Source organism: Arthrobacter sp. Y3221114 (assembly GCF_059092625.1).
Window position 1 is genome coordinate 1 of the sequence record NZ_JBNHHW010000008.1, and the last position, 186425, is coordinate 186425.

Here is a 186425-nt window from a genome sequence, read left to right on the forward strand (position 1 = left end):
CGAATGCGACCTGGTGGACGAATACGACGGCGGGGACCACACCATCGTCGTGGCCCGGGTACGCGCGCTCGAATCGGACCCCGCCCAGGATCCCCTCTTGTTCTTCAGGGGACAGTACAAATACGTTCACAATCACAACGACTAAAAGCCGCCCAGACAATGCTTGAGAGTCCGATACGAAATGGCGCCGAACCATGCGGTGCGTGGCCCCGCGCCTATCGAATCCATGGCCCTGAACTGGCGGAGCGGCTTGCCGTCGCCGATTCCAAATAGAGGATGACATGAGGGAAGCAGTAATTGTTTCGACTGCCCGCACGCCGATCGGCCGGGCGTATCGAGGATCATTCAACGACACACAAGGCCAGCATCTGGCGGCCTCGGTACTGTCGGCCGCACTTGAACGCTCAGGGCTGGAGGGTGCCGAGGTCGAAGATGTCATCCTGGGATGTGCGATGCAGGAAGGATCGACAGGACTCAACGTCGCGCGGCAGTCCGTTCTCAGGGCCGGCCTACCTGTGAGCGTGCCTGGGATGACAATCGACAGGCAATGCGCTTCTGGCCTGATGGCGATCGCAACAGCCGCGAAGCAGATCACTGCAGACGGTATGCAGGTCGTCGTGGGTGGCGGCGTTGAATCCATCTCGCTGGTTCAGAACGAAAACCAAAACAGGCACCGTGCAATCGATCCCTGGCTCGCCGAACAACGTCCTGAGATATATTTGCCCATGCTGCATACAGCCGAGATCGTTGCGGCACGATATGGGATCAGCAGGGAGGCCCAGGATGAGTTCGCGCTCACTTCCCAGCGCCGAACTGCTGCTGCCCAGAGCGCGGGACGCTTCGACGAGGAAATCATAGCCTTCAAGGGAACCCGGAAGAAGGTAGACAAGCTCACGGGCGTGAGCCGCGATGAAGATTTCACGTTGACCGGCGACGAAGGCAACCGGCCAGCGACCACACTCGCCGACCTCGCCGGGTTGAAAACAGTCCTGGATGACGGAGTCGTCACCGAACACGCTTCTGTAACGGCAGGCAACGCTTCACAACTATCAGACGGTGCCAGCGCCTCGGTGCTGATGGAAAAACAGGAAGCTGCCAGGCGTGGACTTACACCTCTTGGCGTTTATCGAGGTATGGCAGTCGCGGGCTGCGACCCGGACGAAATGGGTATCGGCCCTGTAGCGGCGATACCCAAGTTACTGCAGCAACACGGGCTCACTACTGATGAGATCGATCTTTGGGAGCTAAACGAGGCATTCGCGTCTCAAGCACTATATTGTCGAGAACGCCTCGACATCGACCCGGAAAAGTTCAACGTGAACGGTGGTGCCATTGCCATCGGGCATCCATACGGCATGACGGGAGCACGTCTCGTTGGCCATGTACTCCTCGAAGGCCGCCGCAGGGGCGCGCGCTACGCCGTGGTATCGATGTGTATTGGTGGAGGAATGGGCGCTGCAGGATTGTTCGAGATAGTGACTTAGGCATCGGCTCGGCCGCCTATCCTGGGGGCATGATGAGGCAAATCAAGGATATGGAGTCAAGCCTCGACCGACCCCACTTTTTTCGGCTAATGGTCTCAGGAGCGTGAGCATGCCGCGTCCATGCTGATCCTCGTCATGAGCCGTATTGCAAGGCTGAACCCGCATCGGGGCAACCGGCTCATGTACTGCTCCGCTCGGTTGGCGCGCAACGTTGGAAACAGCAGCCCCACATATGGCCCTTGCAACGGCCTACCCTAATCTGCGGTGAGGCACCGGATGGTCACAAGGACCATCAATCATCGCCACGACTCGGTGCCTCACCGCCAAATCCTGCTCCTCCACGAGCAACAACCGGCGACGAAAATCGTGGCATAGAGACCTCCAACGGCCGTTTTGAACCGGTTGCGGTGCCCTCGCCGCTCGTTTCGATAGTCAAATCCGCGGGAAAACCTTCCACGGAAGCAACGGTTTGGCTCGGAGGGCTGCCCGCCCCCTTGGCGTACAACGGGAGGAGGCACTACAAGCGGAGCAATCTTTCGTGAGGTGTTCCGTCCGGGACCGGTGCCTCAGTGGCGTTTTCTCCTGCATAGCGGGAGAGTGCTTCGGACGGCCCCAGCCGCTGCGCCATCGACGGTGCGTCACTGCCGGCCAATTTCCGAGTCCATGTCTTTAGAGGAGCTCAAGGATGACTCTCTTCCACTCGCCGCACCGCACGCAAGTGTCTACCAGGACTTGGTCCGAAACCGACTGCTCCGACAGGGAGGTCCCGCCGGAGCGGAAAGTGAGCCCCATGCCATGGCCATCAAGGACCCGGAAAAGCTCCGCCATGTCCGTCACGGAACCGGGACGGACTACAGCCCGCGGTTGGAGAAGATAGTGGGAAGCGTCGTGCGCCATGGCACGACGTTCCAGTTCCGACTCCACTACAGAGCCTGCGCCTCCCCATGCCCTAAGGTCACGCAGCAACTCGTCGTCCTCAGCTCGCGGAGATCCCTAGCTAGGGAACACCTCAAGCTGACGTCAGCAGAGCTCCGAAAAGTGCGTCAGCTTAGGGCTGAGGATCATCTTTCATGACACTTGCCGCCCCAAGTCTTAAGTGTCCAGCGGACGCAACGTTGCGGCGCCAACCCCCTCCAATACCAGCAAGCCAAACTAACTCGGGTATAGTTGAATGCACTACGACCGGTTCCGCCTACTTCGGTAGGTCCAGGGCCGGTCTTCACTTTCTCGGCGAGGGAGGCGCAGTTGCCGGAAGCCTTGAAGGCGTTTAGGACCTATGAGGAGCAGGTCGATCTACTCGCCTCCCGAGGGATGGATGTTGGCGATCGGAACGCGGCGATCAAGCATCTCCAGGACGTCAACTACTACCGACTGAGCGGTTACTGGTACCCATTTCGGCGCCAGACCGAGCATCACCGTGAAGACGATTTCTACACGGTTTTTCGCCCCGCCACATCCAAGACAGTGTCGCCGATAAGTTCGGTCTGGCTTGCACCCCAGCTTGAGTCGTGGATGAAGTCGCTAAACGTCGTACGGAACATCTGCGCCCACCACGGACGACTCTTCAACAAGGTTCACGCGATCAAGCCAAAACTACCGAGTGTCGGCCAAATACCCAGCTCTCGATAAAGCGCGCAACGATATGAACCGGACTTACGGCCAGCTGAGTCTCATTCAGCACATGCTCAAGCATCGAGGAATCGGACGTCCGAAGCTGCTGCCGGCGGTGCTTCGCGGCTACCCAGATGTAAAGCTACTGCCTATATCGCACATCTGCGCCCCATCGGACTGGGCCGCTTCCGCTCTCTGGAGCTGAGATTCCGTAGCGCCACCCACGAATATATTGAAAGACCAAGGCGCTCACGTTGCAGGTCACTCGAACTCAAGTGAGGCTGCCTGCTGAGCCGGTGAACGGTCCGATACCGTGTCGCGTTAGCCGGTCCGGGTGGCACAGTCATTCGGTGCACGGATTAATGGATGTTGGGAAAATGCGGAAATTTGGGGCTGTTTGTTTGGGTATGTCGGTGACCTTGGTCTTGCTGGCTGGACCGGTCCTTCCCGCTTCGGCGGCAGTCAAAGGACCGGCCGCGGTCAGCAAGGTAACGGCGAAGACATATAAGAATCATTTCGATGAAATCGAAAACCCCATTACGGGCAAGCGAGTCAAGGTCAAGGGTTCCCTCACGTGCCTGAAGATCTCTTCGCATAAAAAATGGGCCGCGCTCTATGCGACCACGGTCTACAAGGGCTCGCAGGCCAAGAGCCGGAAATACGTCGGCACGATCATCCTGGACAAGGAGTACGACGAGGATCCCTGCTTTGCTTCCGGGAAGACCCGGGCAGACGCATCCAAGTTGAGGAAGCTGGGCTTGTACGGCCTTGAACCGAAGACGACCTACACCTTCGAAGTTCACTCCTCTGGCGGCGGCTCCCATAAAGACACGCTCAAGGTCGTAAAGGCCAAGACGGCTTAGGCGGCTGCCCGGTGCCCGCTTAGCTCTTGAGCACCGGATAATCCCCATCTACCGTGGCCATTGTTTCCATCCATGCCATGGCCCTCCCGTGCCTGGTCCAGGGTGTTCGATCCGCAGAAAATCGCCCAGGAGGAACCTCACTGGTGGTGGAACCCGCTCTCAACGTCACGGACGAAGAGAAGGCATACAAGCTCACGCAGCACTTCTCGGTCGGTTCGCGGGTCCCGGGATCCAAGCCGGACGCCTACTTCGATCCCAAAGCCGAAGACATTCTCTCCTCGTACTTCCTCGCGGCCGCGTTGGGCGGGCTGCCCATCACCCAGGTGTACCTGTGGGTGACGGAGCCGGCTTTCGTCCGCAACCGCCGATGCGGGACTCTCAGCAGTGGCACGGTTGGTTGCCTTCCTGCGCCGCCCTGCTGCCCCTGACTCGAGGCCGAGCTTCTTTAGCTCTTCGGGGCTCCATCCGTCCTTGGTGGCACGCACGTATGCGCGCTTATCGTCCCGTTCAGCTTCGGCCAGCTACTCTTTCGGGTCCGTGATCCGCTGCCGGGTCAAGACCAGGGCGGTGACGGATTCAATGCGGGAGTCAAGGAGTGCCCGGGCTTGGTTGCGTGTCTGTTCTATGTCGAGGGTTGCCATGCACTCAGCCTAGCCCGGCGGCAACGCCGAAAAACCGAAACGAACATCAGCCCGAATCTGAAGATCAAAAAGGCACTCCGACGGAGTCAAACCGGCGGAGCAAGCTCCCACCTGACCGCCTGCGCACAACCACCACGTCACCACCCCTGCGCACCCTCACCCTGGGTAAACGGCGGCTGTGTACAGGCTCCGGAGCGCACGGGCCGGGTCGGAGCCACTCCCCTGGTTCAAGCCTCAACGTGCCAGGCTCACCGACCGCTGCGGACAGAGTGTTTCAGCAGTAGCCAGCGAAGCCCTTACTCCGCTCTGGATCGACTGATTCAACACCCATTGCCCTGGTGCGGTAACGGGGGGGAACGTCCGGCGTGACCGTTCAGGGCGTGGTTAAACAGAAAAGTGCCGGCTTGTTGGCCAGCCCTTTTCCGCTCCTCGGACCAAGGAAAACTGTGATCCAGCCCAGCTGAATGATGCGACGAACCTGGACAGCTTACGGGGCAACCTATGTGCCCGTGGAGCCACCGCGCAGGCCTCGTTGTCTGCCATGGTGGCTGCGCCATTGTGTTGGTTCCTTGGTGTGCCGCGTCGAACGGCGGTCCGCTGCTGATGAGCTGCTTCCGCAGGTTCGCACCGCGGCGGCAGACCACCCGATCTTGGGAAGGTTCCCGGCCATCACGTGGGGAGTGGCCGGGTGTCTTCCCGGGCGGTTGGGTTCCGCCCGGCGAGGTCTCTCATGCGACTTCGTGGTCCTGCGCGCGTGCGGCGCTGTCGAGGATGATCTGCTCGACCGGGCCTGCGGTGTTTCCCCAGGAAATGAGCCGGGTCGGGTAGTCCATGTGGCTAGCACTCGAGGACCGCCATGAGTCCTTGCCGATGGTCTTCTCCTACCCGGCGCAGACCAGCGCGATCAGGGACGTCTCGGGCCGGACCGTGGACTTTGCCACGTGCTCCCGCAACGGGTTCCATCCCCACCTGTCCGAGCCCTCCCCCGCCTTGGCTCCTGCCATCTCAGCGGCCGCCGCTCCCTCGTAGCCGCTGGCCGTTTCGGACCGTGCGTGACGGCGTGGACGATAAAGTGCTGCCACCCCTTCGGCGGCTGCTTCTTCGCCAGCCGGGACCTCACAAAGTCCCGGCGAACCACAGTTGCCGACGGCATTTTTATCATTTGGCGCAGCGCCCCCGGTGCTCATGTTCTCCGCATCATCGCGTTCGTCCAGCACCCCAACTATTCGTGTCGCTAAATCAGGTTCTTCTGCTGGGAGAGGCCGACGCTGAGCTTACGAAGACCTGTGCAACCAGCGGCATCGACCGGTTCGCTTACACGTCGAAGTGGGATCGCCTGCGCTACGGAGAGCCCAATTCCTGGATACGTCTTCATGGATGGCCGGGAAGGATACGGAAACTTTTAGGGGTCCACGGGTCGCTCGTGGTACTCGTCGAAGCCCTCGAAGCCGGCGGACGCAACACTGAGCCTGAGAGCGCTGGACAAGCTCGACGGCTGGTCACCATGCACGCACCTGGCATCTACTCGGAGAGTCAGGCAAGATCAAGTAATCTGTTTTGGGCTGTCTCTGGACCGATTGTGTACGGCTTACAAGAAGAAGCCTGAAGGTCGCTCCGAACGTTCACTGTGCGGCTCGGCGCCCATTCGAATGGAAGCTCACGGGCTCGAGTCTATTAGCGGCCTCCCTCCCCGCTGCGAAAGGATCATGTATGAGCACGCAACCCATATTCTCCGCCCTGCACCGCGTGGGAGGCATTGCAAACGTTGCGGGAGCGACATTTCTAGTGGGAGGCGCGGCGGCCTGGTGCCTAGTTACGAAGCAACTGCGAGAGGAGAGAATCGCAGTGCCGGCAAATGCACCTGCCTTCCCCGGCAAGAGCGTGCAGGACCCGGTGACGGCATACGTGCAGGCTCTGGTTATAAAGGGCAACGCTGAGCGTGCCGCGGGTGGACGCACATTCGCCGATATCAGTGACGCTTTGCGAAGCGTTGCGAAGGATAGCGAGGAGGAGCGCGAGCTCCGGAGGCAGAGCGCATCGCTTGCGACAGCCGCGTCGCTCCGCACCTCACTAATGACGTCGGTGCTCGCATACGGTGTAAGTGCGTTCGTGGCAGGCGTCGGAGCGGTATTCGCGATCTTTGGAACACAACTTCGCCGCATGGACAAGAAGTAGCGCTGAACCGGGCCTCTCCCGCTCTTCGATCGCTAACGGGCGAATTTGGTCAAGGCGACAAGTCGAGGTACTTCAAAATCAACCGGTCGGCAAGTAATTCCGGATATTTCAGCCGCGTAAATCAACCTTCGCAAGTTCAACTGTGAATACCGTACCCAGAGAAGGTCTCCGGCATGAGAGGTTTGATCAACGGTCGCCTCTTGCATGTAGCCGGAGAGCTCTCTGATCAAGATCCGGTCACCTGGACGCAGGGCGGTCTACTCGAAAACTGGGCCGTTCTCGGCGAAGGCAAGGGTCTTGTGCTCATACTTCTCCTCATCCACGGGGAAATCACAATGCCGAGATCCGCCGGTTGTCGAGTTGCTGAAAGGGCGGCGACCCGGCGGCCCAGGATCGTACGCGCGCCACGTCGTCGCGGATCTGGGTTACAAGCTCCTCGGTTCCGCGGAATCTGCATTGAGGACGTATGTAAACGTGCAGGGTCACCAGAACGGTGCGGCGGTACAAGTTCCCGCTGTAATCCAGAAGGTGTGCTTCCAGCAGCCGGGTCCCTTTGCGGTAATACGTCGGGCGGCGCCCCACCGAGACTGCGGCAGCATAAGGCTTGCCCAGCCCTTAAGGCCAAAGGTGGACGGTGCCCGCCCAGACACCATCCCGGGGCTCCCCGTCCGGCACGAAAATGTTGGCCGTAGGGTAACCCAGCTCGCGCCCGCGGGCGTCGCCATGCTCGACTACGCCTTCTAGCAGGACGGTGCCGCTGACTTGAGCCCCGGCGCTGGCGCCCTGCTGTTCACGACTGGCGTCGCCTTTGACCATGGCTTTCATTGACTCGCTCACCGGTCTAGCTGCTGTAACGGTTGTGGTGCCGGCCAAAGGTTGGAGTGCCGGGAAGGTAGGGGGCAATGGCCGGTGGCGTAGAGCACGTTGTCCAGCCAGATGACGGGATTAGTGAATCGCTTCGCCTTGTGCGGGGCGGTCCACCGATAGGAGTTGTGTTCCCAGTTGGTTTCAGTCTCCGGCGGGATGTCAGGGCAGTGAAAGTGTGAACGAGCCAGGAAGTTCCCGAGCCGTCGAGGATCACCAGGTCCGGTCCTTGCCGGAGAGCTAAAAGGTCTTTGGCCTGCAGCCCCGTTTCTTCAAACAGCTCTTCAAAAGTCTGCTGTTCGAGCGTTGCCCCGGCTTCCACATATCCGGTAATGCAGTGCCAACGGCCGCTATCGTGGCCAGATCTGCGGCTTCTTCTAAACAAGGCAATCCTCCCCCGCCACTCGACGACGGCAGCGATGATGATGCGCTCGGAAGGGATGTTATATGCCGCGTCAGAGGTAACCCTGATGCCAGGGGATGCATTGATCGTGCTCATTTTCCTATCCTTGCAACCTGCTCCAACGTTCCGGGCGGTGCCGCTGTGGGCCACTCGGCCGCTCCCGAGTCAGGCCGACCGAGAATCATTGTTCCTTACAGTTTCATCCGTTGAAGGATGGTGGCGGGATGTCCACCGCCGCGCGCGACCGACGCGGGCCCTGAAACGGGCGAAAGACCCGCAGCCTAGCATGTTAATGACGAATTCGGGGCCCCTCCTGCATGTCTCAATCCACATTTGCCTCATTCTTCGGACTCGGGCGGCTGCCTACGCGAGGTCCCAGGGATCACTCATGCTCTTGCCGATCCGATAGCCCGTTTTTTGTTGAGCGTCAGCCCGTTTTATGTTGAGCGTCGCCGCTAGCTCTCAGAGAAGAGTGTCACTGGCGTTGCAACACAATATTGCCCTGGCCCTACTCCGCTTTATTCACACCTTCATACATTTCGCACTACCCCTTCTCGTAAGTCAGATCCTGCTGTCGTTTGGACACTGAAAGCGTTGCCTGGCGACCGCTTCTCACAATTGCGTCGTGGAATCGGCTGCTGAGGCCCACTGCTGCGCTCGACGTGTCTTCGGGGAATATCCCTGTCATGTATACACTGCTTCGTATTTTTCGAAACATGTGGCCTTCGATGGCTCAGTGTGTATACACTGGGCCACGTGCGTGCCAGCGAGCGGGCTTATGCGGCCCTATATGAGGACATCGTCGAGTGGCGTTTGCCTCCGGGGACGGTTCTGGGCGAGGTTGAGCAGGCATCCAGGTTGGGTGTTTCCCGGACCCCACTGCGGGAGGCCTTGGGTCGGCTCACTGCCGAAGGCTTGGTCGAACCTCACGGTGGCCGCGGCGTTGTGGTTACTAACGTCTCCCTGGACCAGGCCGAAGAACTGTTCGAGGTGCGTAGCGCCTTGGAATGTCGGGCTGCATCGCTTGCAGCGCGTCGCGGCAAGTCAGAGGAATTTCGCCTCCTCCAGCAAGAATTCGCCTCAGCGGCCTCCCTGCTGAGTGGAGACGATCCGGAGCGGCACAGTTACTACGAACTGGTGGCCCGCCTTGATATGTGCATCGATGAAGCGACCGCCAATAGCTATCTGAGTCAGGCCCTAAAGACTCTCCGTGTGCACCTGGTGCGGATTCGACGACTCGCCCGGGATAACCCGGATCGTTTGCTGGCTGCAGCCGCCGAGCACGCCAACATCGCCGGCGCCATCGCCGCGGGCGACAGCCAGTTGGCATCAGCCGCGACGCTGATCCACCTGCATCACAGCCTCGAACATCTCAAATCCGCCCACCAGTCATCATCAGCCGAGAGGACAGTTTAATGACCGTCGAGAACCATGTGCGTGTCTACCGCAGTGAAGAGAACCTGCCGCGCGAAGACCAGCTTGCCTACAAGATCGCCCGGGTGGCCACCGACCCGGTGGAGGTTTCCGCCGACGTGGCCGAAATGGTGATCAACCGGATTATCGACAACGCTTCGGTGGCCATCGCGTCGCTGAACCGCGGCCCGATTGTTGCCGCACGCGCACAGGCGCTATGCCACCCGGTCTCCGGCGGCGGTCAAGGCGCCGGGATCTTCGGCATCATGCAGAAGACCTCCCCGGAGTGGGCGGCCTGGGCCAACGGCGTGGCCGTGCGCGAACTGGATTACCACGACACGTTCCTGGCCGCTGAGTACTCGCACCCGGGTGACAACATCCCGCCGATCCTCGCGGTGGCCCAGCACGTGGGCGCGAACGGCCGCGATTTGATGCGCGGCATCGCCACCGGTTACGAGATCCAGGTAAACCTGGTCAAGGCCATCTGCCTGCACAAGCACAAGATCGACCACGTGGCCCACCTCGGTCCGTCCGCTGCCGCGGGCATCGGCACCCTGCTGGGCCTGGACGTGGAAACCATCTTCCAGGCCGTGGGCCAGGCGCTGCATACGACGACGGCGACCCGCCAATCGCGCAAGGGCGAAATCTCCACCTGGAAGGCCCATGCACCGGCCTTCGCCGGCAAGATGGCGGTGGAAGCAGTGGACCGGGCCATGCGCGGCCAGACCTCGCCGGTGCCGATCTACGAAGGCGAAGACGGAGTCATCGCGTGGCTGCTGGACGGGCCAGACGCCTCCTACACCGTCCCGCTGCCGGCCCCTGGCGAGGCGAAGCGCGCCATCCTGGACACCTACACCAAGGAACACTCCGCCGAATACCAAGCCCAGGCCTGGATCGACCTGGCCCGCAAGCTGCACCGCGAGCACCCGGAAGCCACCGACGCGGACAACGTGAAGTCCGTGCTGATCAAGACCAGCCACCACACGCACTACGTGATCGGTTCCGGTGCCAACGACCCGCAAAAGTACAGCCCCACGGCGTCGCGCGAAACCCTGGACCACTCGATCCCGTACATCTTTACCGTGGCGCTGCAGGACGGCGCCTGGCACCACGTTGACTCCTACGCCCCCGAGCGGGCCGCCCGGGCGGACACCGTGTCGCTCTGGAACAAGGTCAGCACCGAGGAAGACCCGGAATGGACCCGCCGCTACCACTCGCTGGACATCGCCGAAAAGGCGTTCGGCGGCTCTGTGGAGATCACGCTCACCGACGGCACGGTCATCACCGACGAAATCGCCGTGGCCGATGCCCACCCGCTGGGCGCCCGCCAATTCGGCCGGGAACAGTACGTCAACAAGCTGCGGACCCTGGCCAAGGGCATCGTCGACGATGCCGAAATCGACAGGTTCCTGGCCGCCGCCGAGCGCCTGCCCGAACTGGCCGCCGGAGAGCTCGACCAGCTGAACATCCAGGCCGCCGACGGGGTCATCGACCTCTCCGCGGGCCCGAAGGGGCTGTTCTAAATGCTCTACTCCACAACCACCCCGGAGCAGAAGCGCCGGACACTGCGCGAGGGGCTGGCCTCCGGGAAGCTGCAGCAGTTTCCCGGCGCGTTCAACCCGCTCTCGGCGCGGCTGATCCAGGAGAAGGGCTTCGACGGCGTCTACATTTCCGGCGCCGTGCTGGCCAATGACCTGGGGCTGCCGGACATCGGGCTGACCACGCTGACCGAAGTCGCCACCCGGGCCGGGCAGATCGCGCGGATGACCGATCTGCCCGCCCTGGTCGACGCGGACACCGGCTTCGGCGAGCCAATGAACGTGGCCCGCACGGTGCAGGAACTGGAAAACGCCGGCCTGGCCGGCTGCCACATCGAAGACCAGTTCAACCCCAAACGCTGCGGCCACCTCGACGGCAAGAACGTAGTGGACCTGGAGACCGCCAGCAAGCGGATCCGGGCCGCCGCCGACGCCCGCCGGGACGAGAACTTCCTGATCATGGCCCGGACCGACATCCGGGCCGTGGACGGCCTCGCCGCGGCGCAGGACCGCGCCCGCGCGCTGGTCGACGCCGGCGCGGACGCCATCTTCCCCGAAGCCATGCGCACCCTGAAGGAATTCGCCGCCATCCGCGACGCCGTGGACGTGCCGGTGCTTGCCAACATGACCGAATTCGGCAAGAGCGAGCTGTTCACCGCCGAGGCACTCTCCTCGGTAGGCGTGAACATGGTCATCTACCCGGTGACCCTGCTGCGCAGCGCGATGGGGGCCGCCGAGCGGACTTTGGACGCGATCAAGGCGGACGGAACCCAGCAGGCGGCCGTCCCCCAGATGCTAACGCGGGCACGGCTCTACGAGCTCGTCGATTACGAAGCCTACAACCAGTTCGACACCGGCATCTTCAACTTCCAGGTCCCGGATCTGGAAACCGACTACACCAACCTCTAAACCGTGCCCCGAACCATGGGCGCCAACAAGAAACGAGTGGATATGCAGACCGAAACCATCGACGTCAGGAAAGGGCTGGCCGGCGTCGTCGTCGACACCACGAAGATCTCCAAGGTCAACGCGGAAACCAACTCGCTGCTGTACCGCGGCTACCCGGTCCAGGACCTGGCCGCACAGTGCAGCTTCGAAGAGGTGGCCTACCTGCTGTGGAACTCCGAACTCCCCGACACAGTCGAGCTCCACGACTTTACGGCGGCCGAACGCGGCGGCCGCGCACTGGATCCGGCAGTGAAGTCGGTCATCGATTCACTGCCGCTGGACACCCACCCGATGGACGTCTGCCGGACGGCGGCCAGCGTGATCGGGGCCAGCCACCGGCTGGCCGAGAATTCCTCACCCGAGGTGAACATGGCCAAGGCGCTGGAGTTGTTTGCCGCGTTTCCTGCGGTGGTGGCCTACGACCAGCGCCGGCGCCGCGGGCAGGACCTGGTGGAACCGCGCGACGACCTGGGCTACGCGGCGAACTTCCTCTGGATGTCCTTCGGCGAGGAGGCAGCCCCCGAGGTCGTGGACGCGTTCAACGTCTCCATGATCCTGTACGCGGAGCACTCGTTCAACGCCTCCACCTTCACCGCAAGGGTCATCACCTCCACGCTGTCCGACCTGCACTCGGCCGTGACCGGTGCGATCGGCGCGCTGAAGGGCCCGCTGCACGGCGGAGCCAATGAGGCGGTCATGCACACCTTCGAACAAATCGGCATCCGGTCCGACGAGCCCCGTGAGGAAGCCGCCGACCGCGCCCGGACGTGGATGGAGCAGGCGCTGGCCGGGAAGCAGAAGGTGATGGGCTTCGGCCACCGGGTCTACAAGCACGGCGATTCCCGGGTACCGACTATGAAGGCCGCCTTGGACAGGATGATCGAACACTACGGCCGCCCCGAAATTCTCGGCCTCTACGACGGCTTGGAACAGGCCATGGCCGAGGCGAAGGACATCAAACCGAACCTGGACTACCCCGCCGGCCCCACCTACCACCTGATGGGGTTCGACACGGAAATGTTCACTCCCCTGTTCGTGGCCAGCCGCATCACCGGCTGGACCGCCCACATCATGGAGCAACTGGAATCAAACTCACTGATCCGCCCGCTCAGCGAATACAACGGAATGGACGAGCGCTCCTTCTAGGGAGCGAACAGCAGTGTGCGTCGCAACAACTCATACTGCTGCCCACTAGCTGCGGTGGGGCATCGGACGATCACCCGGATCGTCAATCCTAACGCCACGATTACGATGCTCCACCGCCCATTAGCCACCCTCTATCACTACGAAAAGAGCAAGAGCAGAGACAGTGGGTGCCACCCAAACACACCCGAAACTTGATGCAAACTCGGTCGAGGGCACTAACTTGGAAAGCAGTTACTCATGGACAAGACTTCACACTTGACTGCCATGAAGCCCAGGCGAGTCGAGGATTGGACCGCGCTCAAGGGCGTTTCTATCGATGTTCGTTTGAACGGCAGGACAATTTGTTCCGGCATTGTGGACGACGTAACAACGGACGGATCCATTCTTTGGGTGCACCCTGCAGGGTCCGAAAGACGGCTCTTCCAAAAGAGTAATTCATATGAAGCTTGGACCGATGAGCAATCCGCCCCGTTCGTATACAGGATTTCGGGTAAGTCCCAGTAATAGCCCACAGAGTACCGTTTGGCCGACAATACAGGCCGGGCAACGAGAAGGAGCATAAATGAGTACTACCGCCGTCGCGCGCCAGGGTGTCCTGGCCGACGCCCTCGTCCCCAGCACCGCCCTGGCCAACACCGCACTGGTTGTCGGCGGGGCCGGCCTGACCGCCGTGATGGCGCAGCTGGCCGTGCCGCTGTGGCCGGTCCCGATCACCGGCCAGACCCTGGCCGTGCTGCTGGTCGGCAGCACCTTGGGCCCGGTCCGCGGGATGCTGGCGATGGCGCTGTACTGGGTTGCCGGTGTCGCCGGCATGCCGGTGTTCTCGGAGGCCTCGTCCGGTCTGGCCGCTGCCGTCGGGCCGACCGGTGGTTACCTGGTGGGCTTCGTTGCGGCCGCAGGCCTGACCGGTTGGCTGGCCAAGCGCAACTGGGACAAGAGGTTCCTGGGCGCCATGGTTTCCTTCCTCGCCGGCACCGTGATCACCTTCGTCTTTGGCATGATCTGGCTGTCTATCTCGCTGGGCGCCGGCCTGCAGCAGACGCTCGAGTGGGGCCTGTACCCGTTCATCATCGGCGGCATCGTGAAGTCCCTGGTTGCGGCGGCCGCCATGCCGGCCGCGTGGAAGTTGGCCGCCCGGCTGCCCAAGGATTCTTCCCGCCAGTAGCATGTCAGCTGCCGACCGCGCGGCAAGGGCAACGGTAGAAGTCTGCTCCAGCTACCGTGGAATAATCCGCTCCTTCTCGTCCGAGGCATTCTGCGAGGAACACAACGGCATACGGGGATGGCTCACCCCCGTTACCTAATGGGACGTGAGGGAGCCAGATGAGGACTTCCCGTTACCGTGGCCTGGAGCCGTCGAAAAAGATAGTCCCTCTGGCTCCCTCACACCACGGAACGTAGGTTGACCTCCGGGGGCTTGCTGCCGGCCAACGTCTCGACCAGAAACGCGAACCCAGAGTTCTCACACTAAGACCCGGCCCCGGCAGCATCCGACAGTGACGTGAATGCCAATCAGATGTCGAGCCGTCGAGCTCTTCCATTAGGTCGCAACTGTCCCAAGTCGAAACGGTCCTCTGCAGCTACCGACGACAGGGGAAGGAACAGCCAAATGACGGAAGTGTTCTGCGGTATCGACTGGGCAGAGGGACACCACGACATCGCACTCGTGGACCAACAGGGCCGCTTGCTGGCCTCGCAAAGAATTGAAGATACGGCCGCAGGTCTGGCGGAACTGCTGGACCTGCTTTCCACCCACGGAGACCAAGCCGGAAACCGAGTTCCGGTGGCCATCGAAACCACACGCGGCCTCCTCGTCGCAGCTCTGCGCTCAAGCGGCCGGGAGGTCTACGCCATCAACCCGATGGCCGTGGCCCGATACCGCGAACGGCACACGGTCTCCCGCAAGAAATCCGACGCCCAAGACGCCGCGGCACTGGCCAACATCCTGCGCACCGACCGCCACGCCCACCGGCCCCTGCCTCGGGATTCGGAACTGGTCCAGGCCATCGCCGTGCTCGCACGAGCGCAACAGGACGCGGTCTGGGACCGGCAGCAGCATGCCAACCGCATCCGTTCCCTCCTGCGCGAATACTATCCGTCGGCGCTGAAAGCCTTCCCCCACACCGCAGACCTCAGCAGTCCGGCCGCCAGGCTCCTGCTCCGCACCGCGCCCACACCGTCGCGGGCGGCCGCCCTGACCCAGGCCCGGCTGCGCCGGATTCTACTCAAGTCCGGCCGGACTCGGAACATCGATGCCGCCGTTGCCAGACTTCTCCCGGTCCTCCACGAAACCGCGATGCACCAACTGCCAGGCGTGGAAGCCGCCTTCGGCACCCAACTCACCGCTCTGCTTGGCCAGCTCGACGCCGCCTGCGACGGTCTCGACGCTTTGACCCTGGCCGTCGAAGAACTCTTTGACACGCACCCGGATGCCGAGACCCTCACCAGCTTCCCCGGCCTCGGACCAATTGCCGGGGCACGGATCCTGGCCGAAATCGGCGATGACCGCACCCGATTCGCTACCGCAAGCTCGCTCAAGGCCTACGCCGGGGCAGCCCCAGGTGACCCGTGCCAGCGGCAAGTCCCGCACGGTCCTGGCCAGGCGGGTGAAGAACAACAGACTCGCCGCCGCCGGCTACGTCTGGGCGTTCTCCGCCCTGACCAGCTCCCACGGAGCCCGCGCCCACTATGACCGGCGGAAAACCTCCGGCGACAGACACACCGCAGCCCAGCGCAACCTCTTCAACAGACTCCTCGGCTGCCTCTATCACTGCCTCCAAACCGGCTCGACCTACGACGAATCAGCCGCCTTCCCCAACACCCTTGCGATGGCCGCTGCTTGACCTCTTAACCCCATCAGATGTCTTTTTCGTAGCCCGCTCCTGTTGCACGATTTGGGGTGTGCTGGCCGGCCGGTTCCGGCATGGTTGTTGCCCCCAGTCGCTCATGATCAGGGGGTTTTGCCTCCGGGACCGGCCCGGCGGGAGACCCTGAAGGCACTCCCTTAGCACCCGCGAACTCTCTAAGGAATACCCGCCCTGCCACACCCCACATCTCCCTGAGACCTGGCGGCGCTGGGAACGGCGCCGCCGGAGACGGATGCCTCCGTCAGGGGCAGCACCGGTATTGCCGGCTGCCGGTGCTCTCCAGGCATCCGTTCCGCCGGTTATTACCGGCAAGCACGCCGGATCCGGACCCATCCCCGGTAAGGTCCGGGTCCGGCGTCGGCCATAGCAGAGTTTTCACCGGAGGCGCAGCTCCCGCCACCCCTCCCCTGCTGACGCGTAAGCCGGTCCCCACCGCGTGATGGATGAGCGGGAGCTTATGCAAGTACATGAATAGACAGTGGGCGATGGATGTGAATCGCAACGGTAAATGGCGTGTTTTTCACAGCGCTTAATGGCCGATAGGCATGGGCCTAGATCACGGCGATTTCGGCATCTCCCGCTCTCCCCCAGCTAACACTCATACTGATCGACATGCCCAGCATCGACCTGCGTTTTCGTCACTAACCACGGCTGTACGCCCGCCTCGGGTTCTCACACCGCTACCGGGCACAGACGCCGGACGCGGGGAGCTGCTGGTCGTCCTCCACGGAGAAGTGCTTGCCTCGGTAGTTCACCGGGTGCATCTTCTGGGGGTTGAGGTAGACCCCGCGGGCCTTGTCCAGGGAGAGGATCAGCCGGGCGGTGGTGAACGGGCCGGCATAGGAGTGGGTGAAGTTGTCGTCGCTACTGACCCGTCCCGGACGGGTCCGCCGAAGGGCACGAAGCCAGTTAGGGCCTCACGCTCGATGCCGTCGAACACGCCCCATCAGCACATCGCCGACAACGCCATCCTCACAGTTGGCCCAAGCGGGGGTCGAGCCCGTACTGGTCGGGCACGCCGAGGTTGGCGCGCAGCGTCGACCCGACGTAGTCCTCGGGGTAGATGCCTCGCTCACGGAGTATGGGGACAACTTGTTCCACGAACGCGGCCACGCCGTCCTCGTATACATCGGGAAGCAGCCAGAACCCGTCGGCGGCGCCTGCCTCGATCCATTCCTGCAGGTGGTCGGCGTGAACCTCGGCAGGCCCGACGGTCGTGGGGTGGAAGTCGATGACGCCGTGGGCCAAGATGTCGCGCAGTGACCATCCTTCACGTGCGACCTTCAGCGCGATACTAGATCGCGGGTCTCTTGGTGAAGCGCTGGCGGCCGCCAATTCTTCGGCTGTGAGCGGCTGATCAAATCTGGCAGGGTCTAGTTGCAGGCCGAGCATGGCACCTAGATGAGGGAGTCGGGATTCCAACACGCCGCCGGAGAGGGCGATGCGCCGGTCGAGCCCCTCCCGCACGCTCGGAGCCACCGTGGGCATGAGTCCTACGAAGTACTTGATCTCGTCGGGGTCGCGATCCGCCTCACGAGCCGCTTCACGGACCATTTCGCGCTGCGCACGGCCCTCCTCGATCGTCCACACCTCGGCGATGAATCCGCTCGCGTACCGTCCGGCGAGCTGGAGCATCTGCGGGCTGGGCCCGCCAGCGCTGAAGATCACCGGTTGACCCTGCTCGGAGGGAGGGACAACCAAGGGACCGCGAGAGGCGACGTACGTCCCCTGCATGTTGATCGGTTGCAATTTCGCGGGGTCGATGAAACGTCCGGCCTCCGTGTCCTTCAGCCAGGCGTCCGTTTTCCAGCTGCCCCACAGTGCCTGGGCAATCTGGACGGACTCGTGGGCCCGCTGGTAACGCTCGGTCCGTTCGGCGACGGGTTTGCCGTAGTTCGCGGCGGCCGCGGGGTCACTGGTGGTGACGGCATTCCAGCCGGCGCGGCCGTGACTCATCACGTCGAGCACCTTGAATTGACGGGCCGTGGTGAATGGCTCCTGAAAGGTGGTGGACCCAGTGGCGACCAGACCGATCCGGCTCGTGGCCCGGGCGATCGCTGCCAGCTCGAGCATCGGCTCCATGACCGCCTCTGGCCCCGTGTGTTCGATGTCATTGCGCACGCCGGGAAAGTCGGGCGTGAACAGGAAGGAGAAACCGCCGCTTTCGGCTGTCTGCGCGTACCGGATCCGGGCTTCCACATCGGCGTAGAGCCCGGGGTCAACCCCGGGCGCACGCCATGCGTCGGGCAGGGAGCCGTACCCGGAGGTGAGGGCCAGGGCGAGGATCATCTTCTTGTTGGTCATAGGTGTCCTTTTCAGAGGTTTTGGGGTTCTCTTCTGTTCCGAAGAACGCCGTCTTCACGTCTTGATGCCTTGGATGTTCAGGCGAGGGCTTGGGCTGCGCGCCACATTCGGTTTAGAACCAGGTCTCTGCCAGCAGCTGCAACGAGCGGTCGCGCACGGCCGGGTCAAATGCGTAGGTGACGGTGACGAGTTCATCGGCGTCGGTGCGTTCGACGAACTCCTCCAGTTGCGCCTTCACCGTCTGCGGGGCACCCACGGCCTTAATTTGGAGCATCGGCTGGCCCCCTGCGTCCCCGGCAAGCTGTTCCGGGTCCACCGGCGGTTGGATCAGGCGACGCTGTCCGCGCTGCAGGTCGAGGAACATCTGCTCAACAACGGTGAACTCTCGCGCCGCCGCCTCGTCGGTGTCGGCCACCATGACGTTGATGCCCGCCATCACGTAGGGCTTGTCGATCTGGGCGGTGGGCGCCTCGGCGTTGAAGGACTCGCGGTACACCTTCAGGGCCTCGTCGACCTGGTGGGGTGCAAAATGCGAGGCCAGGGAGAACGGCAGGCCCAGCTGGCCGGCGATGGAGGCCCCATTGACGCTCGAGCCGAGCATCCAGATCGGCACCTCGGTCCCGGCGGATGCGGGGGAGAGGATCGGCACGCTGTGCGCGGTTCCGGTCTTGCTGAACCAGCCCTGCAGATCCTGGACGCTCCGGGCGAAGGCCTGGGGCTCAGCCGAAGACCGGCTCAGCGCCTGGGCGGTCATCATGTCCGTTCCCGGAGCACGCCCCAGACCCAGATCGATCCGGTCTCCATGCAGGTTGGCCAGGGTTCCGTACTGTTCGGCCACCATGAGTGGAGCGTGGTTGGGCAGCATCACGCCTCCGGAGCCCAGACGAATCCGCTGCGTGACCGATGCGGCCTGAGAGATCAATAATGCGGTGGCACTGGAAGCGACGTTGGGGGTGTTGTGATGCTCGGCGAACCAGAGCCGGTGAAAGCCGAGCCGGTCAGCGTTGCGGGCTGAATCCATCGAGGCGGCGATCGAGTCCCGGGCAGTGGAACCCTCGGAGATGGAGACCAGGTCAAGAATGCTCAAGGGCACAGACATTGTCGGAGTTTCCTTTCGTTTGCAAATTCGGTGGTGCACGGTGTTCCTGTGGCGGATGTATTAGCTGGTCTGGGTGTGGGTGCCGAGCCGGTGGTAGGCGCGGTCGACGTATACCAGCGGTTGTGGGTTTTCTCGGCGTTGGGAATGGGTGGCGCGCACGGTGATGAGGATGCTGTCGCTGACGGGGATGCGTTGGTCGATTTCGCCGCGGATCCATGCGGTGGTGTCTTGGAGGACTGGCTCCCCTGTGGGCAGGGTGTCCCATGGCACGTGGGCGAAGCGGTCGATCCCGCTGCGGGCGAACGTCTGGGCGATCTCGTGCTGGTGCTCGGCTAGGAAGTTGATGACCACGGCGTGGGCCTGCTCGATCGCCGGTCGTGAGGAGGACCCCCCACTGAGCGAGAACACCAGCACGGCGGGGTCCGCAGAGACCGAGGCGACCGAGGTCGCGGTGAAGCCGACGGGACCCTCGGGGCTGGTGAGTGTGACCACCGCGACCCCGCCGGGGTGAGTGCGGAAGACCGCCTTGAAGTTCTCCGGAGTGGATCGCGACTCGGTCTCGGCTCCGAGGGGGGAGTCGCGGACGTGCTCTATGCTCATGGGGTTTCACTTTCTCTGGGGGACAGCAGCAGCGGGGCTGGCTCCGATGATTAGTGGGAATCGGCCGCAGGCCACGGCGCGGTCCTCACCGTCTGGAGCTGGCGGTCGAGTCCTGGTCAGCGCTTCTGATGTTGCGGGGTGGGCAGTTCGAGGTTGCCGCGCAGCGTGGTGGATTCGTAGTCTGTCCGGAAGACCCCGCGGTCCTGAAGGATCGGGACCACCAGCTCTACGAAGTCCTTCAAACCGGTGGGGTGTTCCTGCCGGACTAGCAACATGTCCATGGCGCCTGCCTCATGCCATTTCTGGATCTGGTCGGCGACCTTCTCGGCGGAGCCGAAGAACAGCGGTCGGGGAATGCGGTAGGGGCCGTTGAGATCCTGCATTTGCTGGAACTTTGCTTCGGCTTCCTGCTCGGTTCTCCCGACCAGCGGCACCTGCGGCAGGGCAATGACAAAGTCGTCGGCCGAACGCCCTGCTGCGGTGACCCGGTTCCTGAGTTCAGTTGCAGTGGCCTGTGAGGCTTCGAGTGATTCCCCCAGGATGAAGCCTCCATCGGTGTATTCGGCGGCGTTCTGAAGGAAGTTGTCAGACGAGCCTGCCGTGAACAGCACTGGCCGGCCTTGGACCGACCGGCTGAGATTCAGCGGACCGTCCACGGAGAAGTATTTGCCCCGGTAGCGCACGGGGTGCATCTTCGCCGGGTTCAAGAAGATGCCGTGTTCCTTGTCCCGGATGAAGGCGTCATCTTCGTAGGAGTCCCAGAGCCCCCGGACGATCTCCATGAATTCGCTCTGCATGGGGTATTGATCGGCCTTGGTCAGATGGCCCCTGCTGTAATTGACCATCCCTCCCGGATTGGACGTGATGGCATTGAGCGCCGCCCGTCCCTTGCTGATCTTGTCAAGAGACAGTATCTGCCGTGCAGCGGTGAATGGATCGGCGTAGGAGCTGGCGATCGACGCCGATAACCCGATGTGGGTGGTCACCATGCTCAGGGCAGACATGATGCTCACGCCCTCGAACATGCTCAGATAGTGGGGGATGTTCCCGGGGCCGACGTGACTGACGTCGATCAGGAAGAGCGTGTCGAATTTACCCGACTCCGCAATCTTTGCCTGTTGGACGTAGTGGTCAATGTTCTCGCTGGCATCCGCCGGCAAATCGGGGTGGCGCCAGCCCGTGAAATTATATCCAACGCCTTCAAGGATGGCGCCCATCTTCAACTTCTTATTTCTGGCCACGGCGGGGCACTTACCTTTCACTTGGGGGGAGCCTCGAGGATTCGAGCACCGGGATGTTCAGGGGACACGGGGGATTTAGAGCAGGATCGAAACATCGTGTACTGCCGTCTCGGCCATGCGATTATCTCTCCTGTTTCACGGGCCGAACCACAAGTTGTGTCGCCCTTTCTTCCCCACTGCTAGTGCCGATTCTCCACCCGGGGAATGCGGGTCCAAGCCGCCTCTTTGCGGGAAAGTCGGCCGGAATGCTGCGGATTATTCGTCCCCAGTTCCTCGGTCTGAACAAGCGGATACCTTCTCCACTTCCACTATTGCTACTATAGACGGAGAGACACTCCGATTGTCAAAACCGTAGAAACAGAGGACCACATTGCTTACTGGATCGAAGCCAAAGCGCGCAGATGCACTGCGAAACGAGAGCAGGATCATCGAGGAGGCGCTGACCCAGTTTTCCAAGCGGGGCGTCGCGGCACCGCTGGACGAAATCGCCAAGGGTGCGGGAGTTGGCCCCGGCACGCTCTATCGACACTTCCCTACCCGCGACGAACTGATCGCCTCCACCCTGCGAGAACGCTTGGACGAACTCAGAACCCTTCGGGAATCGCTGGAGCGGGACGGCGATGCGTCCTCGTCACTTCAGGACTGGCTACGGGCTTTGGGCGACTATTTCAAGACATTCCAGGGACTGCCCGACCCCATGCTCTCCGCCGTGAAGGATCAGACGTCGGCACTGTCCCTCACTTGCACGGAGCTGCAGGACATCACCGCGCAGTTCCTCCAACACGCCCAGGACATTGGGATGGCAAAGGCAGATATCAACGCTAGGGATCTCTTCCTGGCTCAACTGGCCCTCGCCTGGGTCGAGGACGTAGCCGCGGGCCCAGGCGCCAACTTTGAGCCAATGGAATCCCTGCTCCGAGAAGGTTACGCCGTCGCCCCGCCACTGCAATCACCGCCGCGCCGGACCCGCACGCAATAGCACCCCCTTGGGATGCCAGAGCTTGGCATGGGACCTTGGGCCGGGGCGTGACCTGGGCCCCTTGTCCACGCAACACGTCGTGAGACGCTTCCGCCGATCCAGGGCCGGCGCATCCATCTCTCGGCCATGCACATAGTCAGTTTCGGAAGTCTTCCGGAGAAACACCATGAGTAATGCTGGCACCGGCCGTAAGGGGGATGCTTCAACGCACGACGTCCCCATGAAGACTGACACCTGGAGCACGATCAAGAGCCCGCCCACGGAGGCCGTAGGAGGCCCTCGCCAAGGATGCGGACATCCTGATACTGGCCACTCCGCTGCGCCGCTTCCTCGACCTTCCCCTGCACTTGTTCGACGGCCACACCGTCATCGACGCCATGAACTACTGGCAACTCATCGATGGCACACTCCCCAACTACGAGGGCACCGACCGTCCCACCAGTGACATCATCCAAGAGGCACTTTCCCCGGACACCGTTGTCGTGAAGACCTTCAACCACCTCGGATACCACCAAATGGAAGACCTGGCCCGCCGTCCCGGCGCGCCCGACCGCATTGCACTGGGCGTCGCCGGCAACGACACGGCCGCCGTCGGCGGGGTCATGGACTTCGTCAACGCCGTCGGCTTGACCCCGTCTATATCGAGACCCTCGACCAGAGTGACGTGCTGCACCGGAGACCCCGATCTTCGGAGCCGCGCTCAACGCAGTAGACCTCGAAGACCGGGCTCTTTCAACGGTCCCTCAGTAGTCTCGAAAACCTAAAGCTTTTCGAGACAGGAGAACTGCGCCAATCTTGACGATCTGTCGGTCTTGAAGTTCCGGGAGGCAATTTGTTCCAGAAAGTCGTCTTACCGTAAAACGTCTTACGAGGTTGGAATCCAGGGTTTTTTGAGCCAAAATGGCGGAGTGAGACATTTGGGATACACGCGGGTAAGCACTTCGAGCCAGGATGCTCAGTTGCAGCTTGATGCGCTGCTCAAGGACGGGGTGCAAAAGCGGGACGTGTTCGCCGATGTCACCTCGGGAAGCAAGTCCGCAATCGAGCGACCCGGAATGAAGAAGCTGCTTGAGTACGCCGAGGCAGGGGACACCGTGGTGGTCTGGCGGGTCGACCGGCTCGGACGATCCCTCATCGATGTGCTGAACACCGTGAACCTGTTGCGCGAACGCGGCGTGAACGTCCGCTCCATTTCAGACGGGATCGACCCGGGCACCTCGACCGGGCGGATGATGCTGAACCTGCTGGCTTCCCTGGCCGAGTACGAGCGCGAGCTGATCGTTGAACGCGTCAATGCCGGGATCGCCGCGGCCCGGCAATCCGGCACCCGGTTCGGCCGGCCGCTCTCGGACCCTGCGGTGATCGCCGACAAGCTCGCGATCGCCAAGGACGCCCGCGCGAAGGGACGCACCGCCGAGGACGCGGCACAACTAGTCGGGTGGAGCAGGGCGACGCTCTACCGCCACCTCGGCCAAGACGCCGGCTCGATCAAGAGCATGTGATCGGCGATGGCCCAGCGGAGCGTTGCGGAGAAACTCGCCTTGCTGGGCCAACACGAGAACGGCGCCCCGTGGGCGCGCATCGCCGCCGAATCGGGGGTGCCGCTGCGGACACTGGCACGCTGGTCCGCGAAGTACCGTGCCGATCCGACATCCAGGGGTTTGCAGCGTACCCGCCGTCCCGATCGCGGTGGCCGGCGGATCCCGGCCGAACTGGTCGAGGCCATCGAGGCGCTGGCACTGCGCCGTCCCGAACCCACCGCCGCCTTCGTCCACCGCCGTGTGGGCGACATCGCGGCCGACCGCGGACTCAGTCCGCCGAGCTATTCAAGTGTCCGGGCGATCATCGGTGCCATCGACCCGGGGCTGCGCACGCTAGCGCATGAGGGGGATGCCGCTTACCGGGACCGGTTCGAATTGGTGTTCCGTCGCACCGCAGCCCGACCGAATGAGCAGTGGCAGGCCGACCACACACTGTTGGACATCATGGTCCTGGGCAAGAACGGGGCTCCGGTGCGGCCATGGCTCACGGTCGTGCTGGATGACTATTCCGCGCCGTCGCCGGATACACCCTCTTCGCCGGGGCCCCGTCGGCCGAGCAAACCGCGCTGGCCCTGCACCAGGCCGTCAACACCAAGACCCATCCCGGCTGGCCCGTCTATGGCCTGCCCGAGGTGCTCTACAGCGACCACGGGTCTGACTTCACCTCCGAGCGCCTCAACCAGGTCTGCCTGGACACCCACATCCGACTGATCCATTCCCGGGTCCGGGTACCGCAGGGGCGCGGGAAGATCGAGCGCTTCTATGGGACCATCACCACCGAGCTCCTGCCGCACCTGCCCGGCCACATCCCGCACGGAACCAACGGTGCCCCGGTCACCGAGCCGGCACTCACCCTGGAACAACTCGACGGAATCCTGGAGCAATTCATCGTCACCGAATACAACGGACGTCCCCATTCGCAGACGCACCAGGTCCCGGTGCAGCGCTGGGCGGAATCCGGATTCATCCCGCGCGCCCCGGTGCACCCCGAGGACCTCGACCTGCTGCTGCTCACCGCGGCCGCAACCCGGAAGGTGCTACGCGACGGCATCAAGTTTGCCGCTACCCGCTACGTCTCACCGGTCCTGGCCGCCTACGTCGGCGAACACGTCACCGTGCGCTACAACCCCCGGGACGTCGGGGAAATCCGCGTCTACTTCAACGATGCGTTTCTCTGTCGCGCGATCGCACCCGAGCTGGCCGCGGACTCCGTCTCGCTCAAGGAACTGCAGGCCGCGCGGTCACAACAACGACGGATTCTCAAACACCAGCTGCAGCAACGGCGAAGCCTCGCCGACGCCCTGCCCGCCGATACCCGCTATATCCCGCGATCAGCTGCGGATACAGATACGGAGGAGGAACCGGAAAGCCTCGAAGAAGTCCCGCCACGACAACGATTGCGCCTCTATGAAACCGACTGATCCGACCCACAGCGTGCTCGGCCCGGGAGATGACGGCCGGCGCTTTCTTACATCGGATACCGGAGAGCTGAACCTCGGCCCGCCGCCGCAGCGCCCGAGGCCGCCGTTCCAGCTCACGCGGGAACACCGCCGCTTCACCGAATTCGCCGACGCCGTCCGCGCCCACCGCTACATCGGTCTGTGCTGGGGACCGCCGGGGGTCGGCAAAACCCTTTCGGCCCGCCACTACGCCGGGGCCGACGCTTAGGAACTGTGGCAGCCGCCCTTCCCCGAGCACCTCGATCCCGTACCCGAACGCGTGCTCGAATACCGCACCGCATTCTTCACCCCGACGGTCTCGGCAAGCGTCCGGGAAATTGACCAAGGGCTCCCGCGGGCCTGCCAACAGATTTCCTACGCTCTCGACTACGCCGAACACGGCGTCGTGGATCCCTTCATCCACCGTGAGTCGCTCCAGCGGACGCACCGAACTGCTCATCATCGACGAGGCCGACCGCCTCAAGACCGCCGGCCTCGAGCAGGTCCGCGACTATTTCGATCGGCACACCATGGGCGTCATCCTCATCGGAATGCCCGGCATCGAAAAACGTCTGGCCCGCTACCCGCAGCTCTACAGCCGCATCGGTTTCGCCCACGAATACCGCCAGCTCGCCCCCGAGGAACTCACCGCGGTCCTGGCCAGACGTTTCCCGTCAGGGAACGACGACGCCGATGGCGGCCTCGGGCACGCAACAGCCATCGCGACCATCGTCCGCATCACCGGCGGAAACTTCCGCCTCGTCGACCGGCTGACCACCCAGATCGAACGCGTCCAAGCCGTCAACGCCCTCGCCCGGCTCACCCCCGAAATCGTTGACACCGCAAGGAGAGCCCTCCTCATCGGCCACTAAGCGCTGCGAAAAACACGCCATTTACCGTTGCGAGTCACAGGCGATGGAAATTATGTTCCATCAGGGCTCATTACTGTCCCGTATGAGCATCCTCCAACACTCCACTCCCCCGATGTCTGTCTCCCTCTGCAACGGCCCCGGTCGACATATTCACGGTTATCGGTGGTTGGAATCAGGGATCTGGGAGTGGGACGACAGTGACCGCCGCCGGCGTTAAGAGCGACACATTACAACAGGGCCTGCTGTCGCCTTTAGCAGACCATTGCGTTAGGTCGCCCGTCAGATGCCCGGCGGGAATGGGTTTTCAGGGTATGGACAAGTAGGGCGGCGAACACCGCCGCGCAAAGGATTGCTCCAATGGCGAACGTCGTACTGATTCCGGCGCCGGTTGGATGCTGAGACGGCGCCATGTTGGCCGCGAGAACCGCCCCGGCGATCGCTGTACCGAAGGAGCTGCCCACTGTGCGCAGAACCTGATTGAAGCTCACGGAACTGCCCAACTCTGCGGTGGCGACGCTGCGGGCTATGAGCGCCGGCATCGCAGCGTAGCTGGCTCCCATTCCCACCCCGAATATCAGCATTCCGACCAGGATTTCCCAGAGCTCGGTGTGGGCAAACCAGAGCAGCATTCCGGATGCCATCATGGTGCCTGCGCCGATTGGCAGCAGTGTTGTGAGGCGGATACGGCGCGAGAGGCGGCGCACGAGACGGTTAGCGGTGAAGCTTCCCACCGAGAGCGGGAACATTACGAACCCGGCCCAGAACACGGGCAGCGCGATGCCGTATCCGGTAGAAGCCGGGGCTTGAGCGACGAGGCTGGAAATCGAAAGGCCTATGTACAAGGCGGCACCCAGCCCCATTGCTGCGCAGTTGGCCAGCAGCACTTCACCGTTCCGGAGAACACGAAGATTGACCAAGGGGTGCCGCTTCCGCAGCCCGGCCCAGACCCAAGCCGTTAAAATCAACGCAGCGAAGATGAAGGCACCGATAGTCCATACTGAGCCCCACCCCCAGTTCGGCCCTTCACTGACCGCAAGGAGCAGCCCGCCCAAACCGAGACCCAGCAGTCCCGCCCCTTGATAATCGAACGGCACCTGTGCTGCCTGCTCGTCCGGCCCGGCAGGAGTGGCCCGGAGCACGACGATGAACGCCGTAACCACGAACAGGGCGGCAAACCAGAACGCGAACCGAAAGTCGAAAAGTCCCGCAATGAGGCCAGTGAGCGGATAGCCGACACCGAGGCCGGTGGCCACCGTCACGGACAGGCTCGAGATGGAGACCTGCACCTTTTTGGCGGGGACGTAGCGGCGGGCGAGGGCGATCGTCACCGGAACGATCCCGTACGTGAGGCCTTGAAGCGCGCGCCCCGCCAGAAACACGGTGAAGTTCGGCGCCACCGCGGCAAGTACCGACCCCACGAAGATGATCGTCAGGGACCAGAGGAGGAGCCGCTTCTTGTGCGGGCCGTCGCTGAGCCGCCCCATAACAGGAGTCGCGACAGCACCAACCAAAAGGTTGATCGTCAGCATCCACTGCGCAGTACTGACCGAAACATCCATCTCAACGGCAATGGACGGCACCAACAGCATGCCCAGCGAACTCACGACGGCCGTAGAAAGCGCCGCATAAATAAGCGCTGGCACCAGTCTCATCCGTGTTGCCGGTTCACTCACCGGACGCCGATCCCAGCTTCCGAAGGACCGGTATGACCGCCTCGAGTGTCTTGCGCTCCTCCTGCGTCAACCGTTCCGCAATTGCCTGCTCAAGCCAGCCATAGCCGGCCGAGAACTCCTGGGCCAGCTTCTGCCGTCCCGCGTCGGTCAGCTCAATCCAGATCCGGCGGCGATCCGCTGAATCGGGCACACGTACGACGAGCTGCAGCCGTTCAAGCTCACGCGCAGCGAGCGAAATTCCCTGGGGGCTGACCCGCACTACGGAAGCCAACTCCGAGGTGGTTGCACGCCCGTGCTCCGACAGATGCCGGAGCACACTCAGCTTTCCCGGGGAAAGCGTTCGGTCCGCGTTCAAACGTCTCAGCAGCGGGTGCAGCGTCTGGAAGAAGGAGCGTGTCATCATCTCGTCGGTCACGTCTCAACTTTACAACCAGCTTGATAAAGTTGCTTGCGTTCTAAGGATCTGACTTCACCATGGATTTCCGTAACAGTCGGCAGCACAGCCCCGCCCTGACACGCCGGCCCCGCAAACCCTGCGGACTGCACCAGGCGCTCCAAGCCATGGCCCCCTACCCCCGGTGTATAACCGCAGCCTCCCGGCACTGTGCCCGGCCTGCTCTCCGGCGAAGTGTGGCGCTCTACGGCGTTCTCCTACGCAGGTCCGTGAATCTTGTCTTCCTCGAATGTTCTTGTAGCTGCATCTGTAAAGCAAGAAACGCCTGGCCATCCTGAGCCCTCCGCATTAGCCGGTCCCCCATCGCGACATGGATGAGCGAGAGCTTATGCAAGCACGTGAATAGCACGTGGGCCATGGAGTTCACGTCCATCAGGGCTAATTACTGTCCAGTTTGAGGATCCTCCAACGGTCGCTTTTGCGGGCGCAAGGGCTCGGACACGGCGCGTGCCCCAGGGTTGGAGCAAAGACAGGCGCGGCTAGGGCAGCCGGTCCAGCCTTAGGAGCCTCTGCGGGGTGTGCCAGAGGACATTTTTCATCCATTGGCTTCCGAGTCCCCAGCCTTCGAGTACCTGAATCTGGTGGCTGTAGGAGTAGGGAATCGAAGGAAAATCCGTGCCGAAGACGACTTTGTGGGACAGTCCGGCAAGGGTGTCCTGGTATCCGGGCGGGATCGGGGCGACCTGTTCCATGTAGGAGGTGCCCACCATGGTGGTGTCGAGGTAGACCTGAGGATTGTTTGCTGCAAGCTCGGCGTACTCCTGGTACTCCGGCAGACCTGCGTGCGCGATGATGAGCACCAACGAGGGGTACCTCTTGATGAGTTCGCGTATGGGCTCAGGTCCGGTGTATTCCCCGGGATGCGGACCGTTGCCGCAGTGGATGACGACCGGTGTACGGGAGTCCTCGATAAGTTCCCAGGCTGGTGCAAGCTGAGGGTCTAAGGGGGAGAATCCTCCCACCTGGATGTGCACCTTGAAGATTCGAGCGCCCTGTTTCAAGCTCTGCGCGACGACGGTTCCCACGCCTGGCTCTGGGTAGAAAGTGGCAGAGTGGATGGCGTCAACATGGGACGAGGCGAATGCTGTCGAGTAGTCATTGAGCCACTGCGCCATGCCGGGGCGGTGCGCATAGTTCAGGGTGGTGAATGCCTTCACTCCCATATCCCGCAGCGTTCGCACTCGTTCCTCTTCAGAGTCCCGATAACTGATCGGCCAGGGGGGAGCCCCGCTGTCCGCAACGCGGTCAAAGAACGCCCACACCTTCTCCAGCACCTGGAAAGGCATGAAATGCACATGCAGATCAATAATCCCCGGCAAGCCCAGCGAGTCGAGGTACGGGCGAACCTCCGCGTCTGAACGCGGTACAAGTGCTACGGCCAAGACGAACCTCCTGCGTTCCACATCTCATCAGCACCAGAGCATCGTCAAACCGATGACGCTCGCCAGGGGCGAGAGGCGTCCTGCGCAAGCGTGACAGACCCATTGCCCCGCCAAGTATATGTAGGGAGCCACTGCCATCGCTCGGCGCCATCCTCTGCCGTCTCGTTGGCTGGCGCCGCACGTCATGAGTGCAAACAGGCAGGGCTGTAGCCCTTTCACTCGAGGAGGTCGACCAAGGCCGGCGGCTCCTCCATCGACCGGAGCAAATTCAGACGCAACTCGGCTCTCGTGGCGAGTTCAACTGGCGTCGCCTCCTGCACGATCGCTGCATGTGCTATCCGGTCCAGCCCAGCCCCTACCAAGGGGGTCACCGTTCGAAGGGTCATAGAAAGCGTCTCGAGATGGGTTGCGCCACCGTGCATTACCAGATTGCGATGCCTATACAGCCTGCGCATCGCGGACACCATATGACGTCTAACTTCGGACAAATTCACAGATGGCGCGGCTAACAGGCTTCTCATGCGTTCTTCCGAGGCGTGGTCACTGGCCTTCTTGAGGCTCAACGGATTGCCCGCCCCTATCCACTGGGCGACCAAGTGTGCACGATCTCGGTTAGCCGATCCTTCGTTCAAGTTAGCCAACTGGTGCGAAAGGCGGTCGGGCTTCTTGGGGTGGTGTGCGTACGACAATGTCGTTAGTTCGGCGCGCGGCCATGAACAAGCTGTTAGTGCCGCCATACGGTCTGCTGCGAGGACCCCACGCCCTTCCTCGCTCTCATCATCGCCACGAAGTAATAGAGCTTCGATCGCCGACCACCCCCCGGAGATAGCCGTGGCAATCGACCCGTGGTTCATGGGTGCAGCCAGTTCCAAGGCGTTATCTAATAAGGTCCTCTCCTGCACCGCGTACAGGCGCTGCTCGCGCACGAGCGACAGTACGAAACCTCCTCGTCCTGGTCTTTGCAAGGGCAGCGGCTCAGAACGTCCGCGGACTACAAGCACTCCGAAATCTTTGAGATTCGTCGACTTGCGACTGTACGTTGCCCGAGCCTGAAGACGATCAACGATTTCTCTCACTTCTTCCGCGGCGGCATTCCAGTCACGAGCTGTGACCTTGTAGAGGAAACCGCCCCCTATTCGTCCAGCAACGGATGTGTTGTTGTCCTCCAACCACGCATTGACGAATTTCGTTGACTTCCAGGCATCGTCCGAGTCCCTGTTCCCCTGATCGTTCGAGACAGCCTCAAATGGGACCATCACCTCGAAGGGCTGAGGATGAACGTTGTTGAGCAAGTCCTCTGCCGCTGCCGCTATCTCCGGCAGCTCCGATATGGACAGCTTCCGGCGCCACGCATGCAGATAGCGCTGGCTGAACCCGGCGTCAAGGAGGTGCGCTGCGATGGCTCGCGCGAAACGCTCGGGTGACGGCGGCCTAGTCGGGTCGGCTGCTGCTTTTGCCCATCGCTGCAGGTACCCCTCGTCGAGGCGAGCAATCACCTCGTTCAGCATCCGGTGGTGGGCGTTTCCATGCTTGAGGGAGGAACGAAGCGCCCCCTGCAGTTGCTGCCGAAGCACTTTATCTCCGGCACCCCGATCCGGGCCTTGCAATCGCTCTAGGTCCTTCGACAACCACTTGAGAGTCCCTGGCGACAGGCTCCGATGGTCCACCCATTCGACTGCCGCCGCGAGCTCGCGCAGACCGAGCACCAGCCCGCAGTCCCATAGCCTGCGCTGCCAAGGGGAATTGACATCGAAAAAGTCATCCAAGCGAGCAAGCACCATAGCAACGTTGGCCGGTTGCCCCGAGTATCCCGTATTCGTCACGAGTTTGATCTTCGCTTACCGGACTGCGATACTTAAATCGCCGGAAGGCCCACAATCTAAAGTGAGGGACCCGCCCGAACACGTTCGAGCCGCTCCCCACTTCGTATTAAAGGTATGGAGTCACCTAATCGGGTGACTCCATACCTTTGTTTTTTCATCTTTTCTCACCCAAGCAGGGGCTATGGGGATACTGATGGCGGCGCAGCTAGCCACGTTCATCGTGGTATCTCCTCGAAGCGCCTTCTGATTTCCGACACCACTCTGAGGAACGTTCCGTCCCAATACATGAAAAATCGCCGATAACAGCGCATATGTTCGTTGGGGTGTCCCCCGGGCGGCATTCTCCGCGTGAACGAACGAGCCTACTCTTGCGCGGCGGAACGGGACCGCAGCCACAAGTGTGACGGGATTCGGTGGTAAGACACTGCACAGGGATGGTTGTTAGTCAGCGGGCAACTCGTCCAGGCGGCGGTGAGCTTGTCTTCCCCATGCCCGAAGACGACGTACGGCGGATCCGGCGGGTGACCTGGGCGTGGGCCTCCGCTGTGCAGCGGCGGAATGATCAGGTACGGAACACAGCCGGAGACAGGACTGCGGTACAGGAACAAACGGGCGAAAGCGGTGCTGCGAGGTCTAAGCATCCGCCCCGGTGCCGACATGGGCACCTGCGCAGGCCAGGGTTTGCCGCCCGTTCACCCGGTCGTGGCGGAACAGGGAACGGCCCGTCATACCGAAGTCCTAGCTTGAGGGATTGCTTCCAACAGCAATCACCCTGGCGAAAGGATTCTGTATGTCTTCCCCTGTCTCCCGGCGTCGTCGTGCCCTGACGGGCGGCACCGCCCTGGCCCTGCTGGCACCGCTGGCGTTCTTCGGCGTGCAGATCGCGTCGGCGGATCCGCCGAAGCACTCCAGCGCGGAGGGCAGCCCGCCGGCCCATGCCCCCGCCAAGGGTCACGGGGACAAGCCCGTCGATGATGGAGTGGACCCCACGACGTACGTCGGCGGACCCGACGTCGTCACCGAGGGCGAGACCGGGGAGGATGTCCTGAATGGTGTGGTCTTCGATGACACCAATAAGAACTCGGTCCGGGATAAGGGCGAGAAGGGCATCCCGGGGGTGACGGTGTCCAACGGCCGCGAGGTGGTCCAGACCGATGCCAAGGGCCGCTACGAGCTGCCGGCGCAGGACAAGGACACTTTCTTCGTCACCAAGCCCGCCGGATGGGACACCCCGGTCGATGAGAACAACATCGCGCAGTTCTCCTACACCCACGCCCCCAAGGGCACCACCGAGCAGGAGTTGCGCTTCGGTGGCCTGGAGCCCACCGGGGAACTGCCCGCCGCGGTGAACTTCCCGCTGACCAAGAATCCCTCCTCGGCGAGCGAGGACATCCGGTGCCTGGTGCTGGCCGATCCGCAGGCCTACTCCAACCAGGAGATCTCCCACGCGCGCAACGGCGCCCTGCGCGAAGCCGCGGCCTACGATGCCGCCGACTGCGGCGCCCTGTTGCTGGGCGATATCGCCGGCGATGACCTGGGCATGTACGACCGGGCGAAGTCGGCCCTGGGCCTGATGGGCATGCCCGTGCGCGCGATCCCCGGAAACCACGACTTGGACTTCGACGCCACGGACGCCCGGTGGTCGTTCGATACCTACCGGCAGCACTGGGGACCGGAGAACTACTCCTACGATGTCGGCGAGGTACACGTGCTGGCGTTGAACAACGTGAAATACCCGTGCACGCCCGAGGATGACAACGCCGACGGCAAGCGGCCGGCCTGCGAGGACCCGGCCGGCGCCCCGGCGTACAACGGCCGCCTCGGGGAAGACACCCTGGCCTGGATCAAGAAGGATCTGGCCACCGTGCCCAAGGGCAAGCGCGTGGTGGTCGCCACGCACATCCCGCTGGTGTCCCACTCCGGCGCCGACAGCGCCCAGCACCAGACCGACGACGTCCGCACACTCTACGAACTCCTAGAGGGACGCGAGGCGTTGTCCCTGTCCGGTCATTCGCACTGGGTCGAGTCGATGGCCGAGGGAGATTCCCTCGGGGCGTGGGAGGAGGCCGTTGGGGTGAAGGCGGTGCCGTTCGACCACATTGTCGCCGGCGCCGTGTCGGGAGACTGGTACGCCGGGGACTACGACGTCGACGGCCAGCCGATGAGCTTCCAGGGCGACGGCGCGCTGCCGGGCTTCTGGACCTTCGACTTCTCCGGCACCGACTACCGGCACGCCTTCCATGCCACCGGCCGGGACGGCGACCAGATGGGACTCGGCCTCAACTCCCCGCACTACCGCCACTGGGCGCAGGCCCTGATCGACTGGCGCGACGAGCACCCCGTCACCTGGGAGAACAAGCACAAGGACGCGGTGCCCCCGCTCACCCTGGGTGATCTCGGGGATCAGAACATGATCACCCGCGACGACCTTGACGGGGGCACCTACCTGACCGCCAACGTCTGGGCGGGCACCACCGACTCCGCCGTCACCGTCTCGATCGACGGTGCCGAACCCGTCACCGCGGAGATCACCCAGCCGGCGGCGGGCGAAGAGGTCCGGCGCGGCGTCGAGTGGTCCGACCCGTCCGCGCTGATCCGCCAGCTCACCAGCGCCCGGATGTCCTACCAGTCGACCTCGGGGAACCCGGAGGCCCAGGGCCTGCACCTGTACAACGGCCAGGTCTACGGACCCTCCGCACCGCGCCCGGTGGAAGGCAACCTCGCCGATGGGTCCCCGCACCTGTGGCGCATCCCGCTGTCGGCCGACCTCGAGAACGGCATGCACCTGGCCGAGGTGGTCTGGACCGACCGCTACGGCAACGAACACACCGAGACCCTCGCCTTCGAGGTCGTCGACGAACGGCCACAGCAGAGCTTCCGGCTGGACACCTTCGGCGAGGACGTCGTGTGGTGAGCCACGATCCTCGGCCAGGCCGTCGGCAACGCGGGCGGAAAGCGCTGCATCTGCCAGATTGAACTAGGCCCGATCAGGCTCGTGCAGGACCGCCAATCAACCTAAGTTCCCCGGGTGCCTGCCAGCCGTGCTCACAGGAAAGCGGGCGCGACCGCGAAGACGGCGGTCAGGACGTGCCGTTGGCGGCGGGAGACGTCGTGCATCAGCAGCGGCGCGTCTTCGTAGGGTACGACGTCGGTGATCAGGTGCTTGCGGATCGTGTCGCCGTGCGTGCCGAGCAGCTTGATGGTTTCGGCCGAAAGCCGCGCCCGGTCCCACTGTGCCGTGAGGCCGCGGGGCACCCTGCCGATCTGCGCGCAGCGCAGGTTGAGTCCGTTGTGGTGGAATTCCTCGCCCAGCCGCACGGCGTCGGCTCCGCTGGTGTAGAAGGCGAGGTCGATGATGCTGCCCTGGGGGCGGGCCGCGCGGAGGGCGGCGTGGAGCGCCTCGGGGCGTCCCCGGCACTGGAAGACGACGTCGGCGCCCCGGTCCCCGGGACCATGGCGCCATCGCGTTTTCAGGATTTTGCCGGGGTCGTCATTCAGGTCGAGGGCCAGGAAGCCCAGCTCTTCGGCCAACTGCCGGCGGCGGGCGTCCGAGTCCGCGACGGCGACTTCGCGCGCGCCGAGAGACCGGGCGAACAGGGCGGTGACCAGCCCGATGGGCCCGGCGCCGGTGATGAGCACCAGCCGGCCGTCCACCCCGTCGCCCAGCGCGCGGACCAGGCCGCCGGTTTCATCTGCCGCCGCGTGCAGCAGGCCGTTGGCACAGATGGGCCCGAAGTGTGCCACGAAGACGCCCAGCAGCGGGTCAAGGTCGCCGGGCAGCGGCACCAGATGCTCGCGCAGCGGGTCGGCTACATGCGCTGTGGCGTGGCCATAGGCCGTGGCGAGGATGTCCCCTTCGGCGAAGGCCGGAGTGCGGGATTGGGCGACCCGGGCGACCTCCATGTAACCCAGCCGGCGGATCGGATAGGCGGCCTCAGGTGAATCCTGCAGGAACAGGCCGAGCTCGTGATCCAGGCGGGACCGCAACCCGGGGTGGTCGCCCTTGACGAAGGCCAGTTCCGTGCCGGCTGACAGGCCGGTGACGAGGGTTTCGAGCAGGAGCCCGCCGTCGGGGACTTCGGGCAGCTGCTCCTCGACAATTTCCAAGGCTCCTGCTGCAGGAATGACGAGGTTGCGCCGGTTCCTCATGGCGCTGCCCCTGCAGTGGCCGGCAGCTCTTCGGGCAGTTTCACCGGCTGCCCCGTGCGCGCTGATTCGGCAATGGCACAGCCGAGCCGGTGGCTGCGCAGGGCCTCGGCATAGGGAGCGCGGGTGCTTTCCCGTTCACCGCGGACTGCTTCGATGAATTCCCGGTCGACCGCGATGCGAGGGTCCTCGGCACAGGCCAGATCCGTGCGCGACGTGCCGTCGAAGCTGCTCAAGCCGGCCTCGGACAGCTCGAGGTACAGGCCTCGGCTCACAATGTGCAGAGCCGCGCGGTGCTTGGCGGCCAGCACCGAGGTCGCCGCCAGCGTGGCCACGGCTCCGGTGGCAAAGCGGACGGTGGCCGCGGTGGCGTCGTCGACGTCGTCCGGCTCCGGCCCTGATCCGTCGACCGGCGGATGCCCGGTCTCCGTCCCGCGCACCCCGGCGGCGTAGACCTCGACGGCTTCGCCGAGCAGGAAGCGGGCGGTGTCCAGGACGTGGGTGAGCTGCTCGACCACCTGACCGCCGGAGCGGTCCATGCGCCCCCACCAGGGGACCGGCGGCCGTTTGTCCAGCCAGTAGCCGTTGGCCAGCAGGGCCGGGGCCTCCTCGAGCAGGCCGCGGGCATGTCCGACGGCGTCCATGCAGCGCCAGTGGTAGCCGGTGCCGGTGACGACGCCCGCCGTTTCCACGAGCGCCCCAATTTCCTCCGCGGTTTCCCGGCCCAGGCCGACCGGCTTTTCCACGAACAGCGGCAGTCCCCTGGAAAGCGCGGCTCGTTCACCGGGCCCGTGCGCGAACGGCGGAACGCACACGTAGACGGCGTCCGCTTCCGTCTGGTCGAGGGCCGTCTCGGGATTGGTGAAGGCCGGGGCGTCCACTTCACGCCCCAGCTTCTCGGCCGCTGCCGTATGCGCGTCGGTGACGCTGGTGATCCGGGCGCCGAGCTGCTGCAGGACGCCGACGTGCCGCCGCCCGACGGAGCCGGCCCCGATCAGGGCTACTTTTACGCTCATATGGCCTCCTGGATGAGTTGGTCGTACAGGCGCAGGTAACTGGCAGCCATCGCCTCGGGTGTCCATGCCGCTGCCGCGTCGATGCAGTCCTGCGGGCGGATATCGTCCAGTTCCTGCAGGAACCGGGCCATTTCCTGCTCATCGGCGGCGAGGAAACCGGTGCGGCCGTGGTCCACCAGCGAGGGCAACACTCCCAGCGGTGTCCCCACCACGGGGATGCCGCGGGAGAGGGCTTCCACTACCCCGGTGGCTCCGGGTTCGGCCCACCGGTTGGGGGCCAGCAGGACCCGCGCCGAGCGCAGGACGCGCTCCTTCGCTTCGCCTTCGACCCCGCCGATCCAGCGGTATCGGCCGCCGTCGAGCAGTGGCCGGACCTCTTCCCGGAAGTACTTGGCATCCGGGTGGGAGGCCAGCTGCGGGTCCCCTGCGGCCAGCCGGCGGTCCAGCTCTGCCGGGTCGTTGATTCCGGCGACGGGGCCGGCGAGTACGAGCGGCAGGCCGGCCAGGCGGCAGATCCTGAGTGCGGTGTCCTGCCCCTTGTCGCGGGTAATGCGGGCCAGCACCAGGGCGTGCCCGGCTCTCTCTGCGTGCACGTCCAGGGCGGGCGGAGCGGCCAGCGGGACGACGCCGATCGTCTGGCGCTGCAGCGCTTCTGGTGCGCGCTCCAGCTGGGACTGCGAGACCGCGGCGAACCGGATGCGGCCGCGGCCGTTGAAGGACGAATAGAACGCCCTGTGCTTGGCCAGATCCCAGTGCAGGGTCTGCAGCACCGGCGGAGCAGCCGATCCCATGGCGGCAAACACCGCCGGCCCCACCACCTCAAGGTGGTCGTGCACCAGATCCCAGGTGCCGCCGTCGTACATGGCCTGCACAACGCCCTGCATATGCGCGTGGGCGATACCCGAGACCTGGTTATAGGGCAGGGCGATCGAGGCGAACTGGGGTTCATCGAGCGGGCACAGATAGGCGTCGGCCTCGATCGTGCTCGGACCCACCGTGGCGAGGGTGACATGCGCCCCGGCCCGGCGCAGCTCGGGAATCAGGGTGGCGATGACCGTTTCGATGCCGCCGTACCCGCGCGGCGGAACAGGCAACCAAGGGCCGGCGTTGATGAGGACCCGCACGGCTTAGGCCACGTGCCCGGTCGCGATCCGGTACTGGCCAATGTCCAGCATCGCCGGACGTTCGGACACTTCAACAGTGGAGGTTTCCCCGACGTAGTCCTCCCCCTCGCGCATGAACTGAGTCAGTTCGACGGCGGGAGGGGCAGCCGGGACCAAGCCACGGCGGTGCAGCCGGGCCTGCACGGTGAGCTGGATCTGCAGGGCCATCCGGGCCAGCTCAGCGTCGGTGGAGTTGCGGTGGCAGCGCTCACCGAGGTCCACCTGGGCCATCCCGTCCAGGCCCACGGCTTCCAGCACGTCAATCAGCATGCCGGTTTCCACCCCGTAGCCGGAGACGAAGGGTATGCGTTCGAGCAGGCTGCGCCGGCCGGCGTATTCTCCGGCGAGCGGTTGGACGATCCCGGCCAGTTCGGGCCAGAACAGGTTCAGCAGGGGGCGCGCCACCAGTTCCGTGACCCGGCCTCCGCCCGCGGGCATGATTCTGACGCCGTCGTCGAGCGGCCGGTCATAGTAGCTCTTGACGAAGTGGATCCGGGGATCGGTCAGCAGGGGGCCGATCAATCCGACGGCGAACTGCGCATCGAACCGGCGCAGGTCCGAGTCCATAAACACCAGAAGGTCGCCGCTGGAGACGGCCAGGGATTTCCACAAGGCTTCGCCCTTGCCCGGGTTGCATCCGGTGCCGGGCAGAATCAAGTCCTGGTGGGCAACTTTCGCGCCGGCGGCCGCCGCCACGGCGGAGGTGTCGTCCGTGGAGTTGGAATCGATCACGATGATCTCGTCCAAAAGCGGTACCGCCTCGACAAGTTCGGTGCGCAAAGCGGTCACGATCGACCCGACCGTCGCCGACTCGTTCTTGGCCGGAAGTACCACGCTGATCCGCTGGCCGTCCTTGCCTTCCACGAGTTCGTGTCGGTCAAAGCTTTTGCCTTGATAGTTTCTGCCGGAGAACCACTCCAGAACGTCTGCCCGCATTCCGGCTTCCTCTCATCGAGCGCCGGTTCATCCCCCAAGGCCGGCTGTCGGTAGGATCAAGTCGAAGCCTACGGGTCCGGATCCTGCTCTGTGAATAGTTTCCGCGAGATTGGCAGGGACGGCCGGCCCCCAGAAAGGGCGGCGGTTACCGGTGCAGACGGATCGGAACGTCTGCGCGACGGCGGCGGCAGTGAGGAGAATTGATGCAGCAGCAGGTCCCCGCCGGTCGCCACGTCCATCGACCCCGCCTGGTGCTGTGGCGGCACGGCCAGACCGAGTGGAACGTCTTGGAAAAAGCCCAGGGCCATGCCGACATCCCGCTCGATGCGACCGGTCGTGTCCAGGCCAAGCAGGCGGCCAGGCTGCTGGCAACGTTCCAACCCGCTTTCATCTGGTCCAGCGACCTGGAACGCGCCCGCCACACTGCTGGCGAACTGGCCGCGCTGACCGGGCTGGAACCGGTGCTGGACAAGCGGCTGCGCGAGTACGATGTGGGCATCAGGCAAGGCACCACATTCGCAGAGTTCCGGCAACAGCATCCAAGCATCTATGAGAAGTTCTTCCGTGAGGAGAACTACCGGGTCCCCGGAGCCGAACTGCCCTCCGAAGTAAACGCACGGATGAAGTCGGTCATGCAAGACGCCGCCGCAGCGCTGGGCCGGGGCGGCACGGGCGTCCTTGTGGGACACGGTGCCGCCCTCCGAAGCGGGCTGTTGGCCTTCTTCGACGCGCCGGCCCACATGCGCGAGATGTTTGCCGGCATGGCAAACTGCGCCTGGACGGTGCTGGAAAAGCACCCGGACCGCGGGTGGCAGGTCATCGACTACAACGCCCAAACCCTGCCCGATCCCTCCTCCGCCCTGGCGGACGAAATGCCGGCCGAACACGATGGCCAGGCGTAGGATCCAGCCTGCAAATCCGGAGGTTGAGACGAGGCATCCAATGCTGGAACAAGCTTTTTACAAGAGGACCAGTGAAGGATACGCCCTATGCCGCGCATCATGCCGGCACGTCCACGGCCGGTGACCGGCGAACCGAGGGAGACGGTAAGAATGGCACGCACAACCGGGGTTTACGCAGTGCTCCTGTCCACAATGCTGATGCTCACAGCCTGCGGAGGTGAAGCAGCCCCGGAAGGGACCGCCGAGCCGGCCGCCTCCCCTACCGCCCAATCGCCGCACCCCACCTCGGCGGCCAAGACATACACCAACGACGACCTCAAGGAAGTGATCGCGGGTCTGGGAGACGCGAAGGGCCAACAACTTTCAGTCGTTCCGGCAGCCCAAATCGATCAGGGACTCGCGGCCGCGAAGGAATTGCTGGCGAACGCGACGATCACCCCTAAAGCCTGTTCCATGTTCGCGACCGAACAGACCCAAATACCCGACGGCAGCACCTACGCCGCGGGAGCCAGCCAATCGGTCGAAGAAAAGTCCCAGACCGTCATCACCCTCGTCGCCGTCAAAGACGCGCAAGTCGTCGCCGACCAGCATGAACAAGCACAAGAATCCATGCAGCAGTGCGCCGACTTCGAAATCGAAGCGGAAGGACAGAAAATCAGCAGCAAGATCACCCCACTGGAAGTGACCACAGACGGTGAGCAGTCCCTCGGCTCCATCACCACCCAGAAGTTGCCGAACGGGCAAAGCCAGAAGGTCATGTCCGTAGCCGGAACGCAAGGGACCCTCGCGGCAACCGCCGTGAAAATCGGCCTCGACATCGAGGAAAAAGCACAGGACGAACTCATCAAACTCGTCAACGACGCCCTGGCCCAAAGCGAGTAATCAACGATGTGCCTAAAGGACAACATGACCTTGGAAGAGTCACCGACGGCTTATCCCCAAAGAGTCACGGGATCCCCACCAGACCCAAAGTACACAATATAGCCCCGTTCTCGGGTTTGTCTCCTGCGGTCGGAACGAGGCAAGCGCAATGACCAATCAACGAAACAGGCGCTGAGGCTTCTAGGAAAGGTATGGCATGACCCACCAGACTCCGGAACCGAGTCAAGACCCAGGTTCCGCCTCCCTAGTAACGTACCCCATGCCTCATCAGCAACAAGCTAAACCCGGTCGCTTGTTGGGGATAGCCGCGTTCACCCTGACATGAATCACCATATCTACAGGCTCCGGATATCGTTACACACAGCATTCCCGGTGACCGAGCCCCAAAGCGGAACCCACCCGGACTGGAGATCGCACCCCCGGGCATCCAAGATACTTTGGAAGGTTTCAAGCTCTAACTCGAAACCTGGAGGAGAAAGTTGTGCAAGCAAGAGATGTTCTGAACCAGGAGCAAATCCAAGCAAATCTGCTCCAGTTGCCGGAATGGCGCTACGGTTTGGGCGCTTTGCGGACCGCATTCAGATGTGAATCATCCGCAGCTGCCTTGGACCTGCTTTCCACCATTGGTGGGCTGGCACAGGAATCCGACCATCACCCTGATGTGGACTGGCGTTACGACACACTGTTCATCACGCTCACTTCGCACGATGCCGGAGACAGGGTGACGGCGCGTGACGTAACGTTGGCCCGTTCAATATCGAAGCAGGCCCAAGCCACTGGCGTCACGCCCCTCCCGGAACTCTTGCGTACGGTGGAGATAGCCATAGACACAGATGCCCCGGAAGCCATCTCGGAAGTTTGGCGAACTGCACTGGGCTACAAGATGCATGAAGACGGAAGCCTGATCGATCCCTATGGCAGGGGTCCGGCCATTTGGTTTCAGGAGTCCCAGAGTCCCAGCATGAATCGTTTTCACCTGGACGTCACGGTCCCCTTCAGCGAAAGCGCCTCGACTCTGGATGCCCTGGTAAGCGTTGGTGCAACACTCGATGATGAACATGCGCCCATGTGGGTAGTTGCCACTGATGCCCAAGGCAACCGCCTATGCATCAGTACTGAAGCCGGACGCGGCGACTAGACGGGGTAAATGCACGTTGCCACGGCCAGGGTCCGCAGCCTGACCTGGCCGCACCGGCAGCTGCCCGCCCCGCCGCCGATCGCCCGGCTGCTGGGAACAGGGTAATCAAAAACGAACCCCGCCATTTCGCCGCCCCCGACACTTTCTCTCCGACGAAGGCCAGTGCCTCTACAGCGTAATTGGCGTTCCCGCCGCATAGCAGCGAAATGCGACCGGCAATATGTTTGATTCCTGTCCACCATTGTGCTGTTTATGCAACCTTGGCGGTCCTGTATGGAAGACGATGAGGCAGCCGGTTGCCCAGCGACCATGCTGGACACGAGCCTCATGCTGTTCGCCATGCTGCTCACCCTCGTGGGCATCGCCCTGGCGCTCGTCTCACTGCTCCGCAGGCACCGATCATCAAGTCACAGCTAACAGCGCATATGTGGTTGATAGGCCATGAAGGATGACGCACATGAACTCACCACTCACTCGTCTTTTTCGAGAGCCTCGACCCTGAGCGGGTTTTGGAGAATGGTCGGTCGCGAGTGGGATGCAGGGCGGGAGTGCGCCGAAGTGATGCACTAATGCCTCGTGTTTGCTACGTCCTTCAGTCGCGTTTGTGGGGTCCCGTCGCGAGGGCAGGACCCCACAAGTCTTGGCTCAGCCTGTCATCACTGGTCGTAGCGTGCTACCAGGCGCCCTGAGACGCCTCCCTTGGCCAGGCGATCCAAGCCATCAGGGATGTCGTTGAAGCCAACGTTCGCAGACACGATTTCCAGCTGCCCGGAGTCGATCATCTGCAGCACGTTCTTCAGGTGCTCGGGGTTTCCGACCGGGGTGGACCCCTGAAGGGTGATGGCTCTGGTGATGAAGCCGAAGGACTCGAATTCGAAGTTGGTCTTCCCCAGGCCCACCAGAACGACCTTGCCGCCGTCCTTGACGGCATCGAAGGCGCCGACAGTGGTGGTGCCGAAGCCGGCGAAGTCAACCACGACATCCAGGCCTTCGCCCTTCAGTTCGCTGATGTCCTTGACCACGCGGGACACGCCGCGCTCCTTGGCGGCCTGCCAAACCTCTTCACGCGGCTCGATGCCGATCACTTCGGCACCCTTGATGACGGCGATCCTGGCGCCGGTTAGCCCGAGGCCGCCCAGCCCGATGATGCCCACACGCATGCCCTTCTCGACCCCGCCGTGGACAACCACGCCGCTATAGGAGGTGACCCCCGCATCGGTCGCTGCGGCCGCCTGGGACCACTCCACGTTGGCGGTCTTGTGCACCAGGCTTTCGACCTTTCCGATGACGTATTCACCGAAGCCGCCATCACGGGTGACGCCGGGAGCATCCGATGCAACCACTCCTTGGGCGACTTCGTCGCCCACCTTGAACCCGGTGACACCTTCACCGACTTCCTCAACGACGCCGGCCACTTCATGTCCCAGCACGATGGGCAGGTCGACAATGATGGGGATTTCGCCTTGCACGTATCCGACATCACTGTGACAGATGCCGGCGGCAGTGACCTTTATAAGCACCTCACCTGGTCCGGGTGAGGGCTTGTCCAGGTCCTGAAGCTTTAGATCCTGGTTGATTCCTTCCATAACCCATGCCTGCATGGTTCCTCCTTCAGCATGTGTACGCACACTATTTACATGCGTATGCATCGACTCTAGGCTTCTCCACTTTGTACCGCAACTTTGACCTCTATTCCTGCACGCCCCAACAGAACCGCGTCCGCGTCGGGTTTTCGGCACCGACAAGACCGGTATCCCCGTCGGCCGCGCCGGTACCGCTGCCTTCACCGCCGCCCAGGTCGACGGCACTACCGCCGGCGGCGCCCCCTCCGCCATGAGCAGCAGCAAGGAACCCGTTACCGCAGCAGAAACCCGGACCGATGACGGTCCGGGCTACGTAGTTTCCTGTCAGCCGCAGTCGCCGCCGCCGCCTCCGGCATCTCCTCCGTAGGCAGTGGCTCCGAAAGCTCCCGTGCTGGCTGCATCCGTGCTTACGGGAGCCCGGGCACTCTTTACTGGTCGGCGGTCAGCGCGGGCACCAAGAACAACCCAGGCAATACACGCCGCACAAAGGATTGCAATGATGATGGCGAATTCCATGCCGGTCTCCTGTCGTTGAGCTCAGCGTATGGGCGGAATGAGTTGGGGGCAACAGTTCCGCGTTTTCTTTGTCCGGTGACGGTTACGGAAAGCTCCGCCCATATGGAAATCAGCACAGGCGCAAACGCTGCCCCCGGCGAGGCCGAGCAGCTGGCCGAACTTTTGCGCCCCGCAAATACTAGTCCCCCCGATGGTCGGTAAGGGATGGCCGGGATCCTCGTCTAGTCGGCACGCGGGAGGTGGATTCGTTTCATCTCGTGGGCGAGGTGAGGGTTTTGCTGATCCATATGGGCGATCACATTCTGCACCACGTCCGGTTGCTTGTTCTGGCTGAGTTTGGCCCTCGCGTCGAAGCGATCTACGCGCATCCGCAGTCCGACGGTACCCTTCGCCGCGCGACGGGTTCCCTGTTCGTCTTCGCTCAAATGCCTGCCGCCCGGATGGTGCTGCTCAAAGTGCTCGGTGAGACGCGTGAGCATTTCGTAGTTCTCGTCGTCGCTGAGAATTCCCGGGATGCCGTAAAGATGTGCGGTGAGGTGGTTCCAGGTGGGCACGACATCTCCGGCCGCGTACCAGCTGGGGGAAACGTAATTGTGCGGACCTTGGATGATGACAAGGATCTCGTGCCTGCCAAGTTCGTGCAGGGTGTCGTCCGGCCGGCCGAAGTGGCTGACGATTGAGATCTCGTCGCGGTCTTCCTCGAGCAGCACCGGGTAGTGGGAAGCGATCAGTCCGGCGCTTGTGGCGGAAACAAAGGTGGCCCAAGGGTGCCTCCGGATGAGGCGCTTGACTTCGTTGGGGTCCGTCATGAGGTAGCTGGGTGTGTGGCGCATCAGGTGTTTTCCTTTCGGTTCAGGTGATGGAGGGGGCGCCGGAGACGCCTTGCCCGATTGGTACGGCATGCCATGGAGTTTCCTTCCGCGAGTTCAGGCGAGACTTAGGACGATGACGCCGAGGACGAGTGCTGTCACGACGACGGCACCGAGCAGTACGGCGTTGGCGGCCCGAGGGAGATGTTCGCCCGGAGCGAGTGCGATGCCGGGGCCAGGAGGTGTCTCCCACGGTCCTGCCGGCGAACTGCTGACAGCGAAGTCGGTGGCTGCCAAGGTCCGAAATCGGATCGAACGCACTCCCGGAATTCGACACTTGGCATGGTCCTTGATGTGATGGAGACGGAGGAGCGGATAGTTGACATGTCAACTATCCGCATTAGAGTGGATGCATATGCATGTACTGCATGTACTCGTCCTGGACCTGCATCGGTTCGCACTCCCGAGGGCTGCTGCGGCAAGCGGCCCGCGCATGGACTTCTGCAGCGCGGCGCTGAACCGGTGAGGCCAGGTGACGGGGACTATCTGTAAGGAGGAAATCGTGGTTGACAGTTCGACTCGGCACAGCGGCTCCATCGGGACAGTATCCCAAAAGGGCATCCCCGACGAGGTAGATGTAGTGATCGTCGGTTCCGGCGGGGCTGGCCTGATGGCGGCGCTCACCGCTGCCAGGGAGGGCGCAAGGGTTCTCGTTGTCGAGTCCCGGGAACTCGTCGGAGGCGCCACCGGCATCTCCGCGGGTGCCGCCTGGATCCCCAACCACGGCTTCTCGACCAAGGACCTCAAGGTCAAGGACAACCTGGACCAGGCCCGGCGCTACATCTACGGCCAAGGTCGGGACAAGGTTCTCGACCACGACCTGGTGGAGAGTTTCCTGGAAGCCGGACCCCACGTCGCCCGCTTCATCGAAGAGCACACCTCCTTCGGGTGGATCCCGACCATCTGGCCGGACTACCGCTCCGACATCGACGGCGCGTCCGTCGGCCGGGCGCTCTTCCCCGGGCCCTACTCCCCCGAGGGACTGGGAGAGGCCGCAAAGTACGTGCGGCCGGCCCTCACGACGGGCATGGCCAAGAACCCGCTCCCGTTCTGGTTGCTGGGCGGCATCGGCATCGACGACGTCTGGCTCGCGGGACCGGCACTGGTCGGCGCCCTGCTCGAGGGTAGCCTGCGCAACGGCGTCGACGTACGTGTTGAGGCGCCCGCAGTCCGGCTCGTGACGGACGAGTCGGGCGTGCAGGGAATTGTCGTACGAGCCGACGGCGGGGAGCACACGGTGCGCGCCACCAAGGGTGTCCTGCTGGCCAGCGGCGGGTTCGAAAGCTCGGACGAGGTCACCACCACCTACCTCGACGCGCCCTTCGGCGTGCAGGTCTCACCGAAGGGCCACGACGGCATCGCGGTGCAGTTGGCCAACGAAGTGGGCGCCGACCTGACCGGGATGGAGGACGCCTGGTGGATGCCCGGCGTGCAACTGCCCGGTGAAGAGTTGGAAGGCCAGCCGCTCAGCCGCGTGTTCCTCGGTGAGCGGGCGCTGCCGCACAGCATCATGGTGAACAGCAAGGGCGAGCGCTTCGCGAACGAGGCGCTGGCCTACGACCAGTTCGGGCAGATCATGCGCGAGGTTGACCCGGAGACGGGCACCATGCCTAACGCCACCGCGTGGCTGATCTTCGACCAGAACTACTGGGAGAAGTTCGGGATCTTCGGCATCACCCCGGGCGGAGAAGTGCCCGAGTACCTCCAGCGCGCCAATACCCTCTCGGAACTGGCGGCCAAGATCGGCGTCGACGAGGTGGGACTGCTCCGCACCGTCGACCGCTTCAACCCCGAGGCCGCACGGGGACGCGACCCGCAGTTCAACCGCGGTGAGACGATGTTCGACCGCTACTTCGGTGCCTACTATCCGCGGCTGGGCAAGAACTCGCCGGACGCGCGCTTCCCCGCCGCCACCGCAAAGGCCAGGGTGCTCATCGCCAAGGCCGTCGGTCCGATTGCGAGCAAGCTCGCCGGCCGGGTGGCAAAGAGGAACGACCCCGAACGCCTCCGTTCCTTGGTGGTCAAGCCCCTGGCGAAGATCATCCGGCCGGTGCTGAAGAGCCCGAAGTCGAGCGTGCTGGGGCCCGTCGACACGGCCCCCTTCTACGCGCTCCAGGTCGAGGCTAGCGCACTCGGCACCGTCGGCGGCCCGCAGACCGATGCACTCGGGCGCGCGCTGAACACCGAGGGCAAGGTCATCAAGGGCCTGTACGCCGCCGGCAACGCGGGCGGAGCCCCCACAAAGGGGTTCTACGGAGGCGCCGGCGGGACGATCTCGCTCGGACTGGTGTTCGGCTACTTGGCGGGACGCGAAGCAGCTCGACGGCAGGATAACGCCTGAGCATTCGTTGGTGCCCTCGACCGACGAAACGGCGGTCGAGGGCACCCCGCACGGGCGGACCTTTACTGCTGTGATGGGCATGCCCAAAAAGCTCCCCTAGTCCTGCAGTAGCCAATACCGGGGTGCTCTGGCGGGGCCGCGCCTCCCGTGGGAGGTGCGGCCCCGCATCATTGCTTGCGTGCCGCGACCGCAATGGAAGCTGATCAGCCCGTCCCAATGATTTGGCTACCGCGCCGGCGCCGGCTGGCCGACGGATGTCGCTGCGTGGAGACGTGCCGGCCATTTGGTTCTTGCGGCGTTTCAACTGAGCCCACGCTGCGTTGTCGGCTGCATTCAGCCCTTGTCCCCCGCGCCTCCGGTGGCGACGGCAAGTTTTCCGTAGGCAACAAGGTTGTCTTCGAACCTGCCGTTATCTGGGTTGTACCCGTCGCAGGTGATGAGCCGAATCTCTGCTTGCTTGGTGTTCCCGTACACCTGCAGGGCTGGGAAGCTGTCTTTGGCATAGCGCTTGATGACCGTCAGCCGGAAGACCGCGGTCGTGCCGTCCTCACGCTCCACCCTGACTTCGTCTCCAGGTACCAGTTCCTGCAGCCTGGCGAAAACACCCGGGCCCCCGCCCAGGGAGTTGACGTGGCCCAAGAGGATCGAGGGCCCCCTTTCCCCCGGCGTCGGCGAATTGATGTACCACCCTGCCGGGGAACCGGCCTCTTCGGGCGGCACCTCCAAGGTGCGATCCTCCTGCTGTGCGAGGTCGATGATGTCGCTGCGAAGTCCGATACGGGGAATGCTCAAAGCTGAAGGCCGGGCTTTCTCCATAACGAGGGAATCGCCGCCGGTAGCTGGGACGGCGGCTTGGGGCGTGGCTGTGCCTCTGTCAGCTTGTTCCGGCTTTTGCCCCGGTTCAGGCCGTTGGGCGGGGCGAGGAGCCTGCTCGACGGCGGTGCTCGAGGGTGCGGAGGTCGGGGGTGACCCGGTAGCGGAGGGTGCAGCGCACCCCGGCATCATGGCCAGGACAAGGGCCAGCCCGGCGAAAAAGGCTGGCCTTGTCCTTGCCGTCTTCACGTCGATCAGTCCTTGGAAGCGGAACGCCTGCGTGCGACGGCCGCCGTCGCGCCAGCGGCAAGCAGAACTCCCAGACCTGCGGCGACGGATATTGCGCTTCCGTCTGTTTGCGTACGGGTCTCGATGCCTGTGTCGGGGGCACCGCCAGGCATCGGCCCGGTCATCTGGGAAGCAACCAGGGTTCCGCAGGCCGCGGAAAGTGTGGCGGCCAGCGGCAGCCCCGGGGCTTCAGGGCTCATTTGTTGCTGGGCAGCCGGAGGGAGCCTGTTCGGGTCTACGCCGTGGACCTCCACCGTTGCCGTTCCGGCCTGAATCGCCTGTATTGTTGCCGAATCCAAGGTCAGGGTCCGCTCATAGGTGTAGGCCCCGCCGGCGGGGAAGCGGTCGGTTGCCACCATCGAGGCCGGGCTTGTGTCCCCCTGGACCGTCAGCGAGGTACTGACCGCACCGGCGTAAGGTTCGCCCTCGGGTGAACTGACGACACCATCGCCGTCGGTGTCTGCTGCCGGTCCTGGGCACAACCCCTGGCCGCCGATGTGAATGTGCTGGCCGTGCGGGAACGGCGCGTTCATCCAGATTTCCGCGGCGCCCGAGACGTTCATGCTGACCGTTGCCTGCTGCCCGTGTATCTCGATCATCGCCTGTCCGGCGGTTCCGCTGTTGTTAGCCGGTGCAAGGTCAGCCTGCCACACGCCGTCCTGCGCTACGGCCGGCCCGGCCGCGAAAGCCATCGCGCCAAGCGCGACGGCAGGGGCAATGAGAAGAGTCTGTGCCTTCATGATGTAGGCCTCTCAGTAAATAGTAAGGGTGCTTACGGTTCTCCCGTGCGTCACACCCTAATCCAACGCCCTCAATCTGAAAAGTCTTTACTCAGCCTTCGTCGCAGAGCAGGTGGTACCAGCTTTCCGCGAGGACCCCGAGCGCCTGGTCACGGTTTGGTTTTGATGTGCGGCTCGTCCAGAGGGTGGAGACGTAGTTGAGCTGGGTGAACGCGAGCGTTCCGCGGACGTGGTGCGTCTCCTCCGAGAAGCGGCCGGCCTGCCCCATGCCGCGGACGAGGTCGGAGACCACTTCCTCACGCCAGTCCATGATCAGGGCCCGCACTCCGCGGTCGACGGCGGCAGCCTCGTCGAGGACGTCCAGGTAGGGGCGGAAGACGGGCCAAAGTGCCGCGCGCGACTCGAGCCAGTCGAGGATACCCGCGAGATCGCCCGCGCGGACCACGTCCACGAGCTCGGGGGCCGTCGACGCGTGGTCGGGTCCGCCGGCGCGGTCAAGGACCGCATTCACCCGGGCCATGAAGTCCCTCATCAGGTCGCTCCGCGAGGGGTAGTGGGCGTAGAAGGTCACCCTGGTAGTGCCGGCAGCGGCGGCGATATCGTCGATCGTCGTCGCGGCGTATCCCTTGTCGATAAAGAGTTCGAGCGCCCGTTCGACGATCCGGTCGCGGGTCAGCTGCTTCTGGGCTTCTCGCAGCGACGGCATGAGGCAATCCTCTCCGTGGTGCAGGGACGCCAATCCGATAGAACGGCACCCCTGCTGCCGCTGGAACCCTGACGTGCTGTCAGGAGCAACACCTGCTCACAGCTTTACCGGCGTAACCGGTTGCAGCGCCGAGGGTCCCGTGTTGGCGAGGCGGCGCAATTTGGGAATGGGGATGCGGTAGTTGATCGCCGCCGCGGTCCCACGGCCGGCGTCCGCGTTCTCCCAGCGCAGCAGCATCGAGTCGGTCTCGCCGCCCGGCTCCAGGTAGTCCGGCGCCCCGGTTACGGGTGTGAAGCCGATCGCCTTAAGGGACAGCCCGAATCCTTCGGTCCAGAAGTACGGTTGGAAGTCGAGCTCTGGCGCCGCGTCGCCGTGGAGCAGGCCGGCAGCCGCGACCTTGGCCTGGTCGATGGCGCTGGTCCACAACGGCACGCGCCCTACGCCGCGGCCGGTCGGGAAGAACGCCACGTCACCGGCGGCAACAACGTCCGGCCGGACCCGGCCGCGTGAATCGACGCGCAGCGCCCCGTCGACGAGAAGACCCGAACCGGTCAGCCAGTCGATGTTGGGCTCGTCGCCGATGGCGGTGACGACGAGGTCCGCCTCAAGCTGGGTGCCGTCGGCGAGGGCAACCCGCGTCCCCGAGCCGGAGTCAACGAGTCGCGCCCTGCTGCCGCTGACAAACCGCAGTCCGCGCCGGACGGCGGCAGACGTGAAGAGCTCGGACAGGTGGTCGCCGAGTTGGCGCGAGAGGGGCTTCACCTCGGAGACCAGCGTGACGTCGCAGCCTACATGCAGACAGCCCGAGGCGACCTCCATGCCCAGCGGTCCGCCGCCGACCACGATCACCGAGGGGCGGCCCGCGACCCGCTGCTTGAGCGCCACCGCGTCCTCGATCGTGCGCAGGGTGAGCTCCCGGGGAGCGCCCTCGGGCGGAGGGCCCGCCGCGAGCCGCTTGGCCCGTGAACCGGAGGCGATGACCAGGCCGTCGTAGGGCAGCTCATAGCCGCCGTCGGTCCGGACGATCTTGGCTTCCGGGTCGATGCCTGCCGCGCTGACACCGAGAAGTTCGGTCGCTTCGTGGGTTGGCTCGGGCAGCTCGTGGGCTTGCAGCCCGCCGTCGCCATGCAGCAGCGCCTTCGACAGCGCCGGACGGCTGTACGGGTGGTGCGGCTCGGCGCCGACGACGGTCAACTCGCCGTCGAACCCGTGCGAGCGAAGGGAGTCGCAGGCGGTGAGTCCGGCGATGCCGTTGCCGACGACGACGATCCGCCGCATCGTCATTTTTCCGCCAGCCGCAACGCGGCGACCGGACACACCCGTACCGCGGCCTTCGCAGCGGCCAACTCCGCCCCGTCGACCTCGGGGACGTCGATCACCAATTCGCCGTCGTCGTCCAGATGCATGAGCTTCGGTGCGGCTTCCTCGCAGAGTCCGTGCCCTTCGCAGCGGGGGCGGTCAAGTTGGATCCTCACACTGCCACCACCTTCACGACGTCGAGCCGTTCGTGGCTGCGGGTGATGTTGCTGGGCACCCGGACCTCGTCCCCGAGTTCCAACACCTTCGCCCGACGGGCCAAGGCCTCGATGATCGCGTGGGCCTCAAGCTTCGCCAGGCCCTGGCCTGCGCACCCGTGCGGCCCGTAGCCGAAGGTGAGATGGTCCACCGGGTTGCGCGTGACGTCGAAGACGTCGGGATTCTTATAGTGCCGCGGGTCGCGGTTGCCGGCACCGAACAGGATGCCCACCTGGGCTCCTGCCGGAACGGTTGCTCCATCAATTTCGACGTCGCGGGTCGCGGTCCGGCCCCAGATGTGGATCGGGGGCCAGTAGCGCAGCACCTCGGCGAACGCTGCGGGCACGAGCTCCGGGTTCTGGCGGACGAGCTCGAGCTGCTCAGGATGGCGGCCGAAGAGTGCGACGATGTTCCCGATGGAGGCGATCGTGGTGTCGACGCCGGCGCCCAGGTACTGGTGGATGATATGCCCGGCGGCCCCCTCCGGGATGTCGCCGCGGGTCTCGGCGTCGAAGATGCCGCGCCCGATCGACCCCGGCACAAGGTCCTCGGCGGTGACGGAGGAGCACCAGCCGTAGAGCTCGCCGGCGATCGGAAAGTTCTCCTGGGTGCGGTGGTTCATCGGTCCGAGGACCTGCATCGCGGCCTGCCCCCAGCGCAGCATGTTGTCCTTCACATGGCCGCTGAAGCCGATGAGGTCGGCGACGATTTCGAGCGGGAAGGCGCGTGCCAGCGAGTCGATGGCTTCGAAGCTGCCGCTGGCGACGAGCTCGGCGACGAGCTTGTCCGCTTTCTCGTCGATGGTGACCTTCAGTCCGCGCAGAGCGCGCGGCGTGAGGTTCTCCGACAGGGTCGCGCGCAGCTGGGTGTGCGTTGGCGGGTCGGAGGCCAGCGAGGTGCCCTGCAATGCCTCGTTCACCATCGGGTTGAAGCCAAGGCTGGTGGATGAGAACGTCTCCGGATCGGCGAGGGCGTCGCGGATGATGTCGTAGCGGGTCAGAACGTACAGGTCATTCTTCGGGAGGTGGACGACTCCGGCCTGCTCGCGCAGGGCGGCGTAGGTGCTGTAGGGGTCGACGAGGACGTCGTCATCCCAAATGTCGATGTCTGCTTCGATCGGTGCGGTCACGGTGTGCTCCTTTGATCGTCCGGGGTGCGGGTTCGGAAGCGGACGATGCGGACGCCCATAGCTTCGGAGAGCCGCGCCTCGGTAGTGAGGCGTGGAACACAGTCTGCCCCGACGCTTTACAGCGTGTCAAGTAGAATTATGGCGTGCATCACCGAATAACACACTGTAACTCGGCGGAGCCAGTGCTGCGGAGTTGATAGCAAAGGCTAGGAACCGATGACTCCTGCGGCACGGTTTCTTGCCCTGATCTTGCACAGCGCGGGAGCACGCGGCGGCTTAGAAACGTGGCGCGCTCTTCAGTGCGCCTAGCGCAGTGGCGACCGTGTCTCGGCGAGCGAGCGCTCCAGCAGCTCGCGCAGCGCGCTGCGATCCACCCCCGCCAACCGCGTGAGGTAGAGGCAGGCCTTGCTCGCTCGGTGCTTGCCGAGCCGGGCCACTAGGTCGGGCCAGCGCTCCGAGAAATCGTTGACGAGGTAGATCGTGTGCTTGGTCCGACCCGGCGCGAAGGCAAGCAGGGGAGCACGGCCCCCGTGCCCGGTCTCGTAGCGGTACTCGTACTCTCCAAAACCTATGATGCGGCCGGCCCACACGACCGGCTGCTCGCCGCTGATCTCGCCAAAGATCGCGAGCAGTTCGTCGGCCTCGGCGCGCCGAGGGCCCAGGGCGCGATCGAGTACCTCCGCAACCGGCAGGTCGGACGGTGACATTGCGGGCGGCTTCGCTGCCATGGGGTTTTCCTCGCGATCGTGCTTGGATAACCCAGAGTACTACGGCGGTGTTTGGGCTCCGGTGGAGGTGCAGTCATCCATCCATGCCTTGTACTCGACCTGCCTGCCGGAACCGCAGTCGAGGGACAGAGGACCTAAGGCGCACCTACACCGAGGCCCTTTTGTGCGTTGCGGACAGCTACATCTGGACGGCGCCGATCTGCTGAAGCATCTTTAGCGTGTCAGTCGATCCCCAATGCTCGACCACCTTACCGTCCTGGATGCGGACCATGTCGATACCGCTGAACTCCACTGTATTGCCGGTGGGAGCCGTACCCATGAGCTCGCCCTGGTGAGTGCCGGTGAGGACGACACGGGCTGCCTCCAGGTCCCCGTCGACCATCGTAGGCTCGATGGCCTTCACACTGATGTCGGGAAAAGCCGACCTGAACATGTTGACGTAGAACCTGATGCCCTCCAGGCCGGGCGGCTGCCCGGGCATGGGCTCTTCATGATCGGTGTAGTTTTCGCTGCCCAACTCGTCGATCAGGTCAAGATCCCCTCTCTCCAAAATCTCCCGGTAGAACCGCTCGATCAGTCCTGATCCGCCTGCCATTTCCGATTCCTTTCCTGGTTCGAAATTCCCCCGTTTCAATGCTCCCACCGGCGACACTGCGACACGCCGTCAGGATGACTCCTCGCGGTCGCCGCACCTGCGAGTTTGCGGGGTGTGGGCCGGCGGGTGATCCGGCCGGTGGGGATGAACGAAGCCTTCCCCGTACCGAGATGTTTCGACTGGTGTTTGTTTTGATCCCCACGCCCGCAGACCGGCCACCAGAGTATCGCCTGACCTGCACCGCGAGGGTAGACTGCCACCGTCTCCGTGTCGTACTGGATAGGGACGATATGAAGCTGAGCCGGCGCCTGAGATCAGGTCTCGTCATTTCACCGGGTAAGGTTCCCGCCGCCTACGAGCACCTGCAGAAGTTCCAGGCGCTGGCCGAGGAGCACGGCGACCGCGCCACCGGCACCTCCGGGTACGAGGCCGCGGCCCAGTACCTCGAACGCCAACTCGCCAGCGCCGGATATCGCAGCACGCGCCAGTACTTCACCTTCAAACACCGCGGCGAGCAGATCGAGACCTTCAACATCCTCGCCGAGACCGCATCCGGCAGCGACGAGAACGTGATCTTGCTCGGGGCCCACCTCGACGGGGTGCCGGGCTGTCCGGCGATCAATGACAACGGCTCCGGGGTGGCGGCCGTGTTGGAGGCCGCCAAAGCGCTCGGCCGGCAGGAGGGCCTCAGCAACACGGTGCGCTTTGCCTGGTGGGGGGCCGAGGAGTACAAAAAGGAGTACGGGTCCCGGCACTACGTCAAGCACCTGGCCAAGAGCGACAGCGAGGCACTCGACAGGATCGCTGCCTACTTGAACTTCGACATGATCGCCTCACCCAACCCCATCATCGGGGTCTACGACGCACGGGACCCCAAGCCCCATCACGACGTGCCCGAAGGTTCGACGGAGATCATGGACGTCTTCACTGACTACTTCGACACCCACGACCAGCCCTGGGTCGCCACCGATTGGGACATGGACTCGGATCAGTTGTCGTTCGTCAAGAAGGGGGTCGCCGTGGGCGGGTTGTACACCGGAGACGACGAGAAGAAATCCACCAAGCAGGCCCGCCTCTTCGGCGGCACCGCGAAGCGGCCCTGCGATCCGAACTATCACCGGCCAGGCGATGACCTCAGTAACGTCGATTTAAAAGCGCTGAGCCTGATGACCGACGCCATCACCCACGCCGCCATCCGCCTGGCCCACGACCACGGCGCCCTCAAGCCAGCGGGGCACAAGTAGGACGTGCCAACTAACTATGCGCTATTTGAACAGTAGGTCCACGAGACACCTGTCGTGAGGATCCGATAGCTGGGTGATAACCAGCTTGAGCAAGATGACAACTGGGCTGAGACCCTACAGCTGCTAGCCGTGCTCAACCGCCATGTTGGCGAAGCGTGAGTAGTGGCCCTGGAACCCGACCACGATGGTCTTCGTCGGTCCGTTACGGTGTTTGGCCACGATGACGTCTGCTTCGCCGGCGCGCGGGGATTCCTTGTCGTAGATGTCCTCGCGGTGGAGCAGGATGACCATGTCGGCGTCCTGCTCGATCGAACCGGATTCGCGAAGGTCGGACACCATCGGCTTCTTGTCCGTACGCTGCTCGGAGCCACGGTTCAGCTGCGAGAGCGCGATGACGGGGACTTCGAGTTCCTTGGCCAGCAGTTTGAGGGCACGGGAGAACTCCGAGACTTCCTGCTGGCGGGATTCGACGCGCTTGCCGGAGGACATCAGCTGGAGGTAGTCGAGCACAACCAGCTTCAGGTCGTGGCGCTGCTTGAGCCGCCGGCACTTGGCACGGATTTCCATCAGCGACATGTTGGGGCTGTCGTCGATGAACAGGGGCGCGTCATTCATCCGGCCCATGGTGGTGGCGATCTTGCCCCACTGCTCGTCCTTGATGGTGCCCTTGCGCAGGTCCTGAAGCCCGATGGTGGCTTCCGCGGAGAGGAGGCGCATGGCGATTTCGTTCCGGCCCATTTCCAAGGAGAAGAAGACCGTGGTCATGTTGTTCTTGATCGCGGCAGAACGTGCGAAATCCAGTGCGAAGGTGGACTTGCCGACCGCGGGCCTGGCAGCGATGACGATCATCTGGCCGCCGTGCAGGCCCTGGGTGAGCTCGTCGAGTTCGTAGAAGCCGGTGGGCACGCCGGTCATGCCTTCGCCGCGGTGGCCGGCGGATTCGATCTCGTCGACGGTGCCTTCGATGATGTCCTTGAGCGGGACGTAGTCTTCCGCGGTGCGGCGTTCAGCGACGGCGTAGATCTCGGCCTGGGCCTGGTTGACGATGGCGTCGACTTCGCCGTCCTGCGAGTAACCCAGCTGGACGATCTTGGTGCCGGCGTCGACCAGGCGCCGGAGCACAGCACGTTCCCGGACGATCTCAGCGTAGAAGCCCGCGTTGGCGGCCGTGGGGACGGACTGGATCAGGGTATGCAGATAGGCGGGTCCCCCGATGCGGGAGATTTCGCCGCGCTTGGTCAGCAGGTCGGAAACGGTGACGGCGTCGGCCGGTTCGCCACGGCCGTAGAGGTCGATGATGGCCTCATAGATGCTTTCGTGGGCGGGGCGGTAGAAGTCCACGCCGCGGAGCACTTCAACGCAGTCGGCGATGGCGTCCTTGGAGAGCATCATGCCGCCCAGGACCGACTGTTCGGCCACCAGGTCTTGCGGCGGCGTGCGGCCGAATTCGGAATCCCGACCTGTTGCCGAATCCGCGTGCGCTAACGACACCGCTGCCTGCTTTCTTTGCTCCTCGAACCGGATACCGCATCCCCCCTGGACCCAGAATTACCAGCCGGTTCGGACCATTTCGTCGGATCGTTCTGGGCGCGCAGGCTGCAATTCACCGCGCGGTTCCAAGGTGGGATACTCCGCAACGGTAGCCCCCTTCCCCCTTCCCACCAAGCGAGTTATCCACTGACCCTGTGGATAAAATGTGGATCAGTGGGCGTGTCTTGTGCACAGGCTGTGTGCAGAGCTGTGGAAACAATGCTGAACTCGCGAGTAACCCCGCGCTGACCTGCGGAAACGCTATCCACCGGTTGTGGACAAAAAGAAGTTTGCTGTTGATTTTCCCGCAATTTTTGCTGTTGACAGATTCGGAATAGACGCGTACGGCAAATGTTATCCACGGGTTATCCACAGGCGGGAATTACAGGGCTGTGATGCCCGCGTTCAAAGACTGTTGGCGCGCGGACCATCGTGCGGGACGTACGATTCAAGTATGGAATTTGTGGTGCCGTTGCTCATCGCCGTACTGGTGGTCGTGATCGGCCTGGTGATTATGCGGTTGGTCTCACGCAACGAGGCCAGCGGGCCCCGCCCGGGGAGCGGATCGTCGGCGAGGCCGGCACCGGCCGCGACCCGGGAAGCCGCTGTCGCAGCCAGCGGACGCTTGAACCAGCAGCAACATACCGCGGTTTACGCTCTGATTGCGCAGGGGCAGGCTTTTGCTGCAATTCGCGAATACCGGACCGCCACCGGTGCGGGGCTCAGGGAGGCTACCTCGGCCGTCGCTCAAATGTCCGCGCACCCGCAGCCGTACACGGCACCCCGCCACGAGGCTGCCCCTACGCTCCAACCGGAGGATGAGGAGGCCCGGGAGGGGCACCCGGCCCGCCCAGAGGACGAGGAGCCCCGGAAGGCGCCCCCGGCACAGCCGGAGGATGGGGCACCGCGGCAGGCAGAACCCGCACGCCCACAAGAGGATGAGGCGCCCCAGGGTCCGACGCCCGCAAACCCCCCGGAAGAGGTTGTGTCGCCGGCAGAGCCCACTCCTGCGGCGCGCCCCCAGCCGGCCGGATACCGGTACCGGGCCATTGTGTCCAAGGGCGACACCATCAGGGAAGTGGCCAGCACCCGCCTGAACGACGACGTCTTCGGGCGAATCCGCAGCGCGGCGCTTGGCGGGGACCGCGACGGCGCCGTTCGGCTGCTTTTGGAACACTCGGAAGCCAGCGAGATGGAAGCGCGGGAATTCGTGGATCTGATCGAGCCGGATGAGGAGCGCTAACGGCCCCGTCCTGCAAATATGCCAGCGGCCGCGAAGGTGACCCCGCCCCACCACCGACCACGGATTTCTGCGAAAGCCAGCGTTAGGGCCGCCGGGTCAGAGCTCCACCGTCCCGCTGATCACGGTCTCTACCGTCCCGCCGACCCAGACATCGCCGCCGTCGGAGTCGATGTAGACCCGCGCGTCCCGGCCGAGCGCCGTTCCCTGGCGAACGGAGTACGCGGCGGGTGCCGCGCCCTCGGCAATCAGCCACTGGGCCAGCGCGGCGTTCAGGCTGCCGGTCGCCGGGTCCTCCGCCGGAAGGTCCTCGAAGCCCATCAGCCCGCGGACCTCGAAGTCGACGGCGGAGCCGCCAGGATGGGCGCCGATCAAACCGACGCCAATCGGTGACAGGGCGGCATAGTCGGGCACGACGTCGAGGACGGCCCGGGCGTCCCGCAACTGCAGGCCCTGCCACTCGGGGCCGTTGTCCGCCCACTGGTGGCGCAGCACGTCGTCGCGCTCAATCCCCAACGCGGCACAGATCTTCGCGACGTTCTCCTCGGGAAGCGGCCCGCTCCTCCGCCGGGGCGGCGCAGCGAAAGCCAGCCGTCCGCCGTCGTGCTTGACCTTGACCAGGCCGGCTCCGCATTCCTGCACGATCACTCCCCCGGCCTTCGGCTGCCCGCCCGCTGCCAGCCAGACGTAGGCCGTACCCAGCGTGGGATGGCCGGCGAAGGGCAGCTCGCCGCTGGGCGTGAAAATCCTGACCCGGTAGTCGGCTTCAGCGTTCCCGGGCGGCAGGAGGAAGGTGGTCTCGGAGAGATTGGTCCAGTTGGCGAAGCGCCGCATCTGCTCGTCGCCCAAGTCACCGGCGTCCGACACGACCGCCAGCGGATTGCCCCCGTGCACGGTCCGGTAGCGAAGACGTCCACCTGGCTGAACGAAGTGTGCTCACGTCCTACAGCGTACCGGGCGTTAACCGCTGCAGGCCGGGTCCTGAACGGACCCGGCCTGCAGCAACAGCGAGGCTGTTAGCCAGCAACGACCTTGAGGTCGATGACGGCGGAGACCTCTTCGTGCAGACGCACGGTCGCCTGGTAGTCGCCCACCGACTTGATGTGCTCGGTCAGTTCGACCTTGCGCTTGTCGATGGCGCCGAGGCCGGCGGCCTCGACAGCGGAAGCCACGTCGGCCTGCTTGACCGTGCCGAACAGGCGGCCCGACTCGCCGGCCTTGACGGTCAGGGTGACCGGCTTGGCGGACAGCTGGGCAGCGAGCTGCTGCGCGTCTTCCAGGGATGCGATCTCGCGAGCGGCACGTGCAGCCTTGATGGACTCCACCTGCTTCTCGCCGCCCTTGGTCCAGGTCAGGGCGAAGCCGCGGGGCAGAAGGTAGTTACGGGCGTAACCGTTCTTTACCTCGACGACATCGCCAGCAGTGCCGAGACCGGTCACTTCGTGGGTCAGAATGAGCTTTGCCATGTCAGTACTCTCTCCTCTTCGCTTCGCTTAGCCGCGGCCAGCGCCGGAGTAGGGCAGCAGGGCAACTTCGCGGGCATTCTTGATTGCCAGTGCGATCTTGCGCTGCTCCTGCACGGTGACGCCAGTCACGCGGCGGGCGCGGATCTTTCCGCGGTCAGAGATGAACTTGCGCAGCAAAGCTACGTCCTTGTAGTCGATGACGGTGACGTCAGCGGCCTTCAAGGGATTGGACTTTGGTTTGGGCTTACGAATTTCAGCCTTAGCCATCGTGGAGCTCCTTTATCTTGTGGAGCCCGTGGATCTTTTCCACGGGATGGGGTTTGTTTTAGAAGGGAGGTTCGTTGGAGTCCGGACCGTTGCCCCAGCCGCCGGACGAGCCGCCGGCCGGTGCGCCCCAGGGATCGTCCTGGGGGGCGGGCTGCTGGCCGGACTGCTGTCCGCCCCAACCGCCCTGGTTCTGGCCTCCGCCGAAGCCGCCGCCGCCAAAGCCGCTCTGGCCACCGCCGAAGCCGCCCTGGCCACCGCCGGAGCGCTGGGTACGGGTGACCTTGGCAGAGGCGTAGCGCAGCGAGGGGCCGATTTCGTCGACCTCAAGCTCCATGACGGTACGCTTTTCGCCCTCTTTGGTTTCATACGAACGGGACTTCAGCCGGCCCTGAACGATCACGCGCATGCCCTTGGTCAGGGTTTCAGCGACGTTCTCGGCAGCTTCGCGCCAAACCGACGCCCGGAGGAACAGGGTTTCCCCGTCCTTCCATTCGTTGGACTGGCGGTCGAAGGTCCGCGGCGTGGATGCAACGGTGAAGTTCGCTACCGCGGACCCGGACGGGGTGAACCGCAGCTCGGGATCGTTGGTGAGATTACCGACGAGCGTGATAACGGTTTCGCCTGCCATGTTGCCTCCTGATGTCCTAGTCCCGCTTGCCGGCGGCGCGCGGGAATGTCTTCGTCAATGCCGCTCCCGGAAAGGGTGCGGCGATCACAGCTGATTACTCAGCGGAGATCTTCTGCTCCTCCGGGCGGATGATCTTGGTGCGCAGGATGGTCTCGTTCAGACCAAGCTGGCGGTCAAGCTCAGCAGCAGTGGCGGGAGTGGCGGTGAAGTTAACCACCGCGTAGATGCCTTCGGACTTCTTCTTGATGTCATAGGCGAGCCGGCGGCGTCCCCAGATGTCCACCTTGTCGATGGTTCCACCATCGTTGCGGACAACGTTGAGGAACTTGTCGAGCGAGGACTCTACGGTACGCTCTTCGACCTCGGGGTCGATGATTACCATCAGTTCATAAGCACGCATTGTGAACCCACCTCCTTCGGGCTAAGCGGTCACGGTCTTTCCGTAACAGGAGGTTCTGTTGCGTTGCCTGCCTGCCACCGCGCGGCGACTTCCGTGTGTTTTGGCTATTGTCACAGGAAATACCAGCCGGCGCTGACAGCACAGACTTACCAATGGTACCGGACGGCGGTCCGCGCTCGTGAATCCGCCGCACGGACCTGTCCTCCACAGGCCCGTGTGGCCGGAAGCGTTGTCCGTCTCAAGGCACGGCGGCCGAGCCGCCGCCCGGGGGGCGGCGCTCTCAGTAGTCCAGCCCCAGGCTGGGCACCACCAGTCCGGTCTCGTACGCGTACACCACGGCCTGCACCCGGTCGCGCAGGTGCAGCTTGGCGAGGATCCGCCGCACGTGCGTTTTGACGGTCGCCTCCGAGAGGAAGAACCGGTGGGCGATCTCCGCATTGGAAAGCCCCTCCGCAATGGTCCGCAGCACTTCCAGTTCGCGCGGCGTCAGGTCATCCAGCAACGGGTCGCGCTGCGGCGGCACGGCCGGGCTGCCGCCCGGGGCCAGGCCGCGCACATAGGTCTCCAGCAGGCGCGCCGTCACCCGCGGCGCCACCACGGCGTCCCCGGTGGAGACAAGGCGCACCGTTTGGACCAGTTCCGCCGGTGCCACGTCCTTGAGCAGGAAGGCGCTCGCCCCGGCCTGTAGCCCGGCAAAGGCATACTCGTCCAGGTCGAAGGTCGTCAGGATGATCACCCGCGCGCACAGCCCGGCGGCCACGATCTGCCGGGTGGCCTCGATGCCGTCCATGACCGGCATCCGGACGTCCATCAGCACCACGTCCGGGGAGAGCGACCGCGCCAGCTCCAGCGCCTCGGCGCCGTCGGACGCCTCCCCCACCACCACGACGTCGTCTTCGCCCTCCAGGATGAGCTTGAAGCCCATCCGCAGCAGTGGCTGGTCGTCCACCAGCAGCACTTTCACCGGCCCGGCCGGGCTCCCATCCGCGCTGTCAGACACTCGTGTTTTCCTCTCCGGGCCAATACAGGGTTGCCTCCACCATCCAACCACCGCCGGACCGCGGACCTGCGGCAACGCGGCCGCCGTAGATGGCGGCCCGCTCGCGCATGCCGTGCAGGCCCTGCCCCGCGCCGAGTGAATCGGCCGGCCCGTCCTGCCGGCCGTCGTCGGCCACCGTGATGTGGATGGCGTCGCCGTCCCGGACGAGGGCAACGTCCACCCGGGTTGCGTCCTTGGCGTAGCGCAGCACGTTGGTCAATGACTCCTGCACGATGCGGAACACGGTGAGCCGGAAATTCTGGTCCTCCGGCAGCGCCGGTCCTGCCATGACCGTGCGCAGCGGCAAGCCCGCGGCCCGGAAGCCGTCCAGCAGCCCGGTCAGCTGGTCCCCTGTCGGGACCGGCACCAGCGGGGCCGCGTCCGTTCCGTTCTCGCTGCGCAACACCCCCAGCACCCTGCGCATGTCGGCCAGCGCCGACCGGCCGGTCGCGGAGAGCTGGTCCAAGACCTCGCCGGCGCGTTCCGGATCCTTGCGCGCGACGACGGCGGCGCCGTCCGAGAGCGCGATCATCACCGAGAGCGAGTGTGCCACCACGTCGTGCATCTCCCGGGCGATCCGGGTGCGTTCGGTCGCCGACGCCAGCCGGGCGTTGTCAGTGGCCCAACGCTGGAGTTCGGCGTCGTGGAGCCGGTCCCGGCGCACCGTGACCCCGATGCCCGCAGCGATGACATTGGCCAGGACCAGCACAAGGCCGGTGACCAGTCCGACGTAGCTCGGGACCTGCCCGAGGGCAATCTGCTTGACGATCTCCGGCGGCATCCTGACGCCCATTCCCACCAGCATGGGCACGGCGGCGAGGACCGCTGCGATGATGGCCTGGACCGCCGGCCGGGTGGTGGCGACCGTGTAGACGGCGAACCACATGGCAAAGGAGCCACTGCCGGTACTGGTCAGCACCACGATCAAAAAGTCCACCAGGGCGATGGCAGCCAGCACCAGCAGCGGCGCCCGGCGCCGCCAGACCAGTGCGACGCCGCCGGCCAGCAGCAAAAGCAACGGCGGCCATTCGCCGTTGACCGCAGTGATCAGGGCATTCGGCAGGCCGAACAGCACGTGGATGCCGACCAGCACCCAGTCCATCACCACCGGGTGGGTATGGAAGTAGCGCCGGATCGGTCCCCGGCGCCTGGACGATATTTCGGTGAAGGAGACGGCGGCCGTTCGTTTCGCCGCCTCCTTCACCGAGGCTTGATGAGTCACGCGTCGAGCCCGCCGCGCTTATACGTCCCGCGTCTTGGTCGTTACCGCCGCCCCGGCCAGCAGTACTGCCGCCCAGGCGGCCATGACCAGCCAGCCCTGCCACTGGGTCAAGTCGCCCTCGGCCGTTTCGAGCATGAGCATTTGGCGTCCCGCATTGGAGGGCAGGTAGGGCATCACGCCGTCCTGCACCCAGTCGAAGGGGATGATCTGGGCGACGATGGGTAGCACCAGCAGCAGCACGACCAGCGTGACGATGCCGCCGGCACTGTTGCGCAGCAAGGATCCGAGCGCCAGCGCCATGAGGGCCACCACCGCCAGGTAAAGGCCGGACAGCAGCATGGACTGGACCAGATTCTCCACGTCGAGCCCGAATTCTTTGCCGTAATTGGCCAGGATCGGCTGCAGCAGGAAATAGGTGGCAAAGCTGGAAGCAATTCCGACGACGGCCGCGACGACAGCGACGACCAGCGCCTTGGCGAACAGCGGCGACAGCCGGGACGGCACGGCCGTCATGGTCGAGCGGATCATGCCGGTGGAGTATTCGGAGGCGATCAGCAGCACGCCCAGCGACCCGATGATCAGCTGGCCGAAGTCGATCCCGCCGCTGGTCATGAGGTAGAGGATGGACACATCCATACCGGCTGCCGCTGGATCCTGACCGGCGGCCTCCATCTGCTCCATGCCGGTGGCGACTCCCCAGCCGCCGAGCAGTCCGATGCCGACCATCACCACAACGGTGGTGGCCAGCAGCACCCAGGTGGAACGCAGCGTGGCGAACTTGATCCACTCGCTCTTCAAGGTCCGGGGGAAGCTCACGCCGGGGCCGGTGACACGGCCGGCCTGCGGGGTCAGGGTTGCAGCGCTCATGGTCACTTTCCTTCCTGGCCGACGCCGGCGGCGACGGCAATGTGCCGTCCCGACCCTGCGCTGCCGGCATTTTCGTGTACATCGGCCACCGGGCCGGAGTGGTATTCGACTTCGTCCTTGGTCAGGTCCATGTAGGCCTCCTCCAAGGACGCCTGCAGCGGGGTCAGCTCGTAGACGAGCACCTGCTGGGCGAGGGCCGTCTCGGCGATGGCCCGCGCGGGGACACCGCTGACCTCCAGCAGTTGCGGTTCGCGGGCTTCGACGGTGACCCCTTCCCCGGCCAGCGCGCGGGTGAGGACGTCGGGCCGGTCGGTGCGTACGCGCACCCTCTGGGCCCGGTTGTTGAGGATGTCTTGGATGGGTGCGTCGGCGATGATCCGGCCGCGGCCGATGACGATCAGGTGGTCTGCGGTCAGCGACATTTCGCTCATCAGGTGCGAGGAGAGGAACACCGTCCGGCCCTCCGCGGCGAGTGCCTTGACCAGGTTGCGCACCCAGAGAACGCCTTCCGGGTCCAGCCCGTTCACCGGTTCGTCCAGAATGATGGTCTGCGGATCGCCGAGCAGGGCGGCCGCGATGCCCAGCCGCTGCCCCATGCCCAGCGAGAAGCCGCCGACGCGCTTCTTGGCCACGGCCCCGAGGCCGGTCAGCTCGATCACGTCGCGCACCCGCTTGGTGGGGATGCTGTGGGTCGCGGCCATGGCCCGGAGGTGGTTGTACGCAGTCCGGGAGGTGTGCACCGCCTTGGCGTCCAGCAGGGCGCCGACTTCGCGCAGCGGGGCCCGGTGCTTGGCGTAGTGCTTGCCGTTGACCAGGACGTCACCCGAGGTGGGACGGTCCAGTCCCATGATCATGCGCATGGTCGTGGACTTGCCGGCGCCGTTCGGCCCCAGAAAACCGGTCACCCGGCCCGGCTGCACGGTGAAGGAGACGCCCTGCACCGCCGGTTTGTTTCCGTAGACCTTGACCAGGTCCTGTGCCTCGATCATCTGAACCGTCCTTCGTGGATTGGAAGAGCGCCCGGATTCCCGGGGCCAATGAATACGTTACGGAGTGCCGGCCGGCCGCACACCGCACTGCGGGATGATCTTCGCGTCCGGCCGGATCGTCCTTACGGATGACGCTACGTGCCGCGGGCAGGCGGGCGTTACCGGGGGAAGCCCTGAGCGGCCCCTGACCGTTCCCGGAACGCTGCTGCGTACTGGAAGAGGTGCCGGCCTGCTGCCGGGCCCTCGTTGACACGGGCCTCGCCAAAAATTGCTCAGACAGCCACAGGGGCAGGGGGCGACTGGTACCGGCGGCTTTCCAAGCGCAACTCCAAGTCGTCCATTACCAGGGCGGCCAAGTCCTCCAACGTCTGAGTATCTTCGTCGCTAAAGTCGCGCGGTTCGAAGTCCAGTACGCAAAGGGTGCCCAGGTTGAATCCGTCCCGGGTTCTCAGCGGGACGCCGGCATAAAACTTCAACCCGAAGTCGCTGGCCACCAGCGGGTTGGCAAACGCCCGGGGATCCGCGGGCGCATTATTGATAACCCAAGGCCCGTGCTGCAGGATGGCCGAGGCGCAAAGTCCGGGTTCCCGGTCGATCTGCTCGACGTCCAGGCCGTGGTGAGACTTGAACCAGATGCGATCATGGTCCACCACGCTGACAATGGCAATCGGGGCGGCGAGAAGGCGGGAGGCCAGTGCGGTGATGCGGTCGTACGCTCCGTCCGGCGGGGTGTTCAGGATCTCGTAGCGGCGAACCGCTTCCATACGTTGAGCTTCGTCCACGGGGATTATGGATGCGTCCACCCTGTGCCGGCCCCGGAGTGCGAGCCCCAAATCAGCCAATGCCAGTGCCACCTCCCGCCCTGTGGGCCGTTCCTCTGGTTCACGTGCCATCATGGCGGTCAGCAACCCCGCCCACTCCGGCCCGAATCCGGCGGGGACGTCCGGATCACGCAGCAAACGGGCAACAGCCGACTCCAGCGGCGGGCCGGGAAAGGCAGCCTGGCCGGTAAGGCATTCCAGCAGAACCAGGCCCAGCGAATAAATGTCGCTGGCCGGGCCTATCGGTTCGCCCCTCGCTTGCTCCGGGCTGAGGTAGGCGGCTGTCCCGTAGACCCCCGGAACATGGGCATCATCGGAAACCACCATGGCGACTCCGAAATCGGCGAGCTTGGCGCGCAGGCGCGAGCCGTCGTCGTCGTAATTAAAAAGCATGATGTTGCCCGGTTTTACGTCGCGGTGGACCACCGAGGTGTTGTGGATGTAGGCCAGTCCCTCGGCCAATTCGCGGCCGATTTGGGCAACGTGGCGGGGCGGGAGGGCACCTTCTTCGGCCAACCGCACCCTCAGGTCGGCGCCTTCAATCAGTTCCATCACCAAATAGATTTGCGGATGTCCGGCTTCGATCTTGTCGATGCCTGCGTCCAGCAGGGTCACCAGATTCGGGTGGTTTAGCCGGGCCAGAAGTTTGATCTCCGCGTTGTCGCGGTGGAATTCTTCCTCGTTCATCGTGGGCCGCTGAATAACCTTGACGGCTACCTCCCGCCCCAAAACCTCATCTCGAGCCCGGTAAACCTTGGCGTTCGCTCCGGTACCTGCCAATTCCTTGAGCAGGTAGCGCCCGTCGAGCAGCATTCCGGATCTATTTAAATGAGGCGCCAACGTCTCCTGCTTCCCTGCTGCCTGTTTAACAGCACCCTTAGCATCTTACGGCGTAAGGCTCCGTGAGCCGGTCGGACACGGCCAGAAAGCCCAATCGCTACCACGAAGTAGTGGGCCCATCATTCTGTCTTAACCGCGCTTACGATACCTTTTTTAATGGCACCAGCCAGGCCAATCCAACGAACTGCTGGAATTCCGATTCGGCGTCCGCCTCCATAGAAAATTCCGTGGTTCCAGACCCCGTCATTGTAACTTTTCAGCGCCGGCCGGGAACCGAGTACCACCAGACCGGAAAGACCACAGTCAAGCCGTCAGCTTTTCGAAGCCGGGCATCGCCTCGTCGAGCGCGGGGTGAAAGCCATGGTAGGCAGCTGTGGATTCATGGTTCTGTTTCAACGCGTGCTGGCCGAGATGAGCTTAGCTCTAGGGAGCCGGCAAAGTTAGGAAAGGAATCAGTATGGCTACCAAGACCGCCCAAGTGATCTGGTCCCAGCCCGGTTCCGAATCGCTCGCCGCGAACATTTGCGCCGAAGTGCTGACCTCGCTCTGGGAGAGGGGGTTCGACGTCGACGAAATTGATGTGTATCGATCAGGTTTCGATCCGTCCTCACTGAAGCCGAAGGTCCGAGCGTTGATCGGAGAACCCGGCGGGTAGGGTCCGTGGGCGTCCACCACGATGACGCCCACCAGGGTCGTCCTTTGGATGACGCTACGCGCCGGTGAGCTACCGGCCATTGAACTGCTGCCCTGCCCCTCCGCCTCCGATGCACACACGCCCAATCCGTGCGGCTGCCGGTCTCGAATACATGGCATGAGCGAAACACCGGATATCAGAATTGCCACCGGCGATTCGATGGTATTGGCTCTTGCCCGGCGCGCTGCCGTAGAAACACTCGCTGAGCTTGAGCGGACCTGGCGCTATCCCCAGCCTGATGCGGTGGTGGCCGCGGCGCGGCGGCATCTGGCAGCCGCCGAGAACTGGGCCGATGCCCGCCGCGAAGGGGTTTAAAGGAACAAGCACCGCAGTGCGGGCGGGATCTGCCAGGTAGCCGAGCGTCAGCAGACCCGATGGCAACACGGACCTGAGGCCGCCGGTGTGGCACAATCGGCGGCAAGTTGGGCGCCACAGAGAGCGGGCCGACACGGGAGGTGAACTGCTCCCCTGGAATTGGAACTGATTATCCCAGTCCAACTTCAGGGGAGCAGTTTAGAGGCGGGCCCGCCCCGTCAGTGACCTCTCAGCCGCGGTCATCCCTTTCGATGACCACGGCAGGCCGCATCAGTGGTTTGTCCGGTCCAACTCGCCGCACGCGACCGGAAGTGTCGCCCACGCCGGCAGCCCCGGCAGGGAGGCCACAGACGCCGGGAGCGGATTCACCCGCGCGTCCGGGTTGATGCCGTGGATCACCACGTGACGGGTGCCCAGCTTCAGTGCCTCCTTCAACTCTGCCTGCAGGTGCGACTTGGAGGCGTGCTCGTGGTACCGGTACCGGCCCTTCGCATCGGCGACGGGGAAGTCCAGCGACGGCGCGAAGCTGCTGAGCTCGCTGTCCAGGGAGACAAGGATGGGCCCGTACTTCGGCAGGCCCTCGATGACATCTACGAAGCCATCGCCGTTCTTGTCGTCCGAAGCGTTCGGGCACTTCTCGCCTGCGTGGATGTGCTGCGGGTGCAGCGTCTCAGCGGTGACTCCCCGGACCTTGATCGTCACGCTCACATCGTCGCCCCTGACCCTCACCACCGCAGTTCCCCTGGTGGAGGGAATGGTGTAGGTCTTCTCGGCCACGGTGTGTTCGCCCGCGTTCAAGGGCTTCAGGTGAGCAACGAAAGTCCGCCCCGCCTCCCGGTGATGATTGTTGTAGCCTCCCCAATCGGGCTCGGGGCCAGAGGCGGCGGAAGCCCCTCCGGCCCCCAGCAGCACCAAGGCGGCCGCCGCGGCCCCTGCTAATACGGCTGATTTACGCATGATGGCTCCTGAAATATTCTCGGGCTCTCTACGGCATATCGGGGTAGCGTCGCCCGTCTTACAACGGGTATTCGAAGTGATGCAGCCTAGGGATTGGAATCTTCGGATTTTCATCTGCGGGGCTGCGTCTTTCCGGCCGGAGCGAGCGGTGAGAGGGACGGGGCGATCGGCAACCGTACCGGCCACGACGCCCTAGCGGCGCTTCCCGGTCTCGCGCGATGTCACGGTCACGAGTCGCGAGAGGTCGGTGCCTGGGGCGGCGAGTCGGTCCACGGTTTCAAAGACGAACTGTTGCATAGCCGCTGCCGCGGCCGAGGGTGGGACGTCGGTACGCCGGGCCAAGTTGACAGTTCGGGTCAGCTGGGGGCTCACCAGGCGGGTGCTGTCCAGCGTAGGGCGGTCGATGACCACCATGGCCGGAACCACGGCCACCCCCAGCCCCCGTTCCACGAATCGGAGCACTGCGTCCATCTCGGCGCCCTCGACGGCGATCGTCGGGGTAAGTCCTGCAGCGGAGAATGCCGCGTCGGTGGCCACGCGCAGGTCGTAGCTGCGGTTGAACGCGACTTGGGGGATCTCCGCCAGCTCCGCCAGGGTGAGCTCGGCCCGGGTCGGGCTTTCGCCCCGTTGCTCCTGCCCGTGTCCTGGCATCGGGGAGCCTGCGGCTGAGATCACCACCAGTTCCTCGGAAAGCAGGGGGATCAGCTCGGTACCGGGTACGGATGGTTCGGACCCGCGGGTGACCATCAGGGCAAGGTCCAGTGCGTTCTCGTTCAGAGCGTCCACCAGGGAGCGCGAGCCGCCCTCGGTGATGTGCAGGTCCACTCCTGGATGCGCGGCCCGGAAGGCCGCCAGCACGTCGGCAACCAGTGATACGCAGAGGGTAGGCGGGGCGCCGAGCCGGACGTGGCCGCGCCGAAGCCCGGCCAGTTCGTCCATCTGCTCGCGGGCGAACCGCGCGTCACCCAGCATCCGCCGCGCGATGGGTAACAGCACTTCGCCTGCGTCGGTCAGCGTCACCCCGGCCGGTCCGCGGCGGAAGAGTTTGGTGCCGACGTCGGCCTCCAGCGCGGCGATCTGTCGGCTCAGGGACGGTTGGGCGAGGAAGAGCTCCTCGGCGGCACGGGTGAAGTGGCCGTTCCGGGCCACGGCCTCAAAGGAGGACAATTGCTCGAGTTTCATCATAGCCTTTTCGCATCAGTTTTATCCAGACAATGCATTGGACTCATGCTACCGGCCTTCCTAGCATGGGAGATATGAGCACAAAGCACGCACCTGAACGACTGATGTCCACCTCTGTACTCGTCATCGGTACCGGTGGTGCCGGATTGCGCGCCTCGATCGAACTGGCGCAGAGGGGGGTCCAGGTGCTGGCGGTGGGCAAGCGGCGCAAGCACGACGCCCACACCACGCTGGCGGCCGGCGGCATCAACGCCGCGTTGGCCACCATGGATCCAAAGGACAGCTGGCAGCAGCACGCCGCCGACACCTTGCGCGAGTCGTATTTCCTGGCCGATCCGGCCATCGTGGAGACCGTGGCGCGCAATGCCGCCGGCGGCATCGAAGACCTGGAGAGGTGGGGGATGCCCTTCGCGCGGGAGGAAGACGGCCGGATTTCCCAGCGCTTCTTCGGCGCCCATAAGTACCGCCGAACTGCCTACGCCGGCGACTACACCGGCCTAGAGATCCAGCGCACCCTGATGCGCCGCGCGGCCGAACTGAACGTGCAGATCATTGACAGCATCTACATCACCCGCCTGCTGGTGGCCGACGGTACCGTCTTCGGCGCCTACGGGTTCGACGTCGTGGACGGCACGCCCGTACAGATCCACGCCGACGCGGTGATCCTGGCCGCCGGCGGACACACCCGCATCTGGCGCCACACCTCCTCCCGGCGGGACGAAAACACCGGCGACTCCTTCCGCCTGGCGGCCCTGGCCGGAGCCAGGATCCGGGACGCCGAGCTGGTCCAGTTCCACCCCTCCGGACTGCTGGAGCCCGACGACGCTGCCGGCACCCTCGTTTCGGAGGCAGCACGCGGCGAAGGCGGCATCCTCACCAACGCGCTCGGCGAGCGCTACATGGAGCGCTACGATCCCGAGCGCATGGAGCTGTCCACCCGCGACCGGGTGGCCCTGGCCGGATATACCGAGATCGCCTCGGGCCGGGGAACCGAGAAGGGCGGGGTCTATCTGGACGTGTCCCATCTGCCCCGGGAGGTTATCCTGCAGAAGCTGCCGCGGGTCTACCGCACCTTGATCGACCTGCAGATGGTGGACATCACGACCACGAAAATGGAGATCGCCCCGACCGCGCACTACTCCATGGGCGGGGTTTGGGTGGCTCCGGAGGATCACGGCACCGGCGTGGACGGGCTGTACGCCATCGGCGAGGCGTCCTCGGGCCTGCACGGGGCGAACCGCCTGGGCGGAAACTCGTTGATCGAGCTGCTCGTCTACGGACGCATCACCGGCGAGCACGCCGCAGAGTACGCCGCCTCCCGCACCACTGTCCGCCGGGACCCCTCCGCCGTCGAGTCCGCCCGCGCCGAGATGCAGGCCCTGCTCAGTGAGCGCGGGACCGAGTCAGCCCGGCGGCTGCAGCGCGAAGTGCGCAACCTGATGACCGAGCACGCCGGCGTCGTGCGCACCGGGCAGGGGCTGCAGGACGGCCTGCACAGGCTTGCCGCCCTCGAAGAACGCGCGCGGCACGTCACCGCGCACCCGGACATCGCCGGGTTCGACGACCTGGCGCACGCCTACGACCTGCTGGGCTCGCTCCTTGCGGCCCGGGCCACGCTCGAGTGCGCCCTTGAGCGGCGTGAGACGCGGGGCTGCCACAACCGTGCCGACTTCCCCGAGATGGACCCGTCACTGCAAGGCAACTTCGTTTGGTCCCCGACCGAGGGAGTCAGCTTCGAGGCCCTGCCCCCTGCCCCGGACTCATTCCGGTCCCTGGCCGAGGTTGACGCCGACGACTCGGTAGCCGGCAAGCTCGTCGAATAGCCCCAACCTGCCGTCAAGCCGGCGATCTCTGTCACCGGTGGGCTGGATGCTGCGTCTGACCGGCAGGGTCACCGCTTCCCGTTCGGGCTCTTCAGGCCAAAGACATCATCGAGTCCCTTGGATGGGTCCGAGATGCCCGTCATCAGTGGAGCGTTTTGCGCGCATGAGTGTGTGTGCACACGGAGGGCCCGAACAGCAGGCGCCAGGAATTTCCGGCCTCGGGCGTGCCCGCGGGCAGCGGCCCGAAGCTCACACCGAAGCCTTGGGGATCATGATCCACAGCGCGATGTACACCAGTTCCCCGATACCGACCAGTCCGAAAATAATGAACGCGAGACGCACCAGCACTTTCGGCACGCCGAAACGGGCGGCCAGGGCCGCGCAGACACCGGCGATCACTTTGCCGTTCCGGGGACGAACCAATGCAGCAGCCATGGGCACAGTCTAGTAACCGGAACCGGTTCCCGAACAGCATCCCGCAATGGAAACGGCCCGGTGGCGCCGATCCTGCTTCCCGGCCCTTTCCAGCACGGTCACCTCTTGCGGGCCGTGAACAACAGATACTCCCAGTCCATCCTGCCGCCGCCGAGATCGTACCGGCGGGCCAGTTCTTCTAGTTCCTCATCGAGGGCTTGGGCTCGGTCGGGTTGGTCCGCGATGTAGCGGTAGGTGTTGATTGTGGGGCCGTATGTGGCCTTGAAGAAGTCGCGGAACTCCGCGGCGGTGGCGAACCGGTCGACCGTCAGCTTTTCGCGCCCGGCCACAGCGTCGGTAACCCGGTCCCCGAGCAGATCCAGCACGTGTTGCTGGTTGCCCCAGAGCGACGGGGGTTGCGCCCCCGGAGGCGGCGGCGGTGCGTATGGCCTCATGGTCGCAAACATCTGGCCGATGAAGCCTTCCGGCGTCCAGTTGGCGAGGGCGATCGTGCCGCCGGGCCGCAGCACGCGGAGGAGTTCGTCGGCACTCGCCTGGTGGTTGGGGGCGAACATGATCCCCACGCAGGAGATCGCGGCGTCGAAGGATCCATCCTCGAACGGAAGGTGCTCGGCGTCGGCCTCCAGCCAGTCCACGGAAACCCCCGCCTCTTCGGCCAGCCGGCGCCCTTTCTCAAACAGCTCGGGAGTGAGGTCCGCCGCGGTGACCTGTGCCCCGGCCTGCGCCGCGGGGATGGCCGCGTTGCCGGAACCGGCGGCAATGTCCAAAACACTGTCGCCCTTCTGAATGCCGCTGGCCTCGACGAGAGCGGTGCCCAGCGCCGGGATCACCTCGGTGGCGACGGCGGGATAGTCGCCGAGGGCCCACATGGCCCGGTGCTTTGCCTTGATCCCCGAATCTTCCGGTTGATTGCTCATGGCCATTGCCTCCTGCGATTGAAGGCCCCTCGTTTGGGGTTCTTCAAGGATGGGACCGGGCTCGAATAATTTCCAGTAAAAGATCCGGACGCGGGGGCCGGAGAGGCCGTGGGCGGAAGCGCCTACGTCCGGCGCCTGCGCTGTTCCCGGGCGGCGGGGGCGGTCAGCAGCGAGGCGACCATCACGGCTGCCACGGCCAGCAGGGCGTTGCGGAGGCCCACCTGTTCGCCCAGGAAGCCGAGGAAAGGCGGTCCGGCCAGGAATGCCACATAGCCCAGGGTCGAGACCACCGATACCCGCCCCGCGGCCCGGGCCGGGTCGTCCGCGGCCGCGGACATGCCCATCGGAAAGCCCAGCGCTGCTCCGGCGCCCCAGAGCACGGCCCCGGCGAAGGCCAGCGGCAGGTTCGGCGCCAGCACGAAGAGCAGCAGGCCGGCCAGGGCCGTGCCCAGGCTGACCCGCAGCACGGCCACGCGTCCCCAGCGGTCAATGAACCGTCCGCCGGCCAGGCGCAGCACCGTCATGGTGGCCACGAAGACCCCGAACATGACGGCGCCCGTCGCTTCGGTGGCGCCGAGCCCGACGACGGTCGCCTGGGCGATCCAGTCGTTGGCGGCGCCCTCGGTCAGGGCGGCCCCGAGGACGACGACGCCGATCAGCACCGTCCGCCGCTCCCGCCAGGCGGCGAAGCGGCCGGGGCGGGCACCGCCGTCGTCATCATGCTGGGGACGGTGCGGCAGGAAGGCCCGCGGCACCACCCAGGTGGCGACCGCGACCACTACCGCCAGCACCGCCAGATGGGTGGCCAGCGAAACCCCGAGCACGGAAAGCCAGGCGCCGACCATGGCGCCCGCGAACGCGCCTAGGCTGAAGGCGGCGTGGAACTTCGGCATGATGGTGCGCAGCAGTTTCCGCTCCACGTCGGCGCCTTCGATGTTCTGCGCCACGTCCCACCAGGCCACGCCCACGCCGTAGCAGAACAGCGCCGCGGCGGCGGCGGGAAAGGAGCCGGCCGCCAACGCGGCAGCGAGGCCGGCCGCGCTGACCGCTGCGATCAGCCCGCCGGCCCGGACGCTGTTGGCCGTGCCGATCCTGGCGGCAAGGGGGCCGGCCAGGGGCAGCGAGATGACCGAGCCGAGGCCGAGGGCCAGCAACAGCGCGCCGATGCTGCCGGCGCCAATGTCCAGCGTGGCCGCGGCGGCCGGGATGCGGGCGGCCCAGCTGGCGAAGACCAGCCCGTTGAGCCCGAAGATGGCGAAGGTCGCGTAGGTGGCGGCCCGGACCGGGCGCGGCGGTTCGCCGGGCCGGTGCTTCGCGGCCTCGCCTCCCTCGACGTTCCCCTCGACGCCGGGCGGCTCAGCGCTCCCGGACAACACGGTCCTCGTCCCACACCGGGGTATCGCTCTCGTAGACCCGGCCGTCGGAGCCGAACACCAGGAACCGGTCGAAGCTGCGCGCGAACCAGCGGTCGTGGGTGACGGCCAGCACCGTCCCCTCGAAAGCGTCGATGGCCTTCTCCAGCGCCTCCGCGGAATGCAGGTCCAGGTTGTCCGTCGGCTCGTCGAGCAGCAGCAGGGTGGCACCGGAGAGTTCCAGCAACAGGATCTGCAGCCGCGCCTGTTGTCCGCCGGAGAGCGAGTCGTACAGCTGTTCCGCCTGCCGGGCCAGGCCGTAGCGGTCCAGGACGGCGGCCGCGGCTTCGCGTCCCAAACCGGAGCGGTGGTCGTCGCCGCGGTGCAGGATGTCCACCAGGGAACGGCCGAGCAGGTCGGGGCGGATGTGGGTCTGCGCAAAGAAGCCGGGACGGATCCTCGCCCCGAGCTTGACGGTGCCGTCGTGCGGCACGTGGGCTATCCGGACCTCCGAAACGGGCAGGTGCTCTTTCTCCGGGTCGCTCCCGCCGTCGGCGAGCAGGCGCAGGAAGTGGGACTTGCCGGAACCGTTGGAGCCCAGCACCCCCACCCGGTCGCCGAACCAGATCTCGGTGCTGAAGGGCTTCATCAGGCCGGTCAGCTCCAGCTTGGTGGCCACCACTGCCCGCTTGGCCGTCCGCCCGCCCTTGAGCCGCATCTGCACGTTCTGTTCGATCGGCACGGCCTCCGGCGGACCGGCCTCCAGGAACTTCTCCAGCCGGGTCTGCGCGGCGTGGTACCGATTGGCCATGTCGGAGCGGAACGCGGCCTTGTTCTTGTACATGTTCACCAGCTCTTTGAGCTTGGCGTGCTCCTCGTCCCACCGCTTGCGCAGTTCTTCGAAGCGGGCGTTGCGGTCGTCCCGGGCCTGCAGGTAGCTCTCGAAGCCACCGCCGTGGACCCAGGCGGTGGCCCCGAGGGCGCCGGGTTCGAGCGTGACGATCCGGGTGGCCGCATTGGCCAGCAGTTCACGGTCGTGGCTGACGAACAGCACCGACTTCCGGGATTCCCGCAGCTTCTCTTCCAGCCAGCGCTTGCCGGGCACGTCCAGATAGTTGTCCGGTTCGTCCAGCAGCAGCAGTTCGTCCGGGCCGGCGAAGAGCGCTTCCAGCACCAGGCGCTTTTGCTCGCCGCCGGACAGGGTCGATGCGGTGCGGTGCTGCGCGCGGTCGAAGGGCACGCCCAGGGCGGCCGTGGTGACCTCGTCCCAAACGGTCTCCTGCTCGTAGCCGCCGGCGTCGCCCCAGTCCGCGAGCGCCTGGGCGTAACGCATCTGGGTGGGCTCGTCGTCGTGCTCCATCATGGCCAGCTCGGCTTCGTCCACGGCCCGTGCCGCGGCGGCGAGGGCTGGCGGGGCGGCGCCGACCAAGAGGTCGCGGACCGTGGTCCCGTCCCGGACCTGCCCGACGAACTGCCGCATGATGCCCATGGTGCCGGAGCGTGCCACGGCGCCTTCGTCCGGGGCGATGTCGCCGGCGATGATCCGCAGCAGGGTGGTCTTGCCGGTGCCGTTGGGTCCGATCAGCGCGGTTTTGGCGCCGTCGCCGACCTTGAAGCCGACGCCGTTGAGCAGCTGGCGGCCGTCGGAGAGGAAATAGGCGATGTTGGAGACGTCGAGATGGGCCACGGATCCAGTCTGTCATGGTCGCGGGCATACGAAATGGCCCAAAGTCAGGCCTCCCCATTAGCCAACTCACTTCGAGCCATTTCGTGTGCGGCATGGGATCCACTGCCCTAAGGCATGTCCCCCCAACTCGGATCCCAGGTGCCGCCGCCTCCGGTGTGGTCTCCCGTTCCGGTTGCTGACACCTTCAATCATGGTCCCGGCGGCTTCGGTTTGCCAGATTAATCCACCCTAGTTAGGAAAACCTAGGGTGTGCCGCTGCGCTAACCCTGGCGGGGTTCAGTCCTGCCGGTCCAGCACGGCCGCCAGTTCCTTGCGGGACGCAATCCCGAGCTTGGCGAACGACCGGGACAGGTGCCACTCCACCGCCTTGATGGTGATGAACAGTTCTGCCGCAATTTTCCGGTTCGTCAGTCCCTTGGCCGCCAAGGAGCAGACCCGGTACTCGGCCGGGGTCAGCCGGTCCGCCTTGTTCTCCGCGATCAGCGGCAGGTGCAGATCCTGCTGCGCCAGCAGGCGGGTCATGCGCCGTGCCACCGCGGCCGCCCCTATCCGGTTCCCCAGGACCAGCGCCTTGCGCGCCGCCGCCAGCGCTTCCGTCCTGAACATCGCCAACGCGTCCGCCTGCGCCGGCTGCAGGCAGATCTCGGCCAAGTCGGCCAGGGCCAGCGCCAGCTGGTAGCGGCCTTCATGGGCTTCGAGCAGCGAGATGGCTTCGCGCAGCATGACGACGGCGCTCGGCCCGGGCTGGGCCAGCGCGGCGGCCCGCAGCACGGTGCCGGTCAGGCGCGGAGCGCCGAAGGAGCGGACCTCCTGGAGCAGCTCGGCGGCAACCGCGGAGGCGTATTCGGTCTGCCCGGCACGGGCGGCGGATTCGATGGCGCTGCGCGTCCACAGGTTCAGCGTCGGGCCCAGGCCGGTGCCGAGGTCCATGGCGGTGGCGAAGTACTCGAGCGCCAGCTGGTGGTCACCGTGTCCGGCGGCCACCACTCCGTGCAGCTGCAGCGCCATCGCCTGCACCAGCGGCACGCGTTCTTCCGCGAGCGGGACCCGTTTCAGCAGGGCATCGGCGGCGGCAAGATCGTCACGGGCCAGGTAGACCTCGGCCAGCGTCACGCAGGCTACCTCCAGGTACGTCCGCCAGCCGGTGTCCGCCGCCTGCATGCTCGTTTCCAGGTCCATCTGGGCCAGCCGCAGCCGCCCCCGGTTCAGATGGATGGCCCCGCGGCAGTAGGTCAGGGTGGCGTTCGCCATCGGCGAGGAGTTGGCCCGCGCCTCGGCTATGGCGGCGTCCAGCAGCTCCAGGGCCACGGCGTCCTGTTCGGAGCCGTTGAGCGCACCGGTCGCGTAGTTGATGATGTTGGACTCCGCGCCGACTTCCGCCAGCAGTTTTCCGCCGGCGCACGCCCGCAGGGCCAATTCCCCGCTGCGTTTGGCATCCGTTCCGGTCACGGTCAGCCGCAGCGCCTCCTGCACCAGCAGCAGCCGGTCGCTCGGGCCGTCCTGGGCCGGGTCCTGCGCCAGGATGCTCGCCAGCTCCTGCCTGTACTCCGCCGAGAACTGCAGTTGCTGGAACCCTGCCCCTGTCGCCAGCGCAACCACCCGCCGCCTGAGCTCGGTGTGCGGGTCGCCGTTGTTGTCCAGTTCGCTCAGGGCCTGGCTGTAGTAACGCGAACTTTCCTCTATCCGGTTGATCGAATACCGGGCCTCGGCGAATTCCAGCAGCAGTTCCACGCGCGCCGGGGTGCCGTCCGTCATGGCCAGCGCCTGCCGCCCCAGGGCCTCCGCCTCCTTGAGGTGGCCGGCCGCCTGATGGGCCAGCGACGCTTCGATCACGATCCGCCGCTGCAGATCCGGTGCCAGCCCGTTCTCCGCCATGGCCCGTTCGACGAGCCGGACGGCAAGCTCCGCCGCGCCGATGCGGCGGGCCCCGCCGGCGGCATCGAGCAGGATTTCGGCCGATGCGGCGTCGGTGCCGGGCCCGGTCGCCAGGAGATGGCCCGCCACTACTGCGCTCTCGCTGCCCTGCGCCATCAGGGCCGCCGCAGCCTGGCCGTGCAGTTCGGCCTGCCGTTCGGGCTCCAGCGTGGCGAGCACCGCTTCGGCCACCAGGGCGTGCTGGATCCGCGGGCGGGGACGCAGGGCACTCAGGAACCGCGCCGCGGCAAGGCGTTTCAACACCGGGGTCAGCTCCGCCACCGGCAGCCCCGTCATGCGCGCCAGCAGCTGGTGGCTCGCGTCCTCCCCCAGGACGACGACGGCGTCCAGCACCGCGCGCTCGGTCGCCGAGAGCCGGTCGAGGCGATCTTCGAGCACCGCGGCTTCCGCCCTGGCCTTGTCGACGCCCGCGCCATCGAGACCGGCCCCCGCGCCGCCCTCCAGAAGCTCGTGGACGTAGAACGGCGTTCCCCCCGCCGCCGCATGGATGCGCGCCGCCACGGCATGGTCCGCGGCGGGCCTCCGGGTGGCCGTCCACTCGGCCACGGCCTGGCGATCCAGCGGTTCCAGCGGCCAGTGCACGCGGCCATCGGCGCGGGAGGCACTGCCCCGGGCACCGCCGTCGTCGGCGTCCAGCAGCAGGGAGTCCGCCAGGATGCCGTCGCCGCGCTCCGCACCCTGGCCGGTACGCACCCCGCGCAGGAGCAGCAGCGGGACGTCGATCAGCAGGCCCGCCATGTCGGACAGCGACTGGAGCGAGAGTTCGTCGAGCCACTGGGCGTCGTCCACCACGGCGGCCACCGGTCCCTCCTGGGCCAGCGAGCGCAGCACCCAGGAGGCGGAATAGGTCAGGGCGTCCTTGTGCAGCGGACCGCCCGCGTAGGTCAGGAAGGTATGGAGCACCCGGCCCTGCCCGTCGAACGGCGGGCCGTGGTCCGGCACCTGCTGCGCCAGCGGCGCGAACCACTGCCAGAACATGGAGCCGGGCAGCGAGCGGCGGGCGGCCCCGGCGGCGCGCAGCAGTTTCCAGCCGCGCGCGGAGGCATCGGCGCACACCGCCTCCAGCAGGGACGTCTTGCCGATTCCGGACGGGCCGCTGACGGTCAGTTCGAGGCTGCGGCCGGATTCCACAGCAGTGGCGAGGTCGCGCCACTGCGCCACCTCCCGGTCACGCCCAAACAGCCGTGTTTGTGCCACTCCTTGATCCTAGGACGCCGGAGGGAGAAATTCGACGTTTCAGCGCCGTTCTTCGGCTACGCAGCGGTTGTGCATCTCGCCGATTCCCTCGATCCGGGTCACCAGATGCGCCCCGGCGGGAATCCATTCCCGTGGTTTCCGGGCCAGTCCCACGCCGGCCGGGGTGCCGGTGGCCAGCAGGTCGCCGGGTTCCAGGGTCATGAATTGGCTGACGTAGGACACCAGCTGCGCGCAGGAAAAGATCAGGTCCGACGTGTTGCCCGCCTGCTTGGTCACGCCGCCCAGCTCGCATTCCACCGCCAGCCCCGCTTCCGGATCCAGCTCGTCTGCCGTGACGACGACGGGGCCCACCGGAGTCATCCGGTCCCAGTTTTTGCCCTGGAACCATTCCGAGGTGCGGCCCTGCCAGTCGCGGACCGAGACGTCGTTCATCACCGTGTAGCCGGCGATCGCGTCCCGGGCGGCGGCCTCATCGGCGTGCCGGACGCGGGAGCCGATCACCACGGTCAGCTCGGCCTCCCAGTCGATCTTCGTGCTGGCCGCCGGCAGCACCACGTCGTCGGTGGGGCCGACCAGCGCGTTCGCGTACTTGGTGAAGATCGTGGGATATTTGGGGACCTCCTGGCCCACTTCTTCGGCATGCGCGTAATAGTTCAGGCCGGCGCAGAGGATCTTGCCCGGATGCAGGATCGGCAGGTCCAGTTCCGACGCCGCGGGCGCAGGACCCCGCTCGCCGGGGAGCGTCCGCCAATTCCCGCGCTGCAGCAGCTCTCCGACGTCCCTGGCCGGCAGGTATTCGGTGGCGTCGCCGTCCTGCCGGAACGCCTGCGTGGTCCCGTTCCGCCGTACTGTCCCCAGACGCATCTGTACCTCCTTGCGGCAGCCGTGCACCGCCGTCGTGATGTTGTTGGGCTCCGATGGCAGCCCTCTTTGCACGATATACGGTTGCTGCGTGGCGCGCGGGGAGCGTTCAGAGGTTCCTTTCGGACTGGCGCTCGGATGCTCCGCCCGCTTCCTCGGGCAGTTCGGAGACGGGCACCAGGACCAGGTCGTGGATCATCCAATGCAGATCGATGCAACCGTCTCTGGCCTCTTCGAGGACATCGACCGAAGGGACGCGCCCGTTGCGGGGGACGACGAAGGCTTCAACGTGCAGCACATGGCCCTGGTCGCGGACACGGGAGCCGGATTCTTCCACCCATTCCAACTGGCGCAGATAATCATCGATGCGTTCGATCAGCGGGTGGGGCTCCGAGTCATCGTAGGTGGTGGCCCGGGTGTCCATCAGGTCGGTGACGGAGCCTCGCATATTTTTGTAGCCGTCGCGCAGAATTCCCCCGGCAATGAACAGCGCGGCGGCGGCATCGGCCCACCAAAGACCGACCCCGATGCCCGCGACCCCGACGATGGAGCCGGCGGCCGTCATCCAGTCCGCCTTGTTCATGTCCGCATCGGCATAGAGGACTTTGTCGTGCAGTTGCTCGGCGAGTTTTTCTTTGGCCCGGCCCAGCAGTACCGGCGGTACGGCGGTCGCTGCCATGACGGCCATCATGAGCCACCCGAGCCAAATGGTGTGGCCCAGCAGCTGGACCGATCCGATGGGCGGATGCTCCCCTTTCAGCAGGCCCATGCCGGAGTCAATCACCAGGAACGCGCCCATGGTGCAGAGCGCCACCGCCGCCACAAGATGCGCGATCCCGGTTGACCGGTGGTATCCGTAGGGGTATTTCCTGGTGGGCGGCCGGTTGATGATTTTCATGGCCAGCAGGAACGCGATGGGTGGGGCGAAGGAGAGCATGTCTTCGATCCAGGCCGCCTTCATCGCCTGTGAATTGCCCATGACCAGAAAGACCAGAGTGACCGACACTGCCAGGACGGCGATGGTGATCCACTGGATCCTGATGGCCCGCCGGAGGGCCTTTTCCTGCTGATCGGGCAGCTCGGTACGGCCGAATTTGGTATTCATCCCTGTCCCTTCCGATCGAGAAGAAACTTTTCCAGTTCCCGCAGGAAGGCGTTTTCGCCCATCCTCGACGCCATGACGTATTTCTCTTTTCCTCCGTCGGGGGCCTGGCCCTCGGCGTAGGGCTGGGTCAGGGCGGCTTTGTCCGACCACGGCGATTTTTTCGTCAGGCCTCCGATGACGAGGTCCAGCTCGCCGCGTTCGAGCTGCCCCATCAGGGATTCCTCGCCGGCAGTTGTCCATTCAACGGTTGCTCCACGGGCAGCAGCGAATTGCTTCACCAGGTCTGCCTCCGACCCTGCCGGGTCCTCGCCGTCCCGCACTGACGTCCAGGGCGGGTTGTGCGAGACACCCACTCTGAGGGTTCCGCCGGTGATGCGGTCCAACGTTCCTTCCGGATCCGCAGGCACCTGCAGCCCGCAGGAGGCCATCAGCAGCATGACCAGCGCCGCCACGGCCGCCTTCGAAAAACTGTTCAGCATACTTCAGGACCATAACCGAATGATCGCCGAATTTCGGGCGCTCTGATCGTTACTCGGGAGGCTCGGCGCCGGCGGGCTACCGGCCCTCGCGGCACCACTCGAGCAGGCGCTCCACCGGCCAGGTAGTGATGATCCGTTCGGCCGGGACGCCGTTTGCGGCCGCCCGTTCGGCGCCGTAGTGGAGGAAGTCGAGCTGACCGGGCGCGTGGGCGTCGCTGTCGATGCTGAACAGGCAGCCGGCGTCGAGGGCCAGCTGGATGAGCTCGTCCGGAGGGTCCTGCCGCTCGGGTCGGGAATTGATTTCGACCGCAACGTTGTTCTCCGCGCAGGCGGCGAACACGCGCCCGGCGTCGAACTCCGACTGCGGGCGCGTTCCCCGTGATCCCTTGACCAGCCGCCCCGTGCAGTGGCCCAGCACGTTGGTGCGCGGGTTCTCGATGGCGCCGAGCATCCTGCGGGTCATGGTGCCCCGGTCCGACCTCAGCTTGGAATGCACGCTGGCGACCACCACATCCAGCCGGTCGAGCATCTGCGGTGACTGGTCCAGTTCGCCGCTCTCCAGGATGTCGGCTTCAATCCCGGTCAGTACCCGGAAGCCGTCCGCTCCGGCGTTGAGCTCCTCGACCAGCTCAAGCTGCCTGGCCAGCCGCTCTGCGCTCAGGCCATTGGCAACCGTGAGGTTCGGCGAGTGGTCGGTCAGGGCGAGGTAGTCGCGGCCGAGCCAGCGGGCGGCATCGGCCATGGCTTCCGGCGGCGAGCCGCCGTCGGACCAGTCGCTGTGGCTGTGCAGATCGCCGCGCAGGGCCTGGTGCAGCTCGTGGCCTCCCTCGGCCAGGGGCGCGGCGGCGCGCTCCCGCACCTTCGCCAGATAGTCGGGGACCTCGCCGTCGACCGCTTGCTGGATCACCACGAAGGTGCTGGAACCGATCCCTTTCATGCTCTTCAGCCGGCCGGTGCGCGCCCGCTCGGCGAGTTCGCCGGGATCCAACCCGCCGGCGACCGCGGCTGCCCTCCGGAAAGCCTGCACTTTGTACGTGGGAGCGAGTTCGCGCTCCAGCCAGAAGGCGATTTCGTTCAAGGCGGCGACAGGATCCATGGGACCATCTTCCACTGGCACCGCCCGCTGAGCCATGGCTTACGGACTCAGGGACGGGACAGCCAGCCCGAATTGCTCCCGCAGGGCCAGTTCGGCGGCGCGGTAGCCGGCCATGCCGTGCACGCCCGGGCCGGGCGGCGTCCCGGCCGAGCACAAATAGACGCCGTGCACCGGGGTCTGCCAGGGCTTCCGGCTCAGCACCGGACGCGCCGCGAGCTGCGGGAGGCTGACGGCCCCGGTCCCGAAGTCGCCGCCGACGTAGTTGGGATTGTAGGCCTCGTAGTCGGCCGCGGACATGCTGGCCGAATCCACCACGAGGTCGGTAAAGCCGGGGGCGGCACGCTCCAGCGCAGCGGTGATGACCGGCTCCATGTCCCGGGTGGAACCGCCCGGAACGTGGCAATAGGTCCAGAGCACGTGGCGCCCCGCGGGCGCGCGGGACGGATCGACCACTGCGGGCTGCGCCGTCAGGATCACCGGATCCTCCGAATGCCGGCCGCGGGCGATGTCCCGCTCGGAGGCTGCCATCTGTTCCCGCGTCCCGCCCAGATGCACGGTGCCGGCCCGGCGCAGGTCCGGATGGGTCCACGGAACCGGCCCGGACAGGATGTAGTCCACTTTGGCCGCCCCGGGTCCGTAGCGGAAGCGCTGCAGGGCGCGCGCATAGCGGGACGGGAGCCGGCCGCCGGCCAGCCGCAGCAGCTCGGTGGGCGAGGTATCCAGCATCACTGCCTCGGCGTCGGTCAGCTCGGCGAGCGAGGAGACCCGGTGCCCGGTCTCCAGCCGGCCGCCGTGGGCCTGCAGGTCTTCGACCAAGGCGTCGATGATGGCCTGGGATCCCCGGGCGGGCAGGGGGAAGCCAACGGCATGGGCGAGCGCGCCGAGCATCAGCCCCGCACCTGCGGACGAGAGGCGGCGCACCCCGCCGGTCGTGTGTGCGGCGACGCCGGTCAGCAGCGCCGGTGCGAACTGTTCCTTGAAGCGCAGGTTCCAGGCGGGTGAGCCCTGCTCCAGGGCGCGGAGCCCGTATCGGAAGGCCGTGACCGGGCTCGCGGGCACTTGGAGGAGCTGGTCCATGGTGAACTCGAGCAGCGCGTCGGTCCGGGCGACGAGCGGCTCCATCAGCTGCCGGTACGCGCCGCCGTCGGCCCCCAGCCCGTCCACGGTCCGGTTAAGGTCGCGATGGGCCACCGCCGCGGCGGCCCCGTCGATCACCTGGCCGTAGGAGACGTCCGGCACCAGCAGTTCGATCCGCTGGTCCAGCCCGAAGTCCCGGCAAAACGGCGAGGCCGCGGCCATCGGATGTACCGCGGAGCAGACGTCGTGCCAGTGGCCCGGCTCCATCAGTTCCACCGTGCGCGAGCCACCGCCGGGCGTGGCTGCCGCTTCGAAGACTGTGACGCCGAGGCCCGCGCGCGCCATGATGACGGCCGCGGCCAACCCGTTCGGCCCGGCGCCGACTACCGCTACATCCGTCACGTTGGATCTCCTTCCCGCTGTTGCTTCCACCTTGTGGCCTGCGCACCCTCACCGGCAATGCCCGGCCAGGTCGAAGGCCGCCGCGCGGCTTCCATGTCGGGCGAAGCATATTCGGTCTGCCCGTTCGCCGTGGCGGCCGCCGAACCTGCACTACTGCCTCGGGCGCGGTCCGGAAGCGGCAGCGTGAACTTGTCCGGCGCCCCGTTGTACTCCCCGCCCTGCGGGTCGTCGGTGCCCACGCGGCGGACCGGATCATGCCCCGGCAGCCAGATGGCACGCACCACCTTCCCCGCCATGTATGCCGTTGCTGCAATATGCGCTAGTACGGCGAGTACGTAGTACGGGGCGTCCAGGTTGCGTGCCGCTTCGCCGCCGCTCGTCACCTGGCCCAGATGCATCCAGGTGGCCCACCAGTGCATCGCCTCGAAGAACTGCCAGATCAGGAAGTCGCGCCACCGGGGATGGGCGAGTACGGCCAGCGGGACAAGCCACACCACGAATTGCGGCGAGTAGACCTTGTTGGTGAGCACGAAGGCCGCCACGACCAGGAAAACCAGCGACGCCATCCGCGGGCGACTCGGCGCCGCCAACGCCAGGAGCGCGATGCCCGCGCAGGCGGCCGCAAACAGGAGGAACGAGGCGGCGTTGATGAATTCGGGGCTGAGGACGGGCAGCTGCTGCCGTTGCGCCGTCAGGTTGTAGGCGTACCAGATCGACGAATGACCGGCTTCGCGCTGCCGGCTGTAGTCGAGGAAGTGGAACCAGCCGTCGAAGTCCCGCAGCATGAACGGAAGATTGACCGCCAGCCAGGTCGCGGCCGCCGCCAGGGCGGACCGGGCCAGGGGCCGGTACCTGCCGGTCCGCACCGCCAGCAGCAGGATGGGCCCGAAGATCAGCACCGGGTACAACTTGAGCGCGGCGCCGAGGGCGATGAGCACCCCGGCCAGGCCCGGGCGGCGCCGTGCGAAGGCGAGCATCGCCAGGGCCGCCAGCATTGCGGCCCAGAGGTCCCAGTTGATCGTCCCGGCGAGCACAATGCCCGGTGCCAGCGCCACCATCGCCGCGTCCCAGGGCCGCCGGTGGCTCATCCGCGCCGTCGCGATGACGGTGACTAGCCAGACCACGGCCACCAAAGTGGCGTTGATATCGAAATACGCCAGAGACCGTTCCGGGGACGCGCCCTCGCCGGGAACCAGCCACGCCGTCGCCCCGGCCACCAGTCCCAGCAACACGGGGTACTCGAAGGAACTTCCCGCCGTGACGAACGGCATCACACCCTCGGCCAGGCCGCGGGACTCGAACAGCACCGGCCAGTCCGAATAGCAGCCCATGTAGAAATAGTCCGGCAACTCCCACCCGGCCAGCCGGCACGGCGTCTTGACCAGGACGGAAAGCAGCGCGGCGAGCGTGGTCAAGATGATCAGCACCCGCTCCACGGTGAAAAATCCGGGCGAGACCAGGCCCGGGGCGCTGTGCCGGCCCAACGGTCCGCCCACCATTTCGGTGAACTGCCTCAGGAGCGGGTCGTTACGGCTGGGCACCACGATGCGCAGCGGCGTGCGGCGCGAAGAGCGAAACCCGGGCATGGTCCAAGACTACTGTCGGCGGCACCATCGGCCGCAGAGCCAAGTCCGTGCGGCAGGTTACCCATTTCGTCCGCTGTTGCACGCCTTCCCGTAACCTGGTCCACCCCCGGCCGTTACCGGTGCTTCCTAGCGTGACTCCAATGAGTTACAACGACCCCCCGGAAGTTTTGGTCGTCATCCCGGCCCGCGGCGGTTCCAAGGGGATCCCGTTCAAGAACCTGTCGCCGGTGGCCGGGCGAAGCCTCGTGGCGCGCGCAATCGACAGTGCCTTGGCGGCCCCGTCGGTGACCGACGTCGTCGTCAGCACCGACCATCCGGACATCGCGGCCGAAGCCGAACGATGCGGCGCCCGCGTCGTCACCCGCCCCGCGGAGCTTTCCGGGGACACCGCCACCAGCGAATCCGCCGTGCTGCACGTGCTCGCCGCGCTGCCCCGGCCGCCGGCGGTCACCGTCCTGCTGCAGTGCACCTCGCCGTTCATTGAACCGGAGCACCTGGACCGGGCCGTCCTGCACGTGCTGGAGGACCGCGCCGACGTGGCCTTCTCCGTCACGGAGAGCCACGCGTTCCATTGGTCGCTTGACGACGACGGTGCCGTCACCGCCGTCGGGCACAGCGCCGACGTGCGGCCCCGCCGCCAGGACCGCCGGCCGCAGTACCGCGAGACAGGGGCGTTCTACGCCATGCGCACCGAGGGTTTTCTCGAACGCGGGCACCGTTTCTTCGGCCGGTTGAAGCTGCAGGAAGTGCCCGCCGGGCAGGCCGTCGAAATCGACTCGCTGGAAGACCTCGACGTGGTCCGGGCACTGGCGAGCCGGGCGGGCGCCCCGGTGGCCGGCGCGGTCGACGTGGACGCCCTGGTCATGGACTTCGACGGCGTCCACACCGACGACCACGCCTTCGTGAATGCCGAGGGCGAAGAGTTTGTCCGCGTCAGCCGCGAGGACGGCATGGGAATCGCCCGGCTGCGCAGCACCGGCATTCCGCAACTGATTTTGTCCACCGAACGCAACAAGGTGGTCAGCGCCCGGGCCGGGAAGCTCGGCATCGACGTCCTCCAGGACGTCTCGGACAAGGCCGGAGCGGTCCGCCAGTGGATGGCCGCGAACCGGCTGGATCCCGACCGGGTTGCCTACGTGGGCAACGACGTCAACGACCTGCCCGCCATGGGCGTCGTTGGTTGGCCGGTGGCCGTGGGCGACGCCCGCGCCGAGGTCAAGGCTGCGGCACGGACCGTGCTGCAGCATCACGGCGGCGAAGGTGCGGTCCGCGAAATCTGCGAACTCATCCTCGCCGCCCACAGCGGTGCCGCCGACGAGCGCCGCCGGCAACAAGCCACCACAGCAGCAACAACAGAGAGAGTGCACTGATGACTACCGAAGCTACCGTTTCCGCCAATGTTCCCGCCGGTTCCCCGGCGCCCGTCGCGATCGGCGACGTGCAGGTCGGAGCCGGCCAGCCGGTTTACGTGATCGGCGAGATCGGCATCAACCACAACGGTGACATCGAAATCGCCAAGCAGTTGATCGACGTCGCCGCCGAGGCCGGCGCGAACGCGGTGAAGTTCCAGAAGCGCACCCCGGAGATCTCCACCCCCGCGGACATGCGGGACAAGATGCGCTCCACCCCGTGGGGCGAGATGACCTACCTGGACTACCGGTACCGCGTTGAGTTCGACATGCCGATCTACCAGAAGCTGATCTCCCACGCCGCCGACCGGGGCCTGCACTGCTTCGCCTCGCCGTGGGACGTGCCCTCGGTCGCGTTCATGGAGGAAGCCGGCGCGCTGACCCACAAGGTCGCCTCCGCCTCCGTGACCGACCTTGAACTGCTCACCGCGCTGCGCGAGACCGGCAAGCCGGTGATCCTTTCCACCGGCATGTCCACGATCGAGCAGATCGACAAGGCCGTGGAGGTTCTGGGCACGGACAAGCTGATCCTGATGCACGCCACCTCCACCTACCCGCTGCCGCCGGAAGAGGCGAACCTGCGGATGATCACCACCCTGCAGGAGCGCTACCAGGTGCCGGTCGGCTACTCCGGGCACGAACGCGGCCTGCAGATCTCGCTGGCCGCCGTGGCCCTGGGCGCCGTGACGGTGGAACGGCACATCACCCTGGACCGGACCATGTGGGGATCGGACCAGGCGTCCTCGCTGGAGCCCAAGGGCTTCGAGGCGCTGATCCGCGACATCCGGATTCTGGAAGAGGCCATGGGCGACGGCGTCAAGCGCGTCTTCCCGGGCGAACTGGCACCGCTGTCCCGCCTGCGCCGGGTGGACGGCTAACCACACGTCATGAACCAGCCATTACTGAGCGTCATCATCCCGGCGAAAGACCAGGCCCCTTTCATCCGCGACGCGATGACCAGCCTGACCCGCCAGTTCGATGATCCCTCGGTCATGGAAATCATCGTCGTCGATGACGGTTCCACCGACGGGACCGGGGAGCTGGCCGCCGCCTTCACCGGCCGGCTCCCCGGCCTGCGCATCCTCCGCAACGACGCCGCAACCGGCCTGGCCGCAGCCCGCAACAAAGGACTGGACGCCTCCACCGGACGCTACATCGCCTTCTTCGACCCGGATGACTGGTACGCGCCCGGCCACCTGTCACGCATCACCGCCGAGATCAGGGAGCTGGGGGTGGACTTCCTGCGCGTGGACCACATCCGGCACGCCAATGGAATCCGGACCATCCATCGTGCGCCGCAGGCAGTGCGCGGCGTTGCCCTCGACCCCCGCCAGGACATCGGACCCGTCGACGCCTCGAGCATGGTGGACTATCCGTTCGCTCCCTTCGGCATCTTCGACGGCGCGCTAAAGGACGCCGGGCTGCTGCACTTTGTGGACGGCCTGCACACCGCCGAGGACCGTCCGTGGATTTGGCGCCTGCATCTGGAGGCAACCTCCTACGCGGTTTCGGACCAGTTGGGCGCTTTCTATCGCCGCGGCGTCGCGACGTCCTTAAGCCAGATATTCGACCGCAGGCAGTTGGACTTCCTGCGCAGCTACGCCGAGGTCTTCCGGCTGGTGGCCGCAGACCGCGAGGCAGACCGTTTTCGGCCGAAAGCGATCCGGCAATTCCTGGCCATCGCCTGCCATCATCTCGATCGGTCGGACTCGATGTCCAAAGCTGTCCGCCGGGAACTGACGTCCGGGATCCGCGCTGCCGTGGCCAGCCTTCCGGCCCCCGCGGTCAGCGGCTGTTTGGCGGCCCTGGACAAGAACCGGCGTCAGAAGCTGGCAACAGCGATCGGAACAGTGAAGTGAAAGAACTCTTCGTCGTATCAACCCTCTACCAGGTCGTCTCGCTGGCCGCGGCCGTGGACGACGGGACCGTGCCCGAAACCGGCGCCGAACGCATCCTCGTGTTGACCAACAACGCGATGATTCCGGAGATCACCGTCCCGTTCCACGAGTCGCCGGGCTTCACCGAAGCCGCCCGCAGGTTCGACCGCGTGGTGGACCTCGGCAAGCTGCTCTGGCCCCGGCGGCCGGGGCAGTTCAATCCCCGCGAACAAGACCTGGATCTGTGGCAAAAGCTGCTGCGCTCGGAATGGGATCTGGGCGACGACCCGGTCCATCTTTACGTCGAGTCCATCCAGGTCAACCCTGCGGTTGCCCTGGCCCGGACCTTCGCCCGGGCCGCCGTCTCGGTACATTCGGACGGCCTGATGAGCTACGGCCCCACGCGCAACCCCGTCCCGATGGCCGTGGCCCAGCGGCTCGACTCCCTGCTGTATGTGGACCTTGTCCCGGGGCTGCGCCCGCAGTTGTTGCGCGAGCATGATCCCAAGCTGCTGCCGGTGGATCCGGCCTCCCTGCGCCGCGCCATGGAGGAGTTGAACCGGTCGGTGCCGCCCATGGTGCTTCCGGTGTCCGAACCGGAGGCCGCCGCTGGAAGCGCGCTGCTGCTGGGCCAGTACCTGTCCGAACTCGGAATCCTGTCGGCCGAGGAAGAAGTGGCGCTGCACCGCCGGATGATCGAAAAGGCCGTGGAACGGGGGCTGCGGCACTGCATCTTCAAACCCCATCCCAGCGCCGGCCCGGGAGCCGTGCGCTCCGTCCAGTCGGCGGCAGGGGACCTCGGCGTACAGCTGGATATCCTGAAGTCTTCGCTACCCGCGGAAGTGGTGATGCAGCGTCTGCAGCCGCAGTTGGTGGTCAGCTGTTTCTCCACCGCCCTCATGACCGCCAAGTACCTGTTCGACATCGAAGCGGCGGCCGTGGGAACGGAGCTGCTGCTGGAGCGGCTGACTCCGTACGAAAACAGCAACCGCGTGCCGGTCACCATCATCGACGCGATCCTGGAACGGAACTTCCAAGCCCCGGACCAGGAGGCGGCAGACACTCCACCTGCCGGCCGCCTGCAGCAACTGGTCGAGGCCGTCTCCTACTGCATGCAGGCCGATACGCTGGCAGCAGGCCGCCGGAGTGCGGAGACTTATCTGCACCACATCGAGGACGGACCCCACATGCGCTACTTCAAGCGGCGGCGGCTGACCAAGCTTCAGCTGCCGGGCGGATTGCCGCCGGCCGTGGCCGCCCATCCGCTGGCCAAAGTCGGGCGGATGGGCCGACAAGCGGTCCGCAAACTCCGGCCACGGGTCGCCTCGTGAGGCAGGCGCGATGACGGAAACAGCGATCACCGCGGACTTCCTTTCCCAGCTTGGACCGGCGGCGGACGGCCGTCCGACCGGTCGGCCCGTCGGGTCCAAGACGCAGCGGGGGCGCCGGAGCGAACTGGTGCGCCCGCGCTTCGGCCGGGCTGTCGTCTGGGCCGAGTCCCCCTTGCAGTTGCTCAGCGCGGTCGAGGCACACGGTGCCGGCCTGCTGGGTCAGGAAACGCTCATCTACCCCCGCAGCGATGCCGTAGGCATGGACAGCACCCTGCAGTCGCTGATGGAACAGGTGCCGAGCGGCGTCCGGTTCGCGCCGCCGTCGGCCGCCCTCCCTGCCGTGCGCAACAAAAAGCTCGACCGCTGGGTCACCGGCGACGCCTACTCCGGCAAGGTCCAGGCGGAACTGTTGCGGGGCGTCGGCGCCGACGAACTGGTCATCGTGGACGACGGCCTGGCGACGCTGAGCCTGCTGCACATGCTGGTCAGCGTGCGGCCCGTCCCGCTGATCCGACCGCGGGCCGTGCCGACCACCCGCCGCAAGGCGCTGGGCCTGGCCACCTGGTGGGCCCTGCGCCGGATGGCCAGCCAGGGCCGGCTGCTGGTGTTCACGGCCTTGGCCGTTCAGCCGGCAGTGGAGAAGAAGTTCCGGGCCCTCGGCGGGCATTTGGAACGGCACCGTTTCGAGTGGCTGGGCACCCAGCCTGTCACCGAGAACATCAGCGAACCGACGATTGTGGTCGGTTCGGCCATGCCCGCCGACGGACTGATCCGGGCGGAGCCATACCTGGACTGGGTGCGGTCGCTGACCGACGACGGCCCGGTGGCGTATTTCCCGCACCGCCGTGAACAACCGGAACTGCTTGGCGTCTTGGCGGAGCATCCGCTGATCCGCGTCAAGCAACACACCATTCCGGTGGAAATGCGCCTGCGCGGCCTCCGGCCCGGGCAGGTAGTCCGCGCCCTGCCCTCCACGGTGCTGGCCTCGCTAAACCTGATCCTTGCCCCTTCCGGCGTACCGCTGAAGGGGCAGCCGGTACCGGACGGCTGGTGGCTGCCCGAGACAACCGAAGAACTGCGCCGGCACCTGAGCAGCTCCCTGCGTCACGGAAGCAAGCGGTGACGGCGGATCCGCGGCAAGCTGCCGCACCCGCGGCCGCCGGGCACCACCCGGTCCCGCCGTTCCGTCTGCTGGCAATTGCCGACAGCGACTCCTACCTGAAGTTCGCCTGCGCAACGCTGGAGGCCGTCGGTGCCGGGTGGGAGCGCGAGGTGCTGCTGGTGCGCTCCCCCATCCTTCCGACACTGGAGCAGACCCAGGCTGCTACCGCCGGGACGTTCCTGGCCGGCAAGGCGCCGCGGGTGATCCCCGCCTCCGGCTTGCGGGCCGCGCTGGCCGGCGCCGACGTCGTGCTGGCAGCAGCCACCGGACCCATTGTGGAGGAAATCTTCACCCAGGCGTCCCGGATGCCGCAGCGGCCGGCCCTGGTGTCCGCGCTGCCCGGCGTCGCCTTCCCCGCGACCCGCAAGGCGCTGAACTACCGGGCGCTCGGCGACGCGTTCATTACCCACAGCCACGCCGAGTGCCGGGCGTTCAGCGACTTGGCCGACGCCATGGGGTTGCCCCAGCGGATCCTGGTTTCGCGTCTGCCGTTCCTGGCCTCGCCCGCCCGTCCGGAGCAGCAGCAGAAGCCGCTGGCCTCGGTGGTGTTCGCGCCGCAGGCGAAAGTCCCGGTGGAGCGCGAGCAGCGGGTCGCCATCCTGCAGGCCCTCGCGGCGTTGGCCAGGCGGCGGCCGGAGCTGTCCGTGCGGGTGAAGCTGCGGGCCTGGGCGGGCGAGCCGCAGACGCACACGGAGCAGTACCCGTTCGACCAGTTGTGGTCGGACCTGGTCGCGGCGCGCGCGGTGGCCGGGCACGAACTGCAGTTCTGCACCGGCCCCATGTCGGAACAGCTCACCCCGGGAGCGGCCATGGTGACCGTCAGCTCCACCGCCGCCCTGGAAGCGCTCGACGCCGGCCTGCCGGTGCTCATCCTGGACGACTTTGGACTCTCCGAGCAGATGTTGAACAAGGTGTTCGACGGTTCCGGCCTGGTCGGCAACCTGCAGGACCTGGTGGCCGGCCGGTTCGGGCACCCCGACCCGCGCTGGCTGCGGGACAACTACTTCCACGCCCAGTCGGTGCCGCTGGACGAATTGCTGGCCAGCTTCGCGGGGCGCGCCAGGGCCGGAAAGCTGGCGACCGATCCGGAGCGCCTGGCCGCGGTGCAGCGCCGCAAGCTGCGCACCAGGCTGCGCACCGTCCTGCCCGCGCCGGCACTGAGGCTGGTGCGCCGGCTGCGCAACGCCCGGCGACAGCCCGCCTGAGCGCCCAAACCACTCCGCGCACCTGCCCGGGAATGGACAAACCCGCTGATGTGTTGAAACACGGCGTAGACTGGATAGGCTGCCCGCCATCGGCGCGGCGGCCATACAGAAGTGTTTCGAAGGAGAACCGTGGCAGAGAACCCCATCCGGGTAGCGATCGTCGGTGTTGGAAACTGTGCGGCCTCGCTGGTCCAGGGCGTCCACTACTATCGTGGCGCCGACCCGAGCGCAACGATCCCCGGCCTGATGCACGTTAAGTTCGGCGCATACCACGTCGACGACGTGGAGTTCGTTGCCGCATTCGACGTCGACGGCAAGAAAGTGGGCCTGGATCTGGCTGACGCGATCGGCGCCAGCGAGAACAACACCATCAAGATCGCCGATGTTCCGGCCACGGGCGTCAAGGTTCAGCGCGGCCACACCCTGGACGGCCTGGGCAAGTACTACCGCGAGACGATCGTGGAGTCCGACTACGAGCCCGTGGACATGGTCGCTGCTCTGCGCAAGGCCAAGGTAGACGTCATGGTCTGCTACCTGCCGGTCGGCTCCGAGAAGGCCGCCAAGTTCTACGCGCAGTGCGCCATCGACGCTGGCGTCGCCTTCGTCAACGCCCTTCCGGTCTTCATCGCCGGCACCCAGGAATGGGCCGACAAATTCACCGCGGCCGGGGTTCCGATCGTCGGCGACGACATCAAGAGCCAGATCGGTGCCACCATCACCCACCGCGTGATGGCCAAGCTGTTCGAAGACCGCGGTGTTGTGCTGGACCGGACCTACCAGCTGAACGTCGGCGGCAACATGGACTTCAAGAACATGCTCGAGCGCGAGCGCCTGGAGTCCAAGAAGATCTCCAAGACCCAGGCCGTCACCTCCAACACTTCGGCCGTGCTCGGCGACGACGACGTGCACATCGGCCCCTCGGACTACGTGTCCTGGCTGGATGACCGCAAGTGGGCGTTCGTCCGCCTCGAAGGCCGCAACTTCGGTGACGCCCCGGTCTCGCTTGAATACAAGCTCGAGGTCTGGGACTCCCCCAACTCGGCCGGCGTGATCATCGACGCCATCCGTGCCGCCAAGATCGCCCTGGACCGCGGCGTCGGCGGGCCGATCCTCTCGGCTTCCAGCTACTTCATGAAATCCCCGCCGGAACAGTACGACGACGACACCGCCCGCGCGAAGGTCGAAGCCTTCATCCGCGGCGACTCCGACCGCTAGGACGCACCGTAAGAACCGGGACCGGCCCGTTGAGGCCGGCCCCGGTTCTTCTTTTTGCCAGCCGGCGGCGGCTTCCGGGTAGATTGGGCTCATGGCCGTCCCTTCCCTGTCCCCCGCCGGGAAGCTCGGAGGACCGACGCCCCTCCCCCGCCGCAACTACGCGCTGGACATCCTGCGCATTGTCAGCATCGTCGGCGTGGTGGCCATCCACTCGTTCGGTGAGCTGGCCGGCGACGATGACCGCCGCCACCAACCGGACTGGATCTGGGCGGCGATCATCGACATTGCCTTCATCTGGGTGGTGCCGGTTTTCGTCGTCATCTCCGGCGCGCTGGTGCTGGCGCCGCGGACGCACGCGGAAGGCGCCCTGGCGTTCTACCGCAAACGCACCCTGCGGCTTCTGCCCGCCCTCGTGGCCTGGCACCTGGCCTACATCTTCCTGGGCAGCCGCCTGATGCTCGGACGCGAACTCGAACCGGTCGCCGTTCTGGTGTCCGTCTTCGACACCCACCTGTACCCGCATTTGTACTTCCTGTGGCTGATCCTGGGCCTGTACCTGGTGTCACCGCCGCTTGCCCGCTACCTGCAGCGGGTGACGTTACGTCGGGCGGCCGCGGCGACCGGCGGCGTGCTGGTCCTGACGCTGGCGCTGTTCAGCCTCCAGGCCGCCAGCATCCAGTACGAGTGGGGCTGGCAGTACCCCTGGAACATCCTGACCCAGTGGTTCCCTTATCTGGGATATTTCATGGCCGGCTGGGTGCTCACCCAGGTGCGCCTGCCGCGCGGTGCGGTCGCAGCGGCGGGGATCGCCGCCGTCGTGCTGTCCGTTTTCAACATCTGGCACTGGATCAATCAGGATTCCACGCCGCTGCTCAACATCATCACGCCGTCCAGCTACGTGGGGCTCGGTGTCACCGCGGCAGCGTTGTGCATCTTTGCCGCGGTGTACCACCTGCTGGCCGGGTGGCAGCCGCCGGGCTGGCTGGGCCGGATGCTCGTCCAGCTGTCCAACGCCTCGTTCGGCGTGTTCCTGTGCCACTACCTGTTCCTGACGTGGCTGAGCTTCCACGTCCTCCCGGACCGCGAGCCGACGCTGCCGCTCTTGTTCCTGAAGTTCTCCGTGGCCACGGCCTGCTCCTTCGCCCTGACCCTGGTTGCGTTGTGGATTCCGGTGCTGCGACGGTTGTTCTAGGCCGAAGCGGCCGTAGCAAGCCGACGCTGCCGTTCCGGGCCTGAGCTGCAGTACCCGGCCGAAGCGGCACAGGGGCTAGAAGAGTCCGGTGATGACGCCGTCGTCGTCCACGTCCATTCGGCCGGCCGCAGGTTCCTTCGGCAGGCCCGGCATGGTCATGACGTCGCCGGTCAGCGCCACGATGAAGCCCGCCCCGGTCTTCGGGATCAGGTCCCGCACGGTGATGCTGAATCCGCTCGGGGCGCCCAGGACCGAGGGGTTGTCCGTGAAGGAATACTGCGTCTTGGCCATGCACACCGGAAGCTTGCCCCACCCGTTCGCCTCGATTTCGGCCAGCCGCTTGCGGGCCGGGCTGGTGAACTCCACGTGGTCCGCCCCGTAGATTTGCTGGGCGATCGTCTCGATCTTTTTCTCCACGGTCAGGTCCAGGTCGTACAACGGGGAGAACGACTGCGGCTGCTGCAGGACGTCCGCCACCTTCGCGGCCAACGCATCGCCGCCGGGGCCGCCGCCGCCCTGGCCCCAGACATCGGCAATAGCCGCTTCAACACCCTTCTGCCGGCACCAGTCCAGCACCCAGTCGAGTTCTTCCGGGCTGTCGGTGGTGAATTTGTTGATGCCCACCACGGGCGTGAGTCCGAATTTGAGCGCGTTGTCCACGTGGCGCTCAAGATTGGCGATGCCGGCCTGCACGGCGTCCAGGTTCGGTTCCTTCAGCTGCTCCTTGGGGATGCCGCCGTGCATTTTCAGCGCCCGGATGGTGGCCAGAACCACGATGGCGGACGGGGCGAAACCGCCGGCGCGCGCCTTGATGTCCATGAACTTCTCGGCGCCAAGATCGGACCCGAACCCGGCTTCGGTAACCACGACGTCGGCGAGCCGGCGGGCGGTCTGCGTGGCCAGCAGCGAGTTGCAGCCGTGGGCGATATTGGCGAACGGGCCGCCGTGCACGAAGGCGGGCGTGCCGGCGATGGTTTGGACCAGGTTCGGCTTGATCGCGTCTTTGAGCAGCATGGCAAGCGCGCCCTGCACGCCCAGGTCTGCCACCGTCACCGGCTTGCGGTCGTAGGTGTAGCCGACGGTGATCCGGGACAGCCGGGCCTTCAGGTCGGCGAGGTCGGACGAGAGGCAGAAGACCGCCATGACCTCGGAGGCGACGGTGATATCGAAGCCCGCTTCCCGCGGCACTCCCTGCGTCGGCCCGCCCAGTCCGATCACTACCTGACGCAACGCCCGGTCGTTCATGTCCAGCACCCGTCGGAACGTCACCCGGCGGGGGTCGATGCCCAGCGCGTTGCCCTGGTAGATATGGTTGTCCACCAGCGCCATCAACGCGTTGTTCGCCGAGGTGATGGCGTGGAAGTCTCCGGTGAAGTGCAGGTTAATGTCATCCATCGGGAGCACCTGCGAATAGCCGCCGCCGGTTGCCCCGCCCTTCATGCCCAGGATCGGGCCGAGGGACGGTTCACGGATGGCCACCATGGTCTTGTGCCCGGCCCTGGCCAGGGCGTCCGCCAGGCCCACCGTGAGCGTGGATTTGCCTTCACCGGCAGGCGTGGGCGACATAGCGGTCACCAGAACCACCTGGCCGCGCGGTTCCTGGTGGCCCTCCCCCAGTTTGGCGGGATCAACTTTGGCCTTGTAGCTGCCGTAGAACTCGAGGGCTTCCGCCGGGATGCCCGCGGCGTCGGCAATGTCGGTGATGGGCCGCAAGGTGGCGCGCCGGGCAATCTCCAGGTCGGTCAGCGGAGCCGGTTCAGACATCGTCGTCCTTCTTCCTACGCATAAGCCAAACAGGCGGCAGCGCCGCCACAGCCAACGTATCAGCCGAGCAGGCCGTCGTCACCGGTCTTCGCCGGGACAGAAGAGAAGCCTCAGAACGAGGACTGGTGAGCCGGCTGGAACCAATGATGCGAATCGCCGCCTTAAATCGTGCGGCTCTTCGTCCGTGCAACAAAAATGGCCTGCCGCGCGATGATCACGCGGCAGGCCATCTCCTGTTTATTTCCAGCCGTTAGCGGCGAACAGCCCGACGACCGGACAGGCTTTCTGCTACACCGATCAGAAGTACCGCAGCAATGACGGCGACGATGAATCCAAGCACGTTCAGCTCGAAGATGTCGCCGGTGCCCAGCAGGTTCGCGATGACACCGCCAATGACTGCTCCGACTATGCCAAGCAGCAGCGTGGCCACGAGCCCCAGGTTCTGCTTTCCGGGCTTGATAAGGCGGGCAAGTGCGCCGATAACCAGCCCTGCAATGATGAAACCGATCATGTTGCCTCCTCAGGTTGCGATGAAACCACAATAAGCATACTTAGTGATCGGTTGCAAAACGTTTCATCAGAGCGGCATCGGTCAGGCGTCGCTCAGCTGGCGCTGCCGGGCTGCCTCGAGACGGGGGCCTTCAATGAAACACCGCTGCACTGAATCGTCGACAAATGCTTACGGAGGAGGTGCTTAAAGGCCGAGGCCCGCGCCTGGGAGCAACCCGGGCGCGGGCCTGAAGCTACATCGGGTCCAATGCGACTCATCGGATCCTCCTCGCGGATGTGTCCCCTACAGGACGGCGTATTTATTTGCACTTGCCAGCTGGAACTCAGCGGATGAGCTGCCGGTGCGACAGCAATTCGTCGCGCACCTGCTCCAAGCGCTGTTCGTCAACACACACGTTCTGTATTCGTTTCCACAGCGAGACGCTTTGGCGGAGCTTGCGGATCATGGCATTCACCTCCTGCCGGCCCAAGTAGTTCGGCATGCCCGCTTCTGCGGAACCTTTCCGGCTGCCCGGTGCCGGCCCGGCGGAACCCGGGCTCGCGGCATCGGCGCCGGCGTCGCCGGGACTGTCGCGACGGGTGTCCAGGTCGCGCAGGCTTCCGGCGGTGATCACCTCGCCGTGGCCGCGCCGCTCCCCTTTTCCGGCCTGCGTTGGCTCGGGCGGGCGGATGGATCGTTCCGGTGCAGGCAATACGGCTGCATCCAGCGGTTTCATGAGGGGTTCCTCTCTGGGGTCGGCGGAATTTTCTCCGGAATGGGTTGGAATTCGGGCAGGACGCATGGCGGTATCCATCGGGATTTCCGGTGCCGGCGCGGGACCCCCGGCCGTGCTCGAAGCAGGAGCGGGGTCCGCGGCAGCGGGGAATGCGGCAAGAGTGCTCATAGCGAAGTCCTCAAGGCAGAAGGTGAGGCCTCCGCGCGGGAGAGCTAAAAAGAGCGGTGATCGACATACGGCAGCGGATCAAGACTTGAACCGGCCCAATCAGCGAAGTTCTAATGCGCAGAAATGGCGGAGGCGGGTCGTCGGAGCGCGGCGAAGGAGTTAAACACTCCGCCCGGCGTCTTGGTTATATTCACGATTCCCACCTCCCTTTCTTGATAGCGCCAATAGATTTGTGTCCGAGTAGAAGCCCCTGATTGAGAAAGTTCAATCGGACTCGTCCAACGTACCCGATTGCTGCTGCTTCTGCCTAGCCAACCGGGGAACTTATTGCGCTTTTTCCCGCAGTACCGGCGAGTCGCCCGCGACACGCCGTAGAACGACGGCGGCGCTCCCCCTTTTAAGGCGGTGGGCTTCCCCTGTCAACGGCCCGCTGGTTCTCGCCTCGTCCGGCGGCGCTCCCCCGGATGATCGCCCGTTTCCAGAAGCCGGGCAGGGTTCCTAGACTGGACCCGGATGCGAGCACCCACCCCCGACGGGACAACGGCATGGAAAATGGAGTTCCGCCAGGACCTGTGAACGGAGCTGTGGCCGCGAAGGCCCCGGCCCGCATCAACGAACTTGATGCGCTGCGGGCCTTCGCGCTGCTGGGCATTCTGTGCGTGAACATCTGGTACTTCGCCGACCCGTACGCCGTTACGGGCGGCTCGAGTCCGGAGTTCCAATCCGGTGCGGACACCGCGGTCCGCTTCGCGGTCAGCCTCCTGTTCGAGGCCAAGTTCTACATCCTGTTCTCGTTCCTGTTCGGCTACAGCTTCGTCCTGCAGTGGGCTTCCGCCGTGGCGGACGGCCAGTCGGTGGTCATCAGGACCGTGCGCCGGGCAGCCGGCCTCGTGGTGCTCGGGCTGCTGCATGGCCTGCTCCTGTTCCACGGGGACATCCTGCTCGCCTATGGGCTGCTGGGCCTGGTTCTGCTCGGTACCCGGACGCTTTCCGCTCCGGCCGCAGCCGCGGCCGGAGCGACAGTCATCGGCTGCCTGGGAATGTTCATCGTGCTGCTGGGACTGGTCTCGGCAGCCGCAGGGCCATCCGGCGGCAGTGCCGCGGCGGGGGCCGCGCCGGCGTTCGGGCTGGCCGGCTCTCCCGCCGACGTTCTGGCCCAGAACGCGTCTCTGTACCCGCTCTCGCAGCCCACCGCCGTGCTCCTCCAGGGCCCGGTTGCCCTCGGCGCGTTCTACCTCGGCATGTCGTGTGCCAAAGGGCGGCTCTTTGAGTTCGGCATCGCAGGACGCACACTCCGCCGCATGGCTTTCGTGGCGTTGCCGGCCGGGCTGGCGGCTTCTGCGTTGCAGGCGTGGCTGCAGCATTATGTCGGCGGTGCTGCCATGACCGTGGTGGCCTTCGGCATTTCCACGCTGACGGCGCCGCTGCTGACGGCCGGTTACGTCGGTGTGCTGCTGCTGTCCTTCCGCACTGCGGCCGGACGTGCCCTGTGCACCGTGCTGGCTCCCGCCGGCCGCCTGGCGCTGACCAACTATGTGGGACAGTCCGTGCTGATGGGCTTGGTCTTCACGGGCCTCGGGCTGGCGTTGACCGGACGGTTGGCCCCGCCCGCGGTGCTCGGCGTGGCGGCGCTCCTCTTTGCGGCCCAGCTGGTGGCCAGTGCCTGGTGGGTCAAGAGGTTCCGGTACGGGCCGCTGGAGTGGCTGCTGCGCTGCATCACCTACTGGCGGCGTCCGGCCATGCTCCGTTAGAGGTTCCAGCCCGCGATCGCGGGCGTCTTCTTGTCCCAGCCCAACCGGCAGACGGCAGCGGTCTCCAGGACAAAGTGCCGGCCCGCGACGGGTTCCAGGCCCAACCAGCGGGCGGCAAGCACACGGAGGAAATGTCCGTGTGCCACCAGCAAGACCTGCCGGGGCCCCAGCGGTTCGGACGAAGGGGTGGGAAGCGGGGCGGCGGGGGCGGTGCCGCCCCCCGGAGTCTGGCCGTCGAAGGGAGAGCCGGCCGTGCTGTCCAGCACCTTGGCGATCACGTGGTCGGCCCGGTCTGCCACCTCTTGCAGGGACTCGCCGCCGCGGACGCCGTGGGTCCAGATGAGGTACGAGGGATCCTTGGCCCGGATGGCGGCGCTCTGAAGGCCCTCATAGTCTCCGTAGTCCCATTCATGCGCCTCGGGGACCACCTCCGCATCCGGGTAGCCGGCCAGTTCGGCCGTGCGGCGGGCCCGCGTCAACGGGGAGGTCAAAACGGTGTGGAATCGGACTCCCGCCAGCTTCGCCGCGGCGTCGCGGGCCTGCTGGACGCCGGCCGGGGTCAACTCCAGGTCGGCCAACCCGGTGTACCGGTGGTCGCGCGACCACTCGGTTTCGCCGTGGCGCATCAGCCACAACACCGGAAAATCGTGCGGACCAGTCACGGCCATGGCTAAGCCTGCTCCGTGTATTCCGGCTGCGCGCGCCACCAGGCCAGCAGTTTTGCTTCTGCCTCTTCCTGCGCTGCCGGACCGTTCTCCAGCCGCTCTTCCAGCAGGAACTTGTAGGCGCGGCCGACCAGCGGGCCGGGCCCGATCCCGAGCAGCGCCATGATCTGGGCGCCGTCCAGGTCGGGACGAACCGCTTCCAGTTCCTCCTGCTCCTTCAGCGTGGCGATCCGCTGCTCCAGGTCGTCATAGGCAAAGGCAAGCCGCTCCGCCTTGCGCTTGTTCCGCGTCGTCACGTCCGAGCGCGTCAGCCGGTGCAGCCGCTCCAGCAGTGGTCCGGCGTCGTTGACGTAGCGGCGGACGGCCGAATCCGTCCACCCCGCCTCCCCGTAGCCGTAGAAACGCATGTGCAGTTCGACCAGCCGGGACACGGCCTTGATGGTGTCGTTGTCGAAGCGCAGCTTCTTCATCCGCTTGGCGGTGAGTTTGGAACCCACGACATCGTGGTGGCGGAAGCTGACCGCACCCGAGGGTTCGAACCGGCGGGTAGCCGGCTTGCCGACGTCGTGCATCAGGGCCGCGAACCGCAGGACGAAGTCCGGACCCGGCACCGCACCGCCGTCGTCCGTCTCCAGGGCGCAGGCCTGCTCCAACACGGTGAGCGAATGCTGGTAGACGTCCTTGTGCCGGTGGTGCTCATCGATCTCGAGCCGCAGCGCCGCGACCTCCGGCAGCACGTAATCCGCAAGGCCGGTGTCCACCAGCAGGTCCACACCGGCGCGCGGGTCCTTGCCGTTGATCAGCTTGGTCAGTTCGTCGCGGACGCGTTCGGCGGAAATGATCTCGATCCGCCCGGCCATGTCCGTCATCGCGGCCGCCACCTCGGGTGCCACGGTGACGTTGAGCTGGGCGGCAAACCGTGCGGCACGCATCATCCGGAGGGGATCGTCGGAGAACGACGCCGACGGCGCGCCCGGGGTGCGCAGCAGCCCCGCGTGGAGGTCCTTGACGCCGCCATGCGGATCCACCAGTTCCAGCGACGGCAGCCGCAGGGCCATGGCGTTCATGGTGAAGTCGCGGCGGAACAGGTCGTCCTCCAGGGACGTTCCGAACGCCACCACGGGCTTGCGGGAATCCGGGTCGTAGGCCTCGGCCCGGTAGGTGGTCACCTCGATCATGTGCTGGCCCTTGCGCAGGCCGATGGTCCCGAAATCGCGGCCGATCTCCCAGAACTTGTCCGCCCACTTCTTGACGACGGCGATGGTGGCATCGGGATCGGCGTCGGTCGTGAAATCGAGGTCCGGGGAGACCCGGCCCAGGAACAGGTCGCGCACCGGGCCGCCGACCAGCGAGAGTTCGTGGCCCGCTGCCGCGAACAGTTCTCCCAGTTCGGTCACAACGTCCGGCAACGGCAGGGACGGGACGCTGGAACCGGGTGCTGATGCGAACTGCGAACCAAAAAGGTGAACCATAGTGACTTAAGCGTGCCAGATGCCGGGCGCGATGTTTAACAAAGTCCCGGCGGCTCGGCCCCGGCATCATCGGGCCGTTACAAAAATCGTTAGAGTGGACTGCATGGCACACCCGGTTCCGAGCGCCCCGAAGCGCACCCCGCTGACAGCGTCAGTGGGCAGCGCCGCGCCCGGACACCATTCGCTGCCCACGGTGGAGGAGATATCGGCCGGCGGCGTGGTGGTCGATACGTCGACCCCGGACCTGAACGTGGCGATCATCGCCCGTTTCAACCGTGGCGGCCGGCTCGAGTGGTGCCTGCCTAAGGGCCACCCCGAAGGCCGGGAGACCAACGAAGAGGCCGCCGTCCGGGAAGTCGAAGAAGAAACAGGGATCAAGGGGCGCGTGCTGGCCACGCTGGGCAGCATCGACTACTGGTTCACCGTCAGCGGCCACCGGGTCCACAAGACCGTGCACCACTTCCTGCTCGAGGCCACCGGCGGCCTGCTGACCATCGAGAATGATCCGGACCATGAGGCCGTAGACGTCGCATGGGTTCCGCTGGCGGAGCTGGGCCGAAAGCTGTCCTTCCCCAACGAGCGGCGGATCGTGGACCTGGCCCGGGAAGTCCTGCCCGGGCACCTTTGAGCCCGCACGCCGGGGTCCGGCGATCCGCCCGGTTTCAGGTGAGAACATAGAGGACGATGTCCGAGACCCAGACCCCCTCCCCCAGTGCGTCCGTGCAGCACAGCACAGCCAAGTCCAGTGCCATCATGGCGGCCGGGACCATGGTGTCCCGCGTCCTGGGGTTCGTCCGCACCGCCCTGCTGGCGGTCGCGATCGGCGCCAACACGACGATGGGCGACATCTTCGAGAAGGCCAACACCATCCCGAACATCATCTACCTGCTGCTGGCGGGCGGGGTGTTCAACGTGGTGCTGGTGCCGCAGATCATCAAGGCCAGCCAGAAGAGCGACGGCGGCGCGGACTTCGTCAGCCGCCTGCTGAGCCTGACGCTGCTGGTGCTGGCCGGGATCGCGCTGCTGGCGACGCTGCTGGCCGCGCCGATCATCACCGCCCTGACCCGGGGCTGGACCCCGGTGATGCTGGAACTGGGCACCGTCTTCGCCATCTGGTGCCTGCCGCAGATCTTCTTCTACGGGCTGTACGCCGTCGTGGGCCAGGTGCTCAACGCCCATGGCCGGTTCGGCTGGTACATGTGGGCCCCTGCCCTGAACAACGTCGTCGCCATCGGAACGCTGGGGCTGTACATAGCCCTCTACGGCCGCTACCTGCCCGCGAAGGACAACCCGGAGCTATGGACCAGTTCCCAGACGATGGTGCTGGCCGGCGGCACCACGCTGGGCATCGTGCTGCAGGCGCTCATCCTGTTGTGGCCACTGGGACGGCTGGGGCTGGGCCTGAAGCTCAAGCTCGGCTGGCGCGGCATGGGCTTCGCAGCCACCGGAAAGGTCGCGCTGTGGAGCCTGGCCACCATGGTCATCGCCAACACCGCGTACCTCTTTTACGGGTCGATCGCCTCCGGCGCCACGGCCGCGCGCGCCGAGCTGGCCGGGCCCGGCGCCTCGGTCCCCGGCGAGTACGCCCTGAATACCGCCCAGCTGATCGCCATGCTGCCGCATTCGGTCTTCGTCCTCTCGGTGGCCACGGTGCTGTTCAACCAGTTGTCCCGCCAGCAATCCATCGGTGCGGTGGACGACGTCCGGCACACCGTGAACTCGGGGCTGCGCACCATCGGCGTCGCCACCGTCTTCGGGTCGGCCGCTGTGGTCGTGCTGGCCGGGCCGCTGGCCCGGCTGTTTGCCGGATCGGGCCCGACGGCGGCGGCCTCCGCTGCGTCGATGGGTCAAGTCCTCGCCATCCTGGCGGCAGGCATGCCCTTCATGAGCATCTATTTCTTCCTGTGCCGCGTGTTCTACGCGGAGGAAGACGCCAGGACGCCGTTGATCATGCAGGCGATCTGCTCCGGCGCTTCGGTGGTGCTGGCCGTGCTGATCGCCTGGTTGATCGATCCCACCTGGGTGGTCTACGCGCTGGCGCTGCTGTTCACGGTGTTCCACGTGGTCTCGGCGGTCCTTGCCCACTACTTTGCCCGCCGCAGGCTGGGCGACTACGGCGCGGGCCGCGTGGTGGATACCTACATCCGCCTCGGGTATGCCGGGCTGGGCTCCGGTTTAGTGGGTGCAGGGGTCCTGTGGCTGTTCGGCGGTTACGCTACCGGCGGATTCGCGTGGCAGTCCATCGTCACCGCCATGGTGACCATCGCCGTCGTTGGACTCGTCATGACAGCGGTTTACCTGCTGCTCCTGCGCGCGCTCCGGGTCGACGAGCTGCAGGAGTTCCTGCGGCCGATACTTAAACGGTTGCCCGGACGCGCCTGACAGAAACGGGTATCGACTCCGGCACCGGATAGCATGGAAACCAAATTATCTAGTCACGGGCACCCGCCCAGGACATTCGCCGGGAGGAACTAGTGCCGCAGCCAGTTGATGTGGGCATGCTGCTTGGTGGCCGTTACAAGGTCACTGCCCAAGTGCTTGCGTCCGCCGAAAACGATTTGGTCCTCGACGGCGTGGACCAGGTGCTCAACCGGCCCGTCAGCATCCTGGTGGCAGCACCGGAGAATGCCAGCCAGATCGCCATGAGCGCCCGCGAAATCGCCACCGGCGAGCGGATGGGCAACGTCCAGGTGCTGGACCTCGGCAATGCCGACGGGTTCACCTACCTGGTGACCAACGAGGCCCAGGCGGCCGACCTGCTGGACTTGGTGATCCAGCAGGACGGACCGTATGTGGAGCCCTTCTTCACCGACACACTCGGTTCCGAAATCTTCGGCCAGGCTCGCTCCACGGAGCCGGAGCCGTATGAGGACGAATACGAGGACTACGACGACGAGCCTCGGCAAAGCCTGCGCGAGAGGCTGAACAAACTCGACCTGCCCAAGTTGGGCAGGAACGGGACCGAAGGGACGTCCAAGGCCCGGTTCGGCGCCCGTCCCGCAGCCGCTGCCCCCGGCGCCGGGTCAGCTGCCGGAGCTGCGGCCGCCGCAGCAGCTGCCGGCGCCAGCGTGCCGCCGCCTCCCTCGGCGCCCCCGGCCCCACGGGTCGCGAGCCCCTCCACTGCGCCGGTGTCGCGGCAGGCTCCGGCGGCTAGCCGGCCGGCTGCCGCCCAGGCTCCGGCAGACAAGCCCAAGGTCAGCTTGTGGCCCGGGGACGACGACGAGACCGGTGTACGGTCAGCCGGCATGTTCCCGTCCGCTGCCCGCACCAGCAGCGAACCTGCGGCGGACGACTACGAGTACGACGAATACGACGACGAGGAACGCAACAGCCCGCGGTCGTCCAGGTTGTTGGTGGGCGGATTGCTCGCCGTCTTGTTGGTGATCGCGATCGTGGTGGCAGTGAGCCAGCTGAATCTGTTCCGCGGCGGCCCGGTCGCCGGCGGCTCGCAGGCCGGAAACGAAACCGCGGCCGCGTCCGGCCCGGCAGAGACCGGCGCGGCAGAAGAAACGTCTGCTCCGGCCGACGAAGTCGTCGAGCCGGTCATCGCTGGACTCACGCGCCAAGTACCGGACCTGCCGGAACTCGATGTGGAGAACGACGGCAAGCTGCCTGAAGCCATCGACGGCAACCCCGCCACGTACTGGGCAAGTTACCAGTACGCGTCAGACCAGTTCGGCGGCTACGCCGGAAACATGGCGCTGGTTGTCGAGTTGGAAGAGTCCTCAAACATCAGTTCGGTGGTGTTGACGCAACTGAGCGGCACCGGAGGCAACTTCTCCGTGCTCCTGAACGATGAACCGACCTTGGACGGGGCCGACCAAGTCGCGCAGGGCAGCTTCACGGCACAGAAGACCACGATTCCGGTCCCTGAACAGGATGGCGCTGCCCCCAAGGCGCAATACGTCCTGATCAACTTCACGCAGTTGCCGAGGCTGTCCAATCCCATGGGCGGCATGCCGTTCGGCATCCGCATGGCCGAGATCGAAGTCTCCTAGCCCGTCGGGGAGGCGCCTGCGCCGCTGGTGTGCGGAATAAGCCGGGGGCACGCACCGTTGACACAAGTGCCGGGCTAACCGCCCCCTGGGGTGGCCGGCCCTTAGGTTTACATCAACATCAGAGGAAGAGGTTCGCAGGCAGTGAGCATAGATACCACACCGTCCGTCCGCGACGTCATCATTGTTGGGTCCGGTCCGGCCGGCTACACGGCAGCTGTTTACACCGCACGTGCCAACCTCAAGCCACTGCTCATCGCCAGCTCCGTAGAGGCAGGCGGCGAGCTGATGAACACCACCGACGTGGAAAACTATCCCGGGTTCCCCGGCGGCATCCTCGGTCCCGAGCTGATGGAGAACTTCCAAAAGCAGGCCGAGCGCTTCGGTACCGAGATCCTGTTTGAAGACGTCACAAGCCTTGAGCTTGAAGGTCCGGTCAAGAAGGTCACCATCGGTACGGGCGAAACCTTTCTGGCACGCTCGGTGATTATCTCCACTGGTTCCGCCTACCGGGAGCTTGGTCTACCGGACGAAAAGCGCCTCGCCGGCCACGGTGTCAGCTGGTGCGCAACCTGCGACGGTTTCTTTTTCAAGGGCCAGAACATCGCGGTGATCGGCGGTGGCGACTCGGCCATGGAAGAAGCCCTCTTCCTGACTAAATTCGCGGAGTCTGTCACGGTGGTCCACCGGCGGGACACCCTGCGTGCCTCTAAGATCATGCAGGACCGTGCCATGGCACACGAAAAGATCAAGTTCGTGTGGAACTCGGAGGTCGTAGGCCTTGAAGGCGACACCAAGGTCACCGCCCTGAAGCTCAAGAACACGGTCGACGGTTCCGAGTCAGTGCTGCCTGTAACCGGCGTCTTCGTCGCCATCGGCAACGATCCCCGGGTTTCCCTGGTGAAGGATCAGCTGGAATTGACCCCGGAGGGTACGATCGCCGTCGAGGGCCGGTCGTCCCGGACCTCCCTGGCGGGCGTCTTCGCTGCCGGCGACGTTATTGACCCCACCTACCGCCAGGCCATCACCGCCTCGGGCAGCGGCTGCGCCGCTGCCATCGATGTGGAACATTATCTGGCCGAGCGCGCAGACACCTTGGCCGGCGTCGCCGAACCCGCAACAGTCTGATTTGGTTGGAAAAGGAGAAACAGCATGAGCAACGCAAAAGATGTCACTGACGCTACTTTCGACGCGGACGTCCTGAAGTCCGCCAAGCCCGTGATCGTCGATTTCTGGGCAGAGTGGTGCGGCCCGTGCCGCATGCTCTCCCCGATCCTCGATGACATTGCTGCTGAGCATTCCGACAAGGTAGAGGTCGTCAAGCTCAACGTGGATGACAACCCCGCGACGGCAGCGCAGTATGGCATCACGTCCATCCCTGCTGTCTATGTCTTCAAGGACGGCGCGGTGGCCGCGACCTCCATCGGGGCCAAGCCGAAGCAGGTCATCGAGCAGGAATTCGCTGAGTTCCTTAACTAGCCAGATGGAAAACGACGCTGCGGACCAGAGCCTGCGCCGTTCAGACATAAGTCGACGCGTAGTAGCCCTTCGTGAAGGGCTACTACGCGCTGGCGTTTCCATGGCCTATCTGGCTCCGGATCAAGTAAACAACCCGACGGTCTTCGACGACCACGTTGATGCGGCCGTACGCACCTTCCAGCAACACCGGGGGCTGATGGTCGACGGTGTGGTCGGTCAGGAAACCGAGCGAGCCTTGGCGGAGGCTCAGTTCAAACTCGGGGATCGTCCGCTGACCTTCACGTTGGAGGCATCGCCTCTTCGGGGCGATGATGTCACCGAGTTGCAGCGGCAGTTGTCTTTCCTCGGCTTCTACTACGGTCACATTGATGGCGAGTACGGGGAACGGACCTACCACGCCGTCCGCGAACTGCAACTAAATCTGGGGCTTGAACCTTCCGGCGTTGCCGACCAACAACTGGCTGCCTCGATGGACCGAATCAACCGGACGATCAGTCCAAGCCAAGCGTTTTCACTCCGCGATTACGAACGACTCAACCAGGCCTCTGCGGCGTTGCGCGGCCGGACTATCGCGATCGCTCCGGGCTCTGGCGCGCAGCACTGGGCCGACATCCCCGACGTTGCCTCGGGCCGCCGCCTGACCGAAAAACTCGTAGCCGGCGACGTCGCCGGCCGAGTGAAGAAGATCCTGACCGAACTCGGCGCCAGTGTTGAAATTGTTGAAAAACAAACGCAAGACGGCGGAGCAGACCGCACAGACCTCATCAAAAGCGCTTCTCCGAGCTTGAGCATCGCCCTCCACTGTGACTGGTTGCCGCAAGAGGCAGCCAGCGGCGTCAGTGCGTTCTTTTGGGGCCGTCCCGAATCAGGTGAAGTCCGGTCTCCCATTGGGCACCGTGCCGGCGAACTAATCCTGAAGGAGATCGTGGCCCGCACTGGGTCTACTAATCTGGGCATTCACGGTCGAAGCTGGGATATCCTGCGGCTCCCCAGTACCCCGTCTGTTCAGCTCGATCTTGGTTACTTAAGCAGCCCGTTCGACTCCCCTCGCCTCGCTGATCCCATCTATCGGCAAGTCTTGGCCGACTCCATTGTCATTGCGATCCAGAGGCTCTATCTGCTGGAAGAGGACGACGAGCCGACGGGCACCCTAGCACTCGACGACGTCCTGCGGTTTAACCCGGGCACCTGACACCGACTCACGTCTCTCCTTTGTTTCACGTGAAACGAGGGGTAGGGCCCTTTTGGGTTTGGCGTGCTTCCGGGCCGCACTGGGTACGTCCACTCGAGGCCGCCTAATTCGGAGTAACTTGCCACTCGGAGTAGCTGCGACTGGCCGGGTATGGAGCCGAATGCTTACCCCATGTACGCGAGCTTCTGCTTAGCCAGGAACTGCGTTATCTTCCATGAGCGCAGTGCCGGCGCCGGATCCGAGCACCGAGGGTGGCTCGCCCTCTCCCCCGCGCTGAGCTGGCCTAATGGATACTGACGCACGCGGTCATGCCGCCGCTACGCCTTACTTCGCCCGCGAAGGGCGCTCCCCCTTCACCGATCCGGTTACGCGTCTACAGGCGAATACCAGTACCGCACTAACGGATGCGTGACGTTGTTCCGCATGAAATCGTCATTAAGTGCGCCGGTGGGGGTATGCCAAAAGCCGCACCATTTCAATCACTCACATGGTGGCGCCGGTCGGTCTGTGTCGAAACGGCAGCCGGGGGCCTGGGGCTCGCAGTTTGTCCCGGTGCAGCGCGCGAACGTTTGCTTTGTAGCTCGATCCTGCGCGCAGGCGTTCAAGATGAGTCAACAAGAGGGCCGACACCATGGAGTCGGCGGCATCGTCTACGCGTCCAAACACGCCGTGAGTGCGCCCTAGCCTCGCCAAATTGATGAGGGCCAGGCCAAACGGCGACAGATGGTAGCAAGTTTCACGTGAAACGCCTGGCCCAGTCATGTGTGCGATTGCGAGACCCCTCCCCGAAGAGTCGCAGAGCAGCGGCGCCCGCCTATGGGAAAGTTCCCCGGGAGAACCGTGGCGCTCCCGAAGCCCTGCCTTCCTCAACCACCTATGTACGGTCCGACGTATTCTCGAAGGCCGGTGTGTCCCACTAGGCCCTGTCTGTTTGGGCCTCGACGAGAACCCTTCGCCCGCCACCGACCGCGCCGCCGTCAAAGGCTTCCGGCCGCTGCACAATCCCTCCTCCGGTGCGACATGTGCATGACCTGTGAGGGCGCGGGCTGATAGGACCGGACCCGGATCGTGATCGACCTGCCGCTGGCACGCGGTCCGGCTCGACCCTACGCTAGTCCCTTGTTTATCGTGTAACCACTCACCAAACAGCCGCGGGGGTGCCGTCTCAGCCGCCTTAATACAGATGCATGGCTGCCAAGTGGTAGTTTCACGGGAAACATCCCCTTTCGTACGGACAGCAAGACGAATGTCTTGTACCTGATCGTGCGGCCGCAGCAGCAGAAACTTAAGACTCCTGTGCTGGGCGGCAGGTACCTGCGCTCGGGGCTTTGTGCCGGAGGTGATAGAAAATGCGCGCCCCCCCCCTTCGCGGCATGACAGCATGTGCTGGGCACAAATTGCATGGTCGAAGTAGTAGAACCGGGTCGCACAACTCACCCAACTGCTGCGCAGGGTCAATGTTTCACGTGAACCTGGGGATTCAGGTCTCGAGACTGCTCGGTCATCTCCTCGAAATCCCAGACAAATGGCTCGGACAGCCGAACCAATACACAAGGGACTCTCCCCTGTCCCCTAGTTGGTTGGAAGGTCCGAACCCTCTGACGGCTCCTTCTGGTCCATATTGGTGCCCCGATCCAGGCTCTCTCAGATGAAATCCCGGGCCTTGGCTACTGCAAGCGCACCTCCTGTGGCGGCTCCTCCGACGCGGGCGCGGAGAGCTACCGGTTCCGGTGGGCGACAGCATCGACACTTGCGGCGGCGGTAGATACGGAGGATTATTACCCGTTGCAAAACGATTCAGCTTGCAGGGGGCGGCGCCGCGCGGTCCTCCGAGCAGGTAAGCAGGTCTCATCTGCCCACGCCCGCTGGCGACCAGAGCCGTACGCCGGCCGCGCATGGAAGGTTCACGTGAAACAAACCGTCCCCTTCCACTTAGTCGTCTGGAAAGCAGGAGCGAATATTGCGGCATGATGTCCCGCGGACGGCAGGTGCAAGCTTTTCCTTGCCAAGCGTTGGTGCTCTAGGGACAGTCATCCCCGCTGCTCCCCGGACGAACGGCTGGCAGGTAGACTTCCGTCATGCATGGGTGGGCTGAACGCTAGACAAAGTGGCGATAACCACCCGCGCGTTTGCTATGCCTCGAGGGTGCAGAAGATCCTCGCCACATTGGTGCGGGCGGTTTCACGTGAAACACGCCGAACCGTGTTCGCTGACTGAGGCCGGGCGGACACGTGTGCTGAAGCCAAAACCCGTAAGGGGTATCTCGCCGGACCTCGTCCGAAGAGGTGTTTGATCCAGTCGAATGGCTGCCCAAGTAGAACGTTAAGTCCTGGCGATAGGCGGACGGAAAAGAGTCCGGCCCCTGGTTCCTAACCACGTTCCACGCGATCGCCGTGCCCGGCCCCGCGTCCTCCGGCGCCCATGCCACCAGCTGGCTACGCCCCAGAAGTTTCACGTGAAACACGCAGTCTCTCTGCGCTGGCAAGTAGGACACGATTAGCCTTGCACTAAGTCACTCGACGCGTATCCATCTCTATGAAGGAAGTCTCACCGACGGCCGGTGCTAGCGGTTCCATTTGCTGCGCGTTTGGACCCTACGGGGCGGTGCAGTGCCGCTGCTCCCCCGGCGACCGCCTCAGCACGTGAACTAGCGCGCACCGGGTGGGCTGGACGCTGGCGACGGCAGCGATCTCTCATCCGCTTGCTAAGCCTTGAGAGTGCAGAGGATCCTCGCAAGGTTGGGCCGGGCTGTTTCACGTGAAACACGTTCTCTACGTTCTCTGACTGCACCCGAGCTCAGTCATGTGCTGAAACCAAAGCTACATAAGGGGTACATCGCTGGATCTCGTCCGAAGAAGTGTTTCACGCGGTCGAACGGCTTACCCAGTAGAGTGTCAAGGCCCTGGCGATAATCGGACGGACAGTGTAGCCCCCCCGGTTCCCTAGCCACGATCCACGCGTTCGGCGTGCGCAGGCCCGCGAGCCTGTGCACAAGCCACCAGCGAACCAAGACCGAAGGCTGGCCACGCCGCAGGAGTTTCACGTGAAACACACTATCCATCTGCCCTTTGCCCCCGGCAAGTAGGCCACGATTAGCGCCGGCACGAAGTCACTCGACGCCCATCGATCTCATTGCGAATGGTCTATCACAGACGGCCGGTGCTAGCGGTTCCACTGCCTTAGCTGTGAGGCTCAACGGGCAGTGCAGTGCCGCTGCTCCCCCGGAGAACGGCTCGTGAACTAGCGACGCGCGTCAGGTGGACTGGCCCCTGCGCACAATACCGATCTTCCGTCCACTTGCTAAGCCTCGAGTCTGCAGGCGATCCTCGCCAAGTGGGTCCGAGCGGTTTCACGTGAAACACGTTCTCTAGGTTCTCTACGTTCTATCCTTGGACCCGAGCTCAGTCAGCTGAAACAAGCTGCATAAGGGGTACATCGTCGGATCTCGTCCGGAGGGGTGTTTGATGCGGGCGAACGGCTTACCCAGTAGAGAGTCAAGGTCCTGGCGATAATAGGACGGACAGTGTCGCCCCCTGTTCACTAGCCACGTTCCACACGGTCAGCGTGCGCGAGCCCGCGGACGATACCGACTCTCTTCTGAAAGGGGGCTAGCCGCCGTGGGTTTGGGAGGGGACCCTCAGCCTCGTCCAAATCCAACGCTCCCTACAATTCCTATGCCTTGCGGTCGCTAAGAGCGATGGAAATGGGCCCCGTCCCTGTGGAACGGAGCCCATTGTTTCACGTGGAACGAAGGCTATGACGTCGTGGGGTTCAGGACGTCCATGATGCGGTTCAGGTCGTCGACGCTGGCGAACTCGATGCTGACACGTCCCTTCTTGGCGCCCAGGGTGATCTTTACGCTGGTATCCAAGCGGTCAGACAGGGAGGTAGCAAGGTAGTCGAGCCGCTCGTGCCGAGCTCCTTCGCGCGGCTTGCTTTCCCGTTTGGGTCGGCGTACGCCGTCACTTAGGGAAACAATTTCCTCGGTTGCGCGAACGGAAAGGCCCTCGGCGACAATGCGCTGAGCCAGCTTTTCCATTTCTCCGGGATCAACGAGTCCCAGGAGGGCACGGGCATGGCCAGCGCTCAATACGCCGGCGGCAACTCGCCGCTGGACGAGCGGCGGAAGCTTCATCAACCGCAAAGTGTTGGAGACCTGGGGTCTCGAGCGACCGATGCGGTCCGCTAGTTCATCATGAGTACAACCGAAGTCATCAAGCAGCTGCTGATAGGCCGCGGCCTCTTCGAGCGGATTCAGCTGGCTCCGATGGAGGTTCTCGAGCAGCGCGTCCCGCAACAGGTCATCATCCGAGGTGGACCTGATGATCGCTGGAATCGTTTCCAGGCCGGCGGCTTTGGTGGCGCGCCAGCGGCGTTCACCCATGACCAACTCGTACCGTGCGCCACCATCGTCGGAGGGACGCACAACGATCGGCTGAAGGACGCCGATCTCGCGTATGGAGTGCACCAGCTCCGCCATGTCTTCCTCGTCGAAGACGGTGCGAGGCTGTTTACGGTTCGGCTGAATGGCGGAAACAAGGACTTCGGCGAAGGTAGCACCCGGAACCTCGACCAAGTCAACTGCTCCGGCCGTTTCACGTGAAACGGGCACGTCGTCCGAGGCTGAGTTGGACTCGAGTGCTTGGTTACCCTCCGACGCTGTTGCATTGCTTGCCTTTGCGGACGCGTCGGGGTGACCGGCAGCGCCGTTGCCGCCCGTCCGCGAAGACGCGCCTTCCGAATCTCCCTTTACCGTTTTCTTCGCAGCAGGCTTCTTGGCGGTGGTTGTCCCCACCTTGCGAGGAGCCCGCAGCACTTCGGCTACCTGTGCGGCGCTCGATCCTGTCACCGTCTCGGAGTCGGTCGTCGTGAGGACTGCGGTGTTCCCCTCTTCCCTCCTGCTGGAAGCGGGAAAGAAAACGTCTACGGGTCGCTGGGTCCGGCGTTTCGCGGAAGCTCCCTGTCCCTCCGTCGGCTCGGTCTCTTCACTTGCCGGAGCGCTGGGAATCAACGCGCCCAGGCCTCTGCCCAAGCCGCGACGTTTCTCACTCATCTGGACCCTCTTCCGTCATGCGCCGAGCTGGCATGCACCAGCTCGCTTAAGGCGTAATTCTACCGTTGCAGTGCGGCTTCACAGTTACTTGCCGCGCTCGGCGATTTCGGCTGCTGCCTCTTGATATGACAGGGCCCCGCTGGACGACGGATCATAGGTGATCACCGTTTGCTGGTAACTCGGAGCCTCCGAGATACGGACCGATCGCGGAACGACTGCACTCAAAACTTCGTTCGGGAAATGCTCGCGCACCTCGGCTGCAACCTGGGCTGCAAGGTTTGTGCGTCCGTCGTACATCGTCAGCAAGATGGTCGAAACTATCAATCCAGCATTGAGGTGCTTCTGGATCATCTCGATGTTCTTGAGGAGCTGGCTCAGCCCTTCCAAGGCGTAGTACTCGCATTGGATGGGAATCAGTACCTCTTGGGCTGCAACGAAAGCATTAACGGTCAGTAGCCCCAGGCTGGGCGGGCAATCGATAAACACATAATCCAGCCTGGGCAGTCCGGCCGCCTCCCGTTCCTGCGCGTAGACCTCGATGGCCCGGCGCAGGCGTTGTTCACGGGCCACCAACGAGACCAATTCGATCTCTGCCCCGGCCAAGTGAATCGTGGCGGGCGCGACGATCAGGTGGGCGATGTCGGGGCATTGCGCAATCACGTCCCCCAGCGGCATATCGTTGATCAGCACGTCGTAAATACTGTCGACTTCAGCGTGATGCTCGACCCCGAGGGCCGTCGAAGCGTTGCCCTGCGGGTCGATATCAATGACCAGTACGTTCAGACCGGCCGTAGCCAAGGCCGCTGCTATGTTGACCGTCGTCGTGGTCTTGCCGACCCCACCCTTTTGATTGCTGACAGTCAAAACCCGGGTATGCGCGGGCCGGGGAAGCTCCTTGGCCTTCAGCCTCTCGCGCCTGCGGTTTTCGCTCGCCAGTTCCTGCGCGAGAGGTGTGCTTTCGTCGATCGAATCCATAACGTTTGGAACCGTAGCCTCTATCTTCATGTTGGAGTTGGCTATTTCAGCCTCGTTCCCAGGGGAGGTTTCACGTGAAACAGGACCGCTATGGGGGTCAAGCGCAACCGCGTTCGGTTGTTTGGCTACTTCTTGATGCGACGATTCTTCGGCTTCGGTCCCCATGAAACCCGACACCGTGTTGTTGATCGCCACTTGGATTCCGCCCGCTTTCTCTGTCCGCCACCGGCCACTCTTAGCCTATCGTTGCGCGGCCGGATTCACGGGCGTTCCGTGGGTGTGTGGAGCAATAGGTCACGCAGCAACCCGGATGCGCACCACCGTCGTCGGCTCTTCCAAGAGACCGTCTCCTACGGTCAGGACCTCTGTTTCACGGCCGCCGAGCTTCCTGATGACCTTTTCAGCCTTCTGGACTTCGTCAGCCGCACTGCGGCCCTTGATGGCCAGCATCTCGCCGGTGCCGTGCAGCAGTGGAATGGATAGGCGGGCGAGCTTGTCGAGAGCCGACACTGCTCGAGAAGTCACGACATCCGCTGTGACTTCGTCCCCCGCAAGTTCGGCTCGCGTCCGCAGCACAGCGATATTGTCAAGTGCGAGATCCTCAATGACTTCATTGAGCCAGGCGACCCTGCGCTCCAGCGGTTCGATCAGCGTCAAGCGCAGGTCAGGCCGCGCCAAGGCGAAGGTCAGTCCCGGCAGGCCGGCCCCGCTTCCTACATCCGCAACCGCGGCGTCGCGCCCGATCAAGTTTGCGACGACGGCACAGTTGAGGACGTGCCGGTTCCACAACCTCGGGACCTCCCGGGGGCCCAGCAAACCTCGTTCGATGCCGGAAGTGGCCAAATGCGCAACGTACCGCTCCGCCAGGCCCAGGCGTTCACCAAAAACGGCGTGAGCCGCTCTGGACTCCGCCACACTCATTTCAACTACGGACATACCTCTGCCTATCAGACCGATCCGCCGGACCAGGTCAGGACTCCACCGACACCACGATGTGGCGGTTGGACCCCTCGCCCTCGGATTCGCTGATCAGCCCGAGTTCAGCAACGGCGTCATGGACGATCTTGCGTTCGTACGCACTCATCGGCTCGAGCGCCACGTCGCGGCCTGTCTCCTTGGCTTCGGCGACGGCGTCTTCGGCGATCTTAAGCAGTTCTTCGCTACGGCCTTCGCGGTAGCCGGTGATGTCCAGAACCAGGCGGGAGCGGTTGCCGGTGGTGGTTAGAACGGACAACCGGGCCAGCTCCTGCAGTGCTTCGAGGACCTCGCCGTCAGGGCCCACCAGCGCCTTGAGCGCGTTGTTGTCTTCCTCTTCGGAGACGATCGAGATATAGGTGCGGCCGTTACGGACCTCAATGTCGATGTCCCCGTCGATGTCCGCGATGTCGAGGAGTTCTTCGAGGTAGTCCGCAGCTACATCTCCTTCTTCCTCCAAGCGCTTGGCGGAATTCGAGACAGCGTCCTCCTGCTGTTCATCCGCCGCAGCCGCCTCGTCGGAAAGTTCTTCGGTCACTTCGGATACGCTTTCGCTGCTCATTTTTTCTTCCTGTTCTTCCGCTGTGGCTGCTGGCGCTGGCCTTTCACCTCTGCTGGGGAGTCGGCCGCGGGCGCCTCGGTCTTCCGCTCGCCCAGAAGCGGTACCATCGGCAGGCCCTTCTTCGCCCGGCGTTCGGCCAGTTCGCGGGCAGCCTGCGAACCCGGGGTGGGCATGCGCCGGATCACGAAGAACTGCTGCGCCATGGTCCACACGTTGGTGGTTGTCCAGTAGATCAGCACGCCGATGGGGAAGTTGATGCCGCCGATGCCGAAGACGAGAGGCAGGATGTAGAGCATCATCTGCTGCTGCTTCATGAACGGGGACTGCATTGCTTCGGCGGACATGTTCTTGGCCATGATCTGCTTCTGCGTGATGAACTGCGACGCAGTCATCGCCAGAATCATGATGATCGACAGGATGACCACGGAGACTTGCTGGGCGCCCCCTCCGCCGTGCAGGAGGGACGCGGAAAGCGGCGCACCGAAAATGGACGAATCGTCGAACTGACGGATGAGGTCAGGCGATAGAGCGCCAATCCCCTCGCCGTTCGCACTGGCGCGCGAAGCGTTGTTCAGCACGCTGAACAACGCAAAGAAGAACGGCATCTGCACCAGCATCGGCAGGCAGGCCGAGAATGGGTTGGTGCCGTGCTTCTTGTACAGCGCCATTTGCTCCTGCGTCATGGCCTGACGGGAAAGCTGGTCGGTCTTTCCCTTGTACTTCTGCTGCAGCTTTCGGAGATCAGGCTGCAGTGCCTGCATCCCGCGCTGGGCCTTGATCTGCTTGACGAAGACCGGAATGAGGGCTGCGCGGATCACCAGCACCAACCCGATGATCGAGAACGTCCACGTCCAGCCGTTGGCCGGATCCATCCCAAGCCAGGAGAAGCCGGCGTGGAATGCCCACAGGATCCCGGAGACGACCCACGTGAACGGGGTCAGGATGGTGTTTAAGAAGTCCATTACTGATTTGCTCCTCGGGCCGCGCCGCGGCCTTCATCGTCGGCCGGAATGAATGGGTGGTTAAGCTCCACGATCCGGGGGATTCTGGAAGGGTTCTCCTGCAGCCACTGGTCGAAGGATGCAGACGCCGGAACATGATCTACTCCGCCTGGGTTCCATGGATGGCACCGGAGCAGGCGGCGGACGGCCAGCCAACTGCCCTTGGCGGCGCCATGGACCGTCACTGCTTCCAATGCGTACGCGGAACAGGACGGAAAAAAGCGGCAGACCTGGCCGTACAGGGGCGAAACGAGTTTGCGGTACACCCGCAGCAGACCGATCAACGCATACTGCGGAGGACTCATGGTCCTCCTGGGCACGACGGAATGAGCGGGAACAGGTACGTCATGGGCGCAGGCACTCATTCGGCTCTTCCCTTCTCTCCGTGCGCAGCTTCTGCTGTGGCGGTGCGCGTTAAGGTCAACTTGCCGAGGGCGGCCTTGAGAGCCTTCCGGTAATCCAGTTCCAAAGCCGTGAAGTCTGCGTTGGCAGCTGCCGGAAGGGCCCGCACAACCACGGTGATCCCTCGGGAATACTCATTCTCCCTTAACCCGGCTGCTGCCAGTTCCCGCAGTCTCCTTTTAACGCGGTTGCGGATGACGGCGTTCCCCACGGCCTTCGAGACGATGAAGCCAAAAGATGCCGGTCGGGCCGGGTCTGCTGCCGCCGCATATAACACTAAGTTCCGGCGCCCTGAGCGGGCGCCGGAACGTACAGTTGTTGAGAAGTCCGCCGATGCGCGCATCCGGTGCTGGCTGGGAAGCATGCGCTACCCAGCCGGCCGAAGAACACCGCTGCGGGAACTGAACCTCACAGCCGGGTCGACAAACTGGCTATTTAGGCCGACAGTTCGGTGCGGCCCTTGCTGCGGCGGGCGGCCAGAATGGCACGGCCGGCGCGAGTGCGCATGCGAAGGCGGAAGCCGTGCTTCTTGGCACGACGGCGGTTATTCGGCTGAAAAGTCCGCTTGCTCACGGTGGTTACTCCAAGACGATCGACAGATGCGGTTGGACCCATTGCAACAAGGGGGAAGAACAGGTCGGCGCTCTATATGGGGTCTATTCCGTTGCCAGGGCGTCGGACGCACAAGGTCAACAAAGTAGACATGAAGGACTAGTCAACGTTAGGCGATGGCGGTGAGTACCGTCAAACCGGCGGTCTCGGCGCCCGGGCGTTTCCGTGGATAACGCCTGTGGACAACTCTACGCCAAGGCCGCTTTGAGCGGTCCTGACACCTCCCTAAAGTGGCGTCCACAGGGGCCGCATCCCAACTGTCGCCCAGCAGATTCATGCTCTACTCTTGGCAGGAGCCCCTTATCCACTGTCTGTGAATAAGTCTGTGGATTTCGGGCGGGCTGTCGGCAAATGCCGAAGCATGCTGAGCATTTCTGAGGGGTACTACGTGGACACGGACCAGATAAACGACGTCGGAAGTTCCTGGCGCAAAGTGGTCCGGACGCTGGAACAAGACGACCGCGTCTCACCCCGGCAGCGCGGCTTCATCGTCTTGGCGCATGCCAAAGGGCTGATCGGCACAACGCTGCTGGTGGCGGTCCCCAACGAACTGACACGCGAAGTCTTCCAGTCGCAACAGCTCAAAGACCCGCTCCACGATGCACTGTTCGAAGTATTCAAGGACGACATCCTCTGCGCTTTCAGCGTCGACACGGATATGGCTCCGCAGGCGGAACCGGAACCCGAACAAGAGCCCCGTCCGGCCCCCGCCGTCGTGCGGAGCGAGTCACTGCCCCAGCCGGCGGCGCAGGCCGCGTCCCCGGAACTGGGCAGGCTCAACCCGAAGTACATTTTCGACACCTTCGTCATCGGTTCATCCAACCGCTTCGCCCACGCCGCGGCCGTCGCGGTGGCCGAAGCACCGGCCAAGGCGTACAACCCCCTCTTCATATACGGCGACTCGGGCCTCGGGAAAACCCACCTGCTGCACGCCATCGGGCACTACGCGCGCCATCTCTACAACAGCATCCGCGTCAGGTACGTGAACTCGGAAGAGTTCACCAATGACTTCATCAACTCCATCCGCGACGATGAGGGCGCCAGCTTCAAGCAGCTCTACCGCAACGTCGACATCCTGCTGATCGACGACATCCAGTTCCTGGCCAACAAGGATGCGACGCAGGAAGAGTTTTTCCATACGTTCAACGCCCTCCACAACCACAGCAAGCAAGTAGTCATTACTTCCGACCTGCCGCCGAAACAGCTCTCCGGTTTCGAGGAGCGCATGCGGTCCCGGTTTGAGTGGGGGCTGCTGACGGACATCCAGCCGCCGGAGCTGGAGACCCGCATCGCGATTCTGCGCAAGAAGGCCATCAGCGAGGGGCTGTCCGTCCCCGACGAGGTCCTCGAGTACATCGCCTCGAAGATCTCCACCAACATCCGCGAGCTCGAGGGCGCCCTGATCCGCGTCACCGCGTTCGCCAGCCTGAACCAACAGGCAGTCGATATGGGTCTGGCCGAGATAGTCCTCAAAGACCTGATCACCGACGAAGGGGCGCAGGAGATCACGTCGGCCACGATCCTTGGCCAGACCGCGGCGTATTTCAAGCTCAGCATGGAGGAGCTGACCAGCAAGTCCCGGACCCGGACGCTGGTGACGGCCCGCCAGATCGCCATGTACTTGTGCCGGGAACTGACCGACATGTCCCTGCCGAAGATCGGCCAGGAACTCGGCGGCCGCGACCACACCACCGTCATCCACGCCGACCGAAAGATCCGCGAGTTGATGGCTGAGCGCCGGGCGATTTACAACCAGGTCACGGAGCTGACCAACCGCATTAAGCAGCAACAGCGCGAAAGCTAGCCTCCCGCGGCGCTGGCAACGGCCCCTGCCGGGAACTACACCGGTGAAATTAACAGGTGTGGATAAGGCTGTGGATTCTTAAGTGGAGAACCCAGGTCCTTAAGAGGAAAACCACCATGCCGCCTGTGGACGCCCGAAATCCCAAGGATTTTCGTCCACAGGCACTCCATGCCGGTTACGAACGCCCTGCACATCTTGTGAACAGCCAACTTCCGCCAAGGGGAAGGGTCAACCGGGGTTTTCCACAGTATCCACAGCAGTTATTAACACTACGAATCCCATTTCTTGAAGTTCTTCCAAATAACATTTGACCCTGTCCCGGTTCCCACACATCGTGCCGAATCGGCTCATCCGGACGTCGTCGCACTCTCGGTGCGCAATGACGGTTGCTGCGGCTAAGCTTGCACAGAGAATCGTTGCCATCTGCTTCAACCTGGTGCTCGCAGTCCCACGCACTGCACCCGGCCAGACGCAGGCGGTCTTCCCCGGCATGTTCGTTGTGAAAGGTGGCTTACTTCAGTGAAGTTCAGAGTTGATCGGGATGTTCTGGCGGAAGCCGTGACATGGACAGCCCGTTCCCTGTCACCACGTCCGCCTGTCCCCGTTCTGTCTGGCCTGCTCATCCGGGCCGAAGGCGGCATGGTGAGTCTTGCCAGCTTCGACTACGAGATTTCCGCCCGTCTTCAGATCCCGGCCGACGTCACCGACGAAGGCACCATCCTGGTCTCCGGACGCCTTTTGGCCGACATCTGCCGAAGCTTGCCGTCGGCACCTGTCGATATCGAAACCGACGGTTCGAAAGTCGCTCTCACCTGCCGCAACAGCCGGTTCAACCTCGCCACCATGCCCGAAGGCGATTATCCGGAACTCCCTGCCCTGCCCGATGTCAGCGGCGTCGTGGATGGAGAAGCGTTCGCCCAGGCTGTCAGCCAGGTCATCATTGCGGCGAGCCGTGACGACACCCTGCCCATCTTGACCGGTGTCCGGATGGAAATCGAAGACGACCTGATTACTCTGCTGTCCACCGACCGCTACCGCCTAGCCCTCCGGGAGCTGTCCTGGCGACCGACGACGCCGGGTATTTCCACGAGCGCGCTGGTCAAGGCGAAGACCCTAAGCGAAGTAGCCAAAACGTTGGGTGGTTCCGGCGACCTGAACATCGCGCTTTCGGACAATAGCGAACTCATCGGTTTCGAAAGCGGCGGACGCCGCACCACGTCGCTGCTGGTCGACGGTGACTACCCCAAGATCCGTTCGTTGTTCCCGGACAACACCCCGATCCATGCGACAGTCGAAACCACGACGCTGATCGAAGCCGTCCGCCGTGTTTCCCTCGTGGCCGAGCGCAACACTCCGGTCCGCTTGGCCTTCACCGATGGTCTGCTGACCTTGGACGCGGGAACCGGCGAAGACGCCCAGGCTTCGGAGGCAATTGAAGCCTCGCTCTCCGGCGACGAAATCACCGTCGCCTTCAACCCGCACTACCTGTCCGAGGGCCTGAGCGCCTTCGACAGCAAGTACGTCCGGTTCTCCTTCACCACGCCCCCGAAGCCTGCGGTCATATCGGCCCAGGACGACCTCGAGGGCGAAGACAAGGAAGACTACCGGTACCTGCTCATGCCAGTGAGGTTGCCTAACCAGTAATTTGATCCCACCGACCCATGGACGAGAGGAAAGAGTGACTGGGATGCACATCGGACTGATCGGCTTGGGCCGGATGGGTTTCAACATGCGGCGGCGGCTCCGGGACGGCGGCATCGAGGTGACCGGCTACGACCGGAACCCGGAGGTCAGTGACACCGCGAGCGTTGATGAAATGCTCCGGGCGCTGCCTGGTCCGCGCACCGTGTGGGTCATGGTGCCCGCCGGCGAAGTCACCGACACGGTCATCGCGGAGCTCGCCGGTAAGCTCTCCGCCGGAGACCTGGTGATCGACGGCGGCAACTCGAAGTTCACCGAAGACCAAAAGCACGAAGCCCTCCTGGCCGAACGCCGGATAGGTTTTATCGATGTCGGCGTGTCCGGCGGCGTTTGGGGCCTGGCGAACGGTTATGGCCTGATGGCCGGCGGACCCACCGAACTTGTCCAGGCAGCGATGCCGGTCTTCGACGCGCTGCGGCCGGAGGGCCCGCGGGAGGAAAGCTTCGCCCACGTGGGCGACGTCGGCGCCGGCCACTACGCCAAGATGGTGCATAACGGGATCGAATACGGGTTGATGCAGGCGTACGCCGAAGGGTACGAACTGCTGGAAGCCAAGGACATCATCAAGGATGTTCCGGGCACTTTCCGGGCCTGGCAAAAGGGGACGGTGGTCAGATCCTGGCTGCTGGACCTGATGGTCAAGGCGCTCGAAGAGGACCCGGGGTTGAGCCAGGTTAGCGGTTACGTCGAGGATTCCGGCGAAGGCAGGTGGACCGTCGAGGAAGCCATCGAGCACGCCGTCCCGGCCCCGGCCATTACGGCGGCCCTGTTCGCACGGTTCGCGTCGCGCCAGGATGATGCGCCCGCGATGAAGATGGTGGCCGCCCTCCGGAACCAGTTCGGCGGACACGCAGTCAGGAAGCCTGCACAAGACCAGTCCGGCCCCCGCAACGAGTCGAAGTAGCTGTAACGCATTGTTTGTTGAATACCTGTCCCTCACCGATTTCCGCACCTACCCGCAGCTGGACATCGCCTTGAAGCCCGGCATTACGGTGTTTGTCGGGGCCAACGGGGTCGGCAAGACCAACATCGTCGAGGCCATCGGCTATCTTGCGTCGCTCTCATCACACCGGGTCAGCAATGACGCACCGCTCATCCGGTTCGACAGGCAGCGTTCGCTGGTGCGGGCGCGGGTGGACCGCGGCGGGCGCAGCACCTCGCTGGAGCTGGAAATCACCGCGGGCAAGGCCAACAGGGCGCGGATCAATCGTGCCAACCCCGTGCGAGCCCGGGAGATCCTCGGGCACCTGCGCACGGTGCTCTTCGCCCCCGAAGACCTCGCGCTGGTCAAAGGCGACCCGTCCAGCCGGCGCCGCTTCCTGGACGAGCTGCTGGCCAGCCTGGTCCCGCACCACGCGGCCACCCGCAGCGATTTTGAACGCGTCCTCAAACAGCGCAATGCGCTGCTCAAATCGGCCCGCGCCAGCGGACGGTTCACCTCCGCCCACGGAGCTACCTTGGAGGTCTGGGACCAGCACATGGCACAGGCCGGGGCCGCCCTGCTGAAAGCACGGCTGGAACTGGTGGACCTGCTGCAGCCACACCTGGACGCCGCGTACGCCGCCCTCACCGATGGGTCCAAGCATGCGGCCGCCGTTTACCGATCCACCATCCACAGCCAGCTATCGGATGACGGCGAGGTGGAGAACGACGGCGGGGCTGGCCTTCCGCCGTTGGCAAGCCTGGATACGGCGGAACTGGCGGATCTCTACCTTGCCGCCTTCAAACAGCAGCGCAAACGGGAAACGGAGCGGGGCATCTCGCTGGTAGGACCACACCGGGATGAGCTGGAACTGTTGCTGGGACAGGCGCCGGCCAAGGGCTACGCCTCGCACGGCGAAACCTGGTCGCTGGCGTTGGCCCTCCGACTGGCCTCGTACTACGTTTTCTGCGACGACGACGCGACTCCGGGCGCGACTCCTGTCCTGATCCTGGACGATGTCTTCGCCGAACTGGACAACCAGCGGCGGACCAAGCTCGCGGGCATCGTGGCCGGCGCCGAACAGGTGATCGTCACGGCTGCGGTGGCCGAAGACATCCCCGAGGCCTTGGCGGGAGAACAGTTCATGGTAGTGCCGGGAGGCGTGGCCAATGGCCAGGAAACCGCCTGACCGGGCCCAGCCGCAGGAGCCGGCAGAGCCGGTGGGAAGTCGGCCGGACCTGCCCGATCCCGCGGTGCCTCCCCTGCCCGCGGGCCGGGCCGGAGCTGAGTCGTCACCGGACGAAGGTGCCGTGGACGACCTGGACGCCGCGAAAGCCGTCCTGAACCGGGTGCGCCTCGCGGCAGCGGCCCGCGGCGACGTGCGCACCCGGGCCAACAGCCGCCGTCGCCCATCCAAGGGGGCCCGGCCGTCCGGGGGGCCGCAGGATTTCGGCCGCGACCCACAGGGGCTGGGGCGCGTGTTCGACCGGTTCGTCGCAGAACGCGGTTGGAACTCCCCGGTGGCGGTCGGGTCGGTCATTTCGCGGTGGGATGAATTGGTCGGCGCGGACATCGCCGCCCACTGCAGGCCGGAAAGCTTCGAGGAAACCACGGTGCAGGTCCGTTGCGACTCAACGGCCTGGGCCACACAGCTGCGATTGCTCAGCAGCGCCCTGCTGAAGCGTTTCGACGAAAAGCTGGGCCCCGGCGTCGTCACCAAAATCCAGGTCCTGGCGCCGGCAGCGCCCAATTGGCGCAAGGGCAAGAGGTCCGTCGGCGGCCGCGGACCGCGGGACACCTACGGCTGATTTCGCCCCTCACAGGATGCCCGCGGGAAGCAGCCGGCTCGCGCTTGCTTAGACGGCGTGTAGGGCGCTGGAGACGTCCGCGGACATACACCGTCCCATCGGGCACCCGGCGGCGGCGTCAAAACCCGGTTTCCGTGCCGCATAGAGCCATGTTCGTGCAGGATTCACCGTCCCGACACGGTAGAATTGACTAGGCGGCGCCCGTCCTCTTACCGGAAGGGCGCCGACACACGAGTCCCCCGGACGGAACACAAGGAGTCAACGGCAACTGTGGCAGAGGACAATGAGCTGGAAAACACCGGCGCAGAACCCCAAATGACAGAGGGCAACGACGGCAAGCACTACGACGCCAGCGACATCACCGTCCTCGAAGGCCTGGAAGCCGTCCGCAAGCGCCCGGGCATGTACATCGGTTCCACCGGTCCGCGCGGGTTGCACCACCTCGTATATGAGGTCGTGGACAACTCCGTCGACGAAGCGCTGGCCGGCTACTGCGACACGATCAACGTGACGCTGCTGGCCGATGGCGGCGTCCGGGTGGTGGACAACGGCCGCGGCATCCCCGTGGACATGCACCCGACCGAGGGAAAGCCGACCGTACAGGTGGTCATGACCATCCTGCACGCAGGCGGCAAGTTCGGCGGCGGCGGTTACGCGGTCTCCGGCGGCCTGCACGGCGTGGGCATTTCGGTGGTCAACGCGTTGTCGGCCCGCGTGGAGACCGAGATCCGCCGGCAGGGCTACGTCTGGCACCAGTCGTTCGCCAACGGCGGCCTGCCCGTGGGCGACCTGCGCCGCGGCGAGGAGACCACCGAGACCGGGACCTCGCAGACCTTCTGGGCGGACCCGGAGATCTTCGAATCCACCGAATTCGACTTCGAAACGCTGCGCGCCCGGTTCCAGCAGATGGCCTTCCTGAACAAGGGCCTCAAGATCGTCCTGACCGACGAGCGCCACCCGGAAATTCACGCACCGGACGCCGAGGACGTGGATCTGGACACGACGCCCGGCACCGAGGTTGAGACCACGGCGGAACACCGCCAGGTCGTCTACAAGTACGACCACGGCCTGCTGGACTACGTCACCCACTTGAACTCCTCCAAGAAGGTGGAAGTCATCCACCCCGAGGTGATCGCGTTCGAGACCGAGGACACGGACCGCAAACTCTCGGTGGAAGTTGCGATGCAGTGGACCACCTCCTACTCGGAGAGCGTCCACACCTACGCGAACACCATCAACACGCACGAAGGCGGCACGCACGAAGAAGGCTTCCGTGCCGCGATGACCTCGTTGATCAACCGCTATGCGCGGGAGAAGAACCTGATCAAGGAGAAGGAAGAAAACCTCACCGGCGACGACATCCGCGAAGGCCTCACCGCCGTCATCTCCATGAAGCTGGGCGAGCCCCAGTTCGAGGGCCAGACCAAGACCAAGCTGGGCAACTCCGAGGCCAAGGGCTTTGTGCAGCGTGTGGTCACGGACGAGCTCGGTGACTGGCTGGAGCGCAATCCCGGGCCGGCCCGCGACGTGATCCGCAAGTCGATCCAGGCCGCGCAGGCCCGGCTGGCCGCACGGAAAGCGCGCGAATCCACCCGGCGCAAGGGGTTGCTCGAATCCGGTGGCATGCCGGGCAAGCTCAAGGACTGCTCGTCCCGCGATCCATCCAAGTCGGAGATCTACATCGTGGAGGGCGACTCCGCAGGCGGTTCAGCCGTCCGCGGCCGGAACCCGGAGACCCAGGCCATCCTGCCGCTGCGGGGCAAGATCCTGAACGTGGAGCGGGCCCGGTTGGACCGCGCGCTGGGCAACGCCGAGGTCCAGGCCATGATCACCGCGTTCGGTGCCGGCATCGGCGAGGACTTCGACGTGGAGAAGGCCCGATACCACAAGATCGTGCTGATGGCCGACGCCGATGTGGACGGCCAGCACATCACCACGCTGCTGCTGACCCTGCTGTTCCGCTACATGCGCCCGTTGATCGAAAACGGTTACGTCTACCTGGCGCAGCCGCCGCTCTACCGGATCAAATGGTCCAACCACCCCCACGACTATGTCTTCAGCGACCGGGAGCGGGACGAAACCGTGCGTCGCGGCCTGGCGAACAACCAGCGGCTGCCCAAGGAAAACGGCATCCAGCGGTACAAGGGGCTCGGCGAAATGGACTACACGGAGCTGTGGGACACCACCATGGACCCGGACCACCGGACACTGCTGCAGGTGACGATGGAGGATGCCGCCGCCGCGGACCAGACCTTCTCGATACTGATGGGCGAAGACGTCGAATCCCGGCGCACCTTCATCCAGCAAAACGCCAAGGACGTCCGCTTCCTCGACATTTAGCCCCCGCCGCAGCCGGCCGGTGAACGGCGGCCCGCGGCGGCCGACCGGGCCGCACCAAGGTTTTGACGCAAAGGAAACTTAAACGATGAGCGACGAAGAGACGCCCGACCTGCCCGAAGGCATCGGCGATGAGCCGATCGAGGGTGAAATCCTGACCGACCGGGTGGAGCAGGTCGACCTGCAGACCGAAATGCAACGGTCCTACCTGGACTATGCCATGGCGGTCATCGTCGGGCGCGCCCTGCCGGACGTCCGCGACGGACTCAAGCCGGTGCACCGCCGGGTGCTGTACGCGATGTTCGACGGCGGCTACCGCCCCGAGCGTTCCTTTAACAAGTGCGCCCGTGTGGTGGGCGAGGTCATGGGCCAGTACCACCCGCACGGCGACATGGCCATCTACGATGCCCTGGTCCGCCTGATCCAGGACTGGACCATGCGTTACCCGCTGGCGCTGGGGCAGGGCAACTTCGGCTCGCCCGGCAACGACGGTGCAGCCGCCCCCCGGTACACGGAAACCAAGATGGCGCCGCTGGCGCTGGAAATGGTCCGCGACATCGACGAGGACACCGTCGATTTCCAGGACAACTACGACGGCAAGAACCAGGAACCGACCGTCCTGCCCGCCCGCTTCCCGAACCTGCTGGTCAACGGCTCCTCGGGCATCGCCGTCGGCATGGCCACCAACATTCCGCCGCACAACCTGCGTGAAGTAGCCGACGGCGTGCAGTGGTACCTGAACAATCCCACCGCCAGCCGTGAAGAACTCCTCGAAGCGCTGATCCAGCGCATCAAGGGTCCCGACTTCCCCACCGGCGCGCAGATCCTGGGCCATAAGGGCATAGAGGACGCCTACCGCACCGGCCGGGGCTCGATCACCATGCGTGCCGTGGTCAACGTGGAGGAAATCCAGGGCCGCACCTGCCTGGTGGTCACGGAACTTCCGTACCAGGCGAACCCGGACAACCTGGCCATGAAGATCGCCGAGTTGGCCAAGGAAGGCAGGGTCGCCGGCATCGCCGACCTGCGCGATGAGACCTCTGGCCGCACGGGCCAGCGGCTGGTGATTGTGCTCAAGCGCGACGCCGTGGCCAAGGTGGTGCTGAACAACCTCTACAAGCACACCTCGCTGCAGGAGAACTTCGCGGCCAACATGCTGGCGATCGTCGACGGGGTGCCCCGTACCCTGACCCTCGATGCGTTTATCCGCCACTGGGTCACGCACCAGTTGGAAGTCATCGTCCGGCGCACCCGCTTCAGGCTGCGCAAGGCCGAGGAGGAAGCGCATATCCTGCGCGGCCTGCTCAAGGCCCTGGATGCACTCGACGAAGTCATCGCCCTGATCCGCGCCTCGTCCACCACGGAAGAAGCCCGCGACGGGCTGATGCAGTTGTTGGACATCGACACCGACCAGGCCTCGGCCATCCTGAACATGCAGTTGCGCCGGCTGGCCGCGTTGGAACGGCAAAAGATCCAGGACCGCCACGCCGAACTCGAGCGGATGATCCAAGAGTTCAACCGCATCCTCGCCTCCGAAGAAGCCCAGCGCAACATCGTCAGCGAGGAACTGGCCGAGATCACCGGCAAGTACGGCGACGACCGCCGGACCCAGATCATGATGGGCTACGGCGGGGACATGAGCATGGAAGACCTCATCCCCGAAGAGGAAATGGTCGTCACCATCACCCGCGGCGGGTACGTCAAGCGCACCCGCAGCGACAATTACCGCTCCCAGCAGCGTGGCGGCAAGGGTGTACGCGGCGCCCAGCTCCGGGGCGACGACGTCGTCGAGCACTTCTTTGTCACCACGACGCACCACTGGCTGCTGTTCTTCACCAACCTGGGCCGGGTGTACCGGGCCAAGACATACGAACTCGCCGAAGGCGGCCGCGACGCCAAGGGCCAGCACGTGGCGAACCTGCTGGCCTTCCAGCCGGACGAGCACATTGCCCAGGTCATGGACCTGAAGGATTACCAGCAGGCCCCCTACCTGGTGCTGGCCACCAAACGCGGCCTGATCAAGAAAACCCGGCTGGAGGACTACGACACGAACCGTTCCGCCGGCGTCATCGCGATCAACCTGCGTGACGGCGACGAGCTCGTCTCGGCCCGGCTGGTCGCCGAGACCGACGACATGATGCTGGTTTCCCGGCGCGGCCAGTCCCTGCGGTTCACCGCGACGGACGAGGCGCTCCGGCCGATGGGACGGGCCACTTCCGGTGTGACCGGCATGAAGTTCCGCGAGGACGACGAACTGTTGGTGGCCGGCGTGCTGCGCGAGGACTCCTACGTCTTCATCGTGACTGCGGGCGGTTACGCCAAGCGGACCAAGGCCGACGAATACCGCGTCCAGGGCCGCGGCGGCTTGGGCATCAAGGTGGGCAAGTACCAGGAAGAACGCGGGCATCTGGTCGGTGCACTGATTGTGCAGGAGGAAGACGAGGTGCTGGTGGTGATGGAAAGCGGCAAGGTGGTCCGCTCCTCCGTCGCCGGTGTCCCCGTCCGCGGCCGCGACACCATGGGCGTCATCTTCGCCAAGCCGGATAAGAAGGACCGCATCATTGCCGTGGCCAGGAACTCCGAACGCGGCCTGGGCGGCGACGAGGAAGACGGCGAGGCGTCGGACGCGCCCCAGGGTCCCGAAACCGGCACCACAACCGACGCCGAACCTGCGCAGCAGGCAAACGATGAAGTACCGTTGGACGCAGACATGACGCAGTCCGCAGCCGAATCGCCGGCGCCGGAAAACGGAGGAAACGAGTGAGTACACCTAAAACGCCACGGCCGGGTACGCGCCCGCAGCCGGCCAACGCGCCCAGGACTACCACTCGCAACGGCGGCACGCCGGCCCGCCCGGCCCAACGGCCGGCGAGCAGCGGGCAGCGGCCGGCCAACGGCGGGCAGCGCCCGGCGGGCCAGGCCGCCCGCCCGGGACTCGTGCGCCCGGCTCCGAAGGCCAAGGTCCGCCGTGCCCGCCTGCTGGTCAGCAAGGTCGACCCGTGGTCGGTGCTGAAGATGGCCTTCCTGCTCTCCGTTGCCCTGGGCATCGTCACCGTGGTGGCCTCCATCGTCCTCTGGACTACGCTGGACATCACCGGCATCTTTGACCGGGTCAACGGGCTCCTGACGGAAGTAGCGGGCACCGAGGGCGGCGGATTCGATCTGCGGTCCTATGCTTCGCTGGGACAGGTCGCGTCCTTCGCCACCATCATCGCCGTCGTCAACGTGGTCTTGCTGACCGCGCTGGCGATGCTGTCCGCGGTGCTCTACAACATCTCGGCGACGTTGGTCGGCGGCATCGGGGTCACGCTAACGGACGACTGAGCCGATTTGAAGTTCCGGCCCGGCGTACTGTAAAGTCGTATCTCGGCCCGCAAGGGCAGGGGGCGTATAGCTCAGGCGGTTAGAGCGCTTCGCTGATAACGAAGAGGTCCCAGGTTCAAGTCCTGGTACGCCCACGGATTGACTGATCCCACCGATGTCGGGAGGACACCGTGAAGAAGTTGCTGCTGATGGCAGCCGCGGCCGCGGGTGTCTTCGTGTACAAGAAGTGGCAGGAATCCGAAGCGGAGAAAACCGCATGGAGCCGAGCGACCGATAAGGTCGAGTGACTCAAGAATCGGCCGGGCTGACCGGCCGGACCCTCCGGGGGCATGGCGCAATTGGTAGCGCACCTGCTTTGCAAGCAGGGGGTTAGGGGTTCGAGTCCCCTTGCCTCCACCGGAAACGCGAGGCCCCGATCTGCGGATCGGGGCCTCGCTGCGTTCGCTCCCGCACCGCCCCCGCCACGGGATGGGGTTTTGACCGGCTTCGCCCCTACGCTGAAGGGGTGATCATCTTCCTGGCCACGATGGCTGTGCTCGGCATCTCCGCGTCCGGTCCCATCATGGCTGCCACTGCCGCCCCCGCCCTGGCCATCGCGTTCTGGCGGAACATCATCGGCGCCGTGGTGATGGGAGTACCGTCAGCCGTTGGCCGCCGCCATGAGTTCCGGAACCTGACGACGTCGGACATCGGCTATAGCGCGGTGGCGGCCGTCGCGCTGGCACTCCACTTCGCCTGCTTCATCACCGCCCTGCAGTTGACCTCGGTGGCGGCGGCCACCGCGTTGGTCTGCCTGCAGTCGGCGTGGATCGTCCTGTTCAACCGGCTGCGCGGCGTTAAGGCGTCCCGGCTGATCTTGTGGGGTGTTGGCCTCGCGTTCGCCGGCGTACTGGTGATCTCCGGGTTTGACCTGCGGCTCTCCAGCGAGGCGCTGTTGGGCGACCTGCTCGGCCTGGTTGGCGGGGCCATGGCCGGGATCTACACGATGGCTGGCAGCCGGGTGCGGCGCCGGCTCTCGACCGGGCCCTACACCACCATCTGTTACGGGTTGTGCGCACTCATCCTGCTGGCCATGGCGCTGGCCTTCGGGCAGCCGCTCACCGGGTTCCCGCCGGAGGCGTGGGCCGGGATCCTGGGCGTGACCGTGGTTGCCCAGTTGCTGGGACACTCGGTGTTAAACCATTTGCTGGCCGTCTTGAGCCCGCTGGTGGTTTCGATGATCATCCTGTTGGAAATCCCCGGGGCCGCGGCGCTGGCGGCCGTGTTCCTCGGCGAGACCCTCCCGTGGGGCACCTACGCGGGGCTCGCACTGATCCTAGCGGGCCTGGCCGCCGTCGTCCTCTCCCAGAACCGGGCGAGGGTGCAAGAACGCATCCCGGCGCCGGAAGCCAGCGGGCCCGGGAGGGAATAACGGCTACAGGCCGCCGCGCGTCACGCGGACCTGCGTCCGGGCCTGGTGGACCCGGCGCAGGAGCTTTGCAGGGTAGTAAACGCTCATGAAAATCAGCATGGGCACGCGCGCCATGCGGCGGTCGATCTTGTGGACGTTGTACGTCCGGTCGAAGCGCGTGACGTAGTACCGGTAGTCCTTGGGCGAGTCTTCCAGCCGCCGGGCAGACATTCCGCTGATCATTTCCGGCACGTACTGGATCCTGAGCGCGTGGTCGGCCAGATGCACGGAGATATCGATGTCCTCGTGCATCTCGTCTGCTTCGTCGCGGCAGACCTCGTTGCGGATAATGTCCCAGGCCCCGCGACGGATCGCCATGTTGGAACCGAAGAGGAAGTGGTACTGCTTCTTGGCCAGTTTCAGGACGAAGCGGCGCAGGCGGTCGTCGGCCTGGAGGCCGAAGCGCCGCATCGGCATGTCGTAGTACAGCACCGGACCGGTGCACGCCATCACTTCCGGGTCGGCGAAAGCCGCCTGCACACGCTCAACCCAGTCAGGTTCCAGGACGGAATCCGCGTCAATCCTGCCCAGGATTTCCCCGGTGGCATGGTCCAGCCCGAAGTTGCGGGTGGGGATCAGGCCTTGCTCCGCATCCTGCTCAAGCAGGATCAGCGAAACCTCCGGGTATTCGTCCTGCATCGCGCGGACCAGGTCGGCCGTCCCGTCCGTCGATTTATTGTCCACGACGATGATTTCCCACGGTGCCACTGATTGGCACACCGCGGCGTAGATGCATTGGCGGATGACCGACTCTTCATTGAAGGCCGGGATGACAATCGACACGCTGGGCGCAGCACTTCTCACGGCATGAAATCTATCAGCACGCCCGCCGGGAGGCAGGGAAGCCGCGTCATGAGGGGATCGGCCAGGAAAAACGAATGGGAGCTCCCCACCGGGGAGCTCCCATTACTGGGTGTTCGGAAGGAAACTACTTTTTGGTGTCCTTCTCGGCGGCAGCGTCGGCAGCTTCAGCAGCCTTCTGGCCGGCCGCCCGCGCGGAGCGGGTGGGACCGCCGCCGGTCGCTTTGGCCGTGGCAGCTGCCGCTTCGGAACCCTTATCGGCGGCAGGCGTTCCCGCTGCGGTGCCCGAGGCGGCGGGGGCTGCAGCGTGCTTGGCTGTTGCGGTGTCGGCAGCCGAGGCGGTACCTGTCGAGGTTGAGGCCGACGTCGACGTCGAGGTCGAGGTCGACGGAGCGGGGGTGGTGGAGGTTTGACCCGGTGCCGTAGTCGAAGCCGTCGGCTGGACCGGCGTCTTCCACGGATCTTCGACCGGCCGGGCAGCGCGCCATGCCGCCACACCTGCCGTCGCCGCCGCGGCCAGGATGCCCACGATCAGCCATCCCTTGCCGCCACCGGACTTCTGCTGCCTCTTCAACTCCTTGGCCGCCTTCCTGGCGTGCCCGGCTGCTGCCTTCTGGGCTTTCTTGAGGCCGCGCTTGGATCCGCCTGCCTTGATGACGGCGGCTTGGACCGATACGGGCAGCGCAGTCTTGTCCAGCGTCTTGGCGACTTGGTCCGCGGTCGCGCCGAGCCGGGCGGAGACGGACGGAATGTACTCGCCGACCACTTTGTCCCGGGCCTGCGTGATGGCGGGGGCGGCCCGGTCCAGGGTCTCCTGAATGCGCGGAGCCGCCTCATCCACAACGTGGGAAATCTTCGGCGCGAGGCTGTCCAATCCGTCCTGGATTCTCGGCGTCACAGTGACGACGGAGTGGGAAAGATCCTTGGCGGCCTTCTGCAACCCTCCCTGGATGCGTGGTGAAGCGGTCTCAATGCCCTTTTCGATCCGCGGGATGGCCCAGTTCCGCGCGGCTGCCATCTTGGGAGAGGCCCAGTCCTTGGCTGTTCCCACGAGGACAAAAACATTGCCTTCTGCGTCGTGGGCTATTCGTTTGGTCTTCTTCACTACTACCTCCCGGAAATGGTGACGGTCGTTCATCAGCCTACTTCCTGCACTTGCAGACGGCTATGCCGACGGTGAAACGCGCGGCATTTTCACTCATCGCGGAACCGGCCGCTGGCGGGAACCGACGGGAATCGCCGTGGAAGAATGGTGCCATGACTGCTATCGCTACAGCTAAAGCCACTATCCACACCAACCACGGCGACATCGTGGTGAACCTGTTCGGCAACCACGCCCCGAAAACCGTCAAGAATTTCGTCGGGCTGGCCACCGGCGAGATCACCTGGAAGCACCCGCAGACCGGCGAAGAGACCAACGCCCCGCTCTACGACGGCGTGATCTTCCACCGCATCATCAAGGACTTCATGCTCCAGGGCGGCGACCCGCTGGGCCAGGGCATCGGCGGCCCGGGCTACCAGTTCGACGACGAGATCAACCCTGAACTGAACTTCAACGAGCCCTACAAGCTGGCCATGGCCAACGCCGGCATCCAGGGTGGCCGTGGCACCAACGGATCTCAGTTCTTCATCACGACCGTTCCCACCACTTGGCTGCAGGGCAAGCACACGATCTTCGGCGACGTCACCGACGAAGCCTCGCGTGCCGTCGTCGACTCCCTCAACGCGGTGGCTACAGACCAGCGGGACAAGCCGCTGGAGGACGTGGTCATCAAGAACATCACTGTCGAGCAGCTCTAAGTTGCCTACTGTCCCCGCCCGGAACCCGGGCGGGGACCTTTTTCCCAGCAGGAGCGCCTCCATGTCCTACGGAATGCCGGCCGATCCGCCGCAAACCGATGTCCCCGTCTGTCCGCGGCATCCGGACCGCGTCTCCTATGTGCGCTGCCAGCGTTGCGGCCGCCCGGCGTGTCCGGAATGCCAGCGCACGGCGTCGGTCGGCGTCCAGTGCGTCGACTGCGTCAACGAAGCGGCGCGCAGCCTGCCGACTGTCCGTACCGTCTATGGCGGAGCCGCCTCGGTCGGCCGGCCTATGGTCACGCTGACCCTGATCGGCATCTGCGCCGCTGCCTATCTGCTGCAGTGGGTCGTTCCCGGTTTTACCGAAAAGTTCCTGTACGCGCCGGTCTACACCCTTCCGAACCCGATCTACGCGCCGGAACCGTGGCGGATGATCACCTCGGCATTCCTGCACTCGCCGACCTTCCTCTTGCACATTGCCTTTAACCTCTACGCATTGTGGATCTTGGGCCGGCACCTGGAGCCCTTGCTGGGGCGGCTGAGGTTCCTGGCGCTGTACCTGCTTTCCGGCTTCGGCGGTTCGATAGGCGTGCTCCTGCTTTCCGCCCCCAACATTCCCGTGGTTGGCGCCTCCGGGGCGATCTTCGGTCTTTTCGGCGCACTGTTCATCGTGCAGCGCCAACGCGGCGGCGAGGTCAGATCGCTGTTGGTGCTGATCGGCATCAACGCGGTGCTCGGTTTCGTTGTCTCCGGCATTGCCTGGCAAGCGCACTTGGGTGGACTGGTGGTCGGCGCCTTGTCCGCTGTGGTTCTGGCCTATGCGCCGAGGGGGAAGAAGCGGAGCCTGGTCCAGTTCACGGGGCTCGGCGCCATCTTGCTGGTGCTGGTCGCGGTCACCGCCCTGAGGGCGTTGACGTAACCCAGGCCGACTTCCGCCGAGGGCGGGCAGGAACAGTGTCCTCGTGGACGCAGTACCTGCCCGCCCTTCCTGTTGTTGTCCCCCGGGTTGTAGTGGCACTGCAATCCCCCAGCGACCCGCCTGCTTCCCCGGGTGGGTGCTGTGTACCCCCCGCTGTCCCTGCGTACGGATGCACCCGCACCCCCTGCTGTCCCCATCCTGTGGGCGAACTGTGGAAAGTCCGGACTCCGCGTTTGGGGTGAAACGATGTTATCCACAGCAGTTATGCACAGTGAGGATAAGTTACACACATGTAATTCCACAGGTGTGGATAACGCGATGACGGTCGAGGAATGGTGGACGGCGGAGTAATCCCCAAAGTTATGCACCGCTGTGGATAACTTCGGTCTACAACTGTGAAAACGTGGACAACTAGGGCTGCAACCCCTGCAGGGAGGCAAGTACTACAGTGGAAATGCGAAACAATCGGCCGACCGAAGACATATGCAGACCCTGCGACCCGGCCGTCAGGTAGCCTAAAAATCCGGTCCCCTCGCTCGACCAGCCACGGGGCCCGCGCGGCCGTCCCGGAACCCAGGCGATAGTCGGATCGAATGCGCCGCGCCCGATGCCTTGAGAACGGCCAGCCGCGGCCTCTCGGAGGACCTGCTTCCTGTCGGGCCTGTCCCAGGCCGGGCCACTCACGCGCCCTCCCGTGAAGGGAAGGAACAACAGAAGGAAACTACGTGACTACCGAAACTGGCAACTCCGCACGAATCGACCTCACCCGCGAGGAGATCTTCAGCGCCCACGAGGGCGGCAAGCTGCAGATCGGCCTCACCGCCCCGCTGGAGACCAAGCGCGACCTTTCCATCGCCTATACACCGGGGGTTGCCCAGGTCAGCCGTGCCATCAACGCGGATCCGGAAATGGCGGGCAAATACACGTGGGCCTCGCGCTTGGTGGCAGTGGTCTCCGATGGCACCGCGGTGCTGGGATTGGGCAACATCGGTGCGGCTGCCTCGCTCCCGGTGATGGAGGGGAAGGCTGCCCTCTTCAAGCAGTTTGCCGGCTTGGACTCCATTCCGCTGGTCCTCGAGACCACCGACGTCGGCGAAATCATCGAGACCCTGGTGCGGCTGCGATCGAGCTTCGGCGCCGTCAACCTTGAGGATATTTCGGCGCCGCGCTGCTTCGAGCTCGAGGCCCGTCTCATCGAAGCCCTGGACATGCCGGTCATGCACGATGACCAGCACGGCACCGCCGTCGTAGCCCTTGCTGCGCTGACCAATGCCGCCCAGGTGGTCGACCGCGAGCTGGCGTCGCTGAAGGTGGTTATTTCCGGGGCGGGCGCGGCGGGCATCGCCGTCGCCGAAATCCTGCTGGCCGCCGGGGTTGCCGACGTGACGCTGCTGGATTCGCGCGGCATCATCCACAGCGACCGCGGCGATTTGACCGGGGTCAAGGCCGCCTACGCTGCCCGCACCAACCCGCGCGGGGTGACCGGCGGCAGCGCGCAGGCGCTCGACGGGGCAGACGTGTTGATCGGCGTTTCCTCCGGCACGATCCCGGAAGAGACCCTGGAGAAGATGTCCGACGACGCCATCATTTTCGCGCTGTCCAACCCGGATCCGGAAGTACACCCGGATACGGCCGCGAAGTTCGCGAGGGTTGTGGCCACCGGACGCAGCGATTTCCCCAACCAGATCAACAACGTCCTGGCTTTCCCGGGAATTTTCCGTGGCGCACTGGACGCCGGTGCCCGCCGCATCACCTCCGCCATGAAAGTCGCCGCGGCGGAGGCAATCGCGGGAATCGTCGGGGAAGACCTCGCGGCCGACTACATCATCCCCAGCCCGCTGGACCCCCGGGTCGCCCCGGCCGTCACCGCTGCCGTGATGGCCGCGGCAGACGCCGGCTGACCGCCCCGCGGCCGCCGTCCCGCCAGGAGCCCGTTCCCGTATCCAGGGAGCGGGCTCCTGCCCCATCTGCCCCGGTCACGCGGGCTTCAGAGCCACCTGTTGCGCCGGAAGAACCAGTAAAGCCCGAGGGCGGTCAGGAACATCAGGACCAGCGACATCGGGTAGCCCAGCGGCCAGTCGAGCTCCGGCATCACGGTGAAGTTCATCCCGTAGACCGACGCCACCAAAGTCGGGGCGAAGAGTATGGCGGCCCACGAGGAGATGCGCTTGACCTGTTCGTTCTGCGCGACGCTGGTTTCGGTGAGTTTCTGGGCCTGCAGGGTGGAGCTGAGGCTCAGGGCGTTCTGCAGGACGGCCCGGAAGGCGTCGACGCGCTCGTTCAGCCGGATCACATGGTCCTCGACGTCACGCAGGCCGCGGGCCACCTCAAGGTTCAGGGCAGGATTGTCGGTGCCTCGTTCGAGGACGGTGATCATGCCCTGCAGCGGCTGCAGGGCACGCTGGAACTCGATGACCTCGCGCAACAGTTCGTAGATCCGTCGTGAAACGTCTGGATCGCCGCCGAAGAGCTGGTCTTCGATCTCGTCGATGTCGTTCTCCAGGCCGAACACCACCGGCTCGTACTCATCGACGACCTGGTCCAGGACCGCGTAAAGCGCCGCCTGCGGTCCTGTTGCCAGCAAATCGGGCACGGCCTCCATCCGTTGCCGGACGTGCGCCAAATCCGGCGACTCCGCGTGCCGGACGGTGATCAGGAAGTCCCGCCCCATGAAGACGTGCAGTTCGCCGAACTCCACTTTCTCCGTCTCGTCGATGTAGCGCGCGGGCCGGAGTACGGTGAAGAGCGTGCGGCCGTATTGTTCCAGCTTGGCGCGCTGGTGGCCCCGCAAGGCGTCCTCCACGGCCAAGTGGTGCAGGTCGAACTCCGCTGCCACAGCGGCCAGCTCCGGCTCGCTCGGCCGGTAGAGGCCAATCCAGGCCATGCCCGCGTACCGGTGCAGCTCGCTGAACGTCTGCTCCAGGGTTTTGGGCGTGGCGGCACGGACGCCGTCGACGTAGATGCCGTTATCGACCAGCATGACTGCCTACGAGCGCCACCTGGTCGTCATCAGGAAGCCGGCGATGGCGATACCGAAACCGATCATGATGTTCCATGACCCTGCTGCCGGCAGCGGCCATGCCCCCTGCGTGATGTAGAAAACGATGATCCAGAACAGGCCAATGATCATGAGGCCGAACATAACCGGTTTAAACCAGACGGCGTTGGGCTTATTGCCCTTGGCGGTCAATTCCTCGGGACGCCGTTCGGTCCTCTTGCGGCGCTTCGACTCGGGCACAGATCCTCCGGGGCATCAAGGGGTGGTTGGCACTGCCTGACCGGGGCCGCAATCTCCATGCGAGTCCGCCGCCGCCGGCCGTCTAGCTGTTTAGTCTAGCCAATGTATGTGACGTTCGCCGCCGCGCATTTGCCGGGATCACCGCGCGGGACCGATCATGGAGTGAGTGCTGCTGAATTGCCGCTTGGCTCCTGGTCCCCTGACGGGGTGCCGGCCGGCTTTCGCAGCCTCCTGTCCCGGAACAACTCCACGATTGGCACGACCGTCACATGAGCAAGACTCCGCGCATCCTCGTCGTCGACAACTATGACAGCTTCGTCTACACCCTGGTCGGTTACCTCCAGGAACTCGGCGCGGAAACGACCGTGGTCCGCAACGACGACGTCACCCTCGAGGAGGCGGTGGAACTGGCCGCAGCCCGCGACGGCGTGTTGGTCTCCCCCGGCCCGGGAACGCCGGCTGAGGCGGGCATCTGCATCGAGCTGATCCGTTGGTGCGGCCGGGAAGCGAAGCCCATGTTCGGCGTGTGCCTGGGCCACCAGGCGCTGGCCGAGGCATATGGTGCCACCGTCACCCACGCTCCGGAATTGATGCACGGGAAGACCTCCCACGTGACACACGGTGACCAGAACGCCTTCGTGGGTGTGCCGAACCCGTTCACGGCCACCCGCTACCACTCGTTGGCGGCCGTGCGCAGCACCATCCCTGCCGAGCTGGAGATTACCGCGGAGACCGACAGCGGAGTCGTGATGGGGCTGGCGCACCGGAGCGCGCCCCTATGGGGCGTGCAGTTCCATCCCGAATCGGTGCTGACCGAAGGCGGGTACCTGATGCTCGGCAACTGGCTGGAGTCGCTCGGTGCGGAGGGCACGGCCGAACGCGCTGCCACGCTCAGCCCACTCATTACCCACTGACCCCTCCGGGACGGGATTGCCCCGGAGGGCCGGTCGCCTCTACCGGTTGGCTCAGTCGTTGCCGTTGCCGTTGCCGTTCCCATTGCCGCGGCCGTTCCCGCTGCCGTTCCCGCTGCCGTTGCCGGAGTTGTTCCCGCTGCCGGAGCCATTTCCTTTGTTGGAGTCCTCCGGGTCCGACGTAACGGTCTCCGAGGGCTCAGGTGCAGGCGGTTCAACGGTGACCGTCAGGACCATCTCGGTACCCTGTTCGACGTCCGTTCCCGCTTTAACGCTCTGGCCGACGACGGTGCCGGGCGCGACCACCTCGTTGTCGACCTCTTGCACCCGGTAGGGCAGGGCGACGGCCGCGTCTTCCAGCATCGTGCCGGCTTCTTCGAGAGTCTTGTTCATCAGGTCGGGAACGCGCACCATGCCGTTCGAGATGACCAGGTCCACCGTGGAGCCGGTCTTGACCTTCTCGCCGGGAGCAGGCTTGGTGGTCACCACATTCCCGCGCGGCAGGGTGGCGCTGTTCGCCGGAACGTTTTCCCCCGGCTCCAGACCCAGGTTCCGGAGCTTGTCCCGTACCTCGGCTTCGGTGCGGCCGGCCAGGTCCTTGGGAATGGTGGCGAATTCGCTGCCTTGGGAGATGTAGACCACGACTTGGCTGCCCGGTTCCAGCTGTTCTCCGACGTCCGGATCGGTTCGGGTTGCCATGCCCGCCTCGACGTCGTCGCTGAACTCCTGTTCAACCCGTGGCTGGAGGTCCGCTGCCCAGACGGCGTTGGTAGCGGCGTTCTGGTCCATCCCCGCCACGGCTGGAACGGCAACCGTATCCGGGACGGCGTTCTGCGCCAGCATGTTGTAGACGTAGTAGCCCCCGCCCACCAGCACCAGCAGCAGGGCAATGATCAGCGTGACAATCCAGGCCCGGCGCTTGGCCCGGCGTTCGGGTTCGACGTCCTCTTCGGTGCCCACGGCCAAGGCTGTGGGGAGATGCCCGCGGTCATAGGAGGCGGTGTCCGGTCCGGCGTCATCGTCGGGTGAGTAGGCGGTGTGGGATAGTTCCGGAGTCTCGCCAGACACGGCCTGGGCCTGCTGCGTGATCAGTTCCGTGGCGGGAGTCAGTGCGGGGAACGCTTCGGTTGCCGTCCCGGCCGCCTGGTGCGACGTCCCGGCCAGGGCCGCACGCAGCGCGTCCGAGAATGCCGCGGCCGTCTGGAACCGGTCGGCTTTGTCCTTTTGGAGCGCATGTTCCAGCACGGAATCCAGCGCAGGAGTGACGTCCGGGTTGAAGCGGCTGGCCGGTTCGGGGAGTTCGCGGACATGTTGGTAGGCCACGGAGACCGGGCTGTCACCGATGAAGGGCGGACGGCCGGCAAGCATTTCGTAGAGCAGGCAGGCGGCCGAGTACAGGTCGCTGCGCGCATCCACGGCTTCGCCCCGGGCCTGCTCGGGGGAAAGGTACTGCGCGGTCCCCAGGACGGCCTGGGTCTGCGTCATCGTCGCTGCCGAATCGGCCAGCGCCCGTGCAATGCCGAAGTCCATCACCTTCACGCTGCCGTCCGGCGTGACCATGACGTTGGCCGGCTTTATGTCGCGGTGCACGATGCCCGAGCGGTGGCTGTATTCGAGCGCGGCCAGGACGCCGAGGGCATAGCGGACCGAATCCTCGATGCTCAGCTCGCGGGCCTTGATGAATTCACGCAGCGTCCGGCCCCGGACGTACTCCATCACGATGAACGGGACCTTGACGTCGTGCGCCGCACCCCCGGGTAGATCCATGTCCCCGGTGTCGTAGACGGCAACGATTGCCGGGTGGTTCAGCCCGGCCACCGCTTGGGCTTCGCGCCGGAACCGGGACTGCAGCATCGGGTCGCGGGCCAGGTCGGCGCGCAGCTGCTTGACCGCCACCGAGCGCCCCAGGCGGATGTCACGGCCCAGCAGCACATCGGCCATCCCGCCGCGTCCGATGAGTTCACCCACCTCGTAGCGGCCAGCCAGGATGTGCGGCGAGTCCACTGGTTGTCGTCCTTCCATCAGACCGACCAGGATCCGGTCACGGCTTACCGCCGCGCGTGTCGGGAGCGGAGGTCGGCAGGCCCTTGGCATCAGGTGAGCCCGTTTCTGTCGGCGCCGGAGTTTCTTCTTCTTCCGGCCCGCTGGAGACAACGTAGCTGACGGTGGACCCGACCGGAACGTCACCGCCGTCGGGAGACAGGCTGAGCACGGTGCCGGCCTCTTCATCGCTCGGCTGTTCGCCGGACTTCTGCGGAACCAGGTTCAGGCCGATCAGGGCTTCGCGCACCTGCTGCTCGGACTGCCCGGCAAGCCCGTTGGGAATGGTGACAGTTCCGGGGCCGGTGGAGTAGGTGACGGTGATTGCTTCGCCGACCACGACGGCGCCGGTCGGCGCGATGTCGATGACGGTATTCTCGGCTTCGCCGCTCTCCACCGGGTTGGGAACCACCTGGTAGCCCATGTTTTCGAGCTCGGACCGGACGTCGCTGAAGGGTCGGCCCAGGAACGCATTGGCCGACAGTTGGTTGGTCTCCTGCGTTGGTGTTTCGCGCGGTTCCTCGGTCTCTTCTTCGGTTGGCGCGGCGGAGGTGGTCTTCGGCGCCGACCGTGTTGTCGAGCTGGAGGCGGACGGCGACGACTCCGTGCCGCCGGTGGGGGTCAGCATGGGCAGCAGGATCGCGCCGGCCACGGCGAACAGAATCAACAGGATCAAGCCGACCAACGGCCAGGTCCAGGGACTGCGTTTCTTCTGCTGGCGGCGCGGTGTTTCGTCGGGCTCGTCGCTGTCCAGATCCTGGTCGGTCCAGTTCCGTTCGGCGCCGAGGCTCGCAGCTTCCGCGTCGTCGACGGCAGGCAGCTGGGATGTCCCGGCGCTGACGGCGCGGGTCGGAGCGGTTCCGGGGGCGGGGACCGGAGCAGTCATCAAACCGGTGCTGTCGTCCCCGCCGAACAGCAGCATGCCCGGGACAGCTGCTTCGGCGGCCCGGATGTTGCCGGCACGGATGGCGTCCGCCGCCTCGGCGAGCTTTTCCGCGTTGGCCGGCCGGTCGGCCGGGTCCTTGGCCAGCATGGACATCAGCAGTGCGCGGACCGGCCGCGGCAGGGACTCGGGCAGCGGCGGGGGAGTGTCGTTGACCTGGGCCAAGGCAATGGCGATCTGCGATTCACCGGAGAACGGCCGGGAACCGGAGAGGCACTCGTAGCCGATGACGCCGAGCGAATAGATGTCGCTCTGTCCGGTGGCTGTCTGTCCCGTCGCCTGTTCCGGCGCCAGATACTGGGCGGTGCCCATGACCTGGCCGGTTGCGGTCAGCGGAACCTGGTCGGCCAGCCGCGCAATGCCGAAGTCGGTGATCTTGACCCGGCCTTCGGGCGTGATCAGCAGGTTTCCGGGCTTGACGTCGCGGTGTACCAGGCCCTGTGCGTGGGCGACGGCAAGCGCCTTGGCCGTCTGGGTGATGATGGACAGCGTCCGGTCCGGTGATAGCACACGCTCGCGCTCGATGATGGCCGAGAGCGGATGGCCGGGCACGAGCTCCATCACCAGGTAGGCGGATCCGGCCTCTTCGCCGTAATCAAAGACATTGGCAATACCGGTGTGGTTCAGCAGCGCGGTGTGCCGGGCCTCGGCTCGGAAGCGGTTGAGGAAGCCCGGGTCGCCCGTGTACTCCTCTTTGAGGACCTTGATGGCGACAATGCGGCCCAGGACCTGGTCCTGCGCCTTCCAGACCTCACCCATGCCGCCGATAGCGATACGTTCAGTGAGCTGGTACCTGCCGCCTAAGGTGATACCCGAGGTAGGTCTCACTTATTTAACACCGCCTCTAGGAGTTGCCGAGCACTTGGACTTGAGAGTGAAGAACCGGTAGTCACATCGACGTCCTCGAAGACGACGGATACGACGGCCTGGGGGTCATCCGCCGGCGCAAATCCGGTGAACCACGAGTTGTTTCCTTCTTCGCCGGCCAGCAGTTCTGCCGTCCCGGTCTTGCCGGCCACCTCGACGCCCGGAATGGCGGCCCCGCCGCCAATGCCCCGGCTGACCACATTGACCATCCAGTCCTGAATCAGCTGCGCGTTGTCTGCGGAAAGCGAACGCTGCAGTTCTTGGGGCTCGGGGCTGTCCATGACGCGCAGGTCCGGCGCGCGCACCGTGCGCACGAGGTTCGGCTTCATCAGCACGCCGTCGTTGGCGATGGCGCTGGTCGTCATGGCCACCTGCAGGGGGGTCACGCGGACGTCGTACTGGCCGATGGCCGACTGGGCGAGCAGGTCATCGCTCATGCCGGTCGGGAACTGGCTCGCGGTGACATGGGTCGGGATCTGGTAGGACTCGCCGTATCCGAACTTGGCGGCCTGCTCTGCGATGGCGTCTTCGCCCAAATCCATGGCGATCTGCGCGAAGGGCGTATTGCAGGATTGCTCCAGGGCGAAGGAAAAGTCGGCGGTGGTCCGGGCTGCACAGCCGCCATTGAGGTAGTTGGGCAGCTCAACGTTAGTGCCGGGAAGCGGCAGGGACGGGGGGTTGTCGAGCTTGCTGTCGGCGTCGTATTGGCCCGACTCCAAGGCGGCAGCGGCTACGACCAGCTTGAACACGGAGCCCGGGGCCAGCAGGCTCTCGGTCGCCGGGTTGGTGAACGGAGACAGTCCCGGCACCTTCTCCAACTCGGCCATGTTCTGCGTGACCTCTTCGGTGTTGTGCCCCGCCAGCGCGTTCGGATCGAAGCTGGGCTTGGAGACCATCGCGAGGATGTTGCCGGTGTCCGGCTCCATCACCACGATCGAGCCCTTAACGCCGTCGGGAATCAGGTCCCAGGCCAGCTGCTGCAGCTCGGGGTCCAAGGTCAGCTCCACGGAGGCGCCCTCGACCTGGCCGCCGGAAAACATCTGCACGATCTGTTCGTAGAAGAACTCGTCGCCGGAACCGGAGAGCTGATCGTTCATCGCCGACTCCATCTGCGTGGAGCCGTACACCAGCGAGTAGAAGCCGGTGATCGGCGCATAGAGCGCGGGTTCGTTGTAGACGCGCTGGTAGGCGAACTCGTCGTCCGAGGGAACCGACTCGGCGATCGGGTCGCCGCCCACCAGGATGGCGCCCCGGTTCTTGTCGAAGTCCTTGTAAATGGTCCGGCTGTTCCACGGGTTGGCGTTAAGGTTTTCGGCCTCGAAGAACTGCACGACCGTGAGCGATCCAAACAGCAGCGCGAACATCGCGATGGCGACGATCCAAGTATTGCGGATGGCCTGGTTCATGGCTGGATCACCTCCGTGGATCCGGTGTTCCGTCCTTCGGTCTGGTTGCGGCGCGACGGCCGGTCACCACCCGGAGGACGTCGGCCGGCGGCCGGTCCGGTCAGGGCAGGACGGCGTGCCGCGTCGGAAATCAGCAGCAGCAGGGCGACGATCAGCCAGTTGGCCAACAGCGAAGAGCCGCCGGCGGCCAGGAACGGTGTGGTCAGACCGGTCAGCGGAATCAGGCGGGTGACGCCCCCGATCACCACGAAGCACTGCAGCGCCAAAGTGAACGAGAGCCCCGTCGCCAGGAGCTTTCCGAAAGCATCCCGGCTTCCCAGCGCCGCCCGGATGCCACGGCTGACCAAGAGGATGTAGAGCATCACGATGGCGCTGAGCCCGATGAGCCCCAACTCCTCGCCGAGTGCGGCAATGATCATGTCGCTGTTCGCATAGGTCACCAGGTCAGGCCGGCCTTGCCCGAGGCCCGTGCCGGTGAGCGCACCGCTGGCTAGCCCGAACAGCCCCTGGACGATCTGGTGGCTGCCGCCGATTCGGTTGTAGACCTCGGGGTCGAACGCATTGATCCAGCCGTCAATACGTGCGGTGACGTGCGGGAACAGCTGGAAGGCCACGACACCGCCCACCGCAATCATGAGCAGGCCGATCAGGACCCAGCTGACGCGGCTGGTGGCCACATAGATCATGGCCATGAACAGGCCAAAGAACAGGATCGAGGAGCCCAAATCCCGCTGGAAGACCAAGACGCCGATGCTGACCAGCCAGGCCACCAGCATGGGGCCCATGTCCTGCCAGCGGGGCAGCTGCAGCGGGCCGATTTTCTTGCCCGCGAGCAGGATGAGGTCGCGGTTCGTGGAAAGATACCCAGCGAAGAATATGGCGAGCGTGATCTTCGCGATTTCGCCCGGCTGGAAGGTGGCGAACCCCAGGTTCACCCAGATCCGGGCGCCGTTGATTTCCATCCCGACGAACGGCAGCAGCGGGAGGATGAGCAGGATGGCGCTGGTTATCAAGGATATGTAGGTGAAGCGGCGCAAAACGCGGTGGTCGGGCAGCAGCCAGATAACGGCGACCACGACGGCGATGGCCACGCCGGTCCACAGGAGCTGGCGTCCCGCGGCGGAGTCGTTGTTGGCAATGTCCAAGCGGTGGATCATCGCCAGCCCCACGCCATTAAGGGCGGTCACGATCGGGAGTATTACCGGATCGGCATATCTCGCCCGGAGGCGCAGGACCACGTGCACCACGAGGACCAGCACCACCAAGGTGCCGCCCTGGGTAAAGAAGTCGCTGTCGAAGGCCCGGTCCTGGTCCAACCCCACCAGCATGTTGGCTCCGATGCCGACAATCAAAGCCAGCACGAGCAGGAGCAGTTCGGTGTTGCGCCGGGAACGGGGCACTGTCTGGATGTTACTCATGGCTTATCCACCTACACATTCCGGTGGCACGGTGGGTCGGGGACTGGCAAGCGGTCCAGGAGTCGCCCGCGGCGAACCGCTGGGCCGGTCGGTCGGTACAGCACTGGGGCTGGGCTCGGGTGCCGGGCAGTTCCGCTGGCTGCTGATTCGCAACTGTTCCACGATCTCCTCAGCGTGCCCCAGGTCCCGTGCGGAAATGCTCGACTCCAGCCGTTGCTGTTGGTAGGCCGGCAGGCTTTCCAACGGGATGTTGTAAACCGTGTCCACATGTGAAAGCGCTACCGGCCCGAAGTTCTGGGAGACGCCGTTGAAGATGGCCACCCGTCCGTCGGCCGAGGCAACGAAATACTGCGTCTGCGTCCACAGGTAGCCGAACCACATGACCGCCACCAGCAGCAACGACATGACGGTCAGGAATGCCGGAATCAGCCAGGGCTTGCGGACCGGTGCGGGGGCCTCGGCGTCGGGCGTTTCCGGATCCTCCGGAGCCTTGTGGGTCAGCAATGCGGCCGCCCGGCGCTTGTTGGAGTGGGCCGTGACGATTGGAATCTGTCCGGTTTCGGTGGCAAGTGCCGCGGCACCCACCAGCACGTGCGGACGGGTCTCCAGTTCCCGGCGGATGGCCTCGGCACGGATTGCCTCGTGCGGTTGCAGCTCTTCGTCGGCGGTGCCCGTCCCCCCTGCGGCTCCCTCGGGAGAGGCTCCGGCGGCGGGTGTCGGCGCCGGGACCACCGGGGAGGCGACGCCGTCGTGCTTCAGGGCTGATGCCTTCGGCCGTTCCGGGGCGAGGCCAAGGGAGGCGGTATCGGCTGGCTCGGGTGCCGCTTCGGCGACCTCGACCATCACGATGGTCACGTTGTCCGGGGAACCGCCGTCAAGCGTGAGATCCACCAGTTCATCGACGGCGTCCTGCAGCGTGGGTGCGTTGCGCACCACGGACTCCACCACACTGTCCGGCACTACCGCGTTGAGTCCATCGGAGCAGAGCAGCCACTTCTCCCCCGGCTCGGCCCGATGGCTGGCCAGGTCGAGTTCGGGGCTGGCATCGACGTCGCCCAACACGCGCATCAGCACGTTGCGGTGCGGGTGGATCTCGGCTTCCGCGGGAAGGAGTCGGCCTTCGTCGATGAGCCGCTGCACGAACGTGTGGTCGACGCTGACCTGCTCGAAGGTGCCGTTTTTCAGCCGGTAGGCACGGGAATCGCCGATATGGGCGAATTCGAGCTTGTCGTCATGCAGCAGCAGGGCCGTGACGGTCGTGCCCATGCCCGCCAGCTTGGGACTGGTCTGCACCAGTTCCGAAAGGATGGAATTGGCGGTCTGGATCTCGTCGGCCAGCACGTTGGCCGGATCCTGATGGCCTGAGCGGTCCAGGTGGACCAGGTCCAGCACCGTGGACGCCGAGGCCACGTCACCGCCGGCATGGCCGCCCATGCCGTCGGCCACCACGGCAAGATAGCGCCCGGCGTAGGCGGAATCGTCGTTTTTGGACCGCGCCTTACCCACGTCAGACCGCGCTGCATAGCGCAGAACCAGAGCCACCGTCAGGGCCTCAACTCAATGACCGTCTTGCCGATCCGGATGGGAACGCCGGGGTCAACGGGCAGCGCCCGCGTCAGCTGGTTCTCTGCAAGGTAGGTGCCGTTGGTGGAGCCGAGGTCCTCGATGAACCAGCGGCTGCCCTGCGGAAAGAGCCGGGCGTGCCGGCCGGAGGCGTAGTCGTCCTCCAGCACCAGCGTGGCTTCCTGGGCCCGGCCCAACAGGATGGGGCTCGCGGCCAGTTCCAATGAGTGCCCTGCCAGCGGCCCTTCCGTGACCACCAGGCGGCGCGGAGCCACCCTGGGAGCCGGAGCATCCGCCAGATCGGGATTCTTGCGGACTTCGCGCGCGGTGGGGGAGCCGGTGCGGCTGCGCTTGCCGATCTGCAGGTCCCGCCGCAGGGCGGCGACGATGCTGATGATCATGATCCAGAGCAGGATCAGGAAACCGAACCGCAGCGCGGTGACGACCAGCTCGCCCATTAGGCCCCGCCGCCCCGTGTCGGCAGCAGGCGGAAGGTAATGCGGGTGCGGCCCATGGTGATGACGGAGCCGTCGGTGAGGTCAATCTGGCCGTTGATCTTTTGGCCGTTGACATAGCTGCCGTTGGTTGAGCCCAGATCCACGGCCACAGCCGAGCCGCCTTCGGTGCGGATCTCCAGATGGCGCCGCGAGACTCCGGTGTCGTCCACCATGATGTCGGCTTCGGAGGAGCGTCCGAGGACGATGGACGGCGCGTTAAGCGAGTAGCGCTGCCCGTTGATTTCCAGCACGGGCGTCAGCAGCGTGGGCTGGCGCGACGGCGCCGCGGGGGCGCTGCGCTGCACGGGCTGCTGCTGGTGGCCCTCGGATTTCACCACGGTGGCGTGGACTTCGAAATCGCCGCCCTTGAGTTCGCCGTCCTTGGTGAAGGAAACGCGGACCGGACCCTGCAGGGTGTACTTCTGGCTGTTGACGTGGCGGATGACCACGTCGCACAGTTCTTCGGCCAGCGTGGCGCCCCATTGTTCTGCCATGGCGTAGTCGGAATCGCCCAGCCTGACGTCGAAGACGTTGGGAGCCAGCGTGCGGCCCTGGGCCAACGTGATGGAACCGTTGTCCAGTTCGCGGCGCAGCCGGCTTGCAATCTCCACCGGCTGCACCTGGCCTTTGCCGCCGACGGAGAAGGCGCCGCGGACCATCTTTTCGATGCCGCGCTCCATACTGTCCAGAATGCCCATCGGGCCGCCTCCTCCCAGAGTTGTCGTCAGGTGGTGCCCCGCTGCGACAGCGGACAGGGCACACCTGTCTGGCGATTCTTCCCTTCGATACTACTTGGGCGTGTCCCAAAAGGCCCCATTCAGCAACGACGGCCGCGCGCGCGGCGGCGCCGCAGTGTGGTGAACCTCACCGCCAAGGGAGCGCGACGGCGGCCTGTGCGGCCCGCGGCGCGGGCCCTCCGATCCCCGTCAACGTGCGGTAACTCGGGGGCCAGTGCCCCGATTGGGAATTTGGGACTGTTTCACGCTACTATTGATCTCGCTGTTCTTGAGGAAAGCGAACCGGGAAATCGGTTGGCTCACCAAGAGGGCAGGCGAACTGCGCGCGAGTGGCGGAACGGCAGACGCGCTGGCTTCAGGTGCCAGTGTCCGAAAGGGCGTGGGGGTTCAAATCCCCCCTCGCGCACGCAGAGCAAGAGCCCCGGTCTTCGGATCGGGGCTCTTGCCGTTAACGTGCAAACCCCCGGGCCCTTCCTAGTCGAAGGCGGCCGCTTCCTCGGAGGCGGGACGACGGCCGGTTGACGTCCCGCCGGTAAGTCAGGCGCTGCGCGGATCGGCGGTGGCAGCGCCGGCGGATCAGCCTTGTTTGCCGGCTGCCTTCACGCGCTGCTCCTCGGCGCGCACGGCGGCAAACGAGGCACGTTCTGCCACCAGCCATTCCGGCGGATCCTGCAGCAGGGCGGTGATCTCCGCCGTCGTCAGCGGTTCGGTGATGCCGCCGCGGGCCAGGCCGGAGATGGAGACGTTGAGTTTACGGGCTACTTCCGGCCGCGGATGCGGACCGTTGCGGCGCAGGTCGGCAAGCCATTCCGGCGGATCCGACTGCAGCTGGTTAAACTCCTCGCGCGAGATCAGGCTGTCCTGGAACTCCTGCGGGGCCGCGGGCAGGTAGATGCCCAGTTTCTTGGCGGCCGTGGCCGGTTTCATGGACTGTGCCGATTTCGCGCTCATAAGCCCAGCCTAGCCGCCCTGCGCTACGGTGATGAAGTGCAGGATGCAGACCAGGAGCCGACGACCACGGCCCAATTGGCCGGACTGAAGGTCGGCTACGTCCCGGGCGTGACCCCGGGTAAGTGGACCCGCCGGTGGGCGGAACGGCTGCCCGACGTCCCGCTGACCGCATTCCAGTGCGGCGAGGAGGAGCAGACAGCCATCCTGCGCGACGGCCGGGCCGACCTGAGCTTCGTGCGGCTGCCGGTAAACCGTGAGGGGCTGAGCGTGATCCCGCTGTATACGGAACTGCCCGTGGTGGTCGCGCCGAAGGAACACGATGTTGCCCTCTACGACGACGAAGTCCCTTACCAAGAGATCGCGCACGAGAACTTCCTGGACCCCGGACAGATGGGCGGCGCCAAGACCGGTATCGAGGTCGTGGCGTCCGGTGCGGGGCTGATGATCCTGCCGATGTCCGTGGCCCGGCTCTACAACCGCAAGGATGTCATCTACCGAACGGTCACCGGCCACCCCGAAACGCAGATCGGCCTCGCGTGGCTCACCGACCGGACCGAGGCCGCCATCGAGGAGTTCATCGGGATTGTCCGTGGCCGCACGGCGCGCAGTTCGCGCCAGCCCTCGGTGCAGGAACAACAGGGCAAGGGCAAGGGCCGCAAGAACCCGGCCAAGAACGACGGCGGAGCCTCCGGCGCGGGGAAGGGCACCGCTGCGGGAAAGGGCTCCGGATCGGGGCGGGCGGCGGGAGCCGGCAAGGGCGCGGGCAAGCCGCCCGGCCAGGGCAAAGGCAAACCAGGCGGCGGCCGCACCCCCAAGGGCCGCGGGCCGCGGCGCGGCCGCCGGTAGCAACTGCACCTGCATGCCGCGTTCCCTGCGGCGTTGGCTAGGCTTCAGATATGACCGTGAGCAGCCCTGACCACCTGGACGATACCGAACTCGCGGCCTGGCTGGTGCGCGCCGCAGGAACGCTGGCCAACGGAATGCGGTCCGGGGTGACCACGTTCGAGGAGAAGACCAGCATCTCCGACGTCGTCACCGCTGCAGACCATGCCGCGGAGAAACTGGTCGTGGACACGCTCCGGCAGCTGCGGCCGGAGGACGCGATCCTGGGCGAGGAAGGCTCCAGCCACGAGGGAACCTCCGGCCGGACCTGGGTCATCGATCCGGTGGACGGCACCTACAACTTCTTCACCGGCGGGCACTACTGGTGCTCCGCGCTGGCGCTGACGGATGACGCCGGAGCCCGGCTGGGGGCGGTCTACCACCCCGCCGAGGACGTCCTGTGGATCGGCGGACGGGACCTGCCCACGGCCCGGAACGGCCTGCGCGTGGGCGAAATCGCCAGCGCTCCCTTGGCGGCCAGCTGCGCCGCGGCGTACCTGCACCACACGTATTTGCGCGACGAGGCCGCGGGCGAGCCCTACCTGCGCACTCTGCTGGGTTCGGCCACGTACCGTACCTGGGGGTCGGCGTCATGTGAGTTGGCGGCAACCTCCGCCGGAATTTTCGGCGTCTGGTACCAGCAGGGGCTGCCGGACTGGGACTGGCTTCCGGGCAAGACCCTGGTCGAAGCGGCAGGCGGTTCCACCGCTGTCCTGGAGGTCGACGGCTACCGCTGGTCGGTGGCCGGGGGACGCCAGCAGGTGGCCGACGCGGTCGCCCTGCTGCGGGGATGACCGCGTCCCGTTCCGGGCATGCCCTTCCGTGGCATAGTGGGGCTGTGGAAAAGACCTATGAAACGATCCAGCTCGAATGCCTCGGCGAATTGGCCACCGTCGTCATCAACCGCCCCGAGTCGCTTAACTCATTGAACACGCAGGTCGTGGCGGACCTGGCGCAGTTCGTGGCGGACATCCGCTCGCCGGAAGGCGGGGAAGTTCGCAGCATCCTGATCACCGGTGCGGGCGGGAAAGCCTTCGCCGCCGGCGCAGACATTCGCGAACTGGCCTCCATGGGACCGGCGGAAGCGGAAGCACACAGTGCAGCCATGCAGGACCTGACCCGGATGCTGGAGACCCTGGACCTTCCCGTCATCGCCTGCGTCAACGGGTTTGCGCTGGGCGGCGGCTTGGAACTGGCGTTGGCCTGCGACTTCATCTACGCCACGGCCAACGCGAAGTTCGGCCTGCCGGAAGTCGGCCTGGGCCTCATTCCGGGCTTCGGCGGGACGGTCCGGCTGCCGCAGCGGGTTGGCCCCGGCCGGGCCAAGGAACTGATTTTCACGGGCCGCAGCATCGGCGCCGAGGAAGCCCTGCGGATCGGACTGGCCAACGCCGTCTTCGCCAGCAAGGACGACATGCTCGACGCCGCCGCCGCCACCTGCCGGGAGATTTCCGCGAAGTCCCCCGCCGCCGTCGCGAATGCGAAACGAACGGTCGATGCGGCCCTGGGCCGTCCCACCGCCGAAGGGTTGCAGGTGGAGCGCCGGGCCTTCGGGCAGGCCTTTACCACCGAAGATTCACGGATCGGCCGGGATGCCTTCCTGGCCAAGGAGGCGCCCGCCTTCACCGGGCACTGAAGGCGGGCGCGGGCAGGGATAGATCAGCGATGGCGGCGCCATGCCGGATCGTACTGGGTGGCCAGCCGCGCCAAGGTCAGTCCCGCCAGCAGCAGGCCGACGTCACGCAGCGCCACGTCGTAGAACCCTGGCAGCGTCAGCAGGTTGGCGATGACGCCGCCAGCCAGAGGGAAACAATGTAGGCGCCGTAGCGGGGCTTGAACCAGACGATCATGCCGGCGGCTATTTCCACCACGCCAACGATCAGCATGGCGGTGTGGGCGCTGAAGGGCAGCAGGTTGGTGATCCATGGCACTCCCGGTGTGTTGCGCGAAAGTTAATGGCTTTGCTGTTGCTCCTCCGGATCCCAGGATTGCGTCTGGGTCAGTCTCTTGGCCAGGGCAGGGCCGCCAACACCGGCGATAACCGACCGTTCGCCGACGATGACCAGCAGGCTGCGCGCGCGGGAGAACCCGGAATAGAGCATCTCGCGCGCCCGCTCCGGATCGCCGAATCCGTTGACTGCCAGTACCACCACCGAGCGTTCGAGTCCCTTGAAGCCAAGCACGTTGCCGTAGAACACGTCGTCGTCGTCAAAAAAGGCGTCCCAGTATCCGTGCCAGCCCAGTGCATCCACCGCTTCCTGATGGGCCGGATGCTTGTGCTTGGTGGTCAGCAGCGCCACCTGCTGCGGGGCCCAGCCCTCACGCTCGAGCAGCTGGGCAACCGCATCGTCGGCCCGAGGGATGACGGTCCCGGGCGTCGCCTCCACCAGCCGGATGCGCGGGCCGGAGAGGCCCCGCGGAATCGCCAGTTCGGTAGACAGCGCGGCGCAGAGCGCCGCGATCTGCCTGGTATTCCGAAGGTTTTCATTCAGCACGAGCGGAGGCGCCTCGATCGGCGGCCGGCCGTCTCGGCCGAATATGCGCTGGTCTTCGTCCATAAACACATACAGGCCCCCGGCGGCAGGTTCCTTCAGGCACTCCAGGACGGCCTCCCACCACAACGCGCCAAAGTCCTGTCCCTCGTCCACGACGATCGCGTCGAAGAGTTCGCGGACCGGTTGGTTCTTGGCGAGCCGTTGCAGTGTCCGGGGGAGGTAGTGCTCGTAGTACCGGTTGGTCAGCAGCCGGGGATCCAGTGGATGGTGCGCGGACCAGCGGAGCGGCAGGTCATAGAACATGCCCACGTGTGCCGGGCGTTCGGTCGGCTTCCACCCGGCCGTCTCGGTTTCGAAGTACCGGGCCAGGCCTCGGCTGGAGCACAGCAGCGCCACCCGCTGTCCGTCTCGGGCCAACCGCCGGGCCTGTTCCAACGCAAGCCAGGTCTTGCCGGTGCCTGCGCCGCCGATAACGCGTGCCCGCGGCTGGTCCTTCAGGAGATCCAGGATCGCCGATTGGTCCAGGGTCATCTGGTCGGCGCGGCTTTCGTGCTCGGCCGCCGCGGATAGTGCACCGTTGTCCGGGCGGGCGCGCGTCAGCCATGCCAGGATGCGGTCACCAATATCCGGCGAGGTTTCGCCGTCTCCGTCGCCGCAGAAGTTGATGGCTTCCCGGATTGTGTCGTCCGGATACTTCAGGTCCTGGCTGCCGATCACCATGGACCGCCTGAGGCCGGGGATGTCCCAATGCCGCGGCAGCCAGGTATCCGGAAAGGCCAGCAGGTGGGCGAAGCGGACCTTCCGGCTAAGCCCCAACTGGGAGCCGAGGTAGCGCTGGAGCATGTGCCGGGCGTCCTGGACGTGGACCAGCGGGTCCTTGATGCGGTGCTGCCGGCCATTGCCGGACTGGTACCACTGGCCCGCGTCGTAGCTGATCTGCCCGCCTTTGACCTCGATGGCCGCGATGCCGACACCGGGCCAGACAACGAGCAGGTCGATCCGACGGGCGGTGCCGTTTTCGACGATGTCGACCGAATGCAGCAGGGCGGCGGACGGCGGCAGCGTACGCTTCAGCGCCTCCCAAACCTGCCGCTCGGCAGGCTGGTCCCGGCCGAACTCAGGCTGTTCCGGAAAACAGCGCGGCATACCGCCCCCTCAACATCAACGCAGTGGTTTACCACACAGACTACCCAATGCAGGTCATCGGCCCTTCCGCCCGAACGTCGGGGCCGTTGCAGCAATCCCTCGCGTGCCGTGTCGGTGCGGCCATTCATTGCCGCGCCTCGGGCCGTTCTGTAGCGTTAATGCCAGGTGGCAACTCATGAAGGCGGTGCCCGCGGCGCCGTTCCACGGGTGGAATGAGGATGATCATGGCAACCATAGAAGAAACGGTCGAGATCGCCCTGCCCGCACACAAGGTTCATGAGGAGTGGCTGCGCTTCGAATACTTTCCCTCCTTCATGCACGGCGTGAAGTCAGTGATCCGGACGTCCGACACCACGCACCATTGGGTCACTAAAGTCGGCGGCGTGCAGCGCGAATTCGATACGGCCGTGACCGAGGACGAGCCCGGCCAGCGGATCGTGTGGAGGAGCGAGGGCGGTGTCAGGCACAGCGGCACCGTGACGTTCGGAAGAATCGACGCCGACACGACGTCAATGCACGTCCACATCGATTGGGAGCCAAGTTCCCTGCTGGAAAAGGCCGGTTCCGGGCTGGGATCGGACCACCGGGAGGTGCGCAACGAGTTGTGGCGCTTCAAGACCTTCGTCGAGTCCGGAGGATCGGAAATGCACGAGCCGGGCAACCAGCAGTTCTACGGCGGAACCTTTGCCGGCGGATTTCCTCCGGAAGCCTCCGCCCAGCCGGACATTCCGCGCAACGAGGATGCCAACGCCTACAACCGGGAACCAGACGTCCAGGAGCCGGAGGACCGGGCGGGTTCGGGCAGCTAGTCCGCCGCGGCCGCCGCATGGCGTGCCGCCGCTCCAGCTTGCGGCCGCCGTCAGGAACGGGTGCTGATCCGCTCCACGGAATCCACGGCGCGCCTTGACAGCTCCTCGGACAGCGGCGCGCTCTTGGCGGAGTCCGCCGCGTCGTTCTGGCCTTCGGGGCTCAGGACATACTGCGCAAACGCCTTGACCAGGTCAACCTTCTCCTGGTCCTCGTACGTGGTGCAGTAGATGTGGTAGGAGACCAACATCAGCGGATAGGCGCCGGGGGCGGTAGTCGTCCGGTCCAATTCCAGGGCCAGATCGTACTCCGGCCGCCCCTCGACAGGTGTTGCTTCGTCGAGCGCCTTGGCTGCCGCTTCTGCGCTCACCGCAACGTAGTCCTCGCCGACCTTGAGGTTGACCTTGCCCAGCGGAGCCCCGACGGCGGAGTCGTCTGCATAGGTGACGGCGCCTTCCGTGCCGGCCACCATGCTCACGACGCCGGTGGTGCCCTGCGCGTTCTCCCCGGCGTATTCTGCGGGCCAGGTGTCGCTGGGCTCGGGCGTCCAGACATCGGGGACCACGGCGTGCAGGTACTCGGTGAAGGTCTCCGTGGTGCCGGAGTCCTCCGAGCGGTTGACGGGAGTGATCGCAAGATCGGGCAGCTCGATGTCAGGATTGTGCTCCGCGATGGCGGGGTCGTCCCACGACTGGATCTCGCCTTGGAAAATCCTGGCAATGGTTTCGGCGTCCAGATTCAGTTCGGTGATGCCCGGAAGATTGAACGCCACGGTGATGGGCGAGATGTAGGCCGGGACGTTGAAGCCGCCGTCGGGGCCGCAGACCTTGCGCGACCGTTCCACTTCTTCGTCGTCCAAGTAGGCGTCCGAGCCGGCGAACTCAACGGCGCCGGCCAGGAAAGCGGTGCGGCCCGCGCCGGAACCGTCCGGCGAATACTGGACCTGCGCGTCGGAGTGGAGCAAGCCGAAGCCGGCCACCCAGGCGTCCATCGCCGCGTTCTGGGACGATGCTCCGGCACCTGTCAGGGTGCCGGACAGGGAGGAGCCCTGCCGGGCGGCGGCTTCCTGGGCAGGACCCAGCGGGTAGTCGGAGCCGCAGGCGGCCAAGGACAGGGACATCAGGGCGGCGGTGCCAAGGGCGGCCGCGCGGCGTTTCAACTCAGGCATCCGCACTAGCCTACCGGTGCCGCGGCGTCAGCCCCAAGGGGGCTACCGCCCGTCGAGGTCCTTGACGGCGGGGCCTTCCAGTACCTTTCCGTCCGCGCTGAAGCGGGACCCGTGCAATGGGCAGTCCCAGCTGCCTTCGGCGTCGTTCCAGGACAGCACGCCGCCCAAATGCGTGCATACCGCGCTGACCCGGTGCGTGGCGGAGTTCATGGTACAAATGCCCACCGGTCGCGAATTTTCCCGCACCACCGTGCCCTGACCCTCCGGCGGTGCGGCGTGGGTGGTATGGGTCAATCCGCCCAGCCATCCGGACAGCAATTCCAAACCGACGGACAAATTGGTGCCGGCGGTGCTGGCGGCGTCCCGTCCGGAGATGCGCGACTTATAGAGGTCCTTGGCCCAATGATTGTCGCCGCCCAGGATGGAGGCCGACAGCGCCAGTGCCGCCGCCACTGCGTTGGTCATACCCCACTTGTTGAATCCGGTGGCCACCATGATGCGCTTTTCCCCGGGCAGGATCGGACCCACATAGGGCACCGCACCGGCCGGTTCATAGTCCTGCGCCGACCAGGTATGCGTAGGCTGGGCACCCGGAAAGTGCTGTTGGCCCCAGCGGAGCAGGTCATCGACGAGGCCCCGGGTATGGCTGTGGCGGCCGACCACGTGGCCGTTGCCGCCGGCCAGCAAGACCTCCCGGTCGCCGTGGCGGGCGGTCCGCAGCGAGCGGGTCGGCGCGTCAATGGATAAGTACATCCCGGACGGGATCCGCCCAGGGACCGTGAAGGCGGCGGCGTAGGAACGCATGGGCTTGAGCACGCTGAAATGTCCACCGCGGTTGAGCATGGGCGTGCCGGTGGCCAGCACCAGAATGCCGGTCTGAACATCGCCCAGCCCCGTGCGCACGGTGATGTTTCGGGGCCCCGCCCCGGCACCGCCGTCTTCCGTGCGGCCGATGCCGGTGACCCGCATGCCCTCAAAGACCATGCCTCCGCGGCTGCGCAGTTCTGCGACAAGCGCGGCCAGCAGGTGCATCGGATGGATCTGCGCCTGGTCGGCCAGCCGAAGCATCCCGGTGACCTCGAACGGCAGCTCGCCGGCGCCGGAGACGGTCTCGACCGGCAGGCCGGCGGATTCGCTGGCGCGCTGCTCCGCCGCGAGATCTTCGGCGCCCTGGGGGGTGGTGGCGTACGTGAACGCATCACGCCGGTCGTACTCCACCCGGTGTTCGTCGCAGTACCGCAGGATCCACGCCTGGGATTCCTGCTGGGCGGCAACATAGGCGGCGGCAGTGCCGGAATCGTGGTGGTGCGTAATGCGCGAAAGCTGGCTGCCCTGCAGCAGGGATACCTTGGCGGTCGTATTGCCGGTGGTGGCGGCCCCGACGGTCCGGGCCTCCAGCACGGCAACCCGCTGCCCGGCCCTCGCGAGCAGGACGGCAGTGGTTAGACCGGTCAGCCCGGCTCCGGCCACCACCGAGTCGAACCCGGTTTGGCCGGAGTACGTGTCAACGGGAACCTCTTGAGCGGTATCGAGCCAGAGCGAATGCATGATGCTGTCCTTTCGGCCGACTGGTAGTACACACCACACCCTGTCGCTGCTGGCGCGTCAAGACCCAAAGTGGGGGTGCACCTGACAGGATGGAAGCGACGACGACGACCGGCGGAAGGCGGAGGGCATGAAAACTGCGGTGCTGATGATCGACTTGCAGAACGCGTACTTCGAGGACCCTGCCTTGGCCAAGCGGCAGGAAGCCGTGGTGGAGTCAGCCAATCTGTTGATCAGGACCGCGACGGCGGCGCAGGTGCCGGTGCTGCTTGTTTACACCCAACACCGCAGGGACCGTTCAACCTGGACCCTCAGCATGCTCGACGATGACCAGGGATTTTTGTTCGAGGGGACCGAGCAGGCCGAATTCCTGCCCGGGCTGCAGACCGAGGGCCTGGAGCGCATTGTCAAGACACGCGACAGTGCGTTTTTTGGCACGGACCTGGCCGGGCGGCTGCGGGACGCCGGGGTGGAACGCCTGGTCCTGGCCGGGGTGGCGACCCACAACTGCGTGGCGCAGACCGCGGCTGATGCCTTCGCGCACAACTTCCGCGTGGTCTTCGCCAAGGACATGCTCGCCTCGACCAATGAGGACTATGCCGGCTCCATGCTGCAGATCCTCAGCGATGAGTACCGCCAGCCCGTGCTGGGCCGCGGGGCGCTGGCCGAATTGCTGGCGGGCGCGCGCCAAGGCTGAGCCTGCTGCGGGATCACCCTTTCGAGAGCAGGTGACACCAGGAATCCGTCAAGGTCTCCAGGCATACGTCGCGATCCATGATCCAGCCCGTGCGGATCCACCGCTGCGAGAGGTATTCCAGCTGGCCGAAGGCAAGGACGCAGCGGACCTGCCGGCTGGCCGGGTCGAACCGCCCCGACCGGTCCAGCCCGGACGTCATGTCAGCGGCCACATCACGGAACCAGTCCTCCATGACCTTCGCGACCTCCGGCTCGACCGGGGCTGCCTGATAGACGGCATGCAGGTAGGGGCGGGTTGCTTCCCACTGGTCGAATTTCCGACTGATCCAGGCGCGGATCAAGTCGCGGGTACCCAGTTCCACCACGGTCGATAGGGCCGGGTCGTCCACGCTGGTGAGGATGGAGTCGACCGTCTTCACCACGTCGCCCATCAGCTGTGCCTTCGACGCGAAGTGCAGGTAGAAGGTGGTCCTCGTGGTGCCGGCCCGGGCGGCGATGTCGTCGATAGTCGTGGCCGCGTAGCCCTTGGATTCAAAGAGCTCCAGGCCGGTGTCCAAGAGAAGTTGCCTGGTCTGCTGTTTCTGAGCCTCGCGGAGTGTTGCCATGCCACACAGAATAGCCGGTGGCCGTGCCCCCTCCGGACCACGCCAAGCTGCCTGACGGATTTTCCTCCCGCATCTGCTGCCCCTGGGCGCGGTCGCCCCACCTTTCTGCGCATAAGCCGCTGAAGCGACATAACGAGTTGTCACTTGACACCGTGTATTCCCAATCAATACTGTTATCCCCATCACGGCGATCCTGTCGCGTGCGTCACAGCAGGACGCGAGGGCAAAGGGCTTTGCGGCAGGGCTTCGTCGAGCACCCGTCCACTACCAGGGCGGGCGAACGCAACCGCCACGAGGCCCGGGACCGCCAGGCAGCGCCCGTTCACCACACCGCTCACACCATGACAAGGAAGTTTCACATGAGCCAGGACCAGGGGACCCACACGTCATCGCCGCAGTCCTATCCACCGCCCCAGGCCCCGCCCGTGGAAGTCACGCCCGCGCGCACCAGGGGCACTTTGGTCGCTGCCTCGTTGGCTGTCATGGTGGCGCAGATCGCCAACGCGCTGCCCGGCGCGCTGAACGGCGAGTTCCAGCTCACCTTTAACACGTTCGGTTCCCAGCTCACCTGGATCACCGCCGCGTTCATGATTCCGGTGGTGGTTTTCGAGCTGACCTTCGGCGTGCTCGGCGACAAGCACGGCCACCGCAGGCTCGTGGTGGGCGGCGCCGTGCTTGTCATGATCGGTTCATTGATCTGTGCCATTTCCCCCACGGTCCAGGCCATGTGGATCGGCTCGGCCATCAACGGCCTGGGGGCGGGGGCGATTTTCCCCGCGTCGCTGGCGTTGGTCGCGTCTGTGGCGCGCTCCATGCAGGAGCGGGTGCGCGGCATCGCCATCTGGGCGGGCTTCCTCTCCGCCGGTTCGGCGCTGTCGCCCTTGCTCGGCGGCGTGTTTGCCGGCTTCGGTTGGTGGCGCGGAGCCTACGCCGTGGTGGTGTTGGCGGCCCTCGCCGCACTGCTGCTGACCGCTCTGCGCTCCGCCGAGGCCAAGGTGGCCCGGGAACGCCGGCTGGACATCTGGGGCCAGCTCACCTTCGCGCTGGGCCTGATCCTGGTTCTCTTTGGCCTGGTGCAGGGCCCCGAAGACGGTTGGACCAGCACCCATGTGGTGGCCGCCCTCGCCTCCGGTGCAGTGCTGCTGGCGATCTTTGTGGTCATCGAACTGCGCGCCGAGTCTCCGCTGCTTGAGCTGAGGCTGTTCCTGAACCGCCAGTTCGCCATCGCGTCGATCGTGGCCGTGGTCGGCATGTTCGCCTTCCTCGGCGCCTGCTTCTCCACGAGCATGTGGCTGGGTCCGGTCCAACACCAGAACCCGCTGTACCTCGGCCTGCTGTTCCTGCTGCTGCAGGGGCCGGCATTCGTGTTGATCCCCGTGCTGTCACGGCTGCAGACCCGAGTCTCGTCCCGCTGGCTGATGACCTTTGGATTCCTGGCCATGGCCGCCGGCGCAATGATCAACTCCAACGCCGATGTCACCAGCCGCGATGTGACCACTTTCATCCTGCCGTCCCTGCTGGTCGGACTTGGTTTCGCCTTCACGCTGAGCCCGATGACCGCTATTGCCGTGAACTCGGTGCCGCGGGAGATGACCGGCATGGCCAGCGCCACCACCAACCTGCTGCGCGACCTCGGCTTCGCGCTCGGACCGGTTCTGGTAGGCGCCATTGCCCTCTCCACCGCCGGCGGAAAGCTCATGACCTCCCTGCAAACGTCCGGTTTGGCTCCGGACCAGCTGGGTCCGGCGATGGGCATTGCGGAAGCGGGCGGTCCGATCGCGCTCAACAGCATCCCCGAGGGCGTCCCCGGATCGGGCGGCAGCCAATTCGCGCTCGAGGCACTGGGCAGCGGATTCACGCAGGCCTTCCTGGTGGTTGCCATCGCGGCCTTCGCAGCGGCGTTGCTCAGCTTCTTTGGGCTGCACGGTGTCAAGGAAACCGAACCGGACGCACCGGAAACGGCCTCCTAACACCGCCGCCGCCGGGCGCACGACCGAGACAGAGGAAGCCGGCCATCCCATGGGGGTGGCCGGCTTCCTTTAGGGTGGGGGCGGTGCACCGGACCTTAGTGGTCGGAGTTTTCCTGCAGGCGCCGAACGAACGGAGCGCAGACGACGGCCACGAGGCCGAGGATGCCGCCGACCGTGAAGGCGACCCGGACGCCGTCGACCAGGGCCACATTCCCGGCGATGCCGCTGGCGGCTGCCGCCGCCGTACCGATGGTCATGGCGGCAATGAGAACCGCGGTACCGGCGGCGCCGGCCAACTGCTGCAGGGTGTTCATGATCGCGCTGCCATGGCCGTACTGCTCACGCGGCAGGGCGCCCAGGGCGACGGTCATCAGCGGGGTCATCAGCATGGCCATGCCGACGCAGAACACCGTATGGAAGACGACGATCGTCGTCACCGGGGTATCAATATGGACGCTGCCCAGCAGCCACTGGCCGCCGGCCAGCAGGAAGGCGCCGGGAATGACGATGGGCCGGGGGCCCACCTTGTCGTAGATACGGCCGACGATCGGGGAAACGATGCCTTGGATCAGGCCGCCGGGCAGGAGGGCCAGGCCGATGGTCAACGTGCTCAGGCCCATGCCGTTCTGCATGAAGATCGGCATCACCATAACCGTGCCCAGCATGGTGGCCATCGCGATCATCACGATGATGACCGAGATGCGGAAGTTGTGCACCTTGAACGGACGGAGGTCCAGCAGGTCCGACTCGGTCTTGCGCAGGGCACGCTGGCGCTGAATGAAAAGCACCAGGGCGACGGCACCCACAACCAGTGCCACGACCGGGGCCCAGGCGCCTTCCATCAGGTCGGCGATGGAGGAAAGTGCATAAACGATGCCGCCGAAGGCGAAGGCGGAGAGGATGACCGAAAGGACATCCAGCGGAGCCTTGCGCGTCTCCTTGCCGGTCTTGATGGCAATAACGCCGAAGAGGAAGACGATGATGGCCACCGGGACCATCAGGCCGAAGACCCAGCGCCACGTCAAGGAGTTGATGACGGCGCCCGAGAGGGTGGGACCGATGGCCGGAGCCACGGAGATGACCACGGAGTTGAGGCCCATGACGGTGCCGCGGTGCCGGACGGGCACGGAGGTGAGCGTGGTGGTCATCAGCAACGGCAGAATGATGGCCGTGCCGGCCGCCTGGACGATGCGCGCGATGAGCAGGACCGCGAACGTCGGGGCGATGGTTGCCAGCGCCGTGCCGGCGATGAAGAGCAGCATCGCACAGACGACAACGCGCTTGGGCGAGATCCTCTCGGGCTCCACGGCCTCTGCCGCCTCCACCTCTCCGGGCGGAATTTTCTCCTCTAGGACGTCTTTCATGGACACCTTTTCTGGTTGTTTGAGTTGCAGGCAGACCTGGGCCAGCTAATACTTACAAAAGTATAAGTATAGCGGCAAAAGAAAGCGCGCCCGACGGCTTACCGTTGGTCCGGCTCGTTGATCAGGGCCGCAAGGCGCTGGAGGGCGGGCAGGCTGGCGGCGATCTGATCCTGTTCCTCGGGGTGCAGCCTGGCTGCAGCCGCCCCGAGCGTTTCCGCCCACGCGGTTTCCAGCAGGATCATGATGCGCTGGGACTCGTCAGTGGGGTGCAGGGTCACATAGCGCTTGTCCGCCGCATCGCGGATCCGCGTCACCAGCCCGCGCGCTACCAGTTCGCGCAGTTGCGTACTCACGTTGCTGAACTGGCGGTCAAGCCTGGCAGCGACCTCGGCCACTGTTATTCCGGGGTGCGCTTCAATGACCCGCATGATGTCCACCATGCCGTTGGGCAGCAACGGGACGCCGGAATTCTCATGGGATTTTCGGCGGACATCGGAGGAGATGTCGATCAAGGCCACGGCCAGATCGCGGTTGTCCTCGACGACTTTCCGCGCCTTGCCGTGCTCCGTTGTTTCCATTCCATAAGCATAAGAGGCGCGGTAAGAACCTCCGGCCGTGATATTCAGGGTTGGCCGGTTCATCACGGCCGGAGGATGTCTCACGCTTCAGGTTGGGGAGGGGCCGGTCGGCAGCGGGTGCCGCCCGGGCCTCAGTTCGCCTGGTCTCCCGCCTTGCGGGCGGTGAACGGCAGGACCAGTCGGGACCGGTGTGCGGCGTCGCGGTAAATCTTGTGCGTCACCGGGCGTCCCACCGGGAGGTGGAAGGCGTCCGGGGGCAGCAGTGCGTTGTGCTCGTCGGCCAGCGGCTCGCCGTTGGAAAGTTCGGCGACCAGCCTGTGTCCCGGCTTGAAGGTGTTGGCAAACGGGTAGAGGCGCAGGACGTACTCCTCGATCTTCCCCGGCTCCACCGGTACGGCACGGGTGTGCGGGTGGATCGGGCTGCCCTCGCTGGTGCGCTCCTCATCGAGCTCGCGGTGCGAGGCCTTGAGGTAGCCGGTGGTGATCAGCCGGCGCCTGCCGTTCGGGGCGTAGTCCCACAGGCGCAGGATGAAGTTCGAGTCCGGCTGGTCGATCTCGGCGAAGATGTGCGCCGCGCCGGTGCCGATCATCTCCGTGTCCTCCTCGAACGGCCCGGTGCTCCAGCTGAGGATTTCCACCTTGTCGGTCACCGTCAGCGGCGCCTGGTAGAAGCCGTCCGGGGCCGCGTACTCCATGCCCATCAGCTCCGGCTCGGCGGACAGCTTGTGGCGCGGGCGCAGGTACAGGGACTTGTACTCGATCTCCTTCGGCGGCCACTGGTCCGCCTCGACGGTCTCGCGGGAACCTTCCACGAAAACGCTCACGGCCGGCTCGTCCATCACGCCGTTGTCGATGCCCTTGATCCAGTAGTCGTACCAGCGGAACATCTTGTCGTGCTCCTCGATGAAGGGGCGCGACTGCATGGGCGGGTAGGGGCCGATGGTCAGCTTCTTGGGTCCCTTGAGCGAGTTGTACAGCTCGATGGTGCCGTCCATGGTCCAGCCGCGCCCCTGGTCGATCTGCAGCCAGACCGGGATGTCGATGTTCGGGGCGAGCGTGATCGGGTTGCGCTCCTCGTACCATTCGCCGTCCAGCTCATTCATGACAATGTCGAACCAGGCTTCGTGGTTCTTGGGGTAATGCAGCACGTGGACGAGGTTCGGCCAGGCGGCGACATCAGGGTCCTCAAGGCGCTTGGCGACCAGCTTCTTGAGCTCCTCGGGGGAGTACTTTTCGATCATGCGGGACTTGACGTTGTCAGTGAAGGCCCAGCCCGAGTCTCCGCCTCGGCCTTCGCGGGCGGCACGGGGCATAAACCACATGATGCCGCCGTGGTAGGTGGTTTCGTAGAAGTCGTAGTGGCCGCCGCTGACGAAAATCGCCTTCAGGTGGGGCGGGCGTTCGGCCGCAGCCAACACCTGCATGGAGCCGAAGTAGGAGATGCCGACCATGCCGACGTTGCCGTCGCACCACGGCTGTTCGGCGACCCATTCGATGAAGTCGTACGCGTCCTGGCCCAGCGAGACGCCACCGGCGTTGTAGTTGCCGATGTGTTCGCCGCCGGAGTCACCGGAGCCGCGCAGGTCGCCGATGACGTGGACGTAGTCCTCCTTGACGATCCGGGCGATGTCGCCGGCCTCGATGCAGCCGTCCCACATCGGACTCGGACGCCGCTGCGGGGGAGTGGTCAGCGCCAGCGCCTGCAGCTCCTTGCCGTACGGGCTCAGGGCCACCAGTGCCGGCCGGGGCTTGTCCTCAAGGCCCTGGTAGGTGTCCGCGGCCAGCTCGACGCCGTCGCGCATCGGGATCCGCAGGTCCTTGCGGATCTTGATCGTCTCCCCACCGGCATTCCACGTCGTGAAATCAGTCATGAGTGTGCACTTCCTTGTCAACGTTCGAGTGCCAGGCATCCCGCTGGCCGACTCGCTCTCCAGAGCGTGACTCGATCATATTATTATAATAAAGCGCAAGCCAAGAGACGATGAGGTCGAAACGGGCCCCGGCCTGCAACCCCGTAAGGCCGGCCGCGGAAGGGCAGAGGTCCCGCGCAGCGGCGCCGTACCATCAGGACCGTGAACGGGTCCCGGAGCTGAGGAGAGAACAATGACGCAAGAAGTGACAATCCATCCGCTGGTCTCGCCGTGGGGCCGCTTCGGCCTCTACAGCTTCTTCATCGACGCGCCCGAGCCGGCCATCGTCGACACGGGCATCACCACGTCACCGGCCGAGGGCATGGTGCCGGAGCTGCAGAAGCTGGGCCGGCGCATCGAGGACGTCAAGTGGATCCTGCTGACCCACGGCCACATCGACCACCTCGGGGGTGCCCACGCCCTCTGGGAGCTCACCGGCCGGAAGGCAAAGGTTGCCATCCACCACGCGGACGCCCCGTTGCTGCGCTCCCGGCAGGCGCACGTGCAGAACTACGTCGACGTCCGCCAGCGATACCTAAACAATCCGAACGCCATCGAGGAGCAGGTGAGGGCAGCCGGGCATGCCATCTCGGGCGAGATGGAGCCGGACATGCTCCTGGAGGGCGGCGAAACCCTCAGCCTCGGCTCAGATGTCACCGTCTCCGTGCATCACATCCCCGGTCACACCGCCGGCTCCGTGGCCTACGTGGTGGACGGGCAGAACGCCGTGTTTGTCGGCGACTCAGTCCAGGTCCACGGTGCCGCCAACCATTTCCCGGGTTATGAGGACCCGGATGCCTACCGGGCCAGCCTCCGGTACCTGCGCGACGAGATCCGTCCCGAGCGCCTGTACCTTGGCCACCCCTACCGCAACACCGAGGGTGTGCCGTTCGACATCGGGATGGACGGCACCGCGGCCCGGCAGGCCCTGCAGGAGAGCCTGGATATCGAGGCCCGGGTCCGCGATGCGGCCCGCCGATCGTTGGAGGGCGGCCTGCAGGAGACCGGCTCGCCCTATTCGCCGTTTGCCTCGGTGGCCGAGGAGCTCGGCTATACCGGGGATCCGTCGCTGGAGCCCTCGCCGTTCTTCACCACGCTGCACGGCTACCGCAAGCTGTACGGCAAGAACGCCTGACGGGCTACCGCACCAAAACAACGACGGCGGCGCGCACCCTTGGGTGCGCGCCGCGGATGCGTGTGGGGCGGGCGGGGTCAGCCCCGGTTCAGGAACCCGCCCGCCTCCTGGTAGGCCCGGTACATTTCCGGGATCCAGAAAAAGTTCTGGATGAACCCGTGGTTGGCGCCCGCGTAGCGGCTGACGGTGGTGTCCACGCCGGCGTCCTTCAGGCGCTGGCCGTAGAGCTCGCCCTCGTCACGCAGCGGATCGTACTCCGCGGTGATGATCAGTGCCTTCGGCAGGCCGGCGAGGTTCTCGCGCTTGATCGGGGAGACCAGCGGATCGGCCGGGTCCGCGCCGCTTTCAAGATAGAAGGAGTTCCACGGCGCCAGGGCCGGCGTCTCCAGGCCATAGCCGGTGGCGTTCTCCCGCAGCGAGGCGTAGCGGTCCTCGTCGAAGTCCAGGTCCAGCGAGGGGTAGAACAGGATCTGGTGCGTGATCCGATCGAAGCCCTCGTCGTGGGCCATCGCCGTCACCGCGGCCACGAAGTTTGCCCCGGAGCTGTCGCCGGCCAACGCCAGGTTCTTTCCGTCCCAGGCCAGGCTCCCGCCCTGCTCGGCGGCCCATCGGACCACCCCGTAGCACTCCTGCAGGCTGGTCGGGAAGGCGGCCTCCGGTGCCAGCTGATAGCCGACGGAGATGACTTTGTGGCCGCTCTCCTTCGCCAGCGCCCGCGCGACGTGGTCGTGCGTCTCGAGGCTTCCGGAGAAGAACGCGCCGCCGTGGAAGTACACCAGCAGTCCGTAGGACGCGGCCTCGGCCGGGGTATAGATCCGCACCGGGACCTCGCCCGCCGCAGTGGCCGCAACGGTGTCCTCGACGGCGGTCAGTGGCAGCCGCTCCTCCAGCGGCGTGACGAACTCCAGGTCGCCCGCGCGCTTGGCCTCGGGGTCCGGCCGCGTGCCGTGGTCGAACGGCGGCAGCGTGGCGAGGAGTTTGCCGATCTCGGGATGGATGGTCACTCGACACCCGCCCCCTTCTCGAAGGACGTGGTCTCCGGGAAGGAGTCACCGATGTCGAAGGGCTTGCGGGAGATGTCCTGCAGCACGTCGGTGATGGGCTTGCGCTTGGCCTGGTAGGTGCGCAGGGCCTCCTGCAGGTCGGAGCCATCCTTGATGGCGTCGGCCAGCCAGGCAGCGTCCTGCATGGCCGAGTTCGCACCCTGGCCCTGGTGGTGCAGCATGGCGTGCGCGGCATCGCCCACCAGGGCAACGCTATCGGTGTGCCAGTTTGGCTGCTTGTCGATGTCGTAGACGCCGCGGTTGGTCATCGAGGCGATGTCCAGTTCCTGGCCGATCTTCTGCAGGCGTTCGTCGAAGCCCTCCAGCAGCGCTGCGACGTACTCGTGCGTGACCTCCGGTGCCCAGGCGGTGTCGTCGCTCGGTGCGGTGATGTCGAAGGACACCTGGTTGCGGTGGCGCAGCGGCAGGAAGTACACGGTAGTGCCGTTCTGGCCGACGTAGACGCGGAAGTTGTCGTTCTCCACCAGGCCGTAGGCAGCGTCGGCGGAGATGACGGCGCGCATGGCAATGGTGTGGGAGAACACCGGCTGGACTTCACCGAAGATCTGGTTGCGGACGCTGGACCGGATGCCGTCGGCGCCCACCACCAGATCGGCGGTAACCTCGACGCCGTTCTCGAACTTCACGGTGGCGGAGTTGCCGTGATCGGCGATGCTGATCATCTTGTGGCCGATGTGCACGCGCTCGGACGGCAGGAGGCGCAGGAGGGTCTCGATGACGTCCCCGCGGTGGACCATGCGGCAGTGGTTGACCTGGGCGTACTCGTTGATGCCCGGCCACGGGTCGCGGGCGATGAGCTCGCCGTTGGCCTGATAAACCTCGATGGCCTCGGAGGGAGCGGAGACCTTCTCGAACTCTTCGAACACGCCCCACTTGCGCAGTACCTCGACGGTCGGCGGGCGCAGGCCGATGCCGGCTCCTACTTCACCAAGCTCGGGGGCCTGCTCGTAGACGTGCACGTCGGCGCCGAGCTGCAGCAGTGCCAGGGCAGCGGAAGCGCCGGCGTAGCCGCCGCCCACAACGGCAACCTTCAGGTTCTGGATGTCGGAAGTCTGCATTGTTCTGTGTTCCTTCACTGGACGCCGGTGCTGGCGTCCTCGGGGTGAATGGGTTGGGTTGGGATCCGCCGCCGCCGCCGTCGTCGTAGGCGGCAGCGGAGCCGGCGCGTGGCGCCGGATGGAGTGATGCGGGTCAGGCCTTGATGGAGAGGAAATCGGCCGGGTTGTCCTCGAGGAGGAGCTTGATGGTGGCGTCGTCGATGCCGGCGGCGCGCATGTCCGGGATCATGTCGTCGAAGATGTAGTTGATGGTGTGGCCCTTCACGCCCGGCCAGCCCAGCGGGCTGCAGTTGGCGTCGGCCGAGACGAGTAGCTTGTCCGCGTAGCCCTTGTTCACGAGCTTGACGAAGTGCTCCATGCGCTCGGCGCGTTTGCGGCCCCAGAACGGCGGGTCGGGCAATTCGAGGTCGTAGCCGAAGGTGTCGAAGCCGATGCGGCCGCCCTGCTCGTAAATCCAGTCGTGTGGCGTGATCGGGGCGTTCAAGCCGTCGTCGGCGTGGCCGAAGAGGACGCGATCCAAGGCAAGGCCCTCTTCGTTGAAGATGTTCACGGCGGGCTCGGGGTCGATGGCCAGATGCGTGAGGATCGGCACGCCGGTGAGGACGGCGGCGCGGGCGGCGGCGCGGTAGATCCGCTTGTCGAGTTCGGTCATCTTGCCGCCGCGGCTCACGCCGACCTTGATGACGCCGGCCTTGGCGCCCGTGTTGCCGATCCCCACGGTGATCTCGTGGATGAACACCTTCGCCAGGTAGTCCACCGACGCCCGCGCGAAGTGCGGCAGGGCGGTGTCGCCGCCGACGAAGCCGGTGCAGGCCACGATATGCACGCCGGTCTTGGCGGAGAGGGACTTGTAGTAGTCGACGTCGCGCCCGTTGCAGATGCCGGTGGCGTCCACGAAGGTGCCGCCGCCGTTCTCGCGGAATTGGCGCAGCTTCGGCACGGTTTCCTCGTAGGCCTGCTCCGGGGACTTCCACCATCTCGTGTCGAGTTCGGAGCCGGGCATGCCGTAGCCGATGTGTTCGTGGACTGCCACGATTTCCAGTTCTTCAGCCGGGATGGTTCCCAGCACGGTGTTGACCTTGGTCATTCCTTCACCTCAGGAGTTTCGAAAGCTTGTTGATGGCGGCCGCGGTGCTCAGCGCACAGTCAGCAGGTTGCGCGGATTGTCCACCAGGATGCGGCGGGCGTCGTCGTCGCCCAGGCCCAGTGATTTCAGGAAGGGGACGAAGGTGGCCAGGACGTGGCTGAAGGGCAGGTCGTAGTCCGGCTGTCCCTTGGCCACGCCGATCGCGTTGGACGAGAGGATGACGTTGTCCGTGTGGCCGGCCTTGACCAGCTCGAGCACCAGTCCGGCCCGCTCGCGGTCGGTGAGGTAGTCGCCGTCGTCGTCCAGGCCCACGTGGTCCAGGCCCACGAACGCGCCGCGGCGGGCCACCTCAAGGGCGGCGCCGGCGGCCGCGGCGTCCCGGCGGTCGAGGCCGCCCACGAGCACCCGCCCGGACGGCAGTTTCTCGTCGAGGACGACGTCGAGGTCGCGCAGGGCGTCGGCGCCGTAGCGGATGGAGACCGGGATGCCGGTGGCCAGGGCGGTCCGGGCCGCACCGCGGAACAGGCTCTCGTCGGTGGGAGTCATGCCCTCGCGGGTGGCGGTGGTGGTGACCAGTCCGGCGGCCCCGCGGCGTTCGACCCGCGGGACGACCATGCCCTCGCTGACTTCCTTGGAGAAGAGGTCGGCGAACTTTTCGGCCGGCCACGGCGTGGGCGGGTTGGTCTGCGGGGTGAGGAAGTAGCCGCCGAGCATTTCCTCCGGACCCATGCCCGTGGACGCGATGATGTGCACTCCGGTCGAGCGCGAGAGCGCCTCGAACAGCTTCACGTCGCGGCCGTGGAACATGCCGGTGCTGTCCACGATGGTGGTGCCGCCGTGCTCGCGGAAGTCCGTGAGCTTGGCGGCCAGGACCTCGAAGATCTCCGCCCGGTCCATGCTGATGTCCGGGGCGTACTGGGCTCCCGGGACCACCGAGAGCAGGGCCTCGTGGACCGCGACCACACCCAGTTCATGGGCGGGAACGGGGCCAAGAACAGTGTTGGCCGTCTGGTGGGGGGTTGTCGTTGTATCCGTCATTGGCACAACCTTTCGTCTGACGCCACGCCAAGGCCGGCGTCACGCGGGGAAGGATCATGCACCGCGACCTCTGGATTCATTCCTCGCCGAAACCGGTGCAGGCGGTAGTAAACGAAGGAGGCAGTCCATCGCGAGGCCTGGCGTCCCGCTAAGGGCCCGGCCTCACGCTGATGTGACCTTGATTACCTGTCAACTAGGTTTACACGATGTCATGTCAAAGTCAAGGCAATCGAGCGGAAAACATCGCTGGTTGGGGATTGGGAAAGCGGATGGATTCCCGCACGGCCGTCTACTGGCTGGTGCTGAACCGGTACTTGAATTTCTCTGCCTGATGCACCGCGGAGCGCCAGCCGGCGGGCAGGTCGCCCGTGGTGAAGAAGATTGTCTCGATGACGAGCAAGGGGCTCCCCAGGCCCACCCCGAAGGTCGCCGCCTGTTCGGCAGTGGCCGCAGTTGCCCAGGCTTCGTGTTCGGCGCGAACGTGCTCGATGCCGAACTCTTTCTTGAGAAGCTCGAAGGCGGAGCCAGCGCGTTCCAGTTCCGCGGCCGTGGGGCTGAAGTCTTCCGGCGCCCGAATGTAGACGTCGGCTTCGACCAGAGGCTCATCCTCGACCGAGATCAGGCGAGTGAAATGCAGGAGCCGTTCGTGCGCTTCGAGCGCCAGGAGGTCCCGGATCCGGCCAGGCGGTTGCACCCGCTCGATGCCGGCGACTTTCCCCGTAGGATGCAGTCCGCTCTCGGCGAGGTACTGGTAGAGGGCCCCCGAGCGCACGTCGGCCGGGCGCTGGACCCTGGTGCCGACGACGGGGAACGTCCCCTTGCCTTGTTTCCTGTAGATGTACCCCTCGCTGGCAAGCTCCTGGAGTGCCTGCCGGATGGGCGCCCGGCTGACCTCGAATCGGCTGAGCAACTGCGCCTCGGTCATGGGCTTCCGGGGATCCGCGATCCCCTCGGTTATTTCCCGGCGCAGGATTTCCCTAATCTGCCGATACAGGGGTACCCCGGACGAGGTGTCGAGCTCGCCATATGCCATGAGTCTTCTGTTCCTCCACGTCGCTGGTCACCGGGTTTGCCCTGCAGGAAGTCAACCACAGAACGCAATCCGTTGAGGAGGCGGCTGCCCTAGCCCGCGGGTAGCGCGCGAAGTAGCCTGAGGTGACTACCGCCAGGAGGGACGTGCCATGGACCAGGACATCCAGCAGTACATCAGCGCGCTGGTCGAGAAGGAACAACAGCTGCGCGACTCCGCGCCGGAGGAGCCGGACAAGGCCGCCGCCCGCGCCGCCGAGCTGCGCCGCCTGGAGGAGCAGTTGGACCAGTGCTGGGACTTGCTGCGCCAGCGCCGGGCCAAGCGCAAGGCGGGCGAGGACCCGGGCGAAGCAGAAACCCGGCCGGTTGGGGAAGTGGAAAACTACCGGCAGTAGCCGCGGCGAACGGCGGGGGAGCAGCACCTGCCCCGCCCCGCCGTCGTGCCGCACCGATGGCGCGTCAGGCGCCCTTTGACGCCTCGGATTTGGAGCCGGACTTCTTCTTGGACGAGCTGCCGGCGGAAGACTTGGCCTCCCGGTTCTTCTCGACGCTGCGGCGCAGCGCCTCCATCAGGTCCAGGACCTTGCCGCCTTCTTCCTCTTCGTCCGTGCCGAAGGTCTTTTCCGTGTCCAGCGCCTCGCCCTGCTCCAGCTTCGCCTCGATCAGGGTCCGCAGCTGTTCCTGGTATTCGTCGGTGTAGTCGCCGGGCGTGAAGTCGGAGGAGAACGACTCCACCAGGGCGGCGGACATCTCTTTCTCTTTCGCGGAGATCCGCACGGTTTCTTCCAGCGACGGGAAACTGGCCTCCCGCACCTCGTCCTCCCACAGCAGGGTCTGCAGCATCAGCACCTTGCCGCGCACACGCAGTGCCGCCAGCCGGGTCTTCTGCCGCAGCGCGAACTGCACGATGGCCGTCCGGTCCGTTTCTTCCAGGGTCCGCCGGAGCAGGACGTAGGCCTTGGTGGACTTCGAATCCGGCTCCAGATAGTAGCTGCGGTCGAACATGATCGGATCGATCTGGTCGCTCGGGACGAACTCCACCACTTCGATTTCGCGGCTCTTTTCGACCGGCAGGGACTTGAAATCCTCGTCGGTGATCACCACGGTGTGCTCACCGTCGTCGTAGGCCTTGTCGATGTTCTGGTAGTCGATGGTCTTGCCGCAGACCTCGCACCGGCGCTGGTAGCGGATGCGCCCGCCATCCTTGTCATGGACCTGGTGCAGGCTCACGTCGTGGTCTTCGGTGGCGCTGTAGAGCTTGACGGGAACGTTGACCAGCCCGAACGCCACCGCGCCTTTCCAGATGGCTCTCATGCCACTAGTGAACACCCGCGGGCGGTACAAAGCCAGAGGCGGGGCCCTAGCCAAGCGGCCACCCGGCGGACAGACTGGCGGTATGGCCAGCCAGAAATCCAGCCAGAAGGAGACCGTAGCCGTTGACGGACGCCGGCTCAGGCTGACGAATTTGGACAAGGTGCTGTACCCGGAAACCGGGACCACCAAGGCGGACGTTATCGCCTACTATTCCGAGATCGCCGAATTCCTCGTTCCGCATGCGGCGGACCGGCCGGTCACGCGCAAACGCTGGGTCCACGGCGTCGGGACGGCGCAGGAACCGGGCGAGGTGTTTTTCCAGAAGAACCTGGACAAGTCCGCGCCGGATTGGGTCATGCGGCACACCATCGAGCACAAGAGCAACACCAATGTGTACCCGCTGGCGAATGACCGGGCCACCCTGACGTGGCTGGCGCAGATTGCGGCCCTGGAAATCCACGTTCCGCAGTGGAAGTTCGGCCCGCGCGGCAAGATTAACAATCCCGACCGGATGGTGCTGGATCTGGACCCGGGGGAAGGGGCCGGGCTGGCGGAGTGCGTTGAAGTGGCCTTCTTGATCAAAGACATCCTGGAGGGGATGGGGCTCGACCCGCGGCCGGTAACCTCCGGTTCCAAGGGCATCCACCTGTACGCCGGGCTGGACGGCAAGCAGACCTCGGAGGACGTTAGCCAGGTGGCGCACGAGCTGGCCCGCCTGCTGGAGGCCGACCATCCGGACCTCGTGGTCAGCGACATGAAGAAGTCGCTGCGCACGGGCAAGGTGCTGGTCGACTGGAGCCAGAACAACTGGGCCAAGACCACGATTGCCCCGTACTCGCTGCGCGGCCGGCCGCACCCCACCGTGGCGGTACCTCGAACCTGGGCCGAGCTGGAAGACCCCAACCTGGCGCACCTCGATTTCCGCGAGGTGCTGGAGCGCGTCAAGGAGATGGGCGACCCGCTGGCCGGCATGGCGGGAGGCACCGCGGACGAGCAGTCGTTGCAGGAAGCTGCGGAGCCGGACACCGACGGCAGGGACGGCGGCAGCCGGACCGCCGCGGAGAACGACGGCGGCGCGCGGGGTTCCGTGAAAAGCAGCGAGGGGAACGGTGCGGCAAAAAAAAGCCGCCCGGACAAGCCGGAGCCGGAGTCGGACCGGCTTAGCGTGTACCGTTCGATGCGCGACCCGGACCGTACGCCCGAACCGGTGCCCGCGGCGATCGAGCCGCGGGAGTCGGACGATGAACCGGTTTTCGTCATCCAGGAACACCACGCACGCCGACTGCACTACGACGTCCGGCTGGAGCACGACGGGGTGATGGTGTCGTGGGCCGTGCCCAAGGGACCGCCGGTCTCGACCGGCAAGAACCACCTGGCCGTGCACACCGAGGACCACCCCATGGAATACGCCACCTTCGAGGGCACCATCCCCAAGGGCGAATACGGCGCCGGGGTGATGACGATCTGGGACAGCGGCACCTACGAAGTGGAGAAGTGGCGCGAGGGCAAGGAAGTCATCATCGTGCTGCACGGGCGCGCCGACGGCGGCCTGGCCAACGACGGCGGCCCCTCCGGTGCGCGTCGGTACGCCTTGATCCGTACCGGCGGCGAGGACGGCAAGGACAATTGGCTGATGCACCTGATGAAGGACCAGCCGCGTCCTGCCGCCGGGACAGCGCAGGACGGCGGGTCCGGGCGCCAGGCCAAGCCGGCAGCCGGCACCACGGTGAAGCCGGAGGACGCCGGCTCCGCGGGCCGGGACGCCGGGCCGCCGCAACCGGTGAAACCGATGCTGGCCGTCCAGGGCACCGAGGCCTCCATCGACGAGGACGAGGGCTGGGCCTACGAAATGAAGTGGGACGGAATCCGGGCCGTCGCCGTCGTTGCCGACGGGGACGTGCAACTTGTCAGCCGCAACGGCAACGACCTGACCAAGACCTACCCGGAACTGGCGGACCTGCCCGACCATGTCCTGGCCCAAACCGCGGTGCTGGACGGCGAGATCGTCGCCCTCGATGCCAAAGGGCGGCCGGATTTCGGCCGCCTGCAGAACCGCATGAACCTCACCAGGAAAGCAGACATCGAGCGCGCGGCCGCGAAATATCCGGTGGAGTACTTCCTCTTCGATTTGCTGGAACTGGACGGAACATCGACACTTGGGCTGGAATACACCCAACGGCGGGAAATCCTCAAGGAAGCGGTGGAAACGCCGGACGACGGACACATCCAGGTGCCGCCGGAGCTGGACGCCAGCGTGGCGGAAGCAGTCGCAGCCAGCCGGGAGGTCGGTCTGGAAGGCATCATCGCCAAACGCACGGACAGCAACTACGCGCCGGGCCTACGGACGAGGAGTTGGATCAAGATCAAGAACCAGCTGACGCAGGAAGTGGTCATTGTGGGCTGGCGGCCGGGCAAAGGCTCGCGCGCCCGCAAGGTCGGCTCGCTGCTGGTGGCCGTGCCCGACGGCGTGGAGCTGAGCTACCTCGGCCGCGTCGGTTCCGGCCTGACGGAGCGCGAACTGGCCGAGATCGGTTCACGGCTGAAGAAGATGTCACGCAAGACCCCGCCGCTGGAGGGCGTGCCGTCGGCCGACGCCTCCGACGCGCACTGGGTGCGGCCCGCGCTCGTCGGCGAGGTCCAGTTCAGCGAACGCACCGGATCCGGAAAGCTTCGCCACCCGGTCTGGCGGGGCTTCCGGCCGGACAAGAAGCCGTCGGATGTCGTGGTCGAAATCCCGCAACTTGAGGCCTGACGCGCGGAGCTGCCGCTCAAAAATTTTTACCCTACCCCTATCATTCTGCCGATGAATCGTTAGTCTTTACCAAGGGGAACTTCTGGGGGGAAGTTTCGGGGGATGTTTCTTGGGGAAGAAGGCAGAACCGCATCATGGGGAGTTCATTTAAGCCGACTATTCGCGACGTTGCCGAGCGGGCCGGAGTCTCGCTGGCAACAGTCTCATACGTCTTGTCCGGCCGGCACGGGGGTTCAACGAGGATCAGCGAGCCGACCAAGGCCCGCGTAATCGAGGCGGCCAAGTCGCTGGGATATGTGCCCAACCACGCCGCCCGGGGCATGCGCCGCGGGCGGACGGACACCGTGGCCGTCGTGGTGGAAAACCTGGATTCGGCCTGGGACCGGCAGCTGGCGGAGGTTGCAAACCGCGTGCTGCCGGAGCACGGGTACCGGGTGGTGGTCCTGCTGGGCCAGGAGGCCTGGCGGAACTTCATGCTCTCCGGCGGCGCGGACGGGGCCATCTTGGGTTTCAGCACGGAAACGCCCGAGGAAGACCACACCCTGCGCGATCTCGCCGACCGGGGCGTGGCGCAGGTGGTCGTGTCGCAGTTCCTGCAGCCTGACGGCTTCGACGTGCTGTCAGTGGACGCAGAGGTCGGCATCGCCGAGGCGGCAGCGTATCTTGCTGCCAGGCACCGCCGCATCGCCGTGCTGCACCGGGGCGGGCCCGCTCCGGGCCCCCGGGGTACCCGGCTGGGATTGTTCCGGCAGGCGATGGCCGACCTCGGTGCAGAGCTGGACGAGAACCTGATACGTGCAACGCATGGGTCCTGGCGTGAATCCTATGAGGAGACCGGCGCGCTGCTGAAGTTGGCCGATCCGCCCACTGCGTTCTTCACGACGGCAGACCTGGAGGCCCTGTGCGTTTCCGGTTCCGCTACCGCGGCCGGACTCCGGATCCCGGAGGAGATGGAAATCATCGGCGTGGACACCTCGGATCTGGGGCACCACTCCGACCCGCCGCTGAGCTCGGTAGGGCCCGAGCCGCTGGTGGGCACCGTGGTGGACCTGCTGATCGACCGGCTGGAGGGGCGCGCCTCCGCCGGCGGGCGCCTGGTGCCGGCGCCGTGGAAGCTGAACCACCGCGGGACAACCGTGGCGGGGATGCCCGGCGAAGGCAACGCGGAAGGCTCGGACGAGGTGGAAGACAGCGTCTCCAACGGGGCGCCGTAGCAGCGGGCTAAAGTGCAGGGATGGAGTGTACCCGGCACAGCTACGGCCCGGATCCCAGCCAGTATGCGGAGCTGTACATGCCCGCCCGGCGCCGGCACGCCGCCGTCGTCGTCATTATCCACGGCGGGTACTGGCGCGCCGCCTATGGTGCCGAACTCGGACGCCCGCTGGCCCGGGACCTCGCCGGCCGCGGCTGGGTTTGTTGGAATGTCGAATACCGGCGCGTAGGCAACGGCGGCGGCTGGCCGGAGACATTCGACGACGTTGCCTCCGGCATCGACCTGCTCGCCGATGTGGCGCAAGAGTCGGGATTCGCGCGCGAGCGCGTGGTGGGGCTCGGCCATTCGGCCGGGGGCCAACTGGCGGTGTGGGCCGCCGGACGGGGCCGGTTGCCGTCGGAGGCCTCCGGCCTGCGGGTGCCCGGCGCGGCCCCGCGGGTGGAGTTCGACGCGGTGCTCAGCCAGTCCGGGGTACTGGATGTGGCGCGCGCCCACGAGCTGCGCGTGAGCGACGGTGCGGTCGAAAACCTGCTCGGTCGGCCGGAGGGTGTGGACGCAGATGGGGCGGATCCCTACCGGCTCGCCGATCCCATGCGGAACGTGCCGTTGCCGGTCCCCGTCTACGCCTTCCACGCCGACCAGGACGCCGACGTGCCGAGGGAGCTGTCCGGGAACTATGTCGCCGCCGCCCGCTCTGCCGGCGGGACGGCCGAACTGGTGCCCGTTCCCGGGGACCACTATGCGCTGATCGATCCTGCTTCTGCTGCGTTTGCACGCATCCGCGGGGTGCTGGCCCGCCTGGGCTGAGCCGGTGCCGCAACCGTCGGCGCTCTGCTACGTTGGCACTGTGCTCACGGTCATAGGCGAAGCGCTGGTGGACGTAGTCCGCTCCGACACGAGGCCGCCGCGCATGCATGTCGGGGGCAGCCCGATGAACGTGGCGGTGGGCCTGGCCCGGTTGGGCCACCCGGTCCAGTTCGTCGGCCGGTACGGCAAGGACCAGTTCGGGGACCTGGTACACGGCCATCTGCGCCGCAACTCCGTGCTGGTGCCGTTGGGTCCGGATGCGTCGCCGACCAGCACCGCCACCGCCACCCTGGACCCCACCGGTGCGGCCCATTACTCTTTCGACCTGCTCTGGGAACTGCCGGAACTCGACAAGGCCCGGCCCCGGCTGCTCGACGAGACGGTTTGGCTGCACACCGGCTCCGTCGCCACCATGCTGGAGCCGGGCGCCCACACCGTTTTCAGGACCGTCCAGCGGGCCCATCCGCGGGCCCTGGTCAGCTACGACCCGAACTGCCGGCCTACGCTGATCACCGACCGGGACTTCGCCCGGCGGCAGGCCGAAAAGTTCGTAGTGCTGGCCGACGTGGTCAAAGCCTCCGATGAAGACCTTCGGTGGCTGTACCCGGACCGTGCCGTCGAGGACACGGCCCGCGCGTGGTTGAAGCAGGGGCCGGCCGCCGTGGTGGTCACGCACGGGGCGAAGGGCAGTTGGGGAGCGGTCCGTGCCGGGACGGCCAAGGTCGCGGCACCGGCGGCCGTGGTCGTTGACAGCGTGGGCGCCGGCGACGCGTATATGTCGGGGCTGCTCGATGCGCTGCTGAACGCAGGGTTCTCCGGCTCCGCCCGGCGCGAGAAGCTGCGGGACATGGCATCCTCCACCCTCGAAGACGTGATGGCGCACGCTGCCCGGGCGGCGGCGGTCACGGTATCCCGGGCAGGGGCGAATCCGCCCCGCCGCGACGAGCTGGGCTAGCGCCCCCTCCGCCGCCGGCCAGACTCCTAGACTGGTGCAATGCGCCTTATCGCCAGCGACCTCGACGGGACCATCATCGGCCGGGACGGCAAAATCAGCCCCCGCACCGTCCGGGCGTTCCGCAGCGCCGCGGCCGCGGGAGTTGAGATCGTGTTCGTGACCGGCCGGCCACCGCGCTGGCTGACTCCGCTGGCCGAACAGATCGGCCACCGCGGCCGGGTGATCTGCTCCAACGGCGCCGTGGTCTACGACCTGGTGTCCGAGCGCGTGCTCTCGGCGCAGACGCTGCCCTACGCGAACATCCTCGAGGTGCGCCGAATCATCCTCGGCCTGCATCCGGCGGTGACGTTCGCGGCGGAAACCACCGAGGGTTTCCTGCTGGAACCGAACTTCCTGCAGCCCGGCTCGGTGGAACTTCTGGACGGCACTGCGTCCGAACTGCTGCCGGAAAGCCTGCGCGGCACCGACTCGGTCGTGAAACTGCTGGCCCGCGGCACGGACATCGACCCCGACGACTTCTTGGCCGAGGTGGCCCCGGCGGTGGGGCATCTGGCCGCGGTGACGCATTCCGCCCCCGGCAACCCGCTGCTGGAAATGGCGCGGCCGGGACTCAACAAAGCGGTGACCCTGGCCGAGTACGCCGGTTCCTTGGGCATTGGTCCCCAGGACGTGGTGGCCTTCGGCGACATGCCGAACGACATCGAGATGCTGCGGTGGGCAGGGGCCGGCTACGCCATGGCCTCGGGCCACCGCACCGCCCTGGAAGCAGCTCCGTTCCGCGCCCCGGCGTTTGCCGAGGACGGCGTCGCCCAGGTGATCGAGGAACGGCTGGCGGGCCGGCGGCAGGCACCGCAAGGGGCGTGACCGCTGCCCGGGCCCGGCTCAGGAGCCTTGCACCGCTCCGGCAGGCGCCGCTTGGCGCCGGGTTTCCGGACGCTCGGCCAGGTACCGGCGGGCAAACCAGCTGGGGCCCACGCTCCGGTTCCGCCGGGGCGGATCCACGTCCGCAACGATCAGCTCCTCATACGGGCCGGCCTCGGCCGCAACTCCCGTGTCCGGCGCGGCGATGAAGCTGCGGCCCGGCCCGCTCCAGGCCACCGCCGGAGCGGATGCCCCGCGGAGGGCCAGTGCACGGAACCAGCAGTCCCGCCCGCTACTGCCGCCGGGCACCAAGAGCAGTTGTGCGCCGTCGTCGGAGACCGCCCGGCGGGACCTGCCGGTGCCCGGAGCGACCGCGCCGGCGTCGTCCTCCGTAGCCAGGCCGATGAGCAGCCCGTCCAGCGGGACGACCGCGGCAGCGTCGGTGCAGGCTTGGAGGTCGCCGGTCGCGTCGAACAGCCAGAGTTCGGCGCTGTTGCCCTCGCCGATGGCGCCGGCCGCCACTGCGACCCGATGCCGCGCCGCGAGCCTGCCCAGCTCGCGGCGGAAGTCCGGGGCGAACCCCGCGGGCAGCACCAGCAGCTGCGCACCCAGCCCGGCGGCCTGTTCCAGCCAGCGCCGGCATCGCACCCGCGCCCCATCGCCGCGTAGCCCGGCAGCCTGCACCACGGCTAGACGCATCGGTTCCTCCTCATCGGCGGTCGTGGCGGGGCCGGTAGAGTACCGACTGTGAGCAGCGCCAGCCCGTACCTCAATCCTACGTTTCCCGGTTCCGGGCAGGGCCGGCCCCTGGCCATGTCCCACCGGGGTTTCTCGTTGGACGGGCGGGAGAACTCGATGGCTGCGTTCCGCGCGGCGGTCGGTCTCGGCTACGCCTACCTGGAGACCGACGTCCGGTCCACCCGCGATGGCGTGCTGGTGGCCTTCCACGACCCGACGCTGGAGCGTACCACCGACGGCCGCGGGGAACTGGCGGCGCACACGGCCGGCCAGCTGGCGCAGGTGCGGATTTCCGGCGAGCCGATCCCCACGTTCGAGGAGTTGCTGGCAGCCTGGCCCGACGTGAACCTCAACGTGGATGTCAAGGACATGGCGGCCGCCGACGAATTGGCCCGATTGATCGAAGCCTACGACGCGCACGACCGGGTGCTGGTGGCATCCTTTTCCGACCGGCGCCGCCTCCGCGTGCTGCGTGGGCTGAGCCGCCCCGTGGCCGGCTCCGGCGGCTTATATGCAACGTTGGCAATATACCTGTTGAGGTATGTAGGTTTGGCCGGCTGGTTGGCGCGGCTGGCCCGGGTGCACGCGGTGCAGGTGCCGGTGAAGTACGGTCCGTTTGCAGTGGTCACGCCGGGGTTCGTGCGGCGCTGCCATCGCGCCGGCCTGCAGGTGCACGTGTGGACCATCAATGATCGCGCAGAGATGGAACGGTTGCTCGCACTGGGAGTTGATGGAATAGTCTCCGACCGCGCGGATATTCTGGCCGAAGTGATGGCTGAGCGCGGCAGTTGGCCGCAGAGGGAGTCTGCATGAAGGTCTTGATTGCACCGGACAAGTTCAAGGGAACCTTGTCGGCTGCCGAGGCGGCTGCCGCAATGGCCGAAGGTGTGCTGCGGGTCTACCCGGACGCCCACGTGCAGCTGCTCCCGGTGGCCGACGGCGGAGAGGGCACCTTGGAGGCGGCCCTCGCTGCCGGTGCCACCGAGCACAGCGAGCGCGTAGTTGGTCCGCTGGCGCGTGAAGTCACCGCATCCTGGGCCCTGCTGGAGCGGCCGGACGGCAAGACTGCCGTCATCGAAACCGCGCGGGCGTCAGGATTGCTTCTCACCGAGCCCAGCGTGCAGTCGGCGCTCACGGCCCATTCCTACGGGTGCGGCCAGCTGATTGAAGCGGCGCTGAATGCCGGCGCCACCGAGATTGTGCTGGGGGCCGGCGGCTCCGCCATGACCGACGGCGGGTCCGGCGCCCTCCGCGCACTCGGCCTGAAGATCCTCACTGGCGGCGGCGCCGAAGTCCTGCTCGGCGGCGCCGCCCTGGCGACCGCGGACCACTTGGACACCTCCGGCGTGGACCCGCGCTTGGCGGAGACCGTGCTCCGGGTGGCAGCCGACGTCTCGAATCCGCTGTACGGCCCCGACGGGGCGGCGCACGCTTTCGGTGAACAGAAGGGCGCCGACGCGGTCTCGCGGCGGTTGCTCGACGAGGCGCTGCAGCGGTGGGCCCAGCTGCTGCTGAAGGCAACCGGCCGCGACGTGAACGTGGCGGGCGCCGGCGCGGCAGGCGGCTTCCCGTCCGGTTTCATGGCGCTGGCCGGTGTGCGGCTGGAGCGGGGTTTCGACGTCGTCGCCGATCTGGTGGGGCTTGAGGCTGCCTTGGCGGATACAGACCTGGTGCTGACCGGCGAGGGGACGCTGGATCGGCAGTCTGAATTCGGAAAAGCGCCGCTCGGCGTCGCCGGGCGTGCCCAGGCACGGGGCATCCCCGCCGTCGTCGTTGCCGGGCAGATCGATCTGGCGCCGGACCAGTTGGCCGAACACGGCGTGCACGCGGCCGCCAGTGTGGTCGAGGCGGCAGGCAGCCGGGAACAGGCTATGGCCCAGGCCGCGCGCTATGTCACGTTGGCCACGCAGCAGGCTCTCGAAGGGGCTTGAGCCCGAGGACCACGCCTATCATGAGGGCATGAGCAGTACCGTCGTCCCGCCGCCCTCGGCCGTCCGCCAAGGCTTTCTCCGCACCCTGGTCCTGTGGCTAGCTCTTCCGATGGCGGTGCTGGTGCCGCTGTGGGTGGTGGCCGGACGGGTGCTGTTTGGCATCGGCGGCCAGATGGTGCTCTGGCTGGGCATCAGCCTGGGCCCGGTGCTGCTGGTCCTGCTGTTGCTGACCGGCGTGAAGCTGATTGAGGCCGCGCGCCGGGGCGTGCTGCTCCCGGTGCGGGCCGCCGTGGTGCCGGCGCTGGCCTGGCTGCTGGCGCTCGCCTTCGGTTTCACCGTACCGGACTTCGGCGGCGGCGCCGGAGGGGGCGCGTCCATCATGTCGCTGCTGGCCGGCCCGTCCGCCCTGGGAATGTCCACCGCGCTGTGCAACCCGTGCGGGATCATCGCCGTCGGGCTGGCCATAGCGGCCACGGTCCTTGCCTACCGCGCCGCGGGCAGTGCCCGGCGCGGCAGCACTGGCGACGGCGCCTGACGGCCACCGGGGCTGTTCGGCCGGCGACCGCCAGGACGGCAGCCAGCCCCGGCCGGCGCACCGCCGGCCGGTTGGCCCGGCGACTACGGATGCGGCGGTGGCGCTGCCGCGGCCGTGCTACTCGGTTGGGGCGGAGGGGGGAACGAAGCCGTCCTGTCCGGGTTCGTTCTCGTACTCCGGGTCCTCGCTTTGGCGGTATTCGCCGTCCGGGCTCAGGCCGGGTACCTGCTGCCCTGCATTGAGCAGGCTGGAGGTGAAATGCTCACCGTCGAACTTCGCGGCAGAGTCGTTCTCCGGCCCCGGGACGCCGATGTCGTCGCGCAGATGCTCGTCGTCGGGCAATTTGTCTTCATCACGTTGCTGGCTCATGGGTCAAGCACACCACCACATCCACCCCGGCACAATGGGGGAGGGCAGCCCGCGGCGACGGGCGGGCCCGTCCGCCGTGCCCCGCCGGATGCAGGTCCCGCCCGCCTTGTCCGCCGGACGCCTGGCGGCAGCCAGTCCGCCGCGGTCAGCTTTCGTGGCGGAAACCGAGCTTGATGGTCACCTGCCAGTCGGCGACCCTGCCTTCGCTGAGGTGGCCGCGGACGGACTTTACTTCAAACCAGTCGAGGTTGCGCAGCGTCTTGGAGGCTTCGGCGATGGCATTGGTAACCGCGGCATCGATCCCGTCGGGGGACGTACCCACAATTTCCGTGACGTTGTAGACGTGGTTGGCCATGCTTTCCTCCTCGTGACATCCCCCGGACCGGACGCCGCGGGAGCGATGCCTGCAACGCTAGCCCCACGGGTCCCCACGGTCTAGGGCGCGGCGGTCCTGGGCCCGGCCGCGCAAACAGGTGGCTGCCGTGCGGGTTGATCAGCCGAGCTTGGACGGCCTGACGCCCTGGTCTTCCACGGAATCCACGGGCTCGGTGTGGCGCCAGCGGGCCACCGCACTCATGCCGTGGAAAATCAGCAGTGCCGCTGCCGATCCCAGCGCGATGCCTTCGAACTGGAGTTCGCCCACCGTCCATTTGAAGTTGGCAATGCCGATCACCAGGGCAACCCCGGCCACGGAGAGGTTGATGGGGTTGGCGAAGTTCACCCGGTTCTGGACCCAGATCCTCACCCCGAGGATGCCGATCATGCCGTAGAGGACGACGCCGGCACCGCCCAGGACTCCGACCGGAACGGTGGCGATGGCGGCTCCAAACTTCGGGAGCAAGCTCAACAGGACGGCGACGATGCCAGCCACCCAGTATGCGGCGGTGGAGTAGACCTTGGAGGCAGCCATCACGCCGATGTTCTCGGCGTAGGTGGTGGTGCCGGAGCCGCCGCCGCTGCCGGCCAGCACGGTCGCCAGTCCGTCTGCCATCAGTGCGCGGCCAGTCACGGGGTCAAGATCCTGCCCGGTCATCGCGGACACGGACTTCACGTGGCCGATGTTCTCTGCCACCAGTACCAACACCACGGGGAGGAACAGCCCGATCAAGGAGATGTGGAATTCGGGCGCGTGGAACTCGGGCAGACCGATCCAGGCCGCGTCATTGATCTTGGAAAAATCCACCTCGCCCCGCAGGATGGCCACCACGTAGCCGACCAGCACGCCTATCAGGATGGACAGCCTGCCCAGCAGCCCGCGGAACAACACCGTGACGAGCAGGATGGCGACGACGGTGACCAGCGCCGTCACGGGCCCCTTCTCGAAGTTCTGCTTGGCGGCCGGCGCCAGGTTGAGCCCGATCAGCGCCACGATGGCGCCGGTGACCACCGGCGGCATCACCACGTTGATCCAGCGCGTGCCGGCTTTGTGCACAAGCGCGCCGATCAGGAAGAGCAAGGCACCGGCCATGATGAGGCCGCCGAGCGCTCCGCCCATTCCGTGCTGGTTCATGGCGGCGCCGATCGGGGCGATGAACGCGAAGCTGGAGCCCAGGTAACTGGGCACCCTGCCTGCCGTGATGATCAGGAACAGGATCGTGCCCACTCCGGAGAACAGCAGCGTGGTGGATGGCGGGAATCCGGTCAGCAGCGGAACCAGGAAAGTGGCGCCGAACATGGCGACCACATGCTGGGCCCCGACGCCGATGGTGCGCGGCCAGGTGAGCCGCTCCTGGGGTCCGACTACCGTGCCCGGTGAAATGTTCTTGCCGTCGCCATGCACGGCCCAACGGAACGGGGAAGACTTTGCAGGCGTGCTCATGGTGGGCCTCTTCGGGGGAGTCAGCGGGAAAATGTCCGGGAGACATCCTACCGCCGGAACAGCGGTACCGTGTCGTGCTGACCGTTCGCAGCCGCGGCGGGGGCCGCCCGTGGCACGATGTCAGGCGATGACGGCGTCCACGATCGCCTTGGCCTCCGCCTGCACCTGCACCAGATGGTCTTGGCCACGGAAGGATTCGGCGTAGATCTTGTAGACGTCTTCCGTGCCCGATGGCCGGGCCGCGAACCACGCGTTGTCGGTGGTGACCTTGAGCCCGCCTATCGGTGCGCCGTTGCCGGGCGCTTCGGTGAGCTTGGCGGTAATCGCCTCGCCGGCCAGTTCCGTGGCGGTCACGTCGGCGGCGGAGAGTTTCGCCAGCGCTGCCTTCTGCTCCCGGGTCGCCGCCGCGTCGATCCGTGCGTACGACGGCGCCCCGAACTTCTCGGTCAGCCCTGCATAGAGTTCGGACGGCGAGTTTCCGGTCACGGCCATGATTTCGGAGGCCAGCAGCGCCAGCAGGATGCCGTCCTTGTCCGTGGACCACGGCTTGCCGTCGAACCGGACGAAGGAGGCCCCGGCCGACTCCTCGCCACCGAAAACGCCTTCGCCGGAGAGCAGTCCGGGCACGAACCACTTGAAGCCGACGGGAACTTCCACCAGCTGCCGGCCCAGGCCGGCCGCCACCCGGTCGATCATCGAGGAGGACACCAGCGTCTTGCCCACGGACGCACCGGCCGGCCAGTCCGGCCGGTGCCTGTAGAGATAGTCGATGGCCACGGCAAGGTAGTGGTTGGGGTTCATCAGCCCGGCATCAGGGGTGACGATTCCATGGCGGTCCGCATCGGCGTCGTTGCCGGTGGCAATGTCGAAGTCGGCGCCGCCACCGCGCACGGCGTCGATCAGCGAGGCCATCGCCGACGGCGACGAGCAATCCATCCGGATCTTCTCGTCCCAGTCCAGGGTCATGAACGCCCATTGCGGGTCCACCGCCGGGTTGACCACGGTCAGGTCCAGACGGTGCCGCTCGGCGATGGCGGCCCAGTAGTCCACCGAGGCCCCGCCCATCGGGTCGGCGCCAATCCGCACGCCGGCGGAACGGATGGCGTCCAGGTCCAGCACCTGCGGCAGGTCGTCCACATACGCGCCCAGGAAGTCGTAAGTCCCGATGGCCCCCGAGAACCGGGCTTGCCCCACTGTCATCCGCTTGACCCCGCGCAGGCCGGCCTCCAGCAGTTCGTTGGCGCGGGCGGCAATCCACCCGGTGGCATCCGAGTCCGCGGGGCCGCCGTGCGGCGGGTTGTACTTGAAGCCGCCGTCGCCGGGCGGGTTGTGCGAGGGTGTGATCACGATCCCGTCGGCTTGGGCATCCGGATGGGCGGCGTTGTGGGTGAGGATCGCGTGGCTGACCGCCGGCGTCGGGGTCCACCCGGTGCGGGAATCGACCAGCGCCGAGACGCCGTTTCCGGCCAGTACCTCGAGGGCGGTGTCCTGGGCCGGGTCCGAGAGGGAATGCGTGTCCTTCCCGACGAACAGCGGTCCGGCGATGCCCTGCCCCGCGCGATACTCCACGATCGCCTGCGTGATGGCGGCAATGTGGTCCTCGTTGAAGGACGCCTTCAGGCTGGAGCCGCGGTGCCCGGAGGTACCGAAAACCACGCGCTGGGACGGGTCGGCCGGATCGGGCTTGACGTCGAGGTACGCGTCGCGCAAGGCGGTCAGGTCAACAAGGTCGCTGGGAAGGGCCACTGTGCCCGCACGGTTTGCCATGCCTCCAGCATGCCAAAAAACCACGGATCCGTGGCGGTTCCGTGACGGATCCGACCCAATGGCCGTCGATCTTCCCGCGCGCCTAGACTGGAAGCAGCACCGCAGCTGCGCGCAGCAGCGAATCAATCCCAGGGGGAATCAACATTATGTCCGGCACGGAGAATAGGCCGCCTTTCAACGATCCGAAGCACCCGGGGTGGTACACGGATCCCAACGCAGGCCAAGCCTTGCCCCAGCCGCCGTCGCTGCCCGAAGCGGCGAACCCGTACTCGTACCAGCCGGGCCCCGGCGCGCAGCCGTACACCGGCCAGCAGCCGTACGGCGGACCGGACTACAACCAGCCGATGTACTACACGCCGCAGGCCGAGCCGAAGGGCCTGAGCATTGCGGCGCTGGTGCTGGGCATCGTCTCCGTGGTGACGTTCGGCTTCATGCTGGTCCCGCAGGTTTTGGCCATCGTGTTCGGCCACATCGCGCTGGGCAAGGAGCGTGCCGGCCGTACCCTCGCGCTGGCTGGCCTGATCATGGGCTACGCGGTCACCGGCATCTGGTGCCTCTTCCACCGGCTCGGCCAAGCGCCACGCCGTGGAGCAGGATGTTCTGGTCAAGAAGGCCTTCGAACGCCGCTAAGTAAGATGGTGGGCGGGG

General features: G+C 65.6%; 168 protein-coding genes, 3 tRNA genes and 4 pseudogenes. 80 read left to right on the forward strand and 95 right to left on the reverse strand.

Annotated elements, in window-relative coordinates; genetic code table 11:
* Positions 1-13 precede the first annotated feature (13 nt).
* Both AC5RV3_RS15540 and AC5RV3_RS15545 read left to right on the forward strand, forming a co-directional pair.
* The gene (locus AC5RV3_RS15540; RefSeq protein WP_494121519.1) at positions 14-145 is read left to right on the forward strand and encodes a flavin reductase family protein; all 132 of its coding nucleotides are present in this window, start codon (positions 14-16) and stop codon (positions 143-145) included.
* A 136-nt stretch (positions 146-281) separates the two neighbouring features.
* On the forward strand, positions 282-1484 hold the full coding sequence (locus AC5RV3_RS15545) for an acetyl-CoA C-acyltransferase (RefSeq protein WP_494122893.1): 1203 nt from the start codon (positions 282-284) through the stop codon (positions 1482-1484).
* Positions 1485-2153: 669 nt separating this feature from the next.
* Here the strand turns inward: AC5RV3_RS15545 and AC5RV3_RS15550 are convergent.
* Positions 2154-2381, reverse strand: coding sequence for an FAD-binding protein (locus tag AC5RV3_RS15550; protein ID WP_494123018.1), 228 nt, complete (start codon positions 2379-2381; stop codon positions 2154-2156).
* Here AC5RV3_RS15550 and AC5RV3_RS15555 point away from each other — a divergent pair.
* From AC5RV3_RS15555 to AC5RV3_RS15570, 4 genes are all read left to right on the forward strand, one after another.
* Positions 2280-2558 (forward strand): hypothetical protein, encoded by a 279-nt coding sequence (locus AC5RV3_RS15555; protein WP_494123024.1) that lies wholly within the window; start codon positions 2280-2282, stop codon positions 2556-2558. The genes AC5RV3_RS15550 and AC5RV3_RS15555 overlap by 102 nt on opposite strands.
* Positions 2559-2795: 237 nt before the next feature.
* A complete protein-coding gene (locus AC5RV3_RS15560; RefSeq protein WP_494123019.1) occupies positions 2796-3113 on the forward strand; it encodes an Abi family protein in 318 nt (105 codons plus the stop codon).
* A 344-nt stretch (positions 3114-3457) separates the two neighbouring features.
* On the forward strand, positions 3458-3958 hold the full coding sequence (locus AC5RV3_RS15565; protein WP_494122894.1) for a hypothetical protein: 501 nt from the start codon (positions 3458-3460) through the stop codon (positions 3956-3958).
* A gap of 143 nt (positions 3959-4101) precedes the next feature.
* The gene (locus tag AC5RV3_RS15570; RefSeq protein WP_494123025.1) at positions 4102-4386 is read left to right on the forward strand and encodes a hypothetical protein; all 285 of its coding nucleotides are present in this window, start codon (positions 4102-4104) and stop codon (positions 4384-4386) included.
* On the opposite strand, the pseudogene AC5RV3_RS15575 reads toward AC5RV3_RS15570, so the two are convergent.
* A pseudogene (locus tag AC5RV3_RS15575) lies at positions 4324-4599 on the reverse strand (hypothetical protein); the annotation flags it as partial. The gene AC5RV3_RS15570 and the pseudogene AC5RV3_RS15575 overlap by 63 nt on opposite strands.
* Positions 4600-5430: 831 nt before the next feature.
* On the opposite strand from AC5RV3_RS15575, the gene AC5RV3_RS15580 reads away from it, so the two are divergent.
* Positions 5431-5628, forward strand: a complete 198-nt coding sequence (locus tag AC5RV3_RS15580) for a hypothetical protein (RefSeq protein ID WP_494122895.1) — start codon at positions 5431-5433, stop codon at positions 5626-5628.
* Positions 5629-6309: 681 nt separating this feature from the next.
* Positions 6310-6774, forward strand: coding sequence for a hypothetical protein (locus tag AC5RV3_RS15585; RefSeq protein ID WP_494122896.1), 465 nt, complete (start codon positions 6310-6312; stop codon positions 6772-6774).
* Between the two features lie 330 nt (positions 6775-7104).
* Here the strand turns inward: AC5RV3_RS15585 and AC5RV3_RS15590 are convergent.
* A pseudogene (locus tag AC5RV3_RS15590) lies at positions 7105-7599 on the reverse strand (riboflavin kinase).
* Between the two features lie 16 nt (positions 7600-7615).
* Positions 7616-8137, reverse strand: coding sequence for an NUDIX domain-containing protein (locus tag AC5RV3_RS15595; RefSeq protein WP_494122897.1), 522 nt, complete (start codon positions 8135-8137; stop codon positions 7616-7618).
* 660 nt (positions 8138-8797) lie between these two features.
* Here AC5RV3_RS15595 and AC5RV3_RS15600 point away from each other — a divergent pair.
* The 6 genes and pseudogenes from AC5RV3_RS15600 (at position 8798) to AC5RV3_RS15625 (ending at position 15929) form a co-directional block, all read left to right on the forward strand.
* Positions 8798-9457, forward strand: a complete 660-nt coding sequence (locus AC5RV3_RS15600) for a GntR family transcriptional regulator (protein ID WP_494122898.1) — start codon at positions 8798-8800, stop codon at positions 9455-9457.
* A complete protein-coding gene (locus AC5RV3_RS15605) occupies positions 9457-10977 on the forward strand; it encodes an MmgE/PrpD family protein (protein ID WP_494122899.1) in 1521 nt (506 codons plus the stop codon). The genes AC5RV3_RS15600 and AC5RV3_RS15605 overlap by 1 nt, the downstream gene beginning before the upstream one ends.
* The gene (prpB, locus tag AC5RV3_RS15610) at positions 10978-11901 is read left to right on the forward strand and encodes a methylisocitrate lyase (protein WP_494122900.1); all 924 of its coding nucleotides are present in this window, start codon (positions 10978-10980) and stop codon (positions 11899-11901) included.
* A 42-nt stretch (positions 11902-11943) separates the two neighbouring features.
* Positions 11944-13086: a bifunctional 2-methylcitrate synthase/citrate synthase gene (locus AC5RV3_RS15615; protein WP_494123020.1), complete on the forward strand. Its 1143-nt coding sequence runs from the start codon at positions 11944-11946 to the stop codon at positions 13084-13086.
* 562 nt (positions 13087-13648) lie between these two features.
* The gene (locus tag AC5RV3_RS15620) at positions 13649-14251 is read left to right on the forward strand and encodes a biotin transporter BioY (RefSeq protein WP_494122901.1); all 603 of its coding nucleotides are present in this window, start codon (positions 13649-13651) and stop codon (positions 14249-14251) included.
* Positions 14252-14695: 444 nt separating this feature from the next.
* A pseudogene (locus AC5RV3_RS15625) lies at positions 14696-15929 on the forward strand (IS110 family RNA-guided transposase).
* Positions 15930-16925: 996 nt separating this feature from the next.
* On the opposite strand, the gene AC5RV3_RS15630 reads toward AC5RV3_RS15625, so the two are convergent.
* The 4 genes from AC5RV3_RS15630 to AC5RV3_RS15645 all read right to left on the reverse strand — a co-directional run bounded on the left by AC5RV3_RS15630 (position 16926) and on the right by AC5RV3_RS15645 (position 21173).
* On the reverse strand, positions 16926-18257 hold the full coding sequence (locus AC5RV3_RS15630; RefSeq protein WP_494122902.1) for an NtaA/DmoA family FMN-dependent monooxygenase: 1332 nt from the start codon (positions 18255-18257) through the stop codon (positions 16926-16928).
* A gap of 112 nt (positions 18258-18369) precedes the next feature.
* Complete coding sequence (locus tag AC5RV3_RS15635; protein WP_494122903.1) at positions 18370-19356, reverse strand: LLM class flavin-dependent oxidoreductase; 987 nt, start codon at positions 19354-19356, stop codon at positions 18370-18372.
* A gap of 60 nt (positions 19357-19416) precedes the next feature.
* Positions 19417-19956 (reverse strand): flavin reductase family protein, encoded by a 540-nt coding sequence (locus AC5RV3_RS15640; RefSeq protein WP_494122904.1) that lies wholly within the window; start codon positions 19954-19956, stop codon positions 19417-19419.
* Between the two features lie 116 nt (positions 19957-20072).
* A complete protein-coding gene (locus tag AC5RV3_RS15645) occupies positions 20073-21173 on the reverse strand; it encodes an NtaA/DmoA family FMN-dependent monooxygenase (protein WP_494122905.1) in 1101 nt (366 codons plus the stop codon).
* Between the two features lie 394 nt (positions 21174-21567).
* On the opposite strand from AC5RV3_RS15645, the gene AC5RV3_RS15650 reads away from it, so the two are divergent.
* The 7 genes and pseudogenes from AC5RV3_RS15650 to AC5RV3_RS15680 all read left to right on the forward strand — a co-directional run bounded on the left by AC5RV3_RS15650 (position 21568) and on the right by AC5RV3_RS15680 (position 26028).
* Entirely contained in the window at positions 21568-22176 is a 609-nt protein-coding gene (locus tag AC5RV3_RS15650) for a TetR/AcrR family transcriptional regulator (RefSeq protein WP_494122906.1), read from the forward strand.
* Between the two features lie 347 nt (positions 22177-22523).
* A complete protein-coding gene (locus AC5RV3_RS15655) occupies positions 22524-22940 on the forward strand; it encodes an NAD(P)-binding domain-containing protein (RefSeq protein WP_494122907.1) in 417 nt (138 codons plus the stop codon).
* Positions 22941-23084: 144 nt separating this feature from the next.
* A complete protein-coding gene (locus AC5RV3_RS15660; RefSeq protein WP_494122908.1) occupies positions 23085-23678 on the forward strand; it encodes a recombinase family protein in 594 nt (197 codons plus the stop codon).
* Positions 23679-23684: 6 nt separating this feature from the next.
* Positions 23685-23759: pseudogene (locus AC5RV3_RS15665) on the forward strand (hypothetical protein); the annotation flags it as partial.
* 524 nt (positions 23760-24283) lie between these two features.
* On the forward strand, positions 24284-25138 hold the full coding sequence (locus AC5RV3_RS15670) for a Mu transposase C-terminal domain-containing protein (RefSeq protein ID WP_494123021.1): 855 nt from the start codon (positions 24284-24286) through the stop codon (positions 25136-25138).
* Complete coding sequence (locus AC5RV3_RS15675; protein WP_494122909.1) at positions 25125-25385, forward strand: hypothetical protein; 261 nt, start codon at positions 25125-25127, stop codon at positions 25383-25385. The genes AC5RV3_RS15670 and AC5RV3_RS15675 overlap by 14 nt, the downstream gene beginning before the upstream one ends.
* A gap of 196 nt (positions 25386-25581) precedes the next feature.
* A complete protein-coding gene (locus AC5RV3_RS15680) occupies positions 25582-26028 on the forward strand; it encodes an AAA family ATPase (protein ID WP_494122910.1) in 447 nt (148 codons plus the stop codon).
* A gap of 251 nt (positions 26029-26279) precedes the next feature.
* On the opposite strand, the gene AC5RV3_RS15685 is transcribed toward AC5RV3_RS15680, so the two are convergent.
* The 4 genes from AC5RV3_RS15685 to AC5RV3_RS15700 form a co-directional block, all read right to left on the reverse strand.
* On the reverse strand, positions 26280-27680 hold the full coding sequence (locus tag AC5RV3_RS15685) for an MFS transporter (protein WP_494123022.1): 1401 nt from the start codon (positions 27678-27680) through the stop codon (positions 26280-26282).
* 13 nt (positions 27681-27693) lie between these two features.
* Positions 27694-28116: a MarR family winged helix-turn-helix transcriptional regulator gene (locus tag AC5RV3_RS15690; RefSeq protein ID WP_494122911.1), complete on the reverse strand. Its 423-nt coding sequence runs from the start codon at positions 28114-28116 to the stop codon at positions 27694-27696.
* Between the two features lie 518 nt (positions 28117-28634).
* Positions 28635-29537, reverse strand: a complete 903-nt coding sequence (locus tag AC5RV3_RS15695; RefSeq protein ID WP_494122912.1) for an amidohydrolase family protein — start codon at positions 29535-29537, stop codon at positions 28635-28637.
* Positions 29538-29752: 215 nt separating this feature from the next.
* Complete coding sequence (locus AC5RV3_RS15700; protein WP_494122913.1) at positions 29753-31360, reverse strand: hypothetical protein; 1608 nt, start codon at positions 31358-31360, stop codon at positions 29753-29755.
* Positions 31361-32150: 790 nt separating this feature from the next.
* Here AC5RV3_RS15700 and AC5RV3_RS15705 point away from each other — a divergent pair.
* Positions 32151-34274 carry a calcineurin-like phosphoesterase C-terminal domain-containing protein gene (locus tag AC5RV3_RS15705; RefSeq protein WP_494122914.1) on the forward strand — a complete coding sequence of 708 codons (2124 nt, stop codon included), beginning with the start codon at positions 32151-32153 and terminating at the stop codon, positions 34272-34274.
* A gap of 131 nt (positions 34275-34405) precedes the next feature.
* On the opposite strand, the gene AC5RV3_RS15710 is transcribed toward AC5RV3_RS15705, so the two are convergent.
* Genes AC5RV3_RS15710 through AC5RV3_RS15725 form a run of 4 tightly spaced genes read right to left on the reverse strand, consistent with a single transcriptional unit; the run spans position 34406 to position 38621 of the window.
* Positions 34406-35509: a zinc-binding dehydrogenase gene (locus AC5RV3_RS15710; RefSeq protein WP_494122915.1), complete on the reverse strand. Its 1104-nt coding sequence runs from the start codon at positions 35507-35509 to the stop codon at positions 34406-34408.
* Entirely contained in the window at positions 35506-36522 is a 1017-nt protein-coding gene (locus AC5RV3_RS15715; protein ID WP_494122916.1) for a Gfo/Idh/MocA family protein, read from the reverse strand. Before AC5RV3_RS15715 ends, AC5RV3_RS15710 begins: the two co-directional genes overlap by 4 nt.
* Positions 36519-37646, reverse strand: a complete 1128-nt coding sequence (locus tag AC5RV3_RS15720) for a glycosyltransferase (RefSeq protein ID WP_494122917.1) — start codon at positions 37644-37646, stop codon at positions 36519-36521. Before AC5RV3_RS15720 ends, AC5RV3_RS15715 begins: the two co-directional genes overlap by 4 nt.
* A 3-nt stretch (positions 37647-37649) precedes the next feature.
* Positions 37650-38621, reverse strand: a complete 972-nt coding sequence (locus AC5RV3_RS15725; RefSeq protein WP_494122918.1) for a glucosyl-3-phosphoglycerate synthase — start codon at positions 38619-38621, stop codon at positions 37650-37652.
* A gap of 203 nt (positions 38622-38824) precedes the next feature.
* Here AC5RV3_RS15725 and AC5RV3_RS15730 point away from each other — a divergent pair, with 203 nt between their 5' ends.
* From AC5RV3_RS15730 to AC5RV3_RS15740, 3 genes are all read left to right on the forward strand, one after another.
* A complete protein-coding gene (locus tag AC5RV3_RS15730; protein ID WP_494122919.1) occupies positions 38825-39523 on the forward strand; it encodes a histidine phosphatase family protein in 699 nt (232 codons plus the stop codon).
* Between the two features lie 150 nt (positions 39524-39673).
* Entirely contained in the window at positions 39674-40405 is a 732-nt protein-coding gene (locus AC5RV3_RS15735; protein ID WP_494122920.1) for a hypothetical protein, read from the forward strand.
* Positions 40406-40886: 481 nt separating this feature from the next.
* Positions 40887-41543, forward strand: a complete 657-nt coding sequence (locus tag AC5RV3_RS15740; RefSeq protein WP_494122921.1) for a 4a-hydroxytetrahydrobiopterin dehydratase — start codon at positions 40887-40889, stop codon at positions 41541-41543.
* Positions 41544-42199: 656 nt separating this feature from the next.
* Here the strand turns inward: AC5RV3_RS15740 and AC5RV3_RS15745 are convergent.
* The 3 genes from AC5RV3_RS15745 to AC5RV3_RS15755 form a co-directional block, all read right to left on the reverse strand.
* Complete coding sequence (locus AC5RV3_RS15745; protein ID WP_494122922.1) at positions 42200-43144, reverse strand: alcohol dehydrogenase catalytic domain-containing protein; 945 nt, start codon at positions 43142-43144, stop codon at positions 42200-42202.
* A gap of 719 nt (positions 43145-43863) precedes the next feature.
* Entirely contained in the window at positions 43864-44475 is a 612-nt protein-coding gene (locus tag AC5RV3_RS15750) for an FMN-binding negative transcriptional regulator (RefSeq protein WP_494122923.1), read from the reverse strand.
* A 93-nt stretch (positions 44476-44568) separates the two neighbouring features.
* Complete coding sequence (locus AC5RV3_RS15755) at positions 44569-44748, reverse strand: hypothetical protein (protein ID WP_494122924.1); 180 nt, start codon at positions 44746-44748, stop codon at positions 44569-44571.
* A 265-nt stretch (positions 44749-45013) separates the two neighbouring features.
* Here AC5RV3_RS15755 and AC5RV3_RS15760 point away from each other — a divergent pair, with 265 nt between their 5' ends.
* Complete coding sequence (locus AC5RV3_RS15760; RefSeq protein WP_494122925.1) at positions 45014-46852, forward strand: FAD-dependent oxidoreductase; 1839 nt, start codon at positions 45014-45016, stop codon at positions 46850-46852.
* A gap of 333 nt (positions 46853-47185) precedes the next feature.
* Here AC5RV3_RS15760 and AC5RV3_RS15765 read toward each other — a convergent pair whose 3' ends face one another.
* The 8 genes from AC5RV3_RS15765 to AC5RV3_RS15800 form a co-directional block, all read right to left on the reverse strand.
* The gene (locus tag AC5RV3_RS15765; protein WP_494112216.1) at positions 47186-47644 is read right to left on the reverse strand and encodes a sortase domain-containing protein; all 459 of its coding nucleotides are present in this window, start codon (positions 47642-47644) and stop codon (positions 47186-47188) included.
* A gap of 275 nt (positions 47645-47919) precedes the next feature.
* A complete protein-coding gene (locus AC5RV3_RS15770) occupies positions 47920-48693 on the reverse strand; it encodes a hypothetical protein (RefSeq protein ID WP_494122926.1) in 774 nt (257 codons plus the stop codon).
* A 91-nt stretch (positions 48694-48784) separates the two neighbouring features.
* The gene (locus tag AC5RV3_RS15775) at positions 48785-49399 is read right to left on the reverse strand and encodes a TetR/AcrR family transcriptional regulator (RefSeq protein WP_494122927.1); all 615 of its coding nucleotides are present in this window, start codon (positions 49397-49399) and stop codon (positions 48785-48787) included.
* 96 nt (positions 49400-49495) lie between these two features.
* A complete protein-coding gene (locus tag AC5RV3_RS15780) occupies positions 49496-50683 on the reverse strand; it encodes an NAD(P)/FAD-dependent oxidoreductase (RefSeq protein ID WP_494122928.1) in 1188 nt (395 codons plus the stop codon).
* The gene (locus AC5RV3_RS15785) at positions 50680-50874 is read right to left on the reverse strand and encodes a ferredoxin (RefSeq protein ID WP_494122929.1); all 195 of its coding nucleotides are present in this window, start codon (positions 50872-50874) and stop codon (positions 50680-50682) included. The genes AC5RV3_RS15780 and AC5RV3_RS15785 overlap by 4 nt, the downstream gene beginning before the upstream one ends.
* Positions 50871-52043, reverse strand: a complete 1173-nt coding sequence (locus AC5RV3_RS15790) for a cytochrome P450 (protein WP_494122930.1) — start codon at positions 52041-52043, stop codon at positions 50871-50873. The genes AC5RV3_RS15785 and AC5RV3_RS15790 overlap by 4 nt, the downstream gene beginning before the upstream one ends.
* Before the next feature lie 305 nt (positions 52044-52348).
* The gene (locus tag AC5RV3_RS15795; protein WP_494122931.1) at positions 52349-52771 is read right to left on the reverse strand and encodes a DUF1801 domain-containing protein; all 423 of its coding nucleotides are present in this window, start codon (positions 52769-52771) and stop codon (positions 52349-52351) included.
* Positions 52772-52949: 178 nt separating this feature from the next.
* A complete protein-coding gene (locus AC5RV3_RS15800) occupies positions 52950-53366 on the reverse strand; it encodes an ester cyclase (RefSeq protein WP_494112209.1) in 417 nt (138 codons plus the stop codon).
* Positions 53367-53656: 290 nt separating this feature from the next.
* Here AC5RV3_RS15800 and AC5RV3_RS15805 point away from each other — a divergent pair, with 290 nt between their 5' ends.
* A complete protein-coding gene (locus tag AC5RV3_RS15805; RefSeq protein WP_494122932.1) occupies positions 53657-54610 on the forward strand; it encodes a M20/M25/M40 family metallo-hydrolase in 954 nt (317 codons plus the stop codon).
* A gap of 123 nt (positions 54611-54733) precedes the next feature.
* Here the strand turns inward: AC5RV3_RS15805 and dnaB are convergent, their stop codons facing one another.
* Positions 54734-56101 carry a replicative DNA helicase gene (gene dnaB / locus AC5RV3_RS15810; RefSeq protein ID WP_493941666.1) on the reverse strand — a complete coding sequence of 456 codons (1368 nt, stop codon included), beginning with the start codon at positions 56099-56101 and terminating at the stop codon, positions 54734-54736.
* 493 nt (positions 56102-56594) lie between these two features.
* Here dnaB and AC5RV3_RS15815 point away from each other — a divergent pair, with 493 nt between their 5' ends.
* Complete coding sequence (locus AC5RV3_RS15815; RefSeq protein ID WP_494122933.1) at positions 56595-57383, forward strand: hypothetical protein; 789 nt, start codon at positions 56595-56597, stop codon at positions 57381-57383.
* 96 nt (positions 57384-57479) lie between these two features.
* Here the strand turns inward: AC5RV3_RS15815 and AC5RV3_RS15820 are convergent, their stop codons facing one another.
* The 10 genes from AC5RV3_RS15820 to AC5RV3_RS15865 form a co-directional block, all read right to left on the reverse strand.
* The gene (locus tag AC5RV3_RS15820) at positions 57480-58247 is read right to left on the reverse strand and encodes a PhzF family phenazine biosynthesis protein (RefSeq protein WP_494122934.1); all 768 of its coding nucleotides are present in this window, start codon (positions 58245-58247) and stop codon (positions 57480-57482) included.
* A 149-nt stretch (positions 58248-58396) separates the two neighbouring features.
* Positions 58397-58846 carry a 50S ribosomal protein L9 gene (gene rplI, locus AC5RV3_RS15825; protein ID WP_493988326.1) on the reverse strand — a complete coding sequence of 150 codons (450 nt, stop codon included), beginning with the start codon at positions 58844-58846 and terminating at the stop codon, positions 58397-58399.
* Positions 58847-58873: 27 nt separating this feature from the next.
* Positions 58874-59113 carry a 30S ribosomal protein S18 gene (rpsR, locus tag AC5RV3_RS15830; RefSeq protein ID WP_136787674.1) on the reverse strand — a complete coding sequence of 80 codons (240 nt, stop codon included), beginning with the start codon at positions 59111-59113 and terminating at the stop codon, positions 58874-58876.
* A gap of 58 nt (positions 59114-59171) precedes the next feature.
* Positions 59172-59741: a single-stranded DNA-binding protein gene (locus tag AC5RV3_RS15835; RefSeq protein WP_494122935.1), complete on the reverse strand. Its 570-nt coding sequence runs from the start codon at positions 59739-59741 to the stop codon at positions 59172-59174.
* A gap of 94 nt (positions 59742-59835) precedes the next feature.
* Positions 59836-60141, reverse strand: a complete 306-nt coding sequence (gene rpsF / locus AC5RV3_RS15840) for a 30S ribosomal protein S6 (RefSeq protein ID WP_136787676.1) — start codon at positions 60139-60141, stop codon at positions 59836-59838.
* Positions 60142-60421: 280 nt separating this feature from the next.
* Positions 60422-61141, reverse strand: coding sequence for a response regulator (locus AC5RV3_RS15845; protein ID WP_494122936.1), 720 nt, complete (start codon positions 61139-61141; stop codon positions 60422-60424).
* Complete coding sequence (locus AC5RV3_RS15850; RefSeq protein ID WP_494122937.1) at positions 61134-62402, reverse strand: sensor histidine kinase; 1269 nt, start codon at positions 62400-62402, stop codon at positions 61134-61136. The genes AC5RV3_RS15845 and AC5RV3_RS15850 overlap by 8 nt, the downstream gene beginning before the upstream one ends.
* A gap of 18 nt (positions 62403-62420) precedes the next feature.
* Complete coding sequence (locus AC5RV3_RS15855; protein ID WP_494122938.1) at positions 62421-63269, reverse strand: ABC transporter permease; 849 nt, start codon at positions 63267-63269, stop codon at positions 62421-62423.
* A 2-nt stretch (positions 63270-63271) separates the two neighbouring features.
* Positions 63272-64258: an ABC transporter ATP-binding protein gene (locus tag AC5RV3_RS15860; protein WP_494122939.1), complete on the reverse strand. Its 987-nt coding sequence runs from the start codon at positions 64256-64258 to the stop codon at positions 63272-63274.
* A 272-nt stretch (positions 64259-64530) separates the two neighbouring features.
* Positions 64531-65892, reverse strand: a complete 1362-nt coding sequence (locus AC5RV3_RS15865) for a protein kinase domain-containing protein (protein WP_494122940.1) — start codon at positions 65890-65892, stop codon at positions 64531-64533.
* Positions 65893-66376: 484 nt separating this feature from the next.
* On the opposite strand from AC5RV3_RS15865, the gene AC5RV3_RS15870 reads away from it, so the two are divergent.
* Together AC5RV3_RS15870 and AC5RV3_RS15875 are read left to right on the forward strand one after the other, a co-directional pair.
* Positions 66377-66574: a hypothetical protein gene (locus AC5RV3_RS15870; RefSeq protein ID WP_494122941.1), complete on the forward strand. Its 198-nt coding sequence runs from the start codon at positions 66377-66379 to the stop codon at positions 66572-66574.
* Positions 66575-66730: 156 nt separating this feature from the next.
* Positions 66731-66928, forward strand: a complete 198-nt coding sequence (locus tag AC5RV3_RS15875) for a hypothetical protein (RefSeq protein ID WP_494107071.1) — start codon at positions 66731-66733, stop codon at positions 66926-66928.
* Positions 66929-67198: 270 nt separating this feature from the next.
* Here the strand turns inward: AC5RV3_RS15875 and AC5RV3_RS15880 are convergent, their stop codons facing one another.
* Together AC5RV3_RS15880 and AC5RV3_RS15885 are read right to left on the reverse strand one after the other, a co-directional pair.
* Positions 67199-67885, reverse strand: coding sequence for a hypothetical protein (locus AC5RV3_RS15880; protein ID WP_494122942.1), 687 nt, complete (start codon positions 67883-67885; stop codon positions 67199-67201).
* A 192-nt stretch (positions 67886-68077) separates the two neighbouring features.
* Positions 68078-69067, reverse strand: a complete 990-nt coding sequence (locus AC5RV3_RS15885) for a LysR family transcriptional regulator (protein ID WP_494122943.1) — start codon at positions 69065-69067, stop codon at positions 68078-68080.
* Positions 69068-69141: 74 nt separating this feature from the next.
* Here AC5RV3_RS15885 and AC5RV3_RS15890 point away from each other — a divergent pair, with 74 nt between their 5' ends.
* A complete protein-coding gene (locus AC5RV3_RS15890) occupies positions 69142-70890 on the forward strand; it encodes an L-aspartate oxidase (RefSeq protein ID WP_494122944.1) in 1749 nt (582 codons plus the stop codon).
* 249 nt (positions 70891-71139) lie between these two features.
* Here AC5RV3_RS15890 and AC5RV3_RS15895 read toward each other — a convergent pair whose 3' ends face one another.
* The 11 genes from AC5RV3_RS15895 to AC5RV3_RS15945 all read right to left on the reverse strand — a co-directional run bounded on the left by AC5RV3_RS15895 (position 71140) and on the right by AC5RV3_RS15945 (position 85019).
* A complete protein-coding gene (locus tag AC5RV3_RS15895) occupies positions 71140-71325 on the reverse strand; it encodes a PspC domain-containing protein (RefSeq protein ID WP_494122945.1) in 186 nt (61 codons plus the stop codon).
* A gap of 98 nt (positions 71326-71423) precedes the next feature.
* The gene (locus AC5RV3_RS15900; RefSeq protein WP_494122946.1) at positions 71424-72242 is read right to left on the reverse strand and encodes a class I SAM-dependent methyltransferase; all 819 of its coding nucleotides are present in this window, start codon (positions 72240-72242) and stop codon (positions 71424-71426) included.
* Between the two features lie 122 nt (positions 72243-72364).
* Positions 72365-73495, reverse strand: coding sequence for an MFS transporter (locus AC5RV3_RS15905; protein ID WP_494123023.1), 1131 nt, complete (start codon positions 73493-73495; stop codon positions 72365-72367).
* 103 nt (positions 73496-73598) lie between these two features.
* Entirely contained in the window at positions 73599-75281 is a 1683-nt protein-coding gene (locus tag AC5RV3_RS15910) for an ABC-F family ATP-binding cassette domain-containing protein (RefSeq protein WP_494122947.1), read from the reverse strand.
* Between the two features lie 276 nt (positions 75282-75557).
* A complete protein-coding gene (locus AC5RV3_RS15915) occupies positions 75558-78413 on the reverse strand; it encodes a helix-turn-helix transcriptional regulator (RefSeq protein WP_494122948.1) in 2856 nt (951 codons plus the stop codon).
* Between the two features lie 39 nt (positions 78414-78452).
* Positions 78453-79277 carry a fumarylacetoacetate hydrolase family protein gene (locus AC5RV3_RS15920; protein ID WP_494122949.1) on the reverse strand — a complete coding sequence of 275 codons (825 nt, stop codon included), beginning with the start codon at positions 79275-79277 and terminating at the stop codon, positions 78453-78455.
* Between the two features lie 106 nt (positions 79278-79383).
* The gene (locus AC5RV3_RS15925; protein ID WP_494122950.1) at positions 79384-80379 is read right to left on the reverse strand and encodes a cation diffusion facilitator family transporter; all 996 of its coding nucleotides are present in this window, start codon (positions 80377-80379) and stop codon (positions 79384-79386) included.
* Positions 80376-80858, reverse strand: coding sequence for a transporter substrate-binding domain-containing protein (locus tag AC5RV3_RS15930; protein WP_494122951.1), 483 nt, complete (start codon positions 80856-80858; stop codon positions 80376-80378). Before AC5RV3_RS15930 ends, AC5RV3_RS15925 begins: the two co-directional genes overlap by 4 nt.
* Positions 80859-80934: 76 nt before the next feature.
* Entirely contained in the window at positions 80935-81954 is a 1020-nt protein-coding gene (locus tag AC5RV3_RS15935; RefSeq protein ID WP_494122952.1) for a PHP domain-containing protein, read from the reverse strand.
* Between the two features lie 39 nt (positions 81955-81993).
* The gene (locus AC5RV3_RS15940) at positions 81994-83433 is read right to left on the reverse strand and encodes a phytoene desaturase family protein (RefSeq protein ID WP_494122953.1); all 1440 of its coding nucleotides are present in this window, start codon (positions 83431-83433) and stop codon (positions 81994-81996) included.
* A complete protein-coding gene (locus tag AC5RV3_RS15945; protein WP_494122954.1) occupies positions 83430-85019 on the reverse strand; it encodes a glycosyltransferase family 87 protein in 1590 nt (529 codons plus the stop codon). Before AC5RV3_RS15945 ends, AC5RV3_RS15940 begins: the two co-directional genes overlap by 4 nt.
* A 140-nt stretch (positions 85020-85159) precedes the next feature.
* Between AC5RV3_RS15945 and AC5RV3_RS15950 the strand changes: the two genes are divergently transcribed.
* The 8 genes from AC5RV3_RS15950 to AC5RV3_RS15985 all read left to right on the forward strand — a co-directional run bounded on the left by AC5RV3_RS15950 (position 85160) and on the right by AC5RV3_RS15985 (position 94410).
* A complete protein-coding gene (locus tag AC5RV3_RS15950) occupies positions 85160-86389 on the forward strand; it encodes a cytidylyltransferase domain-containing protein (protein WP_494122955.1) in 1230 nt (409 codons plus the stop codon).
* The gene (locus AC5RV3_RS15955; protein ID WP_494107057.1) at positions 86389-87306 is read left to right on the forward strand and encodes an N-acetylneuraminate synthase family protein; all 918 of its coding nucleotides are present in this window, start codon (positions 86389-86391) and stop codon (positions 87304-87306) included. Before AC5RV3_RS15950 ends, AC5RV3_RS15955 begins: the two co-directional genes overlap by 1 nt.
* 9 nt (positions 87307-87315) lie before the next feature.
* Entirely contained in the window at positions 87316-88287 is a 972-nt protein-coding gene (locus AC5RV3_RS15960) for a glycosyltransferase (RefSeq protein WP_494122956.1), read from the forward strand.
* Complete coding sequence (locus tag AC5RV3_RS15965; RefSeq protein ID WP_494122957.1) at positions 88284-89636, forward strand: polysialyltransferase family glycosyltransferase; 1353 nt, start codon at positions 88284-88286, stop codon at positions 89634-89636. The genes AC5RV3_RS15960 and AC5RV3_RS15965 overlap by 4 nt, the downstream gene beginning before the upstream one ends.
* 10 nt (positions 89637-89646) lie before the next feature.
* Entirely contained in the window at positions 89647-90759 is a 1113-nt protein-coding gene (locus AC5RV3_RS15970; protein ID WP_494122958.1) for a hypothetical protein, read from the forward strand.
* Positions 90756-92003, forward strand: a complete 1248-nt coding sequence (locus AC5RV3_RS15975) for a DUF6716 putative glycosyltransferase (protein ID WP_494122959.1) — start codon at positions 90756-90758, stop codon at positions 92001-92003. The genes AC5RV3_RS15970 and AC5RV3_RS15975 overlap by 4 nt, the downstream gene beginning before the upstream one ends.
* Positions 92004-92132: 129 nt before the next feature.
* A complete protein-coding gene (locus AC5RV3_RS15980; protein ID WP_494113578.1) occupies positions 92133-93218 on the forward strand; it encodes an inositol-3-phosphate synthase in 1086 nt (361 codons plus the stop codon).
* 91 nt (positions 93219-93309) lie between these two features.
* Positions 93310-94410 carry an acyltransferase gene (locus tag AC5RV3_RS15985; protein ID WP_494122960.1) on the forward strand — a complete coding sequence of 367 codons (1101 nt, stop codon included), beginning with the start codon at positions 93310-93312 and terminating at the stop codon, positions 94408-94410.
* A 75-nt stretch (positions 94411-94485) separates the two neighbouring features.
* On the opposite strand, the gene AC5RV3_RS15990 is transcribed toward AC5RV3_RS15985, so the two are convergent.
* The 3 genes from AC5RV3_RS15990 to AC5RV3_RS16000 all read right to left on the reverse strand — a co-directional run bounded on the left by AC5RV3_RS15990 (position 94486) and on the right by AC5RV3_RS16000 (position 97400).
* On the reverse strand, positions 94486-96174 hold the full coding sequence (locus AC5RV3_RS15990; RefSeq protein ID WP_494122961.1) for a formate--tetrahydrofolate ligase: 1689 nt from the start codon (positions 96172-96174) through the stop codon (positions 94486-94488).
* 250 nt (positions 96175-96424) lie between these two features.
* Positions 96425-96685, reverse strand: coding sequence for a GlsB/YeaQ/YmgE family stress response membrane protein (locus tag AC5RV3_RS15995; protein WP_494065357.1), 261 nt, complete (start codon positions 96683-96685; stop codon positions 96425-96427).
* A 322-nt stretch (positions 96686-97007) separates the two neighbouring features.
* Positions 97008-97400, reverse strand: a complete 393-nt coding sequence (locus AC5RV3_RS16000) for a hypothetical protein (protein ID WP_494122962.1) — start codon at positions 97398-97400, stop codon at positions 97008-97010.
* Positions 97401-98140: 740 nt separating this feature from the next.
* Here AC5RV3_RS16000 and AC5RV3_RS16005 point away from each other — a divergent pair.
* Positions 98141-99319: a DUF418 domain-containing protein gene (locus AC5RV3_RS16005; protein ID WP_494122963.1), complete on the forward strand. Its 1179-nt coding sequence runs from the start codon at positions 98141-98143 to the stop codon at positions 99317-99319.
* On the opposite strand, the gene AC5RV3_RS16010 is transcribed toward AC5RV3_RS16005, so the two are convergent.
* Both AC5RV3_RS16010 and AC5RV3_RS16015 read right to left on the reverse strand, forming a co-directional pair.
* Positions 99316-99987, reverse strand: coding sequence for a histidine phosphatase family protein (locus tag AC5RV3_RS16010; RefSeq protein ID WP_494122964.1), 672 nt, complete (start codon positions 99985-99987; stop codon positions 99316-99318). The two genes, AC5RV3_RS16005 and AC5RV3_RS16010, sit on opposite strands and share 4 nt — an antisense overlap.
* Positions 99988-99989: 2 nt before the next feature.
* Complete coding sequence (locus tag AC5RV3_RS16015) at positions 99990-101456, reverse strand: CCA tRNA nucleotidyltransferase (RefSeq protein WP_494122965.1); 1467 nt, start codon at positions 101454-101456, stop codon at positions 99990-99992.
* 103 nt (positions 101457-101559) lie between these two features.
* On the opposite strand from AC5RV3_RS16015, the gene AC5RV3_RS16020 reads away from it, so the two are divergent.
* The 6 genes from AC5RV3_RS16020 to AC5RV3_RS16045 all read left to right on the forward strand — a co-directional run bounded on the left by AC5RV3_RS16020 (position 101560) and on the right by AC5RV3_RS16045 (position 108122).
* Complete coding sequence (locus AC5RV3_RS16020) at positions 101560-102084, forward strand: NUDIX hydrolase (RefSeq protein WP_493978228.1); 525 nt, start codon at positions 101560-101562, stop codon at positions 102082-102084.
* Between the two features lie 56 nt (positions 102085-102140).
* Positions 102141-103838, forward strand: a complete 1698-nt coding sequence (murJ, locus tag AC5RV3_RS16025; protein WP_494122966.1) for a murein biosynthesis integral membrane protein MurJ — start codon at positions 102141-102143, stop codon at positions 103836-103838.
* Positions 103839-103930: 92 nt separating this feature from the next.
* Positions 103931-105454: an ABC transporter substrate-binding protein gene (locus tag AC5RV3_RS16030; RefSeq protein WP_494122967.1), complete on the forward strand. Its 1524-nt coding sequence runs from the start codon at positions 103931-103933 to the stop codon at positions 105452-105454.
* 141 nt (positions 105455-105595) lie between these two features.
* Entirely contained in the window at positions 105596-106579 is a 984-nt protein-coding gene (trxB, locus tag AC5RV3_RS16035) for a thioredoxin-disulfide reductase (RefSeq protein WP_494122968.1), read from the forward strand.
* A gap of 24 nt (positions 106580-106603) precedes the next feature.
* The gene (gene trxA, locus AC5RV3_RS16040; RefSeq protein ID WP_494110919.1) at positions 106604-106930 is read left to right on the forward strand and encodes a thioredoxin; all 327 of its coding nucleotides are present in this window, start codon (positions 106604-106606) and stop codon (positions 106928-106930) included.
* A 4-nt stretch (positions 106931-106934) separates the two neighbouring features.
* Positions 106935-108122, forward strand: a complete 1188-nt coding sequence (locus AC5RV3_RS16045) for an N-acetylmuramoyl-L-alanine amidase (protein ID WP_494122969.1) — start codon at positions 106935-106937, stop codon at positions 108120-108122.
* A 3754-nt stretch (positions 108123-111876) separates the two neighbouring features.
* Here the strand turns inward: AC5RV3_RS16045 and AC5RV3_RS16050 are convergent.
* The 8 genes from AC5RV3_RS16050 to rpmH form a co-directional block, all read right to left on the reverse strand.
* Positions 111877-113175 carry a ParB/RepB/Spo0J family partition protein gene (locus AC5RV3_RS16050; protein ID WP_494122970.1) on the reverse strand — a complete coding sequence of 433 codons (1299 nt, stop codon included), beginning with the start codon at positions 113173-113175 and terminating at the stop codon, positions 111877-111879.
* A gap of 84 nt (positions 113176-113259) precedes the next feature.
* The gene (locus tag AC5RV3_RS16055; RefSeq protein ID WP_494122971.1) at positions 113260-114345 is read right to left on the reverse strand and encodes a ParA family protein; all 1086 of its coding nucleotides are present in this window, start codon (positions 114343-114345) and stop codon (positions 113260-113262) included.
* Between the two features lie 99 nt (positions 114346-114444).
* Positions 114445-115086: a 16S rRNA (guanine(527)-N(7))-methyltransferase RsmG gene (gene rsmG / locus AC5RV3_RS16060; RefSeq protein ID WP_494122972.1), complete on the reverse strand. Its 642-nt coding sequence runs from the start codon at positions 115084-115086 to the stop codon at positions 114445-114447.
* Between the two features lie 34 nt (positions 115087-115120).
* Entirely contained in the window at positions 115121-115687 is a 567-nt protein-coding gene (locus AC5RV3_RS16065) for a Jag family protein (RefSeq protein ID WP_494110924.1), read from the reverse strand.
* Complete coding sequence (gene yidC, locus AC5RV3_RS16070) at positions 115684-116649, reverse strand: membrane protein insertase YidC (RefSeq protein ID WP_494110925.1); 966 nt, start codon at positions 116647-116649, stop codon at positions 115684-115686. The genes AC5RV3_RS16065 and yidC overlap by 4 nt, the downstream gene beginning before the upstream one ends.
* Positions 116649-116993 (reverse strand): membrane protein insertion efficiency factor YidD, encoded by a 345-nt coding sequence (gene yidD / locus AC5RV3_RS16075; protein ID WP_494110926.1) that lies wholly within the window; start codon positions 116991-116993, stop codon positions 116649-116651. Before yidD ends, yidC begins: the two co-directional genes overlap by 1 nt.
* A 56-nt stretch (positions 116994-117049) precedes the next feature.
* Positions 117050-117454 carry a ribonuclease P protein component gene (rnpA, locus tag AC5RV3_RS16080; RefSeq protein ID WP_493988365.1) on the reverse strand — a complete coding sequence of 135 codons (405 nt, stop codon included), beginning with the start codon at positions 117452-117454 and terminating at the stop codon, positions 117050-117052.
* Positions 117455-117525: 71 nt separating this feature from the next.
* Positions 117526-117663 carry a 50S ribosomal protein L34 gene (gene rpmH, locus AC5RV3_RS16085; RefSeq protein WP_127513203.1) on the reverse strand — a complete coding sequence of 46 codons (138 nt, stop codon included), beginning with the start codon at positions 117661-117663 and terminating at the stop codon, positions 117526-117528.
* A gap of 400 nt (positions 117664-118063) precedes the next feature.
* Here rpmH and dnaA point away from each other — a divergent pair, with 400 nt between their 5' ends.
* From dnaA to AC5RV3_RS16145, 12 genes are all read left to right on the forward strand, one after another.
* Complete coding sequence (gene dnaA, locus AC5RV3_RS16090; protein WP_494122973.1) at positions 118064-119506, forward strand: chromosomal replication initiator protein DnaA; 1443 nt, start codon at positions 118064-118066, stop codon at positions 119504-119506.
* A 519-nt stretch (positions 119507-120025) separates the two neighbouring features.
* On the forward strand, positions 120026-121150 hold the full coding sequence (gene dnaN / locus AC5RV3_RS16095) for a DNA polymerase III subunit beta (RefSeq protein WP_494110927.1): 1125 nt from the start codon (positions 120026-120028) through the stop codon (positions 121148-121150).
* Between the two features lie 34 nt (positions 121151-121184).
* The gene (gnd, locus tag AC5RV3_RS16100; protein WP_494122974.1) at positions 121185-122111 is read left to right on the forward strand and encodes a phosphogluconate dehydrogenase (NAD(+)-dependent, decarboxylating); all 927 of its coding nucleotides are present in this window, start codon (positions 121185-121187) and stop codon (positions 122109-122111) included.
* A gap of 10 nt (positions 122112-122121) precedes the next feature.
* Positions 122122-123318, forward strand: coding sequence for a DNA replication/repair protein RecF (recF, locus tag AC5RV3_RS16105; protein WP_494122975.1), 1197 nt, complete (start codon positions 122122-122124; stop codon positions 123316-123318).
* The gene (locus tag AC5RV3_RS16110; protein WP_494122976.1) at positions 123299-123937 is read left to right on the forward strand and encodes a DciA family protein; all 639 of its coding nucleotides are present in this window, start codon (positions 123299-123301) and stop codon (positions 123935-123937) included. Before recF ends, AC5RV3_RS16110 begins: the two co-directional genes overlap by 20 nt.
* A 315-nt stretch (positions 123938-124252) precedes the next feature.
* Positions 124253-126277, forward strand: coding sequence for a DNA topoisomerase (ATP-hydrolyzing) subunit B (gene gyrB, locus AC5RV3_RS16115; RefSeq protein ID WP_494111132.1), 2025 nt, complete (start codon positions 124253-124255; stop codon positions 126275-126277).
* 85 nt (positions 126278-126362) lie between these two features.
* Entirely contained in the window at positions 126363-129038 is a 2676-nt protein-coding gene (gene gyrA, locus AC5RV3_RS16120) for a DNA gyrase subunit A (RefSeq protein WP_494122977.1), read from the forward strand.
* A complete protein-coding gene (locus AC5RV3_RS16125) occupies positions 129035-129598 on the forward strand; it encodes a DUF3566 domain-containing protein (protein WP_494122978.1) in 564 nt (187 codons plus the stop codon). Before gyrA ends, AC5RV3_RS16125 begins: the two co-directional genes overlap by 4 nt.
* Positions 129599-129658: 60 nt before the next feature.
* A tRNA-Ile gene (locus AC5RV3_RS16130) sits at positions 129659-129732 on the forward strand.
* Positions 129733-129768: 36 nt separating this feature from the next.
* Positions 129769-129885 carry a DLW-39 family protein gene (locus tag AC5RV3_RS16135; RefSeq protein WP_494107038.1) on the forward strand — a complete coding sequence of 39 codons (117 nt, stop codon included), beginning with the start codon at positions 129769-129771 and terminating at the stop codon, positions 129883-129885.
* Positions 129886-129921: 36 nt separating this feature from the next.
* Positions 129922-129994, forward strand: a tRNA-Ala gene (locus AC5RV3_RS16140).
* Between the two features lie 109 nt (positions 129995-130103).
* Positions 130104-131009: a DMT family transporter gene (locus tag AC5RV3_RS16145; RefSeq protein ID WP_494122979.1), complete on the forward strand. Its 906-nt coding sequence runs from the start codon at positions 130104-130106 to the stop codon at positions 131007-131009.
* A 3-nt stretch (positions 131010-131012) separates the two neighbouring features.
* Here AC5RV3_RS16145 and AC5RV3_RS16150 read toward each other — a convergent pair whose 3' ends face one another.
* Together AC5RV3_RS16150 and AC5RV3_RS16155 are read right to left on the reverse strand one after the other, a co-directional pair.
* On the reverse strand, positions 131013-131852 hold the full coding sequence (locus AC5RV3_RS16150; protein ID WP_494107008.1) for a glycosyltransferase family 2 protein: 840 nt from the start codon (positions 131850-131852) through the stop codon (positions 131013-131015).
* A gap of 124 nt (positions 131853-131976) precedes the next feature.
* On the reverse strand, positions 131977-132987 hold the full coding sequence (locus AC5RV3_RS16155; RefSeq protein WP_494122980.1) for a hypothetical protein: 1011 nt from the start codon (positions 132985-132987) through the stop codon (positions 131977-131979).
* 119 nt (positions 132988-133106) lie between these two features.
* Between AC5RV3_RS16155 and AC5RV3_RS16160 the strand changes: the two genes are divergently transcribed.
* The 3 genes from AC5RV3_RS16160 to AC5RV3_RS16170 all read left to right on the forward strand — a co-directional run bounded on the left by AC5RV3_RS16160 (position 133107) and on the right by AC5RV3_RS16170 (position 136469).
* Positions 133107-133649: a peptidylprolyl isomerase gene (locus tag AC5RV3_RS16160; RefSeq protein ID WP_493988400.1), complete on the forward strand. Its 543-nt coding sequence runs from the start codon at positions 133107-133109 to the stop codon at positions 133647-133649.
* A gap of 61 nt (positions 133650-133710) precedes the next feature.
* Positions 133711-134568, forward strand: coding sequence for a rhomboid family intramembrane serine protease (locus AC5RV3_RS16165; protein ID WP_494122981.1), 858 nt, complete (start codon positions 133711-133713; stop codon positions 134566-134568).
* A 725-nt stretch (positions 134569-135293) separates the two neighbouring features.
* A complete protein-coding gene (locus AC5RV3_RS16170) occupies positions 135294-136469 on the forward strand; it encodes an NAD(P)-dependent malic enzyme (protein ID WP_494122982.1) in 1176 nt (391 codons plus the stop codon).
* An 86-nt stretch (positions 136470-136555) separates the two neighbouring features.
* On the opposite strand, the gene AC5RV3_RS16175 is transcribed toward AC5RV3_RS16170, so the two are convergent.
* Both AC5RV3_RS16175 and AC5RV3_RS16180 read right to left on the reverse strand, forming a co-directional pair.
* A complete protein-coding gene (locus AC5RV3_RS16175; RefSeq protein ID WP_494122983.1) occupies positions 136556-137548 on the reverse strand; it encodes a magnesium and cobalt transport protein CorA in 993 nt (330 codons plus the stop codon).
* A 6-nt stretch (positions 137549-137554) separates the two neighbouring features.
* Complete coding sequence (locus tag AC5RV3_RS16180) at positions 137555-137806, reverse strand: cell division protein CrgA (RefSeq protein WP_494122984.1); 252 nt, start codon at positions 137804-137806, stop codon at positions 137555-137557.
* A 269-nt stretch (positions 137807-138075) separates the two neighbouring features.
* Between AC5RV3_RS16180 and AC5RV3_RS16185 the strand changes: the two genes are divergently transcribed.
* Positions 138076-138720: an aminodeoxychorismate/anthranilate synthase component II gene (locus tag AC5RV3_RS16185; RefSeq protein ID WP_493988405.1), complete on the forward strand. Its 645-nt coding sequence runs from the start codon at positions 138076-138078 to the stop codon at positions 138718-138720.
* Positions 138721-138771: 51 nt separating this feature from the next.
* On the opposite strand, the gene pknB is transcribed toward AC5RV3_RS16185, so the two are convergent.
* Genes pknB through AC5RV3_RS16220 form a run of 7 tightly spaced genes read right to left on the reverse strand, consistent with a single transcriptional unit; the run spans position 138772 to position 148149 of the window.
* Entirely contained in the window at positions 138772-140739 is a 1968-nt protein-coding gene (pknB, locus tag AC5RV3_RS16190) for a Stk1 family PASTA domain-containing Ser/Thr kinase (protein ID WP_494122985.1), read from the reverse strand.
* A gap of 19 nt (positions 140740-140758) precedes the next feature.
* Positions 140759-142528, reverse strand: a complete 1770-nt coding sequence (locus AC5RV3_RS16195; protein ID WP_494122986.1) for a protein kinase domain-containing protein — start codon at positions 142526-142528, stop codon at positions 140759-140761.
* Positions 142525-143973: a peptidoglycan D,D-transpeptidase FtsI family protein gene (locus AC5RV3_RS16200; protein ID WP_493988408.1), complete on the reverse strand. Its 1449-nt coding sequence runs from the start codon at positions 143971-143973 to the stop codon at positions 142525-142527. Before AC5RV3_RS16200 ends, AC5RV3_RS16195 begins: the two co-directional genes overlap by 4 nt.
* Positions 143970-145391: an FtsW/RodA/SpoVE family cell cycle protein gene (locus AC5RV3_RS16205; RefSeq protein WP_494122987.1), complete on the reverse strand. Its 1422-nt coding sequence runs from the start codon at positions 145389-145391 to the stop codon at positions 143970-143972. Before AC5RV3_RS16205 ends, AC5RV3_RS16200 begins: the two co-directional genes overlap by 4 nt.
* Before the next feature lie 3 nt (positions 145392-145394).
* Positions 145395-146933 (reverse strand): PP2C family protein-serine/threonine phosphatase, encoded by a 1539-nt coding sequence (locus AC5RV3_RS16210; RefSeq protein ID WP_494122988.1) that lies wholly within the window; start codon positions 146931-146933, stop codon positions 145395-145397.
* A 2-nt stretch (positions 146934-146935) separates the two neighbouring features.
* A complete protein-coding gene (locus tag AC5RV3_RS16215) occupies positions 146936-147412 on the reverse strand; it encodes an FHA domain-containing protein FhaB/FipA (RefSeq protein WP_494110942.1) in 477 nt (158 codons plus the stop codon).
* The gene (locus tag AC5RV3_RS16220) at positions 147412-148149 is read right to left on the reverse strand and encodes an FHA domain-containing protein (RefSeq protein WP_494122989.1); all 738 of its coding nucleotides are present in this window, start codon (positions 148147-148149) and stop codon (positions 147412-147414) included. The genes AC5RV3_RS16215 and AC5RV3_RS16220 overlap by 1 nt, the downstream gene beginning before the upstream one ends.
* Positions 148150-148511: 362 nt before the next feature.
* Here AC5RV3_RS16220 and AC5RV3_RS16225 point away from each other — a divergent pair.
* Positions 148512-148594 (forward strand) — tRNA-Leu (locus AC5RV3_RS16225).
* 170 nt (positions 148595-148764) lie between these two features.
* Here the strand turns inward: AC5RV3_RS16225 and AC5RV3_RS16230 are convergent.
* Positions 148765-149115: a DUF5997 family protein gene (locus tag AC5RV3_RS16230; RefSeq protein WP_493988896.1), complete on the reverse strand. Its 351-nt coding sequence runs from the start codon at positions 149113-149115 to the stop codon at positions 148765-148767.
* A gap of 60 nt (positions 149116-149175) precedes the next feature.
* On the opposite strand from AC5RV3_RS16230, the gene AC5RV3_RS16235 reads away from it, so the two are divergent.
* The 3 genes from AC5RV3_RS16235 to AC5RV3_RS16245 are packed head-to-tail and all read left to right on the forward strand — an operon-like array spanning position 149176 to position 151657.
* A complete protein-coding gene (locus AC5RV3_RS16235) occupies positions 149176-149985 on the forward strand; it encodes a LysR substrate-binding domain-containing protein (protein ID WP_494122990.1) in 810 nt (269 codons plus the stop codon).
* Positions 149986-150035: 50 nt separating this feature from the next.
* Positions 150036-150815: an inositol monophosphatase family protein gene (locus AC5RV3_RS16240; protein WP_494122991.1), complete on the forward strand. Its 780-nt coding sequence runs from the start codon at positions 150036-150038 to the stop codon at positions 150813-150815.
* Between the two features lie 44 nt (positions 150816-150859).
* Positions 150860-151657, forward strand: coding sequence for an enoyl-CoA hydratase/isomerase family protein (locus AC5RV3_RS16245; protein ID WP_494122992.1), 798 nt, complete (start codon positions 150860-150862; stop codon positions 151655-151657).
* Positions 151658-151793: 136 nt separating this feature from the next.
* On the opposite strand, the gene AC5RV3_RS16250 is transcribed toward AC5RV3_RS16245, so the two are convergent.
* Positions 151794-151952: a hypothetical protein gene (locus AC5RV3_RS16250; RefSeq protein ID WP_494122993.1), complete on the reverse strand. Its 159-nt coding sequence runs from the start codon at positions 151950-151952 to the stop codon at positions 151794-151796.
* Positions 151953-151973: 21 nt separating this feature from the next.
* The gene (locus AC5RV3_RS16255) at positions 151974-153662 is read right to left on the reverse strand and encodes an NERD domain-containing protein (protein ID WP_494122994.1); all 1689 of its coding nucleotides are present in this window, start codon (positions 153660-153662) and stop codon (positions 151974-151976) included.
* Positions 153663-153886: 224 nt separating this feature from the next.
* Between AC5RV3_RS16255 and AC5RV3_RS16260 the strand changes: the two genes are divergently transcribed.
* Positions 153887-154471, forward strand: a complete 585-nt coding sequence (locus tag AC5RV3_RS16260) for an SRPBCC family protein (RefSeq protein WP_494110949.1) — start codon at positions 153887-153889, stop codon at positions 154469-154471.
* 50 nt (positions 154472-154521) lie between these two features.
* Here AC5RV3_RS16260 and pstS read toward each other — a convergent pair whose 3' ends face one another.
* Entirely contained in the window at positions 154522-155637 is a 1116-nt protein-coding gene (pstS, locus tag AC5RV3_RS16265) for a phosphate ABC transporter substrate-binding protein PstS (RefSeq protein ID WP_494110950.1), read from the reverse strand.
* 42 nt (positions 155638-155679) lie between these two features.
* Positions 155680-157185, reverse strand: a complete 1506-nt coding sequence (locus AC5RV3_RS16270) for an FAD-dependent oxidoreductase (protein WP_494122995.1) — start codon at positions 157183-157185, stop codon at positions 155680-155682.
* 127 nt (positions 157186-157312) lie between these two features.
* On the opposite strand from AC5RV3_RS16270, the gene AC5RV3_RS16275 reads away from it, so the two are divergent.
* Positions 157313-157879, forward strand: coding sequence for a cysteine hydrolase family protein (locus tag AC5RV3_RS16275; RefSeq protein ID WP_494122996.1), 567 nt, complete (start codon positions 157313-157315; stop codon positions 157877-157879).
* A 13-nt stretch (positions 157880-157892) separates the two neighbouring features.
* On the opposite strand, the gene AC5RV3_RS16280 is transcribed toward AC5RV3_RS16275, so the two are convergent.
* Positions 157893-158483 (reverse strand): TetR/AcrR family transcriptional regulator, encoded by a 591-nt coding sequence (locus tag AC5RV3_RS16280; protein WP_494122997.1) that lies wholly within the window; start codon positions 158481-158483, stop codon positions 157893-157895.
* 359 nt (positions 158484-158842) lie between these two features.
* On the opposite strand from AC5RV3_RS16280, the gene AC5RV3_RS16285 reads away from it, so the two are divergent.
* A complete protein-coding gene (locus tag AC5RV3_RS16285; RefSeq protein ID WP_494122998.1) occupies positions 158843-160453 on the forward strand; it encodes an MFS transporter in 1611 nt (536 codons plus the stop codon).
* A gap of 95 nt (positions 160454-160548) precedes the next feature.
* On the opposite strand, the gene AC5RV3_RS16290 is transcribed toward AC5RV3_RS16285, so the two are convergent.
* From AC5RV3_RS16290 to AC5RV3_RS16300, 3 genes are all read right to left on the reverse strand, one after another.
* Positions 160549-161817, reverse strand: coding sequence for a DHA2 family efflux MFS transporter permease subunit (locus AC5RV3_RS16290; protein ID WP_494122999.1), 1269 nt, complete (start codon positions 161815-161817; stop codon positions 160549-160551).
* Positions 161818-161915: 98 nt separating this feature from the next.
* Positions 161916-162395, reverse strand: coding sequence for a MarR family winged helix-turn-helix transcriptional regulator (locus AC5RV3_RS16295; RefSeq protein WP_494123000.1), 480 nt, complete (start codon positions 162393-162395; stop codon positions 161916-161918).
* Between the two features lie 131 nt (positions 162396-162526).
* Positions 162527-164266: a CocE/NonD family hydrolase gene (locus tag AC5RV3_RS16300; RefSeq protein WP_494123001.1), complete on the reverse strand. Its 1740-nt coding sequence runs from the start codon at positions 164264-164266 to the stop codon at positions 162527-162529.
* 232 nt (positions 164267-164498) lie between these two features.
* Here AC5RV3_RS16300 and AC5RV3_RS16305 point away from each other — a divergent pair, with 232 nt between their 5' ends.
* A complete protein-coding gene (locus tag AC5RV3_RS16305) occupies positions 164499-165440 on the forward strand; it encodes an MBL fold metallo-hydrolase (protein WP_494123002.1) in 942 nt (313 codons plus the stop codon).
* 77 nt (positions 165441-165517) lie between these two features.
* On the opposite strand, the gene AC5RV3_RS16310 is transcribed toward AC5RV3_RS16305, so the two are convergent.
* From AC5RV3_RS16310 to AC5RV3_RS16330, 5 genes are all read right to left on the reverse strand, one after another.
* A complete protein-coding gene (locus AC5RV3_RS16310) occupies positions 165518-166444 on the reverse strand; it encodes an alpha/beta hydrolase (RefSeq protein ID WP_494123003.1) in 927 nt (308 codons plus the stop codon).
* Positions 166441-167562, reverse strand: a complete 1122-nt coding sequence (locus AC5RV3_RS16315; RefSeq protein ID WP_494123004.1) for an FAD-dependent oxidoreductase — start codon at positions 167560-167562, stop codon at positions 166441-166443. Before AC5RV3_RS16315 ends, AC5RV3_RS16310 begins: the two co-directional genes overlap by 4 nt.
* A gap of 133 nt (positions 167563-167695) precedes the next feature.
* Entirely contained in the window at positions 167696-168649 is a 954-nt protein-coding gene (locus tag AC5RV3_RS16320; protein ID WP_494123005.1) for a phosphotriesterase family protein, read from the reverse strand.
* A 48-nt stretch (positions 168650-168697) separates the two neighbouring features.
* On the reverse strand, positions 168698-169687 hold the full coding sequence (locus AC5RV3_RS16325; RefSeq protein WP_494123006.1) for a phosphotriesterase family protein: 990 nt from the start codon (positions 169685-169687) through the stop codon (positions 168698-168700).
* A 289-nt stretch (positions 169688-169976) separates the two neighbouring features.
* The gene (locus AC5RV3_RS16330; RefSeq protein WP_494123007.1) at positions 169977-170720 is read right to left on the reverse strand and encodes a GntR family transcriptional regulator; all 744 of its coding nucleotides are present in this window, start codon (positions 170718-170720) and stop codon (positions 169977-169979) included.
* Positions 170721-170868: 148 nt separating this feature from the next.
* Here AC5RV3_RS16330 and AC5RV3_RS16335 point away from each other — a divergent pair, with 148 nt between their 5' ends.
* Positions 170869-171111 carry a DUF2630 family protein gene (locus AC5RV3_RS16335; protein ID WP_493988433.1) on the forward strand — a complete coding sequence of 81 codons (243 nt, stop codon included), beginning with the start codon at positions 170869-170871 and terminating at the stop codon, positions 171109-171111.
* Positions 171112-171175: 64 nt separating this feature from the next.
* Here AC5RV3_RS16335 and ku read toward each other — a convergent pair whose 3' ends face one another.
* Positions 171176-172030, reverse strand: coding sequence for a non-homologous end joining protein Ku (gene ku, locus AC5RV3_RS16340; RefSeq protein ID WP_494106982.1), 855 nt, complete (start codon positions 172028-172030; stop codon positions 171176-171178).
* Between the two features lie 82 nt (positions 172031-172112).
* On the opposite strand from ku, the gene AC5RV3_RS16345 reads away from it, so the two are divergent.
* The 5 genes from AC5RV3_RS16345 (at position 172113) to AC5RV3_RS16365 (ending at position 178621) form a co-directional block, all read left to right on the forward strand.
* Positions 172113-174782 carry an ATP-dependent DNA ligase gene (locus AC5RV3_RS16345; protein ID WP_494123008.1) on the forward strand — a complete coding sequence of 890 codons (2670 nt, stop codon included), beginning with the start codon at positions 172113-172115 and terminating at the stop codon, positions 174780-174782.
* A 134-nt stretch (positions 174783-174916) separates the two neighbouring features.
* Complete coding sequence (locus AC5RV3_RS16350) at positions 174917-175996, forward strand: LacI family DNA-binding transcriptional regulator (RefSeq protein WP_493988436.1); 1080 nt, start codon at positions 174917-174919, stop codon at positions 175994-175996.
* A gap of 20 nt (positions 175997-176016) precedes the next feature.
* On the forward strand, positions 176017-176802 hold the full coding sequence (locus tag AC5RV3_RS16355) for an alpha/beta hydrolase (protein ID WP_494123009.1): 786 nt from the start codon (positions 176017-176019) through the stop codon (positions 176800-176802).
* 40 nt (positions 176803-176842) lie between these two features.
* Entirely contained in the window at positions 176843-177757 is a 915-nt protein-coding gene (locus AC5RV3_RS16360) for a carbohydrate kinase family protein (RefSeq protein WP_494110967.1), read from the forward strand.
* Between the two features lie 39 nt (positions 177758-177796).
* On the forward strand, positions 177797-178621 hold the full coding sequence (locus AC5RV3_RS16365) for an HAD family hydrolase (protein WP_494123010.1): 825 nt from the start codon (positions 177797-177799) through the stop codon (positions 178619-178621).
* A gap of 18 nt (positions 178622-178639) precedes the next feature.
* Here the strand turns inward: AC5RV3_RS16365 and AC5RV3_RS16370 are convergent, their stop codons facing one another.
* The gene (locus AC5RV3_RS16370; RefSeq protein WP_494123011.1) at positions 178640-179317 is read right to left on the reverse strand and encodes a hypothetical protein; all 678 of its coding nucleotides are present in this window, start codon (positions 179315-179317) and stop codon (positions 178640-178642) included.
* 48 nt (positions 179318-179365) lie between these two features.
* On the opposite strand from AC5RV3_RS16370, the gene AC5RV3_RS16375 reads away from it, so the two are divergent.
* The 3 genes from AC5RV3_RS16375 to AC5RV3_RS16385 are packed head-to-tail and all read left to right on the forward strand — an operon-like array spanning position 179366 to position 181822.
* Positions 179366-180169, forward strand: coding sequence for a glycerophosphodiester phosphodiesterase family protein (locus tag AC5RV3_RS16375; protein ID WP_494123012.1), 804 nt, complete (start codon positions 179366-179368; stop codon positions 180167-180169).
* Positions 180166-181287, forward strand: coding sequence for a glycerate kinase (locus tag AC5RV3_RS16380; protein ID WP_494123013.1), 1122 nt, complete (start codon positions 180166-180168; stop codon positions 181285-181287). The genes AC5RV3_RS16375 and AC5RV3_RS16380 overlap by 4 nt, the downstream gene beginning before the upstream one ends.
* A 28-nt stretch (positions 181288-181315) precedes the next feature.
* Positions 181316-181822 carry a hypothetical protein gene (locus AC5RV3_RS16385; protein ID WP_494123014.1) on the forward strand — a complete coding sequence of 169 codons (507 nt, stop codon included), beginning with the start codon at positions 181316-181318 and terminating at the stop codon, positions 181820-181822.
* A 117-nt stretch (positions 181823-181939) separates the two neighbouring features.
* On the opposite strand, the gene AC5RV3_RS16390 is transcribed toward AC5RV3_RS16385, so the two are convergent.
* From AC5RV3_RS16390 to pgm, 4 genes are all read right to left on the reverse strand, one after another.
* Positions 181940-182191 carry a hypothetical protein gene (locus AC5RV3_RS16390; RefSeq protein ID WP_494123015.1) on the reverse strand — a complete coding sequence of 84 codons (252 nt, stop codon included), beginning with the start codon at positions 182189-182191 and terminating at the stop codon, positions 181940-181942.
* A gap of 145 nt (positions 182192-182336) precedes the next feature.
* The gene (locus tag AC5RV3_RS16395; protein ID WP_494110974.1) at positions 182337-182546 is read right to left on the reverse strand and encodes a dodecin; all 210 of its coding nucleotides are present in this window, start codon (positions 182544-182546) and stop codon (positions 182337-182339) included.
* 138 nt (positions 182547-182684) lie between these two features.
* Positions 182685-184010 (reverse strand): uracil-xanthine permease family protein, encoded by a 1326-nt coding sequence (locus AC5RV3_RS16400; RefSeq protein ID WP_494110975.1) that lies wholly within the window; start codon positions 184008-184010, stop codon positions 182685-182687.
* Between the two features lie 120 nt (positions 184011-184130).
* Positions 184131-185777 carry a phosphoglucomutase (alpha-D-glucose-1,6-bisphosphate-dependent) gene (pgm, locus tag AC5RV3_RS16405; protein ID WP_494123016.1) on the reverse strand — a complete coding sequence of 549 codons (1647 nt, stop codon included), beginning with the start codon at positions 185775-185777 and terminating at the stop codon, positions 184131-184133.
* Between the two features lie 227 nt (positions 185778-186004).
* On the opposite strand from pgm, the gene AC5RV3_RS16410 reads away from it, so the two are divergent.
* On the forward strand, positions 186005-186425 hold a 421-nt coding region (locus tag AC5RV3_RS16410), incomplete at its 3' end, for a DUF4190 domain-containing protein (RefSeq protein WP_494123017.1).

Excerpts from the sequence above, each read along its gene's own strand:
- AC5RV3_RS15545 (WP_494122893.1), top strand. The coding sequence starts at position 282 with ATGAGGGAAGCAGTAATTGTTTCGACTGCCCGCACGCCGATCGGCCGG.
- AC5RV3_RS15555 (WP_494123024.1), top strand. The coding sequence starts at position 2,280 with ATGGCCATCAAGGACCCGGAAAAGCTCCGCCATGTCCGTCACGGAACC.
- AC5RV3_RS15550 (WP_494123018.1), bottom strand. The coding sequence starts at position 2,381 with ATGGCGCACGACGCTTCCCACTATCTTCTCCAACCGCGGGCTGTAGTC.
- AC5RV3_RS15560 (WP_494123019.1), top strand. The coding sequence starts at position 2,796 with ATGGATGTTGGCGATCGGAACGCGGCGATCAAGCATCTCCAGGACGTC.
- AC5RV3_RS15565 (WP_494122894.1), top strand. The coding sequence starts at position 3,458 with ATGGATGTTGGGAAAATGCGGAAATTTGGGGCTGTTTGTTTGGGTATG.
- AC5RV3_RS15580 (WP_494122895.1), top strand. The coding sequence starts at position 5,431 with ATGTGGCTAGCACTCGAGGACCGCCATGAGTCCTTGCCGATGGTCTTC.
- AC5RV3_RS15585 (WP_494122896.1), top strand. The coding sequence starts at position 6,310 with ATGAGCACGCAACCCATATTCTCCGCCCTGCACCGCGTGGGAGGCATT.
- AC5RV3_RS15595 (WP_494122897.1), bottom strand. The coding sequence starts at position 8,137 with ATGAGCACGATCAATGCATCCCCTGGCATCAGGGTTACCTCTGACGCG.
- AC5RV3_RS15605 (WP_494122899.1), top strand. The coding sequence starts at position 9,457 with ATGACCGTCGAGAACCATGTGCGTGTCTACCGCAGTGAAGAGAACCTG.
- prpB (WP_494122900.1), top strand. The coding sequence starts at position 10,978 with ATGCTCTACTCCACAACCACCCCGGAGCAGAAGCGCCGGACACTGCGC.
- AC5RV3_RS15615 (WP_494123020.1), top strand. The coding sequence starts at position 11,944 with ATGCAGACCGAAACCATCGACGTCAGGAAAGGGCTGGCCGGCGTCGTC.
- AC5RV3_RS15620 (WP_494122901.1), top strand. The coding sequence starts at position 13,649 with ATGAGTACTACCGCCGTCGCGCGCCAGGGTGTCCTGGCCGACGCCCTC.
- AC5RV3_RS15630 (WP_494122902.1), bottom strand. The coding sequence starts at position 18,257 with ATGACCAACAAGAAGATGATCCTCGCCCTGGCCCTCACCTCCGGGTAC.
- AC5RV3_RS15635 (WP_494122903.1), bottom strand. The coding sequence starts at position 19,356 with ATGTCTGTGCCCTTGAGCATTCTTGACCTGGTCTCCATCTCCGAGGGT.
- AC5RV3_RS15640 (WP_494122904.1), bottom strand. The coding sequence starts at position 19,956 with ATGAGCATAGAGCACGTCCGCGACTCCCCCCTCGGAGCCGAGACCGAG.
- AC5RV3_RS15645 (WP_494122905.1), bottom strand. The coding sequence starts at position 21,173 with ATGGGCGCCATCCTTGAAGGCGTTGGATATAATTTCACGGGCTGGCGC.
- AC5RV3_RS15675 (WP_494122909.1), top strand. The coding sequence starts at position 25,125 with ATGAAACCGACTGATCCGACCCACAGCGTGCTCGGCCCGGGAGATGAC.
- AC5RV3_RS15685 (WP_494123022.1), bottom strand. The coding sequence starts at position 27,680 with ATGAGACTGGTGCCAGCGCTTATTTATGCGGCGCTTTCTACGGCCGTC.
- AC5RV3_RS15705 (WP_494122914.1), top strand. The coding sequence starts at position 32,151 with ATGTCTTCCCCTGTCTCCCGGCGTCGTCGTGCCCTGACGGGCGGCACC.
- AC5RV3_RS15710 (WP_494122915.1), bottom strand. The coding sequence starts at position 35,509 with ATGAGGAACCGGCGCAACCTCGTCATTCCTGCAGCAGGAGCCTTGGAA.
- AC5RV3_RS15715 (WP_494122916.1), bottom strand. The coding sequence starts at position 36,522 with ATGAGCGTAAAAGTAGCCCTGATCGGGGCCGGCTCCGTCGGGCGGCGG.
- AC5RV3_RS15725 (WP_494122918.1), bottom strand. The coding sequence starts at position 38,621 with ATGCGGGCAGACGTTCTGGAGTGGTTCTCCGGCAGAAACTATCAAGGC.
- AC5RV3_RS15730 (WP_494122919.1), top strand. The coding sequence starts at position 38,825 with ATGCAGCAGCAGGTCCCCGCCGGTCGCCACGTCCATCGACCCCGCCTG.
- AC5RV3_RS15735 (WP_494122920.1), top strand. The coding sequence starts at position 39,674 with ATGGCACGCACAACCGGGGTTTACGCAGTGCTCCTGTCCACAATGCTG.
- AC5RV3_RS15745 (WP_494122922.1), bottom strand. The coding sequence starts at position 43,144 with ATGCAGGCATGGGTTATGGAAGGAATCAACCAGGATCTAAAGCTTCAG.
- AC5RV3_RS15750 (WP_494122923.1), bottom strand. The coding sequence starts at position 44,475 with ATGCGCCACACACCCAGCTACCTCATGACGGACCCCAACGAAGTCAAG.
- AC5RV3_RS15770 (WP_494122926.1), bottom strand. The coding sequence starts at position 48,693 with ATGAAGGCACAGACTCTTCTCATTGCCCCTGCCGTCGCGCTTGGCGCG.
- AC5RV3_RS15775 (WP_494122927.1), bottom strand. The coding sequence starts at position 49,399 with ATGCCGTCGCTGCGAGAAGCCCAGAAGCAGCTGACCCGCGACCGGATC.
- AC5RV3_RS15780 (WP_494122928.1), bottom strand. The coding sequence starts at position 50,683 with ATGACGATGCGGCGGATCGTCGTCGTCGGCAACGGCATCGCCGGACTC.
- AC5RV3_RS15795 (WP_494122931.1), bottom strand. The coding sequence starts at position 52,771 with ATGGCAGCGAAGCCGCCCGCAATGTCACCGTCCGACCTGCCGGTTGCG.
- AC5RV3_RS15800 (WP_494112209.1), bottom strand. The coding sequence starts at position 53,366 with ATGGCAGGCGGATCAGGACTGATCGAGCGGTTCTACCGGGAGATTTTG.
- AC5RV3_RS15805 (WP_494122932.1), top strand. The coding sequence starts at position 53,657 with ATGAAGCTGAGCCGGCGCCTGAGATCAGGTCTCGTCATTTCACCGGGT.
- AC5RV3_RS15815 (WP_494122933.1), top strand. The coding sequence starts at position 56,595 with ATGGAATTTGTGGTGCCGTTGCTCATCGCCGTACTGGTGGTCGTGATC.
- rplI (WP_493988326.1), bottom strand. The coding sequence starts at position 58,846 with ATGGCAAAGCTCATTCTGACCCACGAAGTGACCGGTCTCGGCACTGCT.
- rpsR (WP_136787674.1), bottom strand. The coding sequence starts at position 59,113 with ATGGCTAAGGCTGAAATTCGTAAGCCCAAACCAAAGTCCAATCCCTTG.
- AC5RV3_RS15835 (WP_494122935.1), bottom strand. The coding sequence starts at position 59,741 with ATGGCAGGCGAAACCGTTATCACGCTCGTCGGTAATCTCACCAACGAT.
- rpsF (WP_136787676.1), bottom strand. The coding sequence starts at position 60,141 with ATGCGTGCTTATGAACTGATGGTAATCATCGACCCCGAGGTCGAAGAG.
- AC5RV3_RS15855 (WP_494122938.1), bottom strand. The coding sequence starts at position 63,269 with ATGAGCGCTGCAACCCTGACCCCGCAGGCCGGCCGTGTCACCGGCCCC.
- AC5RV3_RS15860 (WP_494122939.1), bottom strand. The coding sequence starts at position 64,258 with ATGATCGAGGCACAGGACCTGGTCAAGGTCTACGGAAACAAACCGGCG.
- AC5RV3_RS15865 (WP_494122940.1), bottom strand. The coding sequence starts at position 65,892 with ATGCTGCTCGACGGGCGCTACCTGCTCAAGGAATTGGCAGGTACCGGA.
- AC5RV3_RS15870 (WP_494122941.1), top strand. The coding sequence starts at position 66,377 with ATGGCTACCAAGACCGCCCAAGTGATCTGGTCCCAGCCCGGTTCCGAA.
- AC5RV3_RS15875 (WP_494107071.1), top strand. The coding sequence starts at position 66,731 with ATGAGCGAAACACCGGATATCAGAATTGCCACCGGCGATTCGATGGTA.
- AC5RV3_RS15880 (WP_494122942.1), bottom strand. The coding sequence starts at position 67,885 with ATGCGTAAATCAGCCGTATTAGCAGGGGCCGCGGCGGCCGCCTTGGTG.
- AC5RV3_RS15885 (WP_494122943.1), bottom strand. The coding sequence starts at position 69,067 with ATGAAACTCGAGCAATTGTCCTCCTTTGAGGCCGTGGCCCGGAACGGC.
- AC5RV3_RS15890 (WP_494122944.1), top strand. The coding sequence starts at position 69,142 with ATGAGCACAAAGCACGCACCTGAACGACTGATGTCCACCTCTGTACTC.
- AC5RV3_RS15895 (WP_494122945.1), bottom strand. The coding sequence starts at position 71,325 with ATGGCTGCTGCATTGGTTCGTCCCCGGAACGGCAAAGTGATCGCCGGT.
- AC5RV3_RS15900 (WP_494122946.1), bottom strand. The coding sequence starts at position 72,242 with ATGAGCAATCAACCGGAAGATTCGGGGATCAAGGCAAAGCACCGGGCC.
- AC5RV3_RS15920 (WP_494122949.1), bottom strand. The coding sequence starts at position 79,277 with ATGCGTCTGGGGACAGTACGGCGGAACGGGACCACGCAGGCGTTCCGG.
- AC5RV3_RS15925 (WP_494122950.1), bottom strand. The coding sequence starts at position 80,379 with ATGAATACCAAATTCGGCCGTACCGAGCTGCCCGATCAGCAGGAAAAG.
- AC5RV3_RS15930 (WP_494122951.1), bottom strand. The coding sequence starts at position 80,858 with ATGCTGAACAGTTTTTCGAAGGCGGCCGTGGCGGCGCTGGTCATGCTG.
- AC5RV3_RS15935 (WP_494122952.1), bottom strand. The coding sequence starts at position 81,954 with ATGGATCCTGTCGCCGCCTTGAACGAAATCGCCTTCTGGCTGGAGCGC.
- AC5RV3_RS15945 (WP_494122954.1), bottom strand. The coding sequence starts at position 85,019 with ATGCCCGGGTTTCGCTCTTCGCGCCGCACGCCGCTGCGCATCGTGGTG.
- AC5RV3_RS15950 (WP_494122955.1), top strand. The coding sequence starts at position 85,160 with ATGAGTTACAACGACCCCCCGGAAGTTTTGGTCGTCATCCCGGCCCGC.
- AC5RV3_RS15955 (WP_494107057.1), top strand. The coding sequence starts at position 86,389 with ATGACTACCGAAGCTACCGTTTCCGCCAATGTTCCCGCCGGTTCCCCG.
- AC5RV3_RS15960 (WP_494122956.1), top strand. The coding sequence starts at position 87,316 with ATGAACCAGCCATTACTGAGCGTCATCATCCCGGCGAAAGACCAGGCC.
- AC5RV3_RS15970 (WP_494122958.1), top strand. The coding sequence starts at position 89,647 with ATGACGGAAACAGCGATCACCGCGGACTTCCTTTCCCAGCTTGGACCG.
- AC5RV3_RS15985 (WP_494122960.1), top strand. The coding sequence starts at position 93,310 with ATGGCCGTCCCTTCCCTGTCCCCCGCCGGGAAGCTCGGAGGACCGACG.
- AC5RV3_RS15990 (WP_494122961.1), bottom strand. The coding sequence starts at position 96,174 with ATGTCTGAACCGGCTCCGCTGACCGACCTGGAGATTGCCCGGCGCGCC.
- AC5RV3_RS15995 (WP_494065357.1), bottom strand. The coding sequence starts at position 96,685 with ATGATCGGTTTCATCATTGCAGGGCTGGTTATCGGCGCACTTGCCCGC.
- AC5RV3_RS16000 (WP_494122962.1), bottom strand. The coding sequence starts at position 97,400 with ATGAAACCGCTGGATGCAGCCGTATTGCCTGCACCGGAACGATCCATC.
- AC5RV3_RS16010 (WP_494122964.1), bottom strand. The coding sequence starts at position 99,987 with ATGGCCGTGACTGGTCCGCACGATTTTCCGGTGTTGTGGCTGATGCGC.
- AC5RV3_RS16015 (WP_494122965.1), bottom strand. The coding sequence starts at position 101,456 with ATGGTTCACCTTTTTGGTTCGCAGTTCGCATCAGCACCCGGTTCCAGC.
- AC5RV3_RS16020 (WP_493978228.1), top strand. The coding sequence starts at position 101,560 with ATGGCACACCCGGTTCCGAGCGCCCCGAAGCGCACCCCGCTGACAGCG.
- murJ (WP_494122966.1), top strand. The coding sequence starts at position 102,141 with ATGTCCGAGACCCAGACCCCCTCCCCCAGTGCGTCCGTGCAGCACAGC.
- trxA (WP_494110919.1), top strand. The coding sequence starts at position 106,604 with ATGAGCAACGCAAAAGATGTCACTGACGCTACTTTCGACGCGGACGTC.
- AC5RV3_RS16045 (WP_494122969.1), top strand. The coding sequence starts at position 106,935 with ATGGAAAACGACGCTGCGGACCAGAGCCTGCGCCGTTCAGACATAAGT.
- AC5RV3_RS16050 (WP_494122970.1), bottom strand. The coding sequence starts at position 113,175 with ATGAGTGAGAAACGTCGCGGCTTGGGCAGAGGCCTGGGCGCGTTGATT.
- rsmG (WP_494122972.1), bottom strand. The coding sequence starts at position 115,086 with ATGTCCGTAGTTGAAATGAGTGTGGCGGAGTCCAGAGCGGCTCACGCC.
- AC5RV3_RS16065 (WP_494110924.1), bottom strand. The coding sequence starts at position 115,687 with ATGAGCAGCGAAAGCGTATCCGAAGTGACCGAAGAACTTTCCGACGAG.
- yidC (WP_494110925.1), bottom strand. The coding sequence starts at position 116,649 with ATGGACTTCTTAAACACCATCCTGACCCCGTTCACGTGGGTCGTCTCC.
- yidD (WP_494110926.1), bottom strand. The coding sequence starts at position 116,993 with ATGAGTCCTCCGCAGTATGCGTTGATCGGTCTGCTGCGGGTGTACCGC.
- rnpA (WP_493988365.1), bottom strand. The coding sequence starts at position 117,454 with ATGCTTCCCAGCCAGCACCGGATGCGCGCATCGGCGGACTTCTCAACA.
- dnaA (WP_494122973.1), top strand. The coding sequence starts at position 118,064 with ATGCTGAGCATTTCTGAGGGGTACTACGTGGACACGGACCAGATAAAC.
- AC5RV3_RS16110 (WP_494122976.1), top strand. The coding sequence starts at position 123,299 with ATGGCCAGGAAACCGCCTGACCGGGCCCAGCCGCAGGAGCCGGCAGAG.
- gyrB (WP_494111132.1), top strand. The coding sequence starts at position 124,253 with ATGACAGAGGGCAACGACGGCAAGCACTACGACGCCAGCGACATCACC.
- gyrA (WP_494122977.1), top strand. The coding sequence starts at position 126,363 with ATGAGCGACGAAGAGACGCCCGACCTGCCCGAAGGCATCGGCGATGAG.
- AC5RV3_RS16155 (WP_494122980.1), bottom strand. The coding sequence starts at position 132,987 with ATGAACGACCGTCACCATTTCCGGGAGGTAGTAGTGAAGAAGACCAAA.
- AC5RV3_RS16160 (WP_493988400.1), top strand. The coding sequence starts at position 133,107 with ATGACTGCTATCGCTACAGCTAAAGCCACTATCCACACCAACCACGGC.
- AC5RV3_RS16165 (WP_494122981.1), top strand. The coding sequence starts at position 133,711 with ATGTCCTACGGAATGCCGGCCGATCCGCCGCAAACCGATGTCCCCGTC.
- AC5RV3_RS16175 (WP_494122983.1), bottom strand. The coding sequence starts at position 137,548 with ATGCTGGTCGATAACGGCATCTACGTCGACGGCGTCCGTGCCGCCACG.
- AC5RV3_RS16185 (WP_493988405.1), top strand. The coding sequence starts at position 138,076 with ATGAGCAAGACTCCGCGCATCCTCGTCGTCGACAACTATGACAGCTTC.
- pknB (WP_494122985.1), bottom strand. The coding sequence starts at position 140,739 with ATGGAAGGACGACAACCAGTGGACTCGCCGCACATCCTGGCTGGCCGC.
- AC5RV3_RS16200 (WP_493988408.1), bottom strand. The coding sequence starts at position 143,973 with ATGAACCAGGCCATCCGCAATACTTGGATCGTCGCCATCGCGATGTTC.
- AC5RV3_RS16205 (WP_494122987.1), bottom strand. The coding sequence starts at position 145,391 with ATGAGTAACATCCAGACAGTGCCCCGTTCCCGGCGCAACACCGAACTG.
- AC5RV3_RS16215 (WP_494110942.1), bottom strand. The coding sequence starts at position 147,412 with ATGGGCGAGCTGGTCGTCACCGCGCTGCGGTTCGGTTTCCTGATCCTG.
- AC5RV3_RS16220 (WP_494122989.1), bottom strand. The coding sequence starts at position 148,149 with ATGGGCATTCTGGACAGTATGGAGCGCGGCATCGAAAAGATGGTCCGC.
- AC5RV3_RS16230 (WP_493988896.1), bottom strand. The coding sequence starts at position 149,115 with ATGAAACCGGCCACGGCCGCCAAGAAACTGGGCATCTACCTGCCCGCG.
- AC5RV3_RS16240 (WP_494122991.1), top strand. The coding sequence starts at position 150,036 with ATGACCGTGAGCAGCCCTGACCACCTGGACGATACCGAACTCGCGGCC.
- AC5RV3_RS16255 (WP_494122994.1), bottom strand. The coding sequence starts at position 153,662 with ATGCCGCGCTGTTTTCCGGAACAGCCTGAGTTCGGCCGGGACCAGCCT.
- AC5RV3_RS16260 (WP_494110949.1), top strand. The coding sequence starts at position 153,887 with ATGGCAACCATAGAAGAAACGGTCGAGATCGCCCTGCCCGCACACAAG.
- pstS (WP_494110950.1), bottom strand. The coding sequence starts at position 155,637 with ATGCCTGAGTTGAAACGCCGCGCGGCCGCCCTTGGCACCGCCGCCCTG.
- AC5RV3_RS16270 (WP_494122995.1), bottom strand. The coding sequence starts at position 157,185 with ATGCATTCGCTCTGGCTCGATACCGCTCAAGAGGTTCCCGTTGACACG.
- AC5RV3_RS16275 (WP_494122996.1), top strand. The coding sequence starts at position 157,313 with ATGAAAACTGCGGTGCTGATGATCGACTTGCAGAACGCGTACTTCGAG.
- AC5RV3_RS16280 (WP_494122997.1), bottom strand. The coding sequence starts at position 158,483 with ATGGCAACACTCCGCGAGGCTCAGAAACAGCAGACCAGGCAACTTCTC.
- AC5RV3_RS16285 (WP_494122998.1), top strand. The coding sequence starts at position 158,843 with ATGAGCCAGGACCAGGGGACCCACACGTCATCGCCGCAGTCCTATCCA.
- AC5RV3_RS16290 (WP_494122999.1), bottom strand. The coding sequence starts at position 161,817 with ATGAAAGACGTCCTAGAGGAGAAAATTCCGCCCGGAGAGGTGGAGGCG.
- AC5RV3_RS16295 (WP_494123000.1), bottom strand. The coding sequence starts at position 162,395 with ATGGAAACAACGGAGCACGGCAAGGCGCGGAAAGTCGTCGAGGACAAC.
- AC5RV3_RS16300 (WP_494123001.1), bottom strand. The coding sequence starts at position 164,266 with ATGACTGATTTCACGACGTGGAATGCCGGTGGGGAGACGATCAAGATC.
- AC5RV3_RS16305 (WP_494123002.1), top strand. The coding sequence starts at position 164,499 with ATGACGCAAGAAGTGACAATCCATCCGCTGGTCTCGCCGTGGGGCCGC.
- AC5RV3_RS16315 (WP_494123004.1), bottom strand. The coding sequence starts at position 167,562 with ATGCAGACTTCCGACATCCAGAACCTGAAGGTTGCCGTTGTGGGCGGC.
- AC5RV3_RS16320 (WP_494123005.1), bottom strand. The coding sequence starts at position 168,649 with ATGACCAAGGTCAACACCGTGCTGGGAACCATCCCGGCTGAAGAACTG.
- AC5RV3_RS16325 (WP_494123006.1), bottom strand. The coding sequence starts at position 169,687 with ATGACGGATACAACGACAACCCCCCACCAGACGGCCAACACTGTTCTT.
- AC5RV3_RS16330 (WP_494123007.1), bottom strand. The coding sequence starts at position 170,720 with ATGGCATATGGCGAGCTCGACACCTCGTCCGGGGTACCCCTGTATCGG.
- AC5RV3_RS16335 (WP_493988433.1), top strand. The coding sequence starts at position 170,869 with ATGGACCAGGACATCCAGCAGTACATCAGCGCGCTGGTCGAGAAGGAA.
- ku (WP_494106982.1), bottom strand. The coding sequence starts at position 172,030 with ATGAGAGCCATCTGGAAAGGCGCGGTGGCGTTCGGGCTGGTCAACGTT.
- AC5RV3_RS16345 (WP_494123008.1), top strand. The coding sequence starts at position 172,113 with ATGGCCAGCCAGAAATCCAGCCAGAAGGAGACCGTAGCCGTTGACGGA.
- AC5RV3_RS16350 (WP_493988436.1), top strand. The coding sequence starts at position 174,917 with ATGGGGAGTTCATTTAAGCCGACTATTCGCGACGTTGCCGAGCGGGCC.
- AC5RV3_RS16355 (WP_494123009.1), top strand. The coding sequence starts at position 176,017 with ATGGAGTGTACCCGGCACAGCTACGGCCCGGATCCCAGCCAGTATGCG.
- AC5RV3_RS16365 (WP_494123010.1), top strand. The coding sequence starts at position 177,797 with ATGCGCCTTATCGCCAGCGACCTCGACGGGACCATCATCGGCCGGGAC.
- AC5RV3_RS16370 (WP_494123011.1), bottom strand. The coding sequence starts at position 179,317 with ATGCGTCTAGCCGTGGTGCAGGCTGCCGGGCTACGCGGCGATGGGGCG.
- AC5RV3_RS16380 (WP_494123013.1), top strand. The coding sequence starts at position 180,166 with ATGAAGGTCTTGATTGCACCGGACAAGTTCAAGGGAACCTTGTCGGCT.
- AC5RV3_RS16385 (WP_494123014.1), top strand. The coding sequence starts at position 181,316 with ATGAGCAGTACCGTCGTCCCGCCGCCCTCGGCCGTCCGCCAAGGCTTT.
- AC5RV3_RS16390 (WP_494123015.1), bottom strand. The coding sequence starts at position 182,191 with ATGAGCCAGCAACGTGATGAAGACAAATTGCCCGACGACGAGCATCTG.
- AC5RV3_RS16395 (WP_494110974.1), bottom strand. The coding sequence starts at position 182,546 with ATGGCCAACCACGTCTACAACGTCACGGAAATTGTGGGTACGTCCCCC.
- AC5RV3_RS16400 (WP_494110975.1), bottom strand. The coding sequence starts at position 184,010 with ATGAGCACGCCTGCAAAGTCTTCCCCGTTCCGTTGGGCCGTGCATGGC.
- pgm (WP_494123016.1), bottom strand. The coding sequence starts at position 185,777 with ATGGCAAACCGTGCGGGCACAGTGGCCCTTCCCAGCGACCTTGTTGAC.